This is a genomic window from Psychromonas sp. CNPT3 (genome assembly GCF_000153405.2).
Lineage (GTDB): Bacteria > Pseudomonadota > Gammaproteobacteria > Enterobacterales > Psychromonadaceae > Psychromonas.
In genome coordinates this window covers 980,417-1,211,102 of the sequence record NC_020802.1, presented here as the reverse complement: position 1 = coordinate 1,211,102, position 230,686 = coordinate 980,417, and the positions used below count along the sequence as shown (strand labels likewise).

205 protein-coding genes, 7 tRNA genes and 4 pseudogenes (2 of these 216 cut by a window edge) are annotated in these 230,686 nt (G+C 38.7%); 61 read left to right on the top strand and 155 right to left on the bottom strand.

The window, feature by feature from the left end:
* Positions 1-45, bottom strand: partial view of a YebG family protein gene (locus PCNPT3_RS05355; protein ID WP_015464851.1) — the start only. It extends 327 nt beyond the left edge of the window; 45 of the gene's 372 nt are visible here — the first part of the coding sequence; the start codon lies at positions 43-45; its stop codon lies beyond the left edge, outside the window.
* A gap of 3 nt (positions 46-48) precedes the next feature.
* Here PCNPT3_RS05355 and PCNPT3_RS05350 point away from each other — a divergent pair, with 3 nt between their 5' ends.
* The 4 genes from PCNPT3_RS05350 (at position 49) to rsmF (ending at position 5,432) form a co-directional block, all read left to right on the top strand.
* Positions 49-642 carry a paraquat-inducible protein A gene (locus tag PCNPT3_RS05350; protein WP_232207373.1) on the top strand — a complete coding sequence of 198 codons (594 nt, stop codon included), beginning with the start codon at positions 49-51 and terminating at the stop codon, positions 640-642.
* Positions 635-1,264 (top strand): paraquat-inducible protein A, encoded by a 630-nt coding sequence (locus tag PCNPT3_RS05345; protein ID WP_015464849.1) that lies wholly within the window; start codon positions 635-637, stop codon positions 1,262-1,264. Before PCNPT3_RS05350 ends, PCNPT3_RS05345 begins: the two co-directional genes overlap by 8 nt.
* Positions 1,257-3,920 (top strand): MlaD family protein, encoded by a 2,664-nt coding sequence (locus PCNPT3_RS05340; RefSeq protein WP_015464848.1) that lies wholly within the window; start codon positions 1,257-1,259, stop codon positions 3,918-3,920. The genes PCNPT3_RS05345 and PCNPT3_RS05340 overlap by 8 nt, the downstream gene beginning before the upstream one ends.
* 66 nt (positions 3,921-3,986) lie before the next feature.
* Positions 3,987-5,432 carry a 16S rRNA (cytosine(1407)-C(5))-methyltransferase RsmF gene (gene rsmF, locus PCNPT3_RS05335; protein WP_015464847.1) on the top strand — a complete coding sequence of 482 codons (1,446 nt, stop codon included), beginning with the start codon at positions 3,987-3,989 and terminating at the stop codon, positions 5,430-5,432.
* A 104-nt stretch (positions 5,433-5,536) separates the two neighbouring features.
* Here the strand turns inward: rsmF and PCNPT3_RS05330 are convergent, their stop codons facing one another.
* Both PCNPT3_RS05330 and PCNPT3_RS05325 read right to left on the bottom strand, forming a co-directional pair.
* Positions 5,537-5,761 carry a DUF2835 domain-containing protein gene (locus PCNPT3_RS05330; protein ID WP_015464846.1) on the bottom strand — a complete coding sequence of 75 codons (225 nt, stop codon included), beginning with the start codon at positions 5,759-5,761 and terminating at the stop codon, positions 5,537-5,539.
* On the bottom strand, positions 5,758-6,528 hold the full coding sequence (locus PCNPT3_RS05325) for a methyltransferase domain-containing protein (protein WP_015464845.1): 771 nt from the start codon (positions 6,526-6,528) through the stop codon (positions 5,758-5,760). Before PCNPT3_RS05325 ends, PCNPT3_RS05330 begins: the two co-directional genes overlap by 4 nt.
* Before the next feature lie 55 nt (positions 6,529-6,583).
* Between PCNPT3_RS05325 and PCNPT3_RS05320 the strand changes: the two genes are divergently transcribed.
* Positions 6,584-7,387 carry an ElyC/SanA/YdcF family protein gene (locus PCNPT3_RS05320; protein ID WP_232207372.1) on the top strand — a complete coding sequence of 268 codons (804 nt, stop codon included), beginning with the start codon at positions 6,584-6,586 and terminating at the stop codon, positions 7,385-7,387.
* Positions 7,388-7,440: 53 nt separating this feature from the next.
* On the opposite strand, the gene thiI is transcribed toward PCNPT3_RS05320, so the two are convergent.
* From thiI to PCNPT3_RS05305, 3 genes are all read right to left on the bottom strand, one after another.
* Complete coding sequence (gene thiI / locus PCNPT3_RS05315) at positions 7,441-8,895, bottom strand: tRNA uracil 4-sulfurtransferase ThiI (RefSeq protein ID WP_015464843.1); 1,455 nt, start codon at positions 8,893-8,895, stop codon at positions 7,441-7,443.
* A 69-nt stretch (positions 8,896-8,964) separates the two neighbouring features.
* Positions 8,965-9,507, bottom strand: a complete 543-nt coding sequence (locus PCNPT3_RS05310; protein ID WP_015464842.1) for a YaeQ family protein — start codon at positions 9,505-9,507, stop codon at positions 8,965-8,967.
* 36 nt (positions 9,508-9,543) lie between these two features.
* A complete protein-coding gene (locus PCNPT3_RS05305; RefSeq protein ID WP_015464841.1) occupies positions 9,544-9,972 on the bottom strand; it encodes a VF530 family protein in 429 nt (142 codons plus the stop codon).
* Between the two features lie 372 nt (positions 9,973-10,344).
* Here PCNPT3_RS05305 and PCNPT3_RS05300 point away from each other — a divergent pair, with 372 nt between their 5' ends.
* The gene (locus PCNPT3_RS05300; RefSeq protein ID WP_015464840.1) at positions 10,345-10,968 is read left to right on the top strand and encodes a DUF2057 domain-containing protein; all 624 of its coding nucleotides are present in this window, start codon (positions 10,345-10,347) and stop codon (positions 10,966-10,968) included.
* A 503-nt stretch (positions 10,969-11,471) separates the two neighbouring features.
* Here the strand turns inward: PCNPT3_RS05300 and PCNPT3_RS05295 are convergent.
* Positions 11,472-12,089, bottom strand: a pseudogene (locus PCNPT3_RS05295) (IS6 family transposase); the annotation flags it as partial.
* Between the two features lie 116 nt (positions 12,090-12,205).
* On the opposite strand from PCNPT3_RS05295, the pseudogene PCNPT3_RS14440 reads away from it, so the two are divergent.
* A pseudogene (locus PCNPT3_RS14440) lies at positions 12,206-12,325 on the top strand (hypothetical protein); the annotation flags it as partial.
* 82 nt (positions 12,326-12,407) lie between these two features.
* On the opposite strand, the gene PCNPT3_RS13520 reads toward PCNPT3_RS14440, so the two are convergent.
* Complete coding sequence (locus PCNPT3_RS13520) at positions 12,408-13,991, bottom strand: Ig-like domain-containing protein (RefSeq protein ID WP_015464838.1); 1,584 nt, start codon at positions 13,989-13,991, stop codon at positions 12,408-12,410.
* A gap of 277 nt (positions 13,992-14,268) precedes the next feature.
* Positions 14,269-14,874 carry an IS6 family transposase gene (locus PCNPT3_RS05290; RefSeq protein ID WP_015464837.1) on the bottom strand — a complete coding sequence of 202 codons (606 nt, stop codon included), beginning with the start codon at positions 14,872-14,874 and terminating at the stop codon, positions 14,269-14,271.
* Positions 14,875-14,885: 11 nt separating this feature from the next.
* Here PCNPT3_RS05290 and PCNPT3_RS14140 point away from each other — a divergent pair, with 11 nt between their 5' ends.
* The gene (locus PCNPT3_RS14140; protein WP_156801497.1) at positions 14,886-15,041 is read left to right on the top strand and encodes a hypothetical protein; all 156 of its coding nucleotides are present in this window, start codon (positions 14,886-14,888) and stop codon (positions 15,039-15,041) included.
* 15 nt (positions 15,042-15,056) lie between these two features.
* Here the strand turns inward: PCNPT3_RS14140 and PCNPT3_RS05285 are convergent, their stop codons facing one another.
* The gene (locus tag PCNPT3_RS05285; protein ID WP_015464836.1) at positions 15,057-16,967 is read right to left on the bottom strand and encodes a methyl-accepting chemotaxis protein; all 1,911 of its coding nucleotides are present in this window, start codon (positions 16,965-16,967) and stop codon (positions 15,057-15,059) included.
* A 293-nt stretch (positions 16,968-17,260) separates the two neighbouring features.
* Between PCNPT3_RS05285 and PCNPT3_RS05280 the strand changes: the two genes are divergently transcribed.
* The 3 genes from PCNPT3_RS05280 (at position 17,261) to PCNPT3_RS05270 (ending at position 19,166) form a co-directional block, all read left to right on the top strand.
* Positions 17,261-17,584 carry a VF530 family DNA-binding protein gene (locus PCNPT3_RS05280; protein WP_015464835.1) on the top strand — a complete coding sequence of 108 codons (324 nt, stop codon included), beginning with the start codon at positions 17,261-17,263 and terminating at the stop codon, positions 17,582-17,584.
* Between the two features lie 54 nt (positions 17,585-17,638).
* On the top strand, positions 17,639-17,998 hold the full coding sequence (locus tag PCNPT3_RS05275; protein ID WP_015464834.1) for a DUF3622 domain-containing protein: 360 nt from the start codon (positions 17,639-17,641) through the stop codon (positions 17,996-17,998).
* Between the two features lie 265 nt (positions 17,999-18,263).
* Positions 18,264-19,166, top strand: a complete 903-nt coding sequence (locus tag PCNPT3_RS05270) for a hypothetical protein (RefSeq protein ID WP_156801496.1) — start codon at positions 18,264-18,266, stop codon at positions 19,164-19,166.
* A gap of 113 nt (positions 19,167-19,279) precedes the next feature.
* On the opposite strand, the gene sucD is transcribed toward PCNPT3_RS05270, so the two are convergent.
* The 8 genes from sucD to sdhC all read right to left on the bottom strand — a co-directional run bounded on the left by sucD (position 19,280) and on the right by sdhC (position 28,791).
* Positions 19,280-20,185, bottom strand: a complete 906-nt coding sequence (gene sucD, locus PCNPT3_RS05265; protein WP_015464832.1) for a succinate--CoA ligase subunit alpha — start codon at positions 20,183-20,185, stop codon at positions 19,280-19,282.
* A 2-nt stretch (positions 20,186-20,187) separates the two neighbouring features.
* On the bottom strand, positions 20,188-21,351 hold the full coding sequence (sucC, locus tag PCNPT3_RS05260; RefSeq protein ID WP_015464831.1) for an ADP-forming succinate--CoA ligase subunit beta: 1,164 nt from the start codon (positions 21,349-21,351) through the stop codon (positions 20,188-20,190).
* A gap of 117 nt (positions 21,352-21,468) precedes the next feature.
* A complete protein-coding gene (gene odhB / locus PCNPT3_RS05255) occupies positions 21,469-22,650 on the bottom strand; it encodes a 2-oxoglutarate dehydrogenase complex dihydrolipoyllysine-residue succinyltransferase (protein WP_015464830.1) in 1,182 nt (393 codons plus the stop codon).
* A gap of 40 nt (positions 22,651-22,690) precedes the next feature.
* Positions 22,691-25,498, bottom strand: coding sequence for a 2-oxoglutarate dehydrogenase E1 component (locus PCNPT3_RS05250; protein ID WP_015464829.1), 2,808 nt, complete (start codon positions 25,496-25,498; stop codon positions 22,691-22,693).
* Positions 25,499-25,582: 84 nt separating this feature from the next.
* Positions 25,583-26,296, bottom strand: coding sequence for a succinate dehydrogenase iron-sulfur subunit (locus PCNPT3_RS05245; RefSeq protein ID WP_015464828.1), 714 nt, complete (start codon positions 26,294-26,296; stop codon positions 25,583-25,585).
* Positions 26,297-26,310: 14 nt separating this feature from the next.
* Positions 26,311-28,077, bottom strand: coding sequence for a succinate dehydrogenase flavoprotein subunit (gene sdhA, locus PCNPT3_RS05240; RefSeq protein ID WP_015464827.1), 1,767 nt, complete (start codon positions 28,075-28,077; stop codon positions 26,311-26,313).
* Between the two features lies 1 nt (position 28,078).
* Positions 28,079-28,423 carry a succinate dehydrogenase, hydrophobic membrane anchor protein gene (gene sdhD / locus PCNPT3_RS05235; protein ID WP_015464826.1) on the bottom strand — a complete coding sequence of 115 codons (345 nt, stop codon included), beginning with the start codon at positions 28,421-28,423 and terminating at the stop codon, positions 28,079-28,081.
* The gene (gene sdhC / locus PCNPT3_RS05230; RefSeq protein ID WP_015464825.1) at positions 28,417-28,791 is read right to left on the bottom strand and encodes a succinate dehydrogenase, cytochrome b556 subunit; all 375 of its coding nucleotides are present in this window, start codon (positions 28,789-28,791) and stop codon (positions 28,417-28,419) included. Before sdhC ends, sdhD begins: the two co-directional genes overlap by 7 nt.
* A 389-nt stretch (positions 28,792-29,180) precedes the next feature.
* Here sdhC and PCNPT3_RS05225 point away from each other — a divergent pair, with 389 nt between their 5' ends.
* Positions 29,181-30,473, top strand: a complete 1,293-nt coding sequence (locus PCNPT3_RS05225) for a citrate synthase (protein WP_015464824.1) — start codon at positions 29,181-29,183, stop codon at positions 30,471-30,473.
* A gap of 80 nt (positions 30,474-30,553) precedes the next feature.
* A complete protein-coding gene (aat, locus tag PCNPT3_RS05220) occupies positions 30,554-31,273 on the top strand; it encodes a leucyl/phenylalanyl-tRNA--protein transferase (protein WP_015464823.1) in 720 nt (239 codons plus the stop codon).
* A gap of 96 nt (positions 31,274-31,369) precedes the next feature.
* Here aat and PCNPT3_RS05215 read toward each other — a convergent pair whose 3' ends face one another.
* Together PCNPT3_RS05215 and PCNPT3_RS05210 are read right to left on the bottom strand one after the other, a co-directional pair.
* A complete protein-coding gene (locus PCNPT3_RS05215) occupies positions 31,370-31,618 on the bottom strand; it encodes an EexN family lipoprotein (RefSeq protein ID WP_015464822.1) in 249 nt (82 codons plus the stop codon).
* Positions 31,619-31,828: 210 nt separating this feature from the next.
* Positions 31,829-32,233: a CBS domain-containing protein gene (locus tag PCNPT3_RS05210; RefSeq protein WP_015464821.1), complete on the bottom strand. Its 405-nt coding sequence runs from the start codon at positions 32,231-32,233 to the stop codon at positions 31,829-31,831.
* A gap of 151 nt (positions 32,234-32,384) precedes the next feature.
* On the opposite strand from PCNPT3_RS05210, the gene PCNPT3_RS05205 reads away from it, so the two are divergent.
* Positions 32,385-32,927 carry a DUF2058 domain-containing protein gene (locus PCNPT3_RS05205; RefSeq protein ID WP_015464820.1) on the top strand — a complete coding sequence of 181 codons (543 nt, stop codon included), beginning with the start codon at positions 32,385-32,387 and terminating at the stop codon, positions 32,925-32,927.
* 97 nt (positions 32,928-33,024) lie between these two features.
* Here PCNPT3_RS05205 and PCNPT3_RS05200 read toward each other — a convergent pair whose 3' ends face one another.
* The 4 genes from PCNPT3_RS05200 to PCNPT3_RS05180 form a co-directional block, all read right to left on the bottom strand.
* Positions 33,025-34,221, bottom strand: coding sequence for an acetate kinase (locus PCNPT3_RS05200; protein ID WP_015464819.1), 1,197 nt, complete (start codon positions 34,219-34,221; stop codon positions 33,025-33,027).
* Positions 34,222-34,729: 508 nt separating this feature from the next.
* On the bottom strand, positions 34,730-36,340 hold the full coding sequence (locus PCNPT3_RS05195; protein WP_015464818.1) for a sulfatase family protein: 1,611 nt from the start codon (positions 36,338-36,340) through the stop codon (positions 34,730-34,732).
* Between the two features lie 236 nt (positions 36,341-36,576).
* Positions 36,577-37,845, bottom strand: a complete 1,269-nt coding sequence (locus PCNPT3_RS05190) for an anaerobic sulfatase maturase (RefSeq protein ID WP_015464817.1) — start codon at positions 37,843-37,845, stop codon at positions 36,577-36,579.
* 693 nt (positions 37,846-38,538) lie between these two features.
* A complete protein-coding gene (locus PCNPT3_RS05180) occupies positions 38,539-39,918 on the bottom strand; it encodes a methyl-accepting chemotaxis protein (RefSeq protein ID WP_015464815.1) in 1,380 nt (459 codons plus the stop codon).
* A 946-nt stretch (positions 39,919-40,864) separates the two neighbouring features.
* On the opposite strand from PCNPT3_RS05180, the gene PCNPT3_RS05175 reads away from it, so the two are divergent.
* From PCNPT3_RS05175 to PCNPT3_RS05130, 10 genes are all read left to right on the top strand, one after another.
* Positions 40,865-41,149, top strand: a complete 285-nt coding sequence (locus PCNPT3_RS05175; protein WP_015464814.1) for a FeoA family protein — start codon at positions 40,865-40,867, stop codon at positions 41,147-41,149.
* Between the two features lie 105 nt (positions 41,150-41,254).
* The gene (feoB, locus tag PCNPT3_RS05170) at positions 41,255-43,258 is read left to right on the top strand and encodes a ferrous iron transport protein B (RefSeq protein WP_015464813.1); all 2,004 of its coding nucleotides are present in this window, start codon (positions 41,255-41,257) and stop codon (positions 43,256-43,258) included.
* Positions 43,259-43,266: 8 nt separating this feature from the next.
* Positions 43,267-43,455, top strand: a complete 189-nt coding sequence (locus PCNPT3_RS14265) for a FeoB-associated Cys-rich membrane protein (RefSeq protein WP_015464812.1) — start codon at positions 43,267-43,269, stop codon at positions 43,453-43,455.
* A 200-nt stretch (positions 43,456-43,655) separates the two neighbouring features.
* Complete coding sequence (gene uhpA, locus PCNPT3_RS05160) at positions 43,656-44,264, top strand: transcriptional regulator UhpA (protein ID WP_015464811.1); 609 nt, start codon at positions 43,656-43,658, stop codon at positions 44,262-44,264.
* Positions 44,264-45,766 carry a signal transduction histidine-protein kinase/phosphatase UhpB gene (gene uhpB, locus PCNPT3_RS05155; RefSeq protein ID WP_015464810.1) on the top strand — a complete coding sequence of 501 codons (1,503 nt, stop codon included), beginning with the start codon at positions 44,264-44,266 and terminating at the stop codon, positions 45,764-45,766. The genes uhpA and uhpB overlap by 1 nt, the downstream gene beginning before the upstream one ends.
* A gap of 37 nt (positions 45,767-45,803) precedes the next feature.
* A complete protein-coding gene (locus PCNPT3_RS05150) occupies positions 45,804-47,123 on the top strand; it encodes an MFS transporter (protein WP_015464809.1) in 1,320 nt (439 codons plus the stop codon).
* A 225-nt stretch (positions 47,124-47,348) separates the two neighbouring features.
* Positions 47,349-47,945 (top strand): TetR/AcrR family transcriptional regulator, encoded by a 597-nt coding sequence (locus PCNPT3_RS05145; RefSeq protein ID WP_015464808.1) that lies wholly within the window; start codon positions 47,349-47,351, stop codon positions 47,943-47,945.
* 92 nt (positions 47,946-48,037) lie between these two features.
* Positions 48,038-49,072, top strand: coding sequence for an NADP-dependent oxidoreductase (locus tag PCNPT3_RS05140; RefSeq protein WP_015464807.1), 1,035 nt, complete (start codon positions 48,038-48,040; stop codon positions 49,070-49,072).
* Positions 49,073-49,088: 16 nt separating this feature from the next.
* Positions 49,089-49,712, top strand: a complete 624-nt coding sequence (locus PCNPT3_RS05135; protein ID WP_015464806.1) for a glutathione S-transferase family protein — start codon at positions 49,089-49,091, stop codon at positions 49,710-49,712.
* Between the two features lie 31 nt (positions 49,713-49,743).
* Positions 49,744-50,892: an iron-containing alcohol dehydrogenase gene (locus PCNPT3_RS05130; protein WP_015464805.1), complete on the top strand. Its 1,149-nt coding sequence runs from the start codon at positions 49,744-49,746 to the stop codon at positions 50,890-50,892.
* A 133-nt stretch (positions 50,893-51,025) separates the two neighbouring features.
* Here PCNPT3_RS05130 and trpS read toward each other — a convergent pair whose 3' ends face one another.
* Positions 51,026-52,078 (bottom strand): tryptophan--tRNA ligase, encoded by a 1,053-nt coding sequence (trpS, locus tag PCNPT3_RS05125; protein WP_015464804.1) that lies wholly within the window; start codon positions 52,076-52,078, stop codon positions 51,026-51,028.
* A gap of 353 nt (positions 52,079-52,431) precedes the next feature.
* On the opposite strand from trpS, the gene PCNPT3_RS05115 reads away from it, so the two are divergent.
* Positions 52,432-52,507 (top strand) — tRNA-Ala (locus PCNPT3_RS05115).
* Positions 52,508-52,948: 441 nt separating this feature from the next.
* Here the strand turns inward: PCNPT3_RS05115 and PCNPT3_RS05110 are convergent.
* Complete coding sequence (locus tag PCNPT3_RS05110; RefSeq protein ID WP_015464803.1) at positions 52,949-54,127, bottom strand: hypothetical protein; 1,179 nt, start codon at positions 54,125-54,127, stop codon at positions 52,949-52,951.
* A 405-nt stretch (positions 54,128-54,532) separates the two neighbouring features.
* Between PCNPT3_RS05110 and PCNPT3_RS14260 the strand changes: the two are divergent.
* Positions 54,533-54,750, top strand: a pseudogene (locus tag PCNPT3_RS14260) (IS256 family transposase); the annotation flags it as partial.
* 22 nt (positions 54,751-54,772) lie between these two features.
* Here PCNPT3_RS14260 and PCNPT3_RS05105 read toward each other — a convergent pair.
* The 4 genes from PCNPT3_RS05105 to apbC form a co-directional block, all read right to left on the bottom strand.
* The gene (locus PCNPT3_RS05105) at positions 54,773-55,246 is read right to left on the bottom strand and encodes a hypothetical protein (protein ID WP_015464801.1); all 474 of its coding nucleotides are present in this window, start codon (positions 55,244-55,246) and stop codon (positions 54,773-54,775) included.
* 120 nt (positions 55,247-55,366) lie between these two features.
* The gene (locus PCNPT3_RS05100; RefSeq protein WP_015464800.1) at positions 55,367-56,233 is read right to left on the bottom strand and encodes a reverse transcriptase family protein; all 867 of its coding nucleotides are present in this window, start codon (positions 56,231-56,233) and stop codon (positions 55,367-55,369) included.
* A gap of 495 nt (positions 56,234-56,728) precedes the next feature.
* Positions 56,729-57,937 (bottom strand): NupC/NupG family nucleoside CNT transporter, encoded by a 1,209-nt coding sequence (locus PCNPT3_RS05095; protein ID WP_015464799.1) that lies wholly within the window; start codon positions 57,935-57,937, stop codon positions 56,729-56,731.
* A gap of 963 nt (positions 57,938-58,900) precedes the next feature.
* A complete protein-coding gene (gene apbC, locus PCNPT3_RS05090; protein ID WP_015464798.1) occupies positions 58,901-59,989 on the bottom strand; it encodes an iron-sulfur cluster carrier protein ApbC in 1,089 nt (362 codons plus the stop codon).
* A 150-nt stretch (positions 59,990-60,139) separates the two neighbouring features.
* Here apbC and metG point away from each other — a divergent pair, with 150 nt between their 5' ends.
* Positions 60,140-62,182, top strand: coding sequence for a methionine--tRNA ligase (gene metG, locus PCNPT3_RS05085; RefSeq protein WP_015464797.1), 2,043 nt, complete (start codon positions 60,140-60,142; stop codon positions 62,180-62,182).
* A 120-nt stretch (positions 62,183-62,302) separates the two neighbouring features.
* The gene (locus PCNPT3_RS05080) at positions 62,303-63,154 is read left to right on the top strand and encodes a PfkB family carbohydrate kinase (protein WP_015464796.1); all 852 of its coding nucleotides are present in this window, start codon (positions 62,303-62,305) and stop codon (positions 63,152-63,154) included.
* Positions 63,155-63,195: 41 nt separating this feature from the next.
* On the opposite strand, the gene PCNPT3_RS05075 is transcribed toward PCNPT3_RS05080, so the two are convergent.
* A complete protein-coding gene (locus PCNPT3_RS05075) occupies positions 63,196-64,188 on the bottom strand; it encodes a 2-hydroxyacid dehydrogenase (protein WP_015464795.1) in 993 nt (330 codons plus the stop codon).
* A gap of 356 nt (positions 64,189-64,544) precedes the next feature.
* Positions 64,545-66,569, bottom strand: coding sequence for a DUF885 domain-containing protein (locus PCNPT3_RS05070; protein WP_015464794.1), 2,025 nt, complete (start codon positions 66,567-66,569; stop codon positions 64,545-64,547).
* A gap of 381 nt (positions 66,570-66,950) precedes the next feature.
* Between PCNPT3_RS05070 and PCNPT3_RS05065 the strand changes: the two genes are divergently transcribed.
* From PCNPT3_RS05065 to PCNPT3_RS05035, 8 genes are all read left to right on the top strand, one after another.
* The gene (locus PCNPT3_RS05065) at positions 66,951-68,588 is read left to right on the top strand and encodes a LytS/YhcK type 5TM receptor domain-containing protein (RefSeq protein ID WP_015464793.1); all 1,638 of its coding nucleotides are present in this window, start codon (positions 66,951-66,953) and stop codon (positions 68,586-68,588) included.
* Positions 68,582-69,310, top strand: coding sequence for a LytR/AlgR family response regulator transcription factor (locus tag PCNPT3_RS05060; protein ID WP_015464792.1), 729 nt, complete (start codon positions 68,582-68,584; stop codon positions 69,308-69,310). The genes PCNPT3_RS05065 and PCNPT3_RS05060 overlap by 7 nt, the downstream gene beginning before the upstream one ends.
* A 156-nt stretch (positions 69,311-69,466) precedes the next feature.
* Positions 69,467-70,687, top strand: a complete 1,221-nt coding sequence (locus tag PCNPT3_RS05055; protein ID WP_015464791.1) for an OFA family MFS transporter — start codon at positions 69,467-69,469, stop codon at positions 70,685-70,687.
* A gap of 295 nt (positions 70,688-70,982) precedes the next feature.
* Positions 70,983-71,624: a hypothetical protein gene (locus PCNPT3_RS05050; protein ID WP_015464790.1), complete on the top strand. Its 642-nt coding sequence runs from the start codon at positions 70,983-70,985 to the stop codon at positions 71,622-71,624.
* 691 nt (positions 71,625-72,315) lie between these two features.
* Complete coding sequence (locus PCNPT3_RS14390) at positions 72,316-72,450, top strand: hypothetical protein (RefSeq protein WP_269571705.1); 135 nt, start codon at positions 72,316-72,318, stop codon at positions 72,448-72,450.
* Positions 72,451-73,397: 947 nt separating this feature from the next.
* A complete protein-coding gene (locus PCNPT3_RS05045; RefSeq protein ID WP_015464789.1) occupies positions 73,398-83,432 on the top strand; it encodes a DUF11 domain-containing protein in 10,035 nt (3,344 codons plus the stop codon).
* A 60-nt stretch (positions 83,433-83,492) separates the two neighbouring features.
* Positions 83,493-87,011 (top strand): hypothetical protein, encoded by a 3,519-nt coding sequence (locus PCNPT3_RS05040; RefSeq protein ID WP_015464788.1) that lies wholly within the window; start codon positions 83,493-83,495, stop codon positions 87,009-87,011.
* 11 nt (positions 87,012-87,022) lie between these two features.
* On the top strand, positions 87,023-87,937 hold the full coding sequence (locus PCNPT3_RS05035) for an OmpA family protein (protein ID WP_015464787.1): 915 nt from the start codon (positions 87,023-87,025) through the stop codon (positions 87,935-87,937).
* 210 nt (positions 87,938-88,147) lie between these two features.
* Here the strand turns inward: PCNPT3_RS05035 and PCNPT3_RS14255 are convergent, their stop codons facing one another.
* A complete protein-coding gene (locus tag PCNPT3_RS14255; protein WP_015464786.1) occupies positions 88,148-88,321 on the bottom strand; it encodes a hypothetical protein in 174 nt (57 codons plus the stop codon).
* A 697-nt stretch (positions 88,322-89,018) separates the two neighbouring features.
* Positions 89,019-89,351, bottom strand: coding sequence for a tRNA-binding protein (locus PCNPT3_RS05030; RefSeq protein ID WP_015464785.1), 333 nt, complete (start codon positions 89,349-89,351; stop codon positions 89,019-89,021).
* A 422-nt stretch (positions 89,352-89,773) separates the two neighbouring features.
* Between PCNPT3_RS05030 and ebgR the strand changes: the two genes are divergently transcribed.
* The 3 genes from ebgR (at position 89,774) to PCNPT3_RS05020 (ending at position 92,874) form a co-directional block, all read left to right on the top strand.
* On the top strand, positions 89,774-90,766 hold the full coding sequence (gene ebgR / locus PCNPT3_RS05025; RefSeq protein ID WP_015464784.1) for a transcriptional regulator EbgR: 993 nt from the start codon (positions 89,774-89,776) through the stop codon (positions 90,764-90,766).
* Positions 90,767-91,053: 287 nt separating this feature from the next.
* Positions 91,054-91,200: a hypothetical protein gene (locus PCNPT3_RS14130; RefSeq protein WP_015464783.1), complete on the top strand. Its 147-nt coding sequence runs from the start codon at positions 91,054-91,056 to the stop codon at positions 91,198-91,200.
* A gap of 243 nt (positions 91,201-91,443) precedes the next feature.
* Entirely contained in the window at positions 91,444-92,874 is a 1,431-nt protein-coding gene (locus PCNPT3_RS05020) for an amino acid permease (protein ID WP_015464782.1), read from the top strand.
* Positions 92,875-93,076: 202 nt separating this feature from the next.
* Here the strand turns inward: PCNPT3_RS05020 and PCNPT3_RS05015 are convergent, their stop codons facing one another.
* From PCNPT3_RS05015 to PCNPT3_RS04960, 13 genes are all read right to left on the bottom strand, one after another.
* Positions 93,077-93,520, bottom strand: a complete 444-nt coding sequence (locus PCNPT3_RS05015; protein ID WP_015464781.1) for a TM2 domain-containing protein — start codon at positions 93,518-93,520, stop codon at positions 93,077-93,079.
* Between the two features lie 498 nt (positions 93,521-94,018).
* Complete coding sequence (locus PCNPT3_RS05010) at positions 94,019-94,228, bottom strand: DUF6500 family protein (protein WP_015464780.1); 210 nt, start codon at positions 94,226-94,228, stop codon at positions 94,019-94,021.
* 131 nt (positions 94,229-94,359) lie between these two features.
* Complete coding sequence (locus PCNPT3_RS05005; RefSeq protein ID WP_015464779.1) at positions 94,360-94,737, bottom strand: DUF4377 domain-containing protein; 378 nt, start codon at positions 94,735-94,737, stop codon at positions 94,360-94,362.
* A 123-nt stretch (positions 94,738-94,860) separates the two neighbouring features.
* On the bottom strand, positions 94,861-95,211 hold the full coding sequence (locus PCNPT3_RS05000; protein WP_015464778.1) for a hypothetical protein: 351 nt from the start codon (positions 95,209-95,211) through the stop codon (positions 94,861-94,863).
* 382 nt (positions 95,212-95,593) lie between these two features.
* Positions 95,594-96,055, bottom strand: a complete 462-nt coding sequence (locus tag PCNPT3_RS04995) for a hypothetical protein (protein ID WP_015464777.1) — start codon at positions 96,053-96,055, stop codon at positions 95,594-95,596.
* Positions 96,056-96,400: 345 nt separating this feature from the next.
* A complete protein-coding gene (locus PCNPT3_RS13785) occupies positions 96,401-96,691 on the bottom strand; it encodes a YkgJ family cysteine cluster protein (RefSeq protein ID WP_083900320.1) in 291 nt (96 codons plus the stop codon).
* Positions 96,692-96,868: 177 nt separating this feature from the next.
* Entirely contained in the window at positions 96,869-97,201 is a 333-nt protein-coding gene (locus PCNPT3_RS04990) for a YnfA family protein (RefSeq protein WP_015464775.1), read from the bottom strand.
* A gap of 113 nt (positions 97,202-97,314) precedes the next feature.
* Positions 97,315-97,809, bottom strand: a complete 495-nt coding sequence (locus tag PCNPT3_RS04985; protein ID WP_015464774.1) for a GNAT family N-acetyltransferase — start codon at positions 97,807-97,809, stop codon at positions 97,315-97,317.
* A gap of 19 nt (positions 97,810-97,828) precedes the next feature.
* Positions 97,829-98,122 (bottom strand): hypothetical protein, encoded by a 294-nt coding sequence (locus tag PCNPT3_RS04980; protein ID WP_015464773.1) that lies wholly within the window; start codon positions 98,120-98,122, stop codon positions 97,829-97,831.
* Positions 98,123-98,172: 50 nt separating this feature from the next.
* On the bottom strand, positions 98,173-98,799 hold the full coding sequence (locus tag PCNPT3_RS04975) for a DUF1294 domain-containing protein (RefSeq protein ID WP_015464772.1): 627 nt from the start codon (positions 98,797-98,799) through the stop codon (positions 98,173-98,175).
* A gap of 269 nt (positions 98,800-99,068) precedes the next feature.
* Positions 99,069-99,710: an MOSC domain-containing protein gene (locus PCNPT3_RS04970; RefSeq protein WP_015464771.1), complete on the bottom strand. Its 642-nt coding sequence runs from the start codon at positions 99,708-99,710 to the stop codon at positions 99,069-99,071.
* A 62-nt stretch (positions 99,711-99,772) separates the two neighbouring features.
* Positions 99,773-100,681: an alpha/beta hydrolase family protein gene (locus tag PCNPT3_RS04965; protein WP_015464770.1), complete on the bottom strand. Its 909-nt coding sequence runs from the start codon at positions 100,679-100,681 to the stop codon at positions 99,773-99,775.
* Between the two features lie 225 nt (positions 100,682-100,906).
* Positions 100,907-101,278, bottom strand: a complete 372-nt coding sequence (locus tag PCNPT3_RS04960; protein ID WP_041771417.1) for an MliC family protein — start codon at positions 101,276-101,278, stop codon at positions 100,907-100,909.
* A gap of 450 nt (positions 101,279-101,728) precedes the next feature.
* Between PCNPT3_RS04960 and PCNPT3_RS04955 the strand changes: the two genes are divergently transcribed.
* Positions 101,729-102,283 (top strand): GNAT family N-acetyltransferase, encoded by a 555-nt coding sequence (locus tag PCNPT3_RS04955; protein WP_015464768.1) that lies wholly within the window; start codon positions 101,729-101,731, stop codon positions 102,281-102,283.
* A 256-nt stretch (positions 102,284-102,539) separates the two neighbouring features.
* Here PCNPT3_RS04955 and PCNPT3_RS13515 read toward each other — a convergent pair whose 3' ends face one another.
* The 6 genes from PCNPT3_RS13515 to PCNPT3_RS04925 form a co-directional block, all read right to left on the bottom strand.
* Positions 102,540-104,093 (bottom strand): endonuclease/exonuclease/phosphatase family protein, encoded by a 1,554-nt coding sequence (locus PCNPT3_RS13515; RefSeq protein WP_015464767.1) that lies wholly within the window; start codon positions 104,091-104,093, stop codon positions 102,540-102,542.
* A 207-nt stretch (positions 104,094-104,300) separates the two neighbouring features.
* Positions 104,301-105,845: an endonuclease/exonuclease/phosphatase family protein gene (locus tag PCNPT3_RS13510; protein ID WP_015464766.1), complete on the bottom strand. Its 1,545-nt coding sequence runs from the start codon at positions 105,843-105,845 to the stop codon at positions 104,301-104,303.
* Between the two features lie 272 nt (positions 105,846-106,117).
* The gene (locus PCNPT3_RS04940; RefSeq protein ID WP_015464765.1) at positions 106,118-106,534 is read right to left on the bottom strand and encodes a GFA family protein; all 417 of its coding nucleotides are present in this window, start codon (positions 106,532-106,534) and stop codon (positions 106,118-106,120) included.
* A 170-nt stretch (positions 106,535-106,704) separates the two neighbouring features.
* Positions 106,705-107,079: a hypothetical protein gene (locus PCNPT3_RS04935; protein WP_015464764.1), complete on the bottom strand. Its 375-nt coding sequence runs from the start codon at positions 107,077-107,079 to the stop codon at positions 106,705-106,707.
* 103 nt (positions 107,080-107,182) lie between these two features.
* On the bottom strand, positions 107,183-107,347 hold the full coding sequence (locus tag PCNPT3_RS13780; protein ID WP_041771258.1) for a YqaE/Pmp3 family membrane protein: 165 nt from the start codon (positions 107,345-107,347) through the stop codon (positions 107,183-107,185).
* A 205-nt stretch (positions 107,348-107,552) separates the two neighbouring features.
* Positions 107,553-108,518, bottom strand: coding sequence for a TDT family transporter (locus PCNPT3_RS04925; RefSeq protein ID WP_015464762.1), 966 nt, complete (start codon positions 108,516-108,518; stop codon positions 107,553-107,555).
* Positions 108,519-108,682: 164 nt separating this feature from the next.
* Here PCNPT3_RS04925 and PCNPT3_RS04920 point away from each other — a divergent pair, with 164 nt between their 5' ends.
* On the top strand, positions 108,683-109,567 hold the full coding sequence (locus PCNPT3_RS04920) for a LysR substrate-binding domain-containing protein (RefSeq protein ID WP_015464761.1): 885 nt from the start codon (positions 108,683-108,685) through the stop codon (positions 109,565-109,567).
* A 103-nt stretch (positions 109,568-109,670) separates the two neighbouring features.
* Here PCNPT3_RS04920 and PCNPT3_RS04915 read toward each other — a convergent pair whose 3' ends face one another.
* From PCNPT3_RS04915 to PCNPT3_RS14410, 15 genes are all read right to left on the bottom strand, one after another.
* Positions 109,671-110,360 carry an aspartate/glutamate racemase family protein gene (locus PCNPT3_RS04915; protein ID WP_015464760.1) on the bottom strand — a complete coding sequence of 230 codons (690 nt, stop codon included), beginning with the start codon at positions 110,358-110,360 and terminating at the stop codon, positions 109,671-109,673.
* 161 nt (positions 110,361-110,521) lie between these two features.
* On the bottom strand, positions 110,522-111,226 hold the full coding sequence (locus PCNPT3_RS04910) for a hypothetical protein (RefSeq protein ID WP_015464759.1): 705 nt from the start codon (positions 111,224-111,226) through the stop codon (positions 110,522-110,524).
* Positions 111,227-111,281: 55 nt separating this feature from the next.
* The gene (locus PCNPT3_RS04905) at positions 111,282-111,686 is read right to left on the bottom strand and encodes a DUF1801 domain-containing protein (protein ID WP_015464758.1); all 405 of its coding nucleotides are present in this window, start codon (positions 111,684-111,686) and stop codon (positions 111,282-111,284) included.
* A 74-nt stretch (positions 111,687-111,760) separates the two neighbouring features.
* The gene (locus tag PCNPT3_RS04900; RefSeq protein ID WP_015464757.1) at positions 111,761-112,243 is read right to left on the bottom strand and encodes a DoxX family protein; all 483 of its coding nucleotides are present in this window, start codon (positions 112,241-112,243) and stop codon (positions 111,761-111,763) included.
* Positions 112,244-112,491: 248 nt separating this feature from the next.
* Complete coding sequence (locus PCNPT3_RS04895) at positions 112,492-114,258, bottom strand: protein adenylyltransferase SelO (RefSeq protein ID WP_015464756.1); 1,767 nt, start codon at positions 114,256-114,258, stop codon at positions 112,492-112,494.
* A 616-nt stretch (positions 114,259-114,874) separates the two neighbouring features.
* Positions 114,875-115,234, bottom strand: a complete 360-nt coding sequence (locus PCNPT3_RS04890; RefSeq protein WP_041771414.1) for a VOC family protein — start codon at positions 115,232-115,234, stop codon at positions 114,875-114,877.
* Between the two features lie 81 nt (positions 115,235-115,315).
* The gene (locus tag PCNPT3_RS04885; RefSeq protein WP_015464754.1) at positions 115,316-115,672 is read right to left on the bottom strand and encodes a hypothetical protein; all 357 of its coding nucleotides are present in this window, start codon (positions 115,670-115,672) and stop codon (positions 115,316-115,318) included.
* Between the two features lie 137 nt (positions 115,673-115,809).
* Positions 115,810-116,100: a DUF3781 domain-containing protein gene (locus PCNPT3_RS04880; RefSeq protein ID WP_015464753.1), complete on the bottom strand. Its 291-nt coding sequence runs from the start codon at positions 116,098-116,100 to the stop codon at positions 115,810-115,812.
* Between the two features lie 84 nt (positions 116,101-116,184).
* Complete coding sequence (locus PCNPT3_RS04875) at positions 116,185-116,532, bottom strand: hypothetical protein (RefSeq protein ID WP_015464752.1); 348 nt, start codon at positions 116,530-116,532, stop codon at positions 116,185-116,187.
* A 596-nt stretch (positions 116,533-117,128) separates the two neighbouring features.
* A complete protein-coding gene (locus tag PCNPT3_RS04870; protein WP_015464746.1) occupies positions 117,129-117,509 on the bottom strand; it encodes an STAS/SEC14 domain-containing protein in 381 nt (126 codons plus the stop codon).
* Positions 117,510-117,592: 83 nt separating this feature from the next.
* Entirely contained in the window at positions 117,593-117,916 is a 324-nt protein-coding gene (locus PCNPT3_RS04865; protein WP_015464745.1) for a heavy metal-binding domain-containing protein, read from the bottom strand.
* Positions 117,917-118,027: 111 nt separating this feature from the next.
* Entirely contained in the window at positions 118,028-118,621 is a 594-nt protein-coding gene (locus tag PCNPT3_RS04860; protein ID WP_041771257.1) for a LysE family translocator, read from the bottom strand.
* A 312-nt stretch (positions 118,622-118,933) separates the two neighbouring features.
* Positions 118,934-119,362, bottom strand: a complete 429-nt coding sequence (locus PCNPT3_RS04855; RefSeq protein WP_015464750.1) for a hypothetical protein — start codon at positions 119,360-119,362, stop codon at positions 118,934-118,936.
* 103 nt (positions 119,363-119,465) lie between these two features.
* Positions 119,466-120,026 (bottom strand): dihydrofolate reductase family protein, encoded by a 561-nt coding sequence (locus PCNPT3_RS04850; RefSeq protein WP_015464749.1) that lies wholly within the window; start codon positions 120,024-120,026, stop codon positions 119,466-119,468.
* 130 nt (positions 120,027-120,156) lie between these two features.
* Positions 120,157-120,327, bottom strand: a complete 171-nt coding sequence (locus PCNPT3_RS14410) for a putative quinol monooxygenase (RefSeq protein ID WP_332251545.1) — start codon at positions 120,325-120,327, stop codon at positions 120,157-120,159.
* 91 nt (positions 120,328-120,418) lie between these two features.
* Here PCNPT3_RS14410 and PCNPT3_RS14435 point away from each other — a divergent pair.
* Positions 120,419-120,706: pseudogene (locus PCNPT3_RS14435) on the top strand (IS110 family transposase); the annotation flags it as partial.
* Positions 120,707-120,709: 3 nt separating this feature from the next.
* On the opposite strand, the gene PCNPT3_RS04845 reads toward PCNPT3_RS14435, so the two are convergent.
* The 10 genes from PCNPT3_RS04845 to PCNPT3_RS14125 all read right to left on the bottom strand — a co-directional run bounded on the left by PCNPT3_RS04845 (position 120,710) and on the right by PCNPT3_RS14125 (position 126,858).
* Entirely contained in the window at positions 120,710-121,675 is a 966-nt protein-coding gene (locus tag PCNPT3_RS04845) for an acyltransferase family protein (RefSeq protein WP_015464748.1), read from the bottom strand.
* Between the two features lie 97 nt (positions 121,676-121,772).
* Complete coding sequence (locus tag PCNPT3_RS04840; protein ID WP_015464747.1) at positions 121,773-122,192, bottom strand: DUF4399 domain-containing protein; 420 nt, start codon at positions 122,190-122,192, stop codon at positions 121,773-121,775.
* 136 nt (positions 122,193-122,328) lie between these two features.
* Entirely contained in the window at positions 122,329-122,709 is a 381-nt protein-coding gene (locus tag PCNPT3_RS04835) for an STAS/SEC14 domain-containing protein (protein ID WP_015464746.1), read from the bottom strand.
* Positions 122,710-122,792: 83 nt separating this feature from the next.
* Entirely contained in the window at positions 122,793-123,116 is a 324-nt protein-coding gene (locus PCNPT3_RS04830) for a heavy metal-binding domain-containing protein (protein WP_015464745.1), read from the bottom strand.
* A 121-nt stretch (positions 123,117-123,237) separates the two neighbouring features.
* Positions 123,238-123,813 carry a YdeI/OmpD-associated family protein gene (locus PCNPT3_RS04825; RefSeq protein ID WP_015464744.1) on the bottom strand — a complete coding sequence of 192 codons (576 nt, stop codon included), beginning with the start codon at positions 123,811-123,813 and terminating at the stop codon, positions 123,238-123,240.
* A 112-nt stretch (positions 123,814-123,925) separates the two neighbouring features.
* A complete protein-coding gene (locus PCNPT3_RS04820) occupies positions 123,926-124,537 on the bottom strand; it encodes a LysE family translocator (protein WP_015464743.1) in 612 nt (203 codons plus the stop codon).
* Between the two features lie 130 nt (positions 124,538-124,667).
* Entirely contained in the window at positions 124,668-125,057 is a 390-nt protein-coding gene (locus PCNPT3_RS04815; RefSeq protein WP_015464742.1) for a VOC family protein, read from the bottom strand.
* 127 nt (positions 125,058-125,184) lie between these two features.
* Positions 125,185-125,583 carry a VOC family protein gene (locus tag PCNPT3_RS04810; RefSeq protein ID WP_015464741.1) on the bottom strand — a complete coding sequence of 133 codons (399 nt, stop codon included), beginning with the start codon at positions 125,581-125,583 and terminating at the stop codon, positions 125,185-125,187.
* A gap of 27 nt (positions 125,584-125,610) precedes the next feature.
* Positions 125,611-126,441, bottom strand: a complete 831-nt coding sequence (locus PCNPT3_RS04805) for an endo alpha-1,4 polygalactosaminidase (protein WP_041771412.1) — start codon at positions 126,439-126,441, stop codon at positions 125,611-125,613.
* A 270-nt stretch (positions 126,442-126,711) separates the two neighbouring features.
* The gene (locus tag PCNPT3_RS14125) at positions 126,712-126,858 is read right to left on the bottom strand and encodes a hypothetical protein (RefSeq protein WP_156801495.1); all 147 of its coding nucleotides are present in this window, start codon (positions 126,856-126,858) and stop codon (positions 126,712-126,714) included.
* Between the two features lie 420 nt (positions 126,859-127,278).
* On the opposite strand from PCNPT3_RS14125, the gene PCNPT3_RS04800 reads away from it, so the two are divergent.
* Together PCNPT3_RS04800 and PCNPT3_RS04795 are read left to right on the top strand one after the other, a co-directional pair.
* On the top strand, positions 127,279-127,542 hold the full coding sequence (locus tag PCNPT3_RS04800) for a Trp family transcriptional regulator (protein ID WP_015464739.1): 264 nt from the start codon (positions 127,279-127,281) through the stop codon (positions 127,540-127,542).
* A gap of 4 nt (positions 127,543-127,546) precedes the next feature.
* Positions 127,547-128,803, top strand: a complete 1,257-nt coding sequence (locus tag PCNPT3_RS04795; protein ID WP_015464738.1) for an aromatic amino acid transporter — start codon at positions 127,547-127,549, stop codon at positions 128,801-128,803.
* Positions 128,804-128,930: 127 nt separating this feature from the next.
* On the opposite strand, the gene PCNPT3_RS04790 is transcribed toward PCNPT3_RS04795, so the two are convergent.
* The 17 genes from PCNPT3_RS04790 to PCNPT3_RS04705 form a co-directional block, all read right to left on the bottom strand.
* Entirely contained in the window at positions 128,931-129,377 is a 447-nt protein-coding gene (locus tag PCNPT3_RS04790) for a methyltransferase family protein (protein WP_015464737.1), read from the bottom strand.
* A 275-nt stretch (positions 129,378-129,652) separates the two neighbouring features.
* Positions 129,653-130,117, bottom strand: a complete 465-nt coding sequence (locus PCNPT3_RS04785; RefSeq protein WP_015464735.1) for a GNAT family N-acetyltransferase — start codon at positions 130,115-130,117, stop codon at positions 129,653-129,655.
* 105 nt (positions 130,118-130,222) lie between these two features.
* Complete coding sequence (locus tag PCNPT3_RS13505; protein ID WP_015464734.1) at positions 130,223-130,660, bottom strand: hypothetical protein; 438 nt, start codon at positions 130,658-130,660, stop codon at positions 130,223-130,225.
* A gap of 139 nt (positions 130,661-130,799) precedes the next feature.
* Entirely contained in the window at positions 130,800-131,375 is a 576-nt protein-coding gene (locus tag PCNPT3_RS04775; RefSeq protein ID WP_015464733.1) for a class I SAM-dependent methyltransferase, read from the bottom strand.
* Positions 131,376-131,512: 137 nt separating this feature from the next.
* The gene (locus PCNPT3_RS04770) at positions 131,513-132,373 is read right to left on the bottom strand and encodes a DUF2971 domain-containing protein (protein WP_015464732.1); all 861 of its coding nucleotides are present in this window, start codon (positions 132,371-132,373) and stop codon (positions 131,513-131,515) included.
* A 150-nt stretch (positions 132,374-132,523) separates the two neighbouring features.
* On the bottom strand, positions 132,524-133,396 hold the full coding sequence (locus PCNPT3_RS04765) for a hypothetical protein (protein WP_015464731.1): 873 nt from the start codon (positions 133,394-133,396) through the stop codon (positions 132,524-132,526).
* Positions 133,397-133,623: 227 nt separating this feature from the next.
* Complete coding sequence (locus PCNPT3_RS04760) at positions 133,624-135,156, bottom strand: transposase (RefSeq protein ID WP_015464730.1); 1,533 nt, start codon at positions 135,154-135,156, stop codon at positions 133,624-133,626.
* A gap of 288 nt (positions 135,157-135,444) precedes the next feature.
* The gene (locus PCNPT3_RS04755) at positions 135,445-135,858 is read right to left on the bottom strand and encodes a GIY-YIG nuclease family protein (RefSeq protein ID WP_015464729.1); all 414 of its coding nucleotides are present in this window, start codon (positions 135,856-135,858) and stop codon (positions 135,445-135,447) included.
* 921 nt (positions 135,859-136,779) lie between these two features.
* Positions 136,780-137,475 (bottom strand): hypothetical protein, encoded by a 696-nt coding sequence (locus PCNPT3_RS13500; RefSeq protein WP_015464728.1) that lies wholly within the window; start codon positions 137,473-137,475, stop codon positions 136,780-136,782.
* 111 nt (positions 137,476-137,586) lie between these two features.
* Complete coding sequence (locus tag PCNPT3_RS04740; protein ID WP_015464727.1) at positions 137,587-138,390, bottom strand: hypothetical protein; 804 nt, start codon at positions 138,388-138,390, stop codon at positions 137,587-137,589.
* A 117-nt stretch (positions 138,391-138,507) separates the two neighbouring features.
* Positions 138,508-139,332 (bottom strand): hypothetical protein, encoded by an 825-nt coding sequence (locus PCNPT3_RS04735; protein ID WP_015464726.1) that lies wholly within the window; start codon positions 139,330-139,332, stop codon positions 138,508-138,510.
* Between the two features lie 917 nt (positions 139,333-140,249).
* A tRNA-Met gene (locus PCNPT3_RS04730) sits at positions 140,250-140,326 on the bottom strand.
* 20 nt (positions 140,327-140,346) lie between these two features.
* Positions 140,347-140,422 (bottom strand) — tRNA-Val (locus tag PCNPT3_RS04725).
* A 49-nt stretch (positions 140,423-140,471) separates the two neighbouring features.
* Positions 140,472-140,547 (bottom strand) — tRNA-Val (locus PCNPT3_RS04720).
* A 48-nt stretch (positions 140,548-140,595) separates the two neighbouring features.
* A tRNA-Val gene (locus tag PCNPT3_RS04715) sits at positions 140,596-140,671 on the bottom strand.
* A gap of 48 nt (positions 140,672-140,719) precedes the next feature.
* A tRNA-Val gene (locus tag PCNPT3_RS04710) sits at positions 140,720-140,795 on the bottom strand.
* 48 nt (positions 140,796-140,843) lie between these two features.
* A tRNA-Val gene (locus PCNPT3_RS04705) sits at positions 140,844-140,919 on the bottom strand.
* 260 nt (positions 140,920-141,179) lie between these two features.
* On the opposite strand from PCNPT3_RS04705, the gene gltX reads away from it, so the two are divergent.
* The 5 genes from gltX (at position 141,180) to PCNPT3_RS13760 (ending at position 145,898) form a co-directional block, all read left to right on the top strand.
* A complete protein-coding gene (gene gltX, locus PCNPT3_RS04700) occupies positions 141,180-142,592 on the top strand; it encodes a glutamate--tRNA ligase (protein ID WP_015464725.1) in 1,413 nt (470 codons plus the stop codon).
* A gap of 366 nt (positions 142,593-142,958) precedes the next feature.
* Positions 142,959-143,717 (top strand): flagellar basal body L-ring protein FlgH, encoded by a 759-nt coding sequence (locus PCNPT3_RS04695; RefSeq protein WP_015464724.1) that lies wholly within the window; start codon positions 142,959-142,961, stop codon positions 143,715-143,717.
* 11 nt (positions 143,718-143,728) lie between these two features.
* Positions 143,729-144,925 (top strand): flagellar assembly protein FlgT, encoded by a 1,197-nt coding sequence (locus PCNPT3_RS04690; RefSeq protein WP_015464723.1) that lies wholly within the window; start codon positions 143,729-143,731, stop codon positions 144,923-144,925.
* A 10-nt stretch (positions 144,926-144,935) separates the two neighbouring features.
* On the top strand, positions 144,936-145,649 hold the full coding sequence (locus PCNPT3_RS04685) for a hypothetical protein (RefSeq protein ID WP_015464722.1): 714 nt from the start codon (positions 144,936-144,938) through the stop codon (positions 145,647-145,649).
* A gap of 78 nt (positions 145,650-145,727) precedes the next feature.
* Positions 145,728-145,898, top strand: coding sequence for a DUF2986 domain-containing protein (locus PCNPT3_RS13760; RefSeq protein WP_015464721.1), 171 nt, complete (start codon positions 145,728-145,730; stop codon positions 145,896-145,898).
* Positions 145,899-145,920: 22 nt separating this feature from the next.
* Here PCNPT3_RS13760 and PCNPT3_RS04680 read toward each other — a convergent pair whose 3' ends face one another.
* From PCNPT3_RS04680 to PCNPT3_RS14120, 8 genes are all read right to left on the bottom strand, one after another.
* Positions 145,921-146,100, bottom strand: a complete 180-nt coding sequence (locus PCNPT3_RS04680; RefSeq protein ID WP_041771256.1) for a hypothetical protein — start codon at positions 146,098-146,100, stop codon at positions 145,921-145,923.
* 173 nt (positions 146,101-146,273) lie between these two features.
* Positions 146,274-148,208, bottom strand: coding sequence for a bifunctional diguanylate cyclase/phosphodiesterase (locus tag PCNPT3_RS04675; RefSeq protein ID WP_015464720.1), 1,935 nt, complete (start codon positions 148,206-148,208; stop codon positions 146,274-146,276).
* A 7-nt stretch (positions 148,209-148,215) separates the two neighbouring features.
* On the bottom strand, positions 148,216-148,848 hold the full coding sequence (locus PCNPT3_RS04670; RefSeq protein WP_232207383.1) for a transglutaminase-like cysteine peptidase: 633 nt from the start codon (positions 148,846-148,848) through the stop codon (positions 148,216-148,218).
* Positions 148,849-148,925: 77 nt separating this feature from the next.
* A complete protein-coding gene (locus PCNPT3_RS04665) occupies positions 148,926-149,531 on the bottom strand; it encodes an OmpA family protein (protein ID WP_015464718.1) in 606 nt (201 codons plus the stop codon).
* Positions 149,528-150,916: a TolC family outer membrane protein gene (locus PCNPT3_RS04660; RefSeq protein WP_015464717.1), complete on the bottom strand. Its 1,389-nt coding sequence runs from the start codon at positions 150,914-150,916 to the stop codon at positions 149,528-149,530. The genes PCNPT3_RS04665 and PCNPT3_RS04660 overlap by 4 nt, the downstream gene beginning before the upstream one ends.
* Before the next feature lie 74 nt (positions 150,917-150,990).
* Positions 150,991-152,364, bottom strand: a complete 1,374-nt coding sequence (locus PCNPT3_RS04655; protein ID WP_015464716.1) for an HlyD family type I secretion periplasmic adaptor subunit — start codon at positions 152,362-152,364, stop codon at positions 150,991-150,993.
* Complete coding sequence (locus tag PCNPT3_RS04650) at positions 152,361-154,517, bottom strand: type I secretion system permease/ATPase (RefSeq protein WP_015464715.1); 2,157 nt, start codon at positions 154,515-154,517, stop codon at positions 152,361-152,363. The genes PCNPT3_RS04655 and PCNPT3_RS04650 overlap by 4 nt, the downstream gene beginning before the upstream one ends.
* 250 nt (positions 154,518-154,767) lie before the next feature.
* Positions 154,768-164,820, bottom strand: a complete 10,053-nt coding sequence (locus PCNPT3_RS14120) for a tandem-95 repeat protein (RefSeq protein ID WP_015464714.1) — start codon at positions 164,818-164,820, stop codon at positions 154,768-154,770.
* Between the two features lie 370 nt (positions 164,821-165,190).
* Here PCNPT3_RS14120 and msrA point away from each other — a divergent pair, with 370 nt between their 5' ends.
* On the top strand, positions 165,191-165,730 hold the full coding sequence (gene msrA / locus PCNPT3_RS04640) for a peptide-methionine (S)-S-oxide reductase MsrA (protein ID WP_015464713.1): 540 nt from the start codon (positions 165,191-165,193) through the stop codon (positions 165,728-165,730).
* 91 nt (positions 165,731-165,821) lie between these two features.
* Here the strand turns inward: msrA and PCNPT3_RS04635 are convergent, their stop codons facing one another.
* From PCNPT3_RS04635 to glyA, 7 genes are all read right to left on the bottom strand, one after another.
* Positions 165,822-166,538 (bottom strand): hypothetical protein, encoded by a 717-nt coding sequence (locus PCNPT3_RS04635; RefSeq protein ID WP_015464712.1) that lies wholly within the window; start codon positions 166,536-166,538, stop codon positions 165,822-165,824.
* Between the two features lie 109 nt (positions 166,539-166,647).
* Positions 166,648-167,067: a transcription antitermination factor NusB gene (gene nusB, locus PCNPT3_RS04630; protein WP_015464711.1), complete on the bottom strand. Its 420-nt coding sequence runs from the start codon at positions 167,065-167,067 to the stop codon at positions 166,648-166,650.
* A 5-nt stretch (positions 167,068-167,072) separates the two neighbouring features.
* A complete protein-coding gene (ribH, locus tag PCNPT3_RS04625; protein ID WP_015464710.1) occupies positions 167,073-167,540 on the bottom strand; it encodes a 6,7-dimethyl-8-ribityllumazine synthase in 468 nt (155 codons plus the stop codon).
* A gap of 210 nt (positions 167,541-167,750) precedes the next feature.
* A complete protein-coding gene (locus tag PCNPT3_RS04620; RefSeq protein WP_015464709.1) occupies positions 167,751-168,410 on the bottom strand; it encodes a riboflavin synthase in 660 nt (219 codons plus the stop codon).
* 1 nt (position 168,411) lies between these two features.
* Positions 168,412-169,557, bottom strand: coding sequence for a bifunctional diaminohydroxyphosphoribosylaminopyrimidine deaminase/5-amino-6-(5-phosphoribosylamino)uracil reductase RibD (ribD, locus tag PCNPT3_RS04615; RefSeq protein ID WP_015464708.1), 1,146 nt, complete (start codon positions 169,555-169,557; stop codon positions 168,412-168,414).
* Between the two features lie 87 nt (positions 169,558-169,644).
* Entirely contained in the window at positions 169,645-170,094 is a 450-nt protein-coding gene (gene nrdR / locus PCNPT3_RS04610) for a transcriptional regulator NrdR (protein WP_015464707.1), read from the bottom strand.
* 122 nt (positions 170,095-170,216) lie between these two features.
* The gene (glyA, locus tag PCNPT3_RS04605; RefSeq protein ID WP_015464706.1) at positions 170,217-171,485 is read right to left on the bottom strand and encodes a serine hydroxymethyltransferase; all 1,269 of its coding nucleotides are present in this window, start codon (positions 171,483-171,485) and stop codon (positions 170,217-170,219) included.
* Positions 171,486-172,262: 777 nt separating this feature from the next.
* Between glyA and PCNPT3_RS04600 the strand changes: the two genes are divergently transcribed.
* A complete protein-coding gene (locus PCNPT3_RS04600; protein WP_015464705.1) occupies positions 172,263-173,624 on the top strand; it encodes an anti-phage deoxyguanosine triphosphatase in 1,362 nt (453 codons plus the stop codon).
* Positions 173,625-173,804: 180 nt separating this feature from the next.
* Here the strand turns inward: PCNPT3_RS04600 and PCNPT3_RS04595 are convergent, their stop codons facing one another.
* From PCNPT3_RS04595 to PCNPT3_RS04545, 11 genes are all read right to left on the bottom strand, one after another.
* Complete coding sequence (locus PCNPT3_RS04595; RefSeq protein ID WP_015464704.1) at positions 173,805-175,223, bottom strand: FAD-dependent oxidoreductase; 1,419 nt, start codon at positions 175,221-175,223, stop codon at positions 173,805-173,807.
* A gap of 13 nt (positions 175,224-175,236) precedes the next feature.
* A complete protein-coding gene (locus PCNPT3_RS04590) occupies positions 175,237-175,941 on the bottom strand; it encodes a phosphoglycolate phosphatase (RefSeq protein ID WP_015464703.1) in 705 nt (234 codons plus the stop codon).
* The gene (locus tag PCNPT3_RS04585; RefSeq protein ID WP_015464702.1) at positions 175,931-176,734 is read right to left on the bottom strand and encodes a phosphotransferase; all 804 of its coding nucleotides are present in this window, start codon (positions 176,732-176,734) and stop codon (positions 175,931-175,933) included. The genes PCNPT3_RS04590 and PCNPT3_RS04585 overlap by 11 nt, the downstream gene beginning before the upstream one ends.
* Positions 176,734-177,378 (bottom strand): DUF2987 domain-containing protein, encoded by a 645-nt coding sequence (locus PCNPT3_RS04580; RefSeq protein WP_015464701.1) that lies wholly within the window; start codon positions 177,376-177,378, stop codon positions 176,734-176,736. The genes PCNPT3_RS04585 and PCNPT3_RS04580 overlap by 1 nt, the downstream gene beginning before the upstream one ends.
* Positions 177,379-177,393: 15 nt before the next feature.
* The gene (locus tag PCNPT3_RS04575; protein ID WP_015464700.1) at positions 177,394-178,221 is read right to left on the bottom strand and encodes a membrane protein; all 828 of its coding nucleotides are present in this window, start codon (positions 178,219-178,221) and stop codon (positions 177,394-177,396) included.
* A 71-nt stretch (positions 178,222-178,292) separates the two neighbouring features.
* Positions 178,293-179,003 carry a Sir2 family NAD+-dependent deacetylase gene (cobB, locus tag PCNPT3_RS04570; protein WP_015464699.1) on the bottom strand — a complete coding sequence of 237 codons (711 nt, stop codon included), beginning with the start codon at positions 179,001-179,003 and terminating at the stop codon, positions 178,293-178,295.
* A 90-nt stretch (positions 179,004-179,093) separates the two neighbouring features.
* Positions 179,094-179,402, bottom strand: a complete 309-nt coding sequence (locus PCNPT3_RS04565; RefSeq protein ID WP_015464698.1) for an integration host factor subunit alpha — start codon at positions 179,400-179,402, stop codon at positions 179,094-179,096.
* A 5-nt stretch (positions 179,403-179,407) separates the two neighbouring features.
* Positions 179,408-181,795: a phenylalanine--tRNA ligase subunit beta gene (pheT, locus tag PCNPT3_RS04560; RefSeq protein ID WP_015464697.1), complete on the bottom strand. Its 2,388-nt coding sequence runs from the start codon at positions 181,793-181,795 to the stop codon at positions 179,408-179,410.
* Positions 181,796-181,807: 12 nt separating this feature from the next.
* Entirely contained in the window at positions 181,808-182,788 is a 981-nt protein-coding gene (gene pheS / locus PCNPT3_RS04555; RefSeq protein WP_015464696.1) for a phenylalanine--tRNA ligase subunit alpha, read from the bottom strand.
* Positions 182,789-183,007: 219 nt separating this feature from the next.
* A complete protein-coding gene (locus tag PCNPT3_RS04550) occupies positions 183,008-183,622 on the bottom strand; it encodes a fumarylacetoacetate hydrolase family protein (RefSeq protein ID WP_015464695.1) in 615 nt (204 codons plus the stop codon).
* A gap of 142 nt (positions 183,623-183,764) precedes the next feature.
* A complete protein-coding gene (locus tag PCNPT3_RS04545) occupies positions 183,765-184,784 on the bottom strand; it encodes a GGDEF domain-containing protein (RefSeq protein WP_015464694.1) in 1,020 nt (339 codons plus the stop codon).
* 227 nt (positions 184,785-185,011) lie between these two features.
* On the opposite strand from PCNPT3_RS04545, the gene PCNPT3_RS04540 reads away from it, so the two are divergent.
* Together PCNPT3_RS04540 and PCNPT3_RS04535 are read left to right on the top strand one after the other, a co-directional pair.
* The gene (locus PCNPT3_RS04540) at positions 185,012-186,358 is read left to right on the top strand and encodes a YjiH family protein (RefSeq protein WP_041771254.1); all 1,347 of its coding nucleotides are present in this window, start codon (positions 185,012-185,014) and stop codon (positions 186,356-186,358) included.
* 13 nt (positions 186,359-186,371) lie between these two features.
* Positions 186,372-186,971, top strand: coding sequence for a MarC family protein (locus tag PCNPT3_RS04535; protein WP_015464692.1), 600 nt, complete (start codon positions 186,372-186,374; stop codon positions 186,969-186,971).
* A 22-nt stretch (positions 186,972-186,993) separates the two neighbouring features.
* Here PCNPT3_RS04535 and PCNPT3_RS04530 read toward each other — a convergent pair whose 3' ends face one another.
* Together PCNPT3_RS04530 and dinB are read right to left on the bottom strand one after the other, a co-directional pair.
* Positions 186,994-187,758: an SDR family NAD(P)-dependent oxidoreductase gene (locus tag PCNPT3_RS04530; protein ID WP_015464691.1), complete on the bottom strand. Its 765-nt coding sequence runs from the start codon at positions 187,756-187,758 to the stop codon at positions 186,994-186,996.
* A 1-nt stretch (position 187,759) separates the two neighbouring features.
* Positions 187,760-188,845, bottom strand: coding sequence for a DNA polymerase IV (gene dinB, locus PCNPT3_RS04525; protein WP_015464690.1), 1,086 nt, complete (start codon positions 188,843-188,845; stop codon positions 187,760-187,762).
* A gap of 304 nt (positions 188,846-189,149) precedes the next feature.
* Here dinB and PCNPT3_RS04520 point away from each other — a divergent pair, with 304 nt between their 5' ends.
* A complete protein-coding gene (locus tag PCNPT3_RS04520) occupies positions 189,150-191,546 on the top strand; it encodes a heavy metal translocating P-type ATPase (RefSeq protein ID WP_015464689.1) in 2,397 nt (798 codons plus the stop codon).
* The gene (locus tag PCNPT3_RS04515; protein WP_015464688.1) at positions 191,546-191,935 is read left to right on the top strand and encodes a MerR family DNA-binding protein; all 390 of its coding nucleotides are present in this window, start codon (positions 191,546-191,548) and stop codon (positions 191,933-191,935) included. Before PCNPT3_RS04520 ends, PCNPT3_RS04515 begins: the two co-directional genes overlap by 1 nt.
* A gap of 32 nt (positions 191,936-191,967) precedes the next feature.
* Here PCNPT3_RS04515 and PCNPT3_RS04510 read toward each other — a convergent pair whose 3' ends face one another.
* Together PCNPT3_RS04510 and lpcA are read right to left on the bottom strand one after the other, a co-directional pair.
* Positions 191,968-192,735 (bottom strand): class II glutamine amidotransferase, encoded by a 768-nt coding sequence (locus tag PCNPT3_RS04510; protein ID WP_015464687.1) that lies wholly within the window; start codon positions 192,733-192,735, stop codon positions 191,968-191,970.
* A gap of 7 nt (positions 192,736-192,742) precedes the next feature.
* Positions 192,743-193,318: a D-sedoheptulose 7-phosphate isomerase gene (lpcA, locus tag PCNPT3_RS04505; RefSeq protein WP_015464686.1), complete on the bottom strand. Its 576-nt coding sequence runs from the start codon at positions 193,316-193,318 to the stop codon at positions 192,743-192,745.
* Between the two features lie 377 nt (positions 193,319-193,695).
* Between lpcA and PCNPT3_RS04500 the strand changes: the two genes are divergently transcribed.
* A complete protein-coding gene (locus PCNPT3_RS04500; protein ID WP_015464685.1) occupies positions 193,696-194,226 on the top strand; it encodes an LA_2272 family surface repeat-containing protein in 531 nt (176 codons plus the stop codon).
* Positions 194,227-194,296: 70 nt separating this feature from the next.
* On the opposite strand, the gene oppF is transcribed toward PCNPT3_RS04500, so the two are convergent.
* The 14 genes from oppF to trmJ all read right to left on the bottom strand — a co-directional run bounded on the left by oppF (position 194,297) and on the right by trmJ (position 207,091).
* Positions 194,297-195,286 carry a murein tripeptide/oligopeptide ABC transporter ATP binding protein OppF gene (oppF, locus tag PCNPT3_RS04495; RefSeq protein ID WP_015464684.1) on the bottom strand — a complete coding sequence of 330 codons (990 nt, stop codon included), beginning with the start codon at positions 195,284-195,286 and terminating at the stop codon, positions 194,297-194,299.
* Positions 195,283-196,251 (bottom strand): ABC transporter ATP-binding protein, encoded by a 969-nt coding sequence (locus tag PCNPT3_RS04490; RefSeq protein ID WP_015464683.1) that lies wholly within the window; start codon positions 196,249-196,251, stop codon positions 195,283-195,285. Before PCNPT3_RS04490 ends, oppF begins: the two co-directional genes overlap by 4 nt.
* Before the next feature lie 10 nt (positions 196,252-196,261).
* Positions 196,262-197,164, bottom strand: coding sequence for an oligopeptide ABC transporter permease OppC (gene oppC / locus PCNPT3_RS04485; protein WP_015464682.1), 903 nt, complete (start codon positions 197,162-197,164; stop codon positions 196,262-196,264).
* Between the two features lie 12 nt (positions 197,165-197,176).
* On the bottom strand, positions 197,177-198,097 hold the full coding sequence (gene oppB, locus PCNPT3_RS04480; protein ID WP_015464681.1) for an oligopeptide ABC transporter permease OppB: 921 nt from the start codon (positions 198,095-198,097) through the stop codon (positions 197,177-197,179).
* Between the two features lie 231 nt (positions 198,098-198,328).
* Positions 198,329-199,969 carry an ABC transporter substrate-binding protein gene (locus tag PCNPT3_RS04475; protein ID WP_015464680.1) on the bottom strand — a complete coding sequence of 547 codons (1,641 nt, stop codon included), beginning with the start codon at positions 199,967-199,969 and terminating at the stop codon, positions 198,329-198,331.
* 552 nt (positions 199,970-200,521) lie between these two features.
* Positions 200,522-200,719 carry a Fe-S cluster assembly protein IscX gene (gene iscX, locus PCNPT3_RS04470; RefSeq protein WP_015464679.1) on the bottom strand — a complete coding sequence of 66 codons (198 nt, stop codon included), beginning with the start codon at positions 200,717-200,719 and terminating at the stop codon, positions 200,522-200,524.
* A gap of 80 nt (positions 200,720-200,799) precedes the next feature.
* Complete coding sequence (gene fdx, locus PCNPT3_RS04465) at positions 200,800-201,138, bottom strand: ISC system 2Fe-2S type ferredoxin (protein ID WP_015464678.1); 339 nt, start codon at positions 201,136-201,138, stop codon at positions 200,800-200,802.
* Positions 201,139-201,153: 15 nt separating this feature from the next.
* Positions 201,154-203,010, bottom strand: a complete 1,857-nt coding sequence (gene hscA, locus PCNPT3_RS04460; protein ID WP_015464677.1) for a Fe-S protein assembly chaperone HscA — start codon at positions 203,008-203,010, stop codon at positions 201,154-201,156.
* Positions 203,011-203,038: 28 nt separating this feature from the next.
* Positions 203,039-203,548 (bottom strand): co-chaperone HscB, encoded by a 510-nt coding sequence (hscB, locus tag PCNPT3_RS04455; RefSeq protein WP_015464676.1) that lies wholly within the window; start codon positions 203,546-203,548, stop codon positions 203,039-203,041.
* Between the two features lie 70 nt (positions 203,549-203,618).
* Positions 203,619-203,942: an iron-sulfur cluster assembly protein IscA gene (gene iscA, locus PCNPT3_RS04450; protein ID WP_015464675.1), complete on the bottom strand. Its 324-nt coding sequence runs from the start codon at positions 203,940-203,942 to the stop codon at positions 203,619-203,621.
* Between the two features lie 61 nt (positions 203,943-204,003).
* A complete protein-coding gene (iscU, locus tag PCNPT3_RS04445) occupies positions 204,004-204,387 on the bottom strand; it encodes a Fe-S cluster assembly scaffold IscU (protein ID WP_015464674.1) in 384 nt (127 codons plus the stop codon).
* Between the two features lie 115 nt (positions 204,388-204,502).
* Positions 204,503-205,717: an IscS subfamily cysteine desulfurase gene (locus tag PCNPT3_RS04440; RefSeq protein ID WP_015464673.1), complete on the bottom strand. Its 1,215-nt coding sequence runs from the start codon at positions 205,715-205,717 to the stop codon at positions 204,503-204,505.
* 29 nt (positions 205,718-205,746) lie between these two features.
* Positions 205,747-206,223, bottom strand: coding sequence for a Fe-S cluster assembly transcription factor (locus tag PCNPT3_RS04435; protein WP_015464672.1), 477 nt, complete (start codon positions 206,221-206,223; stop codon positions 205,747-205,749).
* 121 nt (positions 206,224-206,344) lie between these two features.
* Positions 206,345-207,091, bottom strand: coding sequence for a tRNA (cytosine(32)/uridine(32)-2'-O)-methyltransferase TrmJ (trmJ, locus tag PCNPT3_RS04430; RefSeq protein ID WP_015464671.1), 747 nt, complete (start codon positions 207,089-207,091; stop codon positions 206,345-206,347).
* Positions 207,092-207,269: 178 nt separating this feature from the next.
* Between trmJ and suhB the strand changes: the two genes are divergently transcribed.
* From suhB to xthA, 3 genes are all read left to right on the top strand, one after another.
* Positions 207,270-208,058, top strand: a complete 789-nt coding sequence (suhB, locus tag PCNPT3_RS04425; protein WP_015464670.1) for an inositol-1-monophosphatase — start codon at positions 207,270-207,272, stop codon at positions 208,056-208,058.
* A gap of 186 nt (positions 208,059-208,244) precedes the next feature.
* Entirely contained in the window at positions 208,245-208,481 is a 237-nt protein-coding gene (locus tag PCNPT3_RS04420) for a TIGR02647 family protein (protein ID WP_015464669.1), read from the top strand.
* A 68-nt stretch (positions 208,482-208,549) separates the two neighbouring features.
* Positions 208,550-209,359: an exodeoxyribonuclease III gene (xthA, locus tag PCNPT3_RS04415; protein ID WP_015464668.1), complete on the top strand. Its 810-nt coding sequence runs from the start codon at positions 208,550-208,552 to the stop codon at positions 209,357-209,359.
* Between the two features lie 204 nt (positions 209,360-209,563).
* On the opposite strand, the gene PCNPT3_RS04410 is transcribed toward xthA, so the two are convergent.
* From PCNPT3_RS04410 to PCNPT3_RS04350, 13 genes are all read right to left on the bottom strand, one after another.
* Positions 209,564-210,259 (bottom strand): TIGR01621 family pseudouridine synthase, encoded by a 696-nt coding sequence (locus tag PCNPT3_RS04410; protein ID WP_015464667.1) that lies wholly within the window; start codon positions 210,257-210,259, stop codon positions 209,564-209,566.
* Positions 210,252-210,821, bottom strand: coding sequence for a UPF0149 family protein (locus PCNPT3_RS04405; RefSeq protein ID WP_015464666.1), 570 nt, complete (start codon positions 210,819-210,821; stop codon positions 210,252-210,254). The genes PCNPT3_RS04410 and PCNPT3_RS04405 overlap by 8 nt, the downstream gene beginning before the upstream one ends.
* A 71-nt stretch (positions 210,822-210,892) precedes the next feature.
* Positions 210,893-211,855, bottom strand: coding sequence for a 6-phosphofructokinase (gene pfkA, locus PCNPT3_RS04400; protein ID WP_015464665.1), 963 nt, complete (start codon positions 211,853-211,855; stop codon positions 210,893-210,895).
* 119 nt (positions 211,856-211,974) lie between these two features.
* Positions 211,975-212,163: a hypothetical protein gene (locus PCNPT3_RS04395; RefSeq protein WP_015464664.1), complete on the bottom strand. Its 189-nt coding sequence runs from the start codon at positions 212,161-212,163 to the stop codon at positions 211,975-211,977.
* 114 nt (positions 212,164-212,277) lie between these two features.
* Positions 212,278-213,840 (bottom strand): SulP family inorganic anion transporter, encoded by a 1,563-nt coding sequence (locus PCNPT3_RS04390; protein ID WP_015464663.1) that lies wholly within the window; start codon positions 213,838-213,840, stop codon positions 212,278-212,280.
* Between the two features lie 592 nt (positions 213,841-214,432).
* Positions 214,433-216,133, bottom strand: coding sequence for a polyamine aminopropyltransferase (locus PCNPT3_RS04385; protein ID WP_015464662.1), 1,701 nt, complete (start codon positions 216,131-216,133; stop codon positions 214,433-214,435).
* A gap of 65 nt (positions 216,134-216,198) precedes the next feature.
* Complete coding sequence (locus PCNPT3_RS04380) at positions 216,199-217,098, bottom strand: DUF350 domain-containing protein (protein ID WP_015464661.1); 900 nt, start codon at positions 217,096-217,098, stop codon at positions 216,199-216,201.
* A gap of 9 nt (positions 217,099-217,107) precedes the next feature.
* The gene (locus PCNPT3_RS04375; protein ID WP_015464660.1) at positions 217,108-218,046 is read right to left on the bottom strand and encodes a hypothetical protein; all 939 of its coding nucleotides are present in this window, start codon (positions 218,044-218,046) and stop codon (positions 217,108-217,110) included.
* On the bottom strand, positions 218,043-218,813 hold the full coding sequence (gene kdsB / locus PCNPT3_RS04370) for a 3-deoxy-manno-octulosonate cytidylyltransferase (protein WP_015464659.1): 771 nt from the start codon (positions 218,811-218,813) through the stop codon (positions 218,043-218,045). The genes PCNPT3_RS04375 and kdsB overlap by 4 nt, the downstream gene beginning before the upstream one ends.
* Positions 218,813-218,995 carry a Trm112 family protein gene (locus PCNPT3_RS04365; protein WP_015464658.1) on the bottom strand — a complete coding sequence of 61 codons (183 nt, stop codon included), beginning with the start codon at positions 218,993-218,995 and terminating at the stop codon, positions 218,813-218,815. The genes kdsB and PCNPT3_RS04365 overlap by 1 nt, the downstream gene beginning before the upstream one ends.
* Positions 218,992-219,954 carry a tetraacyldisaccharide 4'-kinase gene (gene lpxK, locus PCNPT3_RS04360; RefSeq protein ID WP_015464657.1) on the bottom strand — a complete coding sequence of 321 codons (963 nt, stop codon included), beginning with the start codon at positions 219,952-219,954 and terminating at the stop codon, positions 218,992-218,994. The genes PCNPT3_RS04365 and lpxK overlap by 4 nt, the downstream gene beginning before the upstream one ends.
* A complete protein-coding gene (msbA, locus tag PCNPT3_RS04355; protein ID WP_015464656.1) occupies positions 219,954-221,705 on the bottom strand; it encodes a lipid A ABC transporter ATP-binding protein/permease MsbA in 1,752 nt (583 codons plus the stop codon). Before msbA ends, lpxK begins: the two co-directional genes overlap by 1 nt.
* 21 nt (positions 221,706-221,726) lie before the next feature.
* Positions 221,727-224,066, bottom strand: a complete 2,340-nt coding sequence (locus PCNPT3_RS04350; RefSeq protein ID WP_015464655.1) for a DNA internalization-related competence protein ComEC/Rec2 — start codon at positions 224,064-224,066, stop codon at positions 221,727-221,729.
* A 2-nt stretch (positions 224,067-224,068) separates the two neighbouring features.
* Here PCNPT3_RS04350 and PCNPT3_RS04345 point away from each other — a divergent pair, with 2 nt between their 5' ends.
* Positions 224,069-224,635 (top strand): DUF2062 domain-containing protein, encoded by a 567-nt coding sequence (locus PCNPT3_RS04345; RefSeq protein ID WP_015464654.1) that lies wholly within the window; start codon positions 224,069-224,071, stop codon positions 224,633-224,635.
* 58 nt (positions 224,636-224,693) lie between these two features.
* On the opposite strand, the gene PCNPT3_RS04340 is transcribed toward PCNPT3_RS04345, so the two are convergent.
* Positions 224,694-225,137 carry a DUF411 domain-containing protein gene (locus PCNPT3_RS04340; RefSeq protein ID WP_015464653.1) on the bottom strand — a complete coding sequence of 148 codons (444 nt, stop codon included), beginning with the start codon at positions 225,135-225,137 and terminating at the stop codon, positions 224,694-224,696.
* A 362-nt stretch (positions 225,138-225,499) separates the two neighbouring features.
* On the opposite strand from PCNPT3_RS04340, the gene yiaY reads away from it, so the two are divergent.
* Positions 225,500-226,648, top strand: a complete 1,149-nt coding sequence (gene yiaY / locus PCNPT3_RS04335) for an L-threonine dehydrogenase (protein WP_015464652.1) — start codon at positions 225,500-225,502, stop codon at positions 226,646-226,648.
* Between the two features lie 37 nt (positions 226,649-226,685).
* On the opposite strand, the gene PCNPT3_RS04330 is transcribed toward yiaY, so the two are convergent.
* Positions 226,686-227,309, bottom strand: coding sequence for a LysE family transporter (locus tag PCNPT3_RS04330; protein WP_015464651.1), 624 nt, complete (start codon positions 227,307-227,309; stop codon positions 226,686-226,688).
* 175 nt (positions 227,310-227,484) lie between these two features.
* Positions 227,485-230,686 carry the 3' portion of a carbamoyl-phosphate synthase large subunit gene (gene carB, locus PCNPT3_RS04325; RefSeq protein ID WP_015464650.1) on the bottom strand. It continues 29 nt past the right edge of the window, so 3,202 of the gene's 3,231 nt are visible here — the last part of the coding sequence; its start codon lies beyond the right edge, outside the window; the stop codon is at positions 227,485-227,487.

Sequence of the window (230,686 nt, the reverse complement as noted above, 5' to 3'; positions counted from 1 at the left end):
TTTTTTTTTGCTATTGTGGTGCAAATCCTTTTGGAGTAACGCCATTTTATGCGAACCCTGATCTGCCCATATTGTGATATGACATCACATATTCCGCCCCTGCATGCAGGTCAGGCAGCAAAATGCAGTCGCTGTCAACACGTCCTTGATAAGCACTCTCATTATAGCTTCTCTAAGATGCTCGCATTATGTATCTGCGCACTACTTCTGGCAATCCCGGCCTTTAATTTACCGCTCCTTTCGATTCATTTACTCGGAATAACAGAAGAAACCAGTCTATTACAAGGTGCCTTTATGATGGTACATAATGCGCCTATCGTCGCGTTTATTGTTCTGTTTTGCGCAGTGATAGCCCCGACCTTACTTATCATCTGTATTGCAATCAGTAGCACTTGCTTTACCTATAACCTACGCATAGCCTGCCTACCAAAGATATTAAAAATAACACGCATGCTTTCGCATTGGTCAATGCTTGAAGTGTACATGGTGAGTTTGATGGTAACCGTTTTTAAACTTATCGCTTACACCGACCTTTACTTTGGATTAGGTTTTTATTTTTTTATGGCCCTTCTATGGGTCGATATGCTTATTTTAAGTAATTACAGTTATCGTCATTATTGGAAACAGTATTATCATGAGTGAGACAGCCAAAGCAGGAAAAACAGGTTTACAGCAAGGGATACAGCTTTGCCGTGTGTGTTTTAAAAACAGTAACCAAAAGCAACATCCCGATATTTGTCCCAATTGTTCAAATCCTATCTCATTACGCAAAAAAAATAGCCTACAAAAAACATGGGCCCTTTTGCTCACTGCCGTCATGTTTTTGATCCCTGCTAATATTTACCCTATTACCTACTTATTAAAAAATTCAACACTTTATCCTGATACTATTTTTTCCGGCATTTTAAGCCTTATTGACAGTGATATGAAAATCATTGCCTGCATTGTTTTTATTGCATCAATTGTGGTGCCTATTTTAAAAATAATCGGTTTAGCGGCCATCACAATTGCCGTTCACTTTAAATATAAACTCGATCCTAAAAAACAATTTATCGCATTTTCTTTTATTGAGTGGGTCGGAAAGTGGTCCGTTTTAGACCTTTTTGTGATCTCGCTCATGGTTGCCGTTTTTGATAAAGGGAATTTACTTTCTGTTTACCCCGGTATTGCGGCATCCTCTTTTACCTTAGTGGTGCTTTGTACGCTTTTAGCTGCCAATAGTTTTGATACACGTTTAATTTGGGATGCACAAAATAATGAATGATGGAGCATTAAACAACCAAGCCAGTATAGTAAAAACCCGCGCTTTTTCGCCCATTTGGTTTTTACCTATTGTCGCTGCGATCTTAGGCGGATGGATCCTCCTAAAAAACATCACCAATGCCAATGAAAGCATTAAAATACATTTCAGTAATGCGGAAGGCATTATTGTGGATAAAACACGCATCCGTTATAAAGGCGTGATTGTCGGTACGGTGAAAAAAATAGAATTAGACAGTAGCAGTGGTGTCAATATTATTGCAACGATCGAGTCACACGCGACTTTTATGCTTCGTGAAAAAACACAGTTTTGGTTAGTGTCTCCACAAGCCTCTTTAACCACCATTTCAGGGTTAGACACACTTTTCTCAGGCAGTTATATTAATTTACATCCCGGAAAGGGTGATAGTGAAAGTGATTTTAAAGCGGTTACTGAGCCTCCAGTATCGATACCCGATGGCGCTTTACTGGTTAATTTAAAAACCAAACAAGCTAATTCCATTGGCGTCGCAACCCCTTTATTTTATAAAAAGATAAAAGTCGGTGAAGTGATCAAAACGCAATTATCCATTGATGGCAAACAGGTTAACATTAGTGCGTTTATTGATAAGAAATACAGTCACCTGTTACATGAAAATAGTAAGTTCTGGAATATAAGCGGTCTTAATGCCAATCTTTCACGCAGTGGTCTGGATCTTAAAATAGACAGTATCAGCGCTTTAATCGCAGGCGGAATAAGTTTTAATTCACCCTCTAATGGCGCGCCACTCAAAACCAACAAAACCTTTGTTTTATTTGATAACTTTAAAAACAGCCAAAAAGGTATCAGTATTACACTTATTTTAAAATCCACAGAAAACTTAGCTAACGGTGCAGAGATCCGCTTTAAAGGCCACAGTATCGGCCACCTAACAGCAATAAAATACATACAAGATAAAGATTATTTTAGTGCAACAGCCAGTATCTCTGCAGAATTTGCGACTCTGATGACTCAAAATGCACAGTTTTGGTTAGAAACGACGTCTCTCTCTTTAACTAAAATTAAGAATATTGGCAACCTCATTAGTGGTAACTATATTGGTTTTGCACCAACAACAAAGCGTAATGATCTCCCTCAAAAACAGTTTATTGTGGATATTGAACATCGCCCTCTCACTCCATCTCTGAATTTACGCTTACTCACTAAGGACGCGACAGGCCTTAACCGTGGCGATGCGATTGTATACCAAGGGATAACAATTGGTAAAATAGACAGTTTGAATTTATCCTCATCAGGAAAGTTTATTGAAGCCTTGATGAAAATAGAGGCTAAATTTAGTTATCTTATTAATAAACAAAGCCAGTTTTACTTATTAAGTGGCGTAAATTTAAAAATGTCACTCACCGGTATTGAGTTACAATCGAGCCCTTTTGAAAATATTATCAGTGGTGGCATCGGTTTGTATAATAAAAAGCCTATTAAAACCAACGCCCCAAGCTCTTTACTCTCGAAGCAACAATCCTTTCGTCTATATCCCTCGAAAGCAATAGCAAAAATAGGTAAAAATGTATTTACCACCCCCTTAAAAATCAGCTTATTAAGCAGCAAACTACCGGCACTAAATGTAGGATCCCCCGTTTATTATCATAAATTTCCCATTGGTGAGATCCGCTCTTTTGATTTTGATGATTCGGGTTTAATACGTACGCATTTAACGATCAAAGGCCAATATAAACATCTGATCAATACTAAAAGTGTTTTTTGGAACGTCAGTGGCTTTAATTTTTCTGCCGATTTGCAAGGTATAAAAATGCAGGCAGAATCCCTACAAGCCATCACCAGTGGAGGCATTTCCGTCGACCAAGGTGAAAACAGCATTGATAACCGTTTTAAAAATGGCGCTTATAAACTTTTTGAAACTTACCAACAAGCGACACATCCGGCAAAATCAATTACGCTTATTTTTGGCAATGCTAAAAACTTAAAAGTAGGTAACAAATTAAGATTGAAGGGTCTTGTTATTGGTGAGGTAATTAAATTAAGTTTAAATAAAAATAATGAAATTCAAGCCATTGCGAATATAGACGCGCCGTTTACAGCCAAAGTGCTGCGTAAAAATAGCCGTTTTTGGATTGTGAGCAGTGAGATATCTCTTTCAGGTGCTAAAAACTTATCCACGTTAGTCAGTGGCGCTTATATTAATGTTACCCCCGGAAGTGGCGGTATCACGACGCGATTTAAAGGTGAATTAAAAGAGCCGATGCTAGCCGCTAATAAACAAGGCTTAACAATCATTTTACAAGCCAACAATGCGGGCTCTACTGACATAGGTAGCCCCGTCTATCATCGCCAAATTGTCATTGGTGAGGTTATCAACAAACAATTAAATGCGGATGCCAGTGGCGTTGAGATAACATTAAACATTTATCCTAACTATCAGCGACTCATTCGTCGTAATTCTATTTTTTGGCCTGCGTCTGGTTTTAATTTAGATGTCGGGATCAGTGGTGCAACGCTTAAAGCCACCTCATTAACCTCTTTAATTAAAGGAGGCATCAATATGAGCACCAACGATAATACGGCTTTACAGCCACAAGCGAGCAAAAACATGTCTTTCACCCTAGCGTTAGAGATAGAAGATGAATGGTTTGATTGGAAATTATCGATCCCAAAAAAATAGATTTTTGAACTCAGAGTATGCTATAAAACACACACTTTTTTGTGTGTGTTTTTTTAAGGATCTTTAATGGATAACCGTACTCTTCTCCCGCCCGAGTTTATTAATAAAATGTCGGACATTTTACCTAAAACACTCGCATTATCAGATTTCTTAGATGCCTGTCAGCGCCCGCTTCGCCCCGCGGTTCGCGTGAATACATTAAAAATTAGTATTGATGATTTTAAATTACTGGCTAGCGAGCACAATTGGCAGTTATCTTCCATTCCTTGGTGCACCGAAGGCTTTTGGATAGATGCAGGAGAGCAACTCACTCCGTTGGGTAATAGTTTTGAGCATTTATCCGGCCTTTGTTACTTACAAGAAGCCAGCTCAATGCTACCCGTGAGCGCCTTATCGCATTTTTTCAAAACCGATGAACACTCAACCATCCTTGATATGGCAGCAGCCCCCGGTTCAAAAACCACACAATTGGCAGCTCAAATGAACAATCAAGGCTTGCTTATCGCCAATGAGTATTCCGCAAGTCGCGTTAAAATACTGCATGCAAATATGCAACGTTGCGGCATTAAAAATGTGGCATTAACACATTTTGATGGCAAAATTTTTGGCTCTTGGCTCGAAAACACCTTTGACGCTATTTTACTCGATGCACCGTGCTCAGGTGAAGGCACTGTGCGTAAAGATAAACATGCGATGAAGAACTGGAGCCAAAGCTCTATTGAAAGTATTGCTTTAACGCAACAAGCGCTTATTGAAAGTGCGTTTTACGCGCTCAAAGAAGACGGCATTTTAGTTTACTCTACCTGCACCTTAAGCCTTGAAGAAAATCAAGATATTTGCCACGCACTTAAAGAGCGCTTTACTGATTGTGTTGAATTTTTAAACCTGAGTGATTTATTTAAGGGAGCTGATAAAGCAGCGACCACAGAAGGCTTCTTACATGTTTGGCCTCAAATTTATGATACGGAAGGCTTTTTTGTAGCAGCCATACGTAAAGTAGGAAAAACCACTGCACCTAGCGTTAAAAAACGCTTAGGTAAATTCCCTTTTATTCGCCCAACCAGACAAAAAGAAGCCGAGCTTTATGAGTATTTTGAGACGCAATTTGGTATTACCAACATTACGGGCATGTTGTATCAACGCGATCAAGAATTTTGGTTATTCCCTGATCCTATCAAAGCATTGATCCCCAAGATCCGCTTTTCACGTTTGGGGATTAAAATCGCCGAAGAATTTGGCTCTGGACGTAAAAGTGGCTTTAAAAGTATGCATGAGTTTTTAACCTGCTTTGGCGCACAAGCCACAAAAAATGTATTAATACTTAATGCAGAGCAAGCGCAAACCTTCTATCAAGGTCGCGATATTCGTGAGTTGCACAGTGAGATACGCAGTGGAGAGGTTTTACTGAGTTACCGCAATACCGTCATTGGGTTTGGTAAGGTCCTTAATAATCGCATTAAGAATAACCTGCCAAGAGAACTCATTCGCGACAACAATATTTTTACTAAATAATCAGCAATTTACTTTCTTTTTTTAAAATATTGATTATTGTTATAAACAGAAGCCATGATGCTTTACATGCCTAGGTATCCCCCTTTTTCCTAGGCATTTTTTTCTTATTGCTCTAACAATACTAATTTTTCAAATTTGTTATTGTCTGTCAATGTTAATTGAAAACGCCCTCTCACCCCTAATTGTGAAAAGAAAGGAACAAAACGCATCGCTGGGATCTGTAGCATACGTCCTGCTTCCTCACGTACCTTTATCACTGTATTTGGCGTACGATATAATTGTTCAAAGGCTTGATAAGAAATATTTAATCGAAAATAAAAATCAGTCACTGTGTTGCCTTAATCATTAAATGAGTATAACGCCCGAGTGAAGCATAAGGCTCTTGTTGATTATATTTTTGCTCCATGGCAAGTAATTGTGCGTATTTATGCACGCTTTGCGTAGGATCTTTTAAATAATCATGAATAATACGCACCCCCGTTTTTTGTAAAACATAAAAATTGACTTCTTTTAACCAACTCTGCACATCTTTTTCTAAAAGTGGGTGTGTCGGCGTTAAACGTACCACTTTTTTTCGTAACATTCCCCGCTCAACAAAATCAAAATTGGCACAAAGCAAATTATGAAATCGTTGCGCGTCTTTATTATAAAACATTAACGACATCACCCCATTAACATTTAATAATGTTAATAATCCCTGCAACGTTTGTTTGGGACACTCTAACCATTCTAAAACCGCATGATTTAAGATCAAATCAAAATCAGCGTCGACATGCTCGGATAATTGTTGAATCGGACAATGTATTATGTGTACATTTTTTGCAAAATCTTTGCCCTGCATTTGTTTTTTAGCTTCATCTAATAATACTTTTGATATATCACAGAGCACCACCTGATGGCCCATTGCCGCTAATTTTTGTGCCAAAAACCCACATCCACCTCCTGCATCTAAGATACGCAGTGGTCTTTGAGGTAAAAGCGCCAAACAATCTAAAATCGCTTGCCACACAACCGCAGTGCGGATCTTCCCTTTTGTGGTGCCATAAATGTTTTTTAAAAATTTGTGCGCTATGCCATCAAAATTATGATCTATCAAAGCCTACCACCTGATAATATGTCTTTATCTTCCCGACAATAAATGTTTAATATTAATGATGTTATTTATTCTTAAAAAATGGGTAGGCACCCTACTCATGCCACTGCCCTTTTTCTTTTGTCTTTTTTTGATGGCCCTTATCTTACTCTTTTTTACAAAAAAACAAAAAATGGCTAAGTTTCTCTTAATAGTCAGTTTTGTTTTTCTTTTTGTGGCCTCTTATCGCCCTTTTTCGGCGTCTTTTGTACAAACTTTAGAGCGTGAAAATGTGGCTATGCTAGAAACAGATACCGCGCAAGACTTAGATTATATTTTATTACTCGGCTCAAGTGGCACCTTTGATGCCACTTTACCTATCACGGGGCAACTCTCTGCAACGGCGTTAAGCCGCTTTATCGAAGCATTGCGCCTTTACCAAGCGAATCCTAATGCTACTTTAATTGTATCAGGGGGAAGTTTTGGTGATGAGAAATCACATGCACAACTACTTGAAGAGTTGGCACTACAATTTGCTATTCCGCTCAATCATATTATACGTATTGATGAAGCCAAAGATACCGATGATGAAATTGCTGCCATGCAAAAAATAATCCGCGGGAAAAAGGCGGCACTTGTCACTTCCGCGACGCATATGCCAAGAGCCCTGTCTTTATTTAAAGCGCAAGGCCTAAGCCCCATTCCGGCTCCTGCGCATTATTTGGCGCCTTATAGTAAAACTGTATTGCCAAGTTATAGAAAGCTCCCCAGCAGTCTCGCTCTTCGCCATACAACGATAGCTTGGCATGAATATTTAGGCGCCTTGCAACTGAGCTTAAAACAAACATACCAAAAAATGCGATATCTTTTAACCCTTATCTAAAAACAAAAAAACGGCGCCTAAGCGCCGTTTCTCAATCTGCAAAAACCGTTCTATTAAGGACGGTAAACTTTGACGTTATTAAATCCAGATTCTTTTAAATATAATGCTTGCAGCTGACTCATCACGCCACGATCGCAATATAATAAATAAGTCTTATCTTGTGCTAACGTTTCAAATTGAGAGCCCAATTTGAAGAAAGGCATATGTTCAACCTGCACCCCTTCTATTAATAAAGGCGCGCCTTCTTTCTCTTCTGCAGAGCGAATATCTAAAATGACCTCGTTATCTTTAAACGCAGAAACAGACTCAACTTCAACTACTTCTGCATTGGCGGCTTTAGCAATATCACGAATATCGATAACATTCGCTTCCTCAACCACTTTTTGAATAAGAGAAAGATCAAATTTAGCTTCCTCTTTTTCAATTTTACTCATAACCGCTTTAACGGTTGGACGCTGGGAGATAACGCCACAATATTCAGGAATAGTCTCAGAAAGCTCAGCAGTACCAATTACGCGAGCACAATCGATAATATCTTGTTTATCTGTCACGATAAGAGGACGTAAAATAAGCATATCAGTTACTTTATCGATAACAGATAGATTACGTAATGTTTGGCTTGAAACTTGACCTAATGCTTCGCCTGTCACTAATGATTCAATATCAAGACGCTCAGCAACTAATGTTCCCGCACGCATCATCATACGTTTTAAGACAACCCCCATTTGACCATTTTCTACTTTTTCTAATATCTCAGCCACAACCGGCTCAAAAGGGATAGAGATAAATTTAACTTTATGCGAAGATCCAAAACGTTCCCATAAACGGTAAGCAACTTGCTTCACGCCAATCTCATGAGCCGCGCCACCTAGATTAAAGAAACAGTAATGCACGCGAGAGCCACGTTTAATAAATTGATAACTTGAGACACCCGAATCAAAACCACCTGAGATCAAAGATAATACGGACTCTTGTGTACCTAAAGGAAATCCGCCTAAGCCTGCATGACGTTTGTCGATAAAGAAAAGTTTATCATTATTGATTTCTAACTGAATAGTCACATCTGGATTTTTTAATTTCACGCCAGCCGCTTCCGTAAATTGATTTAAGCCGCCACCAATATAACGCTCTGCTTCAGTTGAAGAAAAATCATGTTTACCGATACGTTTCACGCGCACACAAAAGGTCTTACCCGTTAATAAATCACCAATATGTTCTTTGGTTTGCTCATAAGCATCGTGTAATTCTGTAAAAGAAGTCTCTTTTACTTCAAGAAAATGTGCAATACCTGGCGTACTCGCCAAAGTATAAATTAAGTTTTCTTTGTTTTTTGCACTTTCATCGTCCGTACGCACAATGATCTTATCCCACTCCAAGATCACTTTGACATCACCCTCTATATGGCGCAATACATTACGAATGTTACCTTGTAACATTTTACTAAAGCGCTTACGAACGGGCTTACTTTTCATCATGATTTCAGGGAAGAATTTGACAATAAATTTCATGTTATATCACTGTTGTTGGTTAATAAAATAAGGGGCAAGAGCATAGCAAAAAACGCAACGATTTTCATCTTATTGCGCACTTTGCAAAACAATACAATTAACTTCACATTCACCTTTCTCAGTCGCAATGTAGCAAGTTTCTCCTGAGAGGGTGATTGAAATTTCCATAGAGCGCTGTACTAATAATGCTAAGGCTTGAATTTGTGTAAATTCAAATTGGTATACATCCACATTTTTTAATTTTGCAAAATCTTTTTGGCTTTGTTTCCACCAAACATCTGATTTACTATTAAAAGTATAAATGCTCACTGATTTAGCTCTGCGACTGGCTTTTTTAATACGCTCAAACGCAGGCTCGCCCATATCAATCCACACTAATAATTCATCCGCTAAATTTTTAGCCCAAATATCCGGATCATCGACACTAAATAATCCTTTACTAAAAGCCAAAAACTCTTGGTATTGCAAACTATACGCCACGACACGCGCCATCATGCGTTCTAAATTTTCAGAGGGATGCTGGGCAAGTGTAAAATTAAATGCATCATAAATATCGTTATTGAGATCTGAGCGATTCACGCTCATTTTATAGATCGTTGGTTTTAACGCCATGTTCATTCCTTTATTTAAATGCTACCACGCTGATTTTTATTGATTCCAAGGATTGCTTGTATCATAAAGTGGTTCTTGGCGTTTATCGGTACTTTCTTTTTTGTGTTGCTTCGCACTTCTTAATAGTGAGGCATGTTCGATACGACTAGCGGTTTCTTCCGTTATCTCTGCTGGCTCGACGCGATCTGACAACGTAAATAACGAACGATCTCTGGGAGGGTTTGCTAATAATTTATCATCAGGCCAAGCGAATGTTTTATATTCATATAAATAAAAGTCTTCTACTTTATGTTTCGCCCATTCATGCTTACGCAAAAATTTCATGGTTGATTTTAACCCGGTATGAAATGATAAACGTTCAATATTTAACACTTCACTTAAACACTGCCAACCATAATGTTCGCCTATTTCGTTCAATAGAACTTCCAACTTTACACCGTAAAGTGGATCTTTTTGCTTATCCATTTTTGATCCTTTACTAATCTCTTATCTCAATAAGATAGAGTCACTCTTTATAGCGCCAAATAGTAACAAAAATAGAGGCTAATAACAGTAATACCAAAGGAACTAAAAAGGTTACCCGTCTTGCTTGTTGAAATTATCCCACCCTGCGTTGTGATTTTGAAGTGAGAACAACACTCTCCTACAAATCAGCCTTGCTAGTGTTAATTTTCCCTGCGCAATACATGAGCACTAAATTCATTCCTTTGGTATAACTGAAAAAGAGGCATTTATTGAGAAGCTGCGACTTAGTGCAATAATAACAAAACTTAAACTTGAATAAATTCTCCCTTTTCTGTATTTTTTCTTATCACTTTTGTATTTAAAGGAAATAACATGAAAGCCCTGATCCTATTATTGTCTCTCTCCATGATCCCATGCACCCAAGCAGCCCAACTAATCGGCACACGTGGTGTGAGTATTTTAGCGGTTGATAGCACTAAAATTAAACATAATTTCTTCTCCGATAAAGGTATAACGCTAACCGATGGCATGCATCAAGTTGTTGTGCGCTTCACTGCCAGTCATAAGGTAAACAGTAATGACGATCTCATTGAAAGTAAGCCACATATCTTTAACATTGATGTAAAAGGCGACACAGAAATTACATTAAAAGACTTAAATGTTGCTTACAAAGCAAAAGCTGCCGTCAAAGATGGTTTGCAATGGTTAGTTATCAATGATCTTGGTGAGAAAAAAATAAAAAATGCAGATACTTTACAAGGCACTGGATTCTTACCCTATGCTAACGTTGAAAAATTAATAAACATTTACAATAATAAAAACAGCGTAAATTTAGTGGCAAAAGCAACAACGTTAAGCACGGCAAACGCAATACAATCCAACTTAAACTTAATGAGCAAAGATAAAAGTGCACTATTAATCGATATTTACAATCAAGCCTCACAAAAAGAGCGTAAAATATTTCGCATGTGGTTACTTGAGCAAGAAATGAAATAAACTCGGCTGATCTCGATCTGTTTTAACAATATATCGAGATCCTCCTCCCCCCTTTGACCAAACCTGTGCTCCACGTCCATTTATTAAATGATCCTAGCCTCGCTCTATCAGTCAACCCAGAAAATTTATTTTAGCGCCTCGACATAAATCGGAACCGAGTTCCCTGCATTAATGTTTTATAAAACCATGGCGACAAAGTTGAGTTAAAATAGCTCCCCTTTACGCCTATCACTGCATACAACTGATGTATTGTGCCTTATAAACAGTGAATAGCCCTTTAGATTTCTCCGATAAGGCATTTTGAGGTGACACATATATAAACTCCTTTTATTATTACACCCGTACATCACAATGTTGTGAGGTTCAATAAATAGCCGGTATGACACATAAAAAAACAGGCCGTTACACAGAGTGTAACGGCCTATTTTAACGTGTTATTAGGGTTCTATCGCAAACACAGATTGTGCGTTCTAAATTAAAGAGACTCTTTTCCTCATATACAATTATGCAGCTAAAGAATAAAATTTATCCCATGGTGTCATCCCTTCTGAGTGAATCATCTGTCCTTGCTTCATCATGGAGCAAAGCTCAATACCAGCTAATGTTGATTCTGCACCAATTCAAGACTTCCATCCTAAGCATTGATGCATTTTACCTTTCACTTTTCGATGGCTTTGCTCAACTATATTATTGAGGTATTTAACCGTGAGCACTTCAATCATTGAAAGCATATATCCAGACAACCAAAGACGTACATTGATGGTATCTAGCACAGCGATATTAGAGCCACTTTGGTCAATAACAACTTTATCTGGCAATCCACTGCTGCCTATCGCTTTTTCAAAGAATGCCCGTGCTGCGGGCTCATCACGATGTTCACTCAAATAAAAATCAATGATGGCGCCATGCTTATCGACCGCACAATAGTAATAGACCCACTTACCTTTTATTTTGATATACGTTTCATCCATTCGCCATGACCTAGCCACTCGACGCTTTCTTTTTCTAAAGCGGGCTTCAAGTTGAGGTGCATATTTGATAACCCAACGGTTTAACGTTGAGTGGTCAAAGTGAATGTTACGCTCTGCGAATATCTCTTCTATTTCACGGTAACTTAATTTGCTAGGGGCATCGATATTAAATAAGTTTACACACCTCGGGATGCCTAATAGCTACCGAGTTGCTTAACTGTATCAAAAAGACAAAGTGGATTTAGTATTGCAACAAAGCCCCATCGTACTGTGTGGTATCTTGTGGTGGCGCGAGTTTAGATGTAGTGAAAAAATACATCGAAAACCAACAAGTTCCACCGTCAGAAAGAGCAATTAAAACCTCTAAAGCATTAAAGAAAAATTAGCTTTAATCGCTAACCCGCCCGTGAACGAGCGAGATTGCGCTCACGGGTATTGTTCAATAGATGCCACTTCTATCTAATGCGACTATAATGCATCATTTACCGTAATGGTTTTATTAGCAGTACCACGCCAAGCTTCTGATGTTCCTTTAAGCTGCACCGTAATATCGCCCACTGAATCCAACCCAGTGGTTAATACTCCAGTTTTAGTGTCTATGGTTGCATTTTTACCAGGTTGAGAAACAATGCTCCAGTCCCCATTGAGGCCATCCCCTACACCCACATCAGTATCATTAGACAAGTTGGCTATTGCCGAAAAGTCTAGTGATAAGCCAGCAACCACATTATCCTCATCGGATGTAACTGTAACTGACGTCACAACAGCATCCATAACCGTCATGCCGAAACTGCCATAGTAATTATTATTACCAGAGACGACTACAACCTGAACCTGCAATAAGATCCCTGCTGAGTTAGCTGTAGTAGTCAGCACACCAGTGTTGGTATCAATGTGATAAAAAGCAGCATTAGGAAAAGGAGGAATAAGCCACCTCGCTTCGCTACCATCCTGCGTAACAATATGTGTGGAATCATCAGAAAATGTTACAGTGGCAGTAAGACCAACAGAAAATCCTGCAATGGTAACGTTGCCTACATCCGAGGTTACTACTACTCCAAGCACTGTAGCATCAGTAACAGTTATGGTTTTCTCTGCGGTTCCGCCCCACGCAGCAGATGTGCCCTTAAACTGTACAGTAATCTCGCCCACTGAATCCACTTCAGTGGTGCGGAGTATTCCCGTATTGGTATCAATAGAGGCCTTCGTGCCAGTTTGAGAGACAATAGTCCAGTTCCCCTCACTGCCATCCCCTAAGTCAGTATAGGTTGTACCATCTGATAAGGTAGCTGTGGCAGTAAAAGCAATTGAAAAACCAGACGCTATATGCTCTGTATCCGAGGTTACTACTACTCCAAGCACTGTAGCATCAGTAACAGTTATGGTTTTCTCTGCAGTTCCGCCCCACGCAGCAGATGTGCCCTTAAACTGCACAGTAATCTCGCCCACTGAATCCACTTCATTGGTGCGGAGTATTCCCGTATTGGTATCAATAGAGGCCTTCGTGCCAGGTTGAGAGACAATAGTCCAGTGCCCCTCACTGCCATCCCCTAAGCCAGTGTAGGTTGTACCATCTGATAAGGTAGCGGTGGCAGTAAACTCCATTGAAAAACCAGACGCCATATACTCTGCATCCGAGGTTACTACTACTCCACCAGGTACCACTGTAGCATCAGTAACAGTTAATATTGCTGTTTGATTAAGCTCAACCCCATTAACCATACCCGATGCTGTAATAGTCACTTTACCCGACATTACACTAGTAACAAGCCCGGTTTCAATATCTATCGTCGCGATAGTAGTATCACTACTGCTCCACGATAGTGAGTGGTGAGTGGTGACATCTTTGGTTGAGCCATTTGACTTAATAGCAATGGCTTTATACTGCTGAGACAACCCTGCCGCAATATAAACTTTGGCCGGAGTTACTTGCAATGCAATAACATCCACCTCTAATTCAGGCCCTCCAATAAGACCTTTATCTCCATTATTACATGCAGAAAGCATTAATAAGGCTAAAAAAAATAACACGTACTTTAAGTCGCGAATCATTGTCCATTACCTCCATTATTTATCACTTCTTCAGTGATTATTTTTTCAAACTTGATTTATACTCGTCTATTTCCTGCACGATCTATCGCCGTTTTATTGCTCGCGACAGGGGAGGATTCGCCTTCAGCTTCAACAATAATACGTGATAAACTGATGCCGTAGCGGATTATGTGGGTTCTGTCGCAAACACAGATTGTGCGTTCTAAATTAAAGAGGCTCTTTTCCTCATATACAATTATGCAGCTAAAGAATAAAATTGCTCCCATGGCGTCATCCCTTATGAGTGATGACGCTGTCCTTGCTTCATCATGGAGCAAAGCTCAATACCAGCTAATGTTGATTCTGCACCAATCCAAGACTTCCATCCTAAGCATTGATGCATTTTACCTTTCACTTTTCGATGGCTTTGCTCAACTATATTATTGAGGTATTTAACCGTGAGCACTTCAATCATTGAAAGCATATATCCAGACAACCAAAGACGTACATTGATGGTATCTAGCACAGCGATATTAGAGCCACTTTGGTCAATAACAACTTTATCTGGCAATCCACTGCTGCCTATCGCTTTTTCAAAGAATGCCCGTGCTGCGGGCTCATCACGATGTTCACTCAAATAAAAATCAATGATGGCGCCATGCTTATCGACCGCACAATAGTAATAGACCCACTTACCTTTTATTTTGATATACGTTTCATCCATTTGCCATGACCTAGCCACTCGACGCTTTCTTTTTCTAAAGCGGGCTTCAAGTTGAGGCGCATATTTGATAACCCAACGGTTTAACGTTGAGTGGTCAAAATGAATATTTCGCTCAGTAAATATCCCTTCTATTTCACGATAACTGAGTTTGTAGGCAAGATAATAACGCAGTGCCATCATGGTAATACCTGATGGATAATGTCGTCCTGAAAAATTATCGTATCATGATGCCTCTTGAAATATCAAAACATTATCAAAATATTGGTTTATTTAGTCAACTTTGCGACAGAGCCGGTATGACACATAAAAAAATAGGCCGTTACACAGAGTGTAACGGCCTATTTTAACCTGTTGTTAGCGTATTAAATTTTAAAGCGAGCAACCAACTTATCTAATTTTTCAGCGAGTCGGCTTAACTGCGTACTTGAATCAGCCATATTATCTGCCGTTAGCGCGCCATTTTCTGTATTATCATTGATAGCATGTACATGTACATTTATCTCTGAAATAACCACGGATTGCTCTTCGGTCGCCGTGGCGACTTGCGTATTCAAATCAGATAATGCTTGAATGTTTTCAACGATTTCGCCCAGCGCCTCGCTAGTACGTTTAGCCGCATCAACACCAATGGCAGATATCTCTTTACTCTCACTTACGCCATCAACTGCCAACATTGAATCGGCCTGTAATGATTGGATCATTTGGTTTATTTCATCCGTCGACTGATTGGTACGTTGTGCTAAATTACGCACTTCATCTGCTACGACCGCAAAACCTCGTCCTTGCTCTCCAGCGCGAGCAGCCTCTATGGCCGCATTTAATGCCAATAAGTTTGTCTGCTCTGAAATACCACGGATAACTTCTAACACACTGCCTATCGCATTACTTTTCTCTGCTAATGAAGAAATAATGGTCGAGACATCTTCCATTTTAGTAGCCATTTTATCAATGCTAAGCGTTGATTCTTGAACCACTAATTGTGCATTTTTTGCCTGTGCACTTGCTTCATTGGTCGCATCAGCCGCATGGGTTGCATTGCTGGCGATTTCTGTGATGGTTGAGCCTAGTTCGCTGATGGCAGTTGCCACTTGTGTGGTTAAATCGCGTTGCTCTTGCGCATCTAATTTAGACTTATCCGCACCATCTGACACTTCTATAGCGCCTTTATGAACTTCTGTTGAGGTTAATGAAACATCTTTAACAACTTCATTAATATTATTAATAAAATCATTAAAACCTCGTGCGAGTCTTACCAGTTCAACATTACCTGTTTCTTCTAAACGATAACTTAAATCAGCATCACCTTGGCCCAATGTTTCAAACAATGTTCCTAAATTATTAATTGGTTTAGTTAAACGGTTTGCCATCACAAAACTCAGTAATGAAAACAGTATCAAAACAATAATAACCCACATGATCATAAAATTACGCGACTCATTTAAGCCGGCATATAATTCAGATTTAGGTACTTCTGCTATTACATACCAATCTAAGCTCGGAATATAACTACTGGCAATGATAAGTGTATCGGTTTCTTGAAAAGCAAAGTTTTTTGCATTTAATAATTGTTGGGCGTTAATTTTTGGGTATAACATCGATAAATTTGATTTTTCGGTTAGTGCTTTATCATGATGAATTTTTACCATACCGCTTGGATCAACTAAATAAACAAAGCCACTTTTCTCAATCTGGAAACTATTGAGATAATCAACCATCTCATTGAAAGATTTAGAGACACCCGATAATCCATTACCATTAAGATCTTGATAATTAACAAAGACATCTACATTACCATCGGGATAAATATAAGTGCTCACTAATTCAGTATTGCCACTGTCTTTAAACTTGAAAAACCATCCATCGGCGGCATCTCTTTTAAGAGCACGTAAGAATCCATCTTGATTCCAATATTTTGCAGTGCTTCTATCGGCAAAAGAAACATTACTTAAACCATTATCTTGTGCAATATTTTTTAACATCGAAACCACAGTTGCTGCATCTTCGCTCGGCGCGCCTTTATCTAGCCAACGTAATAAAAAAGGATTTTGTGCAATACTTGTTGTTAACACTTTCATCTGTAAGATGTCGCCATCTACCGCATTACGAACACGTTGTAACAGATTAGGAAGATCCGATTGTTGTAATCGAGAGACTAATAACTCTTTGGCTTTTGTATGCCCTACAAAGCCAACAATACATGTCGAGATGAGAACTGCGCTTAACATTGCAATGACTAATGTATTGCGCATAGAGATCCGGTTGAGAAAATGCATAAAAAGTTCCTGTTCAAACTATCAATAACATTCAAAGCAAATAACATGCACGTTATTCATCCTTGAATAAACAATTATATTTCAAATAAACCAAGTACATACCTAAAATATAGACCCTGCCATAGTAACTATAATTGCTCACTTTTTACTATATAAACCGGAAATCATAGTGTGATCTAGATCTCATGTACATGACCTTTAATTTATTCTGACAATATCTGTTGTTTTAATAAAAGTCTTACAAGCCTCTAAATTTTGCTACAATGGGTTATTATCAATATAAAGGCCGTAAAATGCATCACGATCCCTTACATGGTGTCAAACTCGCTGAAATTTTAACCTTATTAGAAAAGACATTAGGTTGGAAAACAATGGGAGAGACGTTAAATATTAATTGTTTTATTAATCATCCACGTTTAAAATCAAGTTTAACTTTTTTGCGTAAGACGCCGTGGGCGCGCACTAAAGTTGAAATTTTATATCTGAAAACATTTCATGCGCACCACCCAGCCACAAAAAAGCTGGTCCGCAATTTAATTGAACAGAAAAAAAACAATACACCCCAGAAAGCGCCAGAAGCAGATACGTTTAACTGGCCAAATTTAAAAAACAAATAATTAGCATCTTTCATGCTAAAATGTACAAGAATGAATCACTAGGATACAACAATAATGGCACAAACTAATAAATTCGAATTCCAAGTAATGCAAGATGGTGATGTTTGGAATGCAACGATCACGCGTCGTGTTAGCGCTCGTAGAACCAGCGTATCAAAACAAAAGAAAGGTTTTAGCAGTGAAGCGCTTGCCACTGAATGGGCAAAAGAAACACTCGCACAATTTTTAGAAAATTTGCAAGTAGGTAATAAACGTAAAGCAGACAAACGCATTGTACGTAATGACTTAGCTGAAAAAGCGAAAACAGAAAAAGAAGCAGCTGCTGTTGCTTATAAAGCAAAACAAGATGCACACTTCGCAGCTTTAGATGCGGAAGAAGTAGCAGACGCAGAATACGCAGAAGACGAAGAATAAATTCTTTTATTCTGTCGCACAATACAAGCCTCATCACTGATGATGAGACTTGTATTGATCGCACCTCCCCTTAAATTAAGTCTGTTTCACAAAGCGCTAAAATCCTCCGAGACGAAACAATAAAAAGATGCCGTAATGATAGGAAGCACCTCTGCTTTTTAATCAGCACCTTTTCCTTTTATGATGCACCGTATCAAATGTTCCAACACTCAACTAAACTCTAAAGAGACGCGGTAACGTAAGCGAGGCCCTTATGCGCCACTCTTTGTTATTTATAATCATCCTATTATTCTCCGCTCCGACTCTATTTGCGAAGCACAGTGAGCCCTGTGTCGAGCATAAAGTAAATACCTCGCTAATCGATAACACTTATCACTATTTTAATAAAAAATTTTGCCAACCCGCAGCTTGGTTTGATAATTTTTTTGCCGATAAACGTAGCCTTGAAGATGCGCGTGCCGGTACGATCCTTCGCTGGTATGATGATTTATCCCTGACAGAGCAAGGTGAAATTAAACAACAAATGAAGTTAAACGCACACTTACATTTGCCGAAGTTAAACCATAAATTAAAACTGCTGATTGGCTCTTATATCTCACCTTTGGATAGCCCCACCACAAACGCAGATCAAGACAATAGCCAGCTGGCTTTACGTTATGATTGGATAGCCCAAGAGCGCACCAGTTTCAATGTTAAAGTCACAGCGCACCCAAGCATTGGCTTTCGCTATCGATATAGCTATCCAGTGCATGCACGCGTCGTACTCAGTTTTACCCAAAAACTGCAACAAAGACGACGCATCAACGCCGCCAGTAGCCAATTTGATATTGATTTTTCAATTGATCCTCTTTTTTTATTACGTTGGTCGCATGAAGTGCAGATAAAAAAGAATGAAGTCGGCATAAAACTGAGCAGTGAAGCCACTTTATATCAGTATATATCGAGTACGAAGGCGATAAATTATCATGCTCACTTGCACATGAAAACAAGGCCCCAGCAGCAGATAACAGAGCATTATCTCAGTGTCAGTTATCGTCATAATGTTTTTAGAAAATGGTTTTTTTATACCTTAACGCCATCTTTAAAATGGCAACACGAGGATATAACGAGGCCCACTAAAGAAGCGACTTTTACGCTACGTTTGGAAGTTTTATTCACTAATCTTTAATACGCTTATTTAAGATCCTTATTTAATAGACAATAAAAAAGCCTTGCAACAGTTGCGTCACAAGGCTTTTATATGGATACAAATCTAAATTGGCTTTGCCTATTTAACTTGTTTTACAACACCAATTCTGACTCTGATGAAAGCGTTTTCCAGCCTGTCACTTCACGCAAGGCTTTACCAATTTCCGCCAATGATTTGGTTGTTTTAACGCCCGCATCTTCTAATGCACGAAACTTATCTTCAGCCGTACCTTTACCACCTGCAATAATGGCGCCGGCATGGCCCATACGCTTACCTTCTGGCGCTGTCACGCCTGCAATATAAGAGACAACGGGTTTAGTGACATGTTGTTTAATAAAAGCGGCAGCTTCCTCTTCTGCGGTTCCCCCAATTTCACCAATCATCACAATCGCTTCTGTTTCAGGATCTGCTTCAAATAGCGCCAATATATCAATAAAGCTTGCACCTGGAATCGGATCGCCACCAATACCCACACAGGTAGACTGACCAAAACCTTCATCCGTGGTTTGCTTCACCGCTTCATAGGTTAGGGTGCCCGAGCGCGAGACAATTCCCACTTTACCTTTTTTATGAATATGTCCTGGCATAATACCAATCTTACATTCATCAGGCGTAATAACACCTGGGCAGTTTGGACCAATCATTACCACGCCAGCTTGATCTAACTTCACTTTGACTTCTAACATATCCAACGTTGGCATGCCTTCAGTGATGGTCACAATCAGAGAAATACCGGCATCAATCGCTTCTAATATCGCATCTTTACAAAAAGGTGCTGGAACATATATAACGGTCGCCGTTGCCCCTGTCGCATCAATAGCTTCACGTACGGTATTAAAAACAGGTAATCCAAGGTGCGTTTGTCCGCCTTTACCGGGGGACACGCCCCCTACCATTTGTGTTCCATAATCAATAGCTTGTTCTGAATGAAAAGTGCCTTGTCCGCCAGTGAAGCCCTGACAAATGACTTTTGTATCTTTGTTAATTAAAATGCTCATAATTACCCACCTACGGCTTTGACAGCTTGCTCGGCTGCATCTGTTAATGATGTTGCTGCAATAATATTCAGATCTGATTCTGCTAAGATCTTACGACCAAGCTCAGCGTTATTACCTTCGAGGCGAACAATAACAGGCACAGAAACACCCACTTCTTGCACCGCACCAATAACACCATCAGCAATCAAGTCACAACGCACAATACCACCAAAGATATTCACTAATACGGCTTCTACTTTTGTATCACTTAAAATGATTTTAAAGGCTTCCGTCACACGTTCTTTCGTTGCACCGCCGCCCACGTCCAAGAAGTTTGCCGGTTTTCCGCCATGCAGTTGCACGATATCCATCGTGCCCATTGCAAGCCCAGCACCATTTACCATACAACCAATATTGCCATCTAGCGCAACATAGTTTAATTCCCATTGCGCAGCGTGAATTTCACGCGCATCTTCTTGCGAAGTATCGTTCATATCAAATAATGCTTTTTGACGGTACATCGCATTTGAGTCAATCGTCACTTTGCCATCTAAACAAATTAAATCATCAGTAGCGGTAACCACCAACGGATTAATTTCCAATAAAGCGAGATCTTTTTCATGGAACATTTTAGATAGACCTAAAAAAATCTTTGTAAATTGGCCTATTTGTTTACCTGACAGACCGAGTTTAAAAGCAAGTTCTCGGCCTTGATAAGCTTGAGCCCCCACTAAAGGGTCAATCATAACAGTATGAATAAGTTCTGGCGTTTGCTCTGCAACACTCTCAATTTCAACACCACCTTCGGTCGATGCCATAAATGTCACGCGTCGAGATGCTCTGTCGATCACTGCACCGAGATACAGTTCATTCGCAATATCACTACACCTTTCAACCAATAGTTTATTGACCGGCTGACCTTTTTCATCCGTTTGATAAGTGATCAGGTTTTTACCTAACCATTGATGTGCAAACTCACGTAATTCATTTTTATTTTTAACCAGCTTAACGCCTCCGGCTTTACCACGGCCACCGGCATGCACTTGGCATTTGATAACCCATTTATCCCCACCTAATGTTGTAGCCGCGTCTACGGCTTGTTCCGCACTGTCACATGCAATCCCTTTGGGAACAGGAAGACCATATTCTGTAAACAGTTTCTTTGCCTGATATTCATGCAAATTCATGATTCATTTCCACTTATTGAGTTAAATTAATAGCCATTAACAGGCTGCTAGGTAAAACGGTACTGCATCACGTTTTTCGCGTAGAGCAAACGCCTCAGCTCGACGCGAAAAATCGGCTTATATATCCAATAATAAGCGCGTAGGATCTTCGAGTAACTCTTTGATTGTCACTAAAAATCCAACGGACTCTTTACCGTCAATTAAACGATGATCATATGACAAAGCCAAATACATCATCGGTAATATAACCACTTCGCCATTAATTGCCATCGGGCGCTCTTCGATTTTATGCATACCTAAAATCGCAGCTTGTGGGGGATTAATAATCGGTGTAGAGAGTAACGATCCAAAGACACCGCCATTAGTAATGGTAAAGTTACCTCCGGTCATTTCATCCACGGTTAATTTTCCATCTCGACCTTTAATAGCCAACGCTTTAATGCCTTTTTCAATATCAGCAAGCCCAAGTGTATCGGTGTCACGTAAAACCGGCGTCACTAATCCACGAGGTGTCGATACCGCAATACTAATGTCAAAAAAGTTATGGTACACAATATCTTCGCCATCAATGGCAGCATTGACTTCAGGGTAGCGTTTTAATGCTTCTGTTACCGCTTTGATATAAAAAGACATAAAGCCTAAACGCACACCATGTTTCTTTTCAAAAATTTCTTGATACTGCTTACGCAACGCCATAATAGGTTGCATGTTAACTTCATTAAAAGTGGTTAACATTGCAGTGCTATTTTTAGCTTCGAGCAAACGCTCTGCAACGCGTTTACGTAAACGCGTCATCGCCACTCTTTTATCGCTACGCGCAGCCACTGCCGTCACAATATCTGCCGTTTTAGGAGTATCTACAACGGTCTTATCCGTACTGCTGTATTTTTCCACATCTTCACGTAAGATCATGCCACCTTTACCGGTGCCTTTGATAAGGCTCGCATCAATGCCTTTATCTTGTAATAAACGTCGTACAGAAGGGCTTGCATCAATAACAGCATCATTTTTTTGTGCAACGGATGCAGACTCAGCGCTCGCAGGCGTTGACGCAGAAGAAGCATCTCCCTCTTCAAGTCTCCCTAACACTTGTTTAGAAAGCACCGTCGCGCCCTCTTCTTCTAATATCTCTTTTAAAATACCTGACGCCGTTGCAGGTACTTCTAATACCACTTTATCAGTTTCTATTTCCACTAACACTTCATCACGTTCAACAAAATCACCGGCCGCTTTTAGCCATGTTGCCACACCGGCATCTGCAACTGATTCTGGTAGTTCTGGTACTAAAATATCAATCATAATTCACGCCCTACAGTCATAATTTATACGTATAAAGAGGTTATTGAGTTAACCCCAGTGCATTATCTACTAGTTTTGTTTGTTGCTTAATATGCAGAGACATATACCCCACCGCAGTGGAAGCTGATGCATCTCGCCCCGCATACGTCAGTGTTGCACCCGAAGGTAAAACGCTGCGGATATGATGCTGACTACAATACCAAGCGCCTTGATTTTGTGGCTCTTCTTGACACCAGATAAAGGTTTTCACATGTTGATATTCTTCTAATATCGCGGAGACCTCCTGTGCTGGGAAAGGATACAACTGCTCGATACGAATAATTGCAATATGGTTAAGCTTTTGGCTCCGACGTTTTTCCAATAATTCATAATAAACTTTACCACTACACAGCACCACACGCGTCACACTCTGTCCATTGAGAGGATCAACCTCAGCAATGGCATTTTGGAAGGTGCCGTGAGCTAATTCATCTAAGCTTGAAACCGCTAAAGGATGACGTAACAGTGATTTAGGTGACATGACTATCAACGGACGGCGCATTGAACGCACCACTTGTCTACGCAGCATATGATAAACCTGCGCAGGCGTCGATGGAATACACACTTGCATATTATGCTCTGCACACAGTTGTAAATAACGCTCTAAGCGCGCAGAAGAATGCTCTGGACCTTGCCCCTCATAACCATGTGGCAGCATAACCGTCAGGCCACACATGCGCCCCCATTTTTGCTCTCCAGAGGATAAGAATTGGTCAAAGACCACTTGCGCACCATTGGCAAAATCGCCAAATTGTGCTTCCCAAATACAAAGACCTTTAGGCGCCCCTGTTGAATAACCATATTCAAAAGCAAGCACCGCAACTTCTGATAACACGGAGTCATAAACATCAAAATGGCCCTGATCTTCAGAAATATTTTGTAACGGAAGATAAGTATCACCGTGCTTTTGTTCATGGATCACAGCATGGCGATGGAAGAAAGTTCCCCGTCCAGAGTCTTGTCCGACTAAGCGAATATTAAATTGAGTATCAAGCAAAGTGGCATAAGCCAGATTTTCAGCAAACCCCCAATCACAGAGTTTTTCACCTTTTGCCATTAATTGGCGACCTTCGTATATCTTTTTAACACGCCCGTGTGGCACATGTGTCTCAGGATAAACACTAATAGATTGTGCTAGCTCCATTAACCTTGCTTTAGGGAATGTTGCATCATAAGGAGAATCCCAATCATGCTTTAAATAAGGCGCCCAGTTGACACTGTCTCTTTTGATTTTTTGCCATTCTTTAACAACACATTCGCCGTTATCTAATGCATCTCTATAATCGGTGACTAATTGCTTCGCATAACCACTTTTTATTACCCCTTCGCTTTCAAGCTGACGTGCATAGAGCTCTCTTGGCGTAATATGTTTTTTGATTTTTTGATACATTAAGGGTTGTGTTGCATTTGGCTCGTCGGCTTCATTGTGACCATGACGACGATAACAAACAAGATCAATAACCACATCTCGTTTGAAGGTATTACGAAAATCTAAAGCAATTTGAGTGGCTAAAATAACCGCTTCGGGATCATCTGAATTGACATGGAAAATGGGCGCTTGCACCATTTTTGCAATATCTGTGCAATAACGTGTAGAGCGCATATCTTCTGGATTTGACGTTGTAAATCCTATCTGATTATTAATCACAATACGGATAGTGCCATTGACTTTAAAAGCGCGGGTTTGTGACATATTAAAGGTTTCTTGTACCACGCCCTGCCCAGAGATAGCAGAATCACCATGCACCGTAATAGGCAATACACTTTCACCGATGCTCTTTAAGCGTTCTTGGCGCGCACGTACCGATCCCAATACCACAGGGTTGACTATTTCTAGATGGGAAGGGTTAAAGGCAAGCGACAAATGTACATTGCCTTTAGGGGTTTTAAAGTCACTGCTAAAACCTTGGTGATATTTTACATCACTCGAACCATCATATTTACTTTTTTTACCCGAAAATTCATCGAATAAATCACTGGGTTTTTTACCTAAAACATTGACCAGTACATTTAAGCGGCCACGATGCGCCATGCCCAGTACCACTTCTTGCACGCCTTGCTCGCCACCACGACGGATGAGCTCTTTTAGCATGAGAATAAAAGCGTCTCCGCCTTCAAGTGAAAAGCGTTTTGCACCCGGAAACTTAGATCCAATGTAACGCTCTAATCCTTCGGCTGCCGTTAACTCTTCTAAGAACCGTAATTTGGCTACATCGCTAAAAGACGGTTTACTCTCACAAGATTCTATTCTTTTTTGTATCCAACGCTTCTCTGCACTGTCGGTAATATGCATGTATTCCACGCCCAACGTGCCACAATATGTAGATTTTAATGAGGTTAAAAGATCTTTTAGTATCATTCTCTCATTGCCAGCAACATAAGAGCCAACATTAAAGCTCGCGTCGAAATCTTCGCCTTCTAGCTCATGATAAAAAGGGTCTAAATCTTTAACCTTTGCATTTTCAACTAAGCCGAGCGGATCAAGCTTAGCAACTTCATGGCCCCTATTTCGATAAGCACCAATTAATTGTAACACTCGCACTTGCTTCGTATCGTTATGCTCAACTTGTGACGTTTGCTGCAGATATTTTGGTTGTCTTGCCGCCATAAGCATTTGCTGACGAATTTTTGAATGTGCTTCTTCGGGTAAATCATTCACTTTCGGTAAGGCAGTAAACACCGCGCGCCAATGTTCATCAACGTCGTTCGGGTTTTCTAAATAAGATTCATAAAGTGCTTCAATATAGGTCGAATTTGCCCCATAAAGATGCGAGGAGGCTAACCAATCTTGCATCACATTGTTTGCCATTAACGTTCCTTAATATAGCCGTCATGTCTTCTTGAATAAATGAAATAGTAGCTTAGTACATAAATACACTAAGCGACTGATTTTTTATATAGCGCGTTGTAATAACATTGATTTAATTTTACCAATGGCTTTTGTTGGGTTCAAACCTTTAGGACAAACACTGACACAATTCATGATCCCATGACAACGAAATACACTAAATGCATCGTCTAAATCTGCTAAACGAGACTCTGTTGCTGTATCTCGACTATCAATTAAAAAGCGATAGGCGGCAAGTAATCCTGCTGGACCAATAAATTTATCTGGATTCCACCAAAATGAAGGGCAAGAGGTTGAGCAACAAGCACATAAAATGCATTCGTATAAACCATCTAGCTCTTTACGTTGCTCTGGTGATTGCTTAAATTCACCCGCTGGCGGCAAGGCCCCATCGCTGATCAGATACGGTTTTACTTTTTCATACTGTGTATAAAATTGCGTCATATCAATGACCAAGTCGCGGATAACCGGTAATCCCGGTAACGGGCGGATCACTATTTTCCCCGCATTAAGTAAATCCGAAAGAGGCGTAATACATGCTAGCGCATTTTTACCATTAATATTTAAACCATCCGAGCCACACACACCTTCTCGACAAGAGCGTCGAAAACTTAATGATGCATCTGCTTCTTTGAGTAAGATAAGTGCATCGAGCACCATCATATCGTTTCCAGGCTCAACCTCTAAAGAAAGATCTTGCATATACGGCGCATTATCAATATCTGGGTTATAACGATAAATTGAAAATTTGACATTCATCATAAAAGAGCCTTTTAGTAAACACGTGCTTTAGGTGGAAATGCTTCACGTAATACGGGCGACATATTCACCGCTCGTTTACTCATTTTGTCCTGCACGGGATCATATAAGCTATGACATAACCACGTCTTATCATCTCTATCCGGAAAATCAAAACGACTATGTGCGCCTCGACTCTCGGTTCTAAAGTTAGCAGCTACCGCCGTAGCGTAAGCCGTTTCCATCAAATTATCCAACTCCAAACATTCAATACGCGCGGTATTAAATTCTTTACTGTGATCATTTAATACGGCATTTTGTAAGCGTTTACGTAATACTTTAAGTTCTTCAAGACCGGTTGCCATCGCATCACCTTCTCGAAACACTGAAAAATTATTTTGCATACATTGCTGTAAATCTTTACGTATCTGCTCAGGGCATTCCGTGCCATCGCCATGTTCCCAACGATTTAATCGCGCCAATGATGCATCAATATTTTCTTGTGTTGCCTCTTTAGCCGTATTTTCTTGGCTTAGAACTTTTCCTAAGTGTTGCCCTGTCGCGCGTCCAAATACCACTAAATCTAATAACGAGTTACCCCCTAAACGATTCGCTCCATGCACGGATACACAGGCAATTTCGCCAACGGCAAAGAGTCCCGGCATATCGATGTCTTTACCATTTTCGTCAACTTTAAGTACCTGACCATTTATCGTGGTGGGTAAACCACCCATCATGTAATGACATGTTGGAATAACGGGAATAGGCTCTTTAACGGGATCAACATGTGCAAAGGTGCGTGATAACTCACAAATCCCCGGTAATTTTGACTCTAATAGTTCTTCACCGAGATGATCTAATTTTAATTTAACGTGTAGACCCCAAGGTCCTTCACAACCTCGTCCTTCACGAATTTCAATCATAATAGATCGTGCAACCACATCACGTCCGGCTAAATCTTTGGCATTCGGTGCATAACGTTCCATAAAACGCTCGCCATCTTTATTTAAAAGATAACCCCCCTCACCACGACAACCTTCGGTAACAAGCACGCCTGCGCCCGCAATCCCGGTTGGATGAAACTGCCACATTTCCATATCTTGCACCGGTACGCCAGCGCGTATCGCCATACCAATACCATCGCCAGTATTAATGTGTGCATTCGTTGTTGAGGCATAAATACGCCCCGCACCACCCGTTGCAAAAACAGTCGCTTGTGCTTTAAAGAAAACAATTTCACCCGATTCAATATCTATCGCAGTACAACCGACGACTACGCCATCATCATTTTTGACAATATCAAGTGCATACCACTCTGAAAATATTGTGGTTTTATTTTTAATATTTTGCTGATAAAGCGTATGCAGTAATGCATGACCGGTTCTATCGGCGGCGGCCGCCGTACGTGCAGCTTGCTCCCCACCAAACGCTTTAGACTGACCACCAAAAGGACGCTGATAAACACTGCCATCCTCAAAACGTGAAAAAGGCAGTCCCATATTTTCGAGCTCACGTACCACCTCTGGGCCACTTTTACACATGAACTCAATCGCATCTTGATCTCCAATATAATCAGAGCCCTTGACCGTATCGTACATATGCCACTGCCAATCATCTTCATGCGCATTGCCTAGCGCAACAGTGATGCCACCTTGGGCAGACACAGTATGTGATCGCGTTGGAAAAACCTTGGTAATTAGAGCACAGGTTTTACCTTGTTCAGAAATAGAAAGTGCAGTGCGCATACCAGCACCACCTGCACCAATTACAATTGCATCAAACTCTCGGATAGGTAATGTCACCTTAAATACCCCACAAAATTACAAAGCCAGAAAAAACATAAATAAATGCTACGGATGTTAAAAGAAACTGTAATGTGCCACGTAAACGCGTACATTTTATATAATCGGTTAATATCTGCCAGAGACCAATCCAGGCATGGACCAACATACTAAGCAGTGCAAATAATGAAAAAACCTGTGTACAGAGTGAAGAGAAGAAGCTTCTCCACACTAAATAGTTCACATCATTAAAGGCAATAAAGCCAACAATATAAAGTATGTAAGCGAGTAAAATAACTGCGCTTGCACGTAATAAAATATAATCATGAACGCCACTGCGTCCAAACGTTCCCGCTACCTTTACCATACTAAAACTCCCGCCAACACTGATAGGATAAACGTTAATACAAAACCATAACGTGCGCTTGTTGATGCACTTTCCATCTCTTCCCAAAATCCAAGATCTTGGATCATATGACGCACACCAAACACCATGTGGTAAGCGAGCCCGGTTAAAGCGCCCCACATTATAAATTCAATAAATAGGTTATCAAAATAGCCAAGTACCTGATGGAATCCAAGTGCACTACTGAGTGAAAGATTTAACAAGAACATAAATATCGCTAAACTAATAAAAACAATAATGCCCGAGACACGGTGCAATATTGAAGCTGTTGCCGTGATAGGAAATTTGACCGTGGCGAGATCTAAATTTTTAGGTCGGTTTTTATGCACAATTTCTCTCTTTATAAATAGCGAATAAGGAAGGGTTAGATAACGCTCTTATTGTAAGTGCAATGTTAACAATATGTGATCGGACAAGATGATATTTGTGATGTAGATAGAAGATAAAGTCAAATTTGTGATGTAGTTTACATATTTCACCATGCAATTAATCACAGTAAAGCTACTGTTTATAAGTACATTTAACGAATTAACGTTAGCCACAAGACAAAACAAAAAAAGACAAAAAAACATCACAGCCAATTGTTGTGATGTTAAAATTGACAAGCCACTTTTAAGGCTGTAAATATATATAGTAGAATTTAGCAGAGTTATAAATGCAATGTTGTTAAACACATTGCATTTATAATTTTATATTTGAAACTGCAATGGAGCATACAATGTCAGATCAAAAAGCAATATTACATTTACCAGGCCAAGAGCCTATTGAGCTTCCTATACTCAAGGGCACTGCGGGTAATGATGTTATTGATATTCGCGCATTAGGAAAAACAGGTTATTTTACTTATGATCCAGGGTTTCTTGCCACTGCATCATGCCAATCAAGCATCACTTATATCGATGGAGACGCCGGAATTTTGCAATATCGAGGTTACCCGATTGAGCAACTTGCCGAAAAATCAGATTATTTAGAAGTCTGTTATCTTCTTTTAAATGGTACTTTACCCGATAAAAAACAGTTTGATGATTTTCATCGCACTGTACTACGACATACGATGTTGCATGAGCAACTTGTTAAGCTTTATTCCGGTTTTCGCCGTGATTCACACCCGATGGCATTAATGGTGGGTGTTGTTGGCGCCCTTTCCGCCTTTTACCATGACTCTTTAGATATAAATAATGAATCACATCGTGAAATCGCAGCCTATCGCTTGATATCAAAAATGCCAACTTTGGCTGCGATGAGCTATAAATACTCGCAAGGACAACCTTTTATTTACCCAGATAACTCTCTTTCTTATGCGGGTAACTTTTTGAAAATGATGTTTGCCGTGCCGTGTGAAGAGTATGTCGTCAATCCTGTTCTTGAGCGCGCAATGGATAAAATATTTATTTTACATGCAGATCATGAGCAAAATGCCTCAACCTCAACCGTGCGCTTAGCCGGATCGTCAGGCGCAAATCCTTTTGCATGTATTGCAGCTGGGATTGCCTCTCTTTGGGGCCCTGCACATGGTGGCGCCAATGAAGCGTGTCTAGAAATGCTCGAAGAAATTGGCACCGTTGATCGTATTCCTGAGTTCGTGGCTCGTGCTAAAGACAAAGACGACCCATTCCGCTTAATGGGTTTTGGTCATCGCGTTTATAAAAGTCACGATCCTAGAGCAACGGTTATGCGTAAGACCTGCCACGCGGTATTAAGCGATCTTAAAATAAAAGATCCACTCCTTGATGTGGCGATGGAACTTGAGCGCATTGCGCTTGAAGATCCCTATTTCATCGAGAAAAAACTTTATCCTAATGTTGATTTTTATTCCGGTATTGTTTTACGTGCTATTGGTATCCCAAGCTCTATGTTTACCGTGATTTTTGCTATCTCTCGGACCATCGGCTGGATATCTCATTGGAAAGAAATGCTCGATCAACCCGGACAAAAAATAGGTCGTCCTCGCCAACTTTATACCGGACTTATCGATCAAAAATTTGATAATGTGACGGATCGTTGCAATTAATTAACCTTAATTAATATTAATTAAAACTTGATCCTATTGAGCCAGTGTTTACACTGGCTTTTTTATTTAAAAGAAAGAAAATGAAAAATCATTTAACAACCCTAACCAATGACCCCACTCTTTTCCCCAACGTCAGCCATGCATTAGAAGATCCTGAGGGCTTATTAGCCATCGGTGGTGATTTGCACCCATTACGTATTATAAATGCTTATCAACGCGGTATTTTCCCTTGGTATAATGAGGGAGAGCCACTACTTTGGTGGAGCCCGAATGAACGCGCAACGATCCTTGCCGGTAAAGTACATATTAGTAAAAGTATGCGCCGCCTGATACGCAAAGAAAATTATACGCTGAGTATCAATAAACACTTTTCAGAGGTGATCCATGCCTGCGCAGCGCCACGTAAAGGCCAACCGGGCACTTGGATAACGGCAGAGATGATCGATGCCTATCTGCAATTGCATCAACAAGGTTGGGCACACTCTGTAGAAGTTTTTAGGGGTAATGAATTAGTCGGCGGACTCTATGGTATTGGCCTAGGCCAAATTTTTTGCGGGGAATCGATGTTCAGTCGTAGCGAAAATGCCTCAAAAATGGCCTTTATTGCGTTACATCAGCATTTTCATGCAGCCAACGGCAAACTGATTGATTGCCAAATGCTAACACCACATTTAGCAAGCTTAGGCGTACAAGCAAGTAGCCGAGCTGATTTTATAAAACAGCTCAAGCTATATCAAAAAAATGCGCTTAAATTGGGTTGCTGGCAAGCACAAACGTTAACGCTCTCAACCATCTTCTAATTGTTGACTGAGAGCTTTAAGAGACGTTTTTTATGTTGCTAGTGTCATTTAAAAAATAGCAGTAACATAATTTATCCTTAAATTATTAAGGGCTTTTTATTGTTCATATTTCAAGTAGTTTTTAGAATAACGACCGAACGTTTTTAAGTTTTGTATTTCAGAGGCTGCTTTTTTTGCATTATCGCAATTCTTACGAGATAAGCCCTCACAACCTTTATAAATGGTTTCGAACGTTTCCTCTTCGTGCTCTACGTAATATCGAACACTATAAGTTGTGTCATTAAAACATGCAGATAGCGTTAAAAACAAAAAGCCTACTGACATTAATTTTATAATATTTATCATAATAAAGTCCTTTTTATCGTCTTTCGTTAAAAATATCGAACGCGGTAGGGAATATAATACTTGAACATTTTTTGTACTATTTAAACACTTTTGTCTGATCGCAGCTTAGGCGTACAAGCGAGTAGCCGAGCTGATTTTATAAAACAGCTCAAGCTATATCAAAAAAGTGCGCTTAAATTAGGTTGCTGGCAAGCACAAACGTTAACGCTCTCAACAATCTTCTAATTGTTGACTAATAGCTTTTAAGACATGTTTACGTGATATTAAGCCAATAAACAGATTATTTTCATCGACTATTGGATAAATTTTAGGTTTATTTTTTAACATGACTTGTCCTAAATCGAACACATTCATATCCGATTTTACAATCAACACCTCTTTAAACATCACATCTTCTACCAACGCAACGAGTTCACAGTGATAACTGGCTTCGAGCATTTTAGCTAAACAGTCTTGTTCCGATAACCAGCCGATCACATGACCGACATCATCTAAAACAGGGCCTCCGATTTGAGGATTCGCTAATAAAATCTCAACCGCAGACGCGATAGTCATCTCTTTTTTAAAAAATAAACTTTTACCAATCATATATTGTGCAATGTGTAAGTTATTCATAGACATCCCCTCTTTTTATCTCTGTATAGCTTAATCAATTTTTGGCATTTGTCGATTTTTAGGCGTAAATAAGTCGTCTTAGCGCAAAGGCTCTACCCTTAAATTATCTTTACCTGTAAAATAGATTTTTTATATTGCGCAAAGGTTATATATGGCATCTTTACAAGAACAATTGATGAAATCTGGTTTAATTAATAAACAAAAAGCAAAACAAGCACAAACAGAGAAACGCCGAAAAGCCAAACAAAAAAAGAAAAAAGGCACCGTACAAGTCTCTGAATTACAAGTGTCACTCGAACAACAAAAAGAGCAACAAAAAAACCAAGATTTAGAAAAAAATCGCCAACAACAAGCTGATTTAGATGCAAGGGCTGCGCATGGAAAATTAATACAGATGATAGCTCAGCACTGTGAAAAGAATTACCAAGGTGAGCTTGATTACCATTTTACTTACCAAAATAAAGTAAAACGCATTGCGATTAATAATAGTACACAACAAGCATTAATAAATGGTGCTTTGGCAATTTGTGTCCTCAACGATGCATTTTATCTGATCCATAAAGAGGCGGCTGAAACACTACGTGAAATTGATAGTTCGGTACTGGTCTCTTTACATGAAAAAATAGAAGCGTCACAACTTGATGAAGATGATCCGTATGCAGAATTTGCCGTACCCGATGATCTGATTTGGTAAAATCGATATCCTTTATGTAAAAAGAAATGCCCGACCTTTTGCTTAAAACAAAAAAACCAGCATTACGCTGGTTTTTTTTATTAAAGAGGGAGTTAACTTAGCTTGTTAAAGCAAGTGTATCTTCTGCGATAACCCATTCTTCATTTGTTGATACTACCATTGCAAGTGTGCTGTCTTTTGCACTGATCACGCCTTCTTTACCGAAGCGGTATTTCAGGTTAGCGTCATTATCAACTTTAAAGCCAAGTAAACTTAAACGATCTAATGTCATCGCACGAATTGGCGCTGAGTTTTCACCAATGCCACCGGTAAAGATAAGCGCATCCAGACGACCATCAAGTGCAGCTGTGTAGCTTGCGATGTATTTAGCAAGACGGTAACAATACAAGTCCATTGCACGTTTAGCGGCAGTATCTGTTGCGTAATTATCTTCAACAAAACGGCAATCACTGCTTTTTTCTGTTAAGCCCAATAAACCAGATTCTTTAGTTAACATCGTATTGATTTCATTTAGGCTGTAACCTAACTCATCATGAAGATGGAAAATGATAGCAGGATCAATATCACCACAACGTGTACCCATCACTAAACCTTCAAGTGGTGTCATACCCATTGATGTATCTACTGATTTACCATTTTTTATTGCACAAACAGAGCCACCGTTACCTAAATGACAGTTAATAATATTTAACTCATTTAATGGTTTGCCTAGTTTTTTAGCCACTTCAACACTGATGAAGTAATGACTTGTTCCATGCATACCGTAACGACGAATACCATTTTCTTTATATAGTTTATAAGGTAAAGCATATAAATAAGCGACTTCAGGCATACTTTGGTGGAATGCAGTATCAAAAACAGCTACATTTGGTAAAGATGGGAATGCATGTTGCGCAGCTTTAATACCCACGATATGTGCAGGATTATGCAATGGCGCAAGCGCTTTACATTCATCAATGCCACGTAAAACTTCATCACAGATCAATACAGACGAAGTGAATTTTTCACCTCCATGTACGATACGGTGACCAATACCATGTAAGCTTGCTTTAAGCTCAGTTTCTGTGCCCAGAATATCATTAACAATAAAATCTAATGCTTCTTGATGTGCACTTCCATTACCTAAATCTGCACTGCCTTTAGCGCCGTTTAATTTCCATTTAATCGAAGCATTCTCTAAATGCAGGCACTCAGCAAGACCCGTTAGTTTTTCATCGCCACTTATTGTGTCAATAATTGCAAATTTTAAAGATGAACTACCACAGTTCAGTACGAGGATCAGCTTATTGCTCATATCCAGAATATCCTTTATATAGAAGATCTATACCCATGAAATGCCAATATGCTTTCGAACGAGAGTCCATCGAATCACATCTTGAAGTAGCATAGGTATAACTAGGCTCGCTAAATGCTTAGCCTAAAAAAAAGGCTAGACTACAGGGGAAGAGCACAGATAACAATGCTAGAAATAACATATTTTATAAGCAATCAAATAAACATCACGATTCTTCTTGATAAGGCTTTTTTTATCTAAGGCCCTTCGCGCACATTTGAGCAAAAATGCGCGTGAATAACAGAGAAATTTCTATTACCTTCACCTTTAAAGCTTTATTATCAGGCTTTAACACGTAGCCGATGTGCGAGCCTAAAATCTGCGACACCGAAGCAAGTTTTGGCCCGAAAACGATACAAAAATGAGTGATCGTCAGCTTATGATCTCTTTGCTTCAATACGTCTATTTTGAAAATAAAAAAGCCACGAGTCCAAATACAGGTGGCTTTTAAAGCTAATATTATGTGTTATTAATCTTTTGCTGACTCGGTTAATATTTGGTAACGATCTTGACCCCACGCAACTGGTTTTGGTTTATCTTTGATCCAATTGTAAAAGGCATCTTTCATCTCTTTCACTTTAGCCGGGTATTTTTTCGCTAAATCAATAGATTCAGCAGGATCTTTTTTATCATTGAATAGTTTTACTTTATTTGATCCATCATCATAAAAATACAATGCCCAATCTTGATCGCGAATAGCCCAAGAGCCTTTTGATAGTTTTTCTAAATTAGGGTTTTTAGGGATAGTATCGGCTTCATAAGTGATCCATTTCCAGTATCCATACCAAAATTCATTGTTTTCTTCACTATAATGCCTCGCGCCAGGACCTGCCCAATATAAGTATTGGTGCGCAGACACATTCGTTTTACCTTCAAGGATTGGCATAATATCTTTACCATCAACTTGCATGGCAGTTGGAATTTTAATCCCAGCAGAGGCCAGAGCCGTAGGTAAAATATCTAAAGCCGAAATAAGTGTACTGCTTTGCGTACCCGCAGGGATATGTTTAGGCCAAGAGACAATAAAGGGAACTCGCACGCCTCCATTATACATTTGTCCTTTAAAACCTCTGTCCATACCATTCATTGGCATAGGAGATTCATGCACAGCACCATTATCCGATAAGAAAAATATAATGGTGTTATCTAACTCCCCTTTCTTCTCTAAATCCGCCATGATAATGCCTAAACCTTCATCGGCAGCATTAATCGCAGCAAAATATTTATCGGCTTCAACGTTTCCGGTATTAAATTTATCCATATATTTAGCCGGTGACGCCTCTTCAAGAGGGATATGTGGCACGCTATAAGATAAGTTAATAAAGAAGGGTTTATCACCACTCTGCTCAATAAATTTTAATGTTTCATTGGTTAAATGGTGAGTTAAATAACCCGGTGCAGATATGTTTTTAGAATTCTGCCAGATAGCAGGAGAATCCCACAATGCAGCCCCTGAGGCATAATAACTATATGAGTAATCAAAGCCACGCTCATTAGGTGCATAACCTTTTGGGATCAGTGTAATTTGATTATCGTGATAATCACGTGTTTGTGAATCTTTAGCGACGCGATTTTTACCTTGGATTTTCGAATTATGCCATTTACCAATAGTTGCGGTGCGGTAACCATTACTTTGGAAAAGTTCCGGTAATAATTTAATGTCTAAAGGAATACCCAGTTTTGCATCATCATTACTATAGGTCCCAAAACTGGTGGGATGACGCCCGGTAAAAATACCTGCACGTGATGGCCCACAAACAGGATGCGCCACAAAAGCATTGGTCATTTTAACCCCTGTCGCAGCTAACTTTTCAACATTGGGCATAGCGCGCCGCGCTGCATCAATCATTTTGTCTAAGTTACCTTGATAGCGCACTGGCACATCACGTTTAGCCAGTTCTGATTTATTCAAACTATCTAATGTAAAATTAAGTTGCCCTGTCCCTAAATCATCCATAATAACAAGTAGCACATTAGGCTGACTCGTATCATGATTGGCGGCATAAGTTGCCGGCGCGCCCAAGCAGGCAGCTGCTACTAAGCTCGCCAGTAGCGTCTTCTTCGTTGAAGATAAGATCATTTTTTACTCCTTTGATTGAATATTCCTTTACCTTTTATGGAGCGCCTTAGATCATTAAAATATGCGAAGACATAACATCAAACACTCTCATATATGTTATGAACGCCTAAAGCACTCTATTGTATCTCTCCATGTAACCTCAAGCCCCTTATCAGACCAGCACTAAACGCCTCGTTAGCATCTTGTAATGCAACGTCAATGTAGGATCCCTTTTGGGCTAAGACGTAAGGCTCAATTTAGCTTACTGATTTCGTACCTGAAGCATCTTGATACAGGTGTTTATTTATCATCGGCATCGCGTCCATTGCCATGCCACCTTGCTCAATCGCTTGCGACATCATATGCATCGCAGGCGCGGTTTGATTAAATATTTTTTTATAAGAGGCGCATAAATAATTGTGCTTATACTGCTCACCAGGCAAAGTGATAAGGCGGTGTTTAGGACACCCCCCATAACAAAGTCGGTATACATCACACTGCTCACAATTTTGTGTTAGCTCTTTTGATTTTGCGACCCCAAACGTTTTCTGCTGCTCAGAGCTTGCCATTTTAGCCAAGTTTATTTGCTTGATATTGCCTAACTTATTCGCAGGATACACATAATGATCACAAGAATAGACATCCCCGTTAGCTTCAATCACCATCGCTTGACCACACTCATACGACTGCACACAGGTCGATGCGGGGTAGCCCATCCAACCCGCAAGAATACTATCAAACATACGCACAAAAACATTACCGACATCTTTTTGTACCCATTCATTAAAAACGTCCATCATAAATAAACCATAGCCCTCTGCAGGCACAGAAAATGGGGCGAATTTTACGTCTTTATGTGGGGAGTAATGCGCCGCTTTTAAATCCTGACAACTCGCTTGCACTTCAACAATCGGGATAAATTGCATATGTGTTGCTCCGAGCGCCTTTAACGCAATGTACGTTTCTTTGCCACGTTGCCAGTTTTGATCGTTGATCACGGTAAGCGTATTAAACTCAACCTTATATTCTTTTAAAAGTTCAATGGCGCGTTTAACGCGCTCAAAGGTTGGCTTTCCGTTAACCGAGATACGGTATTTATCATGGACTTCAGCGATACCTTCAATGGAAACGCCAATTAAAAATTTATTCTGCGCAAAAAAACGCGCCCATTGCCGATTAATCGCCACGGCATTGGTCTGAAAACTATTGGTGATCGTTTTACCCTGTGCATGTTTTTGTTGATATTTTACCGCGCGTCGATAGAAATCTAATCCTGCTAACGTTGGCTCCCCACCTTGCCAAGAAAAATCAACGTCATCGCCTTGATGGGAGTGAATGTAATCCTCAATATAACGCTCTAACATGCCATTAGACATATTGTCACTGCTACTGTTTTTCGTCTCGCTAGTCTCGTTAACGACCCCATCTTTTTCTAAGTAAAAACAATAATCGCACTTTAAATTGCAATGAAAACTACTTGGTTTTGCCATCATATGAAAAGCGACAGGTTGCACATTATCAGCCATAGGGCTCTCCACAGTGTGAACTTAAAAAGGAAAACAACCATACATGAAAGAAAGTGAAACTTTTAAGATAAACATCACAACAAAAGAAAGGAAACAAAATAAAGAAAATATAAAACACAAATATATAAAAAAAACATTTTCAGTGACTTGTCGTCTCTATAAATTCGAAGAAAATGATCAACATAAATATCACCCTTATATGATTTATACCTTGTTTGAGTTGATAAATTGTTCAAGTGATAAGTTGTCTAGGTAGAGCTTGTCTGAGAGATTAAAGGGAATAAAAAAGAGAGAGGATAAAAAGAGTCAGTAGCGTAATTGATCGCATTTTTTAGCGCGATGAACACAAAAATTTCCAACCTCTTTATCTTAGCTAAAGTGCAGGCTTATTTTAATAAAATAGGTTTTAAAGTCGGTGTTTATAAAAGGCTTTATCAGGCTGGGTTAAGATCGCAGTGCAAGGCGCAACCCTTTTAGGCATTGCAACATACAAAAAATATTTTCAATTGCACTCCAAAAAGCAAACCAAATTAAACGCATTTTGTTTTTGACATATTGCTATAAAACATCAAGTAAAATAACTGTTTTAAAATTTTATGCCTAAAAGATAAGCTCAATCTGGCTTGCTAATTTTGCATCTTTATATCTCACCGCTATATACACTCAGAGGCATATACAAAGGTAAAAGTGATATTAGGCTTTGAGTCCCATTAATAGCGCCTCTAATCTTTCGCGCTGCGTACTTAACGCGTCAATATTATGATTGCCTGATTGCAGTAGTTCATTAACATCACTTGCTTGTTCGCGAATAGACTCAACACTCAATGCTATATTTTCAGCCACGTTACTCTGCTCTTGTGCGTATTCGGCTATTTGCCCACTACTTGTAGAAAGCACTTTATTTTTATCTGATAAATCATCAATTTTAACATTCACATCCTGCATTAAATCTAAGCCTTTTTGGGTGTTAGTCACCGTATTGTTCATTAATGATGTTAACGATTTAGTGTTTTTCTGTAAGGCTTCAATCATACTCTGAATTTTAATCGTCGCCTCTTGTGTACGCCCAGCAAGTGCACGCACCTCATTGGCCACTATTGCAAACCCTCGGCCTTGCTCTCCCGCTCGAGCTGCCTCAATAGCGGCATTTAAAGCGAGTAAATTTGTTTGCTCTGAGATAGAGCGAATGGTGCTCAGCACCGTATCGATTTCAAGTGCATTGCTCTCAAGTTCATTTACCGCGGAGGCAGCTAAATGAATATCAGTATTTAAGCTAGATATATAATGTAACGTTTCTTCTACTTTAACTTGTCCAAGTTGTGCCACTTTATGTACTTCATCACTTTTTAAACTCGATTCGAGCGCTAAATCCGTCACATTTCCAATACGCGCCAACATCTGCTCACTCGCAGTTGCTAATGCATCTAAATTGACTTGTTGCTGTTTCGACAAGTCATAGCTCTTTTGAGAGGATGTATTTAACTCTAAGCTTATCGATTGCATCAAACTGACCGATCCCCTGATTGCCAAGACCAGTTTTTGTTCACGATCAGCAACGGCATCTATATTTATCGCAATAGAGCTAAATTCATCGCGCACTTTAAAATAATTAAGGCGCGCCACTAGATCACCCTTAGCTAAAAGATGTAAGGCTTTATTAATTGAAAACATAGCACCACCAATAAAACTCATCATGTAATACATCAACACAGACAATGTGCAGAGTAGTGCGCTGATAATAAGAAGGGTTTGTAACGATAAGATCGAGATGAACGTCGGCGTATATTGGGCAGAAAGAGTAGAATTCCCTGTTTGATAAACAGAAAAAATGCCCTCTTTGGCTAAAATATTATTTACTTTGTCAGCGCTTAACTCACTGTTGTTAATAAGCAACTCTAAGCTGTGCATATTTGATGTTAACAAGCCTTGCATGTGTGCATTAGCAGTATAGGTTAATAAGGCAATCACCAGTACGATGGCCAGTAAGGGTAATAAAAATAATAAGTAAAATTTTTCTTGAATGCTTAAATTAATTAAATACTTGTCTATCCAACGAAATGCTATCTCTTTCATTATTAAAATCCTTTTCATCAATAAAATAGTAGTGATTGTTGCATCAATTATCTGCGCCTACCAACAAAAACCAAGGTAATTCCTTAAACTAAAAAGACGCATTACTAAATAGTAAATTTCCATTGCGTCTCATTAAAAACACTTAAAATTAACAATAAAAACAAATATTATCAATGACATCCAAGTTAAAGTGAGATGTCATTACTTGTTTTTTAAAAGCGAATATATCTTTAATCAGTACTCTCTCCGCACTAAAAACAGGGAAATTAACCAATTAAAAATGCAACTAACACATGTTCACCGTTCTCACCTTGATCTCATTTATTTCTATTTACTTAATATCCCCTTCTTTATTCTCGGCCTTAATATTGTCTTTATTTTTAGAAATAACAGCTAAAAATTAGAATTGTAAAATCTTGTTTATTTTTTGAAATTACCTATTAAACACCTTTTTTGATCAGACTAAAAAATATCCCCCCCTTAAAACCTTAAAAATTAAAGGTGTTTTATTTGCCTTTTTTAAGAAAAATAAACACACCCTCCTCCACGGGTAACCTATAACCCTATTTATTAATGTTAAATGTAAATAAGTTGTTAACAAATAGACACTTAAAGATAAAAATAGAACTTGCAACACGAATCATTTTCATTTAGATTTAGCTTTATATCAATAATTTAGTTGTGGTTATTAAACGATTTTAACGTTTCATTCTTATTAGAGCGTATGCCTATGCATACACTGATGAAAATAAACAACCATTACTTAAGCGTCATAAATCGACCTGATTATTTTACGTTTTATGCATTAGTCGAATTAAATCTAAAAATAAACCTTTAAAAAAAATGTCATGTTACCAAGATGTGATCGTTTTTTTAATACAGACTCATTATTAAAACCGACTAAATTTATTGATAAGAATTTATTTTATCTCGAGGAAAAAAAGCCATGAATTGTGCAACGTTTAATAATCTAATGACATCCTCCGTATCGCTTAAAGAAGAGTATTTAATAGTGCCAAAAAATTTATCTCAAGCAGAAATCAATAAAGAATACATGATCAAAGATGTCATCGCAGACGACAAAGATATTGTTGACTTTCTATTTACATTGGGCTGTTTCAAAGGCGAAACCATCACTATTATTTCTATCCTTGCCGAAAACTTTGTGATCACACTTAAAGATGCTCGCTACAGTATCGACAGTGAACTCGCAGCTGCAGTGCTTTTGTAAGCACGTAGCAGACTTTTTTTACCGTAACACCCTTAAAATTATAAAAACAGGACCGAAGTTATTTCCTTTACGGAGAAAACTTATCATTTTAATTAGGAGAATTTTTTGAAAATCGCATTAGCTGGTAATCCCAATAGTGGGAAGACAACTTTATTTAACGCGTTGACAGGCAAAACGGCACACGTCGGGAATTGGGCAGGCGTTACCGTCAATAAAAAAGAAGGTTTAGTCAAAAAAACGCTTAATAAATCAAATGTCGCTATTACCGCCGTTGATTTACCAGGAGCATATTCTATGTCTCCTTTTTCATCAGAAGAAGTGATCACTCGCGACTTCGTTAAGAATGAACAACCCGCAGTGATCATTAATATTGTCGATGCCACTAACTTAAGTCGTAGTTTGTTTTTCACCACGCAATTACTAGAGCTTGGTATTCCGGTGGTTGTTGCCCTTAATAAAAGCGATTTAACCAAAAAGAAAAAAACAATCATTGATATTGAAGTATTAAGCAAAACGCTTGGTTGCCCGGTGATTGAAGTGACCGCAACAAAAAATAGTGGTCATGGTCTTGAAGCGCTTCTTGAAAAAGTAGTGATCATTAAGAATGGAACACAAGACGCGCCATTTAAAATGGGAGATATCAACTTAAATGATGCTGATGCCATTAAAGCATCTGATATCAAACGCTTTGACTTTGTAAAACAACTTGTTAATAAAATCGAAAACAGAAAAAACAAAAGCAACCAGCAAACCACACAAGATGCAGTTGATCGCATTGTGGCGCATAAATGGCTGGGGCTACCTATCTTTGCCGTGATCATGTGGGCTGTATTTTCTATTTCGCAAACGCATTTAGGTCCTATTTTAGCCGAAATTCTTGGGGGCTGGATTGATGCTTTTTATGGTTTGGTCGAGGGCTTACTCGGCAGTGATGTTTCACCCGTTTTAAGCGCATTATTATTAGATGGTATTATTGGTGGTGTCGGCGCGGTGGTCGGCTTCTTACCGCTTATTATGGTGCTCTTTTTCTTGCTTGCTATGCTAGAAGATTGTGGTTATATGGCACGTGTTGCCGTCGTTATGGATCGTTATTTCAAACGCGTCGGTTTATCAGGCAAGTCTATTATCCCGATGGTCATTGGTACAGGTTGCTCAATTCCCGGTATTATGGCAACGCGTACCATCAAAAACGAAAGACAACGTAGAACAACTGCCATGTTAGCGCCCTTTATGCCTTGTGGTGCAAAACTACCGGTTATCGCTTTATTTGCGGGTGTGTTTTTTAATGACGCCGCATGGGTCGGCACCTTAATGTACTTTATGGGTATTGGCATTATTATTTTAGGCGCTTTATTGGTGGTACGTATTACCGGTGAAAAACATGCGCGTTCATTTTTCGTTATGGAATTACCTGAATATCGTTTCCCAAGTATTCAAAGAGCCGTAACCTCAACGTTGTCTCGTGCAAAAGCGTTCATTATAAAAGCTGGTACTATCATTTTATTATGTAATGCTGCCGTGCAAATAATGCAAACGTTCACTTGGCAGTTTGAAGTCGTTGCACAGGGCGCGCAAAGCACCAGTATTTTAGCCAGTATTTCTTCACCTTTTGCTTTTGTGCTTATCCCTCTTGGATTTGGGGTATGGCAATTAGCAGCAGCTGCTATCACAGGTTTTATCGCCAAAGAAAACGTTGTCGGCACATTGGCAGTGGTTTACAGCATCACCAACTTTATTGATACTGATGAGTTAGCGCTTGTAGGTGGTAGTTCAGATGTTGCCAGTATTATGGGACTGTCCTCTGTGGCCGCTTTATCCTACTTAATTTTTAACCTTTTCACTCCCCCTTGCTTTGCGGCCATTGGCGCAATGAATGCGGAAATGGAAGATAAAAAATGGTTATGGGGTGGCGTCGCATTCCAATTCGGAATGGGCTATTTTGCAGCATTTATCACTTATCAAGTCGGAACGTTAATAACCACAGGCTTAGTCGGTGATGGCTTTGTTTATGGCTTTATTGGTTGTTCATTACTTGTGGGTTGTCTTTTCCACTTGGTAAGAAAAGGCGACAAACAGGCTGAGATCACTTTAAAAATGGCTAACGCTTAGGATTTTTCATGCTCAATATTATTGTTTTATTTGTTATTGGTTTAATTTTAGCGCTTTCCATTAGTAAAATTGTTGCCGATAAACGCAGAGGCGTTAAATGCATCGGCTGCTCGTTGAGTAGCCAATGTGATAGTCCCCCTGTAAAGCACAAAATGGCGGATAAAACGCAAACAATAAAAATAAAACAAATCATATAAAAAAAAGAGCGGGAGGATCTCCCGCTCTTTTTTCTTCAAAAACACTGCAGCACCCCATATCTACTTTCTTATCCTTCAAAAAACAATAAAATTCAATATCTTATATCTAACAATCAGACCTTTTCTTGTTCTATTTTAATTGTGATCCTGCTTGCACAGGTTACAATCGCCTCTTTATTATTGTAAAGAGCACTTTCTATATGATCAATGTTGCATTAATTGACGATCACGTCATTGTTCGCTCGGGATTTGCACAATTATTATCCCTAGAAACAGATATTAAAATTGTGGCGGAGTTCTCAAGTGCAGCCCAAGCACGCCAGGGTCTACCCGGCATTCAAGCACATGTCTGTATTATTGATATCTCGATGCCCGATGAAAGTGGCTTATCTCTTCTTGAAGACTTACCCTCGGGACTTGCTTGTATCATGTTAAGTGTGCACGATTCAGTGGCGATTATTGAAAAGTCCTTGCAACTCGGTGCGCTTGGCTATCTCAGTAAACGTTGTAGCCCTGATGAGTTAATACAGGCGGTGCGCGAAGTCGCTACAGGAAAGGTTTACTTAACGCCTGAATTAGCAGCTAAATTAAAATCAGCCGTTGCTGCGCCACTTGCTATTAATCAATTAACCAAGCGCGAAGATCAAATTAGTCGCCTTCTTGCCAATGGCTTAGAAATAAAGACCATTGCAGATATGCTTAATCTAAGCCCAAAAACAATACACGTGCACCGCGCCAATGCCATGCAAAAATTACACGTTAAAAATAATGTTGCTTTAGCCAAGTATTTTAATAATGAGCCGTTGTAATGCGCTCATACCTGATTGCCAGCATTGGCGCCAGCCTCTTTTTTAGTTGTACTTGGTTTTGCCTTTGGGTGCTTTCATATGCTTTTATCTTAGCGCCCGAACAAGCGATTTTACTTTTCCCCTTTGCGCTGCGCTTAGGTTTAACTTTACACTCGCCGATGCGTTTTTGGCCTGCTATCTATTTAAGTGAATGGCTATTAATGATCGCGTTAGCAACGGTATTGAACCTGCCTCAATGGCAAATGATGTTTCTACTGAGTTTATTAAGTTTACCCATTATCTATATCGCCAAAAAACATTATGTCGGAGAACAATGGCAACGTCTTAGTATTATGGGCGTCTTAGTGGTTCTTATTGCGACTTTAAATACCTTGATCATGCTGGCGTTTGATCATGATCCGGGGATGACTTTTTTGTTAACTATCACCGGCTCTTTGATGATAGTGCCGAGTTGTTATTTGATTTGGAGTTACCTATTTCAAAACAAGTGGGAGCCTTTAAATGTTGATTTACTTAACACCCCCATCACCTTGCACAGTCGTCGCATTATTTTTTATGCCAGTATTTTTATACTCAACATCATCATACAAGTAAAACTACCCATTGAATTGCGTCAATTTGCCCCCTTTTGTTTAGCGATCCCGATCATTATCTTTGCTTTTCGTTATGGTTGGAAAGGTGCGTTATTGGCCACGCTGTTAAACAGTATTGCACTGATTGCAGCTAGAAATGGTGTCAGCGACTTGCAAATAACCGATTTATTATTGTCTCTTTCAGCGCAAAGTTTAACGGGGATACTCCTAGGGATGGGCATTGAAAGGCAACATGAGCTCAATAATAAACTGCGTCATGAACTCACCCGAAATCACACGTTATCACGTCAGTTAGTAAAAACAGAAGAGAGTATTCGCCGTGAAATAGCGCGCGAGTTACACGATGAAATCGGCCAAAACATTACCGCTATTCGCACCCAAGCAAGCATTATTGATCGCGTAGAAAAAACGCCGATTAGCGCACAATGCGCTCGCATGATAGAGCAACTTTCCCTTAATATTTATGACACAACGAAAGACTTACTGGTGCGTTTACGTCCTAAAACATTAGACGATTTAGGACTAAAAGATGCAATTTATCAATTGCTCAGAGAAATGCAATGCAATGAGCATGGTATTAAAACCCATATTTCATGGCAGGAAAAAAACCTAAAAGATCCCCAAAAATGCGATACCACGCAGGTCACCCTATATCGAATATGCCAAGAAGCACTTAACAACATTATTAAGTATGCACATGCCAGTGAGGTGAATATTGACTTTAGGTTTGACCTTGAAGCTCATCTGAATATTCGAGATAACGGCATTGGCTTTGATCCCGACAACCTCGAAAAGGGTTTGGGATTACAAGGGATAAAAGAGCGCGTACAGGTGCTTGGGGGTAAATTTGAATTGATATCAAGCGCTAACAAAGGTACCCAACTAAACATAACATTGCCCTTACTATAAAAGTTGGCACTTTAATTAACAGAATAAGACATAATTTATGATTGATTTTTTAAGTAAAGAGAAGACAAGCGCACCGTTACAAGATAAACAAAAAATAGATGAGACTTATCGTTACTGGCGCTTACATTTAATGCTAACCATGTATGTGGGTTATGCGATGTTTTATTTAACGCGTAAAAGTTTTAATTATGCGATGCCTGCAATGATTGCCGATTTAGGCCTTGATAAAACAGATATCGGTATGATGGGGACCCTTTTCTATCTCACTTATGGCGCCTCTAAATTCTTTTCGGGGATTTTATGCGATCAAAGCAACTCGCGTTATTTTATGGGCGTCGGCTTGATCCTCACCGGTATCACCAACATTTTATTTGGTTTTTCGAGTAGTGTTTTAGCGTTTACTTCACTATGGATCTTAAATGCGCTCTTTCAAGGCTGGGGATGGCCTCCTTGCGCTAAGTTACTCAGCACTTGGTACTCTCGATCTGAACGCGGGTTTTGGTGGGCGATATGGAATACCGCGCATAATGTGGGGGGCGCTTTGATCCCTTTATTGGTTGGCTTTATCACGCTGCATTATAGCTGGCGTTATGCCCTTATCTTCCCCGGTATCTGCGCTATTTTTGGTGGTGTTTTTTTATGTTGGCGTTTACGCGATAAACCCGCTTCACTCGGTCTCCCAAGTATTGGGAAGTGGCGTAACGACAAACTTGAACTACGTCATGAGAATGAAGGATTAAACCTGACTTCGCAACAGATCTTAAAAAAATACGTATTAACAAATAAGTATATTTGGTTACTTGCGTTTAGCTATCTGTTGGTTTATATCGTACGTATTGCCATTAATGACTGGGGGAATTTATACCTGACTGAAGTCTTTAATTATGACTTGATCACCGCGAATACCGCATTATCGTTGTTTGAGGTCGGTGGTTTTATTGGCTCTCTCGTGGCAGGATGGGGATCAGATCTTATTTTTAAAGGTAACCGAGGCCCAATGAATTTAATCTTTTCTATTGGCATCTTTTTAGCCGTCGGTGCACTTTGGCTTATCCCATCAAGTACTTTTATTTTACAAGCTGCCTGTTTTTTTACGATTGGATTTTTTGTATTTGGGCCGCAAATGCTCATCGGTATGGCTGCAGCCGAATGCTCACACAAAAATTCAGCGGGTGCGGCCACCGGATTTGTGGGCTTATTCGCCTATATGGGCGCAGCGCTTGCAGGGTATCCTTTAGCCTTAATACTGCAACAATATCACTGGGCAGGATTTTTCACGGTGATCTCTTGTGCAGCGGTGATCATTGGCTTACTTTTATTACCTTTTTTACAGGCGCAGGCCCCTATAAAAACTTAAATTTACAAACAATAAAAGTCGAATACGCGCATCTTGTGAGGCTACGACGAATAAAAGAGACACAGGTAACGTGATATAAAAAGTAGCACTGACATCAAGTGGCACTTGACGTTACGGGCTCTTTATTACGCGTAACCTCTTTAACGTTTTTACTTTATTTTCTTATTTATAATTTTCCACTCATTGCCACTAGACGACTGGTCTATTTTGTTTTATGATGGGCTCATGAAAATAGAAAGCAATACAACACGACAACATATTTTAGACTGTGGTTATCAATTGATAGCAAGGCAGGGTTTTTCTAATGTAGGTCTCGCGCAAATACTCAAGCACGCAGAAGTACCCAAAGGATCTTTTTATCATTACTTTAAATCGAAAGAACTTTTTGGCGAAGCCCTTATTCAGGATTATTTTGCACAATACGACATTGAACTAACGGCCTTTTTTGATACGCCTAATGGCAGCGCCTTTGATAAACTTATTGCTTATTGGCAACGCTGGATTGATGCTCAAAATACACAAGGGGTAGTACATACCTGTCTTGTCGTTAAATTAAGCGCTGAAGTATCTGATCTTTCCGAGTCCATGCGCATCGCCTTATTGGCAGGTGCAAAAAAGATCATTGCAAGTTTAAGTTTATGCATTGAAGCGGGCATAAAAGATAAATCCATTGCGGTAAAAGAAGCAAGTCAATGTGCAGAGCTACTCTATAACCTATGGATAGGCGCAAGTTTACTGTGCAAACTCAGTAAAGACAGCCATGGTTTAGAACAAACAATGCGCTTCACTAAAGATATTTTAAATAATAAAGCACATTTTTAAACACCAAAATCATGCCTACATGGCGTGATTTTTTACAACAGCAGACTAGACGACCAGTCTAATTGTATATTAATAGAAGATAAGGGTTAACCATGAGCAATCATCAAAACAGGCAAGTTCTTTTAAACGCACGCCCTATTGGCGCGCCTAAATTAACTGATTTTAATTTAAAATCAAGCGCAAAACCAAGCATCAAAGACGGAGAGGTTTTGTTACGCAGTATCTATTTATCTCTCGACCCGTATATGCGAGGCAGAATGAGTGATGCAGCCTCTTATGCTGATCCCGTTGCCATTAATGATGTCATGGTCGGTGCGACGGTATGCCAAGTAGACGCCTCTAAAAATAGCCAATTTAAAACCGGTGACTGGGTGCTAGCCTACTCTGGATGGCAAGACTTTAGCGTTTCTAATGGTGACGGATTAGTGCCTTTAGGCCAATCACCACAAAACCCATCTCATGCACTGGGCATCATGGGTATGCCAGGCTTTACCGCTTATATGGGGCTTCTCGATATTGGTCAGCCTAAATCAGGGGATACCTTAGTTGTCGCGGCTGCGAGTGGCCCAGTCGGTGCAACCGTTGGTCAAATCGGCAAACTAAAAGGTTGCCGCGTTATCGGCGTCGCCGGTGGCAGTGAAAAATGTGACTATGTTAAAAATGTTTTAGGATTTGATGATTGCTTAGATCATCACGATCCAGAATTTGCTCAAAAATTAGCACTAGCTTGCCATAACGGCATTGATATCTATTATGAAAATGTCGGCGGTAAAGTCTTTGATGCCGTACTGCCTTTACTCAATACGGGCGCACGCATCCCCGTTTGTGGCCTTATTTCACAATATAATGCAACGGCATTAGATCAAGGTCCCGATCGCCTTTCATTATTAATGGGTACTATTTTAGTCAAACGCATCAAAATGCAAGGCTTTATTATTTTTGATGATTACGCACATCGTTATGATGAATTTGCAGCAGAAATGACGCAATGGCTAAGCGAAGGAAAAATACATTATCGTGAACATCTTATCGATGGACTTGAAAATGCACCGCAAGCCTTTATTGGTTTGTTAGAAGGTAAAAACTTTGGAAAATTAGTCATTCAAGTAAATACACCTAACTTATAAGCATTGAGGATAAAAAATGATCACTTTACACCACCTAAACAAATCACGCTCAAAACGTATTATTTGGTTATTAGAAGAACTCGGCGTTGAATATGAAATTGTTTCTTATCAAAGAGATAAAGACTCTTTCTTAGCACCGGCAAGTTTAAAAAAGATCCATGCGCTTGGTAAATCACCAGTGCTTGAAGATAACGGACAAATGATCGCAGAATCGGGCGCTATCACAGAATACTTAATTACACGTTATGGCAACGGAAAATTAGCCCCACAACGCGATTCAAAAGAGTATATTGAATACATACAGTGGTTACATTTTGCAGAAAGTTCAGCCATTTTACCTCTCTTAATGAAAATGTTTTTACAAAAAGATGGCTGTGAAACACGTTTTCTAAATACTTATGTAGATATTGAAACTGAAAAAGTTATCTCTTATTTTAATGCATCACTTGAAGGTAAAACTTACCTTGTTGGTGAACGCTTAAGCGGCGCAGATATTATGATGTCATTTATTGTTGAAATATTAAGTAACAGCCTCACTTTAGATAATTTTGAACACATTAAACGCTATGACGCATTGTTAAAAACACATGCCTCTTTTAATAAAGCCGATTTATTAGAAGCACAAAATAGCACCCTTTAACTCTTTTTATGATCAAACAACGAGGATCCTAATGAACAATTTTACATATCATAATAGTACCTGTATTTATTTTGGTAACGACCAAATCAGTGCCATTGCCAATATTCCTAAAGATAAAAAAATATTAGTCACCTATGGTGGTGGCTCAATCAAAAAGAATGGCGTTTACGATCAAGTTAAAAGCGCACTAAAAGATCACAATTGGGATGAGTTTTCAGGCATTGAAGCCAACCCTAAATATGCAACCTTAATGTTAGGTGTTGCTAAAATCAAAGAGCAAAAATTTGATTACTTATTGGCTGTCGGTGGTGGCTCTGTTGTTGATGGCACTAAATTTATGGCTGCAGCGGCTTGTTTTGAAGGTGACGATCCTTGGGATATTTTATCTAAGCAGTCTCCTGTGTTAAGCGCACTGCCACTTTCTTGTGTGTTAACGCTTCCTGCGACAGGCACGGAAAGTAACTGTGGCGCGGTGGTGACACGTGAGCATAATAAGTTAGCGTTTATGAGCCCGTTTGTACGCCCTATTTTTGCTGTATTAGATCCAAAGACCACGCTTAGTTTATCGCCACGTCAAAGTGCAAATGGTGTTGTTGATGCCTTTGTTCACGTGATGGAGCAATACATGACTTACCCGGTTAATGCTAAAGTACAAGACAGATTTTCTGAAGGTTTGTTACTTAATTTAATCGAAGAAGGTCCTAAAGTGCTTGCGACGCCAGATGATTTAGAGGTTCGCTCAAATATCATGTGGACAGCAACACAAGCACTTAGTGGCATTTTAGGTGTCGGTGTACCACAAGATTGGGCATCACATATGATTGGCCATGAGTTAACCGGTAACTTTGGCATTGATCATGCGCGTAGTTTAAGTATTATTTTACCGTCAGTAATGCATAATCAACGCCACCTTAAAGAAGCAAAATTATTACAATATGCTGAGCGTATTTTTGATATCAAAAGTGGTAGCACACAAGATCGTATTGATTTGGCTATCAGTAAAACTATCGACTTCTTTAAGAGTATGGATGTACCGACATCACTTGCAGATGTATCGTTAGATGCCGCATCAGTTGAGACCATATTAAGCAGTCTTGAAGCACATAAGATGGTCGCTTTAGGTGAGCATGGTAGCATTGATTTAAAACAATCACGCGCTATTCTTGAGTATGTTTTATAAGTGAAAACAGGCGTTAATTGAGCCGCCTTTTTTGGGTGATGGCTAAAATATCACGCGGACGAAACGCTAAATAACGCATTAAAAAACAATAAAAAGGTCTCTTTTATAGAGACCTTTTTTTATGGGTAAAATATTAAAACAAATTTAACCCAAATGCGCCTTTAACGCGGTGCAGTACTTGATTTGCCTCCTCTTGGGAGCGCGCAGTACCTTGCTTTAATATCTCTAACAATTGCGCCTTATCATTCATCAACACAAGGCGACGTTCACGCATTGGACGCAATAAATCTTGCAAACATTCTTCAAGTATTTTTTTCGTTTTCCCGTCTCCAAGTCCACCAGCACGATACTGCCTTTTTAAATTTTCAACATATTCACAATCCGTATGAAACGCATCTAAATACGTAAAGACCACATTGCCTTCTACTTGGCCGGCATCATTTATATTAATATGCTTAGGATCGGTATACATCGCTTTAACAACGCGCGAGATGTCCTTCTCACTGGCACTGAGTAACAGGCTATTATGCATTGATTTGGACATTTTATTTTTACCATCAGCCCCCGGTAAACGAGGCACTTTACTCAGTAATGCGCGGCACTCACTTAAAATGTTTTCACCCGCAATAGCATTGATTTTACGCACGATCTCATTGGTTTGCTCAAGAAGGGGTAATTGATCTTCACCGACCGGAATAAGCGTGCCATTAAACGCGGTAATATCCGCAGCTTGACTAATAGGGTAAGTCAAAAACCCAGCGGGGATAGACTGCCCAAATGATTTATTGGCAATTTCGCTTTTTACCGTGGGGTTTCTCTGTAACCTTGCCACACTCACCAAATTTGCATAGTACATGGTTAATTCTGCAAGCGCAGGGATAGCAGATTGTAAACAGATCGTTGTTTTTAAGGGATCAATACCGACACACAGGTAATCTGCAACCACATTTAAAATATTTGAGGATACTTTTTCAGGGTGATAACCGTTATCGGTTAAACCTTGCATATCTGCGACTAATATCGTTTGTTGATATTGCTCTTGTAGTATGACGCGTTGTTGCAGTGAGCCGACAAAATGGCCGATGTGTAACGGCCCTGTCGCTCTGTCGCCGGTAAGAATTTTATCAGAAGAGTGCCTAACTGAAGTATGGATTGCTGAAGTATGACGGGGTGTTTGGTTTTTCAAAATATGACTCCTTAAAAAATGATCCATCGGAGACATACACATATATTCATAGCCAGTCTGCCGACGGTTTTGAATAGATGTAATTCAGCGCCGCTCTATAACGAAGAGCGCCACCAAGAAAAAACATTGAATAATGATATATAAATAATTTGCATGCCAATAATGTAACAGTAATTACGTTTCATGCAATAAAAAATGAAAAAAACATAAATACTTACTCAAGATAGATAATGTAAAAGCATCTTGATCAAGCGCTTTTATATTTTCAAAAAATACTAACATATTGAATTGACAATAAAACCCAAACCCCTTAGACTGCGCTTGTCCTTCGGGAACATCTATATCTTTGATATGGGGCTATAGCTCAGCTGGGAGAGCGCTTCGCTGGCAGCGAAGAGGTCTGCGGTTCGATCCCGCATAGCTCCACCACTTTTATACCTTTCGTTATTAAGCACAGTTTCCTACGTAATCAGACACTCTATCCAAACACCCATAAACAGGTATTAACACTCCTTGTATTTGCATTCTGAATATCTTCCTGCTATGAGCAAATTAACTTTACCGCACCCACTATCATCACTAAAAAATCCTTGCCACCAATGCAATCAAACTTTCTAATAAAGTTACCGCCACACTACATTTTCAACCTTAGTTAGGCACTGAGCATCCGTATTTAGAGTCACGTCTTAAATATCTAGCGTCGACGTCGTATAAGCTTAAATTTTAAGTCTAATACAAGCAGAGGACAGGCCCTACAACAACAAATGTAAACAGGAGGAGTATGCGTAGTGATCGTTGATGAAAATCAGCTAGATCAATATGATGATATCGACCTAGCTATCTATGATTTATGGTTAGGTTAGGGATGCGTTAAATTAGAACTCTAGCTCCGGGAACGTAACCACCTGCCTTAGCTATCTGCTGTTTTAATATGTAATTATTATCTTTTGGAAGTCCAATCCATTTTCTTATTTCTTCTATTTTCCTAAATAAATCTAATGAGTTAATGTTGTGGATAACAACAACTCTGTCAGCAGGTTTTACGATGAATTCATTATCGTTAAATTCAGCATCAATAATAGATTGCTCAACACTGTCAAAGGATAGATGAATTAACAGATGGTAATTCATGTTTTCACTAAGATAAACTTCATATATAACCTCAAACCAGGCATCAGGAGCAGGCTCTATTTTGTTATTCAATTTGAATTTTTCAAAAGGAGAATCATAGTCAAAAAGTTTAGGGTATCGATATGAACACCCGAATTTCCCTTCAATTTCTTTATTAATCCTAGTCCTAAAATTATTCGTATCACGAGTGCCAATCAAAAGCCTATTCCCAGTTAATACAATAGGAGTTAACTCCTTATAAGGAGGGGTATTTACATTGTTTTTTCCACCCAATTTAAAGTCTGGATACTTTTCAACGACCAGCCAGAGCAGGTACAAAAAATGAAAATCACCTCGACTTCTTACACAAAAACCATCTATCTCCAGATGTTCTTTATCTCTATATGTACCTTTTCTATTAGCCCACGCAAAATTGTAAAATCCAGTTAGCTCAAATAAGTTCTTTTGACATTTTGAGCATATATCTATAAATTCTGTATTCTTAATTATCTCATTTATCTGTTTTAAAGCTAAATAATCGGTCTCCTCTAACTTATTATTCTCATTGCGAAATTCTTCAGAAAATATATTATGAATAATAATTTTTATATACTCTTTATTCTTGAAGATCTTTAATATTTTCCTATAGAACCTATCCTCCGTGACATCAATATAACTATCAAAGAAAGAATCTAAATCATCATAAAGTTCAACCTCTTCATACCTTCCAGGGTTCCTCCGGGGAGCGCCGCATAGATCGACAATATTTGTCATCAAACTAGGTAAAATAGTCCCTTTACCTATCTTCATTTCACTGATCCGAGCTTCTTCAATTCCAAGTTCTTTAGCAAGATCTTTTTGGTTTTTCTCTATAGACTTGAAGTAAGCAATCGCATGGTTAATCCATAAAATAGTATCGTGTTTAGTTAATTTATTCATAGCTCTTCTCCTTTTTAGAACACAAGCAATGTAACCGATTACAGCACTATTGTAATTACAATATTGTTGTAACTTTATGTAATTTATTGCAACAAGGTCTTAGTAAAGAATGAAGAAACACCAACCAATTGAATTTAAACATATTTAACTATAAATCAGAGAGTCCTTCCTTAGCCATCCCAACTAAACTAATAAGTAACATCGATGATCACAGAAAGAGCCGTTGTCTCTCTGCATAAAACGTTCTGTAGCGCCACACTAGATTTACATCGTTAATGAGGTCAGAGTATCAGCACACATATTCACTACTTAAATAATCATAGTGATCACAAACCTTAATTTCACGACTAAATACAACGCATAAATGACAAGGGAATGTTAGGGAGTGATCTGCTCATGATTAAAGGGAAATGGGATGAACAGTACCCTCAGATATGGAAATCCTGGTATAATAATTGGCATAACTTAAATATGTTCTACCATTATCCTAAGGACATAAGAAAGTCATTTACTTAGCGGTTAGATCTGCATCAAAAAAATGGTCAAAACCGATTCACAACTGGAGAGCTGCTATGAATCGGTTTATAATTGAGTTTGAAGACCGTTTAAAGCGCCACCTGTAAAATGGTAATTACACAGAATTATTTACAGGGTCTCTTTACCAAAGCACTTTTTCATGTACCTATCACCAGCTTCATTAATAGTTACTTTTGATTTTAAGTTTGGATTAACATATTCACCATCTATCTCTTCAAAACCAAAACTGTGAATATCCTCTTTTGATTTTATTAAGAGCAATAAGATTAAAATATTCTCTTTCATATCTTTTTCACCAGTAAATCTAAATTCTGTAACCGAATCTGTATTATTTGTAGATAAACAAATAGAAAAATATTTCAAACAAAAACTGCATGTTACAACATCATTCAACCTTAAAGAGGATATCAGTGTTTTAGTAAATGAAAATCTATCTCTACAAAACTTTTGGTATCGAAATATACGATTATTTCTCTCTTGAACATAATCGGAATCATCGTCATTCCAACCCGACTCATCCCAAGGACATATAAAATCTGGTTCCATTCCAGAAGAGCCAAAATAATCTTCCCAGTCACCCATAAATCACCATATAATTTGACAAAAAAATTTTGTCACGTAGGATAAATACGCGACTAGCTTTGTTATGCTACCTTTTAGAGGTAGAAGCGAGATGTATCGTCCGCTTTAAAATTAGTGTAATCACGCCATACCCCCTAACGGGGGAGTAATGGGTTCCGTAGTTGCTACCCCTGCTAATATTTTATTAGCAGGGGACTCTCCAACACTTTCCATCCAATTTATTAAACCTATAATAGATTTATAATTTTTTTGATATAGTGCGGCTCTTAATTTTCTTTTTGTTTTTCTTGTAGGCTCTCCATGATTAACTAATGATATGCCTGTAACATGAAAGTTATCATTTAAATTACCATATTTTGTTTTACTTTCATTCAAATAGAAACCATAAAATATTAGTATGTTTTTAATCATTTCATGCACTTTTTTTTGAATTTTTAAAAAACAATCATCTACATTATCGCTATATATGCTTATTGTTAAATCATCTACATATCTAGAATAGCAAAAATTTACATCCAATTTAATACCAAGACTATTCAGTTGCTTTTCAATAACATGATCTATGTTACACATTACAATATTTGAGATAACAGGACTCGTCGACAAACCTTGTGGAAGAACATCATCTATAAAACAGACATCTAAAATTTTTTTACTTATTATATCTCTTAGCATATCCTTTTTAATTGATGAAAAAAAATCTTTTATATCAATAGACAGAATATATCCTCTTTCTAGCTTCATATGACACATTGCATTTGATATAGCAGATCTTTTCTTTCTAAAACCATGCGAACACTGGTTTTTAGACAAAATATCGCTGTATTTTTTTTCTAAAAAATTCATTACTTTTTTAAAAAAAATTTTAGTTTCTTCATTACCAACAAATATATCCCTAAATTTTCCATTTCCTTTTGGTATTTTCTTCTTAACCAAAAAAAGAACGTTATCCTCTAGGATATTAATATATCTATTATTTTCATTCATCCACACAACCAACTCCTTTAAATTTTACTTATAATAAGTCAGAGTAATTTCCATATATTTCACTTATTAGACAATATTCAACAACTGAGACATCAAACTTACCATATAAATTAGAGGACCTGATAGCGCCGCCGTCGACGTTAATAAAGATAAGATAGAAATTACTGCATCAGCATTAACTAATTCAGCAATCTTAATTTTAATCAATCCATTGCTTCACTACCTTCTTGAAGCAAATCTGACACAGTATTACTGCTAATGATAACTCAGCTTTACCACTCCTCTTATTACCACTAAAAAGTACCCTTTCACCTCTTAAATAAACGCAGTGATCTGCTCTGGTGAACGGGCAAAACCGAGAACATGTAACCTTAAAAAATACGATAAAAAAAAGGCAGAGCATCCTGAGATGCGCTACCTTTTCTACTTTATTACTAATTTATTTTAAGCCAATGCAGTTGTATGACCTAAAACGCTTTTAACCTGTCATATCCATCAGAAGCTGATAAATATTCCGGCGAGCGTAGCACTCATTAAATTAGCAAGTGTTGCTGCAAGTACCGCTTTAAAGCCGAGGTTTGCAACCTCTTTACGACGCTCTGGCGCCATAACACCAATGCTGCCTAGTTGGATAGCGATTGAGCCAATATTGGCAAAGCCACATAAGGCGAACGTAATAATTACTTGCGAATGATTGGAAAGTTGCTCTTTTACTGACGCAAAATCCATAAACGCAACGAATTCGTTGAGGATAACTTTTTGACCGATAAAACCACCTGCTTGCAGCATTTCATTAGCAGGTACGCCAATAATAAAGGCGATAGGAGCAAAAAGGTAACCGAGTAGGCTTTGAAAAGTAACCCCTTCAAAATTAAACCATAAGCCGACCACACCAATACCTGCATTAAACATCGCTATCACACTGATAAAGGCAATTAACATGGTGCCGATGGCAACCGCTACGCGCATACCATTCATCGCACCAGAGGCTAACGCATCAATTAAGTTGCTATGTTCACTTTTATCCATCTCAACATCGGTCTGGAAGTGTGGAGTGCCTATCTCTGGCACCAATAATTTTGCCATCATTAAACTGCCGGGCGCAGCCATAAAGCTGGCGGCGATCAGGTACTTCAGCTCTACACCTAAGCCTGCATACCCACCTAATACACTACCTGCAACAGAGGCCATGCCACCTGTCATCACAGCGAAAAGTTCAGATCGCGTCATTTTAGATAAGAAGGGTTTTACGAGTAACGGAGATTCACCCTGACTTAAAAAGATATTACCCGTTGCAACAAGTGATTCAGCGCGACTGATGCCAAGGAGTTTCTGCAAGCCACCACCAATTATCTTGATAACAACCTGCATGATCCCCAAATAATAGAGCATTGAAATTAAGGCACTGATAAAGATAATTAAAGGAAGTACGCGAATAGCAAATATGAAACCCGTATTCGCCAGATCACCAAAGAGGAAGCTGATACCTTCATTTGCAAAGCCCAGCATTGATGCGACGCCTTGGCTAACTGCACCAAGTACTTGTTGTCCCATTGGTACGTACAGTACCAACGCGGCAAAACCCGCTTGTAGAAAAAATGCGCCGATGACAGTTCGCCATTTAATGGCTTGGCGGTTTTCAGAACAAATCCACCCACAAAAGACAAGAAACAATATCCCAACAAAACTTATTAACAACTGCATTATATATCCAATTTAGTATTACATAGGATAAGTTTAAGGTGAGGATCACTTGAGTTATGGCGCTCAAAGGTAACAAGAGGACTTAATGTCAAACTCGTTAAGTGCAGACACTTTGGTAAAATGTCATACTGTCCGGCCATAAAAGCAAGTAATAGATTTACCTTAAAACTTACAAAATGCTAGCGAGTCCAACTCCGTGGGGGGTCTTTATCCGTGTAACAGCTAGCATTAATGATAGCGAAGAACCATAGGTTTCAGCCGGAAATGGATTATACAAATAAATGCGCATATGACTAATCAAAAATTCACATGGGAAAGGTTGTTTTTTTGTGATCAACCCCATAAAAAAAGAAAAATAACAGGATCAGGTCTTATATTTTAGCATTATCGTGCCGGTATATAGTGCTTATTAAATAATTGGCATAAAATTTGAAATAACACTTCTTAGCAAAATAGAAGCAGAAAGCCAGTCGAAAATGCACGCGAGGGCCTGCCAATAAATATTCAATGAGTTAATTTTACAATAATACATTGCTAAACTATTTGGGTATAAATCAACAATGTATAGCGCCACCTTGTAAAACAAACCCTTTTAACTCCCCCCTTACTCAGTAAAATGCAGCATTATATTCTCAATGCCATTGCATTGATTGAGCAAAAAACAGGCTTTGACTTAAACGCTCATCGATGACATATCGCTCATCGAAACGCTTTATCTACGATCAATAAAGTCATGTTACAAAAAGTAAAAATGAAGTCAGATTATTTATGAAAAGCCGTAAAAATAACGTAGAAGAGCCCAAGCGAATGTGCTTAGACTCCCCTACTAACCAGAATACACAGAGGTGAAATTTGTCATTAAAAATGGCGCTATCCCAGCGTAGATAACGTCGGTGATAGCGTCGCTGAGGGCCTGTTTTTATTAGCACACACTTTTTAGCGCCTTGGGTATTTACTCACCTATTAAGGTTTTACCTGCATGATCGAGATACTTTGACTGGCAGCTTGCAAGTCGCAATACAAACGCATCACTAATGTCTCGGCCAACTCAAAATAGGGCTGTACTAAATGCGCATGCTCATTTTTAACTAATGTTGGGATCCCTTCATCACTGTCGATGCGGTAATTAATATGTAAGGGTAAAACGCCTAAGAACGGTAATGAAAATTGAGCCGCCAGTTTCGCACCGCCGCCACTGCCAAAAATAGCCTCATTATGTCCACATTTAGAGCAGGTATGCACACTCATGTTCTCAATAACACCAGATATATGAGTATCGACTTTATTAAACATCGCCACCCCTTTTTGTGCATCAATGAGTGCAACATCTTGCGCCGTTGTCACAATCACAGCGCTACTTACGGGCACATTTTGCGACATGGTTAATTGGATATCGCCGGTGCCCGGTGGCATATCGACAATTAAGTAATCAAGCTCTGGCCAGTCCGTTTCATTAAGTACCTGTTGCAATGCCTTACTTGCCATTGGGCCACGCCAAATCATCGCTTCTGCATCTTTGACTAAAAAACCAATGCTATTACACACTAAACCGTGTGCATGTATCGGGTTCATTAATTTTCCATTGCTACTGCTTGGCTGTGCATCTTTAACGCCGAGTAACGTCGGTAAAGAGGGGCCATAAATATCAGCATCTAGCATGCCCACTTTTGCGCCATTTTTTGACAGCGCTAAAGCCAAGTTAACACTGACAGTCGATTTACCGACGCCGCCTTTTCCTGAGGCCACTACAATAATATTTTTGATTTTTGTCATACACGTTTTTTGCGTGTTTTTTTGCAATGCGAGCACATTTTCACTCACTTGCCATTGCAGAGGTTGTGAAAATAACGAGGCAAGAGGTACTAGCGAGTCATGTTGTAACTTTTCTAACCATTGTGGCGCATAAAAAGGTAAGTTAAGCGTGAGAGTATGGCTTTCTTCTGAAAATGAAATACGTTTTTCAGCCACTAATTTTTGCAACACCGGATAGGTTGAGACTTCTGTTAAAATTTTAATAATTTTATCAAATTGACTCTTCTTTTTAAAAAACATGATCGCTCCAAACAATAAAAAACAGATGCAGAGAGTGTAACAAACCCTCTTATCATTTCATCCTTAATTTAAGAGTGGGATTTGTGGCCGTAATTGGGTAGAATTACACTTTAAAAATTTTTAGATAACTGCAAAGGAATTATATATAAAATGCAAAATCAAGATCGTAAAATCCTTGTGACCTGCGCCCTCCCCTACGCGAATGGTCCCATTCATTTAGGGCATATGTTAGAGCATGTCCAAGCAGATATCTGGGTTCGTTTTCAGCGTTTACGTGGCAATAACGTAAGTTTTATCTGTGCTGATGATGCACATGGCACACCGATCATGCTTAAAGCCAATGCAATGGGCATTACACCAGAGCAAATGATCAGTGAGATCAAAGCATTACACATTAAAGATTTTAATGATTTTGATATTAGTTTTGATAATTATCATTCCACACACTCTGAAGAAAATAAAACGCTTTCCACTCATATTTATAATACATTGCATAAAAATGGTTTTATTAAAACAAAAACGATTGAGCAACTTTTCGATCCTGAAAAAGAGATGTTTTTACCGGATCGCTTTGTAAAAGGCACCTGCCCTAAATGTAAATCTGAAGATCAATACGGTGATAACTGTGACAGTTGTGGCGCAACATATAGCCCCACTGAAATGATCAACCCTAAATCGGCTGTTTCAGGTGCAACACCGATAATGAAAGAAACAGAGCATTTTTTCTTCGACTTACCACAATTTGAAGACATGCTAAAAACATGGACACGCTCTGGAGCTCTCCAAATTGAAATGGCGAATAAAGTCGCAGAATGGTTTGAATTTGGTTTAAAACAATGGGATATCACTCGCGATGCCCCATACTTTGGTTTTGAGATCCCAAATGCACCGGGTAAATATTTTTATGTTTGGCTAGATGCGCCGATTGGTTACATGGGAAGCTTTAAAAATCTTTGTGATCGCCGTGATGATCTGGACTTTGATGAATACTGGAACAAAAACAGTAGCACTGAGTTGTACCACTTTATCGGTAAAGATATCGTCAATTTCCACAGCCTATTTTGGCCTGCAGTGCTTGAAGGCAGTGGCTTTAGAAAACCTACCGCCGTTCACGTACATGGTTATGTCACGGTCAACGGTGCAAAAATGTCAAAATCTAAAGGCACCTTTATTAAAGCTAGCACCTATCTTGAGCATTTAGATCCTGAATGCCTACGTTATTATTATGCAGCTAAATTAACCAGTAAAATTGATGATTTAGACTTAAATTTAGATGACTTTATGCAACGCGTAAATTCTGATGTGGTCAATAAATTAGTAAACTTAGCCTCACGTACAGCAGGCTTCATCGCTAAAAAATACAACGGTGAGCTATCTGTCAAAATTGCAGAGCCCGCATTGTATCAAGAGTTTATTGATGCTGGCGAGTCTATTGCCTCTCTCTTTGAAAAACGAGAGTTTGCACGCGCTATTCGTGAGATCATGGCATTAGCTGACAAAGCGAATAAATATATTGATGAGAAAGCACCTTGGGCATTGGCAAAAGAGGCAGATAAAGACATTGAAGTGCAAGAAATATGCTCTATGGGTATTAACTTGTTCCGCGTTCTAATGACTTATTTAAAACCTGTCATGCCAAAATTGACCGCTCGTAGTGAAGAGTTTTTGGCAGAAACGCTAGATTGGGAAGTGATTAAAACACCACTTTCTGGCCATAAAATCAATAAATTCAAAGCCCTTTTCCAGCGCATCGACATCAAAAAAGTAGACGCGATGGTAGACGCCTCTAAAGAAAACATTGAAATAGCGGCCGTTGCTAAAGTAGATGAGAGCGCACAATCTGAGTTAGAAAAAGAGCCTTTATGTGCTGAGATTGATTTTGATACCTTTGCTAAAGTCGATTTACGCGTTGCCCGCATCATTAAAGCGGAGCACGTACCGAAGGCGAATAAATTACTGAAACTTACTTTAGATTTAGGCACTGAAACGCGTACTGTTTTTTCAGGTATCAAATCAGCATGTAACCCTGAAGATTTAGAAGGAAAACTGACAGTCATGGTTGCCAACCTAAAACCACGCCAAATGAAATTTGGTTTATCTGAAGGCATGGTACTCGCAGCAGGTCCCGGCGGTAAAGACATCTATTTATTAACACCTGATGATGGCGCGCAACCCGGACAACGTATTATCTAATAATATTTAGTAAACAAGGTTTACTTTAAATTTAAAAGTCAGTGTTATGTTATGCATACACTGACTTTTTTATTGTATTAATATTTTAATGTTCACATTTTATAAAATAGGAACGGTGCAATGGCCAATATTTTACTTATCGCAAATCTTAACTGCGATCGTATTTTACAACTCGACAGCCCCCTAACAACAGGCGGACGCCATCACTACCAAGATATGGGAAGACGTTTAGGTGGAGGTGGTGCGAATACGGGTATGGGGCTGCTTTTTGCAGATCACAGGGTCACCTTGGTCAGTCAAATTGGTAATGATGAAACAGCAGATTGGCTATTGGCAGAAGCAAGTTTACGGGGCCTAGATTGTCATTTATTACAGCGTAATGATTTGGCCACCCCAGAGCTATTATTACTGATGACCCCTGATGCAGAGCGAACGATTATTCGCCCGCAACGCCCCACATTTACACTAGGGCATGCACCTGATTTTACGCAGTGGCAAGCGCTCTATATTAATTCATCTGCGCTCGGCGCTGCATCATGGAGCGCTGAAGCATTAAACACCTGTTTAGTGGTTGCACAACTCCCAAAAGATGCCAGTGTAAGACCTTGCCATATTTTGATTGCATCCTTATCGGATCTCAATAAACAGCAAGAGGATACCTCCGCATTTTGGCAATTTGCACAGAAAATAGCAGGCCCTGAGTTACGTTATTTTATTGTCACCGATGGCGAAAAAGGCGCACATGTTTATAACGCAACACACATTCAACATATTGCGGCCATAAAAGCAGAAGTGATTGATACAACCGGTGCGGGAGATGCTTTTGCTGCCGGTGTGATTGACGCATTATTGCAAGGTGATGATATATTACAGGCAATGAGCCAAGGCGCGCAGTGGTCAGCAATTGCCGTCTCTACGCAAAGCTCAGTACCCGGAGAGCGTCTGCAGCATTATATTCAATGCATGCGTTGATGCCCTCCTTAAATAAAGCGTTTACACGCTTTATTTATCACTTATAAAACATCATTTTCTGTTTGTAGGCCTTGATCCGCCTGTGATAAATTCAGCAAAGTTACCTCGGCGATGTTACTTAATGCTTCTGTCGTAAGGAACGCTTGATGGCCAGTGAAAATAACATTATGGCAGGCAGATAAACGGCGGAAAGTATCATCTGTGATCGTTTCATTAGAGTGGTCGCCAAAAAACAGTAACTCTTCTTCCTCATAAACATCTAAGCCTAATGATCCGATACGCCCACTTTTAAGCGCTTGAATCGCGTCATCTGCATTTAATAAGCCACCGCGACTGGTATTGATAAGCATCACGCCATCTTTCATTTTAGCAAAAGAGTTACGATCCATTAAGTGATGGTTAGAGTCGGTTAACGGGCAATGCAAACTGATAATATCACTGCGTTTGAAAAGTTCATCGAGTTCAACATAGTCCGCGCCAGCCTGTTTTGCAAAATCAGAGGGGTACGGATCATAAGCTAAAACATGACAACCAAATCCTTTTAGAATTTTAATGAACGCCACGCCAATTTTTCCCGTACCAATCACGCCGACGCTTTTGCCAAAAAGATTAAAACCCACTAAGCCGTCAAGTGAAAAGTTAGCATCACGAGTACGCTGATACGCTTTATGTATACGGCGATTAAGCGTCATTATTAATGCCACACTGTGCTCCGCAACCGCCTCTGGAGAATAGGCAGGCACACGCACCACTGTCATATTGTTTTCTTTGGCAACATAAAGGTCAACATTATTAAAGCCCGCGCAACGCAGTGCAATAATTTTAATACCTAATTCACAAAGCTTGTTTAACACCGGCGCTGATAAATCATCATTTACAAACACACACACGGCATCGGCACCTTGGGCTAATTGTACGGTGTGCATATTAAGCTGTGTATCAAAGTATTCAAACTGCATTTCAGTTTGATCCTTAAGTAAAGGATCAAAATGGTTAATATCATAACTACGTGTACTGAACATGGCGATTTTCATGTAAAAGAACTCCAAGGTGACGTCTAATACCAAAAGAACTAAAAAAAGGGATCCATCTTGCTTATTAAAATTATCCCTCGCTGCGTTGTGAGTTGTAAAGAGAGAACAACTGTCGCACGCCTTAGTCGGGCTAATTTTTCCTGCGTAATACATGGAAGCTTTATTAATTCCATTGGAATAATGTATAAGATATAATTTTTATAATACTTTTTGTGACAGAGTTCAACAAATATTTGATATTAAGTAAAATTTAATCAAGTACTTAAATAGAAGGGAAGCTCAAAAACGTTTTTCTGGACACATAAAAAAACCCGCTAACACCTAATGCCATTAGCGGGCTGATAAAAAGTGTCTATTTATTTTTCACTTTGTGCTGCAATCCAGCTATTAATAGACGCTTCTAATACTTCCATAGGTTGCGCACCATATTTTAAGATCTGATCATGGAAATCAGCCCATTTAAATGCATCACCTAATTCTGCTTGTGCTTTTAATACAAGCGCATGAATAACAATAAACCCAGATTTATAAGAAACCGCTTGGCCCACATAAGCCGCATAACGATAACTTTCTGAATTAATATCACCCGTACCTAATGCAGAGTTTGCATGTAGATATTGTTTAACTTCTTTAATGCTCCAACCTTTGGCATGAATACCAGTATCAACCACTAAACGCATATTACGTAGTTGTGCTTCATTCAAGCTACCAAAATATTGTAACGCATTACATTCTGCCGTATTACTGTAGATACCACCTTGGAAATCGGCAAAATCTTGTACGTCAGTACACATACCGTTTGCATTTTTAAAGGTCGGTTTGCCGTCATTATTTAGCTCACCGTAAATGCCCATAGGAATGCCTAACCATTCAGTATATAGCGCCCAGCCTTCTTCATAAGCCGTATAATTAATATCTTTTAGATACTGTGGTTTATCAACCGGTGGGTACTCTAATGCATAAGCATATTGGAAGTGATGACCCGGTGTTGCTTCATGTAATAATAAAGTAGAGATATTCCATTTTTGTAAGCTTAAACCAGGATGCGTATTTAATATAAATAGCTCACCCTCATTAGAGGCAACACCCGCGTAAGCTTCATCGGCTTTTGGCGTTGGAACGATTTGATACTCTGATTTAATCGGATTGAAGTAACCTTTTACGACTTTATTCGCATCCACTTTAAATTTATTATAATCTTTTAATGCAAATTGACAGGCCGCAACGTGTGATGCTTGCTTACAATTTTCTTTGTATAAATCGCCTGGGTTGTTTTGACCATCACGACCATAAAAGAATTGTTCTGTATTTAAGTAAGCAAAAAATTCAACCAAATCTACTTTATCGGCATTATTTTTATCTATCCAGTTAAACGATCTTAGTTTTGCTTTACTGTCATTTGCCCCTTTATACATCGCTTTGACAGGTAACGTTCTTTGCTCAGCCACAAATTTTGCCACACGGATCATTTCTGATTTTGCATTCGCGACTAAATCCAATCCGATACTGTGTAATTCATCAGCAGATTTACCCGTCGTACTGTTTCTATCCATGTGCCATTTATACCAAGCTTGACCATTTGGCAATGCACCCCAACCGATATTATTATCACTTTCTGTACCTTCACCGCGCGCACTTTTTAACGCTTTGGTTTGTAAGAATGTCATAAAGGTATCTAACGCTTGCTCTGATTGCGCAATAGCATCCGCATAGCTTGTCACAAATTCTTTAGGGTAAAGTAATGGTTTGCTTTGAAGATCTTTTAACCCTGCTTTTAAAATTTGGAAATCATCTTTAGTGAAATTAGAATCTAAGCTTTCAATAAAACGTGCCACTAAAATTTTAGGCAATTCAATGCCTTGTACTTCACCTAATGCAAATTGAGCGCTAACACCACGTACCCAAGAGCTATATTCTTTGATCTCATTCAGATTTTTCTTATATTCATCTAAGGATCCTTTGGTTGCACCAATTTCTTGGGCATTATCCGCTAATACATTGTTAAAATGTGAAAGAGGCATCGTAAAGGCACCAAATCTTGCATTCGGGAAGGCTGCACCTTGTAATGCGATTTTCCTTTCAAAAACAAAAATATCATAATAAATTTTATCGGCTGTCGATAATGAACTTCTATCTAATGCATTAATCTCATTTAAGTATTGCGCATCTAGATTTTGTGCCACTGACGCCATTTGATCCGTTAATATTCCGAATGTAGAGGTGTCTACATTACTTTTTGAGGTGCTATAAGCATCAAAAATACTGCGCATTTGCTGCGCGGGCGCTTCTGTTTTCGTACTCAACGAACTACTAGAACATCCTGTCATAACGCTCGCAGCAATGACTGCTAAAGCGACTAAACTTACCTTGTTTTTTAACATCGTTATTTCCTTAACATTATAAGAATTTTATCTTTACCAAAAGACAGGCTGACAGTAACGTATTTTTATGTATAAAAAATAGACATAACACGCTCTATTTCATATTTTAAGACGATTAAGTTCACGTTTTACAGATCTTCATTTTATGTTTAATTTAAAAATAAACGCAGTGAGTCTCATTATTCATTACATGCTTAAATGACAAAACATATTTCACCTTTTATACCTTTAGTAGACGGAAAACGATTGGTTTTTAATAAAAATATTACTTTAATCATTAAAGTACAGCCAATCCTTAGCTAGCTTTCAAGTGACTCAACACATACAATATACACACTTTTTTAAATGCAGAGATAACGCGTGTATCATCAAGAATTTATAATGCTTTTAGGCGTTTTTGAACGAGCATCCTTAATGTTAATGGCGCTTTTTTTACTGACGCGTGCGCGCCCCTTTCAGCACATCATCCAAAAACAGCAGCGCCGACCTATCGAAACCGCCTTATTGTCATTATTATTTACTTTATTTGCCGTCTTTAGTACATACACGGGTATTGATGTAGACGGATCCTTAGTTAATGTACGCATTGTTGCCATTATCAGTGGTGGTATATTATTTGGTCCTTGGGTGGGGATCCCAGCAGGTATCATTTCGGGTATACATCGCTATTTAATTGATATTAATGGCCCAACATCCCTTCCTTGTTTGATAACCAGTATGAGTGCAGGTTTATTAGCGACAGCTATCTATTTTAAAATTCCTAAAAAAAATTATGCGCTATGGGGGTGTTTAAGCGCCGTCTTTTGTGAAATAGCCACCATGATATTAATTGTGTTTCTGGCAGCAGATAAAGCCCTTGCTTATAACATCATTTCACATATTAGTTTCCCGATGATAGTAGGCTCTCTGAGCATTGGCATACTCATACTGTTAGTGCAATATTTGGATGAAGAAACCAATTTAGTGGCGGCCAAACAAGCCAAGTTGGCCTTAGATATCGCCAATAAAACCCTGCCCTATTTTCGAAAAAACACCCGAGAAGCATTAACCAGTGTCTGCAATATTATTCGCCAAGAAACACAAGCTGATGTCGTCGCCATCACCGATACTCTCGGAGTACTTGCTTATACAGGCGTCGGCGCAGAGCATTATTTTAATAGCGAGCGTAAAATTGGGAAAATGACGCAACAAGCCGTTGACAGCGGCAAACAAATTATTAGTAATAATTTAAAAACACAAGCGTTTCATTCGCTACTCATCATCCCGCTTTGGGAAAATGGAAAAGTCAGTGGTACATTAAAAATATTTTATCGCAAGGCTTATTGTATCAAGCCCGCTTTGCGCGAGATGGCGACTGGTTTATCACAACTCATTTCAACGCAGATGGAGATATCTCGTGTCGAAGAACTAAAAATGATGGCCTCACAAGCGGAGTTTTCGGCGTTACAAAGTAAAATAAACCCACATTTTTTATTCAACGCACTGAGTGCGATTTCAACCTTAATTCGTATTCGTCCCGAACAGGCGCGCCTGTTAATTACCGAACTTGCTGATTTTCTCCGTTATAATTTAGAGCAAGATACCGACCTCATTGATATTCAAAAAGCATTACAGCAAGTACGCAGTTATATTGCCATTGAAAAAGCCCGTTTTGGTAAAAAGCTCAATGTCAGCTTTGATATCGATGATGTGCATTTCATGGTGCCTTGCCTGCTACTACAACCTTTAGTCGAAAATGCGATTCTACATGGGATCCAACCCTCCACAAAACCCGCTAAGCTTTGTATTTTAATTAAAAAACATGGCGCGAAAATCAAGGTAACAATCACCGATACTGGCGTCGGTATTGAACAATCCGTTATCGATAAATTGTACAATGGCAGTATCGAAACAAATCATATTGGTTTGACCAATGTACATCAACGCTTGCTTTTATTATATGGTGAAGGCTTACATGTGAAGCGTTTAAACCCAGGAACAGAAATGATGTTTTACTTAAATAAAGAGGTGCTATGTTAAGCGCATTAATAGTTGAAGATGAATACCTTGCTCAAGAAGAACTCATCTATTTGATCGAAAAACACAGCCAAATTAAAATAAAAGCCTGTTTTGAAGATGGCCTTGAAGCGTTTAAATTTTTACAAACTCAGCGTGTTGATATTGTTTTTTTAGACATTAATATTCCCTCTATCGATGGCATGTTATTAGCTAAAAATATTCATCAGTTTTCACAAAAACCACAGATTGTATTTACAACGGCCTGTAAGGATTTTGCGGTGGATGCTTTTGCTTTAGAGGCATTTGATTACCTTTTAAAACCATTAAGTGAACAACGCGTAATGGGCGTACTGCAAAAGTTAGAGCGTCAGCAGCAGTCCTCTCCCTCCGCTGAGGTTTCCCTACCCTTTTCAGCAAAAACACTTAACTTGTATCATAATAATCGTATTTTTATTACGCCTTTTAATGATATCTGTTATGCCCTTGCTAATGACAAGATCACCCATGTATTTACTGAAAAAGGGGAATTTACAGTACCCTTTACGCTCAATGAATTAATGAATCGACTGCCTAATGACGATTTTTTTCGCGTCCACAGATCCTATTGTGTCAATCTGCAGAAAATTCAAGAGATCATCCCTTGGGTAAATAGCACTTATATGCTTAAACTCTCTACTATCTCAACAAAAATTCCCGTTAGCCGAGGCAACTTAAAAACATTTAAAGCCTTAATGAATTTGTAATTCATCGCCCTACAGTGCAATTCGCGCCAGCATTTTGCACTTCATTTTATTGTTTTATAACACTATTGTGTTCTTTTAATCTCCCTGTATGTTGATTATATACCTATCCAAAATAGGTTTTTTTATCGTATTTAATCATTATTGGAGATCCATGTTATGCCTGCAAATAGAATTCGCTACTTAACCCTTTTAGGGACCATATTGACTGAATTTGCACTAGGATCCGTTTATACCTGGAGCTTATTTAATGCTGCCATTGCCACTAAATTATCGGAATCTGTCAGCAATGTTGCCTTTTCTTTTGGTATTTTGAGTATTTCACTGGCCATAGGCTCATCGCTTGCCGGTAAACTACAAGCACGCTTTGGGGTTCGTAAAGTGACTGTCGTCGCCGGTCTATTATTTGGTCTTAGTCTCTTTTTAAGTGCTTATGCTTCCAATTTAACCTTACTTTATATTTTTGCAGGTGCATCCGTAGGCTTTACAGGGGGGTGTGCTTATCTTATGTGCCTTTCTAATACCGTTAAATTTTTCCCTAATAGGAAAGGACTTGTTTCTGCCTGTGCCATTGGCGCTTATGGATTAGGAAGCCTTGGTTTTAAATTTATTAATATGTATTTACTGCGCACTGGCACTTTAGAGAGCACTTTCATTTATTGGGGAATGATCGCGATGATCATGGTGGTCATTGGTGGACTTATGATGCACGATGCACCAAAAGTTGAAATTAAAAATAATACTAATATAGTAAAAGATTATAGCTTAGCAGAGGCCGTTAAGTTTCCTCAATTTTGGATGTTAGCCCTTATTTTCTTAAGCGTTTGTATGAGTGGTTTATACGTCATAGGTGTCGCTAAAGATGTCGGTGAAAATTATGTACATCTCTCTATGGTGGCAGCTGCATCATCGGTTGCTATCATCGCGGTCGCCAATTTAAGTGGACGTTTAATTTTAGGCGTTTTATCCGATAAAATAGCCAGTATTCACGTGGTTTCCATCGCGCTCATTATTTGTTTGATAGGCGTTTCCACGCTTATTGCACATCCCACTAATAGTACTTATTTTTACTTTGCTATCGCCTGTATTGCCTTAAGTTTTGGAGGCACTATCACTGTATTTCCCTCATTAGTCAGTGACTTTTTTGGAATTAATAACTTAACGCAAAACTATGGGCTAATTTATTTAGGTTTTGGAATTGGCAGCTTAATAGGCTCGATTATCGCTTCAGCTTTTGGTGGCTACGCAGCAACGTTTAACGTCATGCTCGTACTTTTGATAATATCGCTTGTGATGTCATTAAGCATACGTTTGCCCTCTCACAGTAACAACCAAAGTAAAAAACAAAGCAACGAACAGCTGACTCCAGTACTAAATTAAAAACCATCAACATAAAAAGACGAGATGTCGTCTTTTTATGTTGATATAATAACAACAAAGATAAGTTCACCGTGTTCTTTGGAGCCCCGATTTGCGTTACACCCCTTGAAAATTGGGTTCACCCTTAACAATTACGACGCATGAACACTTCTCCAAGCTGGACCTAATAAATCATGTTTAGGTACATGGCTTTATTAAATTATATTGCTCTGTGTGTTTAATTTACTTGATTACTGTTACCATGATCACCTTATTATCACGCTCAATGAGCCACTTCTCTGTTAAAGGTATTCTCGTGCACGCTTTCTTTTCAGAACAACTCGATGTCAGTACATTACGCTCTCACCCATGGACGAGCATGGAAAATGACTCTAACAATATTTATATCGATTTTAAAACGCAGCCCGATTTAATTCGCAGTCATTTAGAAGATTTTCAACCTTTTAATGGCGTGGCTTTTACAGAAACATTTTATCAATTATTAGAATGGATCAATGGCGCCACATCATCACTCGAAAGTAATGATTGCACTTTTAATGCTTGTGAAAAAAACACCGATAAAAACTACCCTTATCAAAAGCGTTGTAGTGCACGATTAATGATTTTATTTCGAGATATTGCAGAAAACTGTCAACAAAAAAGTTGTGATTGGTTAATACAATCTTTGTTAGAGCACATCAGCCGCGAACAAACCGATTTTCCCGCAGGCGCAATTTGTGTGTCTCCATCACCCACTTGTTACCTTGCCCTTGGTAATGGGATTGACAGTGGTGGTATAGGCCAACAAATACAATTAACTTTTTTTGCATATGGCCACAACGAAGCACAATGTTACGATAATTTAGCGCTTGTCTTTAAGACAATTCAAGTTTGTTTGAAAAAGATTGAAAAACAAATTCAACAGGGTGCAATCGATGCGCTCTATGCCCATGAATAACTCCCCTGCTTATAAATAACGGCGAGTCAACATACAAATTTATTTTTACTTTTTATAAAATACGATAAAAGAGCAACTTGCTCTTTTATCCATTCCTAAAGAGATACCGATACGCTTATCCGCTCATTTTGTTATTCGTCATCAACGCGTATTACATATTTTACGCTCGTGATTGCTTGTGCGATAGCTTTGCTTATTGTCCCTATTTTTAATTTTCTGTATTCCAGATGCGCAGAGATAACCATTATTGTGGTAATGGGCCCCGAGTCTTACATGGGATATGTATTAACTAAAGCGAGTCAACGTTTATGGGAAACGCTAATTGGGACCTTTTTAGGCTTTTCTTTATTTTTATTACCTACCAATAGCCTGTTTTTACATGATGTTTTATGATTAGTGCGCCTTGTTATCAGCATTTACTGGGTGAAGGGGAAATATTCATATGCAACCATTTTAGTCGCTGGATCTGGATCTGAAGATTTTTACATGGCGAAGTGACACGCCATTAATGTTGTTTGGGGCTGTTTATTGACCATTATTTGATCCACGCACGTAGCTTACAAATATCCCGCTCTAAACGAGTTTATCATTTAAATTACTCAATAAAAACATCAAAGAATAAAGTGCACTAATGCCATATATCATAAAATAATGAAAAGGGGATAAACAGCAGCTCAAAGACATCCTTATTATGGAACGCCGAGTCGTCAGCGTTTTAGAGACGTTATTTGACCACGCGTGGCGCAGTCAATATGCGTTGCTAAAAATAACAGAAACACCGCAAGTAATGAATGCTATCAATGCATCTAACCCCAATCCTCGCTAAGACACCAAGATAAGATTAGATAAGATCACTTAGATATGATGAAAATATTTTACAAAAGTAACTGCACTTAAAAAGTGAATATTATATAAAATATATAACGGAGAATATAAAAAAATACGCAATGTAGCTCGACTCATTTCGATTGACTGATTTATGGCCGACCATAAGCCACCAAGCTTAAGATTCAGTGTACTTTATCATCTAATATAAAGATACCATACGCTACTATTACTTTGTTACTTTTGGCGTTTAAATGTCTAAAAAAAGGTCACAATAATACCCTTCTAAATGTATTCTGAAGAATAATTTAAGTCAATTCCTAGCAACTCTCTTTTTCTTTTTCCCCCTTAACCCAAGCATAGTAAATCAATGCGACCGCTAAAAGTCCGATACTAAAAACCGATTAAAGATCCTAAAAAATACGGATCCCTTTTTTGTACAAGCAGATTCTTAACAATAGTTCTAAATAACGATAATCCACTAAAAAAACAAGAAAAGTAAGTTTTAAATCTGACCCCTTCCCCCTTTTTCTGCATATAAAAGCACTCAAAATAATTAATATCACAGATCTAAAAGATTAACTTTGTAGCCAAGATCACTGTTGTGCAAAAACGCCTATTTTTCTCTAACGTTAAAAATATCTAATATAGATCACAAAAAAGACAACAACAATCAGGACAGGGCATTCCCTCTTGAACCATGTGCTTTTATTTTATAAAATATTGACTATCAAAGTTTACACTATAAAAATATAGACCATTATATTCGTAAATATAAATTCAACATTGAAGTTCATTCTTATTATTTCTTTACCTACACCTGTCGGGTTGAGCATGGAATTTACAACACGCGATGATAATATCAGCACAGGTGTTTTAACTTGAATATTTTAAAAATCGTATGTAAACCTTTATAACAAATTTTCAGCTTAAATGGATAAACGTATTGTGATCAAATTATTTTCATATTCATATCGAATTCTCTTTGTAACATTCATAAGTTGCATACTAAGTTTATTTTCATTACAAGCACTTGCAAGCGACCTGTCTATCGATATTCAAGTTGATCAAAGCACCTATGAAAATAATGCGCCCTTGGTTTATCAGATAAAAATTAAAAATAACAGTAGTCGTCGGATCCGCAATATCTCTGTTAATGCAGACTTCACATCTCTTCAATCTAACAATCAAAACGTTTTTGTAAGCAGTAAAATTTTAGGACAAGCCTCTTTATTATCAAATAAAGGAGACTTTGTAGGCAGTGGCGACTTATTAGTCAGTAACGCGCAGTTACGTGCAAATGGCACGTTAACCTACACAGTAACAGCAGTGGTAAGCGATGAACTATTAGTCCCCATCGATACTCTCAGCGTCAAGGTGACATCAGATAGCGATGATATCCAAAATAATGCTCCCATTGTTAAAGCCCCTGTTTATAAGTATTCGCTTAGCTTAATCGCAGATAAAAGTGAATATCAAATTAATAACAGCCTCACTTACACATTAAAAGTTAAAAATACCGGCTCAGATAAAATTCAGCATTTATCCTTGCAACAAGACTTTATGTCTTTACTTGTTGAAAGTATCGATGGCACCGCGATCCCCGCTTTTAGTCAGGTCAGTATTAGCGCAAAAAAAAATAACGCCGACAGTAATGTAGGTAATAGTTTAAGTAGTGATGATCTGCAGATTGAAAAAGCAATCATTGCCACTGGCGATACATTAACCTACACCATACAAACGACCATCACTGATAATTTAGTGGGGGATATTAATCTTTCACTGAGCAGTGAGACCGATCGAAGCATAAAAAAATCAATAAAATCAAGCATTCCACCCGCCATTGGCTACTTGGAAATAACGCAGCATAAATATAACAGTAGTAGCCCATATTATGTTGACTCAGCAATGAGCATGACACTGACCATTAGCAATACCAGTAATAACATTGTCAGCCAATATCATGTGCGCCATAACATTGCTGATTTAATCACTAATAATGCCAATGATTTAGATCTTAATAACAATAACTCCAGCGATCAACTCGGCCCCGTTAATAGTACTTGGGCCTTTTCAGTCGTCAATATTGGCAGCCACTCCACCTCTGAGTTACAAATATCAGGAGCCCAAACAGACAAAATATTTGATGATCTGGTTTCTATCTACCCGGGCGAAAAAATAGAATACGAGATAAGTGCCAACATAAGTCCGGTGAGTATCGGCGATATTAAGGGCGTAACAGCAAGAATATTTGATAGTAATGAAATAAAAAAAGATGAGAATAAAATATCAGAAGATCTTATCGCTGCCACCGTTCTTGATGAAACTGATCCTGAAATACAAATAACAAAATCGACGTTGCAAGGCGAGTATGTTCCAGGGGGGGATATTGTTTATAACATTAGCGTCAAAAACACCTCTGATAGATATTTTGCGAATAATTTACAGTTGACGGACAACTTAACCTGTATAAAAAGCGAGCAATCAAATAACGCGCCCGATGGCCCTGCTTTTTCAAGTTGGAAATTAGAAGTGATCAAGGGTAATGGCGCGCAGGGAAGTGATCCCGGTCAATTTTCTTATAATGTACCTCAAACGGGCGACCTACAAATTTCTGTAGATATCGCCCCCGGTAAAGAGATCAAATATAAATTGACCGCTACCGTCAGCACCACAAATATTGGCCATATTGTCGATAACGACCCCGCTTGTAATGATAATATCAGTGAAACCGGTACGGGCCTTGATATGCCAGACTTTAATTTGTCGATTATCAAAGACGTTAATATCGAAAAATATGCGCCCGGAAGCACTTTGATATATACCGTAAAAGTGGGTAATACTGGCGATGGCATTGCCGATAATATTCGTGTTTTTGATGATCTTGGCGCTATCATGGTCACTGATATTAATGGTGCTCAAATTCCCGCATATGACTCTTGGGAAGTGACAGCAAGCAGTGAACATATTGATGGCTCGCCCACTCAGTCCACCGTTACAGGTATCAATGGAACACTACAAAGCCCTGATAAATTTGATGTATATGCTTCCATTGAAGCACATACCATTATTACTTATCGCATTAAAGTTCATATCACTGCCACTGCAAATGGCACTATCGATAATAATGTACGCATTAATAATAGTTTAACCGCCAACCGTATGGCCTACCCTTATGATCCGGACGTAAGCTTCGCAAAATCTGCACAGGTAAATGATCTTCTTAATAATACTAATAATAGCTATTACTCAAAAGGCTCAACAACCGTAACCTACAAGTTATTGATTAAAAACAAAAAACAAGCTGGCTTTGCTATCGATGTTAAATTAATCGATACCTTAACCGATATTGAGGCTGAAATACTGCATGCAGGAGGCAAAATACCGGCCTTTAATGCATGGACAACAAGCGTCGACGTAAAAGTGTTAGATCCTTCAGGTCTTAGTAGCGCGCAACAAGCAAAGCTGATAGCGGCCGCCAGTACGGGCGTTTTTGATGATGATACAAATATAAATACAACAATACAGATCCCTGCCAATATACAAATAACCTACACTATTATTGCTAAGATTGACCGCTCTGATGAGAGCAAAATTATTTGGGGGACTTTTACTAACCATGCAACGCTTGAAATGCAAAGCCCGCATGGCACGCTCAACGCAGATGCCTCTATCACGCCTAAACCACCGCGCGTGACCGTCCTTAAAACGACCAGCTTTGATAATTTTACACCCGGACAGAAGCTTTCTTTTGATATTTATGTGTTTAATAGTGGCCAAGGCTACGCGAATAATGTGCAAGTAACCGATAATATTACGGCGCTTAATATTTTTGAGCCTAACTGGACTTTAGAAGGTAAGACAGATACACATCCGCGCACAGGCTCTAATTTTGATACCACAAATACACTACAAAATGGCCAAAATATTGCAACCGTTGTTGATCTTGATCCCGCCGATGGTAAAACGGGCACTTATGGTGGACTCGGTTTTGTCGCCTATACCGTCACCGGCATCGTAAAAAATGATTATGTGGCTGACAACATTACTAATACGGTTAAAATCTATGATCCGTTAAACAATACACATCACTCTTCAACAGCAAGTGTGGGCAAGGGAGATGCGTTAAGTAAATTAAACGTCTCCATTTTGAAAGTAGCAGATCAAACGCGCATGATCCCGGGCGAAGATCTTATCTACTCAATTATGATTGTTAATAACAGTGAGACGACTACTGAAGAAAATTTAACAGTCACTGATATGCTAACCGAAATCAAAGGGGTACTCGCAAATAGTAAAGATAAACATTATCCCAATTTAGAAGATCAATCTCCGTTTGATTCTTGGCAAATAAAACTCCCTGGCGAGTCATCTTTTGGCCCTAAAACGAACGATGATTTTATTTACCCAGCGAAAAACTTGGGCATTAAGTTAACCTTAAGCCCGGGTGAAAATAAAATATTTAAAATCAAAGTGCATGTAAAAGATAATTTTGTGGGCATGAAAGAGGGTAATACTCTCAGCCGGATCATCAGTAATACCGCCTTTGTTTATAAAGACTATGCGGACAGTAACCAATTATCAAAAGAGTCACTGCATGAAATTAACCTAGCGACCAATCATTTAAGTATCACGAAAGTTTTATTGGTCAACGGTAAACCCAATAAATATTATGGCCCAGGCGACACCCTGACTTACCGCGTCACATATGCCTCTAAAACAGGTTATACGAATGATCGCACGGTTAAAGAAAATATTACGGATGTACGCGTTTTATTAATGAATGGTAGCTCACAACATCCGTTTAAAGATGTCTTTAGTGTCGATGTGTCTAAAATCAGCACGCATGGTGGAGACGGTACAACCGATGGACGTAGCGATGGCACCGTTGAAAACAATCAAAACATTAACACCATTATCGATATTGCCAGTGGTGACTCGGTGACTTACCAAGTCATTGGCACAGTGCGTAATGACGCTGTTGGTGATATTACGATTGGGGGTATTACGGTTGAATCGGCACCTCCTCACCTAAGCTTCTTTAAAACAACACAAGAAAAAAATTATCTGCCAGATCAGCCATTAAATTATATTTTAACGGTTAAAAACACCGGCGGAGGTAATGCTTATAACATTCCAATTTTAGATGAATTATCGAAGATCACAGTCGATTTAATTGATGGTAATAACGACAAAGCATTCCCATCAGGTTGGACTATTACCGACAAAATCACTGACTCTCTAGCCGATATGAATTCAAGTGCGGGAACTTACGCTGACGACCAAGATCTCAACACACATTTTTCACTGGGCAAAGACAGTAAACTACAATATTTTATTGAAGCAACCGTACATCCAAAGGCCATTGGTAATATTGTCAATAATCTTACCGTAAATGCGAACCTAGTGAGTAATATCTCTAAACCAGCACCACAAAAATTCACTTATAAAAAAGAAATCATTGCCTATTATGAGCCAGATGGTGTCACAAAGTTAGCCAGTGGCCTCGGTGGCTATAAACCCGATGGTTATGTTGAATATCAGATAAAATTACGTAATGAGCAAGATGTACATTTAGATAACCTGTCAATTAAAGACGACATTGGCAGCGTGATGAGCGCTTGTTACTCTTTAAGCAACGGACAAACAACACCCTGCCCTGCTTTTGATCATTGGACCATAACAGCTGAAAAAGATAATAGTGGCATTACAGATGCGGGTAGTTATTCGGCTGATAATGATCTCAATACCAATTTTGATCTGGCAGCCAAAAACGCCTCTAGTGGAGACTCTTTTTTAACCTACACCATTAAAGCGCACATTAAAGAAAATGTGGTCGGCGATTTTATTAATAGTGTCACTATCGACTCACGCTATAAAAGTAGCTCCGCACGCTCACATATGCTTTTAGCCAACATTAAAAAAATGCATAAAGCGTATACCGATGATAGCCTAAGCATCGAAAAAACGATTTATGATCACACCATAGACGGTGAAAAAGTAGTCTATCATCTGCGTTTAGAAAATAAAGGACAAGGCCTTGAATACGGCAAAGCATTAACGGAAGCCTTCTCTAAGCTAAAGGTTAAACTGGCACAAATAACAAGTGGCCAAATTGATAATACACAAGCGCCCGTTTATGACAGTTGGACATTAAAAGTAAGCCAATCTAATGAATCAATGACCTCTATTGGCAACTTCGTCGATGGCAATAATAAAGATATCGACCTGCCTTACCTTTCCATTGCAGCCGGTGGCTGGATAGACTTTGTGATGCAGTCCGACATCCGCCCAGACACATTAGAAAATGTAAAAATTAGTCCAAAATATGATAATAAAACATTTGCTAGCTCAACGATAAAACCACTTGCACATGACGTCAGTATTGATAAAAAAATAATATCTATTGGCGGGCGCCCTTATACTAGTGCACAAAACTATTACCTGCCCGGTGATGAAGTTATCTATGAAGTGATCGTGGATAATAAAAATGCCGTTTGGTTCGATAATATCTTATTACGCGATATTATCTCTGGCGTGCACGTCGAAGTTATTGGAGGCAGCATTGTCAGTGCCTTTACTGATTTTAATATCACCAATGTGATCACAACCGGTCTTGATAGTAAGGTCGATACTTTAGCCCTTGATTATCTCAACAATGCCGATTTAATATTAGATCCAAGTGCAGGTGTCGATATCGCACCCGAAGAAAATATTATCTTTCTCATCAAAGCCAATATTCGAGAAGATGCGCTAGGCGATATTGATGCGAATGTGGCTTATGCCGATAATCACAATGCTCAAACAGCGAAAATACCGCCCGCACCTGCGCTTATAAGCTTTGAGAAGAGCGTCGCATCAACCACAGCAGAAAGCGGTACATGTACTTTCCCATCAAGCACCGGTAAAAACTGTAATTATAATCCAGAAGGTCAAGTCACATACCAACTCATAGTGAGTAATAACGGTGACGGCATTGCAAATGATATCCACATCGAAGATTTTATCAGTAAAATTAAAGTAAATGATAACGTCAATGCGTTTACCTCCAATAGTGTCAGTGTGATTGAAAGTCCCGATGATGCACGTTATTCAATTAATGGTAACTTTGAGGGGCGCGTCGATTTAGATGCTCGCCTTGATCTTATGCCTGGCGATAAAATAATTTTTGAAATGCTTGGAACGGTTTCTGCACGCGCAACGGGTGACATTCTAAACACCGCAAAAATCAATTCAAAACCTTCTAATACCATCACGCTCAGCGAAGGTACGGCAAGTATTCACGCTAATAAGACCTCCGATACCGAGTCTTATATCCCCGGTCAAAAAATAACTTATAGTATCACCATCTCCAATACCTCGGAGGTGAATACCATTGTTAGTGTGATTGATCCAATTTCAATGTTTCTGGTCGAAACCGCAGACGGAACAGAACAAACAGCACTCGAAAATTGGACGATTGAGTCCAACGTTATCTCCGATGCCACCAGTGATAGTCAACAAACATACACCGACATCAGTACATTACCGTTATCAGGAGACATCAATGCACAGATAAAAATGGCGGCGTCACGTAGTGATACTGATTTTACGAAAGTGGAAATAAAAATCACAGGAAATATTCGCAGTGATGCTATCGGTAAATTTACCAATATAGCGACCATCAATGGCCGTAACTACAAATTAGACTTTGGTAATATTGTGCCGGTTAATGGCACATTAGAAGTAGAAAAAACAATAACTAAAGCCACCGATACCTATTTACCCAATGAAGTCATTGGTTTTGATGTACAAGTGTCTAACGTCGGTGACGGTTACTTAACCAATGTCCTTATTTCTGATCTTGTATCATCTATTCGTTCTGATTTTGCGGGCCAAACGTTACCCGGACAAGTCTTTGACATCTGGGATACACCAACCATCATTATCGAGGGTGATAATACTAATTTAACGCAGCAACTGTTCTCACAGAACGACGCCAATGGATTTAACGCGCGCTATAATATTGCCCCACATCAAAAAATAAAATTGCATTTCCAGGCAAAAGTGAATGCAAAAACCATGGGCGACATTACGAATACGGTTGACGTTGAAGATGATAAGGGAACAAAGCAAAGCGCCTTTGCAACATATCGACCTGAAAAAGCGAATGTAACAGTGACAAAAGTAGTTGATAAAAGCGAGTATGAATCTGGCGATAAATTAACTTATGTCATCAACATCGTAAACTCAACAGGTGCATGGGCAAAAGATGTACATATCACCGACCTTTTCTCTTTAATCGAAAGCGCTAATGTTTTCGGTAAAACAAGCCTCGCGTTTAAAGCAGACTCATTAAAAATTCAAGCGATTTCCGCAACCGGAAATACCCTTATGCCACTTAATCATAAAGGTGACATCGATGGTTATATTGATATTTCGCCCAATGACACATTAACGATCACGGCCAGTGCGGACTTATTAGAAGATATTTATGGTGATGTCATCAATGAAGTCACCGTACAATTTGATGGTCAGACATCAAGCGCACAAGCTAAAAGTATTGCCCGTATACCCGGACTTATCTTTACCAAAAGCGCACCGGTTCTTTTTTATACACCGGGTGAGCCCTCAGATTATATTTTAACGATAAAAAATGACAGCAATAGTTACGCGAGTGATATTAAACTTAAAGACATTATCTCTGGCCTGCGCGTTAATACGATCGATGCCAAGACAGAGCCGGCATTTGATACATGGAATATAAAAAGTAAAACCGGTGATGTTAAAACCATCATCAGCGACTTTGAGGCTAATAATGCCGATCTTGATGTCAACATCACACTGGCGCCCAATGATACGGTTGAATTCACCATCAGTGGTCTGGTCAATAAAAAAGCCGTGGGAAGAGTCAATAACAACGCGAGTTTAGAGTTTAATAACCTAACGGTATCTCGAAGCGCTTTCTTACTGCCTGCGATTCAAAACGTTACCTTTGTCAAAAGCGTTGCAGATGGCACCAAAGAAGGCATTTATACTGCCAACGAAGAAGCCAGTTTCTTCTTAACCTTAACCAATAATGCCAATAGCTTTGCACGTGGTATTAATATCGTTGATTTGATGGATGAATTAACCGTCAACACTTTGTCGGGAAAAGAAGAAGCCGCATTTAGTGATTTTGATATCAGTTACAAGATCTCTAATGACAAATATGACACCAGTATTATTGAGACGGTTGATATTGCAGATGCGCTCGATATCAATATCGACTTAGCGCCCAATGCTCGCATTAAATTTACCTTAACAGGCAGAGTCAATGCCGATGCCATTGGCCCCATTATTAATAATGCCAACATGACTAAAAATAATAATGAGATAACGGAAAGTGCCCTACTACAACCCGCGGGTATCGTTCTTGTGGTTACTAAGATTGCAGATAAAAAAGAATATATCAATACAGATCTCCAACTAACCTATACGTTAAATGCTTATAATCGGGGCTCAAACGATGCATCTGCAATATTATTAACCGATGAGATCTCAGCATTACAAAATGCTGCCGGCACACCATTATTTACAGATTGGATAACCATCATAAAAGAGATGCCCAGTGGAAAAATCATTGCTACACAAAATAACGTCGATTTAAATACCACACAAACCTTAAAAGCGTCTGCTACGAATTCCTTTTTGATAACAGTGATCGGCAGTATTAATAAAGGCATAAATGATAATATCACCAACACCTTTAATGCGCTTGCGCCAACGGGTGAAACGGCAAGAGCAAGTGTCAGCGTCCATGTCAAAAAATACGCGGATAATGAAGGCCAATTATTAGTCACTAAACGCGCCTTAAAAGATATTATCCAAGTGGGCGAAGTAGTGGAATATGAGGTGCTCATTGAAAACAACAATGAATCAGAATTTAAGGGCGTGGTGCTGGAAGATCGCTACCCATCAGGCTTTCAATATGTCCCCGATTCAGCAGAGATAACGCACAGTGGTGAAGATGGCATTTTGGACAATAGCGACGATGTTATCTCTTATACCGATCCGAGTATCAGCAATGTATTACACTTTAATATTGGCGACCTATTGATCAGTAGTGCTGGCAATAATATGCACGATAAAGTACGTGTGCGTTACCTTCTGCGCGCATCAGTCGGCACCACGTTCGGAAAATACATTAACACCGCATATGCACGTGCAGTGGTTAATACACGTTCCAGTGGCGCATTAAGCACGGTTTCAAATTTAAGCAGTGCAAGTGTTGAAATTGCACCTGATAAAGTATTTGATACGGCGTCTGTCATTGGTAAAGTATTTGAAGATCATAACCAAGACGGTTATCAAGCAGATGCAACCGCAACGGGCATTATCGTGCACGTCGATTTAGCTGCAGACACTTATATTAGTGGCTCAACCACCCTCACCCGCGATAATAAAGTGATCAGTCAAGATGACATTATTGATGATCTGAAGATTTCGCGCTTAATGGGGTTATCTCAAAATCGCACCTTGAGTCAAAGCAATACCATTATTGTGAGCTTTAACACCCTAACACCCGATTATTTTGCATTTAGCATCAACAGTAATGCAGGCAGCCATATCACCTTTAGCAAAGATAATAACATCACCATAAACCACAGTGGCGACAAAGCGAAAGGGCTCCGGGCTGAAAACCTTAATATCACCCGCAGTCTTTATGCCGATGGCAAAACGTACTTATGGGAAATTAAAATTGAAAATATCGGCCTTTATGAAGATGGTATTCCGGGGATCAAATTATTAAGCGTCGATGGTATTACCATTGAAACCGATGAATATGGCCGTTATCACTTGCCAGATCAATGGGTGCTCAATAAAAAAGGCACACAAACATTAATCAAACTCGACACGGACTCTTTACCCACCGGTATGCACGTTATCAGCGAGAACCCTAAAGTGCTTAGGATCTCACCCAACAAGCTGACTAAATTTAATTTTAGTGTACACAAAAAATAATGCAGAGCCTTTGATTTTATGATAAATATTCCATCAAGTAGAATGATAATGAAGCGATTAATGAAACAAAAAACATTTGTGTTTATATTGTGTTTAATGCCGAGCCTCGCGCTTGCAGATGAGAGCAAACATTTAAAAAAGCTAGGCTCAAACAGCACGGATCTGAAACAACAAGCGCAAACGCAAAGTGAAAGTTCACGTATTTATTTAAAAGAAGGCGCCATTTGGGCAAGCCGTGACATTAGCCGTTTTGATCCGGTGCTGAGCCTTAGCGTCAGTGACGAAGTTGAAGTTAAGCAGGGGAAATTACTCAACCCATTAAGCTTTAACCTCGACACCAACTTTAGTTATTACATTCATCATTGGCAACTCGAGATTTACCGTGGAAATGATAGACACCTGAGTGAGCCCTTGGTCATACAGCGTGGTGACAGTTTATCAAACAGCAGTAATATTGATTGGGATGGGCAATCAAAGGTCAAAGATTATGCCTTTAAACGTGGTGAGCAACTCTTATTCCGCCTTAAAGTGTGGGACAAAGACAACAATATGGACATCACTACATTAGGTGTTATTGATTTAGTTAATGGCGATAAACAAGTCAGCATTGATAAAAATACTAATGATGAAGATGCCGGTCAACATTACGGCAAAGCCCAACTTAAGCGTCATAATATCCCGACTTCATCGGGGCTAATAAAATTTATCGGCTCCGGCTTAAAAGGGGTTGAAAGCGTACACATCGGTGATGATGAGTTTGATGTTGAAGACAATAAGCTCTATGCAGAGCTGTTTTTACCCACCGACAGTTATCGCTTCCCGACCACTGTCATTTTTAAAGATGGCAGTAAACGCCGTTTTTCTCTGTATGCGCGCATTCCCGAAACATATTACGCGCAAGCAGGTTTAGCCGATTTATACATCGGTAAAAACTTTGTCAGTAGCGACAATAGTGCGCTCAGTGTCGATGACCAATACACCGATAATATTTATAATCAAGGCCGTTTAGCCTACTTTGGCCTTGGTAAATTTGGTGATAAATTACGTATTATCACTCACATCGACACCCAAGAAAGCAATATAAAAGATATGTTTAACGGGCTTTTCTCAGCGCAAGATACACGTAGCGTCTTTGATATTGTCGATGGCGATGATGAAATGATGTACGGTAATTATGGCGATAACGCCAACATAAAAAAATGGGTGAATACCCAAGGAAAACTCTACTTAAACGTACAATATGATAAATCAGAAATGCTCTGGGGTAACTATAACACCGGGATCACAGGCACTGACAACGCCGATTACAACCGCAGTTTATATGGTTTTAAAACCGATTATCGCACCCGAGAAACCACCGAGTTTGGCGCAGACCGTTTAAATATCGTAGGCTTTGCCGCCAATTCAGAAACGCTATACTCACACGAAGAGTTTTTAGGCACCGGTGGCTCGTTGTACTTTTTAAAGCATGGTGAAGTGGTCACTGGCAGTGATAAAGTCAGTGTTAAATTAATGGATAAAGACACCGGTTTCGTTGAAAAAGAGATCACCTTACAAGCCGGCAGTGATTATACGATTGATGCTTACCAAGGGCGGATCATTTTAACAAAGCCACTGTCTGATATTGTGAATGAAGCGTTTTCTTCCATTATCAATGATGACCCTCGTGATGGTTATAGTAATTATCTTGCCGTCGATTATGAGTATGTCCCTAAAGGCACAGAATCGACTGAAAACGCCACCTATGGCGGACGCGTTAAAGGCTGGGTAAATGATAATATTGGATTGGGTGCCAGTTATATTAGTGAGCAAAAAGATAATCAAGACCATCAATTATACAGCACCGATTTAACCCTACGCGCCACCGAAGGCAGTTACTTCAAAGCGGAAGTTGCCCATTCTGAGGGATCGCAAACCGACAGTAATTTTGTCTCCTATGATGGTGGCCTTAGCTTTTCACAAGTGGGCTCTGCAAGTACGCAGGAGCGCAGCGGTAATATCTTACAACTTGTGGGTGTGGCCAGTCTTTATGACTTAAATCCAAATTGGTTTGGCGCTATCGGCAATGATATTAAAGCGTGGTATAAAACCAAAGATGCCGGCTACTCATCTGCCAGCCAAAATGATGATGTAGAGCAAACCTCTTACGGCGCGCAGCTACGTTTACAAGTGAGCGATGACATTCAACTTTCTACTCGTCTCTCTAAATTACAAGAAAAAGAACTCGATGGCACCTTAAAGACAGACACCAGTAGCGCCGAAATTGAAGGTGCATGGATGCTCAATGATAATATTCAAGTGTCGATAGCCGGTAAAAATATTACCGAGCTGAACGCTGAAAATGAATCCGGTAATGGTAGCCTCGCTGGCGCAAAATTTGAATACCTTTGGGATAATGACAACAGTCTTTACCTTAAAGGCCAAAAAACCCTGCACAGCAATGAAAATTATGAACAAAATGACAGTCTGACCCTCGGTGGTGAAGTTCAAATATTTGATGATTTAAGTTTATCGGCAGCCTACACCGATGGCGACCGAGGTGATGCTACTGATGCAAGCTTAACTTATGACGTCACCCGAAATTATTCAACCTATGTGACCTATCTCAATGACAGCGCAGAGCAGCAAAACAACGTCACGTTAGGTCAACGCGTGACCTTAACGCAAACCCTCGACTTCTATCAAGAAAACCAATTTACCCGCGAGCGTAATGGTAAAGGTCAACTTGACTCGTTTGGCTTTGATTATGATTTAAACGATGATGTCGATATGGGCATTGCCTATCAACAAGGTGAAATTGACTACAATGATGATCCTCAAAACAGCATCACAGGTGTGGTTTTCCGCCAAGCGATTAGCTTTAATATCAGCATCGACTTAGACACTGTCAGCCTTAAGCATAAAATAGAATACCGCCGTGATGATGCACAGGCGACAAATGAAAAAATTGAGCAATGGGTCACCACCAACAGTTATACGCACCATTTAAGTGATGAATATACTTTATTTGCTAAATTTGATTACTCTAAAGCGGTCAATAGTATTGAAAACGCCCTCTTAGAGCGCTTTATTGAATCAAGTATTGGACTGGCTTATCGCCCTATTTACAATGATAACTTAAACTTTTTGGCCCGTTATACTTATCTTGTTGATTTTGATAACTTATATCGAGATGTCGATTATAGCGATGAAAAGAGCCATATCATTGAGACCGAAGCAATATACTCCATGGATGCGCACTGGGACTTTGGCGTAAAATACGCTTACAAAGATAAATTTGAGGCTTATCAACGCGCCTCTAATGCCTCATTTTATGTAAATAGCCAAATTTACTTAGTGGGCTTAAGCGCCTCTTACCGCATTATGAAAGACTGGGATATTAGCACCGAGTACCATTGGAAAGGCGACACCCTCAATGAGGAGCTAGAGCAAGGCGCCCTTATCTCTTTTAATAAATATATATCAGCTAACTTTAAAGTCGGTGTAGGCTATAACTTCTCTGCATTTGATGACAATTTAACCAATGATGATGATTATGATGCACAAGGTGTCTTTCTTAATCTGATCGGCAAAATATAAAAGGTTAACCCATGAATAAAAAAACATATGCCCTGCTGATAGCCAGTCTGTTTTCTGTATTTGCTTGTAGTACAGACACTTACGTCAGCCAAGAAAACATTAATAAATACGAGAATGAAGTACAAAAGTTTTTGATCAGTGAATGCTTATTACCACAACGTGCCATTCATATGGCAAGCGTTGAACACTTTAAATTTGATAAATATGATCTGCAAGCCTCAGATCAGGCTTCAATTGATCTGTTTATTCGTGAAATTAAAGACTTAAAAGGTCGCATTGCGATTGTTGGGCATACCGACGTACAAGGATCTCTAAAATACAATGTGCACCTTTCAGCGCAACGCGCACAGACGATAAAAGATTATTTGAGTAAACAGCTCGAGGTCAAAAACTATGATTGGGAAATTAAATATTATGGCGAAACAAAGCCACTGAGCACCCAAAAAACATTAGCGGCAAATGCTGCCAACCGACGCGCCTATCTCATCTTTGAAGAAAGCACCCTTAAAAACGAGGATCCTGCGTGTGCGATCACTGATTTAAAACGGAAAATATACGCAACGGTTGCCTCACATTTTGAATTTGATAAATCACAGCTGGCCGAAAAAGATAAAAAAACGTTAGATGCGTTTATAAACAAACTAGCCGGCTTAAACGGGCGCATATTAATTGCAGGGCACACCGATATACAAGGTGCAGCCGATTATAATCAGGCATTAGCGACCTTTCGGGCGCGCGCGGTTGAAAAATACTTACGCAATAAACTCGATGCGAGTCAATTTATCTGGGAAGTCACCTCTTTTGGCGAAAGTAAGCCCATTGACGTCAAGCATAATGCCCTTGCCAACGCGTCAAATCGACGTGCGTTTGTGGTCTTTAAAGAAGGTGATATCAGTAACCAAAAAATACAAGTGCTGAGTCAATAAGCCACTATATTTCTATTGTTGCGCCGTAAAAAACGTTTTCCTTCGCAATAATAGAGATCAGTCTGCCCCCAAATCACAGCCCCGCCTTCTCAGATATGCACTTATCATCATGCTTATCTGACGTGTGATTGGCTAAATATTAAACTCTTTTTCCTTCTCAATAAAAACAAAAAAGCGCATCAGGCCACTGATGTGCTCAAAATATTGAGGTTATTCCTCAAAAGGAGGACTTTCAAGGAATAACACGCAAATAGGCGAGCCTTGAGGGTTTTTACCGCCACCTAAATCTAAACAAATATCATCGTATTGAAATTGCATCCACTGCGTCCCCATAAAAAAACTAGACGCTATTAATACACTATAAATTAGGATCTTTTTTAACATTCTGTCTCCCTATTACACCCACTTCCCTTTACACTGCACAACACTCATCTCAAAAGATGTCATCTACGCAGTGCCACATTTATAATCTGCGCGACCATGTTACCTCAAGGTGTAAAATCAGCAAGCTACAACGATTTATAAAAAATACAATGAGCATACAGGTAACATAAACAGCCATGATAACGTTAAATATGCAGTGATTTTTGTAAGATAAGCATCTGCTCTGCAAAAATAATATTGTTTTTTCAGAATAAGCTCGCGCAACGCCTATCCATTGCAAGCCCGTTTCATCGATATGCTCAAAACGGAGATGTAAACGATAAGAAGAGCCACGTAAGTACCCAAAAAACCGTCTATCATACTTAAAAGGAGGGGTATGGGGAGGATCCAAACATATAAAGGGGCTCATTCATTAACAACCGACCATAACATGCCAGAAAAATAAATAACCAAAAAACAAACTCCAAAAGATTGGATATTAATGATACTTTTTGTGATCTTACGTCTTTAATTTTAGACAATTAATAGCGATCTATTTTTACCTAAAAATATGCGCCATCAAGGTGAAAATCCATCTTATAAACATAGGGTCCCTCCCATGCGTTTATATGATTACGCTCTTTTAATTGAACAAGCCAGCCATCAGCGACAATATAAAATGCAGTGATAGTGTTTAAGTGACTAAAAGCACTTACTCTTAAACGATTTTCACGCCAACAGGCATCATACGTTCAGGCGTTAATAACACACTTTCTGAGCCATCTTCTGTTTCTGCGCAGAGCAACATACATTCCGATGTTTCGCCACGCATTTTCATCTTCGCTAAATTACACAATACAACGACTTGTTTTCCGAGTAACTGCTCTTGCGTATAATACGGCACTAGGCTCGTCACCGTTTGTAAATGCTTATCACCCACATCTATTTGCACAATGTACAACTTATCTGCATTTTCATGACGTTTTACATCGGTGATCTTTCCAACACACATTTCTAATTTGGCAAAGTCCGTATAGGCAATTGTTTCCATTTCACTTTTTCCTCAGGTTTGTTTTATTTTAACGGTTACATTATCAGCAAATATTTAAGGGTCAAGTAAATGTTTACTAAAGTAAAAGCGTAGCCTGTAAAATCAATTTTTTTAGCGAAACATTCATTCCTCACGGCAGATCCTTATAAATGTGCTAGCCTTTTAGGGCTTGTTAATTTATTTATAATATAAATAAACACGTTACAGGAAAAACAATATATTACAGTATCGATATTTCATCATAAAAGAGTATATACTTGATTATTTATTGTTCATAATTTTAATGAAAACTTAAAAGACACAACCTATAACACTAATAATGGCACGTTAACCCCCTAAGTTTTAGTAAAAAACATTAGAGTATTAAAGCGCTAAATAATTCAGTAATATATACACATATAAAATAGATAACTGGGGAATAAGTGGCTACATTAAAGAAAATTGCAGGTGAAGCGAAGGTTTCACTGGCAACCGTATCTCGCGTATTAAACGAAGATCCGACACTCAGCGTTAAAGAAGAAACGCGACGTCGTATTTTTGAAATAGCAGAAAAACTAGAGTATAAAACAAGTCGTACCCGAAAATTAGCAGCCTCATTACCCACCAACACAAAACCGCCCTTAAATTTTTTAGCTTTATATTGTTATAAACAAGATATAGAAATAAATGATCCTTATTATCTCGCTATCCGTCATGGTATTGAAATTCAATGTGCTAAATTTAATATTACCTTAACCAATAGTTATGAAGCTAATTTAGATATTCATGAAAAGCACCTTGATGGTGTTTTATTAATTGGCAGGCAAACAAAAGACACCTTAAAAGCACTTAAAAAACGTTGTAAAAATATTGTCTACATTGATTATACCGATCATGATCAAGACTTTGATTCTGTAGATATTGACCTCATTAAAATAAGCAAAGAGGTCGTTAATTTCTTTATAAATCAATCATATAATAGAATAGGGTTTATTGGTGGCCGTGACAATCAAGAGATTCCAGACATTCGGGAAAAGGCATTTTATGAATATGGAAAATTAAAAGGTGTCGTATTTAAAAATGATTTATACTGCGGTGATTTTTCTAGTTTATCCGGCTATCAATTAGCCAAAGAGATGCTAAAAACAGATCACCCAAAAGCCTTTTTTATCGCCTCAGATTCCATTGCTATCGGTGTTTTACGTGCTATTCATGAGCAAGGGTTATCAATACCGGATGATATTGCATTGATCAGTGTTAATGATATTCCTACCGCGCAATTTACTTTCCCTTCGTTATCAACCGTGCGTATTCATTCAGAATTAATGGGCAGTCAAGGGGTTAATTTATTAATAGAGCGCCAGCGTGATAATCGAAAAATCCCGCTACGCGTCTATATTCCAAGCGATCTACGTCTACGTAACACCACAAAATAATAGTAAAACGAGCACGTTACGCATAGCATCACCCACGATAAAGCATAGGTGATGCTATTTATCCTTTTTTAAAATATCTGTACTTTCTTCACTTTTTGACTTTCCCTTAAAAATTAATTTGTATGCTTTTTATTCAAGCTCGATCACAATCTTGCTCATAATATATGCGCCAGTTAAAAATAAACAACCTTACCCATTTGTTTTAGTAAAACTTTAGTTAAACTCCCACTTCATAAAATACACTGTTTTTTAATAATGTTAAGTCGACTTTATCAAGAGGATATCGCATGAATAAAAAGGAAAACGTCTTCCGTTTAAAAGAGAACTGTATGCCAGCACGCACATACTTTTCCTCTTCTCAGTCACCAAAAATAGCCAAACAAAGCTTATCGCGTGCTGCGCTCAGAGAAGATGACAACTTTTTAAATAAATAACATCTTTAGTTATACCAAAGGAATTAATTAAGTTTTCATGTATTGCGTAGGAAAAATTAACACTAGCAAGGCGGGAGTTGTAGGAGATAGTTGTTCTCACTTCAAAACTCACAACGCAGGTAGGGATAATTTCAACAAGCAAGACGGGTAACCTTTTTAGTTCCTTTGGTATTAGATCAACTTAATAAGGATTTTTCCTCTACGCCAAAATCCGTCCTTAATAAATTTTCAAAGGGGTATCTAATGTCTCAAATCAAAAGAAAAAGTACGATTGGAAAATTTGCATTGCTGTCTATGACCTTTGCGGCTGTGTTCAGTTTTAATAATATCGTGATGAATAACATTCAAATTGGCTTATCTTCTGCGCCCATGTTTTTTATTGCAACTATCTTTTATTTTATTCCTTTTTGTTTGATTGTTGCCGAATTTGTCTCTCTCAATAAGACATCTGAAGCCGGCGTTTATGCATGGGTAAAAAGTTCATTAGGTGGACGCTGGGCATTTATGACCGCCTACACTTATTGGTTTGTTAACTTATTCTTTTTTACCTCCCTTTTACCCAAAGTTATCGCTTATGCCTCTTATGCTTTTCTTGGTTATGAGTACATGTTTACCCCTTTCACCACGGCGGTTTTTAGTACAGTACTCTTTGCGATAGCAACTTATGTCTCTACAAATGGCGCCAAATTATTGGGCCCTATCATTACCGTTACCTCATCATTGATGTTACTCCTGACTTTATCTTATATTCTTCTTGCAGGGGGCGCTTTATTGGGAGGTATTCAACCAGCCGATCCTATCTCGATTGAAGCAATGACCCCAACGTTTAATTGGGCCTTTTTAGGGATCATCACCTGGATATTTATGGCTGCAGGTGGCGCTGAATCGGTTGCGGTATATGTAAATGACATAAAGGGGGGGCATAAGTCTTTCGTTAAAGTGATTATCGTAGCCGGTATTTTTATTGGTGTGCTTTATTCCGTGGGCTCTATTGTCGCTAATGTCTTTGTTTCTCGTGATGAGTTACATTTCACGGGAGGATCTGTGCAAGTATTTGAAGGCCTGGCCAGACATTTTGGGTGGTCTGAAATACTCATGAATCGTTTTGTCGGCATTGTATCTTTCACCGCCATGCTTGGGTCTCTTTTGATGTGGACAGCCACGCCAGTTAAGATATTTTTTGCTGAAATACCAAAAGGTATCTTTGGTGAAAAAACCGTTAAATTAAATAAGCATGGCGTACCCGCACGTGCAGCATGGATCCAATTCTTAATTGTTATTCCACTTATGTTTATTCCAAGCTTAGCCTCTGACACAGTGCAAGAGCTTATGAGTACCATTATTAATATGACGGCGGCGGCCTCAATGTTACCGCCTTTATTTATTATGATTGCATACTTAAATTTACGCGTGAAATTAGATCATCTACCTCGTGAGTTTAGAATGGGATCACGCAGAGTTGGCATCAGCACAGTTTCTATTTTGATCGTTATTTTTACGATTGGTTTCTTCGCATCGACCTTCCCTACTGGCGCAGATATTCTCACTATTATTTTTTATAATGTAGGTGGTATTGTTATTTTCCTTGGCTACGCATGGTGGAAATACAATCAATATGAAAAATCACAAAAGGGAGATGAAAGCGTGGACTTGGTGGAGGATCTTCAAGTTTGAGAAGGGAGAAGCCTTGTTAGAAAAACAGGAGAGTGAGCAATAAGCTCTGAGAACCCGAACTAAAAGTCATTTTCCTTTATACATAAAAAAAGGCACTTAATTTAAGTGCCTTTTTCTTTCAGATCAGCGCTTGAGTTCATGGGTATAAATCAAAACCCTCTTACCCGTTAAGCATATTGAAACCAATATGCTTAACATTCAATCAGAACCAAGGTTTTTTACCTACAACATATGTTTCTTCAAATTCTTCGTCTGATTTCACTAAATAAAGAATAAATTCAATAAATGCAATCACGCCGATAACCATTGAAGGTAAACCTAAGAGGATAAAACCAAACAAAAACGTAAGTAACATGATCACACCTTGTTTGGTGTAACCTAAATAAAACTTATGTGCGCCGAATACGCCTAGGAAAAACGCAAACAATGCAGCGCCAATTTTTTTAGATGAACCAGAATTAGTGACTGTATCAGCATAAATAGCTTCTGCGTCATCACCTTTAATCGAAAAATCAACTTTATTACCGGCCTTAGGTAATGCGTTACCTTTCCATTCAGTCACTTGAAAGTTATATCTATTTCCATCTTCTCCAGAAATAACACCTGAACGACTTTCTTCATTAAACTCAAGGATCTTACCTTTCATATTTACAACTCCATTTGGATAGTTATCTAACATTTACTTGTTATGATGGCTTTATAGCATAAAAAACCATAATAAACATCTAGTTAACTTTTTTAAGTGATGTGTATGTGATACTTTTTATGTTAGAAGTGAGACGGAATACGATATTCCCTATTATATTTATCTTTATTATTATTATTATTATTCTGTTAAAAGTAAACTATAGGCCATGTACCAGATAAGTGAGGAAACAATGACCTTTAAATTTGTTTAGTCATTTAAAAATTTATCAGAGATCCTCATCTGCAATGCCTAAACGTTGCTTTAAGCAAGTTAAACACCAACACAAGGCAAAAATAATAAGGACAAGGCGCCCTTGTAAATGCGCTTACCCTGAATGGATTTTTAAGTTAACAATACAGATTTTTTATTATAGGCCTTTGATAACGAGGGAAAGATAGGAAATCTGATTTTACACCTGAGGTAAGGCTTCATTAGCACGCATACTGACGTTCTTATTCATTGTAACATTTGTTTTATTTTCAATGCTTTTTCAAAGTGATCCAATTGATGAGTCATGATCCACCACTGTGCAACTTCCATTAAAAGCGCCGGATCATCATTTTTATTGGCAAAAAAAGCATAAAAAGATAAACCCACATTAGCGCCTTTTTTCTGTATTTTTTCATCACACACTTTAATTATTTTTGCTCGTAAGCTTTCTCTCATTTAATGCGCTCTTTTTTATTATTTAAGGTAACTTTTAAACCATATCGCAGTAAAGCACTGTGTGTACTCATTATTTAAGTTTAACGTCCACCAGCACCCTATTTTTACTTTTAAATATCAGGGTTAAAGGATCATATCTTCTCATTTATTAATAATGACATCTGTTTTGTCTTACTTAGCACTTTTATAAGGTGGTATTCATATAGGCTAGCATCTGCTGGCACCGTATATTGAGTAAACACGGTAATACGTTTTATTTTAAGCTGATAGTTGTAGCCTTCTTCAAAATTAAAGCCTTGAATTTTTGAATAAAATAATAAATCATCCACGACTAAACACTGCATAGGCCCAACACCAAAACACGCCACTTTATGCGCGCCAACATCCACTGTCATTAACTTTTCTGATGTACTGGTATCATTATAAGTATCGGTATCGGTGTTACTAGCACTATAATTTGCACAACCCGATAATAAGCACAGTAGTAAAATCCACCTATTTTTTTGCATATTTATGACTCTTTTTATATTAAAAATACTATTCTAGACGCCCTAAAGTTAAACCGAGCAACTATAAATCTGTCAGCATCACTGGCTTTAGCCTTATTAACACTGACAGTTTATCATAACGCTTTATTTACAATCTAAAGGTGCTTTTCCAGTTTCTGTGAGTAACTTATCTAAATAAATCAATCCATCATAGTTATCTTCAAAGCCAATCATTTCGCGATCTTCATATGAGCCTAAAAATTTAATGTAAACTGGCTGATAAGGCGATTTTTTTGTTCTAGCAAGGCTTAAAGAGGCTTGCTCTATATTTTGCATATCGAGTCCATTTAACCAATATAATTTAGAATCATTACAGTTTTGAAATACTGAAACTTCATGTCCATATGTAAAAAAACCTTCAAATTCAATGTTTTTAGAATTCGAGCAACCTGCCACAAAAAAACTAAAGAGCAAAGCCGTTATTAATGTTTTCATTTTATCTCCTAATATACCTTGTTATCTCTACTGTAAAACAACTTAAAAATATAATTTTCTTATACCATCATTAGTATCATACTCTGTAGCAATGAGCTTTCCTTTGCATGTAAGTAGACACTAACCTTGGTGCAATAATATAACAACTTCGAGCATTATACCTGTATCTATTGCCCGTTATTCAATGATTTATAAATGATCCTTCTCTTTTTAATAACATCCTCCCTTTTTCTATAAAGTATTTATCAAACAAAGGGATACATGAATTATCTAAAATGCGAGAGGGTTAATAGCAGACTTTATTTTTATGCTACCTAAAACAAACCGATAGCTTTTTATATTCACCGGTAAACAGTTCCCCTCCTCTTTAAAGCAGCAATCATTATGAATGCTGTCTAATAATAGAGGTGATCGTTCGGTAACTTAACGTGAAATCATCCATTAGTGGCGACGCATGGTGCAAAAGTAAGAACTCTCTAAAATCACCCAATCCCATATTATGAGCGCCAAAAGATGATAAGAAAACATTGGTTTTTTCAACAATAACAGGCGCATTTTCATAACCATATCGATTAAACTGATCCGCGGTGATATCTATTTTTAAGCCATCAAGCTCTAGCCAAACATGACTGTTTAACTCATGGTGATCTCCGCCCTCAATCCCACGAATGATATAAGCGCCAGGAAAAGAGTTATTCGCTAAATAAGCAGCTAACAGGAGGGATGTATGATCACAACACGCATAAGGAAAATAATTTACCGATAAGCATGTCCCCTTAAAACAGGAGGGATCTGTTAATTCCAGAGCACTTCTAAAGTGCATTAATAGGCTTTTTAATTTCATGAGCTATTACTCTCAAATCCATCTCTTATTGACCCCAGTAATGAGTGCTGGTATGCAATAATCCATATTATGAAGAAGAAGTTCGTCGTCAAAAATCTAATCTAACGATATATTAACCTTAGCATAGCCATTCAAAATGCGATGCAAATCACTAAAATTTAAAGACCAGATTCGTTGAGATCCTGAAATAAAAAAGTATTTACTAACGGAGACGCGCCCTGTTTATAAGATTTTAGATAAGTGCATGACCTATAATGACATGACAAAAAAAGAATTTTTTGCTGCAGAGAGGAGCTGGAGTGCTAAAAGAGAAAAATAAGGCATGTTTATGCCGATAGAAGTAAACTACATTTTTTCTATGCGCTCCTGTGCACATTCATAAGATCCCATCTCAAATTCTCGGCAGATCCAAGGTCGATATTCATAAATAGAGCAACGTAGCGTGTTCCTATCTAACGCCGAGCACCAGCCGTCGTCTAAACGCAACATAGACTCACTGCCATTTTCATCGACATAAATATGCCGATGAGGCACACCGGTATCAGTCAATATCATGACTTCGGAGCTACAGCAACATGCCTGACAATTAGAGCATAGAATTTCGTCAACGAGTAAGTTTTTTACATTAATGATCATATACAACAACAATAGAAAATTCAAAAGGCGATAGGATACTCTACATCGTTAACATTCTCGAGTGCATTCAGCCTGAAACCGAAATTAAACAAGGCGAACACTTATCCACTTTCTGTTAGAAACAGAGCTTCGCATAAAATATCCGCAGTTAATGGCCTATTTTATGCGTCATTGCCGTTAAACGTGTTTAGGCCCAAACATAATAATGGCCATTCCAATTAAGGCCATTAAGCCACCAGCAAGATCCCACCAAGTTGGTTTAACACCATCAACGCCCCACAACCAGAGTATGGAAACAAAAATATAGACGCCACCATATGCTGCATAAACACGCCCCGTCGCAGTAGGATGAAGCGAAAGTAACCAAGCAAAGAGAGATAAACTGATGGCGGCAGGAATAAGGAGCAATATACTCTTATCTTGCTTTAACCAAAGATACGACAAATAACACCCCACTATTTCAGCAATAGCGGTGATCGCAAAAAGAGCGATGGTTTTTAATTCAAACATGAGACTCCTCATCTCTATTATTATTATTAACAATGACACCGTTAATAATAAAAGCTGATCTTGTGTATTTTTAAAAGAATAACTCATAACGTATGCTTAACAAATCAGAAGATTCAAAGCTGACACTGCGCCATGAGGGTAATATCTTGGTACTTATTTTTAAACAATCTAGCCTGTTTTTTTACCCCTTCGATTTTAAATCCGTATTTTTTATATAAATTAATGGCGATTTCATTATCCGAAAAGACTTCTAGTTCGAGGCGTTTTAAGTTTTGCTTCCAAGCATGCGCGATGCTTTTCTCTAACAAAGCAGATCCCACACCTTGTCCTCTAAAATCTAAGGTAACACCCATGCCAAGATGTCCGACATGGTGCATCGTTTCTCGTGTTAAGGGAATAATATCCGCCCAACCTATAATCTGCTCATTGAGCACTGCCACATATTGAGAATGATTGTTTGCAATATTTTCCCGTACAAAACGTTGCATTTTTTCATAAGCTGGCGCTTGATGTGTTAGTAAATATATCCCTTCGTTTGCAACGCGACATAACGCATCGTAAAAACCGCGAATATCTTTATCTTCAATCTGCCTAATTTTAATATTCATTGCACCTCCTTTGCATTTATTACATACGTATAAAATGGCCGTAATAAAGTTTTTCGCCCACCAGCGACTCTAACTCTTTACTACTGGGAAAAGATGACCATTTTTTAGCGATCAATGCCACCGCCTCTTGATTCACCCAAGTAAGATGCCAGCATAACTCTTCTTCTTGATCTGTTTTTTGTAAAATTTCATGAGCGATAACCACTTTCTCCGAGGCATTTATTTCTTGAATAATCAATAAACTCAAGGCGATAACTCTTGGGATGTTTTTTTTAGAGACTTTAAAAATAGCGAACTCTGAACAATGACTCATAGGATCCCTTTGATTCTTTCGCCTGTAATTAAAGGCGTATTAATATACAACTAATAAGAACTGATCTTGCGTAGTAGCATCAATACTTGATGCAGAGCGTTTGCCCCTGTTGCCGTTTGTAGCCAAAATAAAACCCCTACATTCAAAACGACAGTGATGCCATATACTCGCTTGAAAGCTTGCTTACTTGATTTATGATGCAATTTCTTTTGCGCAGCAAAGGCCCCTGGCCAACCACCAAGTAAAGAAAATAAATGTAATGTATTTTCTTGTGTTCGCCAACGTCCCTTTTGTGCAGCTGATTTATCAAAGGCATAAGCAATGAAAGTTAGCAAACTCATAAAAACAGAGAGGCCTAATATGATAAAGGGTAATTTTCCGATGAGCACCGATAAAAACAGCCCAAGATAAAACATAAGGGTAAATACAGTACCGACAGAGCTTGTTTTGTTACGTGTATTAACCGCGTCATTTAAAAACTTGACCTGTTTGGCTTGATAGCGTTGGTCATTTCCCTGTACGAGTTCATAGGTAATAACATCACCATTAACGGGGCGACGCGCATTTACTTGAAAAGATTTTATATGTACGAAAGCGCTTACACCGCCCGCATTTGAAACCACAAATCCAAAGCCTTTATCATCATTCCAGTTTAAAATTTTACCTTGCGATCTCATTTATTCCTCTCTTTTTAGATCCAACCATTACCTATTACGCCATCCCCAAGTTATCAAACTTATTATTGTCTTTGATGAATTGTCGGGGTGTGCTTACCCCCTCAGTTTCTGCTCATTTAATGTTTTATATGACGCGTCCGAGCTTATGCCCTACAAATTAATATATTAAACAATATCATAAACTTAAGGGCAAAACACTTATCTTAACACGCAAAAACATCTGCCTAAAGCTACGTATTTCTCTTTTAGTGCGCAGTTAAGATCCCGCTTTAAGCTAATCGTTTTTTTAGCTTCTCTTTCCATTCTGGCGCCAGTTCTTTTAACGCTAAGGCTTTTGTAAATATATGTTTTGAGTCTACAAACTTACTATCAAAGTACGCCTGAAAAAGCGTTTTAATGGAGATCCCGTGTGTCGATTTTTTTTCAATTACGACGCTATCACCGGTTTTTGCAACCCCCGCCTCTAACACTCTAAAATAAACACCCGTACAGTAGTTTTGCGTAAAAAGTTTCAGTATGTTTTTATTATCAAGTGCAATAGCCAGTTTGAAACACGGCACTCTTGGCTGGCTAACTTCGAGCAACGCAGTTCCTATGCGCAACTGGTCGCCAATGTTTAGATGCGCTTCTGATAAATTTGATATGGTAAAATTCTCACCAAATATACCACTCGATAAATTATCAATACCTAGCACTTTTTGCCAATAAGCATAATGAGAAGAGCAAAATGCGTACACAGCCTTATGCTCACCACCGTGATGAATAAGATCGGCCTGCTCATCACCTTTTATGTTCAATTGACCAATAACCACTTCCTCAGACGTTGGCTCTTTAAAGATGCCGGTTCGTATTTCTTTGCCATTGTGAATAATGGTTTTTACTTTTGAAATATTTGTAGATATTATTTTCATGAAGATCCCAACAGATAAAGACAGTGACAGACAACAATCATGACACATAAAAGAATGGCGTTTTAATCTTTAATAACAGAGTGGGTTGTATTTAGTTGGTTATTAAAAAAGGCAGAGATCTCTTTTTTCAAGTCATCATGAAAAGCGTTGCGATCAAAGCCTTCAGGATCTTGTGATGCTGCAAAGTTTTTATTGACCATCCCCGCAGGAAAAGGCGAAATAAATGAGAAATGCCCTGCATTTTTGATGACTTTTAAATCAACAAGCGCGCTGTTACTAACCTTTTGTTTTATTAAATCCGCTTGCCAAAAGGGCGTGATCACATCGTGCTCAGCTGAAAAAATTAACATGGGTAGATTGACATTAACAAAGGAATTTGGATGCTGATACCATGCGCTAGCCGGTGCCAATAACACCAATGCCCGGATCCGTTTATCATTAGAAACGTCGATTTTTAATCGATGTTGAGACCAAGGGGTCGCCCCAGCAAGAGCAAGTGCGGTGCAGCCTCCCATCGAATGACCAATCATAAAAATTTTACGAGGGTTTATAACGTCCATCCACTGTTCATCGCTAAGCAACGTATCAATAACATAGCGGATATGCCTTGTACGTAACGTTAGATTTTTATCCTGCTCCGCAAGTGAATTGTCATCTCGATTATTAGCGTGATGTTTGAGCATAGCGACAATATAGCCATTTTTCACTAAATGCAGTGCTATTAAGCGATAAAGTAAGTGCGATCCCCCACTACCATGCGAGATGATAACTAAGGGGAATTCTCCTTTTGCTATGCGCCCATCAGCGCATACATTGATGCAATAAGGCCCAACATCTACGCTCTGAGGCTTGTCTATACAGGGATATAACAACCACGTATCAAAACTGATATGCTCAATGTTATCGGTGATTTGGACCGTTTTACTACCAACCCAATCACTTGAATTAGATTTTTTTTGTTCAACAACCATCTCGTTATGATCCTGTCTATGCTTTATCGCATTAAAAGCCCATTATATCGTCAAATATACCCTTATTTCTGCTCACTATTATACTTAACTATTAATGTGCCAGCGTAGCGAGCACTGCCGCAAGTTACAACTAAAAAGACAGAAACACACCAAAGTAATGTCTGAGTCGAGGTCCAAGCTAAAAGAAGCCTCATCTGAGGCATTTTTTATATCAATAAAATGCGCTTATAATTCAGTGCAAAATTCAAGTCTGTCACCTGAGGTCCCATCCTCGACATGCTCAAAAAGAGAAGCCTCAGATCCGTGAGCAGAGCCTTTTGTCCACCATTCCAAGTTACCACCCACATAACGTGCGCCACTCGCAGAAACTGCGATTTCCAAGTGATAGCGACGTCCTTTATATTGTATGTTAGCCGAATCAAAAGAGGGGTAACTTGCCATAATAGATGCACCACTTTCACATCGATAATGAGATATTGTAAGCGCTAATGCTGGCGGCGTAGCCGATTGCTTTATATCCGCATCATCCTTAGGGGTGCTGACACAAGCAGAAACGAGAAAGATTGAAGCTAACGTCAAGAATTTATAAATTTTCATATTAGTATCCCATTGATTGATATGCCATTTACGGCCACCATAAGTGAGCATCGGTTTGGCAATGTTTTACGCCTTTTTCTCAAAAAAAACAATTAAAAGACGCTATCGCCTCGTTAAATGACTTAGATTTCACTCTTTTTTGTTAATGCCCCCTCCCCTTTCTTGCTCTAAATACAGGATCTCTTTCAATGCATTAATCAAATCCTTTTCGTAATTTCCAATTTTCACTGAAGTGCTCCGAGTAAAATCAATTCGACAGAGATATTTTTAAAGTGTTAGCTCTCTTTGTTAATTAACCATTTTATTTATAGTCTAAACGCTTGCGGAATTTGTAAAAACCATAAGTCTCAACTCTCAATCCTATGATAAAGTTAAGCGATACGATCTACCGATGAGACGTCCCTTATGGCGCATCAAATTAAAGCACTTGTTATAAATTCAGGAGTACACATGGAAATAGTAGAGGCACAAATAACGGACTTAGAGCTCTTCTTTGAGTATTTAGAGGTACAACTTTTAGATAATGCGGCCGACGACACTCCCATTTTTCAGCCTATTTCCAAACAGCATAGCCAAGTATCAGAACGACTTCGCGGTAAGTTTAGAGATGGTTTTAAATATAAAGTGGGTAAAACAGGTTGGCGAAAACTTTGGTTGCTAAAAGACGCTCAAGGCCATATTTTGGGTCACATCGATTTGCGCCATTCAAACAATTCCCATCACGTATTGTTAGGTATAGGTGTGGATAGCAGCGTAAGAAAACAAGGCTTCGGCGTAAAACTAATCGAATTAATCATCACCTTTTGTAAGGAGACTAACAGTATTGATTGGCTTGATTTAAATGTCCTTGCAAACAACCTCCCAGCTAAGAACTTATATTTGAAATGTGGCTTCAAAATCATTGCTGAAATGGCAGATTGTTATCGCATTGATGGTAAATCAGTTTCAGAACTTACGATGACGCTGTGCATAAAAAATGAAGTGGCATTGGCATCTGATCTTTAATTTTTAATATCACGCTGCGTTAAAAATATTACGCCATTGAAACGTTAGCAATCATCTATTATGAGTATCATTCTGTAATGTTTATTCTTTATGAAAAACATTCAAATATACCGATAAATCATCAATGAATGCCATGCCTATCTCTAAAAAGCCCCAACAATGTCAAAAAGCGCGCTAATTTATCGCTCACTTTTTGACGTTTAATAATAGCGATTTTAAAGTGTTGCGACCAAAAATCGTATTAATATCATATTAACTACAGTGCGTTCAATATATCTAGAGGGATTGTTTTTACTGCATACATTTTATGATAAGCACCGATAAGAGAAGATGAGGTGTAGCGGATCTGCAAATCTTGACCTTCTTTTCTTAAGCGCGCTAGCGTGTCCTCAGTGATCAACATATTAATGCGTTCATCTGCCAAGGGTTTTTCAAGAAGTGCCTGTTTTTGCAAGTTTTTACCCAGTATTGCATGTTGATAACGCGGTGTTATTTCTAAAATATACTTGATCTCATTTTCCCATAAATCAAGGTGCGTTAAATTAAATGATATTTGAATGTCATTACCTTGTTTTTCATATTTAACCCGCTCAAATAGCGGGGTAAAATAGTGGGGATTTACAGTTGTTGCGCCTTCTGTCTGCAGACTAAAGACAGATTTATACCATAAGTGATCTGACGGCCATTGACGTTTTGTATAATGCGAGTTACCACCCTCATCAATGTAAGCACCATCATGTACATCTTCTAATTGACTATAATCAACACCATCAACCGATTTAAAAAACTCTTTACTATAAGGCCCTACCACAGCAACATGAGATAATGTGACACCTGCTACTTGTGCGTTATAATAAATAAAATCGATACGATCTCTATCATCAAGCGCGCGGCCACATTCAAGGATATAACTCCGCGCATCCGTATAACTGTCTTCATTATTATACGGCCAAGTGATACCTGGATGAGAGACGGGATCGCCATAAATTTCTCGATAACTATCAGTGAGCCCTGCATTTAATAAGCGTTTATGCGTTTCGTAATCATAAATAACACCTTTATGATCAAACATATCTGTCGTCTCGGCAGTCCAATCAACCCCCGACGATTCATTAAAATCACCCCCAATAATAACCAGGGTATCAGAATCAATGAAAGGTTTAACATTCTCAATCACACGGGAAATTTGAGCCGGTCGCTCTGATGCCATCTCTTTACGATCAAGTTCATCCGTATCGGTAATAGCAAGGCAATTTTTTCGCGCTTTCCAAGTCATGCCGTTTCCACCACGCGCTTCATAATTAACATAATGCGTATAATCTAAATGATTCGCCCAAACTATGACATCTCGACCATCTACACTCAGTTTTACCCCTACATTTTCTCGGTTACCTCGACTCAGATCGTCTCGGCTAATACTTTTGTTTTCATTATCAAAGACTTCAGTAATAGGATACTTAGAAAGGATAGCCGTATCGGGTATAAAATCAGAGCCTTGCCATAAGTACATATTCAAATCTTCAGCTAAACGCGCACTTGTTCCTCCAGACTCTTGAAGTAAAATGACATCAGCTTTTGAATTTTTCATTTCATCAACAGCAAGTAGGTAGGCGATTTTCCCATCTGGATTTTCAACTGCATCCTTAGCGTCATGGCTTAATTCATTCCAAACATTTGCAGTGAGTACCGTGAATGTTTTGTGTTCCAGAGTTGGCGGTTCATCTTTGTGGGAGCCATTAGTCTCGCTTGAACTATCACAGCCCGTCATTAATAGAGAGATAATTATCGTTGCTACAAGTGTCTTTTTCACAGTTAATTCTCATTATTTTAAAATAAAACAAAATAATAAAGACTGCATATTTCAATATGATGACAGCGTACTTTAAGTGCGTCACGAAATTAATTAAATGTGCAATATAATAAAATAAGCCATTGTTGATATGAAACTAAATTTATGGATTTTCATTGTAACAACACAACAATGATCCCAATATTATAGATACTGGGATCATTTCTGTTACAGTGCTATCAAAGTGGAAAGAGGGATAGTTTTTACTGCATAAATTTTATGATAACCATCCACATTTTCAGATACCGTGTAACGGATCTGCAAATCTGCTTTATCTTTTATTAAACGATTTAACGAATCCTCATTAAGCATTATATTCACCACATCTTCAGCCAATGGTTTTTCTCTCAAGGGCTGAGTTTGTAAGTTATTATCAAATGTTGCATGTTGATAACGAGGCGTGAGCTCAAAAATATAATTCATTTCGTTATTCCATAAATCAAGATGCGTGAGATTAAAGGATATTTTAATATCATGATCTTGTTTTTCATAAGTCACATGCTCAAATTGAGGGGTAAAATATTGTATCTTCGTTGTCGATATCGCTTGTGTTTGTAGCGAGAACACGCTTTTATACCATAAGTGATCAGACGGCCATTGGCGTTTACTGTAATGTGATTTTCCATCCTCATCAATGTTAAGCCCCTCATGTATATCTTGTAATTGACTATAATCATTATCATCAACAGGCTTAAAAAATTCCTTACTATAAGGGCCGACTACGGTGCTCGCAGATAACTTAACACCTGTTGCTTGCGCATTATAATAAATAAAATCAATACGATCTCGATCATCAAGATAGCGCCCACATTGACGGAGATAACTCTTTGTATCCATCCAACTATCTTCATTGTTATAGGGCCAAGTAATACCAGGATGGGTCACTGGATCAGGATAAATTTCTCGATAAGTATCCGTTAACCCTGCATTTAATAAACGTTTATTGCTTTCATAATTAAAGCTCACCCCTTTATGATCAAACATACTTTCAGTCGCATCCGTCCAATCAAGCCCTGAGGGCTCATTAAAATCGCCGCCCACAATAATAAGCGTGTCTGAATGGATCAACGGTTTGACATTATCAATCACATACTGAATTTGTGCCGGACGTTTCGATGCCATGTTTTTACGATATAGCTCATCAGTATCGGTCACTTGTACGCAGCCAAATCGAGCACTCCAAGTCACCCCATCTCCCCCACGCGCATCATAATTAATATAGTGCGTATAATCTAAATGATTAGACCAAACAACAACATCACGCCCGTTGACATCAAGTTTAACCCCTACATTTGCGCGACGTGCAGTGTCAGACTCATCTTTACTGTTCAGACTTGATGTATTGTCAAATACCTCCATGATAGGGTATTTAGAGAGAATAGCGGTGTCGGCTATTACATCAGAGCCTTGCCATAAATACATATTTAAATCTTCAGCTAAACGCGCACTTGTTCCACCCGATTCTTGAAGTAATATTATATCGGCCTTTGCATTTTTCATTTCATCAACAGCAAGTAGATAGGCGATTTTGCCTTCAGGATTTTCGATTGCATCGTTATAGTCATGGCTTAATTCATTCCAAACATTTGCCGTAAGCACGGTTAACTCCGTGGTTTTAATCGTTGGCGTTGGCATTGGCTCGGTGTCGTTTGAGCTATCACAACCAGTTGTTAATAAGGAGATAATAATAGTAGCAAGCAGTGTTTTTTTCATTATTAATACTCTTCAGTTAAAAAACATTATGATAAAGAATATATATTTCACCAATATGACAGCGTATTTTAAATGAGTGGGATTAAGGCGACATTGTGCCGTGGCCGTTATTTTTTTGTATTAAATAATAAGATATGAAGATAACGTGTAACCATTTTTTTGCTACTTTCACACAAATAATGATAAATAATACATTATCATTATTTGTGCATAGGTTAGATGGGGTTTTTCATTATTTATTTTGATGCCTTGATGATTATAAAGAGTTTCTATCACATTTTAGAGGCAAAAAAAGCCATAATTTCAGCCGTTGTTATCTCTTTTGTTTCATTTGAAAAACAATAATAACTAGGGCGAACATCACTAAAATATTGTATATCCATTTTTAAGCCTTTCAAGCTTGAAAAAAGACCGACAGGCATATTATATTCACCGCTTTCTTTGAGCTTATAAAATAAATGCGTTCCGCATTCGATGCAAAAACCCCGAGATGCCCAAGATGACGATTCATACATTTTGACCTTGTCTATGCCTTCAATTTTGACTTTTGTGCCACATTTAACCGCAAAAAAGGGGGCGCCTCCCCAAGTTCGACACGATTGACAATGACAAACGGTAAACATGGGATCAATTTCCTCAGCGGTAATTTTTACCGCGCCACAAAGACATTTAGCTTCAGATTTAATCATTTAGATAATTCCCTTATTAGGACGGACAATAACGTTTTATTTGATTATATGCAGCGCTTCTAAATTCACGATCCATATATAGCGCCCATATTATCGCGAGTTATAGCAGTGGAATGAATTTCGTCATCCTGTTTTACGCAGGGAGGGATAACTTCAACAAATAATACGGATCACTTTTTAAGTTTTTTAGTATGAGTAATGTCTCTCAATATATCACCCTCTACAAGATGAATATTAGTGGTGTAATAAGCTAAGCTGTATTCGATACTCAGCGAAAAATACACGCTTTGTTTAAGATGATTTTTAATTGCCAGCTCAAGTTCATGGCTTAATTGATGCGTGAATTTTTCATCTCTGTGTGGCTTCGTTAATAACGAGACAATGACTAGGATATGGGAGTATTTATACTCTGCGCAAGGGTAAGCTCTTGACTTACATTCTCCCGCACTGGGATCTTTTTTATTAATGATATCTTCGATGAGATCGAAGATATCATTCGTATTTATCTCCACGTTATCTGAATATTTAATTTCTACATGTGGCATCTGACAACCTAACATAGACGTATATATTATCGGGATAAATTAAGTTCATTATTTCCCTTTATATATCGACTTGTTTTTATTAGCTTAAAAGTGAAATAAACACTTATTTTGTTGATATCCACACCGCGTGGATAATACCCGGAAATAGAAATAATAAGCACAATACGATATTAATAAGAAGATCTTTACCTACCCCACTTTTCATGAAAACAGCAACAGGTGGTAGTAGTATCGCAAGTATAATTAATATCACTTTATTCATATGCATTCTCTTTTTTATTAGAAGGTAAAATTTAAATTAATAGTATAGGTAACATAATGTTACAAATTTTTATAATTATAGAAGTTAATTATCAATCTGCTTGGAGATCGCGATAAATTAAAAATAATACGAGGTGATGCTAACGATTATTATTATATTTACCGCGTTTAATGAATAGTAACCTGATATTAATGCCTCTTTCAAAATCTTTTCAAATAATGAGAGGTGTAGCCTTAGGCCGATAAAAATATAAATACCTGATCGCAACATAAATAACAATAATGGTCGCAATAAAGAGTTCCCCTATCGCTAACAGTCTTATCTGCTGGATATATTCAATGAGCATTTCTTTACTTTGCATCCAAGCTACCATCTTAAATAATGCGGTTGCACCAATCACTAAAGGGAAGGTAAAAGCGGCATAACCCGGACTAAATGGTAGCCTCAATAACTTCAATAATGCTAAATACGTAACACTCGTCATCAACACCGCGATACCAAACAATAAAGCAATGATCATGGGAGAAGGATCGGTTGTCAGTGTGAAGTACCCCGCTAAAGATAAGCTCGCAGGCGCGGCTAATATCGCCAATGTCGGCTTAGCGCTATCCGCAATATTAAATGTAAAAATAAAACGGTAAAGCATAATTGGTAACATAACGGCATAAGCAAGCATTCCAAAAATGAGTGCACTATGCGCTACCCAATATAATTGAGGATCACCTGAAAAAGAAACGCTCGCCACAATAATTCCAACGGGAGGCACAAACCAACTTGGTAGCAGATCATGCAGTTCAAACGACTTAGCGCGATAATAAATGAAACTCATTAAAAAGACGATATGTAGCCCAATCGCACATAGCCATAATATATCTCCCGCTCGGGGAAAAAACTGCCCTAACGAATTGGAAACGATCATTATCGCCATGGTGAATGTCGGGATCACGCTACCAATCACGGGATGACTCAGATCTTCTTTTAATGTAGAGGGAAGTAATAAAAATTTGAGAGCTAAAATAATTAACAACACACTCGCGATCATTGCGCTCGTCCATTGCCCTACGCCATGTAAATGAGCGATATTTTCCCAACTCCAACCTAAGCTTGCAATACCCAAAGCTAATCCGGCCATGGGTGTGGGCACCGAGCTTAATTTAATTTTTATTTTTTTTATCATCGTATTCTCACTTAATACTTTAAATCAGATTTATTGAAATGCTTTCATATTAAGTTTATTTTACCCTTGCATAACGTTTACTTATATCCAATTATAATGAATAATAGTTAAAATTAACTGAACAACTTTCGTGTGTCATATTATAACCTATTAGGTGTGAAATCATGATCCCAAATATATCATTCAAACAACTGAGTGTATTTAATACAATCAGCCAACATACCACGCTAACTGCGGCGGCTAAGCACCTATTTATGTCAAAAGCAGCGGTTAGCATGGCACTTTCAGAGCTTGAAAAACAGTTAGGCCAGCCTTTATTTGATCGGGTTAATAAAAGGCTCATACTCAATCAAGAAGGTAAGAAGTTACGACCTTTAGCAGATGAGTTACTGCGTAGAGCAATGGATATTAAGCATTTGTTTAGTGATGATCATCCCTTAACAGGTCAATTAAAAATTGGCAGTAGCAATACGATTGGCAATCACATCAGCCCTTACTTGATAAGTCAATTTAGGCAACAAACACAGCATTTTTCTCAGCACCTATCTATTTCCAATTCAACAAACATTTGTCAAAAACTACTCGACTTTGAACTCGATTTAGCGCTGATCGAAAGTAAAGTCCAGCATAATGATCTTATTTTTCTTCCTTTTAGCAGCGATGAAATGTGTCTTATTAGCGCCAATGATCACCCTTTAACAAAGCTAACAAACATTAAAAGCAGTGATTTAGAAAATAGTGACTGGGTGTTAAGAGAATTAGGATCAGGCTCAAGACAGTGCTTTATTAATACATTAGCGCCAACGCTTAAACAATGGCATTTAGCATTACAATTAAATTCAACGGAGGCGCTCATTAACAGTGTATCCGCAGGGCTAGGTTTAGGATGCTTATCTACCCTTGCAGCCGAGCATGCTATCGCAGCAGGTAGGGTAAGTTTAATTCAAACACCGGTTAAAATGCCACGCACCTTTTATTTAGTCATCCATAAAAATAAATACCAAAGCCCACTGATAAAAAAATTCATGGCTTTTTGTAAGCAATGGTAAGCAATAGTAAGCGCTATAAAATATTCAACAAGTGCCCATTAAAAGCAGAAACAATCAACAATATAACTGATTGCTAGATTCCTTCCACTGTTTTCGGAGCGTGTTATATTGCCCACTCAACCGCTTTTTGAGCATGAATAGTTGTTGTATCTAACAGTGTTATCTCGGTATCAGATTGATCCACCAGCATGCCAATTTCAGTACAACCAAGAATAACCGCTTCAGCGCCTTGCGCAGCTAAAGACTCGATAATTCTTAAGTATTCTATTTTAGAGGCCGGCATCGCTTTGCCTAAGCAAAGTTCTTTATAGATAACATTATGCACAATTTTTCTATCCGCTTCATCCGGGACGATAACCGTTAAACCAGAATTGTTCTGCAACCTCCCCTTATAAAAGTCTTGCTCCATCGTAAAAGCAGTGCCCAACAGCCCTACCTTTTTGATCCCTTTTTTGACAAGAACGTCGGCCGTCGCATCTGCAATATGCAACAATGGAATATCGATAGCGGCTTCTATTTGTGGGGCGACTTTATGCATTGTATTTGTGCATATAAGTAAAAAATCTGCACCGGCGGCTTGAACACTCTTCGCCCCCTCAATAAGTATTTTTGCGGTACCTTCCCAATCTCCACTATGCTGTAATTTTGCAATCGGATCAAAATCAACACTATACATTGCAATTTTTGCACAATGTAAACCGCCAAGTGACGCTTTGACACCTTGATTGATTGCTTGATAGTACCCAACACTACTTTCCCAACTCATTCCACCCAAAAGACCAATTGTTTTCATAAAACCTCACCGGATAAATTTATAATATAACACCGCGCTTAAAACCCATTATTGGTTTTTAAAATGGCTACTCATAGCAATGGAATTAATTAAGTTCATGTCTACGCTGGTAGGGATAATGTTAACAAGCAAGACGGATCTGTTTTTTAGTTCCTTTGCAATTATACGACTATAGCGCGAGTCTTAAGTTCAACACGCGATAAATGCTTAGTTATGCCTAAGTTTTGATACCAATTATTAAAAACAAGCTCTAATGAATTAACGTCGAGTGTACCAAAGTCATGATTTTTGTATTTATGCAATATATTCACAAGGTTATGGCTATTTTCAAAGGGCGTTAAGCACCTCATAACCGTACTATGCGCCGTTATTATTTTATATCTTGAATCAATAGTTGATTGCAGTTTTGCTTTTTTAAAGTTTATCCGTAATGAATCTCTTAGGTGTTTTAACTGTTTAATATCAGGAAAGCCTTGAATTAAAATGCAAGAAGATGAGGTCGTAATTCCTTTATATTGAACTTTAAATCCACCCATATTTTTAAGCGTTTCTTTAAATACATCGCAATACGCCTCTACCTCAATATCTGATAGTTTAAACCCTGTGATACAGCTAATAATTGAAAGGATGGTCAGGTGCAATTCATTTTGGGGATAGTAATACTGATGGGGTTCAATCGTTTTTAATTCCGCTAAGAAATTAGAAATATTAACGCCAACTGACTGATCAAAATAAGACAATATTGTAATGCCACGCCGCAAATCAGCAGGATAGTGAATTAACGGGTCGACGACACAAGTATTGGTATTAAATTTATCAATAGAGTCGGTCCACATTTTAGAATATAACGTGTTAAGTTCAGACATACTAGAAACGTTTCCTATGTGTGTAGCCGGTCATTTTAAATTTAGTGTTATATATCTATGCACCCAGCAGATTCAAATGTTTGATTTTTTTGTAACGTAATGACATCGAAATACAATGAGATAACTCTTTTAATGGTAGCTCTTGATTTATTTTAAAAATAATAGCGCGGTGACCGTCATAGATAAATGTATCGCCATATACTTCTTTAAAGGTTTCAATCAAGGATGTTTTACAATTAAAATAAACACAGTATTGTTGTGGCGATTTAGCTTTCCAATCAAATCGGATCGTCGTACCAATGTTTGAAATATAACTCGGCTCACCCCACTTTAACGTTTCAGTTATCTTAATACGATCATCTTTTTTAGCAACACTCAAAATCAGATCACGTATATTACCAAGTAAAACGGCAATGTGTTTGGGATAGGTTTCAAATTTTTTCTTTACCATCATCTCCATTTAAGACCTCCTGCTTTGCAAAACAGATAATACCTAATACCTAATACCAAAGGAATTAATGCTTGGCTAAGCATTTACGTATGCTTGTTTGTTTTGTGATCCTGTTTTTTTACACAAAGAAAGTACGCCCATGCAATCAATAACATTTGCAATGGCGCTCGTATCAGTAAATATACCGGGCCCAACTGATGCCCACCAAGCCCAACACTATTTAAAGCTGCGTATATATTAGCGGGAAAGAAAATCACAAAAAGAAAGATCCCCACTTTTGCAGCCAAAGTCTGCCACTTGGGTATGAACAGAGCGATGCCCACTAATAATTCGATAACACCCGTAAAATATATTAATGTCACTTTTAAAGGTAGCCACGGAGGAAGCATCTCAACCATTCCATCCGTTTTTACGATATGACCGATAAAGAAAAATATAAATGCCAGACCTAAACCCCAACAAGCATATTTATTAATATCAACAGGCAATTTTTTAAATTTTGCATAAACAAAAGCCAAAGCGAGTGGCGAAGATAATATTAAAAAAATAATTATTAGCATTAGCATGATTTCATCCTGATTTCATAACTGCAGTATCCATTAATCATAGCGTGTGCATCCAAAGAGCGATAGAAAATCGTATAACCTTATATTGCCTTAACCGTGATCGCCATCAACGTCCCTATTTATCTCACTCGTTAACGCCTCGCTCAAGCAAACTAAAACAATCATTGTTAATATGGATATTAGCAGATTGCTCCGTTTACAGTGAACGAGTCAGCGCTAAGGCGCACCAAGTAACGCGCCTAAAAAGATCACGATGAGCAACTGAGATGCGATAATCCCCCCACGTCAAAGAACTCAAGTGGTTTCAACCTATAAAATTTATCTTCCACATCCTTTGACTGCTCGGCATAGGGTTGTGTCATCACCTCTTGTAGCTCTCGAATGAGAGCGTGATCGCCAGCAGTTGCTTGCTGATAAGCCGGCACCAAAAACCACTCTCGCAAAATGTATTTTGGGTTGACGAGCTTCATCGCAATCGAAATTTCATCCATGGATTGGGCTGATGTAACATTCGCATCATAGCAACTGTTAATGAGCATCTTCCATTTTTCTAGCCACTCTTCCCAGCGCTTGTCCCTCTCTTTTGCATCTGCACCCTGCGCAGCGTTATTGTAGAAGCTTTTTTTGAGTGGACCAATGTCGCGGGGTATCGATGAGAGCTCGCGAAAGAAAATAGTGTAATCAATCGGTGTTTGCATCATGAGCGTTTCTAGCTCAATACGTAATTCGTTACAAAGTGCCTTATGAGACGCAGTTTGTAGCGAGCTCAAACCCAGCTTTGCTGCCCACATCGTGTGCATTTTTGTTTGCATGACGCTCGAAAACGCTCTTTGGATCTCGTCGAGTTCTTGTAAATCGTTTTGATATGATACCAACAACGGTCGTAACGCTGAGCAAAACATGTCAAAGTTTTTTTGTGCGGCGCTTGGTTGGTTCATGAACGAGAAGTGATAACCACCACCTGTCCAAGGCTGATAATGCGCATTAAACACATCACAAAAGCCAAAGGGGCCATAATCAAGTGTAAAGCCACCCACTGCGCAATTATCACTGTTGAAATTACCCTGACAGAAACCGACACGGATCCAGTTAGCAATAAGTGATGTGAGGCGGGAACGAAACTCGCGCGCTAGCATTAGCACTTTTTCTGGCGTAGTTAACTGCCTATCGATAACGTCAGCGTACTCACGATCAATCAAGTGCAACACTATCATTTCGAGTTCTTGCATCGCTTTCGGGTGTTCATTTCTACGCGCCCGGCGAGCAAAAAGTTCGAGCTGACCGACACGAATGAACGACGGAGCGACACGTGTCGAGATAGCGACGGCTTCAGAGATAAGCATGTCAGGATCCTCCGAGTGCGAGCCATCCGAATACCACGGTCGATTTACCTTTTCCGTTTTTGAAACGTACAAACTTAAAGATCGTGATGTCGGCACGCCCAATGCGTGCATGTGCTCTTGCGCTAAGAACTCGCGAATACTCGACCTCAAGACAGCGCGACCGTCGGCGCCACGACAATATGGCGTGCGACCCGCGCCTTTTAGTTGCATTTCCCAACGTTGGCCGTTAATAACAGCCTCAAGCACAGAAATTGCACGACCATCTCCATACCCGTTGCCGGTTTTAAATGGACACTGCTGAATGTATTCAGTGCCGTAGATTGAAAGAGCATACCCCGTTGCCCAACCAATCTTACGCATCGACTCAGGAACCTGAGATAGATCGCCAGAGAACATACGAACGAAGTCCGAGGACGTAGCCAAACTGTCAGTGAAGCCAAGCTCTGCAAAAAAGGTTTTACTGTGCACAACATACTCAGGATCTGTAATTGGAGTAGGTTTGACAGGGACATAATGGCCAGAGAAAACTTGTCGTGGCGCGCGATCTTCACCGTCGATTGTCGCGTCAGGATCACTGTGGAGCGATTCCATTAGGGAATAGTTTACAAATTTCGCAAGATCTTTGAGCGTTGATATCGTCGAAGAGGTTTTCTGATGCTGTCGGTTTGTCATAGTTTTTATACCAAGGTTCGTAAATATAAATTTTAATACGCGGATCGGACACTGTTATTTATAGCAATGAAATTAATTAAGCTTCCCTGTATTACGCAGGAAAATCAGCACTCATCAGGCGTACGTTGCCGGAGAGAGTTGTTCTCACTTCAAAATTTACAACGCAGGGAGGGATAATTTTAACAAGTAATACTGATCACTTTTTTAGTTATTTTAGTATTATCCTGCACTCACGAAGATAACTGTTCAAGACGTAAGCATTGTTAATGGTTACGCTATTTTCATTAGTTACACCACCGAAACACTATTCGAGTTCGCCCCAAAATGGTAACTAAAAAGGAGCGCTTCGGCGTTGTTAGATATTATTATAAAACATCAATGTATAATAACTGTTTTTCAATTTCAAGCCTATAAGTCAAGTACAATCGGGCCTGCTGATTTTGGAGGGGAAAACGCTCGTTCTTATAGCTGACATCAAACATTAATTTAAGTTACCTAAGCTGGCGCGTTAAGCATTTATTACGAAGTAATTGCAGCACCAAACAAAAATGAAGCAACTTTTTATTGCATGCACCTGTAAAACAGATGGGTAGTATGAATGATCTCGAGCGACTTGCTATGCCTTGATTTTGCACCAGACAGCGAATTCGTTACCACTTGGCTCTGTAAAGTGAAAACGACTACCGCCCGGAAATGAAAATATAGACTGTGTTATTTTACCACCCGCCAACTCAACATTTACTTGTGTTTCTTTAAGGTTGTTACTCAGTAAAATAAGGAGAGCAGAACCCTTATTTTGTGCTGATATTAGATCGGATTTGTAAAATCCACCATCAAGACCTTGATCCGTAAAGGCAGTATAATCGGGGCCAAAATCTTCAAATGTCCAAGCAAATGCTTTTTGAAAGAATAGCTTTGTCGCCACAATATCTTTAGCGGGAAATTCTACATAATTTAATTTTTCATGCTGAGTCATCATCGATATTCTCCGTAGCGCATAACAGCGCATTATCCAAATCAGGTTAGATTAGAGAGTGGAGCCTATTGTTTTTCAGCACTAAAATTCATCGATTGTATTTCGCGCTTCAACTTCAAGAAGTTTAATGTCAATGTCCCCGTCATCACTCATGTAAATAACAGTAGCACCTTCTACACTATCCGACTCATCCATGTCTGCACAGCCATTATAAATAAACCAGGTATAAGAATAATTAAGTTGATACTCTCCCTCGGTAATTTTATGTAGGCCTTCAACATTAATACCCGCAGAACACTCAGCCCCCAAGTTTATATGCGACAAATCACCAATCAAGCCGGCGCTAAATTCATCAACGCACGACTCTATAAATGTTTGTAATTTAGCGATAACGTCAGGATCATCTTGTGTGATATTCGGGATCTTTCCTAAGTACATAATTATGACCTCCGTTTTTAATGCTAACAGCGTAAATAGCCAAATCAGATCAAGATTAAATTTGTCTTATTAAGCTGCGCGAAATTGTTGGCTAAAAGGCATGATAAACAAGTGCTAGGCAACTGTTCATCGTCCGTTTAAGTCACCTTTTTTGTCCGTAAACTATTGTTAATTGTCTTTGCTGTGATGATAGTCAAACGATGAGCGTTAACCGTTAAAATTGCATTTTTCTCAACACATCTAAAATAATGATTTTTACCCTTCGTTTCTATATCTTCAAGTGGCGTTGATAACAGAATTTCTTCTATAAACGCCTCCGTTTCAATATCTGAAAAATGAGTGACGTCTAGGTTTTTTCTTATTCTCACAAATCCTAAAAGAGTATTTTTAAAACCTTTAGTTATTGATACTTTCAAAGCTTCATTCATTATAAAACGCCTAACTTCCACCTAACCCGTGGCGAATGCCAAAAGTTGTTGCGCACCTGACTTCATGAGCTTGTTATATTGCGATCACTCTGCCAAATATGGCATAAAAGAACGTAACAATAAAACCACTATAAAGCCAAAGCCAAGCATGATATATGAATTAACTTTGTAATTTTTCTTATAGCGATCAATGACAAAAACGCGAATATTTAAAAGTAAAAGACTCACGATAAGAACAATTGGAACTTCAATAATATGGCTTAAACTTTGATGCCCATATCCTGTCGCTGTAACCGCAACCCAAAAGAGAGGTAAAACAACAGGCGGACAAATATCACTCCAATAAAGAGCACGTCTTCTTTTTGCATTGATCCACGCGAACAAAGAAAAAACGACGTAAATCAGAATAAATACGATAAAAGCTTCGATCACGGACTATCCCCAAAAAACACTCACACTAGTGGGCTAAAATAGCAAACAAACGAACCGTAACCCACGGTTTAAGTGCATTGTTATAGAGCGATACATAATATGCGCTAATAATATACAGCAACCAAAAATAATAATCGGTTAATGTTAGCTATTCCTATCAATTGCTCATTCTTCGAGTCATACTGATATTGTTACACTTTGACCCACAACGTCACTGCGTAAGCCCAGTTCTTAGGTTGGCTCAAACTGACTTAGGCTTAATAGTTTATCTCAAAAAGGAAAGTATCATGAGTAAAGGCCAAGACAGTAAAAAAAATACTAAAAAGAAAGCACTTTTAACACCAAAAGAAAAGAAAGCAGCAAAGGCTGCGAAAAAAATCACAAGTACTTCTTCAGTTAATTAACTAATTAAAGGTCATCGATTTTTTTGATGACCATTTTTAGAGTCAAATAGTGCTAGAACCACTTTTATTAAGTATAAATACCTACATATACAACAGAGCGACTTTTCAACAACCCTATCACGAAGCTGTAGAAGTTCTCCTTTTTCAAAAAACGCGACAACTGTATTTTTCCCATCTAAAATTATGGTTATATTATTTTTTCAACCACAACGTTGCATTCGTTAGGTTTTCAAAATACTTAACTTCACCGGACAGAAACCAAGAACCGACTTTAGCTGCTATTTCTTGCCAGTTTTTATTTCCGTATATTGCTATCTTGTTGAACTCATTGTTATGTTTAAGGCCGAGCTTAAAATCATCCCAAGCAGCCCTTAACTCCCAGCCCTCTAATTCCGTACCGTCTATTAACACATCCACTTTGGGCTCCTTTACTGAAGCTAAAGCTGAATCTATCAAAGGTGTAAATATTTCATAGTCTGCATGCGTAAGCTTCCCGACACCTTTTAACGAAAGAAATAAATTTTCACCAACTCGTTCAATACCAATAGATAATCCATGTTTAATAGGACTCATAGTTAATACTCCGAATGATATAACGCCCCATAAGTGGCGAATAATTGTTGGCTAAACTAACAAAGAATGAACGCCGCCAACAGTTATGCGTTCGTTCTTAATTTAACAGCCGTGCCGAAAACCATTAACTCACAAGAGCCATCCATGATCGCACTTGTGGTAAAGCGAATTCCAACAACAGCATCAGCACCTTTTTGATTGGCATTTTCAATTAAACGTTGAACAGCAATATCTCTCGCCTCGGTTAACATTTCTGTATAGCCTCGGATTTCACCACCAATAATACTTTTTAAACTTGCCATAATGTCACGGCCTATATGTTTCGATTGCACTACGTTACCCGTTACAACACCTAATATTTCGGTGATTTCTTTTCCTGGAATGGTTTCCGTTGTTGAATAAATCATAAAATTTCCTTGAGAGCATAACGCCAATCTAGCGCTGGCTTACTGGCGTAATTTTTACGGCTTTGATGCAAAAATACGACAACAAAGCCATTCTATTGAGCTTTTTGTTAATTATATAAACTGTGAATAAAGCAAAAAACAGGCGGTTACCATTAATAACCCCCCCATTAAAATATTGAATGCCTTTAATCTAAATTCACTATTTAAAAATATTGTCACCTTGCTTCCTAATACAGACCAAGCCAATAATGAGAAATAGCAAACGACAAAATAGATAAATGAAAAGGTTAAAAACACTCCGTTATCATTAGGTACTGAAAACAATGAAACACCTGCAACACATGCAATCCATGCTTTAGGGTTTAACCACTGTAATAGAAAACCTTGAATAAAAGTGGGCTGTTTCTCTTTTTTTATATCTAGTTCGGGTTTTGATGAAGCAAGAAAATAACCCATATACATAATGAATATAGAGCCTGCTATCGCTAAATATTTGAGAATAGATGGATACAGATCAATAACCTTATAAAAACCTAAACCAATAAATAGCAGTAATAATGTAAAACCAATCGTAGCACCCGAAACGAAAGAAAACGTTTTGCGAATACCGTAACTTGCACCCGAAGAAACAATCACCATGTTTACTGGTCCAGGTGAAATTGACATTGCCAACGAGAACGATACCATTGCGATTAATAGAGACATCTTGTTCCTTAATGAGAAACACCAAATACCGATGTATATGATGAATGCCTAACGCCCCCATAAACGGTGATAAATTTATTGCGTCTTTTGTTTTTGCAATGAATGAGACCGCGTTACGAACCTGACTTCATGAGCTTGTTATACACCATCTTATACCGAAGGAACTAAAAAGGTTACCCGTCTTGCTTGTTGAAATTATCTCTAGCTGCGTTGTGAGTTTTGAAGTGAGAACAACTATCTCCTGCAACTCACGCCTTGCTAGTGTTAATTTTTTCTGCGCAATACATGGAAGCTAAATTAATTCCTTTGGTATTACTCAGTACTTAACTCTTCGTTTATCTTTCTGGTAGAGAGATAAAAAGCATATATCGAATCGATCTTTCCATTTAATATATGCTTATGCACCTTCTGAATAGGAAAACATATATGTGGTTTTTCCACTCCCACTATTACGACGTACTGATTGTCATATTTCACCCACTTTCCGCCAAAATTTTTGATGATGGTATTTCCTAAATAGGCCCCCCAAATGTTTGGCAGTATTTTTTTTGCATTTTCAGAATAGTGAGTTCTCTCTGTGGTTATAATGTCGCTCAATATTTTTATTGACGCCTCATCATATCCAAACTCTTTAATTCCATATTCTTTAAAGTCGTTGATTGTTTGAAGAGAAGCCTTCTCAATACTTATGAGCGCCTGCGGGTGTGCATCTTGATAATTTAAGAACCTGCCTTCTGCCATTAAATTCCCTGAAAATAGAATACAAAATAGTATCGGTATAAGTTTCAATCTTCGTATCCTTTTTAAATGTGCAGATCAGCACCAGACGGTTTGCTGCGCCTTATTATAAGTAATTTACGCCATATTTTACTTGGTAGAAGTCATTTTTAAACGACTTTACTTCAGTCTTTTCTAATTTTAATTTTTTGTTTACATTACCAAAAAGCGGTGTTCCTTCACCTAATAAGACAGGTATTTTAGTAAGTATAATTTCATTAATGAGACCATGATTTAAGAATGATGTAATGGTAAAGCCACCATCAATATATGCACTCTTATATCCTTTTTCTTCAAACGTTCTAATGAGCAGTTTAATCTCACCCGAGTACATCTCAACTTTACCTTGGAGGTTATACGGCGCGTCTTTAAGTGTCTTGCTAAGAACATAAATTGGCATTTTCCCATACGGCCATTGCTCTGGGGTTAAATTCATCTGGGAAATCATCTCCATGCATTTACGGCCCATGATCATACAGTCAACCGATCCCATAAAATCATGAAACCCCATATCATCGTTGCTTATATCCGCATCTAGGTTTCCTGCTGTATGCAACCAGTCCACGCCACCATCCAGTGTGGCGATATAACCATCTGCACTCGTTGCTATGAATACTGAACATTTCATGTCTGCCTTTAAACTATGTTTGAGAACACTTATAACGCCTATTTAAGCAGCAAAATATAGAGGCTAAATGTTGAAAAAATGTGAAAACAGCCTGTTGTATTTTTCCGTTTAAAGTTCTGGTTAGTTATTTTTAAACACTGACTTTAGTGATCTTTGATATTTCGACAGAATCTAACCTCTCGCCAATAACGCCAAAACACTCTTTAATATGTGAAGACTCTAAATTAGTATTTAGATCTTGTTCTGATCTCCAATTTTCGTGAAAGATGAAAATTGAGTCCTTCTCATTATCTATATACAGATCATAACTAATACCAAAGTATAGTGAAGGTTCTTACATACGCTCTGCTATAAAGCAATAAATTGTTCAGATAAAGATTCCATTGTAATGACGTTACTATGATGCCTCTGAACTGAAAATATACGTAGAAATTCCCTCCCCGTTATTGAGCGTAGTGGTAATAAATGAGGATGCCTTGGAGATATAGTTACCCGATATTTTTAAGACAAACTTTTGTTGAATGCGCCGGATTTTCAATCCGTTATTCCTTTGGGGAAAAGGCATATTATGCACAGCAAAAAAACAAAGGAAAACCAACACGCCATATGACGGATCTAAATATTTAGACGCGTTAAAAAGAAGAGGTTCACCTCTGTTAAAATTTGCAATAAACAGCTGATTTTTACTTGTGGTCTACCTCAGGGCGTGTTGTTCTGCTTTGAACTGCCCCATATAGGTACTTATCGAGTAATTCGTTTTTACCCTCAAGCTTTACAAGTATGCAGATAAAAGATACAAAGATAAAAGCGGAGAGTAAATAGTATTCTAATGTAGATATAGATAGTTTTTTTAGAATCATTAGCGGGTACACATGCCATAAGTATATCGGTAGTGAAACCTTTCCAACTGCCCCGAGAAAACTACTTTTATAGGCAGTGAATTTTATGGATGATAGTAAAAATAGTATCATACTAATATTTGAAACGCTTTTACCTAAACCAATTAATAACGTATTCTCAGAATATCCGTAGCACAATAAACCGATAACGAATGACACTAATGCTATATCTTTATTAATATTTAATTGTCTTGATGAAAGGTAATACCCTGCATAAAAATATATAAAGAAGTAATAAAATCTTTTGTCGCCAAGCAACTTATATACAGTGATATCGTAGGTATATTGATCATGGTCCGCAAAAAATATAGCCAAAAATAAAAAAAACGCTAACACTAACATTGAAGCTATTTTGGGGATTGATTCTAATATTTTAATATAATAAATAAAAATCATAACCGCTGGGATGTACCAAAGATGATAATAAGGGTAAATAAGTTTAGTTATCGCCTGTTCAAAAGTTACAGACCCATAGGAAGATACAGTCACAGTAGTATAGAAAATAAATGCAACAATAAAAGGAATTAACATTCTATGTGTATATTGCCTTAGAATATCAAGTGACGGCCGTTTGAGTAAGGTATCCTTTACGAAATAACCAGTGACGGCCAAGAACAATGGCATATGGAAAAAATAAATTATTTCTCTTCCTAGATTTCCTGAGATACTCCCCAACAGTACATGACCTAATATAACAAAAACTATTAGTAACCCCTTTAGGGCATCGAATGCCTCATTTCTTTCATTCATAAAACCTCAACATCGATAAATATTAGTGCCCACTGAAAGCATAACGCTTGAATTCAGCGAACTGGCGGATCACAGTCCGCTGGAATGATTTGTTATACTATTTTACATAAACAGTTATTTTTTCTGATACAACTGGAGGGTTATGAGGAACGTGTAAATAGTTTCCTAAAATTAACTGTAATGTGTGTTTTCCTTTTGATAGTTTAATAGTTTTTTGGGTCTGTCCTCCACCAAAATGCACAACTTCACTTCCCATAGCTTTATCAAAATCAGGAAGTTTTTTGCCATCTATTATTAAATGATGATGCCCTGTGTTTGCTTTATCTAAACCTGCTGGAGATATCCCCATGCCTTGCAAGCCAAATTTAACTGTCAACAATTCACCAACTATTTCACCATTTTCAGGGGATATTATATAAACACTTGCACCATCAGGTGATGTTGATATGGGCAATCCTGCACCATAAGAAAAAGAAGATATTGTTAACAAGCCAATTAATAGCGTTAAATATTTCATATTATTTCTCCTAAACAACTCGTTTTTAAAAATGTTAGACCATTGCAAGTCTAATGCCCCATTAAGAGGTTTTTAATTATTGGTAAAAATAAGAAGCGAAGCGGAACCGAGCCAATGCTTAATAGTCCTACTTTTATTATTTTTTCAACCACAACGTGGCATTCGTTAGGTTTTCAAAATACTTAACTTCACCGGACAGAAACCAAGAACCGACTTTAGCTGCTATTTCTTGCCAGTTTTTATTTCCGTATATTGCTATCTTGTTGAACTCATTGTTATGTTTAAGGCCGAGCTTAAAATCATCCCAAGCAGCCCTTAACTCCCAGCCCTCTAATTCCGTACCGTCTATTAACACATCCACTTTGGGCTCCTTTACTGAAGCTAAAGCTGAATCTATCAAAGGTGTAAATATTTCATAGTCTGCATGCGTAAGCTTCCCGACACCTTTTAACGAAAGAAATAAATTTTCACCAACTCGTTCAATACCAATAGATAATCCATGTTTAATAGGACTCATAGTTAATACTCCGAATGATATAACGCCCCATAAGTGGCGAATAATTGTTGGCTAAACTAACAAAGAATGAACGCCGCCAACAGTTATGCGTTCGTTCTTAATTTAACAGCCGTGCCGAAAACCATTAACTCACAAGAGCCATCCATGATCGCACTTGTGGTAAAGCGAATTCCAACAACAGCATCAGCACCTTTTTGATTGGCATTTTCAATTAAACGTTGAACAGCAATATCTCTCGCCTCGGTTAACATTTCTGTATAGCCTCGGATTTCACCACCAATAATACTTTTTAAACTTGCCATAATGTCACGGCCTATATGTTTCGATTGCACTACGTTACCCGTTACAACACCTAATATTTCGGTGATTTCTTTTCCTGGAATGGTTTCCGTTGTTGAATAAATCATAAAATTTCCTTGAGAGCAGAACACCTAGATAACAGGTGAAAAATAGTTAATTAAAATTGAGAGAAACGAAGCTAGGCAACTGTTTAGCACCCTTTGAGTCATTTCTTATAACGAAGGCCTCTTATTTAGGCTTTTCCTCATGAACAAGCATCGCCATGTACTTAACAAATCGCCTTTCTCGGGTTTCAGGTTTTTTTGCACTTGTTAATCCGTAAGCTATAACATAACGACTTGATTTATTAAGTTTTTCAAAAAACTGTTTTCCTTTCGGCTGATTTTCCAATGCAGCTAAGAAATCTATGGGCACTTCCATTTCGCTTACAACATAAGCATTTTTCCAACGCCCGTCAGCTTTCGCTGCACGAACATGCACAAACCCAGATCCCTGCATCCGGCCTTCTCTTATCAAACGTTCTACATGTTCAGTGTTCCTTTTCGACCAGTTACTTCGTGCTGTTCTTGGCGTTATGCGCTGAAAATAGGCTTGATCATCAATTGATTTTTTTACACCATCAATCCAACCCCAGCATAAAACCTCTATTACTATCTCATTCCAAGTAACACTTTGAATTCCAGTTTTTTTCTTGAATATTTTTACCCATAATTCACTTTCCGTAGCGTGATTATTCTTGAGCCACTCACTGAGATCTTTCGATGTTGCAAATCTCATGATCCTAAATGGGTTGGGTTCATGCATAGAATAGACTCTCTTCAGTATAATGCTGCAATAAGCGCACTCAAACCGTGGGTTAAAATGTGGGTCGACACAAAACCTACTGTGTTAATTGCGTTTAATTACCTTGTTGTACCTATTTATTCGCTATGGCGAGTCCAGCACCAAAAAGCATGTAAAAGGTACCACTCGTTTTGCTTAATACGCGGCTTCCTTTTGGCGTTGATAACTTAGACCTTGCAGATTTAGCAAAAAATGAATAGCTAAAGTGAATGATTACCACTAACACGCTAAATGTTATCGCTAATAAGAGAAACTGAAATATATAGGCTTCATTGGGATTTATGAAGTGAGGAAAAAGCGCCATAAAAAAGAAAATAGCCTTTGGATTCAATAATGTAATAAAAAATCCTTCAGTAAATTTTTTCTTGTTACTTTTAGCATGGTTGTTATTGCTGATACTAAAGTTTGAAGAAGATCGCCACATTTTGATACCCAAATAGATAAGGTAGGCTGAACCGATATATTTTAAAATAGTAAAAGCGAAAGCAGAAGTAGAAAGGATTGTGGCAAGGCTAGTCGCAGATATTGCAGCGATACAGAGCATCCCAATAGCCACACCCAATACGCCCGAAATAGCCCCTAAAAATCCATCTTTGATTGAATTTGTTATCGTAAAAACAACGCCAGGCCCTGGGCTTAAAATAGTTGCCGAAGCAATAGCGATAAATAAAATGTAATTTTCCATTAATATCACCTTTTGGTATAACACCCTGTTAACCGCCGTATAGGTTGCTAGTATTTTTGCGTACTTTCTCTTTTGCAAAAATATTGGCAACCGTTTACACGTCTGCGTTTAACAGCTTGCTATAACAAGATCAGCTTTCATTAATAATAATATGGGTCGCACATATTTTATTACCGGATGGATCTCGTAAATATGCTAAATATAATTTCCTTGCTCCAGAGCCTCGAATGCCAGGGGGCTCTTCACACGTTGTTCCTCCGTTATTAACGCCCGTTTCATGCCACCTATCTACAAGCTCAGGCGTTGAAGCCGAGAACCCTATTGTCATACCGTTTCCATGGCTAGCGAGTTCTCCATTAATAGGTTTAGTTAATAAAAACACAGCAGACTCACTTCGATACATACAACGTCCTTTAGGATCTATTACTCCCTCGCTATATCCTAAAACCTTCATAATAGAGTCATAAAATTTCTTTGACTCTTCAACATTATCAGTTCCTAACATTACATGACTAAACATATATTAATACTCTATTTTTTAAGGTTAATTATGATGAAAAAATTTAAGTGTTATTACGCTTTATTAACGGGCTAAAAACCGAACGCTAGACTTCATCGTAACGAAAACAGCGCATCAGTTCATCAACTTATTCGTTGACGGCAGGCTGATGAAACTCAATGACATTGCCGTCAGGATCTCTAATAAAAAAGAATTTTGCACCTTCATATTCTACTTTTTCAGTAATAATCAGACCCAAACCTTCAACCGTATTAGCGGCGGATATTGAGTCAGATACTTGCAGTGCTATATGAGTATAACCCGTATACTTTTGGGGAATATCCATGAGAATATTTTCAGCGTCATCGGTATTTGCATTGAGAATGAAATTTATATTTATTCCCGAAGGATGTTCCATTATAGCAACAGGCTCTGGCCCAACTGGACCCACTAAAAATACAAAACCTAGTTTTTCATAAAACACGCGTGTGCAATCTAAATTCTTTACTCTTAAGCCAACATGATTAATTCGAATTATTTCTTTCATTGGTAACCTCATAATAATGTTAGGTGTTTATAGACAACTAAACCTGAATTCATCATCTAAATTTAGTGGTAGAATTAGTGTACTAAATTGATTGTTCACTGATTCAGTACATAGAGCACTTCTCTCTAATTCATCAGCCATATATTTTTTTAAGTACTCAGCATTCAAGACCGGCTTGTCATTGTTTATAAATGGCAAGAGTGTGTAGCACTCCTCGAATTCAAAGCATTGCTCATTTACAGAGAAATCATAATAGTCTACAAGCTCTATAATTTGATCAAGATCGTTCTTTAAACCAACAGACAATTCTCTTTTATGTGCCTCATTAGCAATAAATTTATTATATGCTAGCTGATCTGCGGCAGTTAAATTGAAACCTGAGTTGTTGGTGTACCCATCCATATTGTCAGGTTCAACCCCATCACATCCTTTTTCTTTGGCTAAATCTAAACGAAATTTCATAATAGTATGGACATTGGATAAGCGAATATCCAACCAACGCTCATTCTCCCAGCCGTCAAGAGTATTCCCTAGCCCTTCAGAGAGAAAAAGGCCTTTATCTTCACGAAAATTTTCATACGAACCTGCAGAGAAATAACATATAACTTTTTTCCCTGATGCTTGAAGTTTTTGAACTGTTGATAAAGGGGTATTGAAAAGGTCAACATCATATATTTCAACCGAATATGAAGTATTAATGCGATCTGTTAGTTGCCATTGCCATGTAACGAGTACCGCAGGCCGATACCAGTCACCCACTGTGATTGCTGCTACATCAGGATCCAATCGAGTGTCCTTTGTACAGCCACTGATTGCCATCACCCATGACATATAAATTAGTATAAAAATTATTTTCATGTTACCAGCCTTTTGGGCACCGAACGCCCACATAAACAGTAAGCAATACGGGCACATTAGTTGCGCCTTATTTTTTTTGCAACATTCTTTGACACTATTTAATATACATTTCAGCTGAAATATAAGCAAATTGATCATTTTCGCCATTTATATGCTTAATAGTATTCTTTGAATAATTGAAACTTTTTAATGCGGCTTTAGACTTATAAAAAAATTGTTATCTGACTCATAAACGTCTTTAAGCATTAATTTTAAATTTCCTTAAGCACTTTAAAATTTATTGATTTGGCATAACCCTGAAAGTAATTCTGATGCAGCAGCAGACAAATGTAAGCAAGAATGAAAATGCTTAGCCTTAAATAGATCAATATAATCTTCTAGCATATCTATCGCAATATCACCTTTATGGATTTTCATATAACGAAGCAACTCCATATACATATAACATATTATTAGACGGAAAAATTCCGTGTTTCCACAAGAAAGACGCCCTCAAATATTTACAATAAAAACAAACGGAACATGCGAATGTCAGGTCTTTAGCCTTGAGCTTTAATTTTCAGATAAGAACATAAAATCAGTGAAATTGGGCCCCCCCCCAATCTTGTAACATCTACTTTGATAAAATTATGTGCATTTAACGTAGAAAAAACACTCAAAATCTAGCTAAGCACTACATCGGCACGTTCAACTTGGCTGATAGGATTTAGTTTAAAGTTTACGGATATCCTGCTTTTATGCCTTTCTAGTGCTGATTTTTTGTAAATAACACTTGATCTAATCAACTGTACTGCTGTACTGTTACGCCATTACATAAAGTGTGTCTAGGAGATTCAAATGTTCACTAAATTATTGGATGATGTGGGGGGAGCGGAAGATTTAGCAACACTTGTTCCTTTGCTGCTTTCTGCTGAAGAACTTAATGCAATTAACGGGCGCATCTTGGTTTATAAAGAACTGCTACTCGGCAAAAAATCACAACGTGAAATAGCTAAAGCACATTCAATAAGTATTGCGACTATTACGCGTGGCTCAAATAATTTGAAATCAATGAGCAGTACTGAAAAAAAATTATTACAAACATTATTAATTAAGGAATAAATTTATGTCTGAGGTACTAACTGAAGAGTTAACGACATCTACTCAAGATAAGGAAATATCTTCTTTAGGTGGAATATTTATTATTACCGGTACCAGTATCGGTGCCGGCATGTTTTCATTGCCTGTGCTTACTTCTAATATGTGGTTTGGCTGGGCAGTGTTGTTTCTTGTTGTCTCTTGGTATTGCATGTATAGCTCGGCGTTATATTTACTGGAAGCGAATCAAAAATTTAAACATGGTGTGAACTTCGACACCATGACCAAGACATTATTATCGCCAGCACTACGTTTAATTAATGGTTTATCGGTACTATTTGTTAGTTATATTCTGATTTATGCGTATATATCAGGCGGTGGTTCGATGCTTGAGCATAGCTTGCAGTCCGGATTAGGTATTAGTATTAGCCAGTCAGCTAGTAGTTTTATTTTTGCTGTTTTACTGGGACTCATTGTTAGTTTGAGTACGCGCGCAGTCGATCGTTTTACTTCTGCAATGCTTGGCGGCATGGTGATCACCTTCTGTATTGCCATGTTTGGTTTATTGAATAATGCTGACTTTTCACAGTTACAGCCCTTTGCAGAAATGAGCGAACGTTTACAGTATAGCTGGGCTGCTATTCCTGCATTAATGGTCTGTTTCGGTTTTCACTCGAATATTCCTAGCCTTGTTAAGTATTACCGAAAAGACAGCAAGAAAGTAGTTAACTCAATTCGTTACGGAAGTTTGCTCGCGATAGCTATCTACCTTGTATGGTTATTGGCAAGCTTTACTGCGATTGGCAGAGAAGGTTTTGCGACAGTTATGGCTGCGGGTGGAAACATGGGGGCGTTGGTTTCTGCGTTAGAATCAACGGGATCAGGACCAACACTTGCTGTCATGTTACAACTGTTTGCCAATTTTGCTGTGGCGACTTCATTTTTAGGCGTAGCACTTGGTTTGTTTGACTTTTTAACTGATTTATTGAAAATGGATAACAGTCTGAGCGGACGTAGTAAAATAGCGCTGTTAACCTTTTTACCACCTATGATTGGGGGCGTATTATTTCCCAATGGATTTATTTATGCGATTGGTTATGCTGGTTTTGCTGCTGCTGTATTTGCCTTATTTACGCCTGTTGCGTTGGCATACCAGGCGCGTAAGAAACTACCGGATACTGATTTTGCGGTTTCTGGTGGTCATCTGCGCATGCTAGTGGTTCTTATCTTTGCTATTAGCGTGGTGGTTTTCCAAACTTTATCTATGCTTGGGCTTCTTGCATAATTACTATAACAAATCGGTATAACGTCCCACTAAGCGCCAGTTAATGCTGGCGCTTTTTTTTGCTGGCATCCTTAGCAAAAAATGCGACTGTATGCGGGATCTGCATTTAGTCGCTTGTTATGCGTTTTTAAATCCACCGTCTAACTTTGTGACAATATTCTTCATATTGCAAACCAAATTTACTTATCATTGCTTGCTCTTCAAACGCTATATACCATCTATCGGTAATAATAAAAAACAAACCAACAAGAAAAAAGGATGAGATAGCGCCTCCCATTAGCAAGGAAAACCCAAACAAGGCGATAACAAAACCAAGATACATAGGATTTCTGCTGTAGTTGAATACACCTTCCATGACCAATAGATCTGGCTTGTCAAAGGTCATAATATTGGTGCCTAATCTTTTAAACAAACTTTTGCCTACCAACGTAAGAAGAAATCCAATAATAACGAATGGCAAACCTATCATTGTATAATAACCTGATATGTTATGTGGTGATCCCATCATCCAGCAAATAACCCCCATAACAACTACAAAAATAAGAAATAAAATAGGCGGTAATATATTTTTCATGTCAATTTCCCTATAAAGTGATCCATCTCCTTATAGAGTGTAGTCGAGTAATTAAAGCAAACTTCTATTTCTCTACCAGATATTCCAAATAGCATAAATACCAGACGCTACATTTTGGATATCTTTATTAGGCCAACTCGAAAACTTAAATCGCTCTGCAAATTGCATACTCATCTAGATATATAACGCCCTCATTAAGCGGACTAAAATTGTTGGCTAAAATGTAGAGCAAAGCGAAACTGAGCCAACTGTTTTAGCTACATTTAAATTGCTTGTTAGCTGACTTTCTCCATTAGGAAGTTAGTCAGTTGTTGATCTTTAATTTTTACTTGCTGTTCATTAACAACTTTGAAACCAAGATGCTCGTAGAATGAGCGGGCAGTAATACTCACTTCAGAATAAAATCGTGAAATTCCTTTTAAATTTCCAATGGCTAGAATATGTTCCATCAATGCTCTACCCACACCCAAACCTTGATATTCTGAGTGGCAGAAGAAGTGATCAATATACCCATCATTCTGTAAGTCAGCGAACCCAACAACTTTACCATTCAATTCGGCTATGAAAGGATTCATTTCACTTACGCGTTTCTGCCATAAATTCATATCCTGATCATCAGGAGCCCACACTTTGGTTTGATCAACTGTATGATCTCGGATATTAATGCATCTAATAGTATTGAACTTAAGATCCCATGTAATAGCAACATCCTTAGTTTCGAAATTTCTAATTGTGATCATGATTAAAATTCCCAGTATTCAGCTAACACCAACCGACCAGTGGCGTGCTGGCGCAAGTTTTGCGCCCTTGTTTTTATTAAAAAATGAGTCTGGTTGAGGTTCTTGTTAGCTTTGACATACGATATAGTCAAAATCTTCGGGGACGTCGTGAGGCATTTTATCAACTTGAAAATATCCCCATACAGAAAATAGAATCAAACAGGCAGGAAAAAGTAGATGTAACATTGACTTTACATTAGCTTTCCAACCCCTGAGTATTTTAGTGGGTTTATACACCTTCATCCCTTTCGGCGGAAACTGTTTTTCAATAAATCCCTTATAACCAATTGGAACTGAGACGATACCGATCATAAGAGCAATGAATAGAGGCAAACCAACAAATATCGAATACCACATTACAGAAATCCCTGAATACCCAAGCAGAGTATGGCAATGGGCCGTATCAACATACCCATTAATAAAAGGGAGATACCATTTTTCGTTAATGATAAGACCCAATATACCGAGTAAAAGAAATAGGACTATTCTCCTAAACTTTTCCATTTTTGAGAACTCTCCGCGTATTCGATAACTCTCTCCTTGAGTAAAATTAACGCCCCTCTAATTAGTGAACCATGTGCTGTCCGGCGATTTGCACAGAAAATTCCATGACAGCCTTGGTTAATTTTGATTTAGAGTCTTGTTATATGATTTTACGTGCAAATATGTGACTGGCATGGCTAGCATGTCCTGACATTGTTGAACTTTCAACTACCTGAGACTGCTCGATATTGAACCCGTCTAGTATGATCTTAAGTTCCCTTTGTTGACTGTGCCACATCGGAACTCCTGCACTGGAGGTGAATCTCATACTTTGTTCAGAACAAAATTCAGCTAAATAAAGAACACCATTAGGCTTTAGTACTCGACGAAGTTCTATCAATATATTCTTGCGAACATCTTGGTTAGGGATACATGTGAAAACAGCACACGTTATTATTGAGTCAAACTCATTATCTGCAAACGGCAGTATCGAGCCTGAAAGATGTCGTAAATCTAGATGTGGGAACTCAATTAAGCCCCTATGTATCATTTTTATTGAGGAGTCTACCCCAACTAAATGACGATAACCTAAATGATAGAGTTGATTTGCAATACGACCATAACCGCAACCAAAATCAAGAACTTTAGCTTCTTGAGATACAGTTCTTGCAAAGTGATCAGCTGATATTTCAAGATTGAAGTCAACATTTTCTGCCACACTATCCCATTCGCTCAATGAGTAACTCCTTTCATCATATAACGCCCACTACAACGGCTTGGGCATGAAGCAGTTTTTACGCCTTTTCTTTTGCAAAAACTAAGCAAAGCCAAAACACGTGATCTTCCCCCGTTTAAGCGTCTTGTTAGACCCTTTTATTGAATTTCACATATATATTTTTTTTCAATTTCAAAAGTATCCTTATCAATATACGCTTCATATAATGAACATTTTAGTTTTGGGATACCTTGTAAGATTGACTTTAAAGTAGTTGATTTTGTGTGTGACATCTTTACCCCGACTGTAATAGATGCAATTGACTCTATAGGAATTTTAACTTCACTACATAACTCCGTCAGAAGCCTAAATTCACTTTCATATGCCCACTCTTCGGATTTTAAAGACGCAATATCACCTATAGAAAACACATTAGTGCCTGAATTTATATTTCTAGCAGAATTGATGGCTAATTCTTCAAATGAAAATTTCTTCAACTGCCCGTACTTCATTTCACTAAAAAAAATTTCTTCACCTAAATTTTCAGTTATCCCTTTCATGAGCATTTTTTTATTAAACTCAATGCAGAACCCTCTTAAACCGTCTGCATAATGTGACCACATAAGTCGATTCTTTAATACATCACCATATTCATTATTTCGAGCAAAACAACACGCCTTATAGTTATCCACAAAGTCCTCAAATCGTTTTTTTGCTCCCAAAAAGGTTACTGAAATTAAACGATTGTATTCCGCTTCAAACGTTCCTTTAAACTTCATCTCAAGAATTGACTGTTCTACTTGTGTTAGCGGAATACGCCCCCTGTGTAGATCTTTATAAAAATTAATAGCCGTAATTTCGTTAAATTCTAGTTTCTTATAATCAAAAGCATTTTTAATAAACACATCTTCAAATGGGTCATTAAATTTAGAATAATGACTGAACCACAAATAGTTATTTGCAATTGCGTCTAAATCATGTGCCTTATATGGGAAAAACTTAAAAAGTGATTCACTCATTCTCTGTAATCGACCTTAAATTGTTAATGATACTATATGCTACACTGGGGTCTAACGCCGTTGTAACTGGCTAAAAATATTGTGCTAGACTTGAGCGTAGCGAAAACAGCGCACTGTTTTTTGTCCAGTTAATCAACTTGTTATACAAATTTACACTTGAAAATTATTAGATCTATATTTACGAACAAATATATATTTCGAAGTACCACACCAAATTACAGGCTTTCCTTCCCCATTTCCGGTGAAGTGACAGCGACCTGCGACAAGTACATACGCACCAGCTAAATCCTCTAATTCATCCACATCAAATAAAGATAGAAACTCTTCTACTATATCGTTAAAAATAGCAACACTTACAGATCTATATTGGCCTCCTGAATTAAGCCATACTATACCATTAGAGGATTTTTTTGCTGATGCAATGGGCCCCCAATAGAACATGATTTTATTGTCGTGTTGATTTTTAGTTATATCTTTGAAACCGCATACAATATCTAAAACTTGCCCACTCAACATAATTTCTTCAGCATTTTTATAAAAGACAATTTTGCTATTTGAGTTGCGAAATGTAGGACTTTGGACAAGCCTATGGAGAATACGTCTCAAAGTAAATTGTTGGTTAGATTCTCGATTTTTCCCTTTAATGATAAAGGTACGGCCACCTTCTCCATATCCTTCTCTAGGAGGGGCTAAAACATCTTTAACTTCAACTTTCCCACCTTCTTCTTGATCTAAGCGGACAATAATTGTATCTCCCGCTGCAACTTGATCCTCTTCTGTAATTGCATTATCTCTATGTTCATCAGAAGTTATATATTCGATTTTTAAATTACATTCAGAGTCATGTCTAGCACAAAAATGAGCAGGATGTCCGTGACGGCTTTCTTTTCGAAACCAAGCGAACTCACCACACTCTGCGCATAATAAACTCAACCGCTTTGAATCCAAGATGCTTGGTTCAAGTTGAGAAAAAGGCAATGCCTCCCATACTTTACCATCACTTGTACATTTAGCGTGTTGCATTCGTTAATTATCCTTAATTCTGAAGAGTACGACTATTTGTATAACGAGGCTGTAGAATAACTCATTCCCAGTCCACTCTAGTGAAATTAAAACTACTGTAATTTACATATACTTGATATTCAATAAATGATTCTCTTTTTAGTAATAGATTGGTTAAGTTGAGTGGTAAATCGGTTTATTGAGGCGTGTAGGTGGATTGTTTTACGTTAGGGCTTCGCCCCCTGTCGCTAATGTAGGCTATTTCTTAACTTCTCTATATTATGCACAAGACAATACATCTGCCATTGAGTATTCACTTTATCTTGACCGCGTAGTGTGAATTTATTCATGCCTTTATTGACCGTAATATTGCCAAATACAGGCTCTATCGCACCTAACCGTTTACTGTATTGTCGCCGACCTGCGCTACTGTCTATTTTCACGCGCATTTTATCGGTATACGAGATAGGTTTAGTCATCTTATTGATTTCAAACTGAACTTGTCTACCTTGTTTGCTCGGCGTTTTTCGCATGCATTGAGATTGCAGTGGGCAAACTCGGCAATTTTTTAAGTAACCAGAGAACCGCACATATTGTCGGCCTGCCGTTGTAATATTTTTGACACTTAACCACATCTCTTTACCGGCTGGGCACCGACTTGTTAAAGCATTCTCATCAAAATAAAAATCAATACTCTTAAATAATCTTTCACGCCCTTTATTGCGTTTCAAACGGCGTTTTTCTTGCTCTGTTTGATAGGTTTTACTTTCTTGAAATAGTGGGTTTCGACTTCGAAACGCGGTATCTGCCATATACGCATCCAAGCCCGTTGTAGCCATAAACTCAAGGTTTACTTCACTGTGAAATCCACTGTCTGCGGTAAATTTGGCTTGCTTAAACGTATCAGGAGTACCCAGTTTTTTAAGTTGCTTTTGTAGTTGTTCAATGGCGGGTTTTAAGGTTTGTTGCTCTCCAACGGAGCCCCATACTTGTGCTTGTAAAATAATCTGGTGTTTATCATCGTTAATTGCAATACCGTTATAACCTTGAATAGTTCCCTTACTGGTAGTCATCTTGGCACTGTCGGGATCGGTTATATTACTTTTCACTGGCGTTTTACGGCTACCTAATTTTTCTTTATTAGTCGCTAAAAAGTCTCTAATTTTATCTGCGCTTTTATCGAGCTTTTCTTTCTGTTTTAAGTCATGTACGACTTCATCTTCACTTAAACCATCTTGCGCTTGATGGCGTTCAATAATACGTTTACTCGCTTGGCTTAATTTGTGTTGTTTTCGAGTTAACTCTGCGAATGTACCACTCCATTCTTTACTCGCATTCGACTTTATCTTACAACCATCAATAGCAAATATATTACGACCAATCAGTCCCTCTTTATCACATATCATCAATACTTGAGTAAAAATAGGTTCGATTTTATCTTTCATTTTAGCGACAAAGCTAGCAATAGAAGTGTAATGAGGCTGAACATCACCAGATAAACTCATAAAAGTAATATTGGTTTCACAAGCCTCAGCAATACGTCGACTACTGACTAAACCTCTTGAATAACCAAAGAGAATAATTTTTAACATAACGGAAGGCGGATAGGCGGCTGCACCACGACGATCATTATTGTACCAGCTATCAAAAGTGCTTAAATCGAGATGATTATCAACAATATGAGACAGTGCATATTCAAACGTACCAGGAATAATTTGTCGTGAGAAATCAATAGGAATGAATTTACTTTGACAGGACATATCAGGTTTATAGTTAGCCATCACATTTAACTCTGAGCGAATAATAACTATTAGATCACAGACGATCAACACAAACAAGTACATTTTATATACAATTAGACTTAATTGGAAAAAGAGCGTGAAACGCTCTTTGGGGATAAATTCTACAGCCTCAACGCCTCATTAAGCGGAGAAAAATGGTTGGCTATAATCTCGGAGCGATGGCCAACTGTTTTTGTTCCGTTTAAATGACTTGTTAAATTTCAGTTTTAGGCGAACTGTCTGGCAAAATTGCGAACATTTAATATCCGCGTTGGTGTGAACGCCTATTTAGTAGTACGTATTGCCTTTTACTTGTGTATAGTCAATATCACAATACTCCCACGCATCTTCTATTAACCCAGCAATAGTATAAATATATTCGTCAGCAAGGTCATGGCCACCAAAATGCTGGTGAGGAGTTTCTAGGTCTAATGCGGCTTCTTCTGGAACTAAGTGAAAAAACTCACGCTTTGGGTTAACGCGGTGACCTTTCATGACTTCATGCGCAATTGTTTCTGCTTCTTTCATATTTGGCACTTCCCATACGGAGTGAATATACATGGGTTTTGCAGTACCAGTTGAGTGTAATTGTTTCCGCCTAGCTACAGGATTTATAGATAATCCAATCTTGACTTCATTCGGATTAGTCTCATTCACAAAAATGTAGATATAACCAGGTCCTTTCGGTGATTTTCCTGCCATAGAGCAAAGCCTCAGTTTATGTAATTTTCCTTACTTTACATCACTTAATAAAAAATTATCAAACGTGTTTCACACCAACAACACTGAATGAAATTTAACGCCTTAATAACTGGCGCGTAGGTTTTGCGTGGTTTTTCAGGTTCACTATTTAAATGAGGTTCTTGAAGAGCAAAATAACAAGCATCATTACCTATAGATAACTAGTCGACGATTTCACATTTTTTCTTACTTTAAAATCAGGCGCGATGATTTTAATGAATTTAATCGCTTTATCTATATTTGGAATAGTAATATTTAAATGTTCAATTTTAGACACGAATAACTCCTAGAAGTATAACGCATTGCTAACCGACGCATAGGTTTGGCTTTATTTTTGCGGTTTGTTCTTTTGCAAAAATGATGACAAAGCGTTTTGCGTCCGAGTTAAGCAACTTGTTATTTTTTATGACTTGTTTTTGAACAAGTTACGTTTAAAAACACACTTTACTTGATTGCATTGAAAAGAAACTAACCAAGCTAAAGCAACTTAATTATTTGCTTTAAACTCCGCAGATAGGCTCCTGCGAGTACGATAACAAAACAAATAATTAAACAACTTATGAGTATATTGCTGCGTTGCTCCTTTTAAACCCTCTATTTCAGATGAAAATTAACGAGTTAAAATAATGTAATACCCAGCTTAAGTACACTTTTACTATACAAATTTAAGCCGACTTTTATACGCGATTAAGCCGTAAATACAATAAACATAAATGTGCTCATTTCGGCTTAGATCCCTCGATGAACTCGAACATCATGAATGACAAAGGATGCTTATTTCTACACACAATATCCGAACTGCACCATACAATATAACGCCGCAATAAGCGGACTAAAATAGTGGGTTATAATGTGTAGCAAAGCGAAACCTAACCCACTGTTTTAGTTCCGTTTAATTGCCTTGTTATGAATTTCACTCACAGTTTTCTGACAAGCTGTAAATAAAGGTTTAGCTAAACTTGGTACTTCTTGAAATGGATTTGTTTTATCGTTGAATATTCTAATTGGATTATGATAATTACCTACAACATAACTTATTTCCATACTCAATAAATATAATGTTCGAAGTGAATTAGTAAAATCATCTTCGAATTCTAACTCTCGCTTATCTAATTTATGTACAAGCGCTATCGGATCAGATGCATCCATTTCAAATGATTTATTATGGATAAGATTATTGCGGGCTTTTATCAATTTCTTAAGGCTAGCAAAAGCTGGTCCTGATTTATCTAAAGAGTTCCCACAAATTAACAGAGGAATAACAACCCATTTTGAAACTACATCTAAGTTAACTAAGTGTTGCTGATAGTATTTATCTCCAAGCTGCGATCCTGCATAATCATTTATTGCAGCTTCAACACACATTGCAGCAAATACGATTGCTTTTATTTTTGATTCAGTCGATTTACCATTTAAAAGGTATTTATCTTCATCACTTAACCCTTCTATATTGATATTGCTTATTCTCAGGCTTTCGCAATATTCTTTTTCTGTAATGTCAAAATAAGTCCCGCTTAAAACTTCCGCTCTAGCGAAAAAATCTCTGGGATGTTCAACTTTCAAAGGTGCACCATTCATTGCAGAATCCAAGGTATTCATAACGCCCTGTTAACAGGCTAAATATAGTTGGCTAGAATAAGCGTCGAAGGAGCAAAAGCCAACTGTATTTTGTCCTTGTTAAACAGCTTGTTATACGTTTTTTCTACGCTCTTTCAGTAAACGCCCTTTAGCAACAGATTCATTTTTTATAAAGTTAACCATAAAATGATAATCGGGGTGAGTCTTTAAGCTACTGCTAACAAAATAAACGTTAGTGGGAGAGAATGCTTCTCGAATTCCCGCACCTGGATTGTTGCCTGCTAATAGGCTTAGTTTTATGCCTGGAATGTTGAACACTATATGTTGGTAGCCCTCATGGTTTTTAACAGTTGGAAAGCCCATTGATGGTGTATCTACTATTTGATTATCAACATATACAGCTAGGTAAGTATTTGTAGGAAGATCTGTATTTCCTAATAGAAAATCTGAAAAGGCACTCATACTCTCTTCACGAATTGAATTCTTTGTTTCAGGAATTCCGAAAGCACTCCAATCTGTCGCGGATAATCGCCAAGCAATACTGATAGCAAAATACATGAAACTTTTGGCTATTTCGTCACTTGATGGGAAATACCATGTGTCATCTTTTATATTAGACCGTTTTTTAAATTTCTTTATCTTTGTAGCTAGTTTAAAGCCGTTAGGACGAGCCATAAAATGGATTACTTTATCTTCTCCATTTTTAGAGAATTTCAATTCGCAACTTTCACATAGTAAATGCTTTTTAGCTTGTTTGTCTGTGTAAGCAGCTGATTTATCGGAACCTGTGATCCAAACAATATTTTGACCATGCTCAGGAAAACCTTTACTAATTGATCGGTAAACAGCTTTAGGCATAAAGTGACTATCTTTAAGCTTTGCCGATTTTTTACATAATGCGCAGATTCCGTTCATCAAACCTCCCTAAACGTATAACGCCCGCATAAACAGTTAACAATGATGGCACATTAGTTGCGTCTTATTATTTTGTAACCAATGTGATCACGTTGCGAATCTGATTTTATGCGCTTGTTAGGCTTCGTTACTCTCAAATAAACTATCAAATACGACATTCATTCTTTGAATATTCTCATTTAAAGCATCTATAAATACTTTAGGAGCATTATCATTTTCAAGCTCTCCTCGGAGAGCTATGATCATAGGGGGTAACAGTGACAATAGGCGACTGTGATCATTCATACATTTTTTTGAAAATACCAAATGTAAAGGCTCTAAAATTAATTTCTGCTCATCTAAGCTTTCAATATTGCGTTTAATAATAGCCTCTTGCGCTTCATAACTTTTATTTAAATAATCAAAAGTTGCTTGATTATTATCGCCTTGAATATTTAACTCTTTCATTATTGATATTATTCTATCTTTTTCATTTTTTGCAGAATCTATAATTGATTGGTAAATTTCAATAGCTTTTTTATGATCTAAAACTACAGCTCGATCCTTCATTAATTTAATGAAAACTTCAGCCGTTTCTGCTGAATAATTCAAAATAGTTACAACCGAACTTTCTTTAGCTACTAAATAGGACTTAGCAACAATACCACTATGGTCTGCCATTTTTGTTTCAATATTTTTTTTTGTGAAATCTAAGTTCATAAAATTAGGTATTATTTCTAATACATCTGCAAACGATCTGGCAACATCTAAAAAGACTTCTTTTTTTAAAGCTAATCTTTGTTCTGATTGATATTTTTGTTTTTCGTGATCAAGTAATGCTGTTTGGCGTTTTTCATTGCCTCTATTTGTCCAAAACACACCTAAAAATGTTAGAAAAGAAGCTGTGATTGCGCTCCACATAACATTAGGTACTTTATAAATTAATTCTATGATCCATTCCATTCACTACATCCTGAGAAGCCTAACAGTGTATTAGACTGCATTCTTACTAATACACATCTAATAATTAATTAATAATTTACTTTATAACACAAAAATCAAATATAAACAGTGAGTTAACATAGCTCTAGTGGCGTGTAAGTGAGAATACTTCATGTAAAAGTTGAGCTTTTAACTTATAGAGATCCCTAGAGATAAAAATAAAATAATTTTTCTACTTTTTTACAATGAGTTAAAAAATCTTTATGGGGAAAGTGTTACATGGTGTGCTCTTTTATGACGAGATCCTTTGCTCAAAACGACAAAACGAATTACACCTGCATATAAACACAATTAATTAGTAAGGAGTTGATTTTGGTTTTTCTGAAAATTGGTTGCGAGAGCAGGATTTGAACCTATGACCTTCGCCATGGTTTATGAATAGCGGAGCCCGAGGAGGTTTCTTGGATCTTTTTTCTTTGGTTTTCTTTGTTTATATTTGGTTTTTGACTTTCTAAGATTTGGTTTCGGTTTTGGAATTTTCTTTTGGGGTTTGATTTTCTAATAATATTTTTGATTTTTATCTTTCTTTGAATTGGTTGCGAGAGCAGGATTTGAACCTATGACCTTCGCTAGGGTTTATGAATAGCTGAGCCCGATGAGGTTTTTTGAGTTTCTTAGATCTTTTTTCTTTGGTTTTCTTTATTTTGGGGTTTTCTTTTAAGGTTTGATTTTCTAATAATATTTTTTGTTTTGAATTGGTTGCGAGAGCAGGATTTGAACCTACGACCTTCGCTAGGGTTTATAAATAGCTGAGCCCGATGAGGTTTCTTGGATCTTTTTTATTTGGTTTTCTTTGTTTAGATTTGGTTTCGGTTTTGGAATTTGCTTTTGGGGTTTTATTTTCTAATAATATTTTTGATTTTTATCTTTCTTTGAATTGGTTGCGAGAGCAGGATTTGAACCTACGACCTTCGGGTTATGAGCCCGACGAGCTACCATACTGCTCCATCTCGCGTCCGTAATTATTTTTAAAGATGGTAGGCGATAGTGGGCTTGAACCACTGACCCCCGCCTTGTAAGGGCGGTGCTCTCCCAACTGAGCTAATCGCCCATCTTTAAATTTAAACTTGTTTTACTTCTATGTTAAAAGAAGTCAAAGATGGTAGGCGATAGTGGGCTTGAACCACTGACCCCCGCCTTGTAAGGGCGGTGCTCTCCCAACTGAGCTAATCGCCCATCTTTAAATTTAAGCTTGTTTTACTTCTACGCTAAAGAAGTCAAAGATGGTAGGCGATAGTGGGCTTGAACCACTGACCCCCGCCTTGTAAGGGCGGTGCTCTCCCAACTGAGCTAATCGCCCATCTTTAAATTTAAGCTTATTTTACTTCTACGCTAAAGAAGTTAAAGATGGTAGGCGATAGTGGGCTTGAACCACTGACCCCCGCCTTGTAAGGGCGGTGCTCTCCCAACTGAGCTAATCGCCCATCTTTAAATTTAAGCTTATTTTACTTCTACGCTAAAGAAGTTAAAGATGGTAGGCGATAGTGGGCTTGAACCACTGACCCCCGCCTTGTAAGGGCGGTGCTCTCCCAACTGAGCTAATCGCCCATCTTTAAAATTAAACTTAATAACGTTACCGATATCTCGTTTGTGTGGCGTATTATAGGGACAGCCCTTTTTCAGTCAAGGCTTTTTATCATAAATATTGCATTTATTGCTTAACCGTACAAAGGGTAAGCGATGTCTGCTCAAATATTATTACTTTTCTTTATTTGTTATGAATTTACGTAAAATAATTAATGTAATTACAAAACTATTAGTTAAAATATGTTTTTTTATCTTCCTCAGTATATTAAAGGAACTTTCGAATGACCGTTAAAACTCGTTTTGCCCCTAGTCCAACTGGATTTTTACACGTAGGTGGTGCTCGTACTGCCCTTTTTTCTTGGTTATATGCCAAAAGCAAAGGTGGTAAATTTGTACTTCGTATTGAAGACACAGATATTGAACGCTCTACACAAGAAGCCGTTGATGCCATTTTAGAAGGCATGACTTGGATGGGCTTAACATGGGATGAAGGCCCTTTTTATCAAACTAAACGTTTTGACCGTTATAAAGACTTGATCCAAAAACTTTTAGATGAGAAGAAAGCCTACAAATGTTACTGCTCTAAAGAGCGTGTCAATGATTTACGTGAAAAACAAGAAGCTGCCGGTGAAGCGCCTCGCTATGATGGTAAATGCCGTGATTTAGAGCCTCAAGAAAATGATCTTCCTTTTGTTATTCGTTTTAAAAACCCAAAAGAAGGCAGTGTTGCATTTGATGATCACGTGCGCGACCATATTGAGTTTTCAAATACAGAGTTGGATGATTTAATTATTCAGCGTACTGATTCAACACCGACTTATAATTTCTGTGTGGTTGTTGATGACTGGGATATGCAGATCACACACGTCGTCCGTGGTGAAGATCATATTAACAATACCCCTCGTCAAATTAATATCCTTAAAGCTTTAGGCGCACCGATCCCTGAATATGCACATGTGGCAATGATTTTAGGTGATGATGGCGCTAAACTTTCTAAACGTCATGGCGCTGTATCGGTTATGCAGTTCCGTGATGACGGTTACTTACCTGAGGCCCTAAAAAACTATTTAGTACGCTTAGGTTGGTCTCATGGCGACCAAGAGATATTCTCTGAAGCTGAAATGATTGAGCTATTTACCTTAGACCGTGTTAATAAAGCACCTTCTGCTTTTAACAATGACAAGTTAATTTGGCTGAACCAGCATTACATTAAAACGCTTGATCCTGCCTATGTTGCTGAGCACTTACAATGGCATATGCAAACACAAAACATTGACATGACGAATGGCCCTGCACTTAGCGATGTTGTCACTGCACTCGCAGAGCGCGCTAAAACATTAGTTGATTTAGCAAGTTCAAGCCGTTACTTTTTTGAAGAGTACAAAGAGTTTGATGCAACGGCGGCTAAAAAACACCTTCGCCCTGTCGCTAAAGGCGCTTTACAATTAGTTCAACAAAAACTACAAGACTGTAACGACTGGTGTGATGAGACGTTACACGACTTGATCCAAAAAACAGCAGACGAACTTGAAGTTGGTATGGGTAAAGTCGGTATGCCTTTACGTGTTGCGATCACCGGTGCAGGTCAATCACCTTCATTAGATGTGACGCTACGCTTAATAGGTAAAGAGCGCAGTCTTGTGCGTATTTCACGTGCATTAGACTTTATTGCAGCAAGAGAAGCTGCTCAATAAAATTTGAGCCACGCTAAATAATAAACTCACAAAATACTGACACGATTTTTTGTGAGTTTTAAGTGCACCTGAGAAACGCCCGTTTTTAGGGTGCACTTTACTCTGCGCTTATGCTATCAGCGCTTTGACGCTAAATGTTAAGATTTCGTCCTGTAACATCTGTTTTTTACGACCTAGCCCCTTTTTATTTTAAATTCTAACTGGCCTAAAAAAACACGGTTTTTTTACTCATTTCCCCCAGCACCCTAGCACGCCACCTATTTAAGTTCCATATTGGCATGTTATTTGCATTATATTCATACGCAAATGAGCATACTAAAATACGGTTTGTCTGCGCCAATATAGTGACAAAAAATGGAATAAAAAATGATAAAAAAACTTGTTATTGCTATCAGCATCGTTCTTATGTGGGGTTGTACTTCATTAATGGATCCCATTAATGCCGTTGGCAAAAAAGTACAACAAAAAGAAGATAAATCACAGCGTCAAGTGACCAGTAGTACGGAAGATCACTCTCCCACTGCCGATGATCCCTATTATGCGCCCATTGATCCTAGCCGTAATGCTGAAGCCATACTTGTCACAGGCTCATTATTTAACAGCGAAACCGCACATGATTTATATAATTATGAAACCACTTTTCAACTCGGTGATTCCATCACCGTCTTATTAAAAGAAAAAGCGGTAGCAACAAAATCTGCCACCTCCACACTTGCCAGCGCTACCAATTACAAATTAGATCCCATTCAAGTACCTGGAGGGCCAATGACAGTCAATGGTAAAGTTGTTGAACTTGGCATGAAACAAGGCCAAGATTTTGATGGTGCAGCCGATAGCGCACAAAGCCACAGCCTAACAGCTCGCATCACTGTCTCTATCGTTGAGATCCTCAATAACGGCAATTTAAAAGTACGTGGCGAAAAATGGCTGGTGATTAATAATGGCAAAGAATACATTCGCTTTACCGGTATCGTCCGCCCATCTGATATCACTGAAAAAAATTCTGTTGAATCTTATCAAGTCGCAAATAGTCGCATTGAATTTAGTGGCACTGGCGATCACGCAGATATACAAACACAAGGTTGGTTGTCTTCTTTCTTTAGCAGTAGCTTATGGCCAATTTAAGGAGTTTGACGATGTTGCTCTCAATAAAATCGCATTCAATCAAAACACTCTGCATATTGATGCTATTTTCATGCTCAGTACAAGCCGTCTGGTTTGAGGGTGAAGGCAAAGCGCCTATCTATAAAGGAAACATTGAACAAGCACGCAAACTCGCAATACAAGACGCCCTGCTCTCTTTAATGTACCAAGGAGGGGCAAGCGTACGCTCATTGCAAATCGTACAGTCTGGCGTGCTTGAAGCGCAGCAACTCACCGTGCGCACTAATGGTGAAATACATGATATGCGATTATTGGCAGAAACCATTAAAAAGAAAGAGATCCTAGTGACTGTTTCAGCCGATATTTATTTACTGAGTAATTGCCAAAGGGACGGCTATTCTAAAACGCTTTTTGTTGGCCCTATTCAATTAGAAAATCGGCAGCAAGCGCAATTAGGCGGTTTATATGCACTCGATGAAGAGATAACCGAACGTATCTTTAATCGTTTTCATGACAGAGCTTATCAAATAGATACACGCTATTTAATGACGCGCCCTTTGACATCAAATAGTACGCGTTATTATGATATCGAAAGTAAAATGCTTAATTTATCACGTGATCTAGCGACACAATACGATGTGCAATATATTTTATTTGGACGCATAGAAGACATGTCTTTTTATAAAGAAACGTCCTCAATATTAGGCATTGAAACATCGAGTACGCGCATGCGTAATTATCGATTACAAATATATGTCATTGATGCGATCAATAAAGAAACAATATTCAGACGCAGTTATTCGGTGGTCTCGCCTTGGGATTTTCAGTTTACACGTCAATTTGATGTTAAAACCAATCTTTTTTGGTCCTCTGAATACGGTCAAAGTATTAATGATATCAACACACAAGTGGTACAAGATGTGAATGATGCGCTGTACTGCGAGGCGACCCTCTCCTCTATTGTCGCGACCTATGACAATAAGGTTGTTATCAATATTGGCGCTAAAAATGGCGTGCGCCGTGGTGATAAATTTCAACTGATCAGACAACGATATGTATTACATCAAGATGGGCTATCACAAGGGCCCCTCTTAAAAAGAGAAGATATCACCCTAAGCGTGCTATCCGTACAATCAGATCGCGCGATTTTAAGCACTAAAAACGTATCTGACATGGCAAATGTTCAAATTAGAGACATTGTCACTCCCATCATTAAAGACGACTTTTAAAGGTAATTATATGGCTATTTTAAGTGCAATTAACATGGTACACAAACAACTAAATAACGTAAAAAATGCGTCTTCACCTGTTGCCGAAACAGCGGATAGTAGCGCTTCCTTTAAAGATAAACTAAAAGGCGTTATCAATAATGTATTGGACACAGACCAAGCAAATGATCTGGCAAGTCGTCCTAATAATAAAGCGTCTGATACTTTGAGCCTTGCAGGCCTTGCCAGTGATAAGGGCATGGATATTGGTTTTGATTTCTCACCTGCTAATATATTAGATTCGGGTTTATCCCCACAGAAAATGCTTCAAAGCTCAATGAAAGACAGCATGCAAAAACAATTTAGCGCATTAGGGGGGGAGATATCTATGGCACTGATGGCAGGCATTGCCGGCCAAGATAGTGCAACGTATGTGGCCCCTACTGATGAAGAACGTTTAATTGCTGAAGCCGAGCTTACAGCCGCTAAAGCCGATGAGAAGTCAACAACACCCTCGTTATTTGGCGCGCCCTCTAAAGGTGGTGACACACAAACTGTTGCCAGTAATAGTAGTGATCCCAGCATGAATGCGCTAAAAGGTGTGACCGATGCATTACAAAGTGTGAATGATACACACAGTAAAATTAAAGATGTGATGAACCTTGATCCGCGTAATAAAATGCAGCAAATACTTGATAATTCATCATTATTAAAGGATAAAGATAAATTAGAGAAAGCACGTTAATAAAATCAAATCGGGTAACGCTTGTTTTTCTAAACAAGCGTATTTACAATAGCGCCTTATCTGTTTTTAGGAAAAATTATGAACCGCAAAAAGAAACTCAATAAAATACTAAAATCTCGCATTAAAAAAATGAATGCGAAGAAAAGCCCCCTTAGTAAAGAAAAATACATTTCAAAAGCTGAGCGTGCAAATATAGAAGCGCTACAAAATGAAACAGAGAATGCGCAACCAATCATCGACGCGCAATAATGATCTATTGAGATGATAAGACTTAAATTGATGCTTGTATCTTACGCTTAGGCGTAAAATACAGGTAACGCCTTAGTATCGGCAATTTTTGCCACTCAACAGCCCCTTTTTCAGCCATGATCCCCGCAAAAACACACAAACAATCCATCAGACTCACAGCGAGACTCTCTATTATCTCTTTTTGCCGTGTATTACTCAGCATCACTATCTTCTTTTTAGCACATCTGTCGCGCAGTCTTTAAAACTAAATACACGAGATTAGCGTCGTGATACGCCAAAAAGTAAATTGAAACTATTAATCAACGCCCAAAAAAAAAGTGATTGAATATCAATCACTTTAAAATTTTATAAGCGCTTTATCGCTTCCCGATATGTTTATCTAACATCGACAGGAGAGCTAATATAACCTTGATATCCGTCCGCACGTAACGACTTAATGGCCACTAAATGATCGTTATTTTCAATGCCGGTTAAGATCACCTTAATATTTAAACCTCTCGCAATATTAACTAAAGCACGACATAACTCAAAATTCTGTTGATTATGCTCTTGCTCTTGAGAGTCATAACACGATAACGAAAGATCGAGTTTTATATAATAAGGTTTTAACTGCTGTAGGTAACTTAACGAGCCCATCTGTCTCCCACAGTTATCAATACCAAATTGTGCACCACCTTGTGTAATAACATCACAAAGCTCTCGACACACGCTTATATTGGCCGTGATCCCAGCTTCTGGTAGCTCAAAATGCAATTGACCTGGATTAGTTGATCGCGCTAAGTAATGTTTTAACCATTGATGGAATTCTAAGCTGACCAAACTTTCTCGCGATAAATTGATAGCAATTGGCTCTTTTTGGCGCATTAACAATTTATCTAATGCAATGCATTCTAATAAGTTTTCATCAAGCTCAGAGCCTAATCCTAAACGTGCAATATAAGGCATAAATACCCCCGCACGCTCAATTTTATTATTAATTTTTAGGCGACAATAGATTTCACGGTGCATAACCCCACCCGTTAGAGTGTGGTGTATTGGTTGCCATTGGAATATAAATTCCTTGTCTTTCATGGCGGTCGTTAATAACGCGCGCCATTGTTCGCGGCTCATATCTTGTTGCATATCAAGATGGAACCAATGGCTCACTTTATTATTGTTTATCGCATGTTGTAATGCATTATCGGCTTGAGATAAAAACTCCACGCGATTAACGGGATCTTGTCTTTCCACTACACCAATTGAGAAACGACTATTCGCTTCACAGCCTGCATTTAATATTTCTTGATTGATAACTCTGATCAGAGCTTGTAAATAAACCGTGATCTGCTCTTTATCTGCTTGTAAGATCAAAAATGCAAATTCTGTATTTGAGATCCGAGCAATCACTGTTTCATTTAATTGTGGCAATGTCGCTTGTAAGTTTTTTGCTAATAAACGAATGGTTTCATCGCGCACTTGAAAACCAAAGCGGTTATGAATATCTTCGATCCATTCAAAATTCGCTAATAACAACCCACCAAAGTCAGGTGTATCCAACCAACTATTTAACTGACCCGTTAAATATAAACGGTTAGGTAATTGTGAAACAGGATCGCATAATTTATCTTTTTTAAGAGTATCTACTTCATTATCTAAGGCATTAAAAACCAATTTAAGCTGACTGGACATAGAATTTATAGCACCCACTACCTCTGAAAGCTCCGTCGTAGATGGCAATGCCATATCTGGATGAAATTTTCGCTCCGCAATGTCTTTCGCGTGCACCGCCACTTCGTGTAACGGTTTTAAAATACGTTTTAAACGTATTTGTAATACCACTAAAGAGATCAAAAATAAGATACTTAAAACAATTAACGTATCACTCATAATACGCCATAGCTCTTGATAACCAATGCCCGGATTAGAGTCGATTCTAAGTGTTGCAAGCTGTAACCAGCCCGAATTAATCGTTGTTTCTGTATATTGCGTTTCAAATAAATCTAAGTTAATAAACCATTGTGGAACCCCTTCAATGGTAACGTCATTTTCCCACACCTGCTTCTTATTATCGGCAAGCCAAGTAAGTTCAACACGTTTATAAAAACCACCTTCAAATATCACATTAACTAACGTTTCAACCATCACAGTATCACCCGTTTCAAGGTGTGGCTTTAACATTAAACTTAATGACGTACTTACATTAGCTAAATCAGATCCCATCTGATCTTTCATAAACGATTTTGTTTCAGTAAATTGAAAAAACACTAAACTAAGCATTATTACCAAAAATAATCCTAATAATAGTGAATTTATCTGCTTAAACAGGGTCATGTTTTTCTTACTCCAAGTTTAATTTAGGCTGTCTCATTTTTGAAAGCCCCATTCGTTGATTCAAATTTTTCCAGAGTTTGAGGCGTTGAGATTTCCCCACTAACACCCCACGTCCTTTCTCTTTATTTAGCCAAAGCTGTTTACCGTTAAAACTATAAATAGGGATCAAATCTTTACGTAAATTTGCTTTTTTGATACGCCCATCTAAATTGTCAAGAATAAGAGGGATAGATCCCGGTGTTTCATAATACGATACCACCATATGGTACTGATCTAAGCGTAACGCTTTTACCATGGTGATGCGCATCTTTTCATCGGGGATACCGATAGCCAATAAACTAAAATATTTCGCAATCGCAAAATCTTCACAGTCGCCACCATTTACACCTAAGAACTCAATGGGGGTTGCCCAATAATTGCTCTTTCCCCACAGTTTAATATCATCCACAAAATATAATAAATTAAAAAATTGGTTAATGTTTTTTAATTTTTCTATATTTTCAAGATGCTTAGAGCGGGCCATCACAGAAAACCAAGCCCGTCCTCGTTTAGCTGCTCTCTCACCGTAATTTTGTTTTAACGCACGCGTTATTTTTACTTCATCTAAAGAAGTTGAACTCTGCGCAGAGAACAATAACATTGAAAAAGGGAGTAAACACAATATAACTCCGATTATCAATGATTTACGGAATAATTTAGTCTGCATTACGAATGAAATTATTCAATACTTTGATCCACCGTATAAATTGTCCATTTCATATCTGAAATATGCTTCTCACTGCTAATTTCAGCCACAATGCGGCGATTACGCGCATGCACATATTCATCATCGCCTTCCAGTAATAATTGATCAAAGCCATAACCAATTGCTGTAATACGCGAAGCTTCAACCTGATATTCCTCAATCAATATTTTCTTGATCATATCCGCACGTTGCTGCGATAATATTTTATTGTAAGACGCCGTGCCACGATGACTTGTATGCCCTTCTATGGTCACGGTTGTTTGTGGGTATTCATGCATAAATTGAGATAAATGCTCAATCTTAGGAAGATAATTACTGCTAACAACATACGAGTCTGTTTCAAAGTTGATCATTAACTGAGCGCGCACTTTAACGGCGGTTGTAAGTCCACAACCATTATTATTGATATCGGCACCCAGCACAGAGCCAGGGCAGTTATCTCTTGCTAAGATCACGCCATCCGCTTCTTCATCGCTTAAATCAAACTTTTGCTCAGTTGGCTCTTTTGCCATATCAATCGCTTGTAATGAACAGGCCGATACAAAAAAGGTTAATAGCATTATTAAAAATAGTTTCATAATTCAACTCCTCCCGCGAATTGCTCTTCACCTTGCCATGATTTAGGGCGAGTTACTTTTAAGGTATCAACCAATAACCCCATTGCATTCAGTATGCGGTATTGCGCGGTTATTTCTGAGAATTCAGCTTCTAAAAAGTCACGACGTGATTGATAAAGCTCATTTTGTGTATCTAATAAATCCAGTAAGCTACGTTGCCCAATTTTAAATTGCTCAGCGTAATCAGATTGTGTATCTTTCGCAGAAATAACATGCATTTTGATGTATTTCTTTTGCAAGTTTAACTGCTCAAAGGCATCCCAAGAAAGAATGAAACCTTCTTTGACTTGACGTTGCACATTGCGGTTAAGTTCGTATGCTTCACTCTTTTTATAAGCTGTTTCTTTAGAATAAGCTTTATCTTTTCCACCAGAGTATAGATTATAAGAGAAGCGTAACATCGCTTGGAATTCATTATTCTCACCGCCAACATCTCTCGCTCCAGTGCCATCTTCACCGTCTAAATCATCATTAAAGTTTGCATTTAATTCTAATGAGACATTCGGGTAATAAGATGATTTTGAAGACTCATATTGCGCTTTAGCTGAATGAATATCATTGCCAGCCGCACGGATAGTCGGATGGTTATCAAGCGCTAACTGCAAGCCTTGTGCTTGCGTTTTCGGTAGTTTAGAGGCATCCGGCATAGGAATAACTAAATTCTCTGGCTTTTGACCTATTAAACGATAAAAGCTTGTTTTACTGTCAAGTGCATTATTCTTAGCCGCAATAACAATAGAATGCGCTTTTGCAAGACGCCCATTGATCTGCGACAAGTCAGCGGAACTACTAAAGCCTGACTCTGTACGTAACTTTATCATTTCATGAATTTCTTCATGTGAGACTAAGTATTTTTCAGATAGCGCAACTAAGGCATTATCTTTAATAAGATCCACATAAACTTTACTCACTTGTAAAGCCAGATCTTCAGCCTTACTGTGCAAACGCCATTGCTCAGCACTGGTTGCATAACTTGTACGTTCAACTTCACTTTGAGTATGGAAACCACTAAATATATTTTGCTTTAAACTAATGCCCAGCTCGCGGCGCATAAGCTCTTCCGTATTATCGTTACCGTCACGACGAGTACCTGGACTGTCGGTATATTCATAACCAATCCCCCCCGTTAAATCAATAGTCGGTAAATATCCGGCTTCGGCTTGCTCCACCTTTTTCTCATTCACTTTAAACCGAGTATAAGCAACGCGTAATTCGGGGTTGGTGTCTAGCGTATATGCCACCGCTTGTTCAAGTGATTGGCTATAAACACTGCAAGGTAATAATGCAGCTGATAGCACCAGACTCAGAGCATGATACTTACCAACTTTTAGTGTAAAAGCTTTCATGTGGACTTCCTTATTTTTATTTTAGTAATTTGTATTTTAAATTTAAAGTTTGGCTAACAGCCTTTGCTTTGTCTTTAATATTCTCGTAACGCAACTTCTCTAGCACGTAAAATAGGGTTTAAAATGTAATCTAAAACGCTTCTTTTACTTATAATGACATCGACGGTGGTCAACATTCCTGGGATGATCGGCATATTTTCACCCTTTTTACCGATTATCGCTGAATCTTGGGTACGCACTCGAATAATATAAAAGCTATTACCGTCTTTATCTTGTGTTGTATCTGCACTTATGTGCTCCACAACCCCATCTAAACCGCCATAGCGCGTAAAGTCATAAGCCGTAACTTTTACTCGAGCGCGCAGGCCAAGATGAATAAATGCAATGTCTTTCGGTAATATTTTAGCTTCAATTAATAATTTATCTTCTGTTGGAACAATTTCTAGCAATACATCACCCGGTTTAACAACGCCACCTAAGGTTCTAATATGTATTGTTTTAATGGTTCCTATCACGGGTGAAGTTATCAACGCTTTAGTGACTTTATCTTTAACACCTATTTGCGCTTCAGTTATCTGTGAAAAAATAGATTGTAATTCGTTCAGTTTCGCGCGCGCTTCGCTACGATATTTAAGCGCAGCTTCACGGCGTTTTAATATCGCTTCTTCAAAGGCAGCCTGAAGTTTTGGCTTGGAGATCCTTAATGCTCTTAGCTCTCCTCCAATATCATTTGCATTGCGCTCTAATTTTAAGAGTTCAACTAATGGTACTATATTTTTTTTAGCCAATGGCCGTGTTAATTTTAGCTCTCTATTGGCATATTTTAAACTGGTCTGTAGTGTGTATATTTTTGAAGTTAACTCTTTAACTTCTTGCCCACGTTGTTTTATTTGTTGCGCTTGAATCGCAATTTGATTAATGAGTGTATTAATACGTCCATTATATTCTTGTTGTTGGCGCTCTATTAATGTAGGTGATTTTTTCGTCAAATCAACCGGAAAAATTAAAATACGTTTATCAATTTTTATTTGTAACTGCCATTTTTTTACATCCGCGACTAAAATACTGCTTAATTCACTGCGTAAGCGAATAATATTAGCGCGTAAAGCATCCACTTCTCTGTCTTGTTGGGCAAGATCTGATCGAAAACGCGTATCATCAATACGCGCTAACGATTGCCCTTTGATCACTCGCATACCTTCTTTTACATAAAGCTCTTGTAATATCCCACCATCTAAACTTTGGATCACTTGAATGTGAGAGGAAGGGATAACTTTTCCTTCACCGCGCGTGATCCTATCTAATTTAGCGAAATAAGCCCAGATAAAGAAACACACAAACAAGGCGGCTAGCGACCAAATGGTATAACGATGCACACTCGGCGCTTGTGTTAAAATCGCACCGTAAACATCATCGACCATTTCTAAGTCATCTTTATTTATCTTCATTTTTTGGCATCCATCTTAATTGCCCCATTTTTTAATTTTTCTAAAATAACGTCTTTAGGACCATCTGCCACAATATGACCTCTTTCTAAAATAATAATACGATCCACTAACTGCAATAAATGCATTTTATGGGTAATTAAAAAGAGCGTTCTATGTTTTGCTGTTTTTGCCATCGATGACATAAATTGTTTTTCTGCACGCGCATCTAAACTTGCGGTTGGCTCATCTAATAACAATATTTGCGGATCGTTTAAAATCGCACGCGCTAAAGCAACCGCTTGACGTTGACCGCGAGAAAGTGATTTACCACCTTCTCCCACTTGTTGATCTAATCCTTCTGATTCTAAATCAGTAAACATACTGACACCAGAAAGTTGTACCGCTCTTATCAATTGATATTCTGTAACTTGTTTCGTCCCAAACAAAATATTATCTTTGATTGAACCATGAAATAACACGATGTCTTGTGGTAAATAACCAAAGTTACGGCGTAAATCGCTTGGGTGTAACTGCCCTTGATGCAAACCATCATAGCGAATGCTGCCTTGCGTTGGATGGTATAAACCCAACAACAGTTTGGCGAGGGTGGTTTTCCCTGAGCCATTACGCCCTAATATAGCAATGCGTTCACCCGGCTCTACTTTTATCGATAATGGATAAATCGCAGATTTTTCAATATTCGGATACTGAAAACTAACATGTTCAAAAACAATGTGCCCGGAGAGTTTTTTTACACTCGATAAATGCCCTTTATTTTCAAATTCGCCCTCTTGATCCATAATACCGTCGAGTTGGCGTAATGAGCTTAACGTTTGATTATAACGCGTCATTAATGATGCCACTTTTGCCATCGGCCCTACGGCGCGACTAGAAAGCATAACAGCAGCAATAATACCACCCATCGAGATCAAGCCTTCAGATACGCGGTAAACCCCTAAAACGATGACCGCTATTACCGTAAATTGCACAAGAAATCCAGAAACATTGGCAACCGAGTTAGTGATCGTTTTTGTCTTTAATTGCCAATTGGCAGTATGGCCTAACATCTGTTGCCATGAATTTTGAATAATACCTTCTGCACCGTTAGCTTTAATCGATTCAAGTGATGATAAGCTTTCAATTAAATGCCCATGGCGTAGGCCTGAAAATTTATTACATTCTTCAATGGCGATACGCAGTTTAGGTTGTACGTATAGGGCATAACCTAAAATCATAAAGGTAGCAAGAACAGGGAAAACCGCTAAATCTCCCGCGACTAAATAAATAATAAAGATAAAAAACAACGAAAAAGGTAGATCCACTAATGCGGTTAATGTCGCAGAGGATAAAAACTCACGCACACTATCAAATTCGCCCAGTTGTCTTGCCATACCACCAACACTGGGGGCTTGTTTATCCAAAGGAATACCAATCACTTTTGCAAACAATTTAGAAGAGACTTGAATATCTATTTTTTTACCTGCCATATCAATTAAATAGCTACGTAATTGCTTTAATATAAGATCGAATATATAAGCAATAGTACCTCCGATAGCAAGCACCCACAGGCTTTCAAATGCCATGTTAGGGACCACTTTATCGTAAATATTCATCACAAAAAGAGGCGATACTAACGCAAAAATATTAATTAAAATAGACGCGATGATCACATCTCGATAAATAGAAGAAGAGGCTTTGATATGATCCCACAACCAATGTTTTTCTGTCGCATTAATATGCACATCAAACGTTCGATCGCCATGATATTTTTGCTTTATGAGGAATAAATAACCTACATATGTTGATTCTAAGTCTTCTATACTGACACGTTCTTCACCCCCTGTTTCTGGTAATGAAAGGATCGCTTTGTTATTTTTTATATCTAATTCTTGTAATACACACGCTTTTTGATCTTTTAATAAAATAATACAAGGCAATAACATAGCAGGGATATTATTTAAACTTTTACGCGTCAGTTTTGCACTCAGTCCAGCGCGCATGGCGGCTTGTGGTAATAACTCAGGAGAGAGAACACTGCCCGTTAGTGGTAATCCAGCAGATAACGCCTCTGCAGAGCAAGGGGCACCAAAATGTTCACTTAATAAGACTAAACAATCAAGCAAGGGATCTTGATTGAGGTTTTCTGACGATTGGATGGCCCATTGTTTATTCATTTACTTTCCCGAAGAAGTCGACTGTTACAAAATATTATGTGAGCTACTGATAGTAGTTAACTATTATAAAGATAAAATAGAGATATCTTGTCTTTTGACTCTTTAATTTATTATTTTTTTATGAAATTTAGATATACAACCTGTTACATATACAAAAAAAATATATTTTATCATAGACATAGAAAAAGTCTCTGTGATTAAAGAGACTTTTTCATTATATTTTTATAATATGCGTTTTTTAGAGTACCTCTTATATCTGTTCCTCGGTGATATCAAGGATCATTCCCGTCGGATCTAATGCAATATTATCGGATAGTATTAAAGCACTGCCCGCCTCTGCGTTGAGTAAGTTATTCACAATGATGACATCACTTTGCCCCTGCACAAGATCGACGTTCTCAAGAATGATCATTTGATCTGCACTTGCGCCATCGTGCTCTGCATTGCCATTACTGAAAATCTCAATACTGGTATTATGACCATCAAAAGTAAAGTTTAAATAATCGTCGATATTATGACCGGCTTCAACATGGAGCAATTCACTAAGGTCGAGTTTATCCCCTTCTGCTACATTAAAGTCTTGGATAAGATCGGTTCCACTGTCTCCATCATTCCAAACAAAGGTATCGATTCCAGTACCACCAATCAGTAGGTCATTTCCTTGACCGCCAGTAAGTACGTCAGCACCATTACCACCGATTAAAATATCCGCACCCGCATCGCCCGCTAAAACATCATCACCACGGCCACCTTGTAATAAATCATTACCGACACCGCCCTCTAATGTATCATTACCATCACCAGCAATTAATTGATCATTGCCCTCTCCCCCGGAAAGGAAGTCATCGCCGGCAACAAAACCATATCGCTCAGAGTCGCCAATTAATAGGTCGTCGCCAGCTCCGCCATATATAATGTCATTACCTGCACCACCATCTAATTGATCATTACCGCCTTTACCGTGTAATGTATCATCGCCTTCGAATGCTTCTATTTTATGATCGCTATCATCAGTTGCCGTAATGTTACTATTTTTGTAATCACCATCAGCGATCTCAACAGAAAAATTACCATCCAACTCACTCTCAAAAGTATGAGAAACATTATATATTGAACTTTTCACTTCAATATTTAACGTCGTTTGTGCGCTATTTTGATTCGTATCTACAAAATTAATCAATATTTTTTCATGCTGATCGGTGCTTACATTATTCGCTGTAAAACTATAATTACCATTATCAAAGTTAATAACTAAAGTGCCATTAGCGGTGCTCAATGTAGCACTGTGACCCTCACTAAATACATTACCACCTTCATAAATTCGCGTTCCATCAAAACTATAGGTTTTATCACCAATAATAACGGAACTGATTTCCACATTTAATGAATCATTAATTGAAGAGATAAAATCGCCATCGACAGAAGGCGTCAGTAGTACTTCTAATAAGTCAGATAGTTTTGCAGGATCATCAAGTAACACGGGTGCATTTTCTGGTGATATCACTGATAACTCATCTATCACTAAAACTTGATCACCCGCCGATATTTGTATCCCAACCGTATTAATACTGTCTATGTTGTAATTCGACGTAAAATCATTCCATTCTTGTTCAACTGGATTATTGATAATTGACTGTCCAGGCTTACCATCACTTAAAAAGACAATATTCGTATCTTTACTAACATCAATATCGCCACTAGCGACACCTTGTTCAAATTCAGACATTACCGTTTTTAATGCATCTTGGTAGTTTGTGCCACCATAGGCATCCGCATTTAAGTTCTCAATATACTGCAATATTGACGCTAAGCCTTCTGGTCCACCATCTAAAGTGACCCAATGTGAGCTAAAGATATTATTTTCAAAGGCCACTAAATTTACATTAACAACGCCCAACGTATTTTGTATTTCTAATAAATTACTTAATGCAGTTTTTGCAAAATCTAATCTGTTTTGGTCACTTCCCTCTATAGACCCATTCATACTTCCTGAAATATCTAGTACTAAAATTAAATTTGTTTCCGCTATTTCAGGCTCAGAAATAACTAAATTAACCGTTTCCTCGACTATAATTGGTGTACCCGTAACACTCTGTGTGGTGCTAGTTGTATTTTGTCCATTTTCATTGTCATTTTGCTCGGTCGCGGTGACTTTTATATCAAGCGTGAACATATTATTTTGATCTTCAGGTAAACGGATGCTTACAACGCCATCAAAATCAGACTGACCTTCGTCTATTTTAATTACCCAAACACCCTCTTCTGATTTTGTCGCTCCAATAACGATGGCTGCGTCTGGTACGTCATGGATCTCGATGATCATCGATTCGCTGCCGTCAAGATCATTTAAAGACGCATTAATATCAACGTCATACTCTACAACCGAAATGCCTTCCGCAATAAACGATCCATCGGCTTGCACCAGATAAACACCATCAGCAAATACTAATCGATCAATATTGTATAAATTATCACCCGAACCGGATGAGTCATTACCTAAATGATCAACAATATTAAGATGGCCATTGTTTGTAGCAAAATCATTTGCATTAATAGTGTAATCACTGGCATTACCACTAAAAATAACAGTGTCAAATTCAGAGCTTCCATAAATAGCATCATTTTCTTGGGCTGCTATAAATACATTATCAGCGCTTGCAAGGGCCTCTGTATAGGTTTGATAATCAAACGTTTCTGAGTTTAAATCACTGCCGTTAAGTAACGAGATATGTGCATCACTGATGCTTGTTTCTAGGTTTGGAGCATCTACAACGGCCTGTACTTCAACATGTAGTTGCACTTGTTGAGTCGTTTCTTCATTTTGAGCATTAATGCTCGTTGACGTAATACTCAAATCAAAATCTTGATCGCTATTTTTTGGCGGTATGATTTTAAGATCGGTTAATTGCTCGGGACTTAGCGTCGCATTGCCATCTGTAATATTAATGATAACGCCCGCGCTTAATAACACCGCACCCACGGGGATATCCCCAATATTAATACTTGTTACACGACTGCTACTATCGATTGTCTCAACATTAATATTTAAAGGTATTTCGTTATCTTCATTACCATGTGCTTCTTGTACGTTTAGTAGCGTTGCATCATTTTCTCCGGTTACCTGGATGATAACCTTAGCAGAATCTGATAATTGTCCGTCAGAAATAGTGTACTCAATAGCAACCGTTTCCTCTTCACCTAAACTTAAATATTGTGCAGGGAAAAATTGAATTTTTCCATCAACTAATTTTGCAGTACCTACTATTTGACCCTCTTTAATAATCTCTACCGATTGGCCATCTTCGGACACTTCTTGTCCTTGAATATGCGTGATAGTAAGTTTATCACCATCCACATCGGTATCATTTTCGAGGACATCGATAGTAATATTCTCATCTTCATTGACGACAATGTCACCTTTATTGGGATCAGTAATTGCATCTTTTATCTGATCATTTAAAGAGACATTCACCGATGATTCATTATTATTTAAATCTAATTCAATAACACTTTGACTCGTACTACCATCCGCATTACCCGTCGAGATATGTATTTCATCCGTTAAAGTAGAAGATAATGTCATATTTTGCACTACATATGAGCCGTTTCCGCCTTGCGTTGATAACTCAAAAGAGACGATAGGTTTATCTGAATTAAATACATAGACATCGCTATGTTCACCACTCTGCCTGTATCCTGATTGTTGCTCTGAGCTACCATCTGCAAAATAAGCAGTAATAACAACTTCTGTCGCATTATCACTTGATTCATCAAACCAAGTGCCTAAGCCTCCTAATGTTAAGCTTACTTCATTGACATACTCGCCCTGTATTTCAATCAGTAATGTTTCATTACCATTGATCCCATTTGCAGATGCATTACCAATTCCTAAACCAACATGAGTACCTTCACTATTATAAGCAACGAGTGAACCTTCAGATATAGACGTTGTGATAAATACACCATTACCGGCATCAAAAATTATTTTACTTGCATCGCCCGGTACCGGTGTTCCCCATTGACTAAAATCACTATCTAAAACATGATCGAAAGAGCCTACACCAATATCTTTGGTTATACTCTCAATGGCCTCTGTATCAGGAACAAAACGGACATTCGTATCTTCTGGGTATTTTTCGCCCAGTTGCATCGCAACCCAATTTCCCTCGATTTCAACTTCAACAACCCCATATTCGGGCGCTTGATCTAAGCTTATGCTTGTATCATAAGTAGTTTGTGTATCATCTATTGCGTCAGGTGCATCATTAACAGGGGTAACTGTCACTGTTGATTCTATCTCTGTTGTTGCACCATCATCATCGGTAATACTTACCGTAATAGTTGCTTCACCATTAAAGTTTTCTGCAGGAATAAAGGTATAGGTTCCCTCCGTTTCATTAATAACAACGGACCCTTCTGAAGGGTCAACACTTGCCGTTATTGACGTGATAGTACCGTCAATATCTCGGATGTTATATGCAACTTCAACCCCTTCAGGCGTGTCCTCCGCAACTGTGCCATTATTTATCAATATTTCTGGGACATCGTTAATATCATTAACAGTCACAGTCACAGTCGCTGTTTTGCCTTCTGAATTAGTGTAAGTGAAACTGTCTTCACCATGGAAATTCACATAAGGGGTATATTCTAGCGTACCGTCTGCATTGACCGCGACGCTGCCATTAGCACCTTGTGTGTAGCGAACTATCGTTGCATCATTACCATCAATATCGGTGTCATTGGCCAGTACATTAATACTAACGGTGCCATCTTCATCCACAATCGCAGTATCATCTGCGATAACCGTCTCATCATTAACAGGATCAACCGTTACGTTGACCGTCGCGGTATTGCCTTCTGAATTGGTGTAGGTGAAACTGTCTTCACCATGGTAATTGAGATTAGGGGTATATTCGAACGTGCCATTAGAATTCACCGAAACGATACCGTGTTCAGGTTGTGTATAACTGGCAAGCGTTGCATTATTACCATCAATATCCACGTCATTAGCAAATACATCAATAGACACACTGCCATCTTCATCCACGCTAGCATTATCATCTGCAATGACGGTAGCGTCATTGACAGGTGTGACGGTTACCGTTGATTCAATACTTGTGATTGCACCATCATCATCGGTAATGCTTACCGTAATAGTTGCTTCGCCATTAAAGTTTTCTGCAGGAATAAATGTATAGGTTCCCTCCGTTTCATTGATAACAACGGACCCTTCTGATGGGTCAACACTTGCTGTTATTGACGTGATAGTACCGTCAATATCTCGGATGTTATATGGAACTTCAACCCCTTCAGGCGTGTCCTCCGCAACCGTGCCGTTATTTATCATGATTTCAGGAACATCGTTAATATCATTAACCGTCACATTAACTGTCGCTGTTTTACCTTCTGAATTAGTGTAAGTGAAACTGTCTTCACCATGGAAATTCACATAAGGGGTATATTCTAGCGTACCGTCTGCATTGATCGCGACGCTGCCATTAGCACCTTGTGTATAGCTGGCGATCGTCGCATCATTACCATCAATATCGATGTCATTGGCCAGTACATTAATACTAACGGTGCCATCTTCATCCACAATCGCACTATCATTTTCGATAGCAGTCTCATCATTAACAGGGTTTACTGTTACGTTGACCGTCGCGGTATTGCCTTCTGAATTGGTGTAAGTAAAACTATCGGTGCCATTAAAATCAGCATTAGGCGTATATTCTAATGTGCCATCAGCGTTTAATGCTACCGACCCATTCGCACCTTGCGTAAAGGTATCAACCGTCGCATCATTACCATCTATATCGGTGTCATTGGCCAGTACATTAATAGAAATACTGCCATCTTCGTCCACACTCGCAATATCATTAACTACTACGCTATCATCATTAACAGGATTTACTGTTACTGTTGACGTCTTCGTTGTCATATCACCATCGTCGTCTGTACTGCTGATAGTGATGGTCGCATCACCATTAAAGTTTTCCGCAGGCGTAAATACATACGAAGTGCCATCACTACTCAGAACAACCGTTCCTTGTGCAGGATCAACGCTCACAACTGTCGATGTGATCGTGCCATCTACGTCATAAACATTAAAAGAGACACTAATACTACCGTCATCTTCATCCATTGTGCCGTCATCGACAGATAAAACGGGAGGAGAGTTCACAGGAATAACGGTTACTGTTGAGGTAGTCGTTGCCGTTGCACCATCATCATCAGTTGTCGTTAAGGTAATAGTCGCATCACCATTAAAATCTTCTGCAGGTGTAAAGGTATAAGTTCCGTCATTATTAACTACAACGGTCCCTTCACTTGGATCAACGCTGGCAACGGTGCTTTCTATCGTGCCATCAATATCCGTCGCCGTAAAAGTGACCGTGATAGTACCTTGTTTGTGACCTATTTCACCGTCTGTAGATTCAATTTGAGGTCCATCATTAATATCATTAACCGTAATATTAACGGTTGCTGTCTTGCCTTCTGAATTGGTGTAGGTGAAGCTATCAGGACCATGATAATTTTCATTAGGCGTATATTGCAACGTACCGTCAGTATTTAATGTAACAATACCATTCGCACCTTGAGTAAAGGTATCAAGCGTCGCATCATTACCATCTATATCGGTATCATTTGCCAGTACATCAATCGCAACCGTGCCATCTTCATCTACGCTTGCACTATCATCTACGATCACAGTGTCATCATTAACTGGGTTTACTGTTACGTTAACCGTCGCAGTATTGCCTTCTGAATTGGTGTAGGTAAAACTATCGGTGCCATTAAAATCAGCATTTGGCGTATATTCTAAGGTGCCATCCGCGTTTAGTGCTACCGACCCATGCGCGCCTTGCGTAAAGGTATCAAGGGTCGCATCATTACCATCAATATCGGTATCATTGGCCAGTACATTAATAGACACACTGCCATCTTCGTCCACACTCGCGATATCATTAACCACTACGCTATCATCATTAACAGGGTTAACCGTTACATTGACCGTCGCAGTATTGCCTTCTGAATTGGTGTAGGTAAAACTATCGGTGCCATTAAAATCAGCATTCGGCGTATATTCTAAGGTGCCGTCGCTGTTTAATGCAACCGTGCCATTCACACCTTGGGTAAATACATCAATCGTCGCATTATTGCCATCTATATCGGTATCATTGGCCAGTACATCAATCGACACACTGCCATCTTCGTTAACACTCGCAATATCATTAACCACTACGCTATCATCATTAACAGGGTTAACCGTTACGTTGACCGTCGCAGTATTACCTTCTGTATTGGTGTAGGTAAAACTATCGGTGCCATTAAAATCAGGGTTTGGCGTATATTGCAGCGTGCCATCGCTGTTTAACTTTACCGATCCATTTGCGCCTTGAGTATAAGTATCAAGCGTCGCATCATTACCATCAATATCAGTATCATTGGCCAGTACATCAATCGACACACTGCCATCTTCATCCACACTCGCAATATCATTGACAATGACGCTATCATCATTAACAGGGTTAACCGTTACATTGACCGTCGCAGTATTGCCTTCTGAATTGGTGTAGGTAAAACTATCGGTGCCATTAAAATCAGCATTTGGCGTATATTCTAAGGTGCCATCCGCGTTTAGTGCTACCGACCCATGCGCGCCTTGCGTAAAGGTATCAAGGGTCGCATCATTACCATCAATATCGGTATCATTGGCCAGTACATTAATAGACACACTGCCATCTTCGTCCACACTCGCGATATCATTAACCACTACGCTATCATCATTAACAGGGTTAACCGTTACATTGACCGTCGCAGTATTGCCTTCTGAATTGGTGTAGGTAAAACTATCGGTGCCATTAAAATCAGCATTCGGCGTATATTCTAAGGTGCCGTCGCTGTTTAATGCAACCGTGCCATTCACACCTTGGGTAAATACATCAATCGTCGCATTATTGCCATCTATATCGGTATCATTGGCCAGTACATCAATCGACACACTGCCATCTTCGTTAACACTCGCAATATCATTAACCACTACGCTATCATCATTAACAGGGTTAACTGTTACTGTTGACGTTGTCGTTGACGTATCACCATCATCATCCGTACTGCTAATTGTAATGGTCGCATCGCCATTAAAGTTTTCCGCAGGGGTAAATATATAGGAAGTACCATCATTACCTAGAACAACCGTACCTTGCGCAGGATCAACGCTCACAACCGTCGAGATGATCGTGCCATCAACATCATAAGCAGTAAAAGATATGCTAATACTGCCATCATCTTCGTCCATGGTGCCGTCATTAGCAGATAATACGGGCGGAGAATTCACGGGAATAACGGTTACCGTTGAGGTAGTCGTTGCCGTTGCACCGTCATCATCTGTCGTCGTTAAGGTAATAGTCGCATCACCATTAAAATCTTCTGCCGGTGTAAAGGTATAAGTTCCATTACTATTAACGACAACAGTACCTTCGCTTGGATCAACAGTGGCAACGGTACTTACGATCGTGCCATCAATATCCGTCGCCGTAAAAGTAACAGTAACAGGTCCTTGTTTGTGAACTATTTCACCGTCTTTAGATTCAATTTCAGGGGCGTCATTAATATCATTAACCGTAATATTAACGGTCGCAGTATTTCCTTCTGTATTCGTGTACGTAAAACTATCAGGACCATGATAATTTGCAGCTGGTGTATATTGCAACGTACCGTCCGCGTTTAATGTAACCGACCCATTAGCACCTTGCGTAAAGGTATCCACCGTCGCATTATTGCCATCAATATCAGTATCATTGGCAAGTACATCAATCGCAACCGTGCCATCTTCATCCACGCTCGCACTATCATCTACGATCACAGTGTCATCATTAACAGGGTTTACTGTTACGTTAACCGTCGCGGTATTGCCTTCTGTATTGGTGTAGGTAAAACTATCGGTGCCATTAAAATCAGCATTAGGTTTGTATTCTAAGGTGCCATCACTATTTAATGTAACCGACCCATTCGCACCTTGCGTAAAGGTATCAACCGTCGCATTATTGCCATCAATATCAGTATCATTGGCAAGTACATCTATCGCAACAGTGCCATCTTCATCCACGCTCACACTGTCATCTACGATCACAGTCTCATCATTAACAGGGTTTACTGTTACGTTGACCGTCGCGGTATTGCCCTCTGTATTGGTGTAGGTAAAACTATCGGTGCCATTAAAATCAGCATTAGGTTTGTATTCTAAGGTGCCATCACTATTTAATGTAACCGACCCATTGGCACCTTGCGTAAAGGTATCAACCGTCGCATTATTGCCATCAATATCAGTATCATTGGCAAGTACATCTATCGCAACAGAGCCATCTTCATCCACGCTCGCACTGTCATCTACGATCACAGTCTCATCATTAACAGGGTTTACTGTTACGTTGACCGTCGCGGTATTGCCCTCTGTATTGGTGTAGGTAAAACTATCGGTGCCATTAAAATCAGGGTTTGGGGTGTATTCTAAGGTGCCATCGCTGTTTAATGCAACCGTGCCATTCGCACCTTGGGTAAAGGTATCAACCGTCGCATCATTACCATCAATATCAGTATCATTGGCAAGTACATCTATCGCAACAGAGCCATCCTCATCCACACTCGCAATATCATTAACCACGACGCTATCATCATTAACAGGGTTAACCGTTACTGTTGAGGTAGTCGTCGCCGTCGCGCCATCATTATCTGTTGTCGTTATGGTGATAATTGCATCACCATTAAAATCTTTACTCGGCGTAAAGGTATAAGTCCCATCAGTATTAACGACTACCGTGCCTTGCTCAGCCGGTACACTCGCGACCGTTGATACGATAAATCCATCAAGATCTGTCGCACTGTAAGAAAGGGTTAAACTACCCGCATCTTCATCCATTGAGCCATTTTCAACGCTTAACTGAGGCCCAACTAACGCTTGAAAGCCTTCTCTATTCTCATCAAATATTGGGGTGTTGGTCTGCGTTAAGAAACCCTCAGTTTGAAATTCTGAAGACGCTAATGTTTCGTTTGCATCACGCAAAAAAGTGATCGGCTCAGAATGACCGCCCGCCCCCTCATCACCAGCAGCCGTTTCAACATCATCAATTAAAGCATCATCTTTTTCAATAAGATCTTGGATCGCCTCAATTTCATCAATTAATTGCGCATTAACATCTAACATAGGATCTTGCTCGTTAAGCGTTGCTTCATTGATGCTCAACTTCTCCTCTGATGCTAAATTTTCTTTATTATCATTAGTGTTAGTTGTGTTTTTAGCCATGATGTCTTCCTTTTGCTTTTATTTGCGTATCTACTAATGTAACAAACAAAGATGTTTTTTAACATTAACCACTGAAATCAACAGGTTGGGGAGCTTTAAAGATAATACCTATCTTTAATATAATATAATACTCGGAAAGGTTCTTATAAGTCAGTATAAATCGCTTATTAACTTACATCCACTTTACTTTAAACTATTGAGTATAGTGCATACTCGTATATTGTAAATCCTAGGGATTTCGTTTTATTCACATATATAAGCATATATAACAAATGCTACCATAACGTTATAACATGATATTAACATTTTTTGTAACACTTATTATTACCCTAAATCCATTACATTTTCACATCAATTAAGAGGCTAAAATATGAGTATTTTAAAAGCGACGTTTGCGGGAGGATGCTTTTGGTGCATTGAAGCATCATTTAATCACTTAAATGGCGTGATAGAAGCAAGATCAGGTTATACGGGAGGCGACATAATAGAGCCAACATATGAACAAATATGTACCGGAAAAACCGGCCATGCAGAAGCCGTACAAGTTACTTATGATAGTACAAAAATTAGTTACACTGAGCTGCTACTCATTTTTTTTAGTCTGCATGATGCATCGCAACTAAATAGACAAGGAGCCGATATTGGTAGCCAATATCGCTCAGCTATCTTTTTTCATGATTTAGAACAACAAAAAATAGCCAATGCATTTATTTTACAATTGCAAACAGACAAGGTTTTTGATGCGCCGATTGTCACTGAAGTTACAGCCTTTTTAGATTTTTACTTGGCAGAAGATCATCACCAAGGGTATTTTTTACGTAACCCAGAGCAACTTTATTGTACTGCGGTTATTGCGCCTAAATTTAATCGCTTTAAAGAACGTTTTAAAGCGCAATTAAAACTGACTTGAAGATGTACCCATGAGACGTCATGACAAATCAGCAAGCCAAATTAGGCTTAGCTTCTAACATCTGAAGTCACATGGATATCGACATTCTTATTCAAATTACAAATGCGCTTAATAAACCAATTAAGCCACCAAAGATCCCGCCCCAAACAACTAACCAACCTAAGTGCGCGCGGATCATGGTTTGGATGATCTCTTTTACTAGTTGTGGCGTTAACTCGTTTAAACGTTGCTCTATGATCTGCTCAATTTGCATTAAAATATCTTGCATCATATCGGGTTGTTTAATTTCAGATTTAACGAGTTCCATAAATTTATCATCTTGGGTTAAATCAATGATAGAACTACGCATATGTTTTATAAAGGGTTCACGAAGAGGCACTAATGCTTCTTCACCACCAAACATACCAAGCATGCCACCAAAAGAGGATTCCATGATCACCGTCACCAGGCCATCATAAGTCGGATTCAAGTCTACTTTTTCGATCACCGGTGCCAAATCAAGGTGTGTCATTGACAACGATCCCGTACTTAAAAAACGCTCTACATTTTGACGTGTAAAAAATTGATCCATCATTAATGTGCGTATACCCGCTTTAAATTCTTTAAAATGCGCCGGCACCACGCCAGATCCATATAAAAAAGGTATTTTTTCAAAAAGCATAAACACCGCTAACCAGTTTGTAAGTGCGCCCGAAAGTGCAAATAACCCCACCATGATCAATATATTCGAAAATTCCGTTTCCGTTAAACATAACCCTACGATTAAAATAACCGCTGCTATAATATTGGTCATTAAACTCTTATTCATTGTTCTTCCTCTCTAAAAAAATACGATCACTACGCCTAAACGACAAAAAATCCAGTGTCGATGACAACTGGATTTTAATTCGTTTTATACCTAACGATAATTAGGCTTATTATTCACCGCGTAATTTTAAACTACGCAATGCTTTATCCAATACACCATTAACAAATTTATAAGATTCGTCAGTAGCAAAATCCTTCGCCAGTTCAATGGCTTCATTTAGAACTACTTTATGGGGTACATCAGTACGGTAACTGAGTTCGAACATTGCTAAACGTAAAATGGCAATATCAACCATATCAACATCACCAATCTTACGTGATAGATAAGGCGATAATTTTTCATCTATTGTTTCAATTCGACTCACAACACCTGCAAGTAATTCCTTAAAATAAGGCACATCTGTTTTTGAAAAATCTTGATCAACAGAAAATTGCTCTATTATTTGACCCACTGGCCCTTTGGTGATTTGCCATTGGTACACAGCTTGCACTGCAAATTGACGTGCGCGACGACGCTCTGCCGGTTTCATTTTCATTATCCTAATTCCGCTATTACATTAATCATTTCTAAAGCACTTAATGCAGCTTCACTGCCTTTATTGCCCATTTTTGTTCCTGCACGCTCAATCGCTTGATCAATTGAATCGGTTGTTAACACACCGAAAGCAACTGGAATATCAAACTCAAGAGATACTTGTGCAAGACCTTTATTACATTCATTAGCCACAAATTCAAAGTGTGGCGTACCACCACGAATAACGGTGCCTAATGCTATAATCGCATCATATTTTTTTGATGCTGCAACACGTTTAGCCACCAGCGGTAATTCAACAGCCCCGGGTAAACGCACTACTGTAATATTATCATCTTGTACTTGACCGGTACGCTTAAGGGTATCGATTGCCCCTGCTAATAACTGCTCATTAATAAAGCTGTTAAAACGAGAGATCACAATTGCGATTTTCGCATCTGGTGCAGCTAAGCCACCTTCAATTATTTTCATTTTCGACCCTTATTACAATATTTTGTGCATTCTAACACATTTTTTTTATCTATAAACGGCAAATATGCATGATCTAATCAATCACTTTAGGCGTAAAAGCTAAAAAACCAAAAAAACATTTTACAGCCTTTGATAATGCCCATTTAACCACGTTATATAATATGCCATTATTTTACATAAAAAAGCGATTCTACAAATAAATATCTTTGTTTATCCCGTAAAAAATCCACTACGAGCCAGTAAGTCCATTGTAGATTCTTTTTCAGTTTCAACGTTTTGGTTGCTACTGATCAAGCGCTCTAAATAACGAGCAATCACATCGACTTCTAAATTAACCAACGTGCCTACCTGATAATCTTGCATCGTAGTTTGCGCAATAGTATGCGGTATGATGGTTAGTTTAAAAGCGCTATTATCAATCGCATTCGTTGTTAGACTAATACCGTCAATGGTAATTGAACCTTTTTCTGCGATATATTTTGCGAGATCTAATGGTGCTTTTATCCAATATTCAATCGCACTACCCACTCTTGTCATCGATGTTATTTCACCAACACCATCTACATGGCCACTTACAATATGCCCGCCAAAACGCGAACTCATTTGCATCGCTTTCTCTAAATTGACTTTAAAACCTATTTTGATGGAGGCAAAACCACTGCGTGAGATCGTTTCATTCGAAATATCCACATCATAGCCATTTTTATGTAAGGCCGTAATGGTGAGACAGACCCCATTATGCGCAATACTATCCCCTAACTTAACATCGCTTAAATCTAACGTTCCACTATCAACACTGATTGTCATATCATGTGCATGATGCTTAATGGCAGAGATAGTTCCCACTGCTTCAATAATACCTGTAAACATATTAATCTCGATTGCTAATAATGCGAATATCATTACCGATCACGGTAACCTCTTGGAGCGTTAATTGTAGCACGTCATCCATCGTTGAAAAATCATCTAAATTAACTAAACTTCGCGCTTGTGCACCCATTAATTTAGGCGCTTGATACAAAATGAATTGATCAACCAACTGCGCTTTAAAAAAGGCGCCGGCAAGCGTAGCCCCCACTTCTAACCAGATATCATTGAGCTCATAGCGGTTTAGTAATTTAAGTAGTGAGCGTAAATCAATATTTCCAGCTTCATCTGCCGGGCAGACGACCGATTGCACTTGTGCAACCCCTTTAAAATCTGATAAATCATGGCGCAGTTGTAATGCCACCAAAATGATATCTCCCGGTAATGAAAATATCTTTTCTTGACCGGTTAATTTATTTCGGCTGTCTAAAATAATGCGTAAAGGTTGACGCAGTTGCTCTGCGCTGATCTCACCTTTAAAGTACATTGACTGTTGAAGTTCTTCAAAACGAACGTTTAAACTGGGATCATCGGCTAATACGGTCGATGCGGAGCTTAATATGGCACTTTGCTGAGCGCGAAAATGTTGCACATCACAACGAGATTGCGATCCGGTGATCCATTGACTTTTTCCATTTTTAAGGGCTGTTTTACCATCTAAACTTGCACCTAGCTTAAGCGTGACACGGGCTCGTTTATGTAACATTCTATTAATAAAGCCTAAATTTAACTGCTTAGCTTGTGGCTCTAACAGGCCAACGCTCACCTCTATGCCAGCATCTTGTAAAAGTTTAATGCCTTGTCCTGCAACTTGAGGATTAGGGTCGCGCATCGCCACACACACGCGTTTTACGCCCGCCTTGATTAAGGCTAGCGCACAAGGCGGTGTTCGCCCAAAATGCGAACATGGCTCGAGTGTCACATAGCATGTGCTGCTCTGCGCTTTGCTGCCAGCCATCGCCAATGCGTATACTTCCGCATGCCCTTGGCCCGCCTTAAAATGAAAGCCGGTGCCTACAACGATATCGTCTAACACAATAACGCAGCCCACATTCGGATTTGGCGCGCTAGTGAAACGTCCTTTTTTTGCTAATTCAAGGGCGCGAGACATATACTCTTTATCTTGCTCTGAAAAACAGACTGTCGTCATTTATGCCTTAATAATATGAGTTATCGGGAAAGAGACTTAAGATATTTATAAGCACATAAAGTGCTTTTTAATATCTTTGACGCTATTTTATTTTTCCAATTTGGCGATTTCTTCACCAAACTCTTTTACATCTTCAAAAGAACGATATACCGATGCAAAACGAATATAGGCTATTTTATCCAGACCTTTAAGTAAATCCATGACTAATTCGCCGACCATTTTTGAGGTCACTTCTCGCTCGCCCGTCGCACGTAATGTCGATTTTAATTGATTTAAACTCACCTCGATATCTTCCATACTCACTGGTCTTTTTTCTAATGCGCGGTGAATACCCACCAGCAACTTACCTTCATTAAAAGGTTCTCGGCGACCATCCGATTTGATCAGATGAGGTAATACTAATTCTGCTGTTTCAAACGTGGTAAAACGTTCATTACATTCGTTACACGCGCGACGTCGACGTACTTGGGCTCCTGCGGCAACCAGACGAGAATCAATTACTTTCGTATCTTGCGCACTACAAAAAGGACAATACATAGTTTCATTCCTTGCTCTTACAAATATAAATAAAAAAACCACACAGTGTGCAGTTTTTTCATTATCATTCTTTATATGGCACCAACATAAATATCCTTTATTATGCAGGTATAAAGCTCCGCCTATTTTTGGTAAACAGGGTTTGCTTTACAAAAAGTTGCCACTTTTACTTTGACTTCAGCGATCACTTTTTCAAGTTTTGGTGCATCTTTTAATGCATCCAAAATATCACACATCCAATTTGCTAATTCACTTGCATCAGCAACCGTTGCGCCACGACGCGTTAAAGCCGGCGTCCCAATACGTAAACCAGATGTCACAAAAGGAGAGCGTGGATCGTTAGGTACTGAGTTTTTATTTACCGTAATGTGTGCTTTTCCAAGGGCTGCATCGGCTTCTTTACCCGTCACATCCTGCGCAATCAAATCCACCAAAAACAGGTGATTTTGCGTGCCATTAGATACAATTTTATAACCGCGTTGTTGGAACTCTTTTACCATCGCTTGCGCATTATCTAATACTTGTTGTTGGTAAACTTTAAACTCAGGCTCAGCACATTCTTTAAATGATACCGCTTTAGCTGCGATAATATGCATAAGAGGGCCACCTTGACCACCTGGGAAAACAGCTGAGTTTAATTTTTTCTCAATTTCTGCATTGGCTTTAGCCAAAATTAAACCACCACGAGGGCCGCCTAATGTTTTATGCGTTGTGGTTGTCACGACATCTGCAAAAGGGATTGGATTAGGGTATAAACCCGTTGCCACTAAACCTGCAACATGTGCCATATCAACAAACAGGTAAGCACCTACTTTGTCGGCGATTTCACGAAACTTTGCCCAATCAACAATACCTGAATAAGCTGAAAATCCAGCCACAATCATTTTAGGTTTATGTTCAAGCGCTAAACGCTCTACTTGTGCATAATCTAAGATACCTGTCTCAGGATCAATACCATATTGTATTGCATTGTAGACTTTTCCTGAAAAACTAACGGAAGAGCCATGTGTTAAATGTCCACCATCGGCCAAACTCATGCCTAATATAGTATCGCCAACATTACATAATGCGGCATAAACAGCACTGTTTGCTTGAGAGCCTGCATGTGGTTGAACATTTGCATAATCAGCACCAAAAAGTGATTTAGCACGTTCAATGGCTAATGACTCAGCGACATCTACGAACTCACATCCCCCATAATAGCGTTTGCCAGGGTAACCTTCTGCATATTTATTAGTCAATTGACTACCTTGTGCTTGCATTACACGAGGGCTTGTATAATTTTCTGAGGCAATCAACTCGATGTGCTCTTCTTGACGCTCAACTTCATCGGTCATTGATTTCCATAATTCTGGATCATAATCAGCAATATTCATATCACGGTTAAACATGTGCATCTCCTATCAGAGGGTGAGTTTTCACAAAGCAACTTTATTTAGAGTGCACATTTTACCCACTCTTAGCGCTGTTGCATAGTGCCAAAAAGAGGAATGCAGGAATAAATTATTTAAGGTGCCATTTATGTATCACTTAAAGCACTGGTTTACTTTTTACAGGCGCATCGATCAAAGTCTCTTTTCAGAATAATCTTTGCCTAATCTTTCTTTTTTATATCAAAATCACGAACACCTCACGTCATAAAATAATTAGCTGTCTATAATAAAACGCACAAGCTACAAGATATACTATATCTCATTTTCCCAGTGTTAATATCGCACTGTATGCCAGATATACACTAGTTTTGCTCATCCTATTTGAGCGCCAATAGTCTGAATGTGCCCACAAGTTTTTCGGGCTATTGGTTTTCCTTTTTCTTTATTTCTATTTTATCTCCTATGTTTTCTCCCGCACGCGCTCGAACAGCAAGACAATACTCGACAAAATAACATTAAATAGCCCTTAGCGACTGATACAAAAGGGTAAGTGATAAAGTAAACACCTCCGTGATTGTAAAGCGTCCCTTTAACCTGTTATCTATTCACCTATACGCTAACACTTTGTCCACATACGACGTTTTTATTTTGCATATTGAAGTATCACCGCTCTATATCGGTAGTCAAAATGTGCTGACCTGCACATAACAAAACCTAAATTCAATAAAGCGACAGGAAATTTATACAAAATTGCAGTACCATCAATATTATTTGTTAATGATATTGTAGGTAATTATGTCCATACAAGCGCAACCTCCCTTTCAAGAAATTAACCCTGTTTGGCAACAACGTCTCGCGGGCGAGCCTAATAAAGAGCGCCGCATGGATCAACGAGATCCTTACCAAAGAGATAAAGCGCGCGTATTACATTCGGCTGCATTTAGGCGTTTACAATCTAAAACGCAAATTCACAACAATGGACGCAGTGATTTTTATCGTACTCGTTTAACGCATTCCCTTGAAGTAGCACAAATAGGCTCTGGGATAGTGGCGCATTTATCTGTTTTACAAAATGAATTTATGCCTTTACTGCCCAGTCACGATCTCATGGAAACTATCTGCTTAAGTCACGATATCGGCCATCCACCTTTTGGCCATGGTGGCGAGACTGCGCTAAATTATATGATGGCAGATGCAGGTGGGTTTGAAGGTAATGCGCAAACGTTTAGGATCTTAACGCAACTTGAACCTTATACGCAATATAATGGTATGAACTTAACGCGGCGTAGCCTACTCGGCATTTTAAAATATCCTATTTTTTTAGACACGTTAAGTGCGCCGTATCCAAATTCGACGTCCCTTAGCTTTCGCGAACTAAAAAGTGAGCAATGGCTCCCTGCTAAGGGTATTTACAATCATGATAGTCTCTTATTAAACGCAACCTTAAGTCCCTTATCGCCTAACGATAAAGCACTTTTTCAAACATTACGCCCGCAAGATGACATCAAAAAGCATAAAAAATCACTCTATAAGTCGCTTGATTGCTCTATTATGGAAATTGCAGATGATATCGCGTATGGCGTACATGATTTAGAAGATGCGATTGCGATGGGTATCATTGACCAATCCTTGTGGCACGATCACGTGATTGCTCAGTTACAAACAATTCACGACATCGATAGATATCTAAACCTGAAAAAACTCAGTAAAGATCTTTTTTCATCTGCCCAGTACGAACGTAAAGATGCCATTGGCGCTTTAGTTAATGCATTGATCACATCTTGTGAGATCCGCCCAGTAAAAGCCTCTTTTACCGAGCCCTTACTTGCATACAATGCCTATTTGAAACCCATTATGTTTAATGTTCTCGAAATATTAAAGCACTTTGTTTTGAATTATGTGATCAAAAAACCAGATTTACAAATCGTAGAATATCGAGGCCAACAGATAGTAATGGAGTTATTTCAAGCATTTCATGCCGGTGCTTTACGCTTTCTTCCTGAGCCAACCAAAACAAACTGGCTAGCGCAAGATGGCGATGCTGCAAGAGAAAAACGGGTGATTGCCGATCATATTTCAAGCTTAACAGATAGTCATGCACTCGGCTTACATGCCAGTTTATTTAGCAGTCACCCCAGTCCATTAATGATGAGCTGATGCTGAATGATTCCGTGCGGGGCCTGAGGCTTATCTCAGTTGAGCAGGTGATCCGAGCAAAGAAACTAAAAATGTGATCTGTCTTGCTGGTTGAAATTATCCCGACCTGTGTTGTGAGTTTTGCAGTAAGAACAACTCGCGCCCTGATAGTGCTAATTTCTCCTGCGCAATGCATGAGAGCTAATTAATTTCATTGCTATTAACTTGTGCAAGCGCAGCCGGATACCCTCTTGCGTGCGCTAATTTTTGGGCCAATTGAGTGACATCTTGAGCTGAGAGATAAATGTCGTCTTGAGTTGATGTTTGCATTAAGTATTGCGGACTGTTTAACGTCTGTATATGCCCAAATATCACTTTAGCTGCCGTTAACACAGAAGACGCTTTAACCACTTCACAACGCGCATAATTTGCGCCAACAAAAGAGGTGTCACTGGCGCGTAAGGAGGCATCCTCACCTGGTATTTGTTGGGCACCAAATAAAGGTTTACTACCGAGTGTTGCGTTACTAAACTCGGGGATATATTGGCTAATATGCGCAATCGCACGCTGACTACGCTGACGCACTAATGCATCATCCCAATCACGCTCTATTTTTTTAATAAAATGAGCCGGTAATTTTGGCTGAGCGCTCAAAGGACTGCTTTTTACCAGGCCATCTTTAAAGAGTGTAATATCTTCTGTCATGCCATGTAATTGAAAATAACCTTGGGCGTATGGCGTAAATTGCGCCATACCTTGTGGCGTACCACGCTCACCCACAAAAATAATTTCTGGCCACGTTGCATCACAATTCTCCCATTTTGTAACATAGGCGGCTTTGAACTCGACCAAGCGTTGACGTTTAACGTTAATTAAATCATCTATTTCGCCACTGCGAAAACCGGCTGCATTGATCAAATAATCAAAGGTATCCGAACTGCCACCTGATGCACTTTGGTAATGGATTGACCAGCCTGCTGGCAATTTTTGAATGTTTTTAACTTGATGCTTAAATAATAATTGGCACTGTTGCATTTTCTCAAGAGAAAGGGTCACACTGGCTGCTAAACGGAATAAGTTTAAACCGTATTCTTGTACTAATAACAATGGAAACTGTAATTTATCCAAATCTAAGTGTTTAGCGACGGGGATCATCCATTCATTATTCGTTTTGGGATGCACAACATTATCTCTTTGTCGTAACTGCATAATTTGAGCGAGTGAATAAAAACAAAAATAGTCTTTGCTCTCACCTAACACTTTATTTTTAGGATCTTGCTCTATCAGTTTTGCATATTCAGAGCGCAGTACAAGCAAGCGTTCTGTTAACTGCTCAGGAGAGCCTGGATCAGTTTTAGGCAACGCTATCACCGTGGGGCGGTAATCTATCGCGTGAGGATAAAATCGTAATAAATCGATCGACTGCTTTAATAGGGTCAAACACTGTTGTTGATCGATTTCTCGATACAGGTTGCCCCCAGCATGCAAATGACAAATGGGTGGACCATTAACAAGGCTTTCGCCTTTTTCAAATAATGTAATATTATTCAAGCCTCTCTGACTCAAATAAAGTGCAATCGATGCACCCGCAATACCACCACCAATAATTGCTATCTTCACGTTATATTCTCGATTAATCGATCAATTCATATTCATTTTTTTCAGCTAACATGGCAATCATATCTGCAAAATCACTGCAAACCGCATCGGGTTTATGCAGCGAAATGTCTTCGCCATAATTATAACCATACGTTAAACCAATACTTTGCATATTAGCTGCATTAGCCGCTAATATGTCGTTACGCGAATCGCCAACCATGACGCACTGCTGGTAACTTACGCCGAGTTTTTCACAAACATATAATAAATGTTGCGGATCAGGTTTGCGCACACTTAATGTATCGCCACCCACACAAAGTTCAAAAATACCTTCTAGCTGTAAGCCTTTTAAAATAGGCTCGATAAAAGCAAAAGGTTTATTCGTAACAATCGCTAAACGATAACCTTGTGCCTTAAGTATTTTTAATGTCGCACGAACATGAGGATAAGTCACGGTTTCAACACATAAATTATTTTTATAAAAATCGAGGAAAATAGAAACCGCTTCCTCTAATAGCGCACTATCTAAATCTTCAGAGTGATCCATTTTCCCTAATAAAGCACGTTTAACCAATATTTGAGCGCCATTGCCCACCCACGACCGAATAATATCTTGGCTAAAAATATCACGCTTTAATGCGACTAACATGTGATTTATCGCAAGGGCTAAATCCGGGGCACTGTCGATTAACGTGCCGTCTAGATCAAACATGATCAGTTTTTTATCATTAAATCTCACTGTTACTTCCTTTGTCAAAATGGTCTGTCCATAATTTATTAATATAACGAAAAAGAGATAAATATTGTACATACTCTTTCTTTAATTTTTCTTTGTCGATCACTAAATGCTCTGCATATAAATCATAATAATGATCAAGCAGATAATTTTCATCTGCCTCGTTTAGCTGATTAATACAACAACACGAAGCAAGATCATAGGCACTACACGCCAAGACAGCATATTCCCAATCTAATATTTGCACCTCTCCTGATGCTGTTTTTACTATATTTAAAAGTGAAAGGTCGCCATGGCATAATGTATCTTTTGCTGAACTGTGGTCTAAATCAGTGGCCAGTTGCCTATAAAAAGCATGCTCTTTTTCATCAACATACCGATCTGAATGCTTTTTTAAGTCTTTTAATTCTGAGGCTAAACATTGAAGTGGCGCGATTTTCGTAGGTATTTGATGAATAATAGAGAGTTGGGTTGCCAATAGGGTTAAAGAGTCTGTATTGACCTCTTTGGGCGTCTCTCCCGCAATAAACGCTTGTAATTTATATGATCCTTTTATGGCGATCACTTTGGGTGTTAAATTCAGCTTACTTAGCAGTTGTTGCAATTGATACTCACACGCCCTTTGCGTAGCCGTGCGGGCTTGTACATTTAAACGCTTAAATATAAATTTTTTATTATCAATGCAATGAAGCACAAAAACCCGATTAGTAATCGCATGTGCTACTTTTTGCACGCTGATGATTTTAAGGTGGCACAGCTCAGAGAGCCACTTTCTTTCATCGGGGCTTAACAACATTAATGCGCTATCCACGGCAAGATGCCAACAATATTGAGGTTTATCGGTGTTGTAGCGTCGACGATCTCAATAGAGGCATTACTCATCAATAATGCACCATCTTCAGCAAGTTGCATCTGCGCGCTTAAGCGTTGTCGCTCTGATGCGCTTAACACTGAGCCTAATTGTAAACGCACCCCTAAAAATTCAGGTACAAAATATTTCCCAATCATGCCCGCATTCTTTTTATAAGTACTTTCAAGCTGCGAGCGGATATCTTTTAAGCGCGCGTAGTCTAAGTCCTGAAGCGCCTCGGTTTTTGCCATCGTTTGTACGACTAAGGCGCATTGTTGTGCTTCTTTAAGCGTGACTTCTATCATGGCGCCATCTTTACGCCATTGATCTGAAAAGAAAGGCATTAATTGCCCATCTTGCGTAAAGCCAATCGCTTTGTGTTTATTATCGACCACCATTTCCGCCTTTTGAATTTGACAATTCGTAGCGTGCTCAACATCGCGTAAATAAAAAACAGTACTAACAAACTTATGATCTAACTTAAACGTCGTTTTCATATAGCCAAAAAATAACGAGTAATTGAGCTTTAGTGGCGCAGCAAACGCATTACTTACACTAAAAATCATGACTAATATAACCAATGCGCGCATCAGGGAACTCCTTAACTAGGCTTCAAAATCGATGTTTTGTGTATTATCGGGCGTTTTACGGGGCTCAATATCCACTCCGTCATCCTTATTTTCATCATCATCAGATTCATCATTATCAGATTCATCGACAGCAACCACCCCGACACCACACGTTTTGCGATACACAAGACCCATTAAATTAAAATAAAATGGAATATAAAACAATAAACCCAATCCTGATGGCAGAAGTGCAATAAAGAACAAAACCCCCAAAATAACAAACATAAAGGTAAATTGACGTAGATTTTTATGCACCAACTTAAAGGATATTTTTAAGGCGACTTGTGGCGACATTTTCTTTTCCGCGATGAGCGGATAAACCAAGCTGAATGCCATATTCAAATAAAGCAGTACCACAATAGAAAATTGTAGGCCTAATGATCCCATCACATTCCCGAGCACAAGACTCACACCATTACTTAATACACTAATGATCATCGTTGCCAAAGACAGCTTAAAGAGCAAATTAAAGAAATTAAAGACATCGGTCATTTTACTTCTCAAGCCGATAGAGTGATTAACGCCCATCATTTGCAAGCCTGTCACAAGTGGCGGTGCAATCAATAAGGTAATGACATAATTAATGATCATCAAACTACTGTCTTCGCTCTCTGAGTATTTATATAGCAACACATAAGCGGTGCCGATAATAATAAAAGTAAACAGGCAAGCAATAAACATAGGCAGATAATTTTTACGAGTGATCACAAACGCATCTTTAAATAACGGTTTTAAATCAAGCTCATAGCCCTGTGTTAATGATTTTTTAATATCACCACCAAGGATAAAATATTTTTTCTTCATAAGAAATTAATGATCCTAATTGATACATAATAGAGCGCACTATTGTAGGGGGTTCCCTTAGCTTTTCAAGTTTATTTCGCAACGATGGCATCAACTAGCAAAGGAACAGAAATACTTGCCTTTTCGAGTATAATTTTATCAAAATTACTCTGCTGCTGACTTGCTGTAACATTTAGCTCTATCGAGTAGGCCCCTGCTTGCTTTGCTTCTTCTGCAAATCCGGCTGCCGGATACACATGACCCGATGTCCCTATTGCAATAAACAGATCTGCCTCAAACAAAGCATCGTAAATAGTATCCATTTCGAAAGGGATCTCGCCAAACCAAACAATATTTGGGCGCATAGAGCCTTTAGTCTGGCAATTCTGACAAATATCATGCACATGCATCTCTTTATCCCAATCAAACACCTGCATACAGTGCGTGCAACGCGCTTTGAGTAGTTCACCATGCATATGGATAATATTCTTAGACCCGGCTTGTTCATGCAGATTATCGATGTTTTGAGTGATCAATAAAAAATCGCCAGAGAACTCTTGTTCTAATTTTGCAAGGGCTTGATGCGCAGTATTGGCCTTAATATTCTCCAAACAATATTTCTGACGAATATTATTATAAAAATTAAGCACAAATTGAGGGTTTTTGAGGTAGCCCTCTAATGTTGCCACGTCCTCAACGCGGTGATCTTCCCAAAGGCCATCCTGCGCGCGAAAAGTGCGCACACCAGATTCAGCAGAAATACCTGCACCGGTTAATACAACGATCTTTTTATAATTTTTCATACCCTTAATATCCATGATTATTTCTGTGTTATTCCAGCTAAAAAAAAAGCAAAAAAAAAGTCGCTAAGCGACTTTTTTTAATACCAAAGACTAAAGTTTTTCATCAGTCTTAGGTAAGTTAGTTTCAACTAACTCCTTTAACTTTTGGCCCGCTCTAAAAGTAACCACTCTACGTGCTGCAATCGGAATATCTTCTCCTGTTTTAGGGTTTCGACCTGGGCGTTCGCCCTTATCTTTCAGTTCAAAACCACCAAAACCGGATATTTTAACCGCTTCACCACTTTCAAGTGTTGCTTTTATCTCTTCAAAAAACGACTCCACAAATTCCTTTGCTTCACGTTTACTTAAACCAATTGTGTCAGATAGGTGAATTGATATTTCTGCTTTAGTCAGTGCCATATTATTTAATCTCTCAAAGATGCATTAAATTCTAAAGAAACTGCGTCAACAATATTATACACAAGATCAGCAATTTCAGCTTCTTCTAAAGTACGAGTAGTATCTTGTAAAACCAAACCGATAGCTAAACTTTTCTTGCCTTCCGCAACGCCTTGTCCTTGGTATACGTCAAATAAGTTTAGGCCTACTAAATGTATTCCGCCAATTTTTTCTATGAATTTTAAGACCTTACCCGCATTTAATTTTTCATCAACGACAAAAGCGAGGTCGCGATTGTTAGCTGGAAACTTAGATAGGCTACCTGCTACAGGCAATTTACGTAGGCTTATCGCGTCTAATTCGATTTCAAAGATAATCGCAGTGCCTTTGATTGAAAATGCCTTAACATGGTTTGGATGCAATGCACCAATATAACCAATGTTTTTACCATTACGGTAAATACCGGCTGATTGACCCGGATGTAATGCGCTGTGCTTCTCTGCGATAAACTCAAAACTAGCGTCATCACTACAAAGTGCTAATAGTGCTTCTAAGTCTGCTTTTAAATCAAAGAAATCAACGCTACGCTCTGTAATGTCCCAATGTTGCTCATTGACATTACCAATGATCACAGCGGATAACATCTCTTGCTGAGCAATACCATTTTCGGCCTCTTCATCTTTAATGAAACGTAAACCCGTTTCAAAAAGACGCACTCGTGATTGCTGACGCTTTTGATTTTTAGACACACTTTCTAATAAACCCGTCCATAAACTCACACGCATTGCTGACATATCTTTTGATATTGGGTTTGGTAAAATCAAGGCGTCTGCATCAGGATGTAAAATAAGCTGTTTTTCTGGATCCACAAAGCTATAGGTGATAGCTTCGTTAAATTCACGTCCGACTAATACGTTACGAATATTTGATAATGCTAAACGCGCTTCATTATGCGCAGGCATCACTAATGCAGCTTGTGGTGCTATATTCGGAATATTGTCATAACCATAAACACGTGCCACCTCTTCAATCAAATCTTCTTCAATTTTCATATCAAAACGATAAGTAGGTGCAACCACATTCCAAGCATCATCCTTGTAATGCACATCACAGCCTAAACGAGAAAGAATATCGGTAACGCGCTCAGTGTCAATAACATGCCCAATTAAACTATCTAATTTACTGCGGCGTAACGTTATTTTCGATTGAACAGGGAGATCCTCACTGCTTAACGCTTCTTTGATAGGTCCTACTTCACCACCACAAATATCAACCAATAGCTGCGTTGCACGTTGCATGGCAGTATATTGTAGAACAGGATCTACACCACGTTCATAACGATGTGACGCATCCGTATGTAACCCATAACTGCGTGCACGACCTGCGATAGAAAGGGGAGCAAAAAAGGCACTTTCTAATAAGATATCAGTGCTACTTAGTTGTACACCAGAGTCTTTGCCACCAAAAATACCGGCCATTGCCAATACTTTAGATTGATCTGCAATCACTAACGTATCACGATTCAAAATGACTTCTTTACCATCTAACAAGGTTAATTTTTCATCTTGTCTTGCTAAACGCACTTCAATACCGGTATCGATTTTTTCTAAATCGAAAGCGTGCATCGGTTGACCTAGCTCTAATAAAACGAACTGAGTAATATCAACCACAGCGTCCACACTACGCACACCACAGCGGCGTAATTTTTCAACCATCCACAATGGCGTCGCAACGCTTGCATTAATGCCTTTGATCACACGCGCAAGATAACGCGGGCATGCTTCTTTTGCTTGTAGGTTAACACTCATTTTATCACTTAGTGTCACCGCAACATCTGCCCATCTTGGCGCGCTAACAGAAATACTATTAAGTACACCAACCTCTCTCGCAAGTCCGGCAATACCCAAACAATCGGCACGGTTTGCTGTTAAGTCAACGTCAATGGTGACGTCATCTAAATTTAAGTAAGCACGGACACTTTGACCAATCGGTGCATCGACAGATAATTCAATAATACCTTCGGCACTATCCGCCATACCCAGCTCAGCTTCACTACACAGCATGCCATTTGATGGCTGCCCACGTAATGTGGCAGCTTTAATTTCAAAATCACCGGGTAAAATAGCGCCAACAATAGCAACAGCGACTTTAAGGCCTAAACGGCAATTCTTTGCGCCACAAACAATATCTACTAATGCTTCTGCACCGATGTCAATTTTAGTCAGTTGTAATTTGTCCGCATCTGGATGGGGTCCACATTCGACCACTTCGCCAACATAAACATCACTAAATTGACCCGCAACGTCTTCGACTCCGTCAACTTCTAAGCCTGCCATTGTTATTTGATGTTGTAATTCTGCAGAGCTAATTTCTGGGTTAACCCACTCGCGTAACCAAGCTTCACTAAATTTCATTATTTTTAACCCTTATTTAAATTGCTTGAGGAAACGAAGATCGTTTTCAAAGAAAGAACGTAAATCGTTTACGCCATAACGCAACATCGTTAGACGCTCAATACCCATGCCAAAAGCAAAGCCCGAATATTTTTCAGGATCAATGCCCATTGATGTTAATACGCTTGGGTGGACCATGCCACAACCTAACACTTCTAACCAACCATTTTTTCCTTTTACATCGACTTCAGCAGACGGCTCTGTAAAGGGGAAATATGAAGGACGGAAACGAATTTCTAAATCTTCTTCGAAGAAGTTGTGTAAGAAATCATTTAAAATACCTTTTAATTGCGCAAAACTAACGTTTTCAGCAATCATTAAGCCTTCAACTTGATGAAACATTGGTGTGTGAGTTTGATCATAATCATTACGATATACACGACCCGGAGAAATAATGCGTACCGGTGGTTGTTGTTTTTCCATCGTACGGATTTGTACGCCAGATGTTTGTGTGCGTAATACCAGTTCAGGACTAAAGTAGAAAGTATCGTGATCTGCACGTGCAGGATGATGCTCTGGAATATTTAAGGCATCAAAGTTATGGTATGTATCTTCAACTTCAGGCCCGTTTTTAACTTCAAAACCAAGCTCACTAAAAAATTCAACAATACGCTCTGTAGTTCGCGTGACAGGATGAATGTTACCAAGTAATGCACCACGACCTGGTAAGGTGACGTCTATTGTTTCTTCTGCCAATTTAGCATTTAAAACTGCATTTTCAAAAAACTTTTTACGTGTAACTAAAACAGCCTGGATTGCTTGTTTCGCTTTATTAATTTTTTGTCCCGCAGCCGGTTTTTCTTCTGCAGGTAATTTCCCTAAGCCTTTCATTTGCTCAGTCATAAGACCCTTCTTACCTAAATATTGTAAGCGGATCTCTTCTAACTGATTGCCATCTATGGCATTTTCTATTTGTTGTTGCGCATTAGCAACGATTTCATCAAGGTGCTGCATTAGTTTCATCTCGTCTGTGAAGTAAGCAATAACAATTTATTAAATTGGTTACAAAAAAAGAATATGCAAGATATTACTTAAATCAGAGGGATAAGGCTAGTACTGTTGCAGTTTGGACGAAAAATAGCAAAGAAAATGCTTGCTATTTTTTTGCAACATTTACATAAAAAAGAGAAAAAACATTTTAATTTAGGATAAATATCTTATGCTAAAAAGCACTTAAGGGACCTGCCACTTTGCATCAATAATACACTTTTCACCTGCAAAAACAGTAGCTTCAAAATAATCGCCGGAATTTATCTTACCCACCCCTTTTGGTGTTCCGCTCATGAGGATGTCGCCATCACACATCGACATAAACAGCCCCACTTCCTTTAAAATCTGTGCGGGTTTATAAATCATCGATGCGACGCAGCCTTGCTGCACTTGGCGCTGATTTATGCTCAATACTAAAGATAATTTATTAATGTCGCCATTAAATTCGATAAAGTGACTAAAAACAGCAGAACCATCAAAGGCTTTTGCGCGCTCCCACGGTAAACCTTTTTCTTTGAGTCTGTTTTGTAAGTGACGCTTCGTTAAATCCAGACCAAAACCAAGCGCATGTATTTTCCCGCCTTGGATCAAAAAAGCCAGCTCCGCTTCGTAATGTATCTCTTCATTTCCAGCACAAGATAGATGCTCACTGATCGCTGAATTTGGTTTTAAAAAGATCACCATTTCTTCTGGCACTTCATTTTTTAACTCTTCAATATGCGCATAATAATTACGCCCGATACACACTATTTTACTCGGCGCTATCAACTTATCGTTTAACGTGATCTTATTTATCATTACTTAGACCTTTATGCTTTATTAGCACTGGCGAAGATAGCTCATTAACAAGCATCCATTCCCTTCAAGCTAGCGTCCCAAAAAACAAGTCCAATCTAGCTTGCTTGTTGACTTTTCGTCTTGAAGTATCATGAGTATACCTCTACATCGGAAGAACACGATTACGCCCTAAACGTTTTGCTTCATAAAGAAAAGTATCCGCACGCGCGATAAATGAGGTTAATGACTCACCTTTTTGAAATTCAACCACGCCAAAAGACGCCGAGATGTTATCGATCATTTGCCCACTGCGTTTATCTTTTAAGTTCAATTTTTCTATCAATCGGCGTAATGATTCCGCAAAGTGGCGCGCCAAACGTAGATTTGTTTTCGGCAATAAAATAACAAACTCCTCACCCCCAAATCGATACGCCGTCGTACCATCACGCATACTTTCATTAAATTTTCGGCCTACCGCTTTAAGTACTTGGTCACCCAACAAGTGCCCCCATTGATCGTTAAACTTTTTGAAATGATCAATATCCGCTAAAATAAGACATAATCCATCGGCTTTTGTACTTAAAAAAGTCGAAAGTTCCGTATCAAAGGCATACCGATTTAACAACCCGGTTAATGAATCGTATAATGCTTGGCGTTGACTTTTTTCTAATGCTTTTTTTAATGAGCCGATTTCGTCTTGAGCAGAGCTTAAACTATGGCTAAAAAATTGTGTCGATCGATGCATCTCTTGTGAATCTACCATCAATTTTTTCATCAACACAACCACTTCATCAACAGACCAACCCTCATCTTCAATACGCCCCATTTCTTCAAAATTTTTCGCAAATGTTTTTTGAAACTTAGAGGTGTCTACACGCGTATCTTTTAATGATTGATCTAATTGTATCAACATTTTTTCAACACTTTGACGTATGTTCCAAGTGTCTGATTCTATTTCACTCGCCACAAATTCGCGATATAAGGACTCGGCCTGCACGGGTGGGCATATTTCATGATCTAAAAGCAATTTATCCAATTGACTATTGAGCTCAGGGAACTCGTCAGATACATAGGTATACCATAACGAATAGTTAAGCGGGGTCGTTGGTACTTTATATTTCATCATTAAGGGTACTGCTTTTTTCAAATATGAAGCAGATTGAACTAATAAATCGTTATTCATCGTTATTGGCTCCTAACTTATCTTCTTTAGCATAGTGCAAATTTAAGACCTATGTAAAACAGTCAAAAATACGAACTCATTCAAAAAGTGCATATTTATGCAGAGAATGTGCACTGAGCATGCATTTGACGTTTACTTGGCACTTAAAAACAAGTATTCTTAGCGCCTAATTGTAAACGACATTCACTGAAAAAAAAGAGATAATTAAGGTTATTAACGAGCTTAATATGAAAAAATACGATATAAAAACATGCCTCACATTCCTTCTACCGTCACTACTTGGTTTATTGCTATTTATGACGCCGATACACTTTCAAGGCTCACTCACCATTCCCATCGCCATCATCTCCAAAGCATTACAATCCCTATTAGCAGATTCTTTAGTTTATATTATCATGTGCGTCATTGTTTCGAGCGCTCTGGTGACCACTGCATGTCGATTTTTTAAAATTGACTGCATTGAAAAAAGCCCTTTTTTCTCCGCCCTTTTTAAAATCACCCCCGTTTGGTTTTTTATCCGCATTCTCGGTGCGATTTTTGTTCTTCTGAGTTTATATACTGTGGGACCTGAGGCTATTTACTCTTCGGGTACTGGCGGACTTGTATTAAATGACTTACTGCCGGTTCTTTTTTGTGTGTTCTTTTTTGCAGGAATGCTTTTGCCCTTGTTACTCAATTTTGGTTTATTAGAATTATTTGGAACATTACTCACAAAAGTCATGCGCCCCGTGTTTAACCTACCCGGACGCAGTGCGATTGACTGTTTAGCCTCTTGGCTCGGTGATGGTAGCGTGGGTATTTTATTAACCAATAAACAATACGAAGCAAAATTTTATACGCAACGAGAAGCAGCCGTTATTGGTACAACGTTCTCAGCGGTTTCAATTACGTTTTCACTCGTGGTCATTGCACAAGTTGGTTTAGAGCACCTTTTTGTACCTTTCTACTTTGCCGTTTGTTTAGCCGGTATTGTGGCCGCTATTATTGTGCCTAAATTGCCACCGTTATGTTGGAAAAAAGATATTTACATTGATGGCTCTAAGCCATGTAAAGACAGTGAAATGACCCCTAAAGGCCACTCTGTTTTTTCTTGGGGACTCGAACAAGCACTCAATAAAGCGCAGCACGCTAACGGTGTAAAAGAAACACTTAAAGATGGCCTAAAAAATGCTGTTGATATGATTTTTGGTGTTTTACCTGTGGTGATGGGGGTGGGCACTGTCGCGCTGATGCTCGCAGAATACACGCCTCTTTTTGATTATTTAGGTTACCCTTTTATTCCCTTTTTAGAATTGTTACATATTCCAGAAGCTGAACTCGCCTCAAAAACAATTGTAGTGGGCTTTGCTGATATGTTTATTCCCTCGATTTTAGCCTCCTCCATTAGCTCTGATATGACGCGTTTTATTATTGCTGCGATGTCAGTCACTCAGCTTATCTATATGAGTGAAGTTGGCGCTCTTTTATTAGGCAGTAAAATTCCGATTAATATTGCAGAGCTCTTTATTGTGTTTATACTACGCACTTTAGTCACCCTACCTGTTATTGCGGGTGTGGCGCACCTTATTTTTTAATACGAGTATATTTATGGACATGACGGTTTATTTACATGCATTAACAGCACTATTTATTATTATTGATCCTATCGGAAGTTCACTAATATTTAATTCTTTAAGCACCATGCATGAGCCACGTGTTCGTAATTTTATGGCGGTGAAAGCCGTCCTTATGAGCGCCACCATTTTGATCCTTTTTGGTAATTATGGTGAAGCGCTTTTCTCACATTTAAGTATTAATATTAATTCATTGCGTATTGCAGGGGGCTGTTTACTCTTTTATACCTCTTTTCAAATGATCACTCAAAACACCAAAACGACCAATAGTGGCACATTAGAAGATATTTCAGTGTTTCCAATGACCATTCCCCTTTTAGCAGGCCCAGGTACCTTAACGCTGTCATTATTACTGTTTTCACACAGCACCGAAATGCAAGCGAGTATTGCCGTAGGATTAGCGATATCCACCGTACTTGGCCTAACCTTAGTACTCATGTTATTTTCTACCTATTTGAAAAAAATAATTGGGCGCACCGGTGATGAGATATTAAAACGATTCTTTGGCGTGATATTAGCGGCCCTTGCTATCCAATTTATTTATGATGGTATTAAAAATTTAATTGCAGGATAAAAAAAGGTGACTAATCATCACCTCATTTTTGTATTTGAAAAGCGATTTTACGTACCCAAGATGCCGGTAATATTTGGGCGAGACTCGCCCCAATTTTGTTCATTAATCCGGGAATAACGATAGCTTTGTGTCGGTATTTAAGCGCGTAACGCACCACATCCTCTTTTTTCATCACTCGCAATTTAAAAAGCAATAGATCCGACATTCCCGCAATATCTGCAAATTCAGTGCGCGTCGCACCCGGGCATAGGGCGCTGATTTTGATATCGCCTTTTAACTCTTCATAAAGTGCCTGTGAAAAAGATAAAACAAACGCCTTACTGGCGTAATACACCGCCAAATTGGGACCGGCTTGGAAGGCGGCTGTTGATGCAACATTAATAATAAAAGCATTTTCTTGGCTCTTTAGTTGCGCTATCAAGCAATGCGTCAGGCTCATTAAAATATGAATATTGACCTGTAACATCTGCTGTTGAAGCGTTAACTCTAAACTTTCAAAATAACCTCGCGCGCCAAATCCTGCATTATTAATCAGTCCTTGTAAGGATAATTGGTGCGTTTCTATATAATTTAAAACGTGCTCAGATGCATCATCAACACTTAAATCTAACACTAAGACATATACTTTAACATGTGCATATTTCGTCATTATTTGTTGTGCGATTGACTGCAATTTTGAGCTGCGCCGTGCAATTAATAATAATGATGCGCCCTGCTCCGCCAATTGATATGCAAACTCTTCACCGAGCCCAGAGCTTGCTCCCGTGATCACCACGACTTTTCCCATTTTAGACTCCCAGTAAACTTAATTGTTGCGCTTGATTTTCGGCTTTATTACGTTTTTCAATGGCCACAGAAATACCCAATAAACGGATGGGCTTCTCCATGCTTTGAGACAATAAATAATCGAGTATATCTTCTAATAATGATAATGAAATATGTGAAGCTTTACGCTCAATATTTTTAGTCGTAAAGTCCATAAACTTAACTTTAACGCCCACTTTGGTTATAATATGCTCTTTTAAAATAGCCTCTAATCGCAGGTTTAGCTCTTTATAAAAAAGCGGTAATTTCTCATTGCGCGCGGCCTTCGGCCCAATATCGTAACGAAAGGTATGCTCTACTGCTAATGATTTTCTTTGCCGATTAGAGATAACGGTACGAGCATCGATACCGTGGCAATAATTTAATAAGTTTTGGCCTAGCTTTCCAAACTCTAAAAGTAACTCTTGTGGTGGATAATTTTGTACATCCGCGCAGCTAAATAAGCCTCTCTGTGCGAGTTTTTGTTGCGCGACTCGCCCTACCCCTGGTATTTTTTTTAAGGCTAAGGTTTTAACAAACTCAGGGACTTGTTGTGGCGTGATAACGCATAACCCATTGGGTTTATTTTCATCTGATGCTATTTTTGCCAGAAACTTCACCGGCGCAACGCCGGCTGATGCAGTTAACTGTAATTCGTCAAAAATAGCCCTGCGGATATCCATTGCTATATAGGTAGCTGAGCCTTTAAACAATTTACAATCACTCACATCTAAAAAGGCTTCATCTAATGATAAAGGTTCGACTATATCTGTATAACGATAAAATATTTCTCTGATTTGTTTCGATACTTGCGTATAAACATCCATTCGCCCGGCAATGATCACTAGATCTGGACACAACTGCTTTGCTTTAAAACTCGGCATCGCGGAATGCACACCAAACTGACGCGCCAAATAATTACAGGTTGATAAGACACTACGCCTATCCACTCGCCCTCCAATTGCCAGCGCGATATCTCTATATTGTGGATGATCGCGCATTTCAACCGCAGCATAAAAGCAATCCATATCAATATGAATAATTTTCCGTTGTTGCTCTAATTCCGCCAATTGATCAATCCCCCGTGTTCATCTCTACCACATCAAACTGATTATATATACAGTAGTCATCCCCTATTGTAAACCTTGATCAAACGAGCGCAGAGATACCAAAGACCGATAATAAATATAATAGCAACAGAGGTGCAAGAGCAAAGAGTACCCTTTGGCTTACCTTTTGGGGTGGGATACAAAAGAGTCCGGGTGCGCGCAACTCATAAAAAGGGAATAAGCATTAATTTTATATCTCGGCATTGACCTTAACCTATGGGTAAGGGTTATACTTTTAAAACTGTCCATTAATGGAGAAATTAAAATGCATTCTGAGCTCTTAAAACTACCTGTATACGGCATGAACTGTGCAGCATGTGCAACGCATTTAGAAACCGCTTTAAACGCATTGAGCGGTATTACTTGTGAGGTAAATTTTGCCTTAGAGCGAGCCCAAATTAATTTTAAGCCCGATCAAAAAGACCAAGCAACGCTCAACGACATCCTCTGTTTACTGGAGAAAAAAGGCTATCAAACAGACACCGAAACCCTCACCTTTGAGGTCAGTGGTTGGAACTGCAGTAGCTGCTCCGCTCGAACAGAAAAAGCATTTAATAAACATCCCTTTACTTTTAATGTGCGCAGTAACTTTGCAAGCCAAAAAATACAATTACAATGCATACAGGGCTCTATTCAAAAGGCACAAATTAGCACTTTAAGCCAACAATGTGGTTATGTCCTCACTCGGCTGCTAAAGCAAAATAATAAACAACAACAAGCCCTAAAATTAAAGAAACAGAAAGCAGAAAACACCAAAAAACAATATTACCTTATTTTTGCACTCCTATTAAGTGCACCTTTTATGATCAATATGCTGCTAATGTCTCTCAATAAAACAGATCTTTTATTATCTCCCTGGCTTGCTGTTTTTTTAGCAACTATCACACAATTTTTTATTGGCGCACGCTTTTATAAAGGGGCATATCACAGTCTTAAAAATGGCGCCGCTAATATGGATGTATTGATCTGTCTCGGCACCAGTGCGGCTTACTTTTACAGTTTATACTTACTGCTGAGTGGCATTGAACATGCGTTATATTTTGAATCAAGCAGCCTAGTGATCACATTAGTCACCTTAGGGAAATACTTAGAAAGCCATGCTAAAAAAAATACCAGCAATGCCATCACCGCCTTAATGGCATTGCGCCCTGACACCGCATCTGTAAAAAAAGGTAAAAAATTTGTAGATGTCGATATTGATGATGTCCAAATTGGTGATATTGTGCAGATCCGTATTGCGGAGAAAGTCCCCGTTGATGGTATTGTTATCGAAGGGCAAAGCTACCTTGATGAGTCTTTACTCACGGGTGAAAGTAAGCCTCTTTTTAAAGATAAAAATAAACACGTTATTGCAGGTAGTTTAAACGCCGATGGCGTGCTACTTATCAAAACATTAAATGTAGGTGAAGGCACACGTTTAAATCGTATTATTGCTTTAGTTGAACAAGCGCAAATGAGCAAAGCGCCCATTTTACAAGTTGTCGATAAAATCAGTGCTATTTTTGTTCCCGTTGTTCTGCTTATCTCAATCGTTACTTTCTGTGCTTGGTACTTTATCAGTGGTGACTTTGAACAAGCTTTACTCAGTAGTATTGCCGTTTTAGTGATTGCCTGCCCGTGCGCCTTAGGCCTTGCAACACCGACGGCTGTATTAGTTGGGACAGGCCTTGCTGCCCGTAACGGCATTTTAATTAAGGACATAAAAACACTGCAACAAGCCCATAAAATCAGCACCATTGTCTTTGATAAAACAGGCACCTTAACCCAAGGTGAAGGCACTATCACTAAAGTGCACAGTGAAAATGCAGCGCCAAACGCCATGCTCAGTCAATTGCTCGCATTACAACAAGGTAGCCAACACCCTATTGCCCATGCCATCAAACAATACGCTCAAAAAAACCAGATTGAAGCCTCTCTTGTAAAAAATATAAAAGCGGTACATGGAGAGGGTTTATATGCACAACTAATCGATCCTAAAGACAGTCCTTTTATTGCGGGAAATTTAAAAATGATGCACCGTTTTAATGTCGAAATCCCACAAAAATTAGCCATAAACGATCTCGATAGTGTGGTTTATCTAGCGGTTAATGAACAGTTTTTAGGTTATATTTGTATTAATGATGCCTTACGAAAAACCAGCATAGAGGCGATCCGAGCATTACAAAAGCGTCAGCTTAATACTGTATTGCTCAGTGGTGATAAACAGAGTGTCGTACAGGCTATTGCCAAAGAATTACAGATAAACGCAGCCTTTTCAGAGTTATCCCCACAACAAAAATTAGAAAAACTGATCGAATTACAGCGTGGCAATGTTGTTGCGATGCTCGGTGATGGTGTTAACGATGCCCCCGCGTTAGCACAAGCCGATATTAGTATTGCGATGGGGACAGGGAGCGATGCTGCCAAAGAAACCGCATCGATAACGCTGATGCGTAACGATCCTCGTTTAGTTGCCGTGGCAATAGATATCTCAAAAGCCACTTGGATAAAAATAAACCAAAATTTATTTTGGGCGTTTATTTTTAATAGCCTTGCGATCCCAGCAGCCGCTTTTGGTTACTTAAGCCCCGCGCTTGCAGGCGCCGCCATGGCATTATCAAGTATTACGGTCTTAAGTAATTCATTACTCTTAAACAAGATGAAAATTAAGGAATTAACATAATGTTATCCATTAGTCAGAGCGCTCAAAAAACAGGGTTATCAATTAAATCAATCCGCCACTATGAACAAATTGGCCTTTTACAAAATGTACCGAGAAGTAGCAATGGTTATCGTTATTACACCAATAGCTTATTACAACAATTACATTTTATTAAAAGTACCAAAGAAGCGGGGTTTACATTACAAGAGAGCAGAGCCTTATTGGCTCTTTCGGAGAATAAAAATCGCAGTAGTAGTGATGTTAAAAAAATTGCTTTGCAGAAAATAGAAGAATTAGAAGCACGTATCGAGCAACAACAGCTTTTATTAGTGAGTCTAAAAAAACTAACTCAGCAATGTCAGGGCAATGCGAATGCCACCTGCCCTATTATTGATGCGTTTGCGAAGTAGACAAAACCTGAGGCAAGCTAATATTTTCTTTCTTATAAAATGCGCTTGCCTAAGTGAAAGACGCAAAATTCACCCGAGTGCATTTTATTCCACTGTTCGTTCGAGGTGAGTGGACGCGTTGCGATTAACGTCACCACATCTTTATGGGTGGTTTCTTTTTGGAAATCAACGACCATATCAGCATCAATCAGTTGCGCTTGCCCAAACGGAGCGCAACGGGTGATCCAATGTAAATTATTGGTGCAGTAACACATCATATACTCACCATTGGTCAATAACATATTAAACACACCCAGCTGCCGTAATTTATGTGCATAAGAGGCAATTTCTTTAAACACCAACAGCATATCTTTTGGGGCTTCATTATATGTTTGATATAATTGTTCAATGATCCAACAAAAAGCATACTCACTGTCCGTTTCCCCGATAGGAAGCGTTCTTCCTAAGGGTAACTTCTCATGATCCGTAAGTTGCCCATTATGTGCATAGGTCCAATTTTGCCCCCATAACTGCCGCGTAAAAGGATGCGTATTTTCTAAACTAACGCCTCCTCTATTTGCTTGGCGGATATGACTTATCACCACTTTACTTTTTATGGGATAATTTTTTACCAATTGGGCGATACGTGAGCGACTGCTCGGCTGTGGATCTTTAAAGCTACGACAACCTTTACCTTCGTAAAAGGTGATCCCCCAGCCATCTTTATGCGGGCCAGTTTCTCCGCCACGCTTAAGTAATCCACTAAAGCTAAAGCAGATATCAGTCGGTACGTTGGCACTCATTCCCAATAATTCACACATATTAAAACTACGCCATTTTCTTTTCGATTAGCAATATTAAAATATGAATTATTTTAATATGTATCTCTTGAATTCTATCGGCAAAACCAAAATGAGGCACTCTAATTTCCACATCAGCAAGGCCCGCCATTTTACCGCCGTCTTTGCCTGTTAAGGCGATTATCTTAATACCTTTATTTTTAGCAACCTCTATCGCGTTTAATATATTGGCCGAATTACCACTGGTTGATAGGCAAAATAATACATCACCTTTACGACCAACACCCTCTAAATAACGCGAAAAAATATATTCAAAACCATAATCATTACCCACACAAGACATATGACTTGCATCTGAAATCGCAATCGCAGGATAAGACGGACGATGCTCACGATAACGCCCCGTTAACTCTTCCGAAAAATGCATTGCATCACAATGAGATCCACCATTACCACACGCAAGCACTTTACCTTCCGCTTTAAACGCATCCGCTAATAATGTGGCCGCTTTTTCAATGTTGTGTAGATTTTCATCCGAAGCTAAAAAGGCCTGTAATACTTTTTCGGCTTCTAATAACTCACTTTTAATAATATGAATATCCATCATCTATTACCTATTACCTAATACTTAAAACTTAAAAAATCATATAAAAGCATTTTTACACAATTTGATGCATGTGCATAGAAGAACTCTCTTATTGTTATACGTTACAACAAAGCACAGAAAACAACATCACATACGCTTAAATCAACCAATAACGAATCCTTTACCAAGGGTTCCAAAATACACTCTATGAGTATTTATTTTGCCGATGATATATTGAATATAGGCGAAAACAAAAAACAAAAGAAAAATAAAAAAGGAATAACAAAACGCTCTGCATTTGACTTATAGTTCACAAAGTCAAAGTTATATTTTGATTTTGTTTTTTTATTTTTTTATAATAGTCGACTTCTGTTGTTATTTTTTTGGAGATCACCATGAAAAAAATATTACCTGTGTTCGCAGCTTGTGCTTTATTGTCTTTTCCAGCCATAGCAGCTCAGCCCGTTCAACTTTCCATGCCAGACTTAAACTTACCTGCTGGTAATGTTGAAGGCGCTCGCGTATCGTTACTCTATGGGAAAACGGAGACTGTAAAAGGACTTGATATCAGCCTCTTTGGATTATCTGAAATTAACGATTTTACCGGTTTAAGTATTGATTTTTTTGGCGCACAACGCGTTAAAAATAATTTTACCGGTGCCTCATTTAGCTTCATTAACTGGCACGATAATACTGGTAAAGGCGCCGTAATGGGCCTTGTTAATTACACTAAAAACAATTTTAAAGGTTTACAATTTGGTGGGTTTAATTATGCAGGCACATTAAATGGACTACAACTTGGTTTCGTTAATGCCACCGAGCATATTAATAAAGGCATACAAATTGGATTAATTAATTACGATGCATCGGGTACTTTTGTGAGTAAAGATTTCCCTGTATTCCCTATTGTTAACGCACGTTTCTAAATACAGATTGAGCCCTCAGCGTAAACACTGTGTAAAAAAGGATGCTTAACGCATCCTTTTTTACACTTATTTATGGGGCAAGTAAACACGCCACACTGTGACTTTCTTTCCCCTTAAAGAGCGGTTTCTCCTGTGCGCAGCGCGCAACCGCAATCGGGCAACGTGTACGAAAAACACAACCCGAAGGTGGATTAATCGGTGAAGGTAACTCCCCTTCTAGCATCTCAATTTTTTTATTGCGCTCAAGTTTCGGATCCGGAATAGGCACCGCCGACATTAAGGCTTTAGTATAAGGATGACGAGGCTCGGCAAAAAGGCTTTTGCATTCAGAAAATTCCACTTCATTGCCTAAATACATGACTAAAACGCGATCTGAAATATGTTTAACTACCGCTAAATCATGCGCAATAAAAATAAGACTTAAACCCAAATCTTTTTGTAACTGCTTTAGTAAGTTAACCACTTGTGCTTGGATAGATACATCCAAAGCAGACACGGGCTCATCACAAATGATCATCTTAGGTTTTAATATCAGTGCGCGTGCAATCCCGATACGCTGACATTGCCCACCAGAGAACTCATGAGGGTAACGATTAATGACATTAGCCAATAATCCCACTTTATTCATCATCTCTTTCACCTGCTCTTGTACTTCAACTTTACTGAGTTCAGGGTGAAAGGTACGTAAAGGCTCACCAATAATATCGCCCACACTCATGCGTGGATTTAAAGAGGCTAAAGGATCTTGAAAAATCATTTGGATCTCTTTACGCTTTAAACGCATCGCTTCACTTTTCAGCTTAAGCAGATCCTCTCCCATCCAAACAACACTGCCTTGCGTCGTCTCTACAAGACCAATAATCGCGCGCGCTAAGGTTGATTTACCGCAACCAGACTCACCGACCACCCCTAATGTCTCACCTTCATAGAGTTTAAAGCTGACACCATCGACCGCTTTTAACATGGACGGTTTAGCCCAAGGCAACATCGACTTAGAGGGAATACTAAAATGTACTTTTAGGTCGGTTACTTCCAGTATTAATTTTTTATCTGTACTCATGTCCATGATCCCTTATCAGAAAAACAAGCCCTTGAGCGCCCTTGCATAAAATTAATTAATGCAGGTGATTCTTGCGTACATCTCTGCATCACACGATGGCAACGATCTTGGTACGGACAGCCCGTCGGTAAATTTAATAAATTAGGAGGATCGCCCGGTATGGTAGGTAAAATATCTTCTTCAACATCAAAGCGAGGGATAGCTCTGAGTAATCCTTCAGAATAAGGGTGCGCGGGATCATAAAAGATATCCTCGACACTGCCGTATTCCATAGTGCGCCCAGCATACATCACCAGCACTTTATCGCAGCTCCCAGCAACAACCCCTAAGTCATGCGTGATCATGATAATAGCCGTATTAAATTGGTGTTTTAATTCATTTAATAAATCCATTATTTGCGCTTGGATAGTAACGTCAAGTGCCGTGGTCGGCTCATCGGCAATCAATAATTTCGGGCGACATAATAATGCCATGGCGATCATAACGCGTTGGCGCATTCCGCCTGAAAACTCATGCGGATACATATCTATACGTATTCTCGCTTCCGGTATTTTTACCGCTTCGAGCATTTTAACGGATTCTTCAAACGCTTCTTTTTTATTCATTCCTTTATGTAAGATAAGCACTTCCATCATTTGTGCGCTCACTTTCATATAAGGATTAAGCGATGTCATCGGATCTTGGAATATCATCGCGATTTGCTCAGCACGTACTTTATTTAATTCTTTTTCCGGTAAGTTTAAAATTTCTTTACCTTCAAACTTTGCGCTACCGGAAATGATCCCATTTTTAGCAAGTAGTCCCATTAAGGCGAAAACGGTTTGCGATTTTCCAGAGCCTGATTCACCAACAATGCCCAGCGTTTCACCCGCCTCTAATGTAAAGTTTAAATCATTCACGGCAGTTACCGTGCCATCTTGAGTTTCAAACTCAACGCGCAGATCTTGCACTTCTAATAAACTCATTATCGTTTCCTTATCTATCTTTTGGATCTAACGCATCACGTAAACCATCGCCAATATAGTTAAAGCAAAAGAGTGTGATCACCATGAAAAAAGCGGGAAAAGCCAACTGCCAAATAGCAATTTCCATCGTTTGTGAGCCTTCTTGTAATAATGCCCCCCAACTGGTCATTGGCTCTTGCACGCCGAGTCCTAAGAAACTTAAAAAGGATTCCGTTAAAATCATACTCGGGACTAATAGGGTTGAATAAACCGCCACAATACCAAGTACGTTAGGAATAATATGACGACGAATAATATTCCATTTACTTACCCCTGAAACGTGCGCAGCTTCTATGAACTCTTTAGATCGTAAACTCAATGTTTGTCCGCGCACAATACGCGCCATATCAAGCCAAGCAATCGCCCCAATAGCGACAAAAATCAAAATAATATTACGACCAAAAAAAGTCACCAAAACGATCACTAAGAACATAAAGGGAATAGAATATAATATTTCTAAAAAGCGCATCATAGCGCGATCGACTTTACCGCCTAAAAATCCAGAAGCGGCGCCATAAACCGTACCAATAATGACTGCAACTAGCGCGCCTAACACCCCCACCATTAATGAAATTCGCCCACCAATAAAGGTGCGCACAAAAAGATCTCGACCTAAACTGTCCGTTCCAAATAAATGCGTCCAAGAAGGCGCTTCATGTAAGGCGTACCAATCCGTATCATCAAAAGCAAATTCAGATAACATCGGCACAAAAATTACCGACAGCGTGATCATCACTAAAAGCACTAAACTTATCATCGCAGCTTTATTGCGCATAAAACGAATACGCGCATCTTGCCATAAACTGCGCCCTTCGATTTCTAAGTTATCTGCCATTGTATTTAATATTTGTGAATTTTTTCTTTTAAAAAACATAAGACCCCTCTCTTAATAGCGAATTTTTGGATCAACATATGCCAACAATATATCAACAATGGCATTAAAAATAATAAAGAGGAAACCTATCAAGATAGTGATCCCCATCACCAATGAGTAATCACGATTAAAGGCGGCATTAACAAATAATTTACCAATACCTGGCAGACCAAATATCGTTTCAATCACGACCGATCCGGTGATAATACCGACAAATGCAGGCCCCATATATGAAACGACAGGCAACAATGCCGGTTTCAAAGCATGGTGTATCACGATATAGGAATAACTGAGACCTTTAGAGCGAGCGGTGCGGATAAAATTACTATTAAGCACTTCAATCATACTGCCACGCGTAATACGCGCAAAAGTTGCCACGTACATCATCGACATGCCCAATACGGGTAAGACCATGTATTTAAGTGAGCCATCAAGCCAGCCTCCCGCGGGGAACCAGCCTAAATTGATAGAAAATATATAGATAAGTACGGGCGCGAGTACAAACGAGGGCATCACAATGCCAAGCATGGCAGTCGACATTACCCCATAATCAAGCCACGTATTGTGCCGTAGCGCAGCCAATGTGCCAATTGCCACCCCAAAAAAGGTCGCAAAGATAAAAGCAAAAGCACCAATTTTAGCAGAAACAGGTAATGCATCGGCCACGAGTTCATTAACGGTAAAATCTTTATATTTAAAAGAAGGCCCTAAATCACCTTGTAACACATTCACTAAATAGGTTGTGTATTGTTCGAAAACAGGCTTATCTAATCCATATTTTTCATTGATATTTTGCATGACTTTAGGCGGTAAGGTACGTTCACTCGAAAAAGGACTACCCGGAGCAAAACGCATTAAAAAGAAAGACACAGTGATCAATATCAACATCGTTGGTATTGCCTCAAGGATCCGTTTGAATATGAATTTAAGCATGATCCACTCTCTTTATACCAATGGAATTAATGGGGTGATCATGAGTTGCGCAGGAGAAATTAACATTAGCAAAGCGTGAGTTGCAGGAGATAGTGACTCTCACTTCAAAACTCACAACGCAGGTAGGGATAATTTCACAGGCAAGACGGATCACTTTTTTAGTTCCTTTGGCATTAATAGCCCCTAAGGGCTAAATAAAAATAAAAAGAGGCCGAAGCCTCTCAAGCTAGCTTACTCAGCGATAATGTACATATCTTTTGAATAAAGTTTATCTTCTGCATTATTGCCCGCATAACCACCCACATGAGGGTTCACCAAGCGTGCTTTAACATATTGATAAATAGGCGCTATCGGCATGTCTTTTGCTAATAAAGCCTCTTGTGCATAATACGATTTCATCCGAACAGCTGCAGACGTTGCTTGCACCCCTTCTTTGATAAGCTTGTCGTAAGCACTACTCTTATAATGGATCCCACCGGTTGTGTTTTTTCCTTCCATTAACGAAGTAAACGATGATGCCTCGTTATAATCACCACACCAACCTGCACGAGCCACTTGGAAATCACCTTGTTTTTTACTTTCAAGATAGGTTTTCCATTCTTGGTTCTCTAACGTCACTTGCACACCTAATGTTTTTTTCCACATAGAGCCAATGGCAACCGCTAGTTTTTTATGATTTTCACTGGTGTTATATAACAAGCTAAACTTCAACGGATTAGAGCTATTATAACCAGCAGCTGCCAAGAGTTCTTTGGCCTTTTGATTACGCTCTTTTTGGGTTAATTTCGCATAGGCAGGTAATTCAGGAGAGAAACCACTGACGATTTCAGGTGTTAAGAAATAAGCAGGTTTTTGACCTTGCCCTAACAATATATTGGCAACGACATGACGATCGATTGCATAGGAGATGGCTTTACGCACGCGTATATCATCGAAAGGCGCTTTATGTGTATTGAAGTTATAGTAATAAGTACATAAATTACCTTGCACTCTCAATTCATCGGGATGCTTTTTTTGTAGACGTTTAAAATGCTCATTCGGTATTTCATTGGTTAAATCTAATTCACCCGATAAGAATCGATTCATTTCTGCGACTTGGTTTTCAATGGGTAAATAACTCACTTTCGTTAAGACAGTTTTTGAATTATCCCAATACTGTTTATTTGGAACGAGTTCAATACGCTCATTCACCACCCATTTTTTAAGTACAAAGGCACCATTACCGACAAAGTTTTCAGGCTTAGTCCATTTTTCAGCAAACTTTTCCACCGTCGCTTTATGAACAGGTTTCATTGTCGTGTGCGCCATCATCATCACAAAATACGGCACTTTTGATGCTAAATTTACTTCAAGTGTAAAATCATCAATGGCTTTTACGCCTAAACTGCTCTTGTCTTTTTCACCCGAAATAATAGCACTGGCATTTAGCATGGTCGTCATTTCTACATACCATGAATAAGGAGAGGCAGTGTTAGGATCAACGGCGCGCTGAAAGCTATAAACGAAATCATGTGCAGTGACAGGGTCGCCATTTGACCATTTTGCATCATGGCGAAGATGAAAAACAAAAGTTTGATTATCTTTAGTTTCCCAAGAGGTTGCGACACCTGCAATTATTTTACCATTTTCGTCTTGATTCACGAGACCTTCTAAAAGATCACGAATAATATTTGATTCTGGAACACCTTCAGATTTTTGTGGATCAAGTGAAGCAACTTCAGTCCCATTACCGCGAACGAGCTCTTGTTTACTTGCAAGTTTAACGCCTTCAGGCACATTAGCAGCAGTAACCAACATAGATGCAGATGCAAATGATAACCCCGTAGCAAGCAATAACGCCTGTGTGATCTTACTTTTTTTCTGTCTAAGCATATATAAACTCCGATTTAAGTTTTACGTCCGTCGTTCTTTTTGAAAGGTGATAAATTCAAAAAGGATCTCACCGTAGCATTACAAATATGACTTATCTAATTTAGCCCCTGAAAAAATAACATAAATTTAACACAAGTCACAAATTTGTATCTAACATTCAAATAAAATCAAATAACTTGATCTAGATCACACTTGAAATTAATTGCAAGTTGATGATATTGATTATCTTTTAGATTTGAATGCTAATTAGTTGTTGATTTAATTAGATATTGCACTTTTAAACAAAAGGATATTGCTGAAGAAACAGCCTGATTATTTAACAATATACCTACATAGATAAGCACTTTTTACTTCTATAGAGGTGTATAAAACCCAAAGCACGTTTAAAGTTTAGACAAAAAAAGGAAATCTGTAGCGAAGCATTCTAAATATAATATATTGACCTTAATACATTCCATTTTTTATGATGTAGAACTTTTTTGAAGGCGCGAATTGATCTTAAAACAAAAAAAAACGTAAGCCGAAGCTTACGTTTTTTATGCGATATATATTTTAGAGTTCATCTATCCAACATTGCTGCACGGCCTCAAGAATTCTCTCACTGCAATGATCGATATCATCATCAAATTCAGGTAACGCGAGGATCCATGCTCGTAATTCAACAAAATGCAGGGTATGCGGATCTTGTTGTGGGTATTTTTCCATTAAAGCAAGCGTGAGATCTAAAGAATCAATCCATTTAATTGGCATGTTAACCTCCTAAGATACTCTAAACTATAGCCTATAAAACGAGAATACTATCACCTATAAAGCAATAACACTTATTATTATTAATGGTTCTCTGATACGATGTTAAGCGTATATTTAGGAATTTCAATCACTAAATCTTCATCTTTAACACACGCTTGGCAACCTAAGCGGGATTCCGCCTCAAGACCCCATGCTTTATCTAACATATCATCTTCTAATTCATCGCTTTCAACTAATGAATCAAATCCCTCGCGTACAATGATATGACACGTTGTACAAGCACATGATTTTTCACATGCATGTTCAATACCAATATTATGTTTTAAGGCGAGATCTAAAATCGTATCACCCTCTTTTGCATCGATGACGAGTCCATCTGGACACAATTCTTCATGTGGTAAAAAAATTACTTTTGGCATAATTGACCCTTTTTTCTATATATTATCAACAGACTGTCCTGTTAAAGCTTGTTTAATCGATGCATCCATACGTAATGATGCGTAATGATCTGTTAATTTATCAATGTCTTTCAAAGCGACTTTAATCGCCTTTACATCGGCCTTCTGCGCGATACCAGATAGCGCTTGCATACTTAGCGTAATCTCGTCATATTCCTTCGGGCTTAATAATTGCGCACCATCTTTTTTTAATGCGGCCGTTAAGTTTTCAATGACGCGGCGCACTTCAACCTGCTCTTCAACTAACATACGCGTCGTCAGATCTTGCTCTGCAAATGTTTGTGAAGCCTGTAACATTTGCATCACTTCATTATCACTTAACCCATAAGAGGGCTTCACCTCTATTTTAGCCTGTACTGCAGACGATTTTTCCATCGCAGTGACGCTTAATAAACCATCTGCATCGACCTGAAATGTAACTCGAATATGGGCGGCACCGGCCGCCATTGGCGGAATATTTGTAAGCTCAAAACGCGCTAAAGAACGACAATCTTTCACTTGTTCACGCTCACCTTGTAAGACATGGATAAGCATTGCAGTCTGCCCATCTTTAAAGGTCGTAAACTCTTGAGCACGTGCAACAGGAATGGTTGAATTACGAGGGATCACTTTTTCAACTAATTCCCCCATGGTTTCTAAACCCAATGATAAAGGTAAAACGTCCAGCAATAGCATCTCAGTATCGGGTTTATTACCCACTAAAATATCGGCTTGAATGGCAGCACCTATCGCCACCACTTTATCGGGATCAATCGACGTTAAGACATCTTGCTCAAAATAAGCACTGACTTTTTCACGCACTAAAGGCACGCGAGTCGAACCACCAACCATCACCACTTCAACAATATCTGTTACGTTTATTTGCGCATCTTTTACCGCGCGTTTACATGCTCGGAGTGTTTTTTTAACAAGAGGCTCAATTAACGCCGTTAACGTTTCTCGGCTTAAATTTAAACTCACATTTAAACTCTTGAGCTCTATTTTAGTGCTCTTTTCAGCGCTCAAATTTTGCTTAGCGAGGCAGGCTATTTGACGTAATTGTTGTAATTCTACGGCACTTAATGGTTGAGAAATATGACTCTGCTCTTTTATCCATTGCACAATAATGGCATCAAAATCATCACCGCCAAGCGCTGCATCACCACCGGTCGCCAGCACTTCAAAAACACCTTTTTGTAAGCGTAATATTGAAATATCGAAGGTGCCACCGCCAAGATCGTAAACAGCAATGATCCCTTCTTTTCCAGAATCAAGACCATATGCAATTGCTGCCGCCGTCGGCTCATTGAGTAAACGCAGTACGTGTAATCCCGCTAAACGAGCAGCATCTTTAGTGCCTTGGCGCTGTGCATCATCAAAATAGGCAGGGACCGTTATCACCACGCCCGATAACTCACCTTGTAATGTTTCAATAGCGCGCATTTTTAATTTTTTTAAAATTTCACTTGAAGCCTGCACCGCATTAACAGCGCCAATACGTGTTTCTATTTGTACCAGACCGCTGTCATGCGCACTTAAATCATAAGCCATGGTATCGGCCTTTAAATCGACTAATGCTTTACCCATTAAGCGCTTAACGGATACTAATGTATTTAAGGGATCTGTATTAAGAAAAGGTTTTGCATCAAGTCCGATAAGCACGTGACCTTGCTCTGCATAATGCACAATGGAAGGCAACATATCTTGCCCATTTTCATCTAATAACGTACCCGCAACACCACTTTGTACACTGGCAACTAACGAATTGGTTGTGCCTAAATCGATACCGACGGCAAGTTTATGTTGATGGGGCGCAGCGGATTGATCGGGCTCTGCTATTTGGAGTAATGCCATAAGAAATCTTACCTTTGTCTGTATTGACTCAATCGAAGAGTTTTTCTTCTACTTGCTCTAATTCAATTTGTAATTTAAGCATAAATTTTAATTTTCTCACACATTCTGCACTTTCTTCTAATGCATTTTTTTGACGGTTTGTTTCAAAATCTGATTCTAAATCATCAATTTTCTGTATGATCATTTTTTCGAAATCAGCGATTTCATCTTCGTCTTCCACCCTAAATTCTTCAAGCTTTTCTCGCCACTGCATCTGCTCTATTAAAAAAGCGGTATCTTGCAATGTACGTTGCTCTAGTTCGATATCCATACCAGCAAGAAGCAATAAGTATTGTGCGCGTAAACAACTGGTTTTTAAGGTTTGATACGCGTCATTAATTTCGGTGCTTTTTTGCATCGCAATTAAACGTTCACTATCGCCCGCCATCACAAATTTATCGGGATGGTATTGCTTTTGTAAATCGCGATAGGTGTTGGCAAGTAAAGAAAGGTCGATAGAAAAGTGAGGTACTAATGAAAAAAGTTCAAAATAATTCAAAATGGCATCCTAATAAAATAAAGCAAAAAAAGAAGCATGTTATACATGCTTCTTTTTGATATATTACGTATTAAACGCTAAAACTCTCGCCACAACCACACTCGCCATCGATATTAGGGTTGTTAAACTCAAAACCTTCATTAAGGCCATTTTTTACAAAATCAAGTTCAGTACCATTTAGGTAAACGAGGCTTTTTTTATCAACAATAATAGAAACACCTTTATCAATAAATACTTCATCGTCTTCATTAAGTACGTCAACAAATTCAAGCACATACGCCATACCGGAGCAACCAGAGGTTTTTACGCCTAAACGTAAACCAATGCCCTTACCGCGATTTACTAAAAAATTGGCAACATGTTTCGCAGCCGGCTCGGTTATTGTAATGGCCAAAATAAACTCCTTAACTTAATACTGTGCTTAACTTAATACGGTGCTTAACTTAATACGGTGCTTAACTATTTTTACTTCTATAATCAGCAATAGCAGCTTTAATTGCATCTTCAGCGAGTATTGAACAATGAATTTTTACCGGAGGTAACGCAAGCTCTGCGGTGATCTCGGTGTTAGTAATAGCGCCAGCTTCTTCAAGCGTTTTCCCTTTAACCCATTCTGTCACTAATGAGCTAGAAGCAATCGCACTACCACAACCATAGGTTTTAAATTTAGCATCTTCAATGATGCCATCTTTATTGATTTTCAGCTGTAATTTCATTACATCACCACAAGCCGGTGCGCCTACCATTCCTGTAGCGATACTTTTATCATCTTTATCATCAAAAGAACCAACATTACGTGGGTTTTCATAATGATCTATTACTTTTTCGCTATAAGCCATGATCTTATCCTTATCTTAATTAATTTTTTACACTTTTCTATGCTGGGTTGCTACAAAGGTGATCTTTCATGCGAACGTGCACAAAAAACGACCTAAATAGCATTTGGTCAACTTTCTAGTGGTGAGCCCAGTCAATACTTTTAATATCAATGCCGTCTTTGAACATATCCCATAACGGGGACATAGCACGTAATTTACCAATGTTTTCACAAATAATTTTTATCGCATAATCGATATCTTCAGCCGTCGTAAAACGGCCAATACTAAAACGAATAGAACTATGTGCAAGCTCATCATCACGCCCAATCGCGCGTAAAACATATGATGGCTCTAAACTTGCTGATGTACATGCACTACCTGATGAAACAGCTAAGTCCTTGAGGGCCATTAATAACGATTCACCTTCAACATAGTTGAAACTAATATTAATATTACCGGCGACGCGGTGCTCCATAGATCCATTTATATAAACTTCTTCCATGTGCTTTACGCCATCTAACAGACGTGTGCGTAGTGCTAATAAGCGTACATTTTCTTCTTGCATCTCTTCTTTTGCAATGCGGAAAGCTTCACCCATGGCTGCAATTTGATGCGTTGCTAACGTGCCACTACGCATTCCACGCTCATGACCACCACCGTGCATTTGGGCTTCTAAACGTACACGCGGTTTACGCGAAACATACAGCGCACCAATACCTTTAGGTCCATATACTTTATGTGCAGAAAAAGAAATGAGATCAATTTTCATGGCCTCTACGTCAATTAACACTTTTCCCGCACTTTGCGCAGCATCGACATGTAAAAATGTTTTGTTGGCACGGCAAAGCTCACCAAAGGCGCCAATATCTTGGATCACGCCGATTTCATTATTGACATGCATTAAACTCACTAAGATAGTATCTTCACGCAATGCATCTTTGAGTTGCTCTGGGGTTATAATGCCATCACTACCAGGCTCTAAATAAGTCACTTGGTAACCTTCACGCTCTAATTGGCGGCAAGGATCAAGTACCGCTTTATGCTCAGTCTTAGAGGTAATAATATGTTTACCTTTTTTCCCATAAAAATGGGCAATCCCTTTAATCGCAAGGTTATCAGACTCTGTCGCACCTGATGTGAATACAATCTCACGGGGATCCGCATTGATAAGATCAGCTACTTGTCCACGCGCAATATCAACGGCTTCTTCTGCTTGCCAACCAAAACGATGTGAGCGCGATGCTGGGTTACCAAAATCGCCATCCATGGTTAAATATTTCATCATTACATTTGCAACACGGGGATCTACAGGGGTTGTAGCCGAATAATCAAGATAAATAGGTAATTTCATTTTTTCCTCCACTGCAACATAAATACAAACTAATACTGTCTTAGTTGTAACTTCGCAGTCTCTTTATATTTGTTATTTTGAATATCAGAAACAAGTTTCACATGCTCTGAACTCATTAGCTCTTCTAACGTAATACCATCTAAAAAAGTACTAATGCGCAGACTTAACTGTTCCCAAAGTGAATGTGTTAAACATTTAACACCATGCTCTTGGCAACCTTCTTTACCGCTACATTTACGCACGTCGACCGATTCATTAACCGCCGCAATAATCATTGCGACTGAAATTTCACTGCGTAATTTGCCAAGTTTATAACCGCCACCAGGTCCGCGCACACTACATACTAGTTCGTTTTTTCGTAATTTAGAAAACAATTGTTCTAAATACGAAAGCGATATTCCTTGGCGCATAGAGATATCTGCAAGCGGTACAGGTCCATTATGCTCTTTAAGTGCAACATCTAACATTGCAGTAACCGCATAACGGCCTTTTGAGGTTAATTTCATATACTTCACTTATATTAAGTTGAGAAAGTAACTGTATTACCTTCCATTTAACGGATCTTATATATGAATTATAAATACCCTACTAAATTAGTCAACTAAAAAACCACATTCAGAATAGGTTTTATTTTTCTTGGCTCGGATCTTCCTTTCGGGCGCTGATCAATGATTTTTGAATACTGCTAAAAACGCCACGCCACATGCGTAATTCGACAACTTCAGGACGGGCGCGGTTAAAGAAACGACGTAACTTTGTCATTACCAAACCCGGATGAGCCGGTACTATAAAGCGTGTATCTTCTAGTGTTTCTTGTAGATGATTAAACATTCCCTCTAATTCTTCAGATAAAGGGTATTCTTCTTCTAACTCAACCTTCGCGTGGCTGGCCAAAAAGGACATGCGAATTTCATAAGATAATGTCTGCACTGCCATAGCAAGATTAAGTGAACTGTATTCAGGGTTCGCAGGGATAAATACATGGAAATGGCATTTATGTAATTCATCATTAGTTAGGCCACTGTTTTCACGACCAAATACGATTGCAACGGGATACTTAGCCCCTTCAATAACCGCTTTTTCACCCATTTCTCTCGGATCTAACATCGGCCAATCTAACGTGCGTGGACGCGCACTCGCACCGATAACTAAACCACAATCGGCAATCGCTTCTTCGAGCGTTGCAAAACGTTGATGATTTTTTAATACGTCACTGGCACCTGCAGAAAGCGCTATTGATTTTCCATCTACCTCACATTCAGGTGCAACTAACACCAAATTAGATAAACCCATTGTTTTCATCGCGCGTGCTGCACTGCCAATATTACCAGGATGCGAGGTTCCAATAAGGATGATGCGTACGTTATCTAACATGAATATTCCTTGCTATATGAATTAATAAAATAATAAGTACAGTTTAACAGAGTTCACAACACAAAAAAAATAGATCTGATGCGATAAAAATTTGCACAATGAGATGATCTGTGTATAATTTTGCGCCGAAGGTTAGTCCTTCACGTTCTTTTAAAATCTAATCTAATGGTGATCCCCAATGCATCCAATGTTAAATATTGCGATCCGTGCTGCCCGCAATGCAGGTAAAGTAATCGTAAAAGGCTATGAAAATCTAGAAGCCGTCGAAGTTGAAGAAAAATCGTTAAATGACTATGTCAGTAGTGTTGATAAAGAAGCCGAAATTGCAATAATTGGTACATTACAAAAAGCTTATCCCGATCATAGTTTTATCTGTGAAGAATCAGGTGCTCTTGAAGGTAAAGATAAAGATCACCAATGGATTATTGACCCATTAGATGGCACAACAAACTTTATTCACGGTATCCCTCACTTTTGCGTCTCTATCGCATTAAAAGTAAAAGGTCGCACCGAAGTCGCTGTTGTATTTGATCCTATCCGTAATGAATTATTCTCGGCAGTAAAAGGTCAAAGCTCACAAATTAATGGTTACCGCACACGTACAAGCCTCGTTAATAAACTTAACGGTACTCTTATTGCAACTGGTTTCCCGTTTAAACAAAAACACCACACTGAAACATACCTTGAAATCTTTAAAGACTTCTTTATGACTGTGGCTGATATGCGCCGTAGTGGTAGCCCAGCGCTTGATCTTGCATATGTTGCAGCAGGTCGTATGGACGGTTTCTGGGAATTTGGTTTAAAACCTTGGGATATTGCAGCTGGCGAATTATTATTGAAAGAGTCTGGCGCAATGATGACTGATTTTAACGGTGGCAATGATCACATGAAATCAGGCAATGTAGTGGCGGCGAATCCAAAACTATTAAGAGAAATGTTAAATGTGATCCGCAAGCATCATATCTAAATTTTTCTAACTACACACAAGCTATTTAGTCACAATATTTTGTGTATAAAAAGCCACGTTTGATCACGTGGCTTTTTGATTTCTATAGATAATGTTGATCTAACTCCCCTTGCTCACCGATTAAGTTGCAATCCTAATATAAATAATTATGATGAAGGCTCCTCTGATTATTATAAGTGAGATAGCATGATTAAAGATTACTCTGATGCTCTATTTGAAGAGATGAAATTACTCGCAAAATTCCCAACACAATCGCAATTAAAAGGCATTAAAATCCATCAAGATGCAGATGCTAATGTTATTAAAGCAGCTAAATCGCTCTTTGAAAAAGGTCTTATCTCTCAAAATGATGGCGGTTACTTAACCGACAGTGGCATTGAAAGTGCCGATCATTTACAACGTATCCTTTCAACATTAAGTTAATCCTTGAGTTATTAAAGCCAGCAAGTTACATTCAGCCTTAATTATTTTATTTCCAATTAAGGCTTTTTATGAAAGTTATCTCCTTCAACATTAACGGGCTTCGTGCGCGTCTACATCAACTACAAGCCATTATCGATAAACATCAACCTGATGTTATCGGCTTACAAGAAATCAAAGTACATAATGATATGTTTCCGCTTGAAGCCGTTGAAAAAATGGGATATCACGTTTATTACCATGGTCAAAAAGCACATTATGGCGTGGCTATGTTATGTAAAAAAGAGCCTGTTTCAGTACAATATGGTTTTCCTACTGACGATGATGAGCATCAAAAACGCATGATCATGGTTACTTTTGAAGATGCTAACGGTGAAAAAACAACAATATTAAATGGTTATTTCCCGCAAGGAGAAAGCCAAACTCATGAAATAAAATATCCTTATAAACGTCAATTTTATAAAGATCTCAATACCTACCTTGAAAGTCATCATTGCGCCGAAGATAATGTAATTATAATGGGAGACATTAATATCTCTCCGCTTGATTTAGATATTGGCATTGGAGAGATTAATGCAAAGCGCTGGCTAAAAACTAAAAAATGTAGTTTTCAACCCGAAGAGCGTCAATGGCTAAAAAAACTAATGGATTTTGGATTTACCGATACCTTCCGCTTGTTACACCCAGAAGTCAGTGACCAATATAGCTGGTTTGATTATCGATCTCGTGGTTTTGATGATAATCGAGGTCTGCGTATTGATGTCATTCTTGCCACGCAAAAGATCGCAGATAACACCCTGAACAGTGGTATTGATTACGAATTACGTGGCATTGAAAAGCCCTCTGATCATGCGCCTATTTGGACTGAATTTGCAGACTAATACCAAAGGAATTAATATAGCTTCCATGTCTTGCGCAGGAAAAATTAACACTAGCAAGGCGTGAGTTGTAGGAGATAGTTGTTCTCACTTCAAAACTCACAACGCTGGGTGGGATAATTTCAACAAGCAAGACGGGTAACCTTTTTAGTTCCTTTGGTATAAGTCCACTTAAATGCTCGCTAGTCCTGATAATGCATAACGGGGCTAGCATTTTGGCCAACATAAAGATGCCATGCTCTTATGTTGGGTTAATAATTCAACACAAGCCCCCTCTTTAAATAATTCACCACTACAGGGCAATACCTGAAACTCATACTTTTTATCTAATAATGTAAATTCAAGTTGATAGGCATGTAGATAACCTCGGTCGTACTGCTTTGTTTTTTCGCCATACAATGGGTCACCACATATCGCACTGCCGATGCTTTTTAATGCAACACGTATTTGGTGGGTTTTTCCCGTTTTCGGCTTAATGATAAATAAACGTTTACCGGCACCCAGCGTGAAACTAAAAAACTGAGTGATCGCCAAATTTTCTTTGGTTTTTGTTAGCTTCCACATCGACCGACGCGATTTTTGCATCCCACCCTGGATCAACCCTTGCTTCTTTTTAGGCTTTTTATCTGTGATAGCAATATAATATTTTTGCACTTGGTGCGCTTTAAATAAGGCAGATAAATGGGCTGCTATGTGTGATGATTTTGCAAGCAGTAATAAACCCGAGGTCATTTTATCGAGACGATGCACGCTATAGAGTTTTATATTTAATGCTTTTTCAGCTGCGACAACAACACCAAATTCACCATCTTCACTGTGAAAGTTAATATTTTCTTTTTTGTTGATCACAATAAATTCTTCATTTTCATATACTAAAGAGAAATACAAATTAAAATTATTCATAATGACATTGGAAACCATAAGTTGTTAATAACGTCGGTAAACAGCGCAATATTTCATCATATTCGGGTAAATCTAAAAATAAAGTACGCAGTGCTACGTCGAGAGTGTCTGGGTATGCAAGTTTGCTTAAAAGTAAAAAACACGTTTGTTGTAAGTTTGCCGTCGTTTCGTTCGTAGTGGCGTCATCACAAAGCGTATTAATAAATTCTAAAGCATCTATATACCCTAAGGCAAACGCACTGGCTATCGGCCTTAATTGCTGTTTATCATCAAGCCAACACTCACTATTTAAAGCTAATGGCGTATTGTTTTGAAAACAGCCTTGCGCACAGGAAAAAATAGCCAGTATGACCTGTGCAAACTGCGTTGCCAACTCGGTCGTTGAAAAAACAGGATCGCACTGATCTTTACGCAGCATGTTGATCCATTGTTGCAACTCTATTTCATCTTTGCTCGATGCCATCGCAATAATAAAGGCAAACATAAAATCTTTATCGACACAAAGTGATTGGATCTCTTCATGCCGATAAAGCTGTTGTAGTTTTTGATATTGAGTGTGCATCGCAATCCTCTCTTTTAGATAAAAAAAAACCTACCAACGGCAGGTTTTATTATCTTTTCTAATATTATTTTTTAGAAAAGTGAATGTGATAAATCAAATAAATCTTGACGGAATGGGCGTTTCATATCTTCTAAACACTCAATGATATCATGATGTACCATTTCGCCATTTTGAATGCCGATACAACGTGCGCTTTCGCCTTGTAGTAATAACTCAACCGAAAATGCACCCATACGACTTGCTAAAATACGATCAAATGCAGTCGGAGATCCACCACGTTGAATATGACCTAAGATAGTTGCACGTGTTTCACGGCCTGTTTTAGCTTCAATACGTTTAGCTAATTTATCAACATCGGTAATATGCTCAGTGATCGCGATGATCGCATGTTTTTTACCTTTTGCTTCACCATGTGCAATTTGCTCTAAAAGCTCATTTTCATCAAAGCCTTTTTCAGGGACGATAACATATTCACTACCACCGGCAATCGCAGCCCAAAGTGTTAAATCACCACAATATCGGCCCATGATCTCAACAATAGAAATACGATTATGCGATGATGATGTATCACGCAGTCTATCTACCGCATCCATAATAGTATTTAAACAAGTCATAAAACCAATGGTGTAATCCGTACCCGCGATATCATTATCAATCGTGCCAGGTAGTGCGATACAAGGGAAACCCATTTCACTGATTTTTTTAGCGCCCATATAAGAGCCATCACCACCGATAACAACTAAGGCATCTATTCCGTGTTTTTCAAGGTTTTTCAATGCTTTAGTGCGCACTTCAATGTTTTTAAATTCAGGGAAACGTGCACTACCTAAGAAGGTACCACCACGGTTGATAATATCAGATACACTGTGACGCTCTAATTTTTCAATTTTATTTGCATGTAATCCGGCATAACCATCATAAATACCATAAACTTCAATGCCGTTCGTTAAGCAAGTACGTACCACTGCTCGAATAGCAGGATTCATTCCTGGCGCATCGCCACCGCTTGTTAGAATACCAATTTTCTTAATCATTTTTTACCTCAACCAATAAAAGGAATGGATATATATTATTAAATTTCTTATTCGCTGACCTTTATTATATTTTTTTGTGTCAGCGCTCTTTTTGTACTTTAATGTATTGACTCTTAAGCTCAGCCCTTAAATACTTTATCTAAGAATATTACACTCAAAAAACCAATACTTTGTTCTTCCGCAATTTCTATTAAACTTGCAAAGAAAGTTCCTGTTCCTTTTTTACTTTTTATCATCAAAAGTGCTTTATTTGTCGTAAGGCTATTATTTGAGTCATCAAGCTTTGATAACTCTGCACTTTCTGACACAAAGACTTTACCTTACGACGTTCTCAATTTTGCACTTTAATGCTAACGGTTATAAATCCTATGCGTTCTTTTTTATTAACCATGATGCCCACCATATTGGTGCGCATCAATATTTTATGCCAATGTATCCGATGCTACTTTATAAGAAGGATCTTCAATAATATTGATTTCTACCAACACACCCGCTTTATGCAACAATTTACGGCAATCTTTACTTAGATGGCGTATATGTACTTTTTTACCTTCGCGTGTATAGCGATCTGTTAACACACTGATAGCTTCAATGGCCGAGTGATCATAAACATGCGACTGTGCAAAATCAACGACGATATGGCGAGGATCATTTTGTATATCAAATAAATCTAAGAAATTACTTGTCGACCCAAAGAATAAAGGTCCCGTTATTGAATAGACTTTTTCTGTGCCTTCTGCATTTTTAGTTTCGACAGCATGGATATGACGCGCATGCTCCCAAGCGAATACCAACGCAGATACAATTACGCCGATAAAGACAGCTATTGCTAAATCAGTAAAGACGGTGACAGCGCTCACCAATACAATCACAAACGCATCTTTTTTCGGGACATTACGCATCATTTTAAAAGACGCCCACTCAAAGGTACCCAGTACAACAATGAACATAACACCAACTAACGCAGCTAAAGGTACCATTTCAATTAATGCAGAAGCGAATAAGATAAACGCAAGTAATACAAGAGCTGCCGTTATTCCAGATAAACGGCCACGTCCACCTGAATTTATATTGATCATGGATTGGCCAATCATTGCGCAACCACCCATACCACCAAACACACCATTTAGCATATTCGATGCACCTTGTGCGATACACTCTTTATTAGCGCGCCCACGAGTACCTGTCATTTCATCAACCACTGTCAGTGTTAATAATGATTCAATTAAGCCGACAGCAGCTAAAATGCATGAATAAGGTAAGATAATATAGAGTGTTTCTAAAGAAAATGGGACGGCAGGTATAGCAAAGGTAGGTAAGTTCCCCGCTATCGTTGCATTTTCATCACCCGTCATTGCGCGTAAAAAGTCAACCACGGTGCGCGTGTCAAAGGCTGGAACGAAATAAACAAGTAATGTCACGACCGTAATTGCAACCAGCGTTGAGGGTACTGCTGTCGTTAATTTAGGTAATAAATAAATGATAGCCATGGTTAACAGCACCAAACCCAACATAATATAAAGCGCTTCACCTTGAAGCCACTCTAATTCGCCCATTGCATTTTTAATTTTAAATTGACCTAATTGCGCTAAGAAAATAACGATGGCAAGCCCATTAACAAAACCAATCATAACGGAATGGGGCACCATACGAATGAATTTACCGAAACGACAAATACCGAAGAAAACCTGTAACACACCCGCAACAATAACGGCTGCAAAAAGATATTGAACGCCATGCTCTGCAACAAGCGATACCATGACCACTGCCATCGCACCCGTTGCGCCCGAAATCATCCCTGGACGACCACCGAATATAGCGGTAACCAAACCAACCATGAAGGCTGCATATAAGCCTACCATAGGATCAACACCGGCAACAAAAGCAAAAGCAACCGCTTCTGGCACCAACGCTAATGCGACTGTCATTCCGGAAAGAACATCATTTTTAACACTATTTTTACTGAATTTTGGAAATTCAAACACGAGTTATAATTCCTTTTAGGCACTTAATTTATTGGGCGCAAATTATAGCCGAATTTGTTAATCATTAATATATTTATTAATTTAAGCCCCTTCAGCCTATCAATATCGCACATTTATCAACTAATACAAAAGCTAAAGTTGTCTATGCTAATATTTAATTGAAGCTTACACTGGCTATGTTACATAAATAATTAATCAAAATTTCTCCAATTTCTCGCCATATTTTAAGTATATACCCATGTTATCTCCTCTGCTTTCTCACGTTCTGATCGTAACCGTTCACATGTCGCCCTTGTCCCTTTTTTATGGGAGCGGCTCTAAGCAGCCTTTTATGCAGCAGCCCAAAAGGTCAATGCAACTTTAACTTAGCTTTATTGTTAATGTGTTGTTATAAACCAGAAACATAGAACTCCTAGCATTCCATTTTATGCCAAGAAGTTAAGCCTAGTCTGGCTTGCTGAAGTTACATATTGAAGGGATATTGGGATATAAGAATAAAATGGCTGGTAGGGTATTTTATTCGCGCCATGGCCCAGTATTTATCTATCTGACCCGGTCATGGCGCGACAACATAAAATGTTTTATTTTTTACTTAATCAGAAAACTCTGTTTCACGCTCCCAAGCCGTTTGATGGTAAAAATAAAGCTGATTAGAGCCTAAATAATTAACTTTAACTTTTTCCGTGTTTTTATAATAATCTTTATTAAAAACAAAAGAGCTTTGTAATAAATCCGGCGTTAGCCAAGTGGTCGGCACCTTTATTTTATCTAAATTTTGTAAGCGACTACTCACAGGTTTCGCTTGCTTAGTCGCTATCGTCCAGCCCCACTCACCAAAAGAAGGTATATTTTCATGGTACTGCTCTACAAATTTAAAATGTGCTTTTTTAACCGTTTTAGCAATGGACACAAACGCATTTTTAGCATGAAAAGGAGAGGTTGATTGCACCACCATCACACCATCTGCGTTGAGTAAATGGTTTAAACGATAATAGAAGTTCACACTGTATAATTTATTTAAGTCAGGATGACTCGGATCGGGAAGATCCACAATGATAGTATCAAATACTTGTTTTTCTTGTAGTAACCGGTCTATTCCAATAAACGCATCTTCATGATGCACGCTTACCCGAGGATCGCTAAAACTATTTTGAGTTAACATTTTAATTTCACGGGCCAAATAAGGCGGTAATTTATCTTCAGGATACTTAAATAAAGCAACAAGATTCGGGTCTAAATCAATAAGGGTGACACTTTTAGGCTGCCATTTTAAAACTTCACGTAACGCGAGTCCATCTCCGCCACCAATGATTAAAATATTATCATGCAAATTAGAAGCTTGCATCGCAGGATGCACTAAAAATTCATGATAAATCTTTTCATCTAAACTCGAAAATTGTAAACGCCCATTAATATAGAAGTTATATATTGGATCTAAATTTCCACCGAGTTTACGCTCCGTAAACACTAAGTTTTGATAAGGTGTTTGTGTTTGATATACCACTTTATCGAGATATAACATATCTTGCATCTGCTTTTGCCATCCCCCACCAAATTCAAAAACAGCGATAACAAGCAATAACAAGCTAAAATGCCCCAGTAAAATACACCTGACATGTTTCAAATAACGTCTAAAACGTACTAAAAAGATAAATCCCGCAACTAAGTTTAAACTCGCCGTTAGAGCAGCCGCTTGGCTTATCTCAATTTTAAGCATAAACACCACCCAAATTGCAGCCCCTACACCAGCCCCAATATAATCGGCTCCATAAATGGTCCCTGCATTATGCGCTAAATGTTGCCCATAAATACGCTCTCGAATACGCGCAATTAAAGGAATTTCCATCCCAATAAAAAAGCCTAAAATAAACGCAAAGATATAAGGGAGTTGCGTGCTAAGCCAAGTAAGGCGAGAGAGCCAGCCCCCTCGAGGTAAAACATCCATTGGTATCTGATAAGTATTGGCGATTAATTGTGGTAATGTTTGTGTGAAACCAATAATAGAGGCGATAAATAAGGTCGCACTACAGCCGATAAAAGCCACTAATAACTCTAAGATCACAAAGCCTTGAAAAGCATCTTTTACTCTTTTAGCAGCAAAAGCCCCAAGGCCCATCGACACAATCATAATACCGATGATCGCATAGATCACCGTTTCTACACTACCCAAAATCCGTGCAGAGTAATGTGATAAAAGATATTCATAAATCAGCCCACAACAGGCCAAGGTCGCCATGATCAAAATAAGTAAACTATCATCAATTAATAATTTTATTTTTTTACTATTAAGCATCTATATTCTCTGCACAAAAAAGGCGACCAATTAGGATCGCCTTTTTTTATTTTTATGGAAACAACTTAACTCATTAACGACATTAACAATAATGCAATCGCAAAAGAGGTTGCGAGTTCAATGATAGCAATACCAATATTTTCTTGATCTTCAACTTCAACGCGGCGGTTAATACCCCAAAGAACGATGAATTTTGCGACAGTTGTAAGTAGCGTTAAGCTTATCATTAAAATAACACTCATGACTGTCCACTGAATAATGCCGTCCCACAAGTTGTACATATTAAATTCAATAAAATAACTGGCAGCAGTCACCGACATGGCGGTAGAAATAAGATAACCCGCATAACGAATAGCTAAAGCCACTTGCCCACCTTCAAGCGTAGCTTGAAAAGTAATACCGTTATGACGACTAAACTGCCATTCAAAAATTCTCGTGATCAATATAAGCATGATTTGTGACACTATCCAGGCCATTATAATCGCAATAAAGGTATTGATATCTAAACCATCAACCCAAATCAAAGAAGCACGCACCACAATCGCGGTCGCAATAACAGACGCGGCATCCACGATGGAAACTGAAATATTACGGTTTAAAATCAAAGCTTCTTTATCTAAGTCTGGTAACGCAAATTTATCATGAATATAACGACCCGCTTTGATCAAAATAAGCGCCATTAAACCATAAGAAAACATACCGATAAATTCAATCGTATACGAGCCTGCAAGCTCACCCGTGATAGCGCCACTCAGGGCAATACCCATCGCAGTAACGCCACCAGCCATACTGATACCATATGCAAAGTTATCTTTTATCGCTAACTCATCATTGGTATCAACACGCCCTATCAGCCCCATCGTAAAACGCATACCCGCTAATAAAATAATGGCTACTGCCATATCTATCAATAAATAAGTAGCTAAAGAGCCACTGTGCTCTAATGTTGATATTAATTCATTCATATTTAAACCTTATTTACCACGATTAGTTCCACGTGACGTCGTTGAATTACTATTTCTAAAACTACTGGAAGCTTTGCTTTTCGAATAACTTGATTTCCCCGAAAAAGAACTTGCTCGTTGTGCTGTTTGACTAGAAGCAGACATACTACTCGCCCCCATTCTTGATTTAGCATAAGGACTTTTGAAGTTCCCATTACTCGTAAACTGTTTTTTTGTTTTGGTCGCTAAATTATCTTGTTTTTTAACATTACTTGGCGAGGTATAACGATCTCTACCCACGTCATTATAATAACTATAGTCTCGACGAGACGACCAACGATCATAACGAATTCGATTTGGCGAAAGTGCCGTGAACATAGAGTACATTCCATACCAATGCCAGAATGACATGCCACTGCTGTTATTTTGCCACTGCCCATATCCAGGGTTACCAACAAGCTGACTTCCCGCGCCATTATCTTCGGCCCCGTTAGCTTGTAAACTAAGCGCTTGGCTAACCGCATTAACGCGCGCTAAAGTCCCCTCTGACATATCCGCAATTACATTGATAGGATCTGAAAGTGCATCATTAAAAAGATTAGGATCAGTCGCAGCCATTAAGCTTTCACTTTCAAATAACTGCGCTTCAATATCGCCAATCGCATTAGGTTGTTCTTTTAATGTTTTAAGACGTTGCACTAATCCGGAATATAATGTTCCTCGCGTTGAGGCATCCGCACTTAGCTGGGTGAGTAATCTCTTAAGTTCTGGGCGTTTAGTGGAAAGTATTTTTGCATATTCACGTAATAAAATTGCATTACGAATATGGTTATTATCTAAATCACTGCCTAACACTTTCAATAAATATTCAGAACTTTGAATATTACTGAGTAATATTTCTTGGCGCTCATCTGTGCAAGCACTTAGCATAAAGCCCAAGCAAAATATTAATAATAGTTTAATTTTCATTGTGTCCCTTGCTGACGCAAATAATCAATAACTTGTTGTAAATCCTCACGCGTATCGACGCCTGCAGGCGGGATAACATTCGCTTCTTGAACATGGATTTTAAAACCATGCCATAGCACGCGTAACTGTTCAAGTTTTTCTAAGCTTTCTAATGGCGATATGCTAAGCGTCGCATATTGCTTCAAAAAACCCACTCGATAAGCATAGATCCCAATATGACGTTGTAAGGCGGGATCCACCGCGCTATTTTCATCCGAACTAAAATTATCTCTATCCCAAGGGATCGTTGCCCGGCTAAAGTACAGAGCCATCCCCGTTTTATCTGCCACTACTTTCACGACATTACGATTAAAGACATCACTTGGATCATCGATAGCGGCGCTTAATGTCGCCACGCTCGCACTCGGGTTGTTTTTTAAATTATGGGCTACCTGCTCAATAATGGCAGGCGGGATCAAGGGTTCATCACCTTGGACATTAACAATAATATCCTCATCAGCAAACTGATACTGCGCACATACTTCAGCGAGCCTATCCGTACCCGATTGGTGATCAGCCGATGTCATGCAGACTTCAACATTGTCGATACCCGTTAACGCCTGCGCGATACGCGTATCATCCGTTGCCACTATCACGCGTGTTGCTCCACTTTTTAAAGCTTGCTCCGCTACACGGACAACCATCGTTTTACCTAAAATATCGGCTAACGGTTTCGCCGGTAAACGTGTTGAATGATAACGCGCCGGGATCACCACGATAAAAGACATTACAACTCCTCATCCGAAGTAATAACACGGGCTTTACTGCGTAATAACGCAGCAATACCATCAATAACCGGAAATGCTAAATGATCAAACTTGCAAATTAATTCATTACTGTCTTTTTTAAACGACAGTTTTCCCTTACAAACAGGGCATGCGATAATATCTAATAACTTTATATCTATCATTGTAACGCCTTAATTTTTTGTAATAATTGTTTTTCAAAGGATCCCGGTAACTGCGCAGATATCGGTAAATACCACCAATTTTCTGGTGCAAATGCAGCGCATTTCACCGCATCTTTTTCGGTCATCAGCAATGGTGTCTGCTTATCAAATTGAGTAAAATCTTTTGGCTTGTAAGTATGATGATCACTAAAATACTGTACTTGATTTAATTGGAAGTTTTGCGCCTCTAACGTATCAAAGAAACGTTGCGGATAACCAATGCCAGCACACGCATTAACAGCGCCTTGATGATGTAACTGCGCCTCACGTCCATCGACCGCTTTACATGCTAAAGGGGCAAGATACATACTGATCTCTCCCTCATGCTCAGCGCCATTATTAATAATAAAATCCACCGAATTTAAACGTGACAAAGGCTCTCGAAGGGGCCCCACTGGCATGATATGCTGATTACCAAATCGCCGTTTCCCGTCAACAATAACAATTTCTATATCACGCTGTAATGCATAATGTTGCAGGCCATCATCGGTGATAATAATATCCACATCCGCATTGCGTTGTAAATGAAGGGCTGCTTGTACACGTGAGGGGTCGACGACAATCGGCACCCGTAAGCGTTTAAAAATCATCAAAGGCTCATCGCCAGATTCAGAGCCTAATGTTGCATCCGTAAGAAGCAGAGGGTAATTCGCACTTTTACCGCCATAACCCCGACTAATAATACCCGGTTTATAACCTTGTTTTTGCAATAATTCACAAAGCCAGATAACAAAAGGTGTTTTGCCATTTCCGCCCACCGAGATATTACCAACTACGATAATAGGCAATGATATTTTTGTGCTTTTTAGAATGTTCTTTTTATATAAATGACATCTAATGGCACTGATCACGCGCAATAATATTGAAAATGGATATAAAATCCACATCCACGCTTTTACCGGTCGGTACCAAAAATACATTACAGTGCACCCGATGATTGCAGAGTATTAAGTGAATGATAAATCGCTTTTTTATCAAGTAATTCTTGATGGGTTCCAGATTCAACCACTTCGCCATTATCAATCACTAATATTTTATCTGCCTTTTCAATTGTAGATAAGCGATGCGCTATCACGATTGAGGTTCTATTTTTTTGTAATTCCTCTAATGCACTTTGAATATGACGCTCAGATTCAGTATCGAGTGCAGAGGTGGCTTCATCTAAAATCAAAATAGGGGCATCACGCAGTAGTGCGCGCGCAATTGCGATACGTTGACGTTGACCGCCCGATAGCAACGCGCCATTTTCACCCACCACCGTATCGAGTCCCTCTGTAAAACCATTAATAAATTCCATTGCATTTGCCGTCGTCGCAGCCTTAATAATATCGTCTCGACTGTATTTATCAGCAACCGCATAGGCAATATTATTGGCAATGGTGTCATTAAAGAGATGCACACTTTGTGAAACTACCGCGACCTGATCGCGCAGTGACGCTAAGGTATAATTTTCAATATTTTCACCATCTAAACAAACTTGGCCACTGTTTACATCATAAAATCGTGTCAGTAAGTTCGCTATGGTCGATTTTCCCGAACCAGATCGCCCAACTAAGGCAAAGGTCTGCCCCGCCTGAAGCTTAAACGAAATTCCTTTTAACGCAGGTTTTTCCGCACTTGGGTAAGTAAATATAACATTCTTAAGTTCAATATCGCCTTTAGCACGCGTCAAGACTTTAGTGCCTTCATCTTTAGCAGCTAACGTATCTAATATTGCAAACAAACTGCGACTCGCAGATATGCCTCGTTGAATTTCATTATTAACTTGTGTAATATTTTTTATCGGTTTCATCAATCCCAGCATGGCGCTGATGATCACCACAAACTTACCGGCAGAGAGCGAGTCCATGATCTCAGGATAGGTAGCAAGAAAAAGCACGAAGGCTAAAGCAAAAGAAGCAATCGTCTGAATAATAGGAACACTGATAGCATTAGCACTCACCATTTTCATATTTTGCTGACGCACAGAATTGCTCACCTTTGCAAATTTACTCGCTTCTACTTTTTGTCCACCAAACATCAAAACTTCTTTATGACCTTTGAGCATTTGCTCAGACGAGGTCGTAATAAGCCCCATTGCATCTTGTATGCCACGGCCTATTTTTCTAAAGCGTTTACTCACAATACTGATAGCTATCCCGACAATCGGGGCGATAACAAAAAATACTAACGACAATTGCCAACTTTGATAGAACATCATAACAATAAGGCCTATCAACAAAGCCCCTTCACGGAAAATTTTAACCAATGCATTACTGGCTGCATTAGACACCTGATTGGCATCATAAGTGATTTTAGAGATCAAATCACCCGTATTGGTTTTATCAAAAAAGCTAATAGGTAGCGCCATTAACTGACTAAATAATTGTTGTTGTAATGTCATGACCACATTATTACCCACCCAAGCCATGCAATAAGAGCTTAAAAAAGCAAACAGGCCACGAAAGGCGATCACAATCACCACAAAATAGGGCATCATTTTTAAAATACTCGGATCTCGCCCTGAGAAGCCATTATCTAATAAGGGTTGTAATGACCAAATAAGCGCGGTATCTACCGCAGCATAACCCACCATGCCGATGATTGCGACAAAGAGTGCTAACTTATAGCTTTTTACGTACCCAATTAAACGTTTAAGTACGGGCCAACCACTGTCTAAATTATTATCCATGCACACACCAAGAGAAATTGATTATCGAAAAGAAGAAAGATGATACCAATAAGCAGCAAGATCTTCTCTAATTGTTTGCATCTTAATACCCTGTCGATTAATTTTAAAGCGAATAAATCCATTTTTGCCACTATTAACAACAATAACAGACTGTTTTGTATAGCGATCGCTCACCTCTTGAGCAGGAAAACCCCAATGATTCATCGTTCCTGTACTAAATACCACCCATTTTGGATCAACATTCGCTATCCAAAGTGAGCTCGAGGATGATTTACTACCATGATGGGGCGCAATTAATATCTGACTACTTAATTGCGATGCAAAGCGTTGTACGATAAGCGCTTCTTGTTTCTTATTAATATCACCACTGAGTAAAACAGCTCGTTTTCCATCTGATATACGTAACACACACGAATTATTGTTACTATTTTTTAGGCGCTCAAAGGGCGATAACACACTCACCGTTAAATGCCCTAATCGCCACTGTTGCCCTGCCTGACAATATTGCGCCTGCATAAAGTGTAATTTTCGTAAGGGCTCCCCTAATTTTATCACTTTAGGGCGTAGCGCCGTATTAATTATCTCAGCCCCTCCCGCATGATCGTTATCACTGTGACTGATGACGAGATACGCTAAAGATGTCACTCCGACATGGCGTAAATAAGGTAAAACTTCGCTTTTAGCCATACTAAAACCCGAGCGATAACGTGCGCCAGTATCATAAAGTAGATGTTGATCTCTGGTGCGGATCAGTACCGATAAGCCTTGTCCTACATCAATAACTTCGACATACCACGTTTGTGCATCTTGTTTTTTTTGCAGATAGTCAGAGATCATCAAGATCAATAAACTGCAAACGACAAAGCGTGCAGTGAGGGCGTAAACACCGTGCCACGTTATCACCCAACTAACAAAAAAAAGTGTAAACAGCGATAAAATCATTGCCGATTGCTGTGCAGAAAAGTAAAAATAGTAGGCAGGCAGATTGTCTAATAAAAAAAAGAAATAACCCAATAACGTATCAACGACAGATATCAAGACAGTCGCAACCGGTATCGATCCTAAACTACAAAACAAAGCTAGCAGTATCAGTGGGATCACGCACAATGAAAAAACAGGGATCGCAAATAAATTCATCAGCATCCCTCCTACACTTAACGCTGAAAAATAATGTATTTGTAAGGGGATCATTAACGCTGTGATGGCAAACTGCACGCCGAGTAACAATTTAAAGTAATGCCCAACCCGGCGCAAGACACCAGATTTTTTTGGCCTTTTAAAATACGCAGGAAAACGCCAACAAAATAGAAAAATAATACAGATAGCACCATAAGATAACCATAAACTCATACTCAATACCGCAAGCGGATCGTTTATCAATAAAATGCATAACAATAAAGGCACAATATCCAATAAAGAGCACTGTCGACGCATTGATAAAATGCCAACACTTAAAAAGAGTAACAATAAAGCGCGCTGCGTTGGCAAAGAAAAACCCGCTAAATATGCATAAAAGCAAGCGACGCTCAGTGCCAGTACGCTTGCCACATGCCAATGCGCCCAACCGAGTAAAAACACATGAAAACGCGACATCATAAAAAAGACAGCACTAAACAATAACCCGATATGTAATCCTGAAATCACAAAAAGATGTGCTACCCCCCATTCTCTTATTTGCTCTTTTTGTATCACACTCAATAAACTTTTATCTGCAAAGGAAAGCGCTAAAATAACACCTTGATAACGATAACCTTGCGTCAAACCCTGCATGCTTTGATATAGTTTTCCACGTAAAGATAGATCTGTTGATTGTACTGATAAATGTTTTTTTATTGAAAATTGATAAGCAATATGATGTGAATATTGCCATTTTTGTCGATCAAATGTCCCTGGGTTTAAACGCTTATTAAGTGTTTTAAGGCGCCCTTGAAAACGGTGTACTTCACCAGCTTGTATTTTTAAGGTCGGTTTATACCAGCGCATTTCTAATTGAGGCGAAAAAGACAGGGGTTTAGCGTCGATTTCAAGTAACGTAGCCCGAAAATATCCTTGATTTTTCTGACTAATTAGTGAATTAACACGAACAACTATGTTATGGTCTTGTTTATCGTTTAAGCGTTGTGATAAAGCGCCTTGGTGCCCACCTGTAAATATAAAGGGTTGCCCTGTTAATGTTAGAAGCGCATAAATATTAAAATATATTAATGCGAAAGGGATAAGTGCAAACACGCGCAGATGCGCAGTGCTCAGAAAAATGAATGTCAGTAGCACACAAAAAAGTAAATGGCCTCCGCTTAATAATTCAGGCCAAAAAATAGTTGATATAAACACCGTGATTAATAGCAACAAAGTAAGACGCATGGATGATCACATTTCCTATTTCATTGATAACAGATCTTAATTATATGTCCAAAAAATTAATTCAACGTTTTATCCCTGAGCCAGAGACCCTAAAAAAACACCCTCAGCTAAAATACTTAGGTAAAACCTTACACAACCAAAACTTGTGGATTTTGAACCGTCGCAGTGCTGCCGGCGCCGTTGCCATTGGTTTGTTTTGTGCTTGGATGCCCATCCCTTTTCAAATGCTTGTCGCTGCCATAATAGCCATTATGTTTTCAGTTAATTTACCACTGTCAGTCGCTCTCGTTTGGCTATCAAATCCCATCACTATGCCCCCTCTTTTTTATGGCGCATATCGTTTAGGGGCAATGATTTTACAGCAACCGGTGATGGACTTTCATTTTACACTGTCTTTTGAATGGTTACTGTCGGCCTTGGGCACAATCGCCCCCGCATTAATTGTGGGCTGTTTAATCTTAGGCGCGAGTTGTGCGTTAATGGGCTATATTACAGTGCGCCTTTTATGGCGCTTAAATATTGTCAAAAAATGGTCTAAACGAAAAAAACGTAATCGTTTAAACCTTTAATACATTCCAATGACTTTGCCCGTTTACTTTAAACGCAAAAAAGCAAAGTCATCTTCCATTAATAACGGTTATAAACAGACATATCCCCCTCTTTTTTAAAGGCAACCACCTGATAAGGCGTTGTATCTCCAGGTATATCCATACCTGGCGCTGAGGCTGGCATTCCCGGCACTGCTAAACCTGCAATGCTTGGTTTCTCTTTTAATAAACGCGCAATATCTGCACTCGGCACATGTCCTTCAATGGCATAGCCTTCTACTAAAGCCGTATGGCACGACGCTAATTGATTCGGGATATGTTTTTGCTGACGTAGTTTATTATTATTATTTTGATCTATCACAGTGACACTAAACCCTGCCTCTTGCATTTTCGTAACCCAAGCACTACAACAACCACAATGGGGGGATTTATAAACTTGCATCTCTATGCTCTGCGCCGCCATGCTTGACATTGCCAGACTAAAAAAAGAGAAAGAGAGAATAAATCGTTTTAATTTTTGCATAAAATAGCCTTTATATCTGTTTTTAAGTAAAGCGTAAAACTTACGTGTTAATACAAAAGTTAATTATTTAAAGCCTCGTACTACTCACTATTTACGCTGTTTATTTTACACATACAAATAATGAAACACATAAATCACGCTCGCGCAGTGATGTCCTTCACCTTACTTTTGTAAGTCTAAAACCAACAAAAAAACAATACATCCTACCCTTAGGGCAGAGTCAAAAAAAACCACACATTTTGTGAGTAACCATAAAAAAAAAGCGGTATTTTATGTGGCATGCTCTAAATCACGTTATTTCAACCCCGCCACACATACACTCGTCATCTAAAATTTATTACTATAAACAAGGAATTACCTTTATGAGTTCAGTATTTTTCATGCCAAGTATCAATTTAATGGGTGCAGGTTGCTTAAAAGAAGCGGTATCGACTATTCAGGCACAAGGCTTTAAAAAAGGCTTAATTGTGAGTGATAAAGTCCTCAATAAAATAGGTATGATAAAAAAAGTTGCTGACCTATTAACTGAAAAAAATGTGAAAACGGTTATTTTTGATGGCACAAACCCGAATCCAACCATTAAAAATGTTGAAGATGGTTTGAAAATGCTTAAAGAAAATAACTGTGATTTTGTGATCTCTCTCGGTGGTGGCTCTCCTCATGATTGCGCTAAAGGGATTGCTTTGCTTGCCAGTAATGGAGGAACAATTTCAGATTATGAAGGTCTTGATAAATCGCCTAAACCTCAACTGCCTCTTATTTCAATTAATACCACAGCAGGAACGGCTTCTGAAATAACACGTTTTTGTATTATTACCGATGAAGTAACGCATATTAAAATGGCCATTGTTGATAAACATGTTACGCCACTTATCTCTGTAAACGATCCTGAATTAATGGTAAATAAACCTGCTGCATTAACGGCGGCTACGGGTATGGATGCGTTAACACATGCAATCGAAGCTTATGTATCAACCATTGCAACGCCATTAACAGATGCCGTAGCAATAAAAGCAATTGAAATGATAGAGAAACACTTACGTACAGCGGTCAACGATGGCCAGAATATTGAAGCGCGTGAGAAAATGGCGTATGCACAATTTATGGCGGGTATGGCATTTAATAATGCATCACTTGGTTATGTACATGCCATGGCGCATCAGTTAGGTGGATTTTATGATCTGCCACATGGTGTTTGTAATGCAGTATTACTGCCACATGTACAAAGCTTTAATGCCCGTGTTGTACCTGAGCGTTTAAGAGATGTGGCACAAGCCATGGGGGTTGATGTGAGTCAACTATCCCCTCAGCAAGGCGCCGAAGCAGCGCTTCAGGCTATCAGAAAATTATCAAAAGATGTTAATATCCCAACGGGTCTTAGCGAACTTGGCGTGCAAGAAAGTGACTTTGATGTACTCAGTAGCAATGCATTAAAAGACGTATGTGGTTTTACTAACCCAGTACAAGCATCTAATGAAGAAATTATCGAAATATTCCGTCAAGCGATGTAATTAATAGATTAATGAAAGACCACCTTATAGGTGGTCTTTAATGCTTTAATGCGACTAAAAAAATACCCATTAAAATAAAAAGAACACCAAACACACGATTTTGCATCAATAAAAATCGTTCATTAATTAAATATTTACGGCATATATTAGCTAAATAGGCATAATTTAACATCACCACAACATCCATCACTACCACGGTTACACCCAGTATTAGATACTGCGTGTTTAATGGCATATTCATATTTAAAAAAGAAGGTAAAAAAGCCGTTAAAAAAATAACTGATTTAGGATTCATTAAATTAATAAAAAAACCTTCTCTTATTAATTGCCAATAATTTACTTTAGCGCTCGCTAATGGCATTTCATCTTGTACCGTAACCGCTGTCAAAAATCGCTGTATCCCTAAGTACCCTAAATATGCAGCCCCCATATATTTTAATAAATCAAAGGCAATGGGTGAAGAGGAAAATAAAGCGCCAAGACCGATAACCACAACAGACAAGTGCACAATAATCGCTAACTGTAAGCCAATTAAATTAATGGCAGCACGGCGCACGCCTCCATTAAGGGCATTACTCACCGTGGATATCATCCCAGCCCCTGGTACCATACTAAACAAACTGGTTGCTACTAAAAAAGTTAACCATACACTCAGTGTCATTAGAACGCCCTTCATATAAAACACAGTAAATTTTCATTTGCCTTCCATTCTATACCTTAAATTATCGATTTCACTATCAAAAAAAAAATTTCAACAAAAACAAGTGCGCGAGTGGGTTAATGCAGGCATAAAAAAGCCTGCACAAGTACAGGCTTTTCTCGCATTTATTTAAAAATTAACGCGATAATTGTTGATGCAGTTGTTGCACTGAAATAACCGTTGCATACTCAGCAGTGGGATCGTAATCATGTGCTAGGCACGTTGCCATCGCCCCTTTTAGCGTCGTCGTGTAATCAACCTGATAACGTAACGCTGCGCGGCGTAACTGACGAGAGTCTTCAATCGCAAGACGCCCTTCTGTCGTGTTTACCAGATAAGTATATTCACCATTTTTAATATGATCGAGAATATGTGGTCGCCCTTCATGCACTTTATTGACTAAGCGCGCCGTTATGCCCGCCTCTTGCAGCACGATCATGGTGCCATGTGTTGCATCGAGACAATAACCTAAGGCAATCAGTTTACTTGCCACTTCGGCCACCTTTTTCTTATCACTATTACGCACCGACAATAGCGCTCGGCCAATACGTGGCAGTGCTTTTTTAGAGCCTAACTCCGCTTTGGCATAAGCCTCACTGAACGTTTTCCCAACGCCCATAACCTCACCCGTTGAATGCATTTCAGGACCTAAGATAGGATCTGATCCTGGAAACTTATTAAAAGGTAAAACGACTTCTTTTACACTGTAATACGGCGGGATGATCTCTTTACAAATGCCCATCGACTTCAAGCTCTTACCTGTCATCACGCGGGCTGCGATTTTAGCAATCGGCACGCCCGTCGCTTTAGACACAAAAGGCACGGTGCGCGCCGCGCGTGGATTCACCTCAATCATGTAGATTTCATTGTCTTTGACTGCAAGCTGCGTATTCATTAAACCAATAACACCAAGCTCTAATGCTAACGCTTTAATATAAACACGCATCTCATCTTGTATTTCTTGGCTTAGCGTATGAGCAGGTAATGAACATGCTGAATCACCTGAATGCACGCCCGCTTGCTCGATATGCTCCATAATGCCACCAATCACAACGTCGGTTCCATCACAAATGGCATCAATATCGACTTCAATCGCATCGTCTAAAAAGCGATCTAATAAGATAGGAGAAGTATTCGATGCATCCACAACCTCAGAGAAATAGCGCGTTAAATCGACATCATCATAAACAATCTCCATCGCCCGGCCACCTAATACATAAGAAGGTCGCACGACTAACGGATAACCGATGCGTTTTGCAACCAGTAGCGCGCCATCTAAAGAAAGTACCGTATCATTATCGGGTTGCTTTAATCCTAAACCTTGTACTATCTTTTGAAATCGCTCGCGATCTTCAGCGCAATCAATAGCATCAGGCGAAGTGCCTATAATAGGTACGCCTTGCTCTTCAAGTGCGCGTGCAAGTTTAAGCGGTGTTTGTCCTCCGTATTGCACGATCACACCTTGTGGTTTTTCAATACGTACAATCTCCAGCACATCTTCTAACGTAATGGACTCGAAATATAAACGATCCGATATATCATAATCGGTAGAGACCGTTTCTGGATTACAATTGACCATAATGGTTTCAAAGCCATCCGCACGTAGCGCCATTGCTGCATGCACGCAGCAATAATCAAACTCGATACCTTGACCGATACGATTTGGTCCTCCGCCTAAGATCATTATTTTTTTATTTTGGGTCGGTTTTGCTTCGCATTCTTCATCATAAGTTGAATACATATAAGCCGTATCCGATGAAAATTCAGCTGCACAAGTATCAACGCGTTTATACACAGGATGTAAATTAAAATTATGTCTTAATTTACGTATATCACTTTCAGCAACATCTAAAATGGTGGCTAAACGACTGTCTGCAAATCCCTTACGTTTTAACGCTCTAAGGTAGGTTTTATCTAGCCCTTTTATACCCTTTTCCAATACTTTTTGTTCTTCTAAAATTAAATCTTCAATTTGTGCCAAGAACCATTTATCAATCATTGTTAACGCATAAATATCATCAATACTCATACCTAAACGAAACGCATCCCCGATATACCAAATACGTTCTCCACCCGCTTCACGCAGTTCATAGGTCACTTTCTCGCGTGCACATGGATCGTTTAAATCAACAATCGGCGTAAAACCATCCGCCCCGACTTCCAAGCCTCGCAATGCTTTTTGCAATGACTCTTGTAGGTTACGTCCAATCGACATCACCTCTCCCACCGATTTCATTTGCGTACTTAAACGGTCATTGGCATTGGCAAATTTTTCAAAATTAAAACGCGGTATTTTTGTCACGACATAATCTATCGTTGGTTCAAAGGAGGCCGGCGTTTTCCCGCCTGTGATATCATTTTGTAATTCATCAAGCGTATAACCAATGGCTAATTTAGCGGCAATTTTAGCAATCGGAAACCCCGTTGCCTTAGACGCTAAAGCAGATGAACGAGAGACCCGAGGGTTCATTTCAATTAACACCATGCGCCCATCGACAGGATTAATACCAAACTGTACGTTTGACCCGCCGGTTTCAACACCAATTTCACGTAACACGGCCAATGAGGCATTACGCATTATTTGATATTCTTTATCGGTTAATGTTTGCGCCGGTGCAACCGTAATAGAGTCGCCCGTATGGATCCCCATCGGATCGATATTTTCAATGCAGCACACAATAATACAGTTATCATTGCTATCGCGTACCACTTCCATTTCGTATTCTTTCCAGCCAATCAATGACTCATCAATCAGTAATTCATGGGTGGGTGAAAGCGATAATCCATTGCTACAAATATCTTCAAACTCTTCTTTATTATAAGCAATACCGCCACCGGTGCCTCCCATAGTAAAAGAAGGACGGATAATACAAGGAAAACCGACCATATCTAAAACGCCGTACGCTTCTTGCATATTATGCGCAATACCTGCGCGTGGACATTCTAAACCAATGCTTTTCATGGCAGCATCAAAACGGCTACGATCTTCGGCTTTATCAATGGCATCTGCCGTCGCCCCGATCATTTCTACATTATATTTTTTTAATACGCCTTTTTGTTCTAACTCTAAGGCGCAGTTTAAGGCGGTTTGTCCGCCCATCGTCGGTAAAATAGCGCAAGGACGCTCTTTGGCGATAATTTTTTCAACCACTTTCCAATGAATAGGCTCAATGTATGTCGCGTCTGCAAGCTCAGGATCTGTCATGATCGTTGCCGGATTAGAGTTAACTAAAATAACGCGGTAACCTTCTTCTTTTAAAGCTTTACACGCCTGCGCGCCCGAATAGTCAAACTCACAAGCTTGGCCGATAATAATGGGCCCTGCTCCGATAATTAAA

Excerpts from the sequence above, each read along its gene's own strand:
- PCNPT3_RS05350 (WP_232207373.1), top strand. The coding sequence starts at position 49 with ATGCGAACCCTGATCTGCCCATATTGTGATATGACATCACATATTCCG.
- PCNPT3_RS05345 (WP_015464849.1), top strand. The coding sequence starts at position 635 with ATGAGTGAGACAGCCAAAGCAGGAAAAACAGGTTTACAGCAAGGGATA.
- PCNPT3_RS05340 (WP_015464848.1), top strand. The coding sequence starts at position 1,257 with ATGAATGATGGAGCATTAAACAACCAAGCCAGTATAGTAAAAACCCGC.
- rsmF (WP_015464847.1), top strand. The coding sequence starts at position 3,987 with ATGGATAACCGTACTCTTCTCCCGCCCGAGTTTATTAATAAAATGTCG.
- PCNPT3_RS05320 (WP_232207372.1), top strand. The coding sequence starts at position 6,584 with ATGATGTTATTTATTCTTAAAAAATGGGTAGGCACCCTACTCATGCCA.
- thiI (WP_015464843.1), bottom strand. The coding sequence starts at position 8,895 with ATGAAATTTATTGTCAAATTCTTCCCTGAAATCATGATGAAAAGTAAG.
- PCNPT3_RS05310 (WP_015464842.1), bottom strand. The coding sequence starts at position 9,507 with ATGGCGTTAAAACCAACGATCTATAAAATGAGCGTGAATCGCTCAGAT.
- PCNPT3_RS05305 (WP_015464841.1), bottom strand. The coding sequence starts at position 9,972 with ATGGATAAGCAAAAAGATCCACTTTACGGTGTAAAGTTGGAAGTTCTA.
- PCNPT3_RS05300 (WP_015464840.1), top strand. The coding sequence starts at position 10,345 with ATGAAAGCCCTGATCCTATTATTGTCTCTCTCCATGATCCCATGCACC.
- PCNPT3_RS13520 (WP_015464838.1), bottom strand. The coding sequence starts at position 13,991 with ATGATTCGCGACTTAAAGTACGTGTTATTTTTTTTAGCCTTATTAATG.
- PCNPT3_RS05290 (WP_015464837.1), bottom strand. The coding sequence starts at position 14,874 with ATGATGGCACTGCGTTATTATCTTGCCTACAAACTCAGTTATCGTGAA.
- PCNPT3_RS14140 (WP_156801497.1), top strand. The coding sequence starts at position 14,886 with ATGGATAATGTCGTCCTGAAAAATTATCGTATCATGATGCCTCTTGAA.
- PCNPT3_RS05285 (WP_015464836.1), bottom strand. The coding sequence starts at position 16,967 with ATGCATTTTCTCAACCGGATCTCTATGCGCAATACATTAGTCATTGCA.
- PCNPT3_RS05280 (WP_015464835.1), top strand. The coding sequence starts at position 17,261 with ATGCATCACGATCCCTTACATGGTGTCAAACTCGCTGAAATTTTAACC.
- PCNPT3_RS05275 (WP_015464834.1), top strand. The coding sequence starts at position 17,639 with ATGGCACAAACTAATAAATTCGAATTCCAAGTAATGCAAGATGGTGAT.
- sucD (WP_015464832.1), bottom strand. The coding sequence starts at position 20,185 with ATGAGCATTTTAATTAACAAAGATACAAAAGTCATTTGTCAGGGCTTC.
- sucC (WP_015464831.1), bottom strand. The coding sequence starts at position 21,351 with ATGAATTTGCATGAATATCAGGCAAAGAAACTGTTTACAGAATATGGT.
- odhB (WP_015464830.1), bottom strand. The coding sequence starts at position 22,650 with ATGATTGATATTTTAGTACCAGAACTACCAGAATCAGTTGCAGATGCC.
- PCNPT3_RS05250 (WP_015464829.1), bottom strand. The coding sequence starts at position 25,498 with ATGGCAAACAATGTGATGCAAGATTGGTTAGCCTCCTCGCATCTTTAT.
- PCNPT3_RS05245 (WP_015464828.1), bottom strand. The coding sequence starts at position 26,296 with ATGAATGTCAAATTTTCAATTTATCGTTATAACCCAGATATTGATAAT.
- sdhD (WP_015464826.1), bottom strand. The coding sequence starts at position 28,423 with ATGGTAAAGGTAGCGGGAACGTTTGGACGCAGTGGCGTTCATGATTAT.
- PCNPT3_RS05225 (WP_015464824.1), top strand. The coding sequence starts at position 29,181 with ATGTCAGATCAAAAAGCAATATTACATTTACCAGGCCAAGAGCCTATT.
- aat (WP_015464823.1), top strand. The coding sequence starts at position 30,554 with ATGAAAAATCATTTAACAACCCTAACCAATGACCCCACTCTTTTCCCC.
- PCNPT3_RS05215 (WP_015464822.1), bottom strand. The coding sequence starts at position 31,618 with ATGATAAATATTATAAAATTAATGTCAGTAGGCTTTTTGTTTTTAACG.
- PCNPT3_RS05210 (WP_015464821.1), bottom strand. The coding sequence starts at position 32,233 with ATGAATAACTTACACATTGCACAATATATGATTGGTAAAAGTTTATTT.
- PCNPT3_RS05205 (WP_015464820.1), top strand. The coding sequence starts at position 32,385 with ATGGCATCTTTACAAGAACAATTGATGAAATCTGGTTTAATTAATAAA.
- PCNPT3_RS05200 (WP_015464819.1), bottom strand. The coding sequence starts at position 34,221 with ATGAGCAATAAGCTGATCCTCGTACTGAACTGTGGTAGTTCATCTTTA.
- PCNPT3_RS05195 (WP_015464818.1), bottom strand. The coding sequence starts at position 36,340 with ATGATCTTATCTTCAACGAAGAAGACGCTACTGGCGAGCTTAGTAGCA.
- PCNPT3_RS05190 (WP_015464817.1), bottom strand. The coding sequence starts at position 37,845 with ATGGCTGATAATGTGCAACCTGTCGCTTTTCATATGATGGCAAAACCA.
- PCNPT3_RS05180 (WP_015464815.1), bottom strand. The coding sequence starts at position 39,918 with ATGAAAGAGATAGCATTTCGTTGGATAGACAAGTATTTAATTAATTTA.
- PCNPT3_RS05175 (WP_015464814.1), top strand. The coding sequence starts at position 40,865 with ATGAATTGTGCAACGTTTAATAATCTAATGACATCCTCCGTATCGCTT.
- PCNPT3_RS14265 (WP_015464812.1), top strand. The coding sequence starts at position 43,267 with ATGCTCAATATTATTGTTTTATTTGTTATTGGTTTAATTTTAGCGCTT.
- uhpA (WP_015464811.1), top strand. The coding sequence starts at position 43,656 with ATGATCAATGTTGCATTAATTGACGATCACGTCATTGTTCGCTCGGGA.
- uhpB (WP_015464810.1), top strand. The coding sequence starts at position 44,264 with ATGCGCTCATACCTGATTGCCAGCATTGGCGCCAGCCTCTTTTTTAGT.
- PCNPT3_RS05150 (WP_015464809.1), top strand. The coding sequence starts at position 45,804 with ATGATTGATTTTTTAAGTAAAGAGAAGACAAGCGCACCGTTACAAGAT.
- PCNPT3_RS05145 (WP_015464808.1), top strand. The coding sequence starts at position 47,349 with ATGAAAATAGAAAGCAATACAACACGACAACATATTTTAGACTGTGGT.
- PCNPT3_RS05140 (WP_015464807.1), top strand. The coding sequence starts at position 48,038 with ATGAGCAATCATCAAAACAGGCAAGTTCTTTTAAACGCACGCCCTATT.
- PCNPT3_RS05135 (WP_015464806.1), top strand. The coding sequence starts at position 49,089 with ATGATCACTTTACACCACCTAAACAAATCACGCTCAAAACGTATTATT.
- PCNPT3_RS05130 (WP_015464805.1), top strand. The coding sequence starts at position 49,744 with ATGAACAATTTTACATATCATAATAGTACCTGTATTTATTTTGGTAAC.
- PCNPT3_RS05110 (WP_015464803.1), bottom strand. The coding sequence starts at position 54,127 with ATGAATAAATTAACTAAACACGATACTATTTTATGGATTAACCATGCG.
- PCNPT3_RS05105 (WP_015464801.1), bottom strand. The coding sequence starts at position 55,246 with ATGGGTGACTGGGAAGATTATTTTGGCTCTTCTGGAATGGAACCAGAT.
- PCNPT3_RS05100 (WP_015464800.1), bottom strand. The coding sequence starts at position 56,233 with ATGAATGAAAATAATAGATATATTAATATCCTAGAGGATAACGTTCTT.
- PCNPT3_RS05095 (WP_015464799.1), bottom strand. The coding sequence starts at position 57,937 with ATGCAGTTGTTAATAAGTTTTGTTGGGATATTGTTTCTTGTCTTTTGT.
- apbC (WP_015464798.1), bottom strand. The coding sequence starts at position 59,989 with ATGTTTTTTAAAAAGAAGAGTCAATTTGATAAAATTATTAAAATTTTA.
- metG (WP_015464797.1), top strand. The coding sequence starts at position 60,140 with ATGCAAAATCAAGATCGTAAAATCCTTGTGACCTGCGCCCTCCCCTAC.
- PCNPT3_RS05080 (WP_015464796.1), top strand. The coding sequence starts at position 62,303 with ATGGCCAATATTTTACTTATCGCAAATCTTAACTGCGATCGTATTTTA.
- PCNPT3_RS05075 (WP_015464795.1), bottom strand. The coding sequence starts at position 64,188 with ATGAAAATCGCCATGTTCAGTACACGTAGTTATGATATTAACCATTTT.
- PCNPT3_RS05070 (WP_015464794.1), bottom strand. The coding sequence starts at position 66,569 with ATGTTAAAAAACAAGGTAAGTTTAGTCGCTTTAGCAGTCATTGCTGCG.
- PCNPT3_RS05065 (WP_015464793.1), top strand. The coding sequence starts at position 66,951 with ATGCTTTTAGGCGTTTTTGAACGAGCATCCTTAATGTTAATGGCGCTT.
- PCNPT3_RS05060 (WP_015464792.1), top strand. The coding sequence starts at position 68,582 with ATGTTAAGCGCATTAATAGTTGAAGATGAATACCTTGCTCAAGAAGAA.
- PCNPT3_RS05055 (WP_015464791.1), top strand. The coding sequence starts at position 69,467 with ATGCCTGCAAATAGAATTCGCTACTTAACCCTTTTAGGGACCATATTG.
- PCNPT3_RS14390 (WP_269571705.1), top strand. The coding sequence starts at position 72,316 with ATGGAACGCCGAGTCGTCAGCGTTTTAGAGACGTTATTTGACCACGCG.
- PCNPT3_RS05040 (WP_015464788.1), top strand. The coding sequence starts at position 83,493 with ATGAAACAAAAAACATTTGTGTTTATATTGTGTTTAATGCCGAGCCTC.
- PCNPT3_RS05035 (WP_015464787.1), top strand. The coding sequence starts at position 87,023 with ATGAATAAAAAAACATATGCCCTGCTGATAGCCAGTCTGTTTTCTGTA.
- PCNPT3_RS14255 (WP_015464786.1), bottom strand. The coding sequence starts at position 88,321 with ATGTTAAAAAAGATCCTAATTTATAGTGTATTAATAGCGTCTAGTTTT.
- PCNPT3_RS05030 (WP_015464785.1), bottom strand. The coding sequence starts at position 89,351 with ATGGAAACAATTGCCTATACGGACTTTGCCAAATTAGAAATGTGTGTT.
- PCNPT3_RS14130 (WP_015464783.1), top strand. The coding sequence starts at position 91,054 with ATGAATAAAAAGGAAAACGTCTTCCGTTTAAAAGAGAACTGTATGCCA.
- PCNPT3_RS05020 (WP_015464782.1), top strand. The coding sequence starts at position 91,444 with ATGTCTCAAATCAAAAGAAAAAGTACGATTGGAAAATTTGCATTGCTG.
- PCNPT3_RS05015 (WP_015464781.1), bottom strand. The coding sequence starts at position 93,520 with ATGAAAGGTAAGATCCTTGAGTTTAATGAAGAAAGTCGTTCAGGTGTT.
- PCNPT3_RS05010 (WP_015464780.1), bottom strand. The coding sequence starts at position 94,228 with ATGAGAGAAAGCTTACGAGCAAAAATAATTAAAGTGTGTGATGAAAAA.
- PCNPT3_RS05005 (WP_015464779.1), bottom strand. The coding sequence starts at position 94,737 with ATGCAAAAAAATAGGTGGATTTTACTACTGTGCTTATTATCGGGTTGT.
- PCNPT3_RS05000 (WP_015464778.1), bottom strand. The coding sequence starts at position 95,211 with ATGAAAACATTAATAACGGCTTTGCTCTTTAGTTTTTTTGTGGCAGGT.
- PCNPT3_RS04995 (WP_015464777.1), bottom strand. The coding sequence starts at position 96,055 with ATGAAATTAAAAAGCCTATTAATGCACTTTAGAAGTGCTCTGGAATTA.
- PCNPT3_RS13785 (WP_083900320.1), bottom strand. The coding sequence starts at position 96,691 with ATGATCATTAATGTAAAAAACTTACTCGTTGACGAAATTCTATGCTCT.
- PCNPT3_RS04990 (WP_015464775.1), bottom strand. The coding sequence starts at position 97,201 with ATGTTTGAATTAAAAACCATCGCTCTTTTTGCGATCACCGCTATTGCT.
- PCNPT3_RS04985 (WP_015464774.1), bottom strand. The coding sequence starts at position 97,809 with ATGAATATTAAAATTAGGCAGATTGAAGATAAAGATATTCGCGGTTTT.
- PCNPT3_RS04980 (WP_015464773.1), bottom strand. The coding sequence starts at position 98,122 with ATGAGTCATTGTTCAGAGTTCGCTATTTTTAAAGTCTCTAAAAAAAAC.
- PCNPT3_RS04975 (WP_015464772.1), bottom strand. The coding sequence starts at position 98,799 with ATGAGATCGCAAGGTAAAATTTTAAACTGGAATGATGATAAAGGCTTT.
- PCNPT3_RS04970 (WP_015464771.1), bottom strand. The coding sequence starts at position 99,710 with ATGAAAATAATATCTACAAATATTTCAAAAGTAAAAACCATTATTCAC.
- PCNPT3_RS04965 (WP_015464770.1), bottom strand. The coding sequence starts at position 100,681 with ATGGTTGTTGAACAAAAAAAATCTAATTCAAGTGATTGGGTTGGTAGT.
- PCNPT3_RS04960 (WP_041771417.1), bottom strand. The coding sequence starts at position 101,278 with ATGAAAATTTATAAATTCTTGACGTTAGCTTCAATCTTTCTCGTTTCT.
- PCNPT3_RS04955 (WP_015464768.1), top strand. The coding sequence starts at position 101,729 with ATGGAAATAGTAGAGGCACAAATAACGGACTTAGAGCTCTTCTTTGAG.
- PCNPT3_RS13510 (WP_015464766.1), bottom strand. The coding sequence starts at position 105,845 with ATGAAAAAAACACTGCTTGCTACTATTATTATCTCCTTATTAACAACT.
- PCNPT3_RS04940 (WP_015464765.1), bottom strand. The coding sequence starts at position 106,534 with ATGATTAAATCTGAAGCTAAATGTCTTTGTGGCGCGGTAAAAATTACC.
- PCNPT3_RS04935 (WP_015464764.1), bottom strand. The coding sequence starts at position 107,079 with ATGCCACATGTAGAAATTAAATATTCAGATAACGTGGAGATAAATACG.
- PCNPT3_RS13780 (WP_041771258.1), bottom strand. The coding sequence starts at position 107,347 with ATGCATATGAATAAAGTGATATTAATTATACTTGCGATACTACTACCA.
- PCNPT3_RS04925 (WP_015464762.1), bottom strand. The coding sequence starts at position 108,518 with ATGATAAAAAAAATAAAAATTAAATTAAGCTCGGTGCCCACACCCATG.
- PCNPT3_RS04920 (WP_015464761.1), top strand. The coding sequence starts at position 108,683 with ATGATCCCAAATATATCATTCAAACAACTGAGTGTATTTAATACAATC.
- PCNPT3_RS04915 (WP_015464760.1), bottom strand. The coding sequence starts at position 110,360 with ATGAAAACAATTGGTCTTTTGGGTGGAATGAGTTGGGAAAGTAGTGTT.
- PCNPT3_RS04910 (WP_015464759.1), bottom strand. The coding sequence starts at position 111,226 with ATGTCTGAACTTAACACGTTATATTCTAAAATGTGGACCGACTCTATT.
- PCNPT3_RS04905 (WP_015464758.1), bottom strand. The coding sequence starts at position 111,686 with ATGGAGATGATGGTAAAGAAAAAATTTGAAACCTATCCCAAACACATT.
- PCNPT3_RS04900 (WP_015464757.1), bottom strand. The coding sequence starts at position 112,243 with ATGCTAATGCTAATAATTATTTTTTTAATATTATCTTCGCCACTCGCT.
- PCNPT3_RS04895 (WP_015464756.1), bottom strand. The coding sequence starts at position 114,258 with ATGACAAACCGACAGCATCAGAAAACCTCTTCGACGATATCAACGCTC.
- PCNPT3_RS04890 (WP_041771414.1), bottom strand. The coding sequence starts at position 115,234 with ATGACTCAGCATGAAAAATTAAATTATGTAGAATTTCCCGCTAAAGAT.
- PCNPT3_RS04885 (WP_015464754.1), bottom strand. The coding sequence starts at position 115,672 with ATGTACTTAGGAAAGATCCCGAATATCACACAAGATGATCCTGACGTT.
- PCNPT3_RS04880 (WP_015464753.1), bottom strand. The coding sequence starts at position 116,100 with ATGAATGAAGCTTTGAAAGTATCAATAACTAAAGGTTTTAAAAATACT.
- PCNPT3_RS04870 (WP_015464746.1), bottom strand. The coding sequence starts at position 117,509 with ATGAGTCCTATTAAACATGGATTATCTATTGGTATTGAACGAGTTGGT.
- PCNPT3_RS04865 (WP_015464745.1), bottom strand. The coding sequence starts at position 117,916 with ATGATTTATTCAACAACGGAAACCATTCCAGGAAAAGAAATCACCGAA.
- PCNPT3_RS04860 (WP_041771257.1), bottom strand. The coding sequence starts at position 118,621 with ATGTCTCTATTAATCGCAATGGTATCGTTCTCGTTGGCAATGTCAATT.
- PCNPT3_RS04855 (WP_015464750.1), bottom strand. The coding sequence starts at position 119,362 with ATGGCAGAAGGCAGGTTCTTAAATTATCAAGATGCACACCCGCAGGCG.
- PCNPT3_RS04850 (WP_015464749.1), bottom strand. The coding sequence starts at position 120,026 with ATGAAATGTTCAGTATTCATAGCAACGAGTGCAGATGGTTATATCGCC.
- PCNPT3_RS04845 (WP_015464748.1), bottom strand. The coding sequence starts at position 121,675 with ATGAATGAAAGAAATGAGGCATTCGATGCCCTAAAGGGGTTACTAATA.
- PCNPT3_RS04840 (WP_015464747.1), bottom strand. The coding sequence starts at position 122,192 with ATGAAATATTTAACGCTATTAATTGGCTTGTTAACAATATCTTCTTTT.
- PCNPT3_RS04835 (WP_015464746.1), bottom strand. The coding sequence starts at position 122,709 with ATGAGTCCTATTAAACATGGATTATCTATTGGTATTGAACGAGTTGGT.
- PCNPT3_RS04830 (WP_015464745.1), bottom strand. The coding sequence starts at position 123,116 with ATGATTTATTCAACAACGGAAACCATTCCAGGAAAAGAAATCACCGAA.
- PCNPT3_RS04825 (WP_015464744.1), bottom strand. The coding sequence starts at position 123,813 with ATGCATGAACCCAACCCATTTAGGATCATGAGATTTGCAACATCGAAA.
- PCNPT3_RS04820 (WP_015464743.1), bottom strand. The coding sequence starts at position 124,537 with ATGGAAAATTACATTTTATTTATCGCTATTGCTTCGGCAACTATTTTA.
- PCNPT3_RS04815 (WP_015464742.1), bottom strand. The coding sequence starts at position 125,057 with ATGTTTAGTCATGTAATGTTAGGAACTGATAATGTTGAAGAGTCAAAG.
- PCNPT3_RS04810 (WP_015464741.1), bottom strand. The coding sequence starts at position 125,583 with ATGAAAGAAATAATTCGAATTAATCATGTTGGCTTAAGAGTAAAGAAT.
- PCNPT3_RS04805 (WP_041771412.1), bottom strand. The coding sequence starts at position 126,441 with ATGAAAATAATTTTTATACTAATTTATATGTCATGGGTGATGGCAATC.
- PCNPT3_RS14125 (WP_156801495.1), bottom strand. The coding sequence starts at position 126,858 with ATGAAAATCCATAAAGGTGATATTGCGATAGATATGCTAGAAGATTAT.
- PCNPT3_RS04800 (WP_015464739.1), top strand. The coding sequence starts at position 127,279 with ATGTTCACTAAATTATTGGATGATGTGGGGGGAGCGGAAGATTTAGCA.
- PCNPT3_RS04795 (WP_015464738.1), top strand. The coding sequence starts at position 127,547 with ATGTCTGAGGTACTAACTGAAGAGTTAACGACATCTACTCAAGATAAG.
- PCNPT3_RS04790 (WP_015464737.1), bottom strand. The coding sequence starts at position 129,377 with ATGAAAAATATATTACCGCCTATTTTATTTCTTATTTTTGTAGTTGTT.
- PCNPT3_RS04785 (WP_015464735.1), bottom strand. The coding sequence starts at position 130,117 with ATGATCACAATTAGAAATTTCGAAACTAAGGATGTTGCTATTACATGG.
- PCNPT3_RS13505 (WP_015464734.1), bottom strand. The coding sequence starts at position 130,660 with ATGGAAAAGTTTAGGAGAATAGTCCTATTTCTTTTACTCGGTATATTG.
- PCNPT3_RS04770 (WP_015464732.1), bottom strand. The coding sequence starts at position 132,373 with ATGAGTGAATCACTTTTTAAGTTTTTCCCATATAAGGCACATGATTTA.
- PCNPT3_RS04765 (WP_015464731.1), bottom strand. The coding sequence starts at position 133,396 with ATGCAACACGCTAAATGTACAAGTGATGGTAAAGTATGGGAGGCATTG.
- PCNPT3_RS04760 (WP_015464730.1), bottom strand. The coding sequence starts at position 135,156 with ATGGCTAACTATAAACCTGATATGTCCTGTCAAAGTAAATTCATTCCT.
- PCNPT3_RS04755 (WP_015464729.1), bottom strand. The coding sequence starts at position 135,858 with ATGGCAGGAAAATCACCGAAAGGACCTGGTTATATCTACATTTTTGTG.
- PCNPT3_RS13500 (WP_015464728.1), bottom strand. The coding sequence starts at position 137,475 with ATGAATGGTGCACCTTTGAAAGTTGAACATCCCAGAGATTTTTTCGCT.
- PCNPT3_RS04740 (WP_015464727.1), bottom strand. The coding sequence starts at position 138,390 with ATGAACGGAATCTGCGCATTATGTAAAAAATCGGCAAAGCTTAAAGAT.
- PCNPT3_RS04735 (WP_015464726.1), bottom strand. The coding sequence starts at position 139,332 with ATGGAATGGATCATAGAATTAATTTATAAAGTACCTAATGTTATGTGG.
- gltX (WP_015464725.1), top strand. The coding sequence starts at position 141,180 with ATGACCGTTAAAACTCGTTTTGCCCCTAGTCCAACTGGATTTTTACAC.
- PCNPT3_RS04695 (WP_015464724.1), top strand. The coding sequence starts at position 142,959 with ATGATAAAAAAACTTGTTATTGCTATCAGCATCGTTCTTATGTGGGGT.
- PCNPT3_RS04690 (WP_015464723.1), top strand. The coding sequence starts at position 143,729 with ATGTTGCTCTCAATAAAATCGCATTCAATCAAAACACTCTGCATATTG.
- PCNPT3_RS04685 (WP_015464722.1), top strand. The coding sequence starts at position 144,936 with ATGGCTATTTTAAGTGCAATTAACATGGTACACAAACAACTAAATAAC.
- PCNPT3_RS13760 (WP_015464721.1), top strand. The coding sequence starts at position 145,728 with ATGAACCGCAAAAAGAAACTCAATAAAATACTAAAATCTCGCATTAAA.
- PCNPT3_RS04680 (WP_041771256.1), bottom strand. The coding sequence starts at position 146,100 with ATGCTGAGTAATACACGGCAAAAAGAGATAATAGAGAGTCTCGCTGTG.
- PCNPT3_RS04675 (WP_015464720.1), bottom strand. The coding sequence starts at position 148,208 with ATGACCCTGTTTAAGCAGATAAATTCACTATTATTAGGATTATTTTTG.
- PCNPT3_RS04670 (WP_232207383.1), bottom strand. The coding sequence starts at position 148,848 with ATGTTATTGTTCTCTGCGCAGAGTTCAACTTCTTTAGATGAAGTAAAA.
- PCNPT3_RS04665 (WP_015464718.1), bottom strand. The coding sequence starts at position 149,531 with ATGAAACTATTTTTAATAATGCTATTAACCTTTTTTGTATCGGCCTGT.
- PCNPT3_RS04660 (WP_015464717.1), bottom strand. The coding sequence starts at position 150,916 with ATGAAAGCTTTTACACTAAAAGTTGGTAAGTATCATGCTCTGAGTCTG.
- PCNPT3_RS04655 (WP_015464716.1), bottom strand. The coding sequence starts at position 152,364 with ATGAAGATAAATAAAGATGACTTAGAAATGGTCGATGATGTTTACGGT.
- PCNPT3_RS04650 (WP_015464715.1), bottom strand. The coding sequence starts at position 154,517 with ATGAATAAACAATGGGCCATCCAATCGTCAGAAAACCTCAATCAAGAT.
- PCNPT3_RS14120 (WP_015464714.1), bottom strand. The coding sequence starts at position 164,820 with ATGGCTAAAAACACAACTAACACTAATGATAATAAAGAAAATTTAGCA.
- msrA (WP_015464713.1), top strand. The coding sequence starts at position 165,191 with ATGAGTATTTTAAAAGCGACGTTTGCGGGAGGATGCTTTTGGTGCATT.
- PCNPT3_RS04635 (WP_015464712.1), bottom strand. The coding sequence starts at position 166,538 with ATGAATAAGAGTTTAATGACCAATATTATAGCAGCGGTTATTTTAATC.
- nusB (WP_015464711.1), bottom strand. The coding sequence starts at position 167,067 with ATGAAACCGGCAGAGCGTCGTCGCGCACGTCAATTTGCAGTGCAAGCT.
- ribH (WP_015464710.1), bottom strand. The coding sequence starts at position 167,540 with ATGAAAATAATTGAAGGTGGCTTAGCTGCACCAGATGCGAAAATCGCA.
- PCNPT3_RS04620 (WP_015464709.1), bottom strand. The coding sequence starts at position 168,410 with ATGTTTACAGGTATTATTGAAGCAGTGGGAACTATCTCTGCCATTAAG.
- ribD (WP_015464708.1), bottom strand. The coding sequence starts at position 169,557 with ATGACGACAGTCTGTTTTTCAGAGCAAGATAAAGAGTATATGTCTCGC.
- nrdR (WP_015464707.1), bottom strand. The coding sequence starts at position 170,094 with ATGTATTGTCCTTTTTGTAGTGCGCAAGATACGAAAGTAATTGATTCT.
- glyA (WP_015464706.1), bottom strand. The coding sequence starts at position 171,485 with ATGTTTAACCGTGATATGAATATTGCTGATTATGATCCAGAATTATGG.
- PCNPT3_RS04600 (WP_015464705.1), top strand. The coding sequence starts at position 172,263 with ATGTCCATACAAGCGCAACCTCCCTTTCAAGAAATTAACCCTGTTTGG.
- PCNPT3_RS04585 (WP_015464702.1), bottom strand. The coding sequence starts at position 176,734 with ATGTTGTTAAGCCCCGATGAAAGAAAGTGGCTCTCTGAGCTGTGCCAC.
- PCNPT3_RS04580 (WP_015464701.1), bottom strand. The coding sequence starts at position 177,378 with ATGCGCGCATTGGTTATATTAGTCATGATTTTTAGTGTAAGTAATGCG.
- PCNPT3_RS04575 (WP_015464700.1), bottom strand. The coding sequence starts at position 178,221 with ATGAAGAAAAAATATTTTATCCTTGGTGGTGATATTAAAAAATCATTA.
- cobB (WP_015464699.1), bottom strand. The coding sequence starts at position 179,003 with ATGAAAAATTATAAAAAGATCGTTGTATTAACCGGTGCAGGTATTTCT.
- PCNPT3_RS04565 (WP_015464698.1), bottom strand. The coding sequence starts at position 179,402 with ATGGCACTGACTAAAGCAGAAATATCAATTCACCTATCTGACACAATT.
- pheT (WP_015464697.1), bottom strand. The coding sequence starts at position 181,795 with ATGAAATTTAGTGAAGCTTGGTTACGCGAGTGGGTTAACCCAGAAATT.
- pheS (WP_015464696.1), bottom strand. The coding sequence starts at position 182,788 with ATGCAGCACCTTGATGAAATCGTTGCTAATGCGCAACAACAAATAGAA.
- PCNPT3_RS04550 (WP_015464695.1), bottom strand. The coding sequence starts at position 183,622 with ATGATAAATAAGATCACGTTAAACGATAAGTTGATAGCGCCGAGTAAA.
- PCNPT3_RS04545 (WP_015464694.1), bottom strand. The coding sequence starts at position 184,784 with ATGAATAACGATTTATTAGTTCAATCTGCTTCATATTTGAAAAAAGCA.
- PCNPT3_RS04540 (WP_041771254.1), top strand. The coding sequence starts at position 185,012 with ATGAAAAAATACGATATAAAAACATGCCTCACATTCCTTCTACCGTCA.
- PCNPT3_RS04535 (WP_015464692.1), top strand. The coding sequence starts at position 186,372 with ATGGACATGACGGTTTATTTACATGCATTAACAGCACTATTTATTATT.
- PCNPT3_RS04530 (WP_015464691.1), bottom strand. The coding sequence starts at position 187,758 with ATGGGAAAAGTCGTGGTGATCACGGGAGCAAGCTCTGGGCTCGGTGAA.
- PCNPT3_RS04520 (WP_015464689.1), top strand. The coding sequence starts at position 189,150 with ATGCATTCTGAGCTCTTAAAACTACCTGTATACGGCATGAACTGTGCA.
- PCNPT3_RS04515 (WP_015464688.1), top strand. The coding sequence starts at position 191,546 with ATGTTATCCATTAGTCAGAGCGCTCAAAAAACAGGGTTATCAATTAAA.
- PCNPT3_RS04510 (WP_015464687.1), bottom strand. The coding sequence starts at position 192,735 with ATGTGTGAATTATTGGGAATGAGTGCCAACGTACCGACTGATATCTGC.
- lpcA (WP_015464686.1), bottom strand. The coding sequence starts at position 193,318 with ATGGATATTCATATTATTAAAAGTGAGTTATTAGAAGCCGAAAAAGTA.
- PCNPT3_RS04500 (WP_015464685.1), top strand. The coding sequence starts at position 193,696 with ATGAAAAAAATATTACCTGTGTTCGCAGCTTGTGCTTTATTGTCTTTT.
- oppF (WP_015464684.1), bottom strand. The coding sequence starts at position 195,286 with ATGAGTACAGATAAAAAATTAATACTGGAAGTAACCGACCTAAAAGTA.
- PCNPT3_RS04490 (WP_015464683.1), bottom strand. The coding sequence starts at position 196,251 with ATGAGTTTATTAGAAGTGCAAGATCTGCGCGTTGAGTTTGAAACTCAA.
- oppC (WP_015464682.1), bottom strand. The coding sequence starts at position 197,164 with ATGTTTTTTAAAAGAAAAAATTCACAAATATTAAATACAATGGCAGAT.
- oppB (WP_015464681.1), bottom strand. The coding sequence starts at position 198,097 with ATGCTTAAATTCATATTCAAACGGATCCTTGAGGCAATACCAACGATG.
- PCNPT3_RS04475 (WP_015464680.1), bottom strand. The coding sequence starts at position 199,969 with ATGCTTAGACAGAAAAAAAGTAAGATCACACAGGCGTTATTGCTTGCT.
- iscX (WP_015464679.1), bottom strand. The coding sequence starts at position 200,719 with ATGCCAATTAAATGGATTGATTCTTTAGATCTCACGCTTGCTTTAATG.
- fdx (WP_015464678.1), bottom strand. The coding sequence starts at position 201,138 with ATGCCAAAAGTAATTTTTTTACCACATGAAGAATTGTGTCCAGATGGA.
- hscA (WP_015464677.1), bottom strand. The coding sequence starts at position 203,010 with ATGGCATTACTCCAAATAGCAGAGCCCGATCAATCCGCTGCGCCCCAT.
- iscU (WP_015464674.1), bottom strand. The coding sequence starts at position 204,387 with ATGGCTTATAGCGAAAAAGTAATAGATCATTATGAAAACCCACGTAAT.
- PCNPT3_RS04440 (WP_015464673.1), bottom strand. The coding sequence starts at position 205,717 with ATGAAATTACCTATTTATCTTGATTATTCGGCTACAACCCCTGTAGAT.
- PCNPT3_RS04435 (WP_015464672.1), bottom strand. The coding sequence starts at position 206,223 with ATGAAATTAACCTCAAAAGGCCGTTATGCGGTTACTGCAATGTTAGAT.
- trmJ (WP_015464671.1), bottom strand. The coding sequence starts at position 207,091 with ATGTTAGATAACGTACGCATCATCCTTATTGGAACCTCGCATCCTGGT.
- suhB (WP_015464670.1), top strand. The coding sequence starts at position 207,270 with ATGCATCCAATGTTAAATATTGCGATCCGTGCTGCCCGCAATGCAGGT.
- PCNPT3_RS04420 (WP_015464669.1), top strand. The coding sequence starts at position 208,245 with ATGATTAAAGATTACTCTGATGCTCTATTTGAAGAGATGAAATTACTC.
- xthA (WP_015464668.1), top strand. The coding sequence starts at position 208,550 with ATGAAAGTTATCTCCTTCAACATTAACGGGCTTCGTGCGCGTCTACAT.
- PCNPT3_RS04410 (WP_015464667.1), bottom strand. The coding sequence starts at position 210,259 with ATGAATAATTTTAATTTGTATTTCTCTTTAGTATATGAAAATGAAGAA.
- PCNPT3_RS04405 (WP_015464666.1), bottom strand. The coding sequence starts at position 210,821 with ATGCACACTCAATATCAAAAACTACAACAGCTTTATCGGCATGAAGAG.
- pfkA (WP_015464665.1), bottom strand. The coding sequence starts at position 211,855 with ATGATTAAGAAAATTGGTATTCTAACAAGCGGTGGCGATGCGCCAGGA.
- PCNPT3_RS04385 (WP_015464662.1), bottom strand. The coding sequence starts at position 216,133 with ATGCTTAATAGTAAAAAAATAAAATTATTAATTGATGATAGTTTACTT.
- PCNPT3_RS04380 (WP_015464661.1), bottom strand. The coding sequence starts at position 217,098 with ATGAATGAATTAATATCAACATTAGAGCACAGTGGCTCTTTAGCTACT.
- PCNPT3_RS04375 (WP_015464660.1), bottom strand. The coding sequence starts at position 218,046 with ATGAAAATTAAACTATTATTAATATTTTGCTTGGGCTTTATGCTAAGT.
- kdsB (WP_015464659.1), bottom strand. The coding sequence starts at position 218,813 with ATGTCTTTTATCGTGGTGATCCCGGCGCGTTATCATTCAACACGTTTA.
- PCNPT3_RS04365 (WP_015464658.1), bottom strand. The coding sequence starts at position 218,995 with ATGATAGATATAAAGTTATTAGATATTATCGCATGCCCTGTTTGTAAG.
- lpxK (WP_015464657.1), bottom strand. The coding sequence starts at position 219,954 with ATGTATTTTTGGTACCGACCGGTAAAAGCGTGGATGTGGATTTTATAT.
- msbA (WP_015464656.1), bottom strand. The coding sequence starts at position 221,705 with ATGGATAATAATTTAGACAGTGGTTGGCCCGTACTTAAACGTTTAATT.
- PCNPT3_RS04350 (WP_015464655.1), bottom strand. The coding sequence starts at position 224,066 with ATGCGTCTTACTTTGTTGCTATTAATCACGGTGTTTATATCAACTATT.
- PCNPT3_RS04345 (WP_015464654.1), top strand. The coding sequence starts at position 224,069 with ATGATCACATTTCCTATTTCATTGATAACAGATCTTAATTATATGTCC.
- PCNPT3_RS04340 (WP_015464653.1), bottom strand. The coding sequence starts at position 225,137 with ATGCAAAAATTAAAACGATTTATTCTCTCTTTCTCTTTTTTTAGTCTG.
- yiaY (WP_015464652.1), top strand. The coding sequence starts at position 225,500 with ATGAGTTCAGTATTTTTCATGCCAAGTATCAATTTAATGGGTGCAGGT.
- PCNPT3_RS04330 (WP_015464651.1), bottom strand. The coding sequence starts at position 227,309 with ATGACACTGAGTGTATGGTTAACTTTTTTAGTAGCAACCAGTTTGTTT.